Annotated in this window: 192 protein-coding genes, 1 tRNA gene, 1 other RNA gene, 6 pseudogenes, 3 CRISPR repeat arrays, 2 riboswitches and 1 other annotated feature (2 of these 206 only partly in view); of the genes and pseudogenes, 157 read left to right on the top strand and 43 right to left on the bottom strand. The window is 27.7% G+C overall.

Going from position 1 to position 230686, the window contains the following annotated elements; genetic code table 11:
- The 13 genes in view from CP523_RS02555 to CP523_RS02495 are tightly spaced (at most 14 nt apart) and all read left to right on the top strand, a layout consistent with a single transcriptional unit that may run on beyond the window.
- A protein-coding gene (locus tag CP523_RS02555) for a flagellar biosynthetic protein FliO (RefSeq protein ID WP_066673930.1) crosses the window boundary here: on the top strand, positions 1-189 show its 3' portion. It extends 183 nt beyond the left edge of the window; only the last 189 of its 372 coding nucleotides appear in the window; the start codon falls outside the window, past its left edge; the stop codon is at positions 187-189.
- A gap of 12 nt (positions 190-201) precedes the next feature.
- On the top strand, positions 202-978 hold the full coding sequence (fliP, locus tag CP523_RS02550) for a flagellar type III secretion system pore protein FliP (protein ID WP_066673932.1): 777 nt from the start codon (positions 202-204) through the stop codon (positions 976-978).
- Positions 979-987: 9 nt separating this feature from the next.
- Complete coding sequence (gene fliQ / locus CP523_RS02545) at positions 988-1257, top strand: flagellar biosynthesis protein FliQ (protein WP_066673934.1); 270 nt, start codon at positions 988-990, stop codon at positions 1255-1257.
- Between the two features lie 11 nt (positions 1258-1268).
- Positions 1269-3119: a fused FliR family export protein/FlhB family type III secretion system protein gene (locus tag CP523_RS02540; protein WP_066673935.1), complete on the top strand. Its 1851-nt coding sequence runs from the start codon at positions 1269-1271 to the stop codon at positions 3117-3119.
- A gap of 14 nt (positions 3120-3133) precedes the next feature.
- Positions 3134-5200 carry a flagellar biosynthesis protein FlhA gene (flhA, locus tag CP523_RS02535; RefSeq protein WP_066673937.1) on the top strand — a complete coding sequence of 689 codons (2067 nt, stop codon included), beginning with the start codon at positions 3134-3136 and terminating at the stop codon, positions 5198-5200.
- The gene (gene flhF, locus CP523_RS02530; RefSeq protein ID WP_066673939.1) at positions 5197-6360 is read left to right on the top strand and encodes a flagellar biosynthesis GTPase FlhF; all 1164 of its coding nucleotides are present in this window, start codon (positions 5197-5199) and stop codon (positions 6358-6360) included. Before flhA ends, flhF begins: the two co-directional genes overlap by 4 nt.
- Positions 6354-7214, top strand: coding sequence for a MinD/ParA family protein (locus tag CP523_RS02525; RefSeq protein ID WP_066673941.1), 861 nt, complete (start codon positions 6354-6356; stop codon positions 7212-7214). Before flhF ends, CP523_RS02525 begins: the two co-directional genes overlap by 7 nt.
- A gap of 10 nt (positions 7215-7224) precedes the next feature.
- Positions 7225-7863: a flagellar brake protein gene (locus CP523_RS02520; RefSeq protein WP_066673944.1), complete on the top strand. Its 639-nt coding sequence runs from the start codon at positions 7225-7227 to the stop codon at positions 7861-7863.
- Positions 7864-7876: 13 nt separating this feature from the next.
- Positions 7877-8602 (top strand): FliA/WhiG family RNA polymerase sigma factor, encoded by a 726-nt coding sequence (locus CP523_RS02515; RefSeq protein WP_066673946.1) that lies wholly within the window; start codon positions 7877-7879, stop codon positions 8600-8602.
- A gap of 12 nt (positions 8603-8614) precedes the next feature.
- Positions 8615-9055: a hypothetical protein gene (locus tag CP523_RS02510; protein ID WP_066673947.1), complete on the top strand. Its 441-nt coding sequence runs from the start codon at positions 8615-8617 to the stop codon at positions 9053-9055.
- Between the two features lie 2 nt (positions 9056-9057).
- Complete coding sequence (locus tag CP523_RS02505; RefSeq protein WP_066673948.1) at positions 9058-9261, top strand: hypothetical protein; 204 nt, start codon at positions 9058-9060, stop codon at positions 9259-9261.
- A complete protein-coding gene (locus CP523_RS02500; protein WP_066673949.1) occupies positions 9258-10028 on the top strand; it encodes a flagellar hook-basal body complex protein in 771 nt (256 codons plus the stop codon). The genes CP523_RS02505 and CP523_RS02500 overlap by 4 nt, the downstream gene beginning before the upstream one ends.
- Positions 10029-10042: 14 nt before the next feature.
- The gene (locus CP523_RS02495; protein ID WP_066673950.1) at positions 10043-10816 is read left to right on the top strand and encodes a flagellar hook-basal body complex protein; all 774 of its coding nucleotides are present in this window, start codon (positions 10043-10045) and stop codon (positions 10814-10816) included.
- Between the two features lie 36 nt (positions 10817-10852).
- Here CP523_RS02495 and CP523_RS02490 read toward each other — a convergent pair whose 3' ends face one another.
- Positions 10853-12493 carry a putative manganese-dependent inorganic diphosphatase gene (locus CP523_RS02490; RefSeq protein ID WP_066673951.1) on the bottom strand — a complete coding sequence of 547 codons (1641 nt, stop codon included), beginning with the start codon at positions 12491-12493 and terminating at the stop codon, positions 10853-10855.
- Between the two features lie 253 nt (positions 12494-12746).
- The gene (locus CP523_RS02485) at positions 12747-13061 is read right to left on the bottom strand and encodes a YbjQ family protein (RefSeq protein ID WP_120140465.1); all 315 of its coding nucleotides are present in this window, start codon (positions 13059-13061) and stop codon (positions 12747-12749) included.
- A gap of 140 nt (positions 13062-13201) precedes the next feature.
- Between CP523_RS02485 and CP523_RS02480 the strand changes: the two genes are divergently transcribed.
- On the top strand, positions 13202-15751 hold the full coding sequence (locus CP523_RS02480) for a calcium-translocating P-type ATPase, SERCA-type (RefSeq protein ID WP_120140464.1): 2550 nt from the start codon (positions 13202-13204) through the stop codon (positions 15749-15751).
- Positions 15752-16151: 400 nt separating this feature from the next.
- Positions 16152-16589, top strand: a complete 438-nt coding sequence (locus CP523_RS02475) for an ACT domain-containing protein (RefSeq protein ID WP_066673954.1) — start codon at positions 16152-16154, stop codon at positions 16587-16589.
- Between the two features lie 195 nt (positions 16590-16784).
- Here the strand turns inward: CP523_RS02475 and CP523_RS02470 are convergent, their stop codons facing one another.
- A complete protein-coding gene (locus CP523_RS02470) occupies positions 16785-17177 on the bottom strand; it encodes a hypothetical protein (protein WP_066673956.1) in 393 nt (130 codons plus the stop codon).
- 236 nt (positions 17178-17413) lie between these two features.
- Between CP523_RS02470 and CP523_RS02465 the strand changes: the two genes are divergently transcribed.
- Both CP523_RS02465 and thiI read left to right on the top strand, forming a co-directional pair.
- Entirely contained in the window at positions 17414-18559 is a 1146-nt protein-coding gene (locus tag CP523_RS02465) for a cysteine desulfurase family protein (protein ID WP_120140463.1), read from the top strand.
- Positions 18556-19710, top strand: a complete 1155-nt coding sequence (thiI, locus tag CP523_RS02460) for a tRNA uracil 4-sulfurtransferase ThiI (protein ID WP_066673958.1) — start codon at positions 18556-18558, stop codon at positions 19708-19710. Before CP523_RS02465 ends, thiI begins: the two co-directional genes overlap by 4 nt.
- Positions 19711-19753: 43 nt before the next feature.
- Here the strand turns inward: thiI and CP523_RS02455 are convergent, their stop codons facing one another.
- Positions 19754-20170, bottom strand: a complete 417-nt coding sequence (locus CP523_RS02455; RefSeq protein ID WP_066673959.1) for a hypothetical protein — start codon at positions 20168-20170, stop codon at positions 19754-19756.
- A 214-nt stretch (positions 20171-20384) separates the two neighbouring features.
- Here CP523_RS02455 and CP523_RS02450 point away from each other — a divergent pair, with 214 nt between their 5' ends.
- On the top strand, positions 20385-20951 hold the full coding sequence (locus CP523_RS02450; RefSeq protein WP_120140462.1) for an SAM-dependent methyltransferase: 567 nt from the start codon (positions 20385-20387) through the stop codon (positions 20949-20951).
- A 57-nt stretch (positions 20952-21008) separates the two neighbouring features.
- Here the strand turns inward: CP523_RS02450 and CP523_RS02445 are convergent, their stop codons facing one another.
- Positions 21009-21542 (bottom strand): ferritin-like domain-containing protein, encoded by a 534-nt coding sequence (locus CP523_RS02445; RefSeq protein ID WP_066673961.1) that lies wholly within the window; start codon positions 21540-21542, stop codon positions 21009-21011.
- Between the two features lie 165 nt (positions 21543-21707).
- Here CP523_RS02445 and CP523_RS02440 point away from each other — a divergent pair, with 165 nt between their 5' ends.
- The 3 genes from CP523_RS02440 (at position 21708) to eam (ending at position 24382) form a co-directional block, all read left to right on the top strand.
- The gene (locus tag CP523_RS02440) at positions 21708-21983 is read left to right on the top strand and encodes an iron-sulfur cluster assembly accessory protein (protein WP_120140461.1); all 276 of its coding nucleotides are present in this window, start codon (positions 21708-21710) and stop codon (positions 21981-21983) included.
- 619 nt (positions 21984-22602) lie between these two features.
- The gene (locus CP523_RS02435) at positions 22603-22944 is read left to right on the top strand and encodes a YmaF family protein (RefSeq protein ID WP_066673967.1); all 342 of its coding nucleotides are present in this window, start codon (positions 22603-22605) and stop codon (positions 22942-22944) included.
- Between the two features lie 175 nt (positions 22945-23119).
- The gene (gene eam, locus CP523_RS02430) at positions 23120-24382 is read left to right on the top strand and encodes a glutamate 2,3-aminomutase (protein ID WP_341402332.1); all 1263 of its coding nucleotides are present in this window, start codon (positions 23120-23122) and stop codon (positions 24380-24382) included.
- A 48-nt stretch (positions 24383-24430) separates the two neighbouring features.
- On the opposite strand, the gene CP523_RS02425 is transcribed toward eam, so the two are convergent.
- Positions 24431-25105: a hypothetical protein gene (locus CP523_RS02425; protein WP_066673969.1), complete on the bottom strand. Its 675-nt coding sequence runs from the start codon at positions 25103-25105 to the stop codon at positions 24431-24433.
- A gap of 190 nt (positions 25106-25295) precedes the next feature.
- Between CP523_RS02425 and CP523_RS16275 the strand changes: the two genes are divergently transcribed.
- The 3 genes from CP523_RS16275 (at position 25296) to CP523_RS02410 (ending at position 27605) form a co-directional block, all read left to right on the top strand.
- Complete coding sequence (locus tag CP523_RS16275) at positions 25296-25958, top strand: hypothetical protein (protein WP_227909586.1); 663 nt, start codon at positions 25296-25298, stop codon at positions 25956-25958.
- A 477-nt stretch (positions 25959-26435) separates the two neighbouring features.
- Positions 26436-27026 carry a rubrerythrin gene (rbr, locus tag CP523_RS02415; protein ID WP_066673970.1) on the top strand — a complete coding sequence of 197 codons (591 nt, stop codon included), beginning with the start codon at positions 26436-26438 and terminating at the stop codon, positions 27024-27026.
- 165 nt (positions 27027-27191) lie between these two features.
- On the top strand, positions 27192-27605 hold the full coding sequence (locus tag CP523_RS02410) for a hypothetical protein (protein ID WP_066673972.1): 414 nt from the start codon (positions 27192-27194) through the stop codon (positions 27603-27605).
- 40 nt (positions 27606-27645) lie between these two features.
- Here CP523_RS02410 and nadC read toward each other — a convergent pair.
- From nadC to nadA, 3 genes and pseudogenes are all read right to left on the bottom strand, one after another.
- A pseudogene (gene nadC, locus CP523_RS02405) lies at positions 27646-28482 on the bottom strand (carboxylating nicotinate-nucleotide diphosphorylase).
- Positions 28463-29753 (bottom strand): annotated as a pseudogene (locus tag CP523_RS02400) (L-aspartate oxidase). The pseudogenes nadC and CP523_RS02400 overlap by 20 nt, the downstream one beginning before the upstream one ends.
- 2 nt (positions 29754-29755) lie before the next feature.
- Entirely contained in the window at positions 29756-30664 is a 909-nt protein-coding gene (gene nadA, locus CP523_RS02395) for a quinolinate synthase NadA (RefSeq protein WP_066673973.1), read from the bottom strand.
- A gap of 217 nt (positions 30665-30881) precedes the next feature.
- Here nadA and CP523_RS02390 point away from each other — a divergent pair, with 217 nt between their 5' ends.
- From CP523_RS02390 to holA, 13 genes are all read left to right on the top strand, one after another.
- A complete protein-coding gene (locus CP523_RS02390; protein WP_066673975.1) occupies positions 30882-31832 on the top strand; it encodes a DUF4003 family protein in 951 nt (316 codons plus the stop codon).
- 13 nt (positions 31833-31845) lie between these two features.
- The gene (locus tag CP523_RS02385; RefSeq protein ID WP_066673980.1) at positions 31846-32895 is read left to right on the top strand and encodes a DNA polymerase IV; all 1050 of its coding nucleotides are present in this window, start codon (positions 31846-31848) and stop codon (positions 32893-32895) included.
- A gap of 132 nt (positions 32896-33027) precedes the next feature.
- A complete protein-coding gene (deoC, locus tag CP523_RS02380; RefSeq protein ID WP_066673982.1) occupies positions 33028-33702 on the top strand; it encodes a deoxyribose-phosphate aldolase in 675 nt (224 codons plus the stop codon).
- A 170-nt stretch (positions 33703-33872) separates the two neighbouring features.
- Positions 33873-36170 carry an AAA family ATPase gene (locus tag CP523_RS02375; protein WP_066673984.1) on the top strand — a complete coding sequence of 766 codons (2298 nt, stop codon included), beginning with the start codon at positions 33873-33875 and terminating at the stop codon, positions 36168-36170.
- 167 nt (positions 36171-36337) lie between these two features.
- Positions 36338-36673, top strand: a complete 336-nt coding sequence (spoIIAA, locus tag CP523_RS02370; RefSeq protein WP_066674084.1) for an anti-sigma F factor antagonist — start codon at positions 36338-36340, stop codon at positions 36671-36673.
- Between the two features lie 15 nt (positions 36674-36688).
- Complete coding sequence (gene spoIIAB, locus CP523_RS02365; RefSeq protein ID WP_120140460.1) at positions 36689-37126, top strand: anti-sigma F factor; 438 nt, start codon at positions 36689-36691, stop codon at positions 37124-37126.
- A 9-nt stretch (positions 37127-37135) separates the two neighbouring features.
- A complete protein-coding gene (gene sigF / locus CP523_RS02360; protein ID WP_066673988.1) occupies positions 37136-37891 on the top strand; it encodes an RNA polymerase sporulation sigma factor SigF in 756 nt (251 codons plus the stop codon).
- Between the two features lie 189 nt (positions 37892-38080).
- A complete protein-coding gene (spoVAC, locus tag CP523_RS02355) occupies positions 38081-38551 on the top strand; it encodes a stage V sporulation protein AC (protein WP_066673989.1) in 471 nt (156 codons plus the stop codon).
- A gap of 38 nt (positions 38552-38589) precedes the next feature.
- The gene (gene spoVAD / locus CP523_RS02350; RefSeq protein WP_066673990.1) at positions 38590-39618 is read left to right on the top strand and encodes a stage V sporulation protein AD; all 1029 of its coding nucleotides are present in this window, start codon (positions 38590-38592) and stop codon (positions 39616-39618) included.
- A 20-nt stretch (positions 39619-39638) separates the two neighbouring features.
- Positions 39639-39995 (top strand): stage V sporulation protein AE, encoded by a 357-nt coding sequence (gene spoVAE / locus CP523_RS02345; RefSeq protein ID WP_066673991.1) that lies wholly within the window; start codon positions 39639-39641, stop codon positions 39993-39995.
- A 148-nt stretch (positions 39996-40143) separates the two neighbouring features.
- The gene (locus tag CP523_RS02340; RefSeq protein ID WP_066673993.1) at positions 40144-42648 is read left to right on the top strand and encodes a P-type ATPase actuator domain-containing protein; all 2505 of its coding nucleotides are present in this window, start codon (positions 40144-40146) and stop codon (positions 42646-42648) included.
- Positions 42649-42929: 281 nt separating this feature from the next.
- Positions 42930-44360, top strand: coding sequence for a ComEC/Rec2 family competence protein (locus tag CP523_RS02335; RefSeq protein WP_227909587.1), 1431 nt, complete (start codon positions 42930-42932; stop codon positions 44358-44360).
- Positions 44361-44375: 15 nt separating this feature from the next.
- Positions 44376-45407, top strand: a complete 1032-nt coding sequence (gene holA / locus CP523_RS02330; RefSeq protein ID WP_066673995.1) for a DNA polymerase III subunit delta — start codon at positions 44376-44378, stop codon at positions 45405-45407.
- A 46-nt stretch (positions 45408-45453) separates the two neighbouring features.
- Here the strand turns inward: holA and rpsT are convergent, their stop codons facing one another.
- The gene (gene rpsT, locus CP523_RS02325) at positions 45454-45717 is read right to left on the bottom strand and encodes a 30S ribosomal protein S20 (protein ID WP_066673998.1); all 264 of its coding nucleotides are present in this window, start codon (positions 45715-45717) and stop codon (positions 45454-45456) included.
- A gap of 175 nt (positions 45718-45892) precedes the next feature.
- On the opposite strand from rpsT, the gene gpr reads away from it, so the two are divergent.
- The 4 genes from gpr to lepA all read left to right on the top strand — a co-directional run bounded on the left by gpr (position 45893) and on the right by lepA (position 50674).
- On the top strand, positions 45893-46867 hold the full coding sequence (gene gpr / locus CP523_RS02320; RefSeq protein ID WP_066674002.1) for a GPR endopeptidase: 975 nt from the start codon (positions 45893-45895) through the stop codon (positions 46865-46867).
- Positions 46868-47068: 201 nt separating this feature from the next.
- Positions 47069-48127, top strand: coding sequence for a stage II sporulation protein P (locus CP523_RS02315; protein ID WP_120141036.1), 1059 nt, complete (start codon positions 47069-47071; stop codon positions 48125-48127).
- 63 nt (positions 48128-48190) lie between these two features.
- Positions 48191-48754: a hypothetical protein gene (locus CP523_RS02310; protein WP_066674004.1), complete on the top strand. Its 564-nt coding sequence runs from the start codon at positions 48191-48193 to the stop codon at positions 48752-48754.
- A gap of 114 nt (positions 48755-48868) precedes the next feature.
- Positions 48869-50674, top strand: coding sequence for a translation elongation factor 4 (gene lepA, locus CP523_RS02305; RefSeq protein ID WP_066674005.1), 1806 nt, complete (start codon positions 48869-48871; stop codon positions 50672-50674).
- 64 nt (positions 50675-50738) lie between these two features.
- On the opposite strand, the gene CP523_RS02300 is transcribed toward lepA, so the two are convergent.
- On the bottom strand, positions 50739-51647 hold the full coding sequence (locus CP523_RS02300) for a patatin-like phospholipase family protein (protein WP_066674008.1): 909 nt from the start codon (positions 51645-51647) through the stop codon (positions 50739-50741).
- A 165-nt stretch (positions 51648-51812) separates the two neighbouring features.
- On the opposite strand from CP523_RS02300, the gene CP523_RS02295 reads away from it, so the two are divergent.
- The 26 genes from CP523_RS02295 to ppdK all read left to right on the top strand — a co-directional run bounded on the left by CP523_RS02295 (position 51813) and on the right by ppdK (position 76703).
- Positions 51813-52082: a hypothetical protein gene (locus CP523_RS02295; protein WP_066674010.1), complete on the top strand. Its 270-nt coding sequence runs from the start codon at positions 51813-51815 to the stop codon at positions 52080-52082.
- Between the two features lie 128 nt (positions 52083-52210).
- Positions 52211-53344, top strand: a complete 1134-nt coding sequence (gene hemW / locus CP523_RS02290) for a radical SAM family heme chaperone HemW (protein WP_066674012.1) — start codon at positions 52211-52213, stop codon at positions 53342-53344.
- A 168-nt stretch (positions 53345-53512) separates the two neighbouring features.
- Positions 53513-54544, top strand: a complete 1032-nt coding sequence (gene hrcA, locus CP523_RS02285) for a heat-inducible transcriptional repressor HrcA (protein ID WP_066674013.1) — start codon at positions 53513-53515, stop codon at positions 54542-54544.
- Positions 54545-54564: 20 nt separating this feature from the next.
- Complete coding sequence (gene grpE, locus CP523_RS02280; RefSeq protein WP_066674014.1) at positions 54565-55179, top strand: nucleotide exchange factor GrpE; 615 nt, start codon at positions 54565-54567, stop codon at positions 55177-55179.
- Between the two features lie 47 nt (positions 55180-55226).
- The gene (gene dnaK, locus CP523_RS02275; protein WP_066674015.1) at positions 55227-57080 is read left to right on the top strand and encodes a molecular chaperone DnaK; all 1854 of its coding nucleotides are present in this window, start codon (positions 55227-55229) and stop codon (positions 57078-57080) included.
- Positions 57081-57172: 92 nt separating this feature from the next.
- Positions 57173-58303: a molecular chaperone DnaJ gene (dnaJ, locus tag CP523_RS02270; protein WP_066674017.1), complete on the top strand. Its 1131-nt coding sequence runs from the start codon at positions 57173-57175 to the stop codon at positions 58301-58303.
- Between the two features lie 151 nt (positions 58304-58454).
- Entirely contained in the window at positions 58455-60008 is a 1554-nt protein-coding gene (locus tag CP523_RS02265) for a nitrite/sulfite reductase (RefSeq protein WP_066674018.1), read from the top strand.
- A gap of 258 nt (positions 60009-60266) precedes the next feature.
- Positions 60267-60419, top strand: coding sequence for a hypothetical protein (locus CP523_RS15880; RefSeq protein WP_162925930.1), 153 nt, complete (start codon positions 60267-60269; stop codon positions 60417-60419).
- A gap of 149 nt (positions 60420-60568) precedes the next feature.
- The gene (tpx, locus tag CP523_RS02260) at positions 60569-61066 is read left to right on the top strand and encodes a thiol peroxidase (RefSeq protein WP_066674019.1); all 498 of its coding nucleotides are present in this window, start codon (positions 60569-60571) and stop codon (positions 61064-61066) included.
- Positions 61067-61218: 152 nt separating this feature from the next.
- The gene (gene prmA, locus CP523_RS02255; protein ID WP_066674021.1) at positions 61219-62160 is read left to right on the top strand and encodes a 50S ribosomal protein L11 methyltransferase; all 942 of its coding nucleotides are present in this window, start codon (positions 61219-61221) and stop codon (positions 62158-62160) included.
- 23 nt (positions 62161-62183) lie between these two features.
- Positions 62184-62948, top strand: coding sequence for an RsmE family RNA methyltransferase (locus CP523_RS02250; protein WP_066674024.1), 765 nt, complete (start codon positions 62184-62186; stop codon positions 62946-62948).
- Positions 62948-64252 carry a tRNA (N(6)-L-threonylcarbamoyladenosine(37)-C(2))-methylthiotransferase MtaB gene (mtaB, locus tag CP523_RS02245; RefSeq protein ID WP_066674026.1) on the top strand — a complete coding sequence of 435 codons (1305 nt, stop codon included), beginning with the start codon at positions 62948-62950 and terminating at the stop codon, positions 64250-64252. The genes CP523_RS02250 and mtaB overlap by 1 nt, the downstream gene beginning before the upstream one ends.
- Before the next feature lie 87 nt (positions 64253-64339).
- Entirely contained in the window at positions 64340-64681 is a 342-nt protein-coding gene (locus CP523_RS02240) for a histidine triad nucleotide-binding protein (RefSeq protein WP_066674028.1), read from the top strand.
- A 120-nt stretch (positions 64682-64801) separates the two neighbouring features.
- Positions 64802-64978, top strand: a complete 177-nt coding sequence (gene rpsU / locus CP523_RS02235; RefSeq protein ID WP_003441547.1) for a 30S ribosomal protein S21 — start codon at positions 64802-64804, stop codon at positions 64976-64978.
- Between the two features lie 32 nt (positions 64979-65010).
- Positions 65011-65460 (top strand): GatB/YqeY domain-containing protein, encoded by a 450-nt coding sequence (locus CP523_RS02230; RefSeq protein WP_066674030.1) that lies wholly within the window; start codon positions 65011-65013, stop codon positions 65458-65460.
- Between the two features lie 108 nt (positions 65461-65568).
- The gene (yqfC, locus tag CP523_RS02225) at positions 65569-65847 is read left to right on the top strand and encodes a sporulation protein YqfC (RefSeq protein ID WP_066674033.1); all 279 of its coding nucleotides are present in this window, start codon (positions 65569-65571) and stop codon (positions 65845-65847) included.
- A gap of 5 nt (positions 65848-65852) precedes the next feature.
- Positions 65853-66989: a sporulation protein YqfD gene (gene yqfD, locus CP523_RS02220; RefSeq protein WP_066674035.1), complete on the top strand. Its 1137-nt coding sequence runs from the start codon at positions 65853-65855 to the stop codon at positions 66987-66989.
- 31 nt (positions 66990-67020) lie between these two features.
- Positions 67021-69069, top strand: coding sequence for an HD family phosphohydrolase (locus CP523_RS02215; protein ID WP_066674037.1), 2049 nt, complete (start codon positions 67021-67023; stop codon positions 69067-69069).
- 63 nt (positions 69070-69132) lie between these two features.
- Positions 69133-69636, top strand: coding sequence for an rRNA maturation RNase YbeY (gene ybeY / locus CP523_RS02210; protein ID WP_066674038.1), 504 nt, complete (start codon positions 69133-69135; stop codon positions 69634-69636).
- A 20-nt stretch (positions 69637-69656) separates the two neighbouring features.
- Positions 69657-70358, top strand: a complete 702-nt coding sequence (locus tag CP523_RS02205) for a diacylglycerol kinase (RefSeq protein WP_066674040.1) — start codon at positions 69657-69659, stop codon at positions 70356-70358.
- A 115-nt stretch (positions 70359-70473) separates the two neighbouring features.
- A complete protein-coding gene (locus tag CP523_RS02200) occupies positions 70474-70875 on the top strand; it encodes a cytidine deaminase (RefSeq protein WP_066674042.1) in 402 nt (133 codons plus the stop codon).
- Positions 70876-70883: 8 nt separating this feature from the next.
- A complete protein-coding gene (era, locus tag CP523_RS02195; protein WP_066674044.1) occupies positions 70884-71774 on the top strand; it encodes a GTPase Era in 891 nt (296 codons plus the stop codon).
- Between the two features lie 8 nt (positions 71775-71782).
- The gene (gene recO, locus CP523_RS02190) at positions 71783-72532 is read left to right on the top strand and encodes a DNA repair protein RecO (RefSeq protein ID WP_066674047.1); all 750 of its coding nucleotides are present in this window, start codon (positions 71783-71785) and stop codon (positions 72530-72532) included.
- 7 nt (positions 72533-72539) lie between these two features.
- Positions 72540-73154 (top strand): DUF4342 domain-containing protein, encoded by a 615-nt coding sequence (locus CP523_RS02185; protein ID WP_066674049.1) that lies wholly within the window; start codon positions 72540-72542, stop codon positions 73152-73154.
- A 194-nt stretch (positions 73155-73348) separates the two neighbouring features.
- Positions 73349-73987, top strand: a complete 639-nt coding sequence (gene ccpN / locus CP523_RS02180) for a transcriptional regulator CcpN (protein WP_066674052.1) — start codon at positions 73349-73351, stop codon at positions 73985-73987.
- A gap of 85 nt (positions 73988-74072) precedes the next feature.
- Positions 74073-76703, top strand: a complete 2631-nt coding sequence (ppdK, locus tag CP523_RS02175) for a pyruvate, phosphate dikinase (protein WP_066674053.1) — start codon at positions 74073-74075, stop codon at positions 76701-76703.
- 39 nt (positions 76704-76742) lie between these two features.
- Here the strand turns inward: ppdK and CP523_RS02170 are convergent, their stop codons facing one another.
- The gene (locus tag CP523_RS02170) at positions 76743-77810 is read right to left on the bottom strand and encodes a CotS family spore coat protein (protein ID WP_066674055.1); all 1068 of its coding nucleotides are present in this window, start codon (positions 77808-77810) and stop codon (positions 76743-76745) included.
- A 151-nt stretch (positions 77811-77961) separates the two neighbouring features.
- Between CP523_RS02170 and CP523_RS02165 the strand changes: the two genes are divergently transcribed.
- The 15 genes from CP523_RS02165 (at position 77962) to CP523_RS02095 (ending at position 95210) form a co-directional block, all read left to right on the top strand.
- Entirely contained in the window at positions 77962-78990 is a 1029-nt protein-coding gene (locus CP523_RS02165; protein WP_066674057.1) for a deoxyguanosinetriphosphate triphosphohydrolase, read from the top strand.
- Between the two features lie 198 nt (positions 78991-79188).
- Complete coding sequence (gene dnaG / locus CP523_RS02160) at positions 79189-80970, top strand: DNA primase (RefSeq protein WP_066674059.1); 1782 nt, start codon at positions 79189-79191, stop codon at positions 80968-80970.
- Positions 80971-80997: 27 nt separating this feature from the next.
- Complete coding sequence (gene rpoD / locus CP523_RS02155; RefSeq protein ID WP_066674060.1) at positions 80998-82107, top strand: RNA polymerase sigma factor RpoD; 1110 nt, start codon at positions 80998-81000, stop codon at positions 82105-82107.
- A gap of 44 nt (positions 82108-82151) precedes the next feature.
- Positions 82152-82844 carry a tRNA (adenine(22)-N(1))-methyltransferase gene (locus CP523_RS02150; RefSeq protein ID WP_066674063.1) on the top strand — a complete coding sequence of 231 codons (693 nt, stop codon included), beginning with the start codon at positions 82152-82154 and terminating at the stop codon, positions 82842-82844.
- Between the two features lie 12 nt (positions 82845-82856).
- Positions 82857-83642, top strand: coding sequence for a Nif3-like dinuclear metal center hexameric protein (locus tag CP523_RS02145; protein WP_066674065.1), 786 nt, complete (start codon positions 82857-82859; stop codon positions 83640-83642).
- Between the two features lie 82 nt (positions 83643-83724).
- A complete protein-coding gene (locus CP523_RS02140) occupies positions 83725-83973 on the top strand; it encodes a hypothetical protein (protein WP_066674067.1) in 249 nt (82 codons plus the stop codon).
- Between the two features lie 50 nt (positions 83974-84023).
- An RNA gene (rnpB, locus tag CP523_RS02135) (RNase P RNA component class A) lies at positions 84024-84369 on the top strand.
- Between the two features lie 153 nt (positions 84370-84522).
- Positions 84523-85518, top strand: a complete 996-nt coding sequence (locus CP523_RS02130) for a LacI family DNA-binding transcriptional regulator (protein ID WP_066674069.1) — start codon at positions 84523-84525, stop codon at positions 85516-85518.
- Between the two features lie 213 nt (positions 85519-85731).
- On the top strand, positions 85732-86895 hold the full coding sequence (locus CP523_RS02125) for a galactokinase (RefSeq protein WP_066674073.1): 1164 nt from the start codon (positions 85732-85734) through the stop codon (positions 86893-86895).
- 22 nt (positions 86896-86917) lie between these two features.
- On the top strand, positions 86918-88432 hold the full coding sequence (galT, locus tag CP523_RS02120) for a UDP-glucose--hexose-1-phosphate uridylyltransferase (protein WP_066674076.1): 1515 nt from the start codon (positions 86918-86920) through the stop codon (positions 88430-88432).
- Between the two features lie 8 nt (positions 88433-88440).
- Positions 88441-89490, top strand: coding sequence for an aldose epimerase family protein (locus CP523_RS02115; protein WP_066674078.1), 1050 nt, complete (start codon positions 88441-88443; stop codon positions 89488-89490).
- A gap of 198 nt (positions 89491-89688) precedes the next feature.
- On the top strand, positions 89689-90453 hold the full coding sequence (locus CP523_RS02110; protein WP_083089387.1) for a potassium channel family protein: 765 nt from the start codon (positions 89689-89691) through the stop codon (positions 90451-90453).
- A 93-nt stretch (positions 90454-90546) separates the two neighbouring features.
- On the top strand, positions 90547-91668 hold the full coding sequence (locus CP523_RS02105) for a glycosyl hydrolase family 8 (RefSeq protein ID WP_120140458.1): 1122 nt from the start codon (positions 90547-90549) through the stop codon (positions 91666-91668).
- 265 nt (positions 91669-91933) lie between these two features.
- Positions 91934-94087: a YhgE/Pip domain-containing protein gene (locus tag CP523_RS02100; protein ID WP_066674080.1), complete on the top strand. Its 2154-nt coding sequence runs from the start codon at positions 91934-91936 to the stop codon at positions 94085-94087.
- 163 nt (positions 94088-94250) lie between these two features.
- Positions 94251-95210 (top strand): D-2-hydroxyacid dehydrogenase, encoded by a 960-nt coding sequence (locus CP523_RS02095; RefSeq protein WP_066674081.1) that lies wholly within the window; start codon positions 94251-94253, stop codon positions 95208-95210.
- 16 nt (positions 95211-95226) lie between these two features.
- Here CP523_RS02095 and CP523_RS02090 read toward each other — a convergent pair whose 3' ends face one another.
- Both CP523_RS02090 and CP523_RS02085 read right to left on the bottom strand, forming a co-directional pair.
- Positions 95227-96027, bottom strand: a complete 801-nt coding sequence (locus tag CP523_RS02090) for a Cof-type HAD-IIB family hydrolase (protein WP_120140457.1) — start codon at positions 96025-96027, stop codon at positions 95227-95229.
- A gap of 156 nt (positions 96028-96183) precedes the next feature.
- Positions 96184-96396: a hypothetical protein gene (locus tag CP523_RS02085; RefSeq protein ID WP_120140456.1), complete on the bottom strand. Its 213-nt coding sequence runs from the start codon at positions 96394-96396 to the stop codon at positions 96184-96186.
- 156 nt (positions 96397-96552) lie between these two features.
- Positions 96553-96629: riboswitch (glycine riboswitch) on the top strand.
- Between the two features lie 2 nt (positions 96630-96631).
- A riboswitch (glycine riboswitch) is annotated at positions 96632-96713 on the top strand.
- An 83-nt stretch (positions 96714-96796) separates the two neighbouring features.
- On the opposite strand from CP523_RS02085, the gene CP523_RS02080 reads away from it, so the two are divergent.
- Entirely contained in the window at positions 96797-98170 is a 1374-nt protein-coding gene (locus tag CP523_RS02080) for an alanine/glycine:cation symporter family protein (RefSeq protein WP_120140455.1), read from the top strand.
- Between the two features lie 57 nt (positions 98171-98227).
- Here the strand turns inward: CP523_RS02080 and CP523_RS02075 are convergent, their stop codons facing one another.
- A complete protein-coding gene (locus tag CP523_RS02075) occupies positions 98228-98497 on the bottom strand; it encodes an acylphosphatase (protein ID WP_120140454.1) in 270 nt (89 codons plus the stop codon).
- A gap of 132 nt (positions 98498-98629) precedes the next feature.
- On the opposite strand from CP523_RS02075, the gene ndk reads away from it, so the two are divergent.
- Positions 98630-99040 (top strand): nucleoside-diphosphate kinase, encoded by a 411-nt coding sequence (ndk, locus tag CP523_RS02070; RefSeq protein WP_066678867.1) that lies wholly within the window; start codon positions 98630-98632, stop codon positions 99038-99040.
- Positions 99041-99088: 48 nt separating this feature from the next.
- Here the strand turns inward: ndk and CP523_RS02065 are convergent, their stop codons facing one another.
- Genes CP523_RS02065 through CP523_RS02045 form a run of 5 tightly spaced genes read right to left on the bottom strand, consistent with a single transcriptional unit; the run spans position 99089 to position 103407 of the window.
- Positions 99089-100159, bottom strand: coding sequence for an ABC transporter substrate-binding protein (locus CP523_RS02065; RefSeq protein WP_066678869.1), 1071 nt, complete (start codon positions 100157-100159; stop codon positions 99089-99091).
- Positions 100146-100958, bottom strand: coding sequence for an ABC transporter permease (locus CP523_RS02060; protein ID WP_066678871.1), 813 nt, complete (start codon positions 100956-100958; stop codon positions 100146-100148). The genes CP523_RS02065 and CP523_RS02060 overlap by 14 nt, the downstream gene beginning before the upstream one ends.
- Positions 100952-101803 (bottom strand): ABC transporter permease, encoded by an 852-nt coding sequence (locus CP523_RS02055; RefSeq protein WP_066678898.1) that lies wholly within the window; start codon positions 101801-101803, stop codon positions 100952-100954. Before CP523_RS02055 ends, CP523_RS02060 begins: the two co-directional genes overlap by 7 nt.
- On the bottom strand, positions 101796-102845 hold the full coding sequence (gene potA / locus CP523_RS02050) for a spermidine/putrescine ABC transporter ATP-binding protein (protein ID WP_066678872.1): 1050 nt from the start codon (positions 102843-102845) through the stop codon (positions 101796-101798). The genes CP523_RS02055 and potA overlap by 8 nt, the downstream gene beginning before the upstream one ends.
- Before the next feature lie 22 nt (positions 102846-102867).
- Entirely contained in the window at positions 102868-103407 is a 540-nt protein-coding gene (locus tag CP523_RS02045) for a helix-turn-helix domain-containing protein (RefSeq protein ID WP_066678874.1), read from the bottom strand.
- A 456-nt stretch (positions 103408-103863) separates the two neighbouring features.
- Between CP523_RS02045 and CP523_RS02040 the strand changes: the two genes are divergently transcribed.
- The 3 genes from CP523_RS02040 (at position 103864) to pflA (ending at position 108205) form a co-directional block, all read left to right on the top strand.
- Positions 103864-104961, top strand: a complete 1098-nt coding sequence (locus CP523_RS02040; protein ID WP_066678879.1) for a GNAT family N-acetyltransferase — start codon at positions 103864-103866, stop codon at positions 104959-104961.
- A gap of 169 nt (positions 104962-105130) precedes the next feature.
- The gene (gene pflB, locus CP523_RS02035) at positions 105131-107359 is read left to right on the top strand and encodes a formate C-acetyltransferase (protein WP_066678881.1); all 2229 of its coding nucleotides are present in this window, start codon (positions 105131-105133) and stop codon (positions 107357-107359) included.
- A gap of 141 nt (positions 107360-107500) precedes the next feature.
- The gene (gene pflA, locus CP523_RS02030; RefSeq protein WP_066678883.1) at positions 107501-108205 is read left to right on the top strand and encodes a pyruvate formate-lyase-activating protein; all 705 of its coding nucleotides are present in this window, start codon (positions 107501-107503) and stop codon (positions 108203-108205) included.
- A gap of 62 nt (positions 108206-108267) precedes the next feature.
- Here pflA and CP523_RS02025 read toward each other — a convergent pair whose 3' ends face one another.
- The 3 genes from CP523_RS02025 to CP523_RS02015 form a co-directional block, all read right to left on the bottom strand.
- Positions 108268-108897 carry a 3'-5' exonuclease gene (locus CP523_RS02025; RefSeq protein WP_066678885.1) on the bottom strand — a complete coding sequence of 210 codons (630 nt, stop codon included), beginning with the start codon at positions 108895-108897 and terminating at the stop codon, positions 108268-108270.
- A gap of 72 nt (positions 108898-108969) precedes the next feature.
- A complete protein-coding gene (gene rocF, locus CP523_RS02020; protein WP_066678890.1) occupies positions 108970-109875 on the bottom strand; it encodes an arginase in 906 nt (301 codons plus the stop codon).
- A gap of 250 nt (positions 109876-110125) precedes the next feature.
- Positions 110126-111106 (bottom strand): biotin--[acetyl-CoA-carboxylase] ligase, encoded by a 981-nt coding sequence (locus tag CP523_RS02015; protein WP_066678892.1) that lies wholly within the window; start codon positions 111104-111106, stop codon positions 110126-110128.
- A 250-nt stretch (positions 111107-111356) separates the two neighbouring features.
- Here CP523_RS02015 and CP523_RS02010 point away from each other — a divergent pair, with 250 nt between their 5' ends.
- The gene (locus tag CP523_RS02010) at positions 111357-112793 is read left to right on the top strand and encodes an LCP family protein (RefSeq protein WP_066678894.1); all 1437 of its coding nucleotides are present in this window, start codon (positions 111357-111359) and stop codon (positions 112791-112793) included.
- 121 nt (positions 112794-112914) lie between these two features.
- Complete coding sequence (locus CP523_RS02005) at positions 112915-113556, top strand: site-2 protease family protein (RefSeq protein ID WP_066678896.1); 642 nt, start codon at positions 112915-112917, stop codon at positions 113554-113556.
- A 206-nt stretch (positions 113557-113762) separates the two neighbouring features.
- Here CP523_RS02005 and CP523_RS02000 read toward each other — a convergent pair whose 3' ends face one another.
- On the bottom strand, positions 113763-115271 hold the full coding sequence (locus CP523_RS02000) for a Ppx/GppA phosphatase family protein (RefSeq protein ID WP_066678252.1): 1509 nt from the start codon (positions 115269-115271) through the stop codon (positions 113763-113765).
- Between the two features lie 191 nt (positions 115272-115462).
- Positions 115463-115669 (top strand) — a binding site (T-box leader).
- A gap of 54 nt (positions 115670-115723) precedes the next feature.
- On the opposite strand from CP523_RS02000, the gene argS reads away from it, so the two are divergent.
- Both argS and CP523_RS01990 read left to right on the top strand, forming a co-directional pair.
- On the top strand, positions 115724-117415 hold the full coding sequence (argS, locus tag CP523_RS01995) for an arginine--tRNA ligase (protein WP_066678254.1): 1692 nt from the start codon (positions 115724-115726) through the stop codon (positions 117413-117415).
- A 114-nt stretch (positions 117416-117529) separates the two neighbouring features.
- The gene (locus CP523_RS01990; RefSeq protein WP_227909588.1) at positions 117530-118645 is read left to right on the top strand and encodes an AI-2E family transporter; all 1116 of its coding nucleotides are present in this window, start codon (positions 117530-117532) and stop codon (positions 118643-118645) included.
- 19 nt (positions 118646-118664) lie between these two features.
- On the opposite strand, the gene CP523_RS01985 is transcribed toward CP523_RS01990, so the two are convergent.
- Genes CP523_RS01985 through CP523_RS01975 form a run of 3 tightly spaced genes read right to left on the bottom strand, consistent with a single transcriptional unit; the run spans position 118665 to position 120858 of the window.
- Positions 118665-118814, bottom strand: a complete 150-nt coding sequence (locus CP523_RS01985) for a FeoB-associated Cys-rich membrane protein (protein WP_083089606.1) — start codon at positions 118812-118814, stop codon at positions 118665-118667.
- A 46-nt stretch (positions 118815-118860) separates the two neighbouring features.
- Complete coding sequence (gene feoB / locus CP523_RS01980) at positions 118861-120621, bottom strand: ferrous iron transport protein B (protein ID WP_066678256.1); 1761 nt, start codon at positions 120619-120621, stop codon at positions 118861-118863.
- Between the two features lie 15 nt (positions 120622-120636).
- On the bottom strand, positions 120637-120858 hold the full coding sequence (locus CP523_RS01975) for a FeoA family protein (protein ID WP_066678258.1): 222 nt from the start codon (positions 120856-120858) through the stop codon (positions 120637-120639).
- 292 nt (positions 120859-121150) lie between these two features.
- Here CP523_RS01975 and CP523_RS01970 point away from each other — a divergent pair, with 292 nt between their 5' ends.
- Positions 121151-121999, top strand: a complete 849-nt coding sequence (locus CP523_RS01970; RefSeq protein WP_066678260.1) for a ribonuclease H-like domain-containing protein — start codon at positions 121151-121153, stop codon at positions 121997-121999.
- 91 nt (positions 122000-122090) lie between these two features.
- Here CP523_RS01970 and CP523_RS01965 read toward each other — a convergent pair whose 3' ends face one another.
- Positions 122091-122963 carry a ComEC/Rec2 family competence protein gene (locus CP523_RS01965; RefSeq protein WP_066678261.1) on the bottom strand — a complete coding sequence of 291 codons (873 nt, stop codon included), beginning with the start codon at positions 122961-122963 and terminating at the stop codon, positions 122091-122093.
- Positions 122964-123098: 135 nt separating this feature from the next.
- On the opposite strand from CP523_RS01965, the gene CP523_RS01960 reads away from it, so the two are divergent.
- On the top strand, positions 123099-123809 hold the full coding sequence (locus CP523_RS01960; RefSeq protein WP_227909589.1) for a lysophospholipid acyltransferase family protein: 711 nt from the start codon (positions 123099-123101) through the stop codon (positions 123807-123809).
- Between the two features lie 363 nt (positions 123810-124172).
- Entirely contained in the window at positions 124173-125918 is a 1746-nt protein-coding gene (locus CP523_RS01955; protein WP_066678265.1) for a phosphoenolpyruvate carboxykinase, read from the top strand.
- A 55-nt stretch (positions 125919-125973) separates the two neighbouring features.
- Here the strand turns inward: CP523_RS01955 and CP523_RS01950 are convergent, their stop codons facing one another.
- Both CP523_RS01950 and CP523_RS01945 read right to left on the bottom strand, forming a co-directional pair.
- Positions 125974-126180 carry a DUF378 domain-containing protein gene (locus CP523_RS01950; protein WP_066678270.1) on the bottom strand — a complete coding sequence of 69 codons (207 nt, stop codon included), beginning with the start codon at positions 126178-126180 and terminating at the stop codon, positions 125974-125976.
- Positions 126181-126251: 71 nt separating this feature from the next.
- On the bottom strand, positions 126252-126719 hold the full coding sequence (locus CP523_RS01945) for an Lrp/AsnC ligand binding domain-containing protein (RefSeq protein ID WP_066678272.1): 468 nt from the start codon (positions 126717-126719) through the stop codon (positions 126252-126254).
- A gap of 273 nt (positions 126720-126992) precedes the next feature.
- On the opposite strand from CP523_RS01945, the gene CP523_RS01940 reads away from it, so the two are divergent.
- Complete coding sequence (locus CP523_RS01940; protein ID WP_227909590.1) at positions 126993-127331, top strand: hypothetical protein; 339 nt, start codon at positions 126993-126995, stop codon at positions 127329-127331.
- Between the two features lie 58 nt (positions 127332-127389).
- On the opposite strand, the gene CP523_RS01935 is transcribed toward CP523_RS01940, so the two are convergent.
- The gene (locus CP523_RS01935) at positions 127390-128424 is read right to left on the bottom strand and encodes a CehA/McbA family metallohydrolase (protein WP_120140453.1); all 1035 of its coding nucleotides are present in this window, start codon (positions 128422-128424) and stop codon (positions 127390-127392) included.
- Between the two features lie 116 nt (positions 128425-128540).
- On the opposite strand from CP523_RS01935, the gene CP523_RS01930 reads away from it, so the two are divergent.
- The 5 genes from CP523_RS01930 (at position 128541) to CP523_RS01910 (ending at position 132209) form a co-directional block, all read left to right on the top strand.
- Positions 128541-129041 (top strand): gamma carbonic anhydrase family protein, encoded by a 501-nt coding sequence (locus CP523_RS01930; protein ID WP_066678279.1) that lies wholly within the window; start codon positions 128541-128543, stop codon positions 129039-129041.
- Between the two features lie 12 nt (positions 129042-129053).
- Positions 129054-129896, top strand: a complete 843-nt coding sequence (locus CP523_RS01925) for a CvfB family protein (protein WP_066678281.1) — start codon at positions 129054-129056, stop codon at positions 129894-129896.
- Positions 129897-130027: 131 nt separating this feature from the next.
- Positions 130028-130837, top strand: a complete 810-nt coding sequence (locus CP523_RS01920; RefSeq protein ID WP_120140452.1) for an amino acid ABC transporter substrate-binding protein — start codon at positions 130028-130030, stop codon at positions 130835-130837.
- A gap of 29 nt (positions 130838-130866) precedes the next feature.
- Positions 130867-131508 (top strand): amino acid ABC transporter permease, encoded by a 642-nt coding sequence (locus CP523_RS01915; protein ID WP_066678304.1) that lies wholly within the window; start codon positions 130867-130869, stop codon positions 131506-131508.
- Between the two features lie 11 nt (positions 131509-131519).
- On the top strand, positions 131520-132209 hold the full coding sequence (locus tag CP523_RS01910; RefSeq protein WP_120140451.1) for an amino acid ABC transporter ATP-binding protein: 690 nt from the start codon (positions 131520-131522) through the stop codon (positions 132207-132209).
- 42 nt (positions 132210-132251) lie between these two features.
- Here the strand turns inward: CP523_RS01910 and CP523_RS01905 are convergent, their stop codons facing one another.
- The gene (locus CP523_RS01905; protein WP_120140450.1) at positions 132252-134879 is read right to left on the bottom strand and encodes a calcium-translocating P-type ATPase, PMCA-type; all 2628 of its coding nucleotides are present in this window, start codon (positions 134877-134879) and stop codon (positions 132252-132254) included.
- A gap of 174 nt (positions 134880-135053) precedes the next feature.
- On the opposite strand from CP523_RS01905, the gene CP523_RS01900 reads away from it, so the two are divergent.
- The 13 genes and pseudogenes from CP523_RS01900 to CP523_RS01840 all read left to right on the top strand — a co-directional run bounded on the left by CP523_RS01900 (position 135054) and on the right by CP523_RS01840 (position 153082).
- Positions 135054-135476 carry a YaaR family protein gene (locus tag CP523_RS01900; protein WP_066678284.1) on the top strand — a complete coding sequence of 141 codons (423 nt, stop codon included), beginning with the start codon at positions 135054-135056 and terminating at the stop codon, positions 135474-135476.
- A gap of 29 nt (positions 135477-135505) precedes the next feature.
- Positions 135506-137227, top strand: a complete 1722-nt coding sequence (locus CP523_RS01895) for an ABC transporter ATP-binding protein (protein ID WP_066678293.1) — start codon at positions 135506-135508, stop codon at positions 137225-137227.
- Between the two features lie 177 nt (positions 137228-137404).
- Positions 137405-137719 (top strand): thioredoxin, encoded by a 315-nt coding sequence (gene trxA, locus CP523_RS01890; protein ID WP_066678295.1) that lies wholly within the window; start codon positions 137405-137407, stop codon positions 137717-137719.
- A gap of 16 nt (positions 137720-137735) precedes the next feature.
- Positions 137736-138596 (top strand): NAD(P)/FAD-dependent oxidoreductase, encoded by an 861-nt coding sequence (locus tag CP523_RS01885; RefSeq protein WP_066678297.1) that lies wholly within the window; start codon positions 137736-137738, stop codon positions 138594-138596.
- 126 nt (positions 138597-138722) lie between these two features.
- Positions 138723-140184: pseudogene (locus tag CP523_RS01880) on the top strand (IS1182 family transposase).
- Positions 140185-140318: 134 nt separating this feature from the next.
- Entirely contained in the window at positions 140319-141548 is a 1230-nt protein-coding gene (locus CP523_RS01875; protein WP_120140379.1) for an IS91 family transposase, read from the top strand.
- Positions 141549-141562: 14 nt separating this feature from the next.
- On the top strand, positions 141563-141754 hold the full coding sequence (locus CP523_RS01870) for a hypothetical protein (protein ID WP_066677279.1): 192 nt from the start codon (positions 141563-141565) through the stop codon (positions 141752-141754).
- A 388-nt stretch (positions 141755-142142) separates the two neighbouring features.
- Positions 142143-147269 (top strand): endo-alpha-N-acetylgalactosaminidase family protein, encoded by a 5127-nt coding sequence (locus CP523_RS01865; protein WP_066677281.1) that lies wholly within the window; start codon positions 142143-142145, stop codon positions 147267-147269.
- A 305-nt stretch (positions 147270-147574) separates the two neighbouring features.
- On the top strand, positions 147575-148510 hold the full coding sequence (locus CP523_RS01860; protein WP_066677282.1) for an alpha/beta hydrolase: 936 nt from the start codon (positions 147575-147577) through the stop codon (positions 148508-148510).
- 118 nt (positions 148511-148628) lie between these two features.
- Positions 148629-150560, top strand: a complete 1932-nt coding sequence (locus CP523_RS01855; protein WP_066677284.1) for an HIRAN domain-containing protein — start codon at positions 148629-148631, stop codon at positions 150558-150560.
- 109 nt (positions 150561-150669) lie between these two features.
- Complete coding sequence (locus tag CP523_RS01850; RefSeq protein WP_066677286.1) at positions 150670-151650, top strand: diaminopimelate dehydrogenase; 981 nt, start codon at positions 150670-150672, stop codon at positions 151648-151650.
- Positions 151651-151727: 77 nt separating this feature from the next.
- Positions 151728-152222 (top strand): deoxycytidylate deaminase, encoded by a 495-nt coding sequence (locus tag CP523_RS01845; RefSeq protein WP_066677288.1) that lies wholly within the window; start codon positions 151728-151730, stop codon positions 152220-152222.
- A 206-nt stretch (positions 152223-152428) separates the two neighbouring features.
- Positions 152429-153082: a deoxynucleoside kinase gene (locus CP523_RS01840; RefSeq protein WP_120140448.1), complete on the top strand. Its 654-nt coding sequence runs from the start codon at positions 152429-152431 to the stop codon at positions 153080-153082.
- 48 nt (positions 153083-153130) lie between these two features.
- Here the strand turns inward: CP523_RS01840 and CP523_RS01835 are convergent, their stop codons facing one another.
- Positions 153131-155035, bottom strand: a complete 1905-nt coding sequence (locus CP523_RS01835) for an NAD(+) synthase (RefSeq protein WP_066677292.1) — start codon at positions 155033-155035, stop codon at positions 153131-153133.
- 326 nt (positions 155036-155361) lie between these two features.
- On the opposite strand from CP523_RS01835, the gene CP523_RS01830 reads away from it, so the two are divergent.
- The 20 genes and pseudogenes from CP523_RS01830 (at position 155362) to CP523_RS01745 (ending at position 185454) form a co-directional block, all read left to right on the top strand.
- Positions 155362-155793, top strand: coding sequence for an NfeD family protein (locus CP523_RS01830; RefSeq protein ID WP_120140447.1), 432 nt, complete (start codon positions 155362-155364; stop codon positions 155791-155793).
- A gap of 1 nt (position 155794) precedes the next feature.
- Positions 155795-156733: an SPFH domain-containing protein gene (locus CP523_RS01825; protein WP_120140446.1), complete on the top strand. Its 939-nt coding sequence runs from the start codon at positions 155795-155797 to the stop codon at positions 156731-156733.
- A 57-nt stretch (positions 156734-156790) separates the two neighbouring features.
- The gene (locus tag CP523_RS01820; protein ID WP_066677299.1) at positions 156791-157195 is read left to right on the top strand and encodes a hypothetical protein; all 405 of its coding nucleotides are present in this window, start codon (positions 156791-156793) and stop codon (positions 157193-157195) included.
- 299 nt (positions 157196-157494) lie between these two features.
- Entirely contained in the window at positions 157495-157650 is a 156-nt protein-coding gene (locus CP523_RS01815; RefSeq protein ID WP_066677301.1) for a zinc-ribbon domain-containing protein, read from the top strand.
- 288 nt (positions 157651-157938) lie between these two features.
- Positions 157939-158094: a zinc-ribbon domain-containing protein gene (locus tag CP523_RS01810; protein ID WP_066677305.1), complete on the top strand. Its 156-nt coding sequence runs from the start codon at positions 157939-157941 to the stop codon at positions 158092-158094.
- Between the two features lie 256 nt (positions 158095-158350).
- The gene (locus tag CP523_RS01805) at positions 158351-158860 is read left to right on the top strand and encodes a DedA family protein (RefSeq protein WP_120140445.1); all 510 of its coding nucleotides are present in this window, start codon (positions 158351-158353) and stop codon (positions 158858-158860) included.
- Positions 158861-159356: 496 nt separating this feature from the next.
- Entirely contained in the window at positions 159357-163103 is a 3747-nt protein-coding gene (locus CP523_RS01800) for a phosphoribosylformylglycinamidine synthase (protein ID WP_120140444.1), read from the top strand.
- Positions 163104-163115: 12 nt separating this feature from the next.
- Complete coding sequence (gene purE, locus CP523_RS01795; protein ID WP_120140443.1) at positions 163116-163595, top strand: 5-(carboxyamino)imidazole ribonucleotide mutase; 480 nt, start codon at positions 163116-163118, stop codon at positions 163593-163595.
- Complete coding sequence (purC, locus tag CP523_RS01790) at positions 163595-164299, top strand: phosphoribosylaminoimidazolesuccinocarboxamide synthase (protein ID WP_066677313.1); 705 nt, start codon at positions 163595-163597, stop codon at positions 164297-164299. The genes purE and purC overlap by 1 nt, the downstream gene beginning before the upstream one ends.
- 51 nt (positions 164300-164350) lie before the next feature.
- On the top strand, positions 164351-165778 hold the full coding sequence (gene purF / locus CP523_RS01785; protein ID WP_066677315.1) for an amidophosphoribosyltransferase: 1428 nt from the start codon (positions 164351-164353) through the stop codon (positions 165776-165778).
- A gap of 9 nt (positions 165779-165787) precedes the next feature.
- Complete coding sequence (gene purM / locus CP523_RS01780) at positions 165788-166789, top strand: phosphoribosylformylglycinamidine cyclo-ligase (protein WP_066677319.1); 1002 nt, start codon at positions 165788-165790, stop codon at positions 166787-166789.
- Positions 166777-167388: a phosphoribosylglycinamide formyltransferase gene (gene purN, locus CP523_RS01775; protein WP_066677323.1), complete on the top strand. Its 612-nt coding sequence runs from the start codon at positions 166777-166779 to the stop codon at positions 167386-167388. The genes purM and purN overlap by 13 nt, the downstream gene beginning before the upstream one ends.
- A gap of 17 nt (positions 167389-167405) precedes the next feature.
- The gene (gene purH / locus CP523_RS01770) at positions 167406-168908 is read left to right on the top strand and encodes a bifunctional phosphoribosylaminoimidazolecarboxamide formyltransferase/IMP cyclohydrolase (protein ID WP_066677325.1); all 1503 of its coding nucleotides are present in this window, start codon (positions 167406-167408) and stop codon (positions 168906-168908) included.
- A 36-nt stretch (positions 168909-168944) separates the two neighbouring features.
- Complete coding sequence (gene purD / locus CP523_RS01765) at positions 168945-170192, top strand: phosphoribosylamine--glycine ligase (protein WP_066677330.1); 1248 nt, start codon at positions 168945-168947, stop codon at positions 170190-170192.
- 382 nt (positions 170193-170574) lie between these two features.
- On the top strand, positions 170575-177219 hold the full coding sequence (locus tag CP523_RS01760; protein WP_120140442.1) for an alpha-N-acetylglucosaminidase TIM-barrel domain-containing protein: 6645 nt from the start codon (positions 170575-170577) through the stop codon (positions 177217-177219).
- A 426-nt stretch (positions 177220-177645) separates the two neighbouring features.
- A pseudogene (locus tag CP523_RS16610) lies at positions 177646-178737 on the top strand (sialidase domain-containing protein); the annotation flags it as partial.
- Positions 178738-178803: 66 nt separating this feature from the next.
- Positions 178804-179904 (top strand): annotated as a pseudogene (locus CP523_RS16605) (sialidase family protein); the annotation flags it as partial.
- A gap of 147 nt (positions 179905-180051) precedes the next feature.
- Positions 180052-181536, top strand: a complete 1485-nt coding sequence (locus CP523_RS16600; RefSeq protein WP_423243254.1) for an LPXTG cell wall anchor domain-containing protein — start codon at positions 180052-180054, stop codon at positions 181534-181536.
- Positions 181537-181841: 305 nt separating this feature from the next.
- The gene (locus CP523_RS01750; protein WP_162925929.1) at positions 181842-184745 is read left to right on the top strand and encodes a collagenase; all 2904 of its coding nucleotides are present in this window, start codon (positions 181842-181844) and stop codon (positions 184743-184745) included.
- 298 nt (positions 184746-185043) lie between these two features.
- Positions 185044-185454: a GNAT family N-acetyltransferase gene (locus tag CP523_RS01745; RefSeq protein ID WP_066677339.1), complete on the top strand. Its 411-nt coding sequence runs from the start codon at positions 185044-185046 to the stop codon at positions 185452-185454.
- 11 nt (positions 185455-185465) lie between these two features.
- Here CP523_RS01745 and CP523_RS01740 read toward each other — a convergent pair whose 3' ends face one another.
- Positions 185466-186008: a collagen-like protein gene (locus tag CP523_RS01740; protein ID WP_066677341.1), complete on the bottom strand. Its 543-nt coding sequence runs from the start codon at positions 186006-186008 to the stop codon at positions 185466-185468.
- A 231-nt stretch (positions 186009-186239) separates the two neighbouring features.
- On the opposite strand from CP523_RS01740, the gene CP523_RS01735 reads away from it, so the two are divergent.
- The 3 genes from CP523_RS01735 to CP523_RS01725 all read left to right on the top strand — a co-directional run bounded on the left by CP523_RS01735 (position 186240) and on the right by CP523_RS01725 (position 188922).
- Entirely contained in the window at positions 186240-186875 is a 636-nt protein-coding gene (locus tag CP523_RS01735; protein WP_066677343.1) for an SGNH/GDSL hydrolase family protein, read from the top strand.
- A gap of 84 nt (positions 186876-186959) precedes the next feature.
- On the top strand, positions 186960-187358 hold the full coding sequence (locus tag CP523_RS16270) for a radical SAM protein (protein ID WP_227909591.1): 399 nt from the start codon (positions 186960-186962) through the stop codon (positions 187356-187358).
- A 322-nt stretch (positions 187359-187680) separates the two neighbouring features.
- Positions 187681-188922 carry a radical SAM protein gene (locus CP523_RS01725; RefSeq protein WP_120140441.1) on the top strand — a complete coding sequence of 414 codons (1242 nt, stop codon included), beginning with the start codon at positions 187681-187683 and terminating at the stop codon, positions 188920-188922.
- 242 nt (positions 188923-189164) lie between these two features.
- Here the strand turns inward: CP523_RS01725 and CP523_RS01720 are convergent, their stop codons facing one another.
- From CP523_RS01720 to CP523_RS01705, 4 genes are all read right to left on the bottom strand, one after another.
- A complete protein-coding gene (locus tag CP523_RS01720; RefSeq protein ID WP_066677347.1) occupies positions 189165-189767 on the bottom strand; it encodes a hypothetical protein in 603 nt (200 codons plus the stop codon).
- Entirely contained in the window at positions 189764-191179 is a 1416-nt protein-coding gene (locus CP523_RS01715) for a sensor histidine kinase (RefSeq protein ID WP_066677348.1), read from the bottom strand. Before CP523_RS01715 ends, CP523_RS01720 begins: the two co-directional genes overlap by 4 nt.
- A 4-nt stretch (positions 191180-191183) precedes the next feature.
- Positions 191184-191849: a response regulator transcription factor gene (locus CP523_RS01710; protein WP_066677349.1), complete on the bottom strand. Its 666-nt coding sequence runs from the start codon at positions 191847-191849 to the stop codon at positions 191184-191186.
- A gap of 312 nt (positions 191850-192161) precedes the next feature.
- Positions 192162-193184, bottom strand: a complete 1023-nt coding sequence (locus CP523_RS01705; RefSeq protein WP_120140380.1) for an IS6 family transposase — start codon at positions 193182-193184, stop codon at positions 192162-192164.
- Between the two features lie 123 nt (positions 193185-193307).
- Here CP523_RS01705 and CP523_RS01700 point away from each other — a divergent pair, with 123 nt between their 5' ends.
- From CP523_RS01700 to CP523_RS01635, 15 genes are all read left to right on the top strand, one after another.
- Entirely contained in the window at positions 193308-194372 is a 1065-nt protein-coding gene (locus tag CP523_RS01700) for a polysaccharide deacetylase family protein (RefSeq protein WP_120140440.1), read from the top strand.
- 94 nt (positions 194373-194466) lie between these two features.
- Positions 194467-195687: a peptidase T gene (gene pepT / locus CP523_RS01695; protein ID WP_120140439.1), complete on the top strand. Its 1221-nt coding sequence runs from the start codon at positions 194467-194469 to the stop codon at positions 195685-195687.
- Between the two features lie 361 nt (positions 195688-196048).
- Entirely contained in the window at positions 196049-198634 is a 2586-nt protein-coding gene (locus tag CP523_RS01690; RefSeq protein WP_120140438.1) for a glycoside hydrolase domain-containing protein, read from the top strand.
- 411 nt (positions 198635-199045) lie between these two features.
- Positions 199046-199984 (top strand): helix-turn-helix transcriptional regulator, encoded by a 939-nt coding sequence (locus CP523_RS01685; RefSeq protein WP_066675702.1) that lies wholly within the window; start codon positions 199046-199048, stop codon positions 199982-199984.
- 124 nt (positions 199985-200108) lie between these two features.
- Positions 200109-200843: a CRISPR-associated endoribonuclease Cas6 gene (gene cas6, locus CP523_RS01680; RefSeq protein WP_066675700.1), complete on the top strand. Its 735-nt coding sequence runs from the start codon at positions 200109-200111 to the stop codon at positions 200841-200843.
- An 11-nt stretch (positions 200844-200854) separates the two neighbouring features.
- Complete coding sequence (cas8a1, locus tag CP523_RS01675; protein ID WP_120140437.1) at positions 200855-202546, top strand: type I-B CRISPR-associated protein Cas8b1/Cst1; 1692 nt, start codon at positions 200855-200857, stop codon at positions 202544-202546.
- Entirely contained in the window at positions 202546-203421 is an 876-nt protein-coding gene (cas7i, locus tag CP523_RS01670) for a type I-B CRISPR-associated protein Cas7/Cst2/DevR (RefSeq protein WP_066675698.1), read from the top strand. Before cas8a1 ends, cas7i begins: the two co-directional genes overlap by 1 nt.
- Before the next feature lie 9 nt (positions 203422-203430).
- Complete coding sequence (gene cas5b, locus CP523_RS01665) at positions 203431-204165, top strand: type I-B CRISPR-associated protein Cas5b (RefSeq protein ID WP_066675696.1); 735 nt, start codon at positions 203431-203433, stop codon at positions 204163-204165.
- A 38-nt stretch (positions 204166-204203) separates the two neighbouring features.
- Positions 204204-206468: a CRISPR-associated helicase Cas3' gene (gene cas3 / locus CP523_RS01660; protein ID WP_205687125.1), complete on the top strand. Its 2265-nt coding sequence runs from the start codon at positions 204204-204206 to the stop codon at positions 206466-206468.
- 9 nt (positions 206469-206477) lie between these two features.
- Positions 206478-206993: a CRISPR-associated protein Cas4 gene (gene cas4, locus CP523_RS16170; RefSeq protein ID WP_066675693.1), complete on the top strand. Its 516-nt coding sequence runs from the start codon at positions 206478-206480 to the stop codon at positions 206991-206993.
- Positions 206994-206995: 2 nt separating this feature from the next.
- Positions 206996-207979 (top strand): type I-B CRISPR-associated endonuclease Cas1b, encoded by a 984-nt coding sequence (gene cas1b, locus CP523_RS01655; protein ID WP_120140436.1) that lies wholly within the window; start codon positions 206996-206998, stop codon positions 207977-207979.
- A 1-nt stretch (position 207980) separates the two neighbouring features.
- Positions 207981-208244: a CRISPR-associated endonuclease Cas2 gene (cas2, locus tag CP523_RS01650; protein WP_066675688.1), complete on the top strand. Its 264-nt coding sequence runs from the start codon at positions 207981-207983 to the stop codon at positions 208242-208244.
- Between the two features lie 181 nt (positions 208245-208425).
- Positions 208426-209946: a CRISPR direct-repeat array (repeat unit 28 nt; unit sequence GTTTTATCTTAACTAGTGGAATGTAAAT).
- A 91-nt stretch (positions 209947-210037) separates the two neighbouring features.
- The gene (locus tag CP523_RS01645) at positions 210038-211258 is read left to right on the top strand and encodes an IS256 family transposase (RefSeq protein WP_120140435.1); all 1221 of its coding nucleotides are present in this window, start codon (positions 210038-210040) and stop codon (positions 211256-211258) included.
- Between the two features lie 179 nt (positions 211259-211437).
- A CRISPR array of direct repeats spans positions 211438-216854; the repeat unit is 28 nt; unit sequence GTTTTATCTTAACTAGTGGAATGTAAAT.
- A gap of 131 nt (positions 216855-216985) precedes the next feature.
- Entirely contained in the window at positions 216986-218206 is a 1221-nt protein-coding gene (locus tag CP523_RS01640; protein ID WP_120140434.1) for an IS256 family transposase, read from the top strand.
- A 204-nt stretch (positions 218207-218410) separates the two neighbouring features.
- Positions 218411-220186: direct repeats of the CRISPR family, unit length 28 nt; unit sequence GTTTTATCTTAACTAGTGGAATGTAAAT.
- A gap of 281 nt (positions 220187-220467) precedes the next feature.
- Positions 220468-220752, top strand: coding sequence for a hypothetical protein (locus CP523_RS01635; protein ID WP_066675687.1), 285 nt, complete (start codon positions 220468-220470; stop codon positions 220750-220752).
- Between the two features lie 153 nt (positions 220753-220905).
- Here CP523_RS01635 and CP523_RS15875 read toward each other — a convergent pair.
- Positions 220906-221719, bottom strand: a pseudogene (locus tag CP523_RS15875) (integrase core domain-containing protein).
- 160 nt (positions 221720-221879) lie between these two features.
- On the opposite strand from CP523_RS15875, the gene CP523_RS16165 reads away from it, so the two are divergent.
- Positions 221880-222062 (top strand): hypothetical protein, encoded by a 183-nt coding sequence (locus tag CP523_RS16165; protein WP_207666554.1) that lies wholly within the window; start codon positions 221880-221882, stop codon positions 222060-222062.
- A gap of 115 nt (positions 222063-222177) precedes the next feature.
- Here CP523_RS16165 and CP523_RS01620 read toward each other — a convergent pair whose 3' ends face one another.
- Positions 222178-223308: a DUF4139 domain-containing protein gene (locus tag CP523_RS01620; protein WP_066675685.1), complete on the bottom strand. Its 1131-nt coding sequence runs from the start codon at positions 223306-223308 to the stop codon at positions 222178-222180.
- A gap of 314 nt (positions 223309-223622) precedes the next feature.
- Here CP523_RS01620 and CP523_RS01615 point away from each other — a divergent pair, with 314 nt between their 5' ends.
- Positions 223623-224033 (top strand): UDP-N-acetylglucosamine pyrophosphorylase, encoded by a 411-nt coding sequence (locus CP523_RS01615; RefSeq protein ID WP_066675684.1) that lies wholly within the window; start codon positions 223623-223625, stop codon positions 224031-224033.
- Between the two features lie 69 nt (positions 224034-224102).
- Here the strand turns inward: CP523_RS01615 and CP523_RS01610 are convergent.
- Positions 224103-224177, bottom strand: a tRNA-Glu gene (locus tag CP523_RS01610).
- A gap of 295 nt (positions 224178-224472) precedes the next feature.
- Between CP523_RS01610 and CP523_RS01605 the strand changes: the two genes are divergently transcribed.
- From CP523_RS01605 to lplA, 4 genes are all read left to right on the top strand, one after another.
- Positions 224473-224916 (top strand): MarR family winged helix-turn-helix transcriptional regulator, encoded by a 444-nt coding sequence (locus tag CP523_RS01605; RefSeq protein WP_066675682.1) that lies wholly within the window; start codon positions 224473-224475, stop codon positions 224914-224916.
- 71 nt (positions 224917-224987) lie between these two features.
- Positions 224988-225341 (top strand): carboxymuconolactone decarboxylase family protein, encoded by a 354-nt coding sequence (locus CP523_RS01600; RefSeq protein WP_066675680.1) that lies wholly within the window; start codon positions 224988-224990, stop codon positions 225339-225341.
- 82 nt (positions 225342-225423) lie between these two features.
- Complete coding sequence (gene lpdA, locus CP523_RS01595) at positions 225424-227115, top strand: dihydrolipoyl dehydrogenase (RefSeq protein WP_066675679.1); 1692 nt, start codon at positions 225424-225426, stop codon at positions 227113-227115.
- Positions 227109-228044: a lipoate--protein ligase gene (gene lplA / locus CP523_RS01590; protein WP_083089433.1), complete on the top strand. Its 936-nt coding sequence runs from the start codon at positions 227109-227111 to the stop codon at positions 228042-228044. Before lpdA ends, lplA begins: the two co-directional genes overlap by 7 nt.
- A gap of 44 nt (positions 228045-228088) precedes the next feature.
- Here lplA and CP523_RS01585 read toward each other — a convergent pair whose 3' ends face one another.
- Together CP523_RS01585 and aspD are read right to left on the bottom strand one after the other, a co-directional pair.
- Entirely contained in the window at positions 228089-229765 is a 1677-nt protein-coding gene (locus CP523_RS01585; RefSeq protein ID WP_120140432.1) for a DUF2207 domain-containing protein, read from the bottom strand.
- A gap of 123 nt (positions 229766-229888) precedes the next feature.
- A protein-coding gene (aspD, locus tag CP523_RS01580) for an aspartate 4-decarboxylase (protein WP_120140431.1) crosses the window boundary here: on the bottom strand, positions 229889-230686 show its end. 831 nt of this gene lie beyond the right edge of the window; only the last 798 of its 1629 coding nucleotides appear in the window; its start codon lies beyond the right edge, outside the window — the gene reads right to left on this strand; the stop codon is at positions 229889-229891.

Here is a 230686-nt window from a genome sequence, read left to right as displayed (position 1 = left end):
TCTAAGGGATATGTTATGTCCTCTTCTAATGGAAAAATGGAGAAATTACAAGATTTATCAGAAGAAGAAATTTTATCTATAGAAAATAAAAAGCTTGAAGAACAAAATCAATTAAATGAAGGATATGAAAATATAATTAATAAATTTAAACTGATTTTTAATAAGTACAATAAAAAAAATATACGTTAAAGGAAGAGGACAATGAAAAATAGGAAAAAATATTTTTTTATAATATTTTTAGCCATTGGCTTTATGCTTCTCCATACAAGAAGTGTAAGTGCAGAGCCTAATCCAATACAGGTACCAAATGTAAATATTTCTGTTGGAGGAGAAAATGGAACACCACAAGATTATGTGGATAATATAAAGTTATTAATAACTTTAACTATATTAACATTATTACCATCTATAATAATAATGATGACTAGTTTCACAAGAATTATTGTGGTTTTTTCATTTTTAAAAAGTGCTCTTGGAGCACAACAATCAATTCCAAATCAAGTATTAGTTGGATTAGCATTATTTTTAACTATATTTATAATGAGTCCTGTTTATGGAGAAATAAATGATAAGGCATTAAAACCATATATGGCTAATGAAATAACTCAAGAAAAAGCGATTGAAATTGGAACAAAACCATTAAGAGAGTTTATGTATAAACAAACAAGACAAAAAGATTTAGAATTATTTATTGAAACAGCAAAAATAAATAAGGATGAAGTAACAAAAGACAATGTACCAATACAAGTTATTATACCAGCTTTTGCAATAAGTGAATTAAAAACTGCTTTTCAAATAGGATTTTTATTATTTATGCCATTTTTAATAATAGATATGGTAGTAGCAAGTGTTCTTATGTCTATGGGAATGTTTATGCTTCCACCAGTAATGGTATCATTGCCATTTAAATTATTATTATTTGTGATGGTAGATGGATGGTATCTACTAGTAAAATCTTTAGTATTAAGTTTTGGGTAGGTGAGGAAAATGAGCGAAAATTTAGTAATTGGGGTTGTAAAGGATGCTTTATACACCTCATTAAAAGTTGCAGGACCAATATTGATAGTAGCAATTTTAATTGGTTTAATAATAAGTATTTTTCAAGCTACAACTCAAATTCAGGAACAAACTTTAACATTTGTTCCTAAATTAATAGGCATTGCAGCAGTTGGACTTATTCTTGGTAGTTGGATGCTTCATACTGTAGTATCATTTACTGAAAGAATTTTTGAATTAATTATTAGAATTTCAACTTAGGAGGTAGCTTAGTGATTGATGCAACCTACTTTTTAGCTCTATTATTCGTATTTGTAAGATTAACAAGCTTTTTTGCAATAACAAAGGTGTTTTTTCCAAATGGAACTCCTAAAACTTTAAAGATGTTTTTTTCACTTATATTTTCATTTGCAATATTAGGTGGAGTAGATAATTCGAATATAGAATTAATAAACAATAATTTAATGTTAATTATGTATATATTATCAGAAGCTTCTACTGGAATAATTTTAGGAATTATAACTAATTTAGCTTTTGAAGTAGTATTAATGGCTGGTAGTTTAATGGATGTACATATTGGATTGAGTATGGTTAGTGTATTAGATCCAAATACTAAAACAAACACAACTGTGTTTGGAAATTTATTGCATTATGTGTCAATGATAATCTTCTTTTTAATAGATGGACATCATATGATTATAAAGTCTTTAATAGAAAGTTTTATATTAGTTCCATTAGGTAAGAACATTTTATATAAAGAAACAATGATGGCTATTATAGATATTATAGCTAAGTATTTTGCTATAGGATTAAAAATTGCAATACCAATAGTATTGATAATTATAATAACAGATATATCTATGGGACTTATATCTAGAGCAGTACCACAGATAAACGTTATGATTTTAGGAATGCCAGTAAAAATATTAGTAGGCCTAATTGCAGTATCAATATCACTTCCAATAGTAATTAAAGTTTTTATTAGCAGTATAAGTTATATACCGGAGATATTCAGAAAGATTATGACTGTAGCTCCTTTATTATTTATAATATCGGCAGATGAAAAAACCGAGGAAGCTACTCCAAAGAAAAAAAGCGATGCTAGAAAAAAAGGGCAAATAGCAAGAAGTAAAGATGTTGGATTAGCTTTAACAATGTTAACAGTAACATTAGTTATAATGGGACTTAGTACATTTTTAGTAAATACTTTAAAGGGAAATATAATATATTTCTTAAATGATGCAGGTGTAATGAAGTTAACGGAAGATAGTATTAAAGGAATAAACTTATTAGTAACAAGTAAGATGGCAGTTGCTATTATACCAATAGTAGTTCCTATTATGTTGGCAGGTGTAGTAGCAAGTTTAATGCAAACAGGATTTTTAGTAACAAAGGATGCTATAAAACCTTCTTTTGGTAAGTTAAATCCTATAAATGGATTTAAAAATATGTTTTCTAAAAAAGCTATGATAGATTTAATAAAAAATATTATTATGGTTTCTATAGTAGCTTTTATAGGATATTCATATGTTAAAGATAACTTTAGCAGTATAATTCAAATAGGTAATTTATATTTACCTACTCTAGGAGTAGAAGTTAAAAATTTAGTCTTAGGCATATTTACTAAAATAACAATACTTTTAATAGCATTAGCTGCAATAGATTATTTTGTTCAATTTAGATTATATAATAAAGACCTTAGAATGACTAAGCAGGAAGTTAAAGAGGAATATAAACAAATGGAAGGTGATCCTCAATTAAAATCTAAGATAAAACAAAAACAAAGAGAAATGTCTCAAAGAAGAATGATGCAGTCAGTTGGAGATGCAACAGTTGTTATAACTAACCCAACACATTTAGCAGTAGCGATTAAATATGAAGATGGTGAAAATGAGGCACCAAGAGTTATAGCAAAGGGAGCAGATAATATAGCAATGAAAATAAAAGAGCTAGCAAAAGAAAGTGAAGTTCCTATTATAGAAAATAAACCATTAGCTAGACTTATTTATAATCAAGTTGAAATTGATGAAGAAATTCCACAGGATATGTATCAGGCTGTGGCTGAAATTCTAGCTATGGTATATAAACTAAATCAAAAGAAGAGAAAAGTAACTAGAAAATAAAGGATGGGATAAGGGTGCTCGGAGAAAAGAAGTTTGATGTTAAGAACAATTTAGACGTGTTAGTAGCCTTTGGTGTTATTGGTATAGTATTAATGATAATTATACCATTACCACCATTTATATTAGATATATTATTAGCATTTAATATAACTTTATCAGCGGTAATCATAATGATTACAATGTTTACTACTAACGTATTGCAACTATCAGTGTTTCCCACGTTATTATTGGTAACAACTTTATTTAGATTAGGTCTTAACATTTCATCTACAAGACTTATTTTAAGTGAAGGTGGAGCAGGAAAAATAATAGAAGCCTTTGGTGAATTTGTTATAGGTGGAAATTATGTAGTTGGAATTATAATCTTTTTAATTATTGTTATTATACAATTTGTAGTTATAACTAATGGTGCAGGAAGAGTATCAGAAGTATCAGCAAGATTTACTTTAGATGCTATGCCAGGTAAACAAATGAGTATTGATGCAGACCTTAATGCAGGTCTTATAGATGAGCAAATGGCAAAAGAAAGAAGACAAGATCTTCAATCAGAAGCAGACTTTTATGGGGCTATGGATGGGGCATCAAAATTCGTTAAAGGTGATGCTATAGCAGGTATTATAATTACTCTTATAAATATAATTGCAGGTATAGTAATTGGTGTAATGCAAAAAAATATGGATTTTGGACAAGCAGCAGAACTCTATACAAGACTTACAGTTGGTGATGGCTTAGTTGGTCAGATACCAGCGTTATTAATATCTACTGCATCAGGTATATTAGTTACAAGATCAGGAGCAAAAGATAACTTTGGTAAAACTTTCACTAAGCAACTTACAGCCTTTCCAATAGCAACAGGAATTGTTTCAGCTATTATGTTATTTTTAGCATTAGTTCCAGGTATGCCTAAGATACCATTTTTACTAGCGTCTATTGCTATGGGAATTCTATCTTACATGCTATATAAAGAAGAATTAAATAGAGAAGAAGCTGAAATTGCAAAAGTTGAAGAAGAGTACACTGAAATGGAAAGAAAAGAACCTGAAAATGTTATGAATTTAATTTCTGTAGAACCTATGGAGGTAGAAATTGGATATGGTTTAATCCCTTTAGCTGATGAATCTACAGGTGGAGATTTACTTCAAAGAATAGCATCAGTTAGAAGACAGTGTGCAATTGAAATGGGGATAGTAGTGCAGCCTATTAGAATAAGGGATAATCTACAAATAAAAACTAATGAGTATTTAATTAAAATTAGAGGAACTGTAATATCATCTTCAGAACTTATGCCTAATATGCTATTATGTATGGATCCAACAGGGGATAATTCTCAAATAGCAGGTATAAGAACAGTGGAACCTACATTCAAATTGCCAGCGGTTTGGATTAATAAGGATCAAAGGGAAGAAGCTGAAATAAAAGGACTTACAGTTGTAGATCCAACTACAGTTATGGTAACTCATTTAACAGAAACTATTAAGGCAAATTCTTATGAATTATTAGGAAGACAAGAAGTTCAATTAATAGTAGAAAACACAAAAGAAAAATATAGTGCTGTTGTTGAAGAACTTATACCGGATTTAATGACTATAGGTGAATTACAAAAAGTATTACAAAACTTACTAAGAGAAAAAGTTCCAATAAAAGATATGGTTACAATAATGGAAGCTTTAGCAGATAATGCAAGGGTTACTAATGATATAGAACTTTTAACAGAGTATGTTAGATTTGCACTTGCAAGAACAATTTGTAATCAAATAATAGATGAAAATAGATGTGTTACAGTTGTAACATTATCACCACAAATAGAAGAAATTATAGGAGCTAATATTCAAAAATCAATGCAAGGATCTTTCCCAGCAGTAGATCCAGATACTACAAGTAGAATATTAGAATCTTTAAGAGATGTAGTTGAGGGAGTATATTTCTTTAATAACCAACCAGTTATTTTAGTTTCACCAAATATACGTTCAGTATTTAGAAAACTTATAGAAATGGTATATCCTCATATAATGGTAATTTCATTAAATGAAATACCAAATGATGTTGAAATTAAAACAGAAGGAGTTGTATCTTTACAATGATAATAAAAAAATATTTAGCTAAAAATATGAATGAAGCTTTAATTAAAATAAGAAGTGAGCTTGGTAAAGATGCAATAATAATCAGTCAAAGAAAAGTGCGAGCAGCAGGGGTTAAGGGATATTTTTCACCTAAAATAATAGAAATAACTGCAGCTATAGAAAATAGTAAAACACCTGCTAAAAGTGAAGGAAGAAAATATACAAAATCTTCTAATGATTTTAATGAATCATTAGAAGATTTTAAAAAACTTATACAGAAGGGTCAAGATGGACTTAAAGCAAAAAATATAGAACAACAAGTCCATAAACCAGAAAATAAACAAGAAAATAAACTGGAAAAAAGTGAACTTGATTCTGAAGTTAAAGAGATTAAAAATTTATTAAGTAAAGTTATAAAAAATACTGAGAAAGAAGAAGATTTAATTTTAAAGAAATTAAAAGATATAGATATAGACGAAGTATTTTTTGAAGAAATAAGAGAACAGTGTTCTGATGATGTAAAGAATTTTGAAGAAGATTTTAATAAAGTATTATCAAAAGATATACATATATGGGATGGAGATTTAAATGGGAAAGTAGTTCTTGTAGGACCAACAGGCGTAGGAAAGACTACAACAATAGCAAAACTTGCAGGAAGACTTTCATTAATAGATAAGAAAAAGGTTGGTCTAATAACAATAGATACATATAGAATAGGAGCTGTTGAGCAGTTAAAAACTTATGCTGAAATAATGGGAATTCCATTTAGAGTAGTTATTACTTTAAAAGAGATGGAACAAGCAATAAAAGATCTAGAAGATTGTGATGTAGTTCTTATAGATACAACAGGAAGAAGTAGTAAAAATTATATGCAAATATCAGAATTAAGAGCTTATGTTAATAAAGTAAATGCAGATCATACAGCATTAGTTGTTAGTAGTACAACTAAAAATAGAGATTTAGATGTAATTATAAAAGGTTATAGTGAAATAGGATATGACAAAATAATAATTACAAAATTAGATGAAACAAGGGCTTATGGCTCTATATATAATATATGTAAAAAGTCAAATTCTAAAATTGCTTATATAACTACTGGACAAAATGTACCTGATGATATAAAAAGACCTAAAATAGAAGAATTGAAAAAAATTGTTTTAGGGGAGGAAAATTTATGTTAGATCAGGCTGAAAGCTTAAGAAAATTAGTAAATGGTGAAAAAAGCTCTGTAGATAAGAAAGCTAGAATAATAACTATTACCTCAGGAAAAGGTGGAGTTGGGAAAAGTAATTTTGTTGTTAATTTAGCTATAACCCTTCAAAAGCAAGGAAAGAGAGTATTGATTTTTGATGCAGACATAGGGATGGGAAATGATGATGTGTTAATGGGATTATTTCCTAAATATAATGTTTTAGATTTAATTAATGGAGAAAAATCAATAGAAGAAGTTATAGTAGATGGACCAGCGGGAGTTAAACTTCTTCCAGGGGGAAGTGGATTAAATAATATAGAAGATCTTCAAGAGCATGAAAGAGAAATATTCTTAAAGAAAATAGAAATGTTAGAAGGATTTGATTTTATTTTTATAGATACTGGAGCAGGAATAAGTAGAAGTGTTTTAGCTTTTATAGCTTGTGCAGAAGAATTTATATTAGTAACTACTCCTGAACCAACTTCCTTAACAGATGGATATAGTTTAGTTAAATCTGTTGATAGATTTAAAATAAAAACAAAGGCTAATATTGTTGTTAATAAGGTTTTTGATTTAAAAGAGGGAGAAAAAACATTCTATAAATTTAAACTTGCAGTAGAAAGATTTTTAAATATGAAAGTTAATTATTTAGGATGTGTTTATGAAGATAGAAATTTATTAATGGCAGTTAGAGAACAAGTTCCATTTGTAGTATCTTATCCAAATTGTGATGCAGCTAGATGTATTAGAAAAATAAGTAATTTAATTACACATACAAATAGTAAAGTTAATGGAATTGGAGCAAAAGGGTTATTTAAAAGGTTATTTGATATTTTTTCTTAGAGGTGAGGGTATGGCTAAATTAGAATTGAAGGTAAATAATAGATTAGATGTTATTAAAGGAAAGTGGAGATATAAGAGTATAGTGCAAGATATTAAAGATAACTGTTTACAAATAAGTGTTCCAGTTATTAAAGGAAGATATCTTACATTACAAAATAAAGAAGATATTAAAATAATATATTATGATAATAACTCTAATCTATTCAATTTTAATTGTAAGGTAATTGAGAGAGGTAAAGATGGAAATATAATTTATTATAAATTAAGTCTTCCTTATGATATAAAGAAAATACAAAGAAGAGATTTTGTAAGAGTTAAAATTTTTGAGTTTATAGAGTATAAAAAAGTAGGGGAAATATTAGAAGATAAAGAATATGAAAATACATCATATAGAGCTATATTATTAGATTTAAGTGGCGGGGGAATGAAAATAAAATCCAAAGAAAATCTAAATATAGGGGAGCTTTTATTGATAGACATTAATTATGATGATACAGCTGTTAAGGTAAAAGGTAATGTAGTAAGGGGTAAAAAGAAAGAAGATAGTTATTTTTATGGAATCAGTTTTCTAAACATAGATAGTAAAACAAGAGAGAAAATAATAAAAGTTGTATTTAGTATTATGAGAAAACAAAGAGAGTTAATTTAGAGGAGAAATATTTATGGAAAATCAAAGTGCTTTAGGAGATAAGGGAAAAATTATAGAAAATTATATACCTTTAGTAAAACATCTAGCATCTAGAGTAATGCTTGGTAAAACTAAATATATAGAATATGAAGATCTGGTAAGTTATGGTATAGTAGGACTTATGGATGCCATAAATAAATATGACGCTACAAAGGGTATGAAATTTTCTTCTTATGCAACAATTAGGATAAGAGGGGCTATGATTGATGAAATAAGAAAAAATAGACCTATATCTAAAGGTGCTATGGATAAGTTAGCTAAGTACAATGAGAGTGTAGAAAGATTACAAAATAAATTTATGAGAGAGCCTACCTTAGAAGAAATTGCAATAGATTTAAATGTAACTAAAGAAGATATTTCAGAAATAGAAAATTACATAAATTATATGTCAGTTGTATCCTTAGAAAACATAATTTATTCAGATGATGATGAAGTTACTATAATGGGGATAATAGAAGATAAAAATAGTCCATCTCCAGAGGAAACATTAGAAGATAAAGAAAAAGTTGAAATATTAGCTGAATGTATAAATAAATTGAAAGAAAAAGACAAAATTGTTTTGACATTATATTATTATGAAGGACTTACTTTAAAGGAAATAGGTTCAGTTTTACAAGTTTCAGAATCAAGAGTTTGTCAATTACATAGTAGAGCCATTAGAAATCTTAGAGCATTGATGAAAAAAATAGATTACATATAGAGAGGATATATAATGATTCCAGTTTTGATATTAATAATAGGGATATTACTTATTGGATTAAACTTAAAAGTAATAAAAAAAGAGGATAATTCATTTAATGATATTTTGAAAAGAGAAGAAAATAACAATAATAGAGATTATGATTTAGAGATTATTTCTATAAGAAAAGATATGGCTGAAAGTATCTTAGATATTCAAAAAGAAATGGAAAGTATGAAAATTTCTATTGAAAATATTAAGAAAACTAAAGAAAAAGACGATAATAACAGTGAAAATGTAAAATTATATGAAAATGGTGTTATATCTAACATTAAATTTCCGAATAACTTAAGTAAAAAAGATAAAACAGAGCAAGTTAAGGCTTTATTAAAGCAAGGATTAAGTGATGAAGAAGTATGTGAAAAATTATCTATAGGTAGAGGTGAAGTTTTATTAATAAAAGGATTATTGTAAAAATGAAAGAAACAGTGAATTTTTTTACTGATAGAAAAGTGCTTTTAGGAATAGGAATAGGAATGGTTTTAAGTACTATTTTAATGTTTGGATATAAACATAACGGAACCCTATCAAATGATAAAGTCGAAGAAAAAGCAAGAGCTTTAGGAATGCATTATGATGATGAATGCAAAGTAATATTTAAAGGGGATGAAAAAAAGTGATTAGAAGTTTATATACATCTGTATCAGGTTTAATTTCATTAGAAAATAGACAATCTAATATAAATAATAATATGGCAAATGCTAATACAACAGGATTTAAAGGCGATAATTTAGCTATTAAGAGTTTTGATGAAGTTATGCTTCAAAATAGGGATAAAGTATCTGGAAATAAAAATGTGACTCAAAAGTTAGGTACCCTAAGTTTAGGAGCTAAAATAGATAGTGTAGATACAATGTTTACACAAGGTATGTTAAAATCCACAAATAAGCCTTCTGATTTTGCAATAGATGGAAGAGGCTTTTTTGCAGTTAAAAGAGGAAATGAGACTTTATTTACTAGGGACGGAAATTTTAAAGTAGATAATGATGGATATTTAGTTAATTTAAGTAGAGATAAAGTTCTTGGAGTAAATAAAACTACAGGAGCAATGGAGCCGATTTTTGTAGGTAATAATAAATTTGATTTAGACAAATATAATAATCTTAATATAGGTGGAAAAATTACTCATACTTTATCTACAGCTGATTTTGAAGATTATAGCAAACTTAAAAAAATAGGTGACAATTATTATAGAGGAGATAATCCTGTATATAATGCTAGAGTAACAGTTAAACAAGGATATTTAGAAGCTTCAAATATAAATATAGCAAATGAAATGGTAGAAATGATGACAACAATGAGAAACTTTGAAACCAATCAAAAAATGATACAAACTATTGATGAAACTTTAGGAAAAGCTGCTAACGAAGTAGGATCAGTAAGATAGAGAGGAATTAGATTATGTTAAGAACTTTATGGACAGGAAAAAGTGGAATGATATCTAATCAAGAAAGATTAGATGTTATATCAAATAATTTAGCTAACTCAACAACAGTAGGATATAAAAAGGTAGAAATCGGATTCAGGGATTTGTTGATGGAATCATTAGATAGAAAAGGGGTACCTTTAAATAATAAAGAATCTGAAATAGGAACTGGTGTAAGAACATCAGATTGGTTTAGAAATGATTCACAAGGTAATTTATTAGCAACTACAAAACCTACTGATGTAGCTATTGATGGAAATGGTTATTTTAAAATTATTGCACCAGATGGTGAAATTGCTTATACAAGAGATGGAGCATTATCAATTGATGGATATAATAGATTAGTAGATAATAGAGGAAATAAACTTGAGATAAATTTTTTACCCGGATTTTCAGAAGATAATGTTAAATTTACAAAAGATAATTTTGTGATAGATAAAAGTGGTCAACTTTTTATAAATGAACAAGGAACACTTAAACAAGTTGGAGAGATCCCTTTATATACGGCAGTTGGAGATAAGGCATTTATGTCTATTGGAGATAATTTATTTAAACCAATGCCAGGATCAGAAGTAATCAGAGCTAGTGATTTTAATTTATACCAAGGTAAATTAGAAGCATCTAACGTAGATATAGCAACTGAGTTTGCAGATATGATAATAACCCAAAGAGCATTTGAGTTAAACTCTAGAGGAGTAAAAACTGCAGATGAAATGTGGGGAATGGTAAATAATTTACGTTCTAAATAATAAAAAAGCATCATCTTTTAGATGATGCTTTTTTCATTATGAAGATGTTATTGAAGATGTTATTGGAGGAACAACTTGTTTCTTTCTTGATAAAACACCATCAAGGAAAGTCGTATTGTCCTTTAGGGTTACTTTAAATGCTTTCTCTACTATTTCAGGTCTTTCACCGGCAACTAGTATTTGAGAGCCTTCATTTAATATATCAGTAAGTAATAACATAACCATATCTAAATTAGCTTCTTTAGCCTTAGTTTCCATGTAAGCTAACATTTCTTCCTTAAGAGGCATAAAGCCTTCGATATCCATTGTATTTACTTGAGCAATACCAACCTTAGTATCTTCTATTGTAAAAGGCTTAAAATCTTGGTTGAATATTTGTTCAACTGTTTTACCCTTTAAAGAAGTACCAGCTTTAAACATTGCTTTAGCAAATTCATCTATATTAATATCCGCTATTTCAGCAAGCTTTTTACAAATATGTTTATCTTGGTTTGTACAAGTTGGACTTCTAAATAATAATGTATCTGAAATTATAGCTCCACATAAAAGACCAGCTGCTTGTTTAGAAGGTCTTATGCCATTTTCAAAGAAGCTTTTAGCAACAATTGTTGAAGTACTTCCAACAGGCTCATTTCTGAAGAATATAGGGTTATTAGTTTGTATATCAGCAACTCTGTGATGATCTATAATTTCTAATACTTCTGCATCTTCAAGTCCATCTACAGATTGACCCCTTTCATTATGGTCTACTTGAATTATTTTCTTTTTAAAGTTTGAAATTAAATGATATCTTGAAACCGTACCTAAAACTCTACCGTTTATATCAGTAACAGGATAGCTTCTAAATCTTGTTTCAATCATTATTCCTTTAATATCATCTACTAAATCATCAGTTGAGAATGAAATTAAGTTATCCTTAACCATAACATATCCAACTGGGATACTTTGTATTATAAGTCTTGATGCAGTAAATGAATCATAAGGAGTAACTATAATAGTTATATTTTTTTCCTTAGCTTTATTAATTATAGCATCAGTAGGAATATGAGAGCCTGTTATTATCATTAATGAGATATTTAAATCTAATAATGCATCTTGAGCTTCTTCTCTATCTCCAACTATTGCAATATCTCCTTCTTCTATGTGATCTTTCATACTTCCAGGTTGCATAGCAGTAACTGTTATTTTTCCAGGGAAAGATTTTCTTGATTCATCAACGTTTATTTCTTTTGCAGATAAAGTATCTACTATGTTATCAAGGGATGTATTACTTTTAGCTAGTATTCTATTATCCCATATATCCATATAACATGAAGTTAGGTTTGATATAGCTAAAACCCCTAGTAAATGATCATTTCCATCAGCAACTGGTAATGTTTTTATATTCTTTTCTTTCATAATGTGCCATGCTGTTTTTAATGAAATGTCAGGTGAAACTGGTGCTATATTATCAAATTGTAAATCTTCTACTTTAAGCTTAACAGTTTTTAAAAATCTTGGAGCTTCTACTCCAAAGTAATCAAGAATAAATTGAGTTTCTTGATTTACATTTCCTAATCTTACAGGAATAGCTGGTAGATCTCCTGTTTTATTCTTAAACTCTGCGTATGCATATGCTGCACAAATTGAGTCAGAATCTGGATTCTTATGTCCAGTAACATAAATTAAATCTTTCAAATTTATTGCCTCCTTAGTTAAATATTCATACATAATATTCTATAGATATGTTGAGTATTTGTAAAGCATCAATATAAAGTATATGTAGAATTTTGGCTAAATAATCAGAATTATAAAAGGAGAGTATTAAAAAATAAAAATTATTTAAAAAGATGGTTCTATTTTATGGATTTTTGATAATTAATTATTCAGTATAGTAAAAACTCCAAAGAACTTTTTATAGAACTTTGGAGTTTGTCTATTTATGAATAAATTATTCTACAATAACGGCAGTTCCATAAGCAACCATTTCAGAAGCACCAGCAGCTACGGTAGATGACATTAATTTAAAACCTAGTATAGCATTAGCTCCTAGTAATTTTCCCTCTTCCACCATTCTTTCTATAGCAATTTTTCTTGAATCATCTAGCATATCTTTGTAGGCTTTCATTTCTCCACCAACAAGGTTTCTAAAGCCAGCACCAATATCTCTACCAAGATGTTTGCATTGGACAGTGCTGCCTTGAACTATACCTTTTACTTCTTTAATATTTTTACCGGGAAAATCATTTGTAGTTAAGATTATCATAAAATACCTCCTATATTTGTAAAATGTATTATAAAGTATATTTTAAGTTTTAAAGTAATATTTGTAAAGTATTTAAAAAAATTCATATCTTAAAATTAAAAAAATATAATATATAGAAATCATATTAAGGAGGACAACTTGTGCTACAAGAAAGAGAAATAAGCAGAGGATTAACCACAAAAGAAGCGGAAAATAGGCAAAAAACATATGGATTAAATGAATTATCTCACAAAAAGAAAACATCACCAGTAATTATCTTTTTATCTCAATTTAATGACTTTATTACTTGGGTGCTTATTGCAGCTACTATAATATCAGGAATAATGGGAGACAAAGCAGATGCCATAACTATTCTTATTATAGTTGTTGTAAATGCTATTTTAGGCTTTGTTCAAGAGTATAGGACAGAAAAATCATTAGAAGCCTTAAAAGACTTAGCGGCTCCAACTTGCAAGGTTTTAAGAGATGGTGCTTTAAAAGTTATAAATTCAATAGAAGTAACTATTGGAGATCTTATAATTTTAGAGGCTGGAGATAGAGTTCCAGCAGATGGTACTTTTATTGAAGCTTCTTCAATAATGGTGGATGAATCACTTTTAACAGGAGAATCAGTTGGAGTATCAAAAGATACTAAAAAAGATAAAAATCAAGGGTATATGGGAACTACAATTTTAAAAGGTAGAGGGATTTTACTTGTTGATGGTATAGGAATGAAAACAGAAATGGGTAAAATAGCAGATCTTTTAGATAATATTGAAGAAGAAAAATCACCACTTAGAGAAAGATTAGATTCTTTAGGTAAGGTATTAGTTGCTTTATGTTTAGTTATTTGTGCAGTTGTTACTGTTTTAGGTATTTTACGTGGGAATGCAATTGGGGAAATGTTTATGCTTGGAGTTTCTTTAGCAGTTGCAGCCATACCAGAAGGACTTGCAGCAATAGTAACAGTAGCACTAGCACTTGGTGTATCAAGAATGCTTAAGAAGAATGCTTTAGTAAGGAAGTTACCGGCAGTAGAAACTTTAGGGTGTACATCAGTTATATGCTCAGATAAAACAGGTACTTTAACTCAAAATAAAATGACTGTAAAAGAAATATATATGAATGGAAGAATTTACGAAATTGAAAAAGAAAAGCTTACAAATCATACTATGATGATGAAAGCTTTAATTTATTGTAACGATTGTAATTACGATTTTAATGTTAAAAACATAGATAAGGCTCTTCATGGAGATCCGACAGAAACAGCTTTAATAAAAGCATTCTTTAAAGATGTACCATTGCTAGAAGCTTTTATATCAAATTCAAATAGAATTTATGATATTCCATTTGATTCAACAAGGAAAATGATGAGTGTTATTGTTAGAGAAGGAACTAAGGAAACTTGTTATATGAAAGGAGCACCAGAAAGAGTAATAGATAGATGTAGCTATATACTAGAAAATGGTGTAGTAAAACCTCTTACATCCCAAAAGAAAAAACAAGTAGCTGCATTTATTGAAGCTATGTCTAATAGAGCCCTAAGATGTATTGCAGCTGCGTATAAAGAAGAGGGGTTAGTAAAAAATGAAAACCTTGAAAAGGGGCTTATTTTCTTAGGGGTGGCAGGAAGTATAGATCCACCAAGATTAGAAGTTAGAGATGCTGTACTTAAATGTAAATTAGCGGGAATTCAACCTGTAATGATAACAGGAGATCATAAAAATACGGCATTAGCAATTGCAAAGTCTATAAATATTTGCAATACTGAGGATCAAGCAATAACAGGAGAAGAAATAGAAAAGCTAACTGATGAGGAATTAATGAAAAAGGTTAACAAAGTTAGAGTATTTGCAAGGGTATCTCCAAACCATAAGCTTAGAATAGTAAAAGCCTTTAAAAAACAAAATAAAATAGTTGCTATGACAGGGGATGGAGTAAATGATGCCCCAGCAATTAAAGAAGCTGATATAGGAGTAGCAATGGGAATTTCAGGAACAGATGTAACTAAAGAAGCTGCTGCAATGGTATTAATGGATGATAATTTTGCAACAATTGTATCTGCTGTAGAAGAAGGTAGAGTCATATATGATAATATAAGAAAGTTTATAAGATATTTATTATCATGTAATTTAGGTGAAGTTTTAACAATGTTTTTAGCATCACTTTTTTATATGCCAAATCCTCTTACTCCAATACAAATATTATTTGTAAATTTAGCCACTGATGGACTTCCAGCAATTGCATTAGGTGTAGATCCAGCAGATAAGGATATAATGAGACAACAGCCAAGAGAAAAGGGTGAAAGTATTTTTGCAAGGGGACTGTGGTCTAAAATTTTAGTTAGAGGATGTTTAATAGGTATATGTACATTATTAGCATTTATGACAGGTAGATATTATGAAATGGATTTAGTTACATGTAGAACTTTAGCTTTAACCACTTTAGTAATGTCTCAACTTTTACATGTATTCGAATGTAGATCTGAAAGACATTCTATATTCGAAATAAAGTTATTTACTAATCCATATTTAGTTGGAGCTTGCACTATATCAACATTAATGGTTTGTAGTATACTTTATATACCATTTTTATCAAGTATATTTAATACTGTTCCACTAATGTTTAATCATTGGACAATTGTATTGTTTTATTCAGGTGTAATTTTCTTGATAAATAGTGTTTATTTATTAGTAAAATCAAAGAAATAAAAAAAATCTGTATACACATAAAAAACAGTTGTATCCATACTAGATACATGATAGTATAATGGTATAGAATGGAAATTTGGGGCGATTAAATGAATTTTATAAGTACCAGGAGAAAATAGAAGAATTTTAAATCATCTACAGCAATAATAAATGGAATTTCTGTAGATGGGTGACTTTATGTTATAGAAAAGTTTCCTAATATTTTTAAAGATCTTAAAGAGAATATTAATTATAATTTTGATGATGCACAGACATGGTTAAAAGAAATATTTTTAGATTTATCTTTAAGAGAAAAAATAAATAATAATGGAAAAATATCTTTATGAAATTAAGGTGTATTGGGATGTAAAATATTTTAAATTTGATAATGATGGAGCAACGATATTAGAAGGAGACATAAATGAAGGGAAATTATTTAGTAATTGATAAAAGAGTATTGCCAGAGGTTTTTGAAAAGGTAGTAAAAGCAAAAAGATTAATAGAAGAAAGAAAAGTTAAAGATGTTACAGAAGCAACTAAAACTGTAGAAATTAGTAGAAGTGTTTATTATAAATACAAGGATTTTGTATTTGAGTTTTCACAAACTGATATTGGAAAGAAGGTAACCTTAAACCTTATAATAGAAGATAGAAAAGGAGCATTATCATGCATATTAAATTATATTTCTAATGAGGGTGGAAGTATAATTACGATTAATCAAGGAGTACCAATGAATAAAATGGCTAATTTAAGTATAACAGTTGATATATCAAATTTAAGGTGTGATTTGAAAAATTGGTTAAATGAAATAGAAAAGTTAGAATATGTTGGTAAAGTTGAATTTATAGCAATGGAGTAATGAATTTTATAATATATTAAATGCATAAATTATAATTCACCATATAAATAATTAAAAGATACTTAATAGCTTAGTAAAAGTAAGTTGTACTATTATAAATATTGTATTTATAATTTGCATTGATGATAAAAGTAAAAAAATTAATAAATTTTAAAGGCTTTATAATAATTCTTAATATTATAAGGCCTTTATTATTTAGATAATAATAGCATTATCTAATGTAACTATATTAGGAGATGAGTTAATTCCTTTTTTTATTGCACGTATTTTTATTTTGTCACCTGATTTTATTTTAGATAAATCTTCATCAGATTGAAATTGTATAGTAACCTCTTCAGTAGGACCTTCAGAAGTTATAATTAAGTTTTCAGTATCAATATCTTTAACTAATATGTCAACTTCTATGACATCTCTTTTATTTTTTGTAGTTAATTTAGATAAGCTTTCAAAAGTAACCTTATGAATTTTATTTTTTGAAATAGTTCTAACTATATTAGTTTTAGTATCAATTAATTTAAAAAAGTTAAAATGAAAACAAACTAAAATAAGTATTGTTAATAAAGATAAAAATAATAAACTTTTTTTCATAGAAAGCCTCCTTATAGATAAGATATTTCAAATTAATATAATTATACAGTATTCATAATTATATTTTAATAATTTAACCATAAATTTATATAAAATTATGCATATAGGTATTGAAAAAATATATTAATATGATATATTAAAACATAGTAAACATATCGGAGAACTGATAAATATACTTTGAATTATTAAATTAATTCTAGAGAATAATATTTATTAGATAGGAGGTAAATATTTTTATGGGAATTTATTTTGATAATAGTTCAACAACAAAGCCATATGAAGAAGTTATTAATGAAGTAGTAAGGGGGATGAGAGAGGTTTATGGAAATCCTTCTTCACTTCATGGCCTTGGAATAAAGGCAGAGAAAAAGCTTAATGAAGTTAGAGAGTATTTATCATCTACAATTAACTCAAGCAAAGATGAAATTTATTTTACCTCTGGAGGAAGTGAATCAAATAATTTAATTATAAATGGATTAGTAAAATCAGGACATCATTTAATAACTACAGTATTTGAACATCATTCAGTATTAAAGGTGTGTGAAAGATTAGAAAAAGAAGGAGTAAAGGTTACATATCTAGATGTTGATGAATATGGAAGAATCTCATTAGAAGATTTAAAAGAATCAATAACTAAGAATACTGTTCTTGTTTCTATAATGCATGTAAATAATGAAATGGGAACTATACAAGATATAGAATCAATAGGTAAGATTATTAAAGAAAATTCATCGAGAGCAAAATTTCATGTTGATGCAGTTCAATCATATGGAAAGTTACCAATTGATGTAAAGAAAATGAATATAGATATGTTATCAGTAGCAGGTCATAAATTTCATGGACCTAAAGGAAGCGGATTTACATTTATAAAAAAGGGAATAGTCTTAAATCCTCTTATAAGTGGTGGAAGTCAAGAATCTGGAGTAAGAGCCGGAACTCAAAATTTACCAGCTATTATGGGTCTTAAAAAAGCAGCAGAAATGGTTATAGAAAATATTGATTATAATTATAAAAAAGTATTAGATATAAAAAGTTATATGATAAGTAGATTAGAAAATATTAAAGATATAAGGATTAATAGCCCATTAGATAAAAATTTTACACCATATATATTAAATGTGTCTTTTAGAGGGATAAAAGCAGAAGTTTTACTACATTTATTAGAAGAGCAAGATATATATGTTTCCACAGGATCAGCATGTACATCAAAAAGTAGTATTTCAAAGGGAAGTTATGTTATGAAATCATTAAAGATTTCAAAGGCAGACATAGAAAGTGCTATTAGATTTTCTTTCAGTGAAGAAAACTCAAAGGAAGAAGTTAATAAGGTGATAGAGGTATTAGAAAATTCATTAAAGTTTTTAAGGAGAGTAAAGAGATGAATAGATTAATCTTAGTTAAATATGCATCAGAAATATTTTTAAAAGGATTAAATAGAAATAAATTTGAGAAGAAACTTAGAGATAATATTAAGAAAAAGCTTAAAGGTTTAGAATATGAAATAATAATAGATCAAGGTAGATATTTTATAAAATCAGACAATATAGAAGAAGCAGTAGAAAGAGTTAGAAAAGTATTTGGAATATCAGAAGTATGTATAGTTACAGAAACAAAAAGAGATATGCAAGCTATAAAAGAAGAAGCTTTAAAGAAAGTTAGAGAAGCAAATCCAAAGACATTTAAAATAGAAACTAATAGAGCAAATAAAGTTTTTCCTAAAACTTCTTTAGAAACTTCAAAAGAAGTAGGTGGATATGTTGTTCATCATATAGATGGAATTGAAGTTAATGTTAAAAAGCCAGAGTGTTTAGTAAATATTGAAATAAGAGAAAAAGCATACATATATACAACTAATGATAAGGTTAAAGGTGTTGGTGGACTCCCTTATGGAATTAATGGAAGTACAATGCTTATGTTATCAGGAGGAATAGATTCACCAGTTGCGGGGTATTTAATGGCAAGAAGAGGTGTTGAATTAAATTGTGTATATTATCACAGTCATCCATATACATCAGAAAGAGCAAAAGATAAAGTAAAGAATCTTGCTAAAATATTAACTACATATACAGAAAAAGTGAATCTTTATATAGTTCCATTTACAGAAATCCAAATGTCTATAATAAATGGGTGTAAAGAAGATGAATTAACTATAATTATGAGAAGGTTTATGATGAGAGTTGCATGTACAATTGCTGAAGAAAAGGGGATACAATCAGTTTCCTCAGGGGAAAGTATAGGGCAAGTTGCAAGTCAAACTATGGAAGGATTGATGGTAAGCAATGATTGTGCGGATAGACCAGTATTTAGACCTTTAATAGCAATGGATAAAACAGATATAATGGATATAGCAAGAGAAATAGGAACGTATGAAACATCAATTTTACCATATGAAGATTGTTGTACTATATTTGTTCCTAAACATCCAAAAACTAAACCTAGGGTTGATTTAATAAGAAAGTCAGAAGAATCTTTAGATATAGACAGATTAGTAAAAGAAGCAATAGAAAATACTGAATTAGTAATATTTAATTAATTAATAGAAAAAAGCTTAAAATTAAATTTTAAGCTTTTTTTATTTATCTTGCTCTCATTTTTGTTGCTTGTTGTCTAGCCTTTTTTAATTGACTATGGTCAAATGGGAATAAGTCCTTTTTAGTAGAAAGATTGGCTACATTTGATGCTATTATAACGTCAGAGTTTTCTTTACCTTTTTCACCAGAGATACCCATAATTATAACTTTATGACCTTGCTTTATATCAATAAATTCAGGTTTTTTAAACCATCTATTTTTCTTATATAATGCTTTAACTACACCTTTTCCAATATCTGATTTAACTATTAAGTTAACTTTTAATATTCTAAAAATACCTAATATATTTTTTTCTTCTAATTTAACTGATAAAACGGTACCAGAAGCACTAGTCATTCTATCTCCATATTTTTCTAGATATGCATCTGAAAAGTATTTAGTCATTTTATCTTTGAAACCCATAATAAAAACTCCTTTATATATACAAATATTAAAAACAAAATTATATATTATATCAGAATGATTATAACATACTTTATATTTTTATTAAATAGGAAATTATTATAACCATTACATTATGAAATTAATGTAAATATAAATAATTAAATTATATATAGTATAAATTAGACAAAATTTTAATATATATAATTAATTAAGTATTTAAGAGGAGAGAAGTATGAATTTAGATGTTAAGTTTAGCAATAGAAATGAAAAAAAGATAAATTATTTTTTAGATAAAATACACTTAAGTTATGGAGAGGAAATATTAGATGTAGGAACAGGTGATGGAATTCTAATACCATTTATAATGGAAAAGTGTGGTGATTGTAAAATTGATGCTGTAGATATTTCAGATGTGATGCTAGAATTTGCTAAAAGTAAATATGGAAATTTGCCTCAAGTGGTTTTTAAAAAGATTAATGTAGAAAATAATAAAATTACAAAAAAGTATAATAAAATAATTTTATATTCAGTATTTCAATATATACAAAGGAAAGTAGAAACTATATATAATCTTGTAAATGAAAATCTAAAGATAGATGGGAAATTAATAATAGCTTATCCAAATAGCAGAAAATACTTGAATAATTTACATAATTCAAAGAGAAAGTATTTAAATGAAGATAGACTAATAGATGTAAATCTTCAAAAAAATCTATTTAAGCTTGCAGGTCTTGATGTGGTAGAGGCTTTTGAAAATGATGATATGTATTATTTAATAATAAAAAGGGTTCAAAGCTAAGTATATAATAAATAAAGAGTATATTTATAAAAACAATATACTCTTTATTTATTATAATTATTTTGAGGTAATGTATTTTTCATATAATCCATTTAATAACTTTAAATGATGTTCTTCATCTAAAATTATTCTATTTATTATTGCAATTATGTTTTCATCCTGTATTTGATTAGCTGTTTTTCGATATTGAGCAATAGCAGCTTTTTCAGATTCAATATCATAAGTTAACATTTCTTTTAAAGTAGTTCCATATTGAACAAAATTAGGAGACCAATTTAATTTTTTATTTTTTTTATTAATCCAATATCCAGGATCACCACCTAAGACAACTATTAGTTCTCCAAGAATTTGCATATGATGCATTTCTACTTCTGCGATACCCATAAGTGTCGGAGTTACATCAGCATAATCTTCAAATAATTTAATCTCATGATAGGTATATTGAGTTATAGCTGAGAATTCAGATACCATTCCGGCATAGTTTATTTGGATTAAGTTAGCATATTGTAAGTTCTCAGTGTCAACCTCTATTTTAGGATAAGGTAAATCAGCATTAAACTGTACGGGAACCTCTTTTAAATCACTTCTCATTATATACTCCTTAAATTAATTATTAATAATTACAGTATATGCACGGATATATATAATGTAACTATAAATTATGGTATAAAATATTTATAAATAGGATTTAAATTGGAGAAAACATATAGTAATATACTATTAAGAATATTGTTAAAAAGGAGAATAAAGGTACATATGAATATTTTATTTGATGAAAAGGCAAAAGAGGGATTATTAGAATTAGTAAATAACGGAAGTAATGATTATGTTAGGGTAAAGGTGGCAGCTGTTGGATGTGGAAAACCTGCTTATGATATTTATTGCGATTATAAATCACAAAATGATATAGAAGTAGAAATTAATAGTATAAAATTTGTAATAGATAAAAAAGATGAAAGATTATGTGATAATATAGAAATTAAATATGATAAAGATATTTATAATAATGGATTTTATATAAGAAGCTTATAAAGTACTATAAAGCTTTTAAATAGCAGAATCAAAAGCAAATTGTCAAAAAAACTTCAAAAATTATTACTTTATAATAAGCAGAAGATTAAAAATAAATAATAATCTTCTGCTTAAATTATATTCTTATTAGTTAATTTTTTGTTTTAAATATATAGTAAGTAACATGTAGGTATAGTTGAAATATTAATGGTATATTTAAGAACAATTATGTAATGTTATGAATATATTATAGTACACAAAAGAAGAAGGTGATTATATGTGTTTTGGTGTTGGATTTAATAACAGATGTTGTTGTTGCTGTTGTTGTTGCAGAAGACGTAGAGGACGTAGAAGGCGTAGAAGAAGTTTTTAATATAATAATTAATTTCTTATAATTAATAAATTGAAATACCGTATTATTCGAAATGAGTATGCGGTATTTTTTTATTTACTCAAAAAGAAAATTGGTAAATAAATAATTACTTGCAAAATATGCTTACACAAAGACGTGTTTTATAACTCTCATTTAAAAGTTGAATCAATAATAAAAATCTATAATGATTCATAAGAAATATATAGTAACCAAATTGACATATTATTAATATTATATAGTATTAGAAAAATAGGAGGTATTTAAATTATGTTATGTTCTGAATCAACACAAACTCATGTTCATGAATTTGTTGGAAGTGTAAAATTAGCCGAATTTGGTGAAGATGTTCATAATCATCGTTTTGCAGGAGTTTCTGGAGAAGTTATTCCCGCAAAATGTGGTCATAGACATCGTATATGCACAAAAACAGATTTTTTTAATAATCACTTTCATAAGATTAATATAATTACAGGTCCACCAATACCAGTAGGTAATGGTAGACATGTACACTTTGTTTATGCATGCACAGAGATGAGTGATGGTCATAAACATCAATTTATAGTTGCAACTTTGATAGAAAATCCTATAGGAAATAGTGTAAGATGTTAAGATAAAAAATAAAATATATAGGTAGTCATAATTTCTATAAGGATAAAAGTAATATTATGGCTACCTTATTTTTATTTACTTAATTTAAAAAATAAATCAATCCATATATTAATTTGGAAATTTATAAAATATATAGTAAAATATAATAAAGAGAGGATAAAAAGGGGGCTATATTGTGGAAAATTATCAAAGAAAAATATCTTTAGAAAGAGCAGAAAAATTAAGAAATAATATTCAAGATTATTTAGATGTAAAAGACTTAATTAGATGTGGATTAAGGGAAAATGAAATTTTAAAAATAAAAGAAAGAAAAAATAAAATATTAAATTATTTTGGTGCCAGTGAAAAGGAATGGAATGATTGGAAGTGGCAGCTGAAAAATAGGATAGATAATGTAGACGTTGTCAAGGGGATTATAGAATTAGAAGATAGTGAATTTGAGGCTATAAAAAATGTAGGTAAAAAATATAGATGGGCAATTACCCCATATTATCTTTCATTAATTGATGAAGATAAGTTTAATCCAATAAGGTTACAAGCATTACCACTTGGTATTGAGCTTGAAACAGATGGAGAATTAGATCCTATGAAAGAGGAGTTTACTAATCCAGCAGGTTGTATTACAAGAAGATATCCAGATAGGCTTATTATAAATGTTACTAACGAATGTGCTATGTATTGTAGACATTGCCAAAGAAGAAGGAATATAGGAGCTGTAGATAAGCATAAATCAACAAATAAGCTTCAAGAGTCAATTGATTATATAAGAGAAAATCCAGAAATAAGAGATGTATTAATAACAGGAGGAGATTCATTAACATTATCTGATGAAATGTTAGACTGGTTATTAGGTGAACTAAGAAAAATAGATCATGTAGAAATAATAAGACTTGGAACAAGAACTTTAGTAACAATGCCTCAAAGAGTAACAGATAATTTAGTAAAAATAATAAGTAAATATCATCCAATATATATAAATACTCATTTTAATCACCCATTAGAAATAACATCTGAAACTAAAAATGCTTGCGAAAAGCTTGCAAATGCAGGTGTTCCTTTAGGAAATCAAGCAGTATTATTAAATGAGATAAATAATGATAAATATGTAATGCGTCTATTAAATCAAGAACTATTAAAAATAAGGGTTAGACCATATTATATATTTCATGGAAAACACGTAAAGGGGACAACTCATTTTAACACTTCCATTGATGATGGAATAGAAATAATGGAATATTTAAGAGGATATACATCAGGACTTGCAATTCCAACATTTATAGTAAATGCACCAGGAGGAAAAGGTAAAACACCTATACTTCCACAGTACTTAATTTCAAGGGGAAAGGGGTATGTAACTATAAGAACTTGGGAAGGTGAAGTAATAGAGTATTCTGACCATGAAACTAAAGATTTTAAAAGTTTATTAATAAATAGATAATAGATAGTAGTATAAAAGGTGAAGTTTTCCAGCTTCACCTTTTACAAATTAAAGTTTAATAATATATTTCTTTGGATCTATTTTATATTCAGTTAGCATTTCTATTAAAGTGTCTCTAAAATCATTTTCAATAGATTTTTTACCTTCAGTTTTTATCTCAGAAATAATTGTATTAAGATCTTTATTATGTTTATAGTTTTTTATAAGTATATCAGCAGTATTCATTATTAAATCTTCCCAACCTTCTACTAATATATTGAATTTATCTAATTCAAAAGATTTAGGGTGTTTACCAGTAAAATCATCATGTATATATAATTTATCTTCATTATTAGAGATATTATTTAGTGAATCTTTAAAGTTAGAGTTTTCATCTTTAATAATATTACTATCTTTAATTTCTTCTTTTGCCCATTTAATATATTTATCTATACTCATACTAATTTCATGAAGTCTAATAGCAGAAGATCTATATTTACCACTTAAAGAAAAATTTCTATCAGATTTTATTATTTCATTAGATTTATCTTCAATTGAGTCTATTGATGATTCTAGAGTTTTTTGTATATTCATTAAAGAGTCTATTATATTTTCAGTGAGATGTGGAAATTCTTTAGATAAAAATTCTATTACAGTAGGATCTATTATTGGATAGTCTCCTTTTTTCTCAGCTTCAATATTTTCATTAGAATATTTTAAAAAAGAAAATTTTTTATTGGACATTTAATTACTCCTTTCATTACGGAATTTCTTAATTAAGAAAAATTACCATACTAATTATTAATATAAATATTAATTTTAAAATATAACATTAAATAGTAGAAAAATAAAAATATAAAGAGCTAATAACAAAAGAAGATATTTTTCATAGTATGTAATATAACTAACTTTAAGATAAATGGAGGCTATACCAATGAAAGTATGTTTAGAATTAGTATCTCCTCAAGGATGCACACCAGCTGAATATAATATAATTGTCAAACCAGATTGCAAGTGTAGTGGAGAAAAAATAAGAGAGAATCTACCCAAAGCACTATATGGCAACGATATTAAGATTAACTTTATAGTAAAGTGCTGTGACGAAGTATTAGAAGCACCGAGTGTACCTTGTGATAACTTATTTGCATTATCACAACCTATTTTAGTAAAGGATAGCAATCCTTGTAATTGTCCACAAAATGACGATGATTGCTGTTATTGTGATTTTGATAATTGCAATTATGATTGTAACTATGGATTAAATGAAGATTTTACATCAATGTGTTGTTGCTCTTGTTCTAAAGAAAAACATTATGCAATAATAATAAGATCCTTTAGTCCGATAATTTCACAAATATTATATAACTATCCACAAATGTATATAACAGATTGTAGCAAAACCGTTAAGTTAACATTTATTTTTGATAAAAATGGAAGTGTAAGTCCATGTTTACCATGTTGTAATGATTGTGGTTGTGGCTGCGGTGGCTGTGGTGGTTGCGGCGGTTGTGGCGGTTGTGGCGGAGGATTTGGAAACGGATTCGGAGGCTGTGGTGGTTGGTTTTGGATAATATTATTACTATGTTTTTGTTGGTAATTAAATAAGTATAAAACAAGGAAATGATTGTTTTAAAAGAAAACTTCTAGAGAATTTTCTCTAGAAGTTTTTATTATTAAGCAAGTATATTTAAGAAAATATTTTTAATTTTAATAATGGTAAGTTCTATTCATATAATTTCTAAAGGAAGTAATGAATTTTGAGAATAATATTTTTAATTCTTTCATATTTATCCCTCCAATATATTTTATAATATTAGTATATTAAATATAAAATAATAAATGAAGAGTTAAGGGAAATATGAAATTTTTAATTTGTTAAATTTTTTATCACTAAACAGAATAATTAATAAAATATTTGTTTTTATTACAAATAATATTAGTAATTTGTTATTTAAATATAAAAAGTGTTAAATTTCATTTTGAAATTATAATAGCATAAAATAATAATAATATAAATTTGAAAGTCAGGGCAAAATAAATAGGAACTTTATTAAATTATTAGGAGTGATATAAAATGGAATTAAAAGATAGTAAAACTAAAGAGAATTTAATGAGAGCATTTGCAGGTGAAAGTCAAGCAAGAAATAGATATAATATAGCCGCTGGAATAGCTAAAAAAGAAGGTTTAAATATTATAGAGAAGGCTTTTAATTATACTGCAGATCAAGAAAGAGCTCATGCAAAAGTATATTATGAGGCTTTAAATGAATTTTCAGGACAAAATATAGGTGTAGGGCCTGCTGAATATCCAGTTGATGTTTATAATAATACTTTACAAGCATTAAAGGCAGCACAACATAATGAATATGAAGAATGGGATAAAGTATATAAAGAATTTGGAGAAATAGCAAAAGAAGAAGGTTTTACATTAATAGCATCACATTTTAATAAAATTGCTACAATAGAAAAAATTCATGGAGATAGATTTGGAAGATTTGCTATAGAATTGGAAAATGGAAGTTTATTTAAAAAAGAGGAAGAAGTACAATGGATGTGTACTAATTGCGGATTTATATATGAAGGAAAAGAAGCACCTAAGGTATGTCCAGTTTGTAGCCATCCTCAAGGCTATTTTTTAATATTTGCAACTTCATTATTTGAATAATAAGAAAGTTTAATATCTTTATTAAAAGAGACTTTATATAGATAGACACATATAAAAAATGTCTACTTGTATAGAGTCTTTTTTATTTAATTAAGAAAATAATATTTATTAATATTAAACTTATGATGTATAATACTAGTAAAATAATTAGTAGGAGATGAATACATGTACATAGCATTTGGTAGAAGAGTAGTAGATAGTGAGGAAGTAAGAAACACTATAGTAGATAATTCAGAATTTAGGATAGTAAAAGATATGAGTAAAGGCTCCAAAAGAGAAGACATAGTTGCTTTTAATTTAAGTATAGATATTGGAATATTAAGAGAGGTATTGGAAGATGATTATGATTTAAATCAATTAAGTGAAGATGAATTATTTGAAGAGTATTTGTCTTTAGCAGAGGAGTTAGCTACTGATATAGAAGAGTTTTGTCCAGATGAATCATTAATAGATATTAAAGCTTATAAGCTTGACGAATCAGATAATGATATTAAACTAGTTATGGTAATAGCTCATGAAGAACTAGGAGAACCTAAACTTAGAGACGTTATGAAAAGACTTTTAACTCAAGTAGAATAAATATATAAGCTAGAAGATTTAATCTCCTAGCTTAATTGTTTTAGATAGGTTTAAAATCTTTTAAAGAAATATCTAGCACATTAAATGAATGAGTTAAAGAGCCAACAGATATATAATCTACTCCAGTTTCTGCATAGTGCCTGATGGTATTTAGGTTCATATTTCTAGAGCATTCAGTTAAAGCTTTGTTATTAATTAGTTTAATCATATCTCTAACCATTTCAACAGGCATATTATCTAAAATAATTATATCAGCACCAGATTTTAAAGCTTCTAGAACATCTTCTTTAGTTTCAGTTTCTACTTCTATTTTTCTAACAAAAGAAGATGTAGATTTTGCAAGTTCAATAGCTTTAGTTATACTACCTGCATATCCTATATTATTATCTTTAATTAATATACTATCAGATAATGAGTATCTATGATTTTAACCACCACCTATTTTAACAGCATATTTTTCAAATATTCTTAAGTTAGGAGTTGTTTTTCTATTATCTAATATTTTAGTATTTAAGTCTTCAATTTTAGTGATAAAGGCTTTAGTAATAGTAGCAATTCCACTCATTCTTTGAAGAAGGTTTAGAGCTACTCTTTCACCTAAAAGTATATTTTGGGCATTACCCTTTAAAATCCCAATTCTTTTGCCTTTTTTTAAATAATCTCCCTCATTAACAAATAGAAAAAACTCTACATTACCAAGTATCTCAAAGACTCTATTAAAAATAGGTAATCCACATATAACACCATTTTCCTTTAGAATTAATGAGGCAGTTGCTAAGCTATCATCTTTCACAATTGAATTAGTAGTTATATCACCAAAAGGAATATCTTCGTTTAGAGCATCTTTTATTATTTTATCAATTAATAAATAATTCATTATATCTATTATCAGCCTTTCCTTTTAAAAAATTTATAAAGTTATCATGTGTAATATCTTTATGTTCTATATTAAATGAAAAGTTAGATATTAAAGGAGTAATCTTGTTAATCAGGCTATTAATATTTAATGAACATCTCCTTGAAAATACAAGAGCCTCTAATAAAGATTTACTAGCAAGTCTGTTAGAACCATGTACACCAGTACAGCTAACTTCTCCTACAGCATAAAGACCTAATAGTGAAGTAGCTGAATCTTTATTGACTTTAATACCTCCCATACAGTAATGGTGAGCAGGAGAAATAGGAATAAGCTGTTTATCCAGAGAATATCCTTTTTCTAAGCACTTATTATATATATAAGGAAATCTAAAATTTAGGAAATCTTTTCCTAAATGGCGCATATCTAAATATACATAGGGTTTAGAATTAGATTTTTCTATTTCTTTTAATATTGCTTTAGAAACAGTATCTCTTGGTAGAAGGGGGGTTATAAAAGCTTCTTTTTTTAGATTAAGTATTTTACCACCTTCACCTCTAAGAGATTCCGATAAAAGTAGCTTATTTCCATTCTTATCTTTTTCGTATAAAACAGTTGGATGTAATTGAAGATACTCCATATCTTTTAGTTCTATATCATGATTAAATGCAATAGCTAGTCCATCACCAGTTGAAGATTCTACATTAGTAGATGAATTAAATAATCCACCAATGCCACCAGTAGCTAAAATAGTGAATTTTGAATAAATATTAAAATAAATATTATTAGATAAGAATAACCCTCCAATACAACGGGATTTTTTTATTATATCTATTAGTTTAGTATTTTCTAGAATAGTTATGTTTTTTCTAGATAAAACCTTTTTTAGTAGTATCTCCATTACAGCTTTACCAGTTTGATCTTTAACATGTACAATTTTATTAGTTTTATGTCCACCCTCTTTAGTATAGTGAAGATTATTTTCATAAGTATCAAATTTAACACCTAAATTTATAAGATTTTTAATGTTATAAAGAGATTCTTTTGTTAATATTTTAACAGCACTAGGATCATTTTTAAAATTACCAGCTAAAATAGTATCTTCTTGAAATGATTTAATATCATTTGAATTTAAAGCTGTAGATATTCCCCCCTTGAGCTAAATAGCTATTGCAATTTAGTAAAGTATCTTTGGTAACTAATATTATTTTTAAATTAGAGTTTAAGTTTAGAGCAGAATAAAGTCCTGAAATACCTGTCCCAATGATTAAAACGTCACAGTCTTTAATCATTTTTATTTATTTGAAAGAATATGCATATTTTTAAGAGATTTTAAAGCTTTTAATCTAGTATATTCATTTAAATTAATTTCAAACTCTTCTTTTAATATGCAGTTATAAAGATCTTGTAAGGTTATCATTTTCATATTAGGACAAATTATCTTATTTTCAGGTGATATAAATATTTTATTAGGACTATTAAGTTTCATTTGATATAAAACTCCTTCTTCTGTAAGAACTATAAAGCCATCTGAATTAGAAGTTACACTATAATTTATAATTTCAGAGGTACTTCCAATAAAATAAGATTGAGCCCTTACTTTTTTTCTACATTCAGGATGAGAAAGAACTTCAAATTTAGGATATTTTGATTTTAATTCAAGAACCTCATCAACATCTATTCTTTCATGAGTAGGACAGAAGCCTTGGTATAAAATAAAATTTTTATTAGGGCACTTTTCCTGAAGGTATGACCCAAGATTTCTATCAGGAATAAAGATAGTATCTTTTTCAGAAATATTATCTAGAATGTCTTTTGCTGATGAGGATGTTACACATACATCGGAATTTGCTTTTATATCTATATTAGAATTTATATAAGTAACTACTTTTGCATTAGGATTTTTTAGTTTTAGTTCATTAAGTTTATTTAAAAGGCCTATATCAGCCATAGGGCAAGTTGCATCATTATTAGGAATAAGAATTTTTTTATTTGGAGAAAGTATCTTAGAACTTTCAGCCATAAATTTTACACCACAAAAAACTATCAAATCAGCATTGGATTCTAAGGCCTTTTTACTTAAGAAATAAGAATCACCAACTATATCTGCTATTTCCTGTATTTCATCAGATTGATAAAAGTGGGCTAAAATAAGAGCATTTTTTTCTTTTTTTAGCTTTAGAATTTCTTTTTTTAGGTCCATTAAACTTTATACGTCCTTCCTTAAAATTTTACAAGTGTATATACGTAAGTTTAATATTTGATATTTTACATATCAACCCATTAATAGAAAAAAATATTTTTTTTAGGAAAACTGTAAGAAAGAAGTAAATATTTTGTTATGAAATTGACACAATTTTTATAGTATAATATAGGAGAATAATTAAATATTCTAAGAATAAAGGAGAGGAAAAAGTTTTATGGAAAAAATTCTCCAAGACAGAATACAGTTGACAATTAAAAATTATAGAGAAGCAAAGGATAGTTTAAGAAATGATGGTGACTTATTAAATCATTTTGCGTCATTAGTTTATGCACATTATGAAAAAGAAATACCTGTTGAGAGAGTAAAAGAAATACGAAAATATATAAAAGCTACATCTTCAAGAGTATCACCTTTTAGAGGAGATATATTATATATGTTGTCATTGCTTATAGCATTAGAAGAGGGAAAAGAAAAAGAATTAGTTAATAATATTTACGATATAATGAATTTGCTTATAGAAGAAGGATTTAAAGAGTGTGATCATTTAGTATTGGCATCATTTGTTGTTGCAAAGTATGGAAGAAATAAAGACAAATATGAAATTATTAGAAAAATTAAAGATGTTTATATTATATTAAAAGAGAAATACTATAATATAACTCAAGAAGATGATTATTTAGTTTGTGCTTTATGGGCATTAAATGATATTGATGTACAAACTATAGATGAATTTATTGAAGTTGTTTATGATCAAATGTCATCTTTACAAATTAAATCTAAAAATGGAATACAAGGTTTAGGCAATGCTATTATACTAAATGGATCATCTGGTGATATGTATAGAACTATTGAGTTTATACTTCAATTAGAAAAAAGGGATTTAAAAATTGCACAGCAATTTTTACCCGTTTTAGGAGTAGTATCTAATTTAACTCCAAGAAAAAATGTAGAAATAGTAGAAGGTGTTATAGATTCACTTTGTGAAGAAGAAGCAGAATATGAATATTATATGGATAAAGGCTTTAGAACTATAATTGCAATTTCAATAGTTGCTTTTTGTATGGTTTCTGAGAAAAGAAGATATATGGATGAGTTATTAGCTCATGGTGTATATTGCTTTATACAGTCAAAGAATAAGGGAATATTTGCCGAAGTATTAGCTTAGTGAGGTAATATGAATGAACAAAATAATTTTACATGTTGACATGGATGCTTTTTTTGCAGCAGTGGAGCAAATGGACAATCCTAATTTAAAGGGTATGCCTGTTATAGTAGGTGGAATTAGTGAACGTGGTGTTGTATCAACATGTTCTTATGAAGCAAGAAAGTATGGAGTTCATTCAGGTATGCCTATATTTATAGCACAAAAACTATGCCCTCATGGGATTTATTTAAAATCCAGATACTATAGATATAAGGAAATTTCTAATAAAATATTTGAAATTTTTAGAGAAGTAACTGAGTTAGTTGAGCCATTATCTATTGATGAGGCTTACTTAGATGTTACTAATAGTTATTTTAAAAATGGTTTAGAAGCTGCAAAGTATATTAAAAAAAGAGTTTATAGAGAATTAAGCTTAACTTTATCTATAGGAATATCATATAATAAATTTTTAGCAAAATTAGCATCAGATTGGAATAAACCAAGTGGAGTAAAAATAATAACTAAAGAAATGATTCCTAAAATTTTATTTCCATTGTCTATATCTAAAATTTATGGGCTAGGATCAAAATCTGTTAAAAAATTAAATGATATGGGATTTTTTACTATAGGTGAGTTATATGAAATGCCTATTAATTTTTATGTAGAGTATTTAGGTAAAAATGGGTTAGATATATATTATAGAATAAGAGGTATAGACAATAGAGAAATTAGTGTTTGTAGAGATAGAAAGTCTTATGGTAAGGAAAGAACCTTAAAAACAGATACTAATGACAAAGAAGAATTATTGTTATATCTTAAAGAATTTTCTTTATTTATTAGTAAAGAGTTAAAAAGTAAAAATATCAAAGGTAAAACTATTACAATTAAATATAAAACAAGGAATTTTGAAAGTCATACTAGAAGTAGAACATTAAATTATTATACTAATGATTATGATGATTTTTTTAAAATAAGTAGTGAAATAATAGAATTAGAAACTTTTAAGGACAGAATAAGGCTAATTGGAATGACTATCTCATCATTTATGGAAAGTTCGGAGGAACAATTAAGTATATTTAAATAAATATACGAAAAATTCGAAAAAAATAAAAAAAAACTCGATAAATTCCATAAAAATACTGTTAATTAATTGAGTTTTATTTTATAATTATAAATACTAAAGTAAATCTTTAGTTTTTTAGGGAGGTATCAGAATATGAATAAACAAGATTTAGCAAGAATGATTGATCACACATTATTAAAGGCAGAAGCAACAGAAGCTCAAGTAGAAGAGTTATGTAAGGAAGCATTAGAATATAAATTTGCTTCAGTATGTATTAATCCAGGAATGGTTAAAAAAGCAGCAGAAATGTTAGCTGGAAGTGAAGTAAAGGTTTGTACAGTTATAGGATTTCCTTTAGGAGCAACAACTACAGCTGTTAAAGCTTTTGAAACTGAAGATGCAATAAAAAATGGAGCAACTGAAGTTGATATGGTTATTAACATAGGAAAGCTTAAGGAAAGAGATTTAGAATATGTTAAAAATGATATAAAGGCAGTTGTTGATGCAGCTAAAGGAAAAGCTTTAAGTAAAGTTATAATAGAAACTTGTCTATTAACTGATGAAGAAAAAGTTATAGCTTGCAAATTATCAAAAGAAGTAGGAGCCGATTTTGTTAAGACTTCAACTGGATTCTCAACAGGTGGAGCTACTGCAGCTGATATTAAATTAATGAGAGAAACTGTAGGACCAGAAATGGGAGTTAAAGCATCAGGAGCGGTTAGAAGCCAAGAAGATGCGATGACTATGATAGAAAATGGAGCAACTAGAATAGGAGCATCAGCTTCAATTGCTATTTGTGAAGGAAAAGTTTCAAATTCAAATTACTAAGAAATAAAATAAAGTACGCAATTGCGTACTTTTTTTTATTTTAAAATTAAAATAAAAAAACGTTCCCTAAAATGAGTTATTAAGAATATTAATATAGTAATCAACTAATAAAGGGGGGGAACTGCTTCTATAAAACTATGGATTATACTATAGTTTTCTAGTGGGAAAAAATGAAGAAAGAATTAACTTTTAAAGAAGTAAAATTTGATATTAAGTTTAAAGAAAGTTTACAAGAGGAAGAGGAAATCCCAGAAATAAAAGATGCTTATAGAAAAATTAGAAGGTCATTAAATATAAATAAAGAAGGATATAATTTATATTTAATAGAAAACTTTTCAAAGTATAAGCTAAAAGAACTTATAAAGTATATAAAGGAGCAGTATAAGGGATTAAAACCTCCAAAAGATATTTGCTATATTACATTAGAAGATGATAAAAGACCAGAGGCACTTTTGGTTGGTAATGGTAATGGAAAGAAATTGAAAAAATCAGTTGAAGAAATAAAAAATTCATACATTGATGTAGTAGAGGGATTTTATACTAGTTCAAATGATGATGAAAAAGATACTTTAATAGATGAAATTCAAAGTAAAAGGAATGACTATATTGAAGATCTTATGGATATGGCAAAGGCTGAAGGGTTTGAGGTAAAAGTTACAACGAAGGGATTTGCATTTATACCATTAAGTTCTGGAAAGATAATGACTGAAAAAGAGTATGATGATTTAGAGAAAGTAAAAAAAGAAGAAATAGTGACAAAAGCTTCATTATTAAAAAGGAAAGCAGAGGGAATATTAGAAAAGCTAAAAGATATAGAAGTAACATCAATTAAAAAATTAAAAAGTATGTTTTATGATTTTCTACAAAATGAAATGGAAGATATAAAGGATGAAATATTACTTGAATTTATAGAGGATGATAATATATATGAATATTTAGAAAGAATGTTTGTAGAAATAGAAAATGATATAGTAGGATGTTATACCATGAGTATAGAAGATGATGAGGAAGAACTATATAGAGCAATAAACAAATATGAAGTTAGAGTTTTAGTAGATAATAGCTTGAATACTAGTCCAGTTGTTATTTATGAGGATGATCCAAGTATAAATAACCTTATGGGGAATATAGAATATGAGAATAAAAACGGAATTTATACTACGGATATATCATTAATTAATCCAGGATCTATAATAAAAGCAAACGAAGGTTGTTTAATTATAAGAGTAAGTTCATTAGCAACTAATCCTTATAGTTATTATTATTTGAAGAAGTTTTTAATGACAGGTAAATTAAATTATGAATTTTCAAAAGGATATCCAGAAATAATGCCTATAAATGGTTTAAAACCTAGTCCTATAGAGTTGAATGTTAAAGTGATTTTAATTGGAGATTACGAAACTTATGATACTTTATATAATGCAGATGAAGATTTTAGAAAACTATTTTCTTTAAGAGCTGAATTTGATAATATAATTAATATTACAGAAAACACCAATTTATATATAAAAAATTATATTAAAGAGAAAATTAAAGAAAATGATCTTATGAATGTAGAGGATGAAGGAATACGAGAAGTATTAAAATATTTATCAAGAAAAGCTAGCAATAGAAATAAAATAAATGTAGATGATTATGATATAGAAAAATTAATGATTTTATCAAATGACTTAGCAAAAGAAAAAAATTCTAATATAATAACTAAACAGGATATAATTGAAATAGCATATGAAGAAGAGAGGATGGAAAAAGAATTTTCTAAAATGTATAAAGAAAACAAAATTTTAATCTCTATAACAGGAAAAAAAATTGGAGCTATAAATGCACTAGCTGTTTTAGATACGGGCTATAACTCTTTTGGAAAACCAATGAGAATAACCTGTGTAGCCTATAAAGGATCTGGAAAGATAGTAGACATTCATAAAGAAAGTAATTTAAGTGGTAAAATTCATGGAAAATCAATAAATATTCTAACTGGATTATTAAACAATATATTAGATCCATATAAAACATTGCCAGTTGATTTTCATTTAAGCTTTGAGCAAATTTATGGATTAATAGAAGGGGATAGTGCATCAGTAGCAGAGGCTGTATGTATTTTATCAGCAATAAGCAAACGATCTATAAGACAAAATATAGCAATAACGGGATCTTTAAATCAATTTGGTGAAGTTCAGGCTATAGGTGGAGTAAATGAAAAGATAGAAGGGTTTTATAAAATATGTAGATTGTTGAATGATGAAAATGGTAAAGGGGTTATTATTCCCAATAGTAACAAAGATGAATTAATATTAATACCAGAAGTTGAAGATGCCATAGAAAATGGAAAATTCCATATATATACTATGGAAAATTTAGATGATGCAATAGAAACAATGATACTTGACGATGGAGAAACAATAGATGAATTTTTTGAAAGTATAAAAGAAGAAATTAAAAAATATGAAAATATAGATTCAAATGAGTAATAAATTAAGGTAGTTTAATTAAAATAATTAAACTACCTTTTTGTATATTATTTAAAATAGTAATTTTTATATTTGACTATGAATAAACTAATATGTTAAAATTATGGAAAAAGAAGGAAAAGGGAGGTGTATTACTCTAAAGTTATTTGTTCTTTAGAGTGGCTTATATGTATTTAAAATTTGATAAAAATATGGACAAACTAATAATAAGCTTAATGGGAGAATTAGATCATCATAGTGCAGAAGAAGTTAGAGTTAAGATAGATGATAGAATAGATAGGGATAACATAAAAAAAGTTATATTAAATTTTAATGGTGTTACATTTATGGATAGTTCAGGAATTGGGGTGGTAATTGGGAGACTGAAGAAAATGCAAAATAGAGAAGGAAAACTTTGTGTTGCAGATGTTAATAGAACTGTAAATAGAGTATTTGAAATTTCAGGTATGTATAAGATTATAGATTCTTATTGTAGTGTAGATGAAGCAATGGAATGCATTTAAATGGAGGGTTTAAAAATGATAGATGTAGATAACAAAATAAGTATAGAATTAATGAGTAAATCTGAAAATGAAGGATTTGCAAGGGTTGCAGTAGCTGCGTTTGTATCACAATTAGACCCGACAGTTGAAGAAATAACGGATGTTAAGACGGCAGTTTCAGAAGCGGTAACAAATTCCATAATTCATGGTTACGAAAATAGAAAAGAGGGCATAATAAAAATAGAAGCATATATAGTAGGGGCAGAAGTAGTCATTACAATTGAGGATTCAGGAAGGGGGATAAGTAACGTAGAACAAGCAATGGAACCTCTTTATACATCAAGGCCTGAATTAGAAAGATCAGGTATGGGATTTACAGTTATGGAGTCATTTATGGACAGTTTAGAGGTTGAAAGTAAAGAAGGAGTTGGAACTAAAGTTGTAATGAAGAAAAAATTTAATACGGTAAGTTAGGTGGAGTTTATGGAGAATGGAATTTTAAGAAGAGAGGAATATAATTATGACGATAACTCACAATTAATACCTCTAGCTAAAGCTGGCGATAAAGAAGCTATGGATAGAGTTATAGAAATGAATTTACCATTAGTATCTTCAATTAGTAAAAAATTTTTAAATAGAGGATATGACTATGAGGATATATTTCAAATAGGCTCTATTGGATTAGTTAAAGCAATCAAAAATTTTGATTCTAAATTTAACGTTAAATTTTCGACTTATGCAGTACCAATGATTATAGGAGAAATAAAAAGGTTCATAAGAGATGATGGAATGATAAAGGTTAGTAGGAATGTAAAAAGCTTAGCTAGAAAATTACATTTCGATAAAGAAGAGTTAACAAAAAAGTTGGATCGGGATCCAACTATTGAAGAGTTGTCAGAGTTTTCTGGTGTAGATAAAGAAGAAATATTATTTGCAATAGAATCTTCAAATAGTTTACAATACCTTTATGATACGATTCACCAAGATGATGGTGCTCCAGTTTTATTAATCGATAAACTAAGTGAAAAATGTGAAGAAGATACAGACATGATTGATAAAATAGCATTAAAGGAAGCTTTAAGAAGTTTAGATAATAAGGCGAGACAAATAATAATGCTTAGATATTTTAAAGATAAGACTCAAGTTCAAGTAGCAAAACTTTTAGGGATAAGTCAAGTTCAAGTATCTAGAATAGAAAAGAAGGTTTTAGTACAAATGAGAAATAGATTACAAGATTGAAGTTGATTTAAGAGGTAAATAAAATGAAATATAAATTAAACTACTTAGAAAGAATTACTAAAATAGTGCTGTAAAGTTGATTTTACAGCACTATTTTTATTTTTAAAATAATACTTATTTAAAATTAGTTTATTATTAAATTTTTTTGGAATAATAAACTTTATAGGTAGAGAAAGGAGAGATAGTGTTATGGCAAAAAAACACTCAGCTAAAGAGCAACAAATAGTTAATAGATTTAAAACTATTACAAAAGAAGCAGAGCCTAAACCTAAAATAGTAAAGAATTGTGCAAGAGCATTTTTAGTTGGAGGAGCTATTTGTACTATTGGGCAGATTTTTCAATTTCTTTTACTTAAATATGGTTTTCCAGAAGAAGAAGTAAAAACATTATTACCAATAATTTTAGTGTTTTTAGGAGCTTTATTAACTGGGGTTGGTATTTATGATAAAATAGCAAATTTTGGTGGTGCGGGTACGGTAGTTCCTATTACGGGATTTGCTAATGCTATAGTAGCTCCAGCAATTGAGTTTAAAAAGGAAGGATTTGTGTTTGGAGTTGCAGCAAAGATGTTTACAATTGCAGGACCAGTCTTAGTATATGGAATTGGTAGTTCAGTAATTATAGGAATAATATATTATTTTATAAAAGTATTTATGTAAAACTTTTATATAAATATGTCATAATGGAGGAATTTAATATGAACAACCAAAATACAAAAAAAGTAGGTAAACATACCGTAAAATTAAGTAATCCACCCAAAATAATAGCTACATATTCAATAGTGGGTCCTAAAGAAGGTGAAGGACCGTTAAAAGATTATTTTGATGAAATTTTAAATGATGATACTTGTGGTAAAGATAGTTACGAAAAAGCAGAAAGTGATATGATGCATACTGCAATAAGAGGCGTTCTTGGCAGAACAAATTTAAAAGAAGAAGATATAGATTATTTATTTGCAGGAGATTTATTAAATCAAATTACTTCATCTTCTTTTGCAGCTAGACAGCTTAATATACCCTTTTTTGGACTTTACGGAGCATGTTCAACAATGGCTGAATCTTTAAGTGTTGCAGCTATGATGATGGATGGAGGCTTTGCAAATCATGTAATTGCATCAACTTCATCGCATTTTAGTGCAGCTGAAAGACAGTTTAGATTTCCATTAGAATATGGTTGCCAAAGATGTGCAACTTGTCAATGGACAGTTACTGGTTCAGGAGCAATGTTGCTTGCTAAAGATGGAAATTTTCCAGAAATAACTTATGTAACAACAGGTGTTGTGAAAGATTATGGAATAAAGGATGCAAATAATATGGGAGCAGCTATGGCACCAGCGGCAGTAGATACATTAGTTAGACATTTTAAAGATACAGGAAGACAACCTGGATTTTATGATGTAATAGCTACAGGAGATTTAGGAAAAGTAGGTAAGGAAATAACTAATAAGTTAATGATGGAATACGGTTATGATATAAGAGAAAATTATGTAGATTGTGGAGACATGATATTTGATGATGTAGTACAAAATACAGATGCTGGAGGTAGTGGATGTGGATGTTCAGCAGTTGTGGCATCTGGATGTTTTTATAAAAAGTTAATGAGAAAAGAGATTAAAAGTGTACTATTGGTATCAACAGGAGCATTAATGAGTACAACTTCATCTCTTCAAGGAGAAACTATTCCAGGAATAGCACATGCTGTAGCAATTGAATATAAAGGAAAATAAGAAAAAAGGAAGGGATATTAATGCAATTTGTAAATGCATTCATTATAGGTGGACTTATTTGTGTAGTTGGGCAAATATTAATGGACACAACAAAATTAACACCTGCAAGGATATTAGTTATATTTGTTACTCTAGGAGCGATACTAGGAGCTTTTGGTTTATATGATAAACTTATAGATATTGGAGGAGCAGGTGCCTCTGTTCCTTTACCTGGATTCGGAAATTCCTTGGCTAAAGGAGCAATAAAAGCAGTTAATGAAAAAGGATTAATAGGAGCATTTACAGGTGGTATATCAGGAACAGCTGCTGGTATAACAGCTGCTATATTTTTTGGTTATATAATGGCTTGTATTTTTAATCCTAAAACTAAATCTTAAAATAATTAAATAGAATAATTTGATATTTGTTACCTGACAATTTATACTATAAAGTGTCAGGTAATTTTTAATGTCTTTTTTAATATAATTCATAAATTTATTAAATGATAAAAATATCTATGTAGGAAGGCGAGGGATAAGAATAAATATGAAATCATATTATGGTGCTAGCTCTACAAAATTAGTAGAGTCCTTAGAAAGTGATATAAATAAGGGGTTATCAGCAGATGAGTGTCTTTTAAGAAGAGATAAGTATGGGGATAATAAAATAGATACTCCAGGTAGTATTAGAAGGATAGGTATATTAAAAAGTTTTTTAAAAGAAAAATATGTATATTTTTATTTTATAATTATTGGAATATTTATATTAAATAAATTTAATATAATGGCAATTATAACATCATTACTATTTATTTATAATCTAATATTTAAAATATATTATGAATTTACCAAGGCTAAAGAAATTGAAATATTACAAAGTTTAAATACCTCACAGGTATCTGTATTACGAGACGGTATAGAAAGAATTATAGAAGCAGAAGAGCTAGTAAAAGGTGATATAGTAAGATTCAGAAAAAACTCATTTATATCAGCAGATATAAGAATAATCGAAAGTGAAGGATTAAAAGTAGATGAAAGAAATGTAACTGGAGAAAGTTTATTAAAGGATAAGTATGAGACTAAGCTAGATGGTAGTGTAGCTTCTCTAGGAGAAATACATAATATGCTATTTAGGGGATCGGTTATAAAGGAAGGTAATGGAATAGGAATAGTTGTTGAAACAGGAAGAAATACTAGACTAGGAAAAATGTTAACAGTTATAAACAATTCCAAACTAAACAAAAGATCGCTATTTTTTAAAGTGGAAAATATAATATATAAGATATGTATATGTTTAATTTTAGTACAAGTTATTTTTACTTTAGTATTGCCAGGTAGTTTTAAGGGGAAAAGTGAATTATTTTTTGTAGGTATATTTTGCATAATAACAATAGCACTTCCAAATTTAATTAGTAAATATACAAAAGAAACAAAAAGAAGATTATTACTAGATGGTTATGATTTAATTAATTTTTCAGCGTTAGATTCAGTAAAAGATATAAAAGTTATTTTTTTAGAGAAGACAGGAACAATAACAAAAAGGGAATTATATTTGGAAAAAATATATACAAATGAGGAAATTATAGAAAAGGGAAAAATAGATATAAAAGATATAAATAATAAAAGATTATTAGATATATCAATGCTATGTAACAATGCAAAATACAATGGGGATACTGAATGGTCAAAAGGAAATATGCTGGAAGTAGCATATATAAAATTTGCTAGAGAAAGGCGTTTGGATAAGTTAGATTTAGAGAGAAAAAATAGAAGAAAATTTGAAGTTGCAAGAGATTCTAGCAAAAAAATATATACCACAATAAACAAGGGTGATAAAGGATATAGGGCAAATACTAGAGGAACATTAGAAAGTGTATTAGAAGTATGTACACATATATTAGTTAATGGAATTGAGAGAGAACTTACATCAGAAGATATAAATAAAATTAAAATGATAGATATGATTTTTAAGAGAGAAGGCTTAGTAACAGATGCTTTTGCATATAGAAGTTTTAATTATGAGCCATCAAGATCTGAAAATATAGAAAGTAATTTAGTATTTGTAGGCTTAGCAGCATTAAGTAATCCTTTAGTAGATGGAATTACAGTAGAAATAGAAGAAATAAAGGAAAAGGGTGTATTACCAATAATATTTACAGATGAAAATAAAATTTCAGGAGAAATATTAGGAAGAGAAGTAGGGCTTATAAAATCATCTAAAGAAGTAATTTCAGGTATAGAATTACAATCTTTAGGAAAAGATGAATTTTATAAAGTTATTTCAAGAACAAAGGTTTTTTGTAGGTTGACACCAGCATTAAAGGCCAGTATAGTAAATGTTTTTAGAGAGGATGGCTTTAAAATAGCTTGTGAAGGTGAAACTTTAGGAGAATTGCCTATTGTAAATTTAGCTGATTTTAGCGTAGCTAAGGGGGAGGCAACAGGCTTTTTTAAGAAGAGTTGTGATGTTTATAGTGACAAAGGAATTATTAGTGCGTTTAATAAATTAACTGAAGAAGGAAAGACTTTATTTAATGGCATAAATAATGCAGTAAGTATATATGTTTTAGGAATTATAGCTGAACTTTTTGCTTTAAACTTTAATTACTTATTATCAGATAAAATTATTTTTAAACAATATAATGTATTATTAATGAATTTCTTATTACTTACACCGATAATATTGTTAAATATGGAGTATAGAAAAGTAGATATAAAGAAACATAAAGTGCTCTTAGAGCTTGGATTAATCAGTGTATTAGTTTCAGGAGCTATATTTATTTTACCAGAAGAAAATGAATTTGCATTATTTATGATAATAGGTGGAATCTTAATATTTAATACATTACTAAATTCAAAAATTAGCTTTAGAAATATAAATAGAGGAAATAAACTACTATTATTAATTATTTTAATATATGCATTAATAGGTGGTTTTATATATTTTTTAAATGGAGCTATATATAGTACAAGTATGATTGCTATAATAATTGCAACTATATTTACTTTTATTGTAGGAGATATAATTATAAAAAGATGGCAAAACTTATAATAAGAGGTGATGCCATGTATCTTAAGGAATTACAAGATAAAAAGGATTATTTAATATATATTTTTTGTATATTCATATTATCTTCCATAACATATGAAATATATTCTAAATATAAATGGCTAGCTATATTAATAGCTAGCTGTTTCTTTATATTAATTTATTTTTATAAAAATTTAAGTTTTTTTCTAATTATAATTATATTTTATATAATATCATTATTCAATAATATCTTTTATTATGGATATACGCCCAAAAATATAGAGATTGTAAGGGTTAATTCTTTGAATTATTATGGAGGGATAGGAGAAGTAAAGGGTAGAGAGTTATATTTAGAGGGAAATCTTAAGGAAGTAAAGATAGGTGAAAGGATATTTGCACAAGGTAAGTTTTTAAAAGATAAAAGAGCTTCTAAGGGGAATTTAGGAACCTATGAAATAAAAAAATATGAAAAGATAAATGATGATTTTAAAACTAAAATATATAGATTAAGAGAATATATATTTAATAAGATAAAAAAGAAATTAGGTGAAAGAAGAGCTGCTTTAATTACATCTATTTCTTTTGGATATAGAGAGTTTTTAGATAATGAAGATAAAAGTGATATGAAAGCTTTAGGAGTTATGCATGTTATTGCAGTTTCTGGGCTCCATATGGCCATTGTCTATGGTGTTCTTATAAAACTTTTTAGTAAATCAGTAGCTCCAGTTATAGCCTTTATATATGTTATATTCACAGGATCATCTTTATCTACAATAAGAGCCTATATAATGTTATTATGTATGAGTTTAGCTATTCCATTAAGAAGAAATTATAATCCACTAACAGCCTTATCTTTAGCTGGAAGTATTTTGCTTATTTATAATCCAAGTAGTGTTTTTGAAGTAGGATTTCAGTTATCTTTTTTTGCTACATTAGGGATAATACTATTTAATAAAAAAATAAATAAAATTTTATATAAATTCCCTAAATATATTAGAGAAGGAATATCTATATGCATTTCAGCTCAAATTTTTACATTTCCTGTTCTTCTAATTTATTTTCAAGAGTTTTCCTTAGGTTTTATAATTGGAAATCTATTAATTTCACCACTAATAAGTATTGTAGTTATTCTTGGTAATTTATTATCTATTACTTTATTTTTACCAAATATATTTAATTATATATGTTTTATAACATATTATGTAACCTTATGGTTAGATAATATAACTGATATGTTAATAGACATATTTCCTTCAGTTACTTATTTAAATGAAAATATAGCTTTATTTTATATATTTTTTATAATAACTATTTATTTTTATAAGAAAGGATTTAAAAGTTTTATATATTTACCTGTATTAGCTTTAATATATATTTCAATAATAATATATAGTCCTATTCCTAAAATTAAATATTATAAAGATGGAGCTATTTTATTATCATATAAAGGTGATCGTATATTGCATACTTTGAAAAAAGATGTAGATTTAAATAAAATTAAAAAAATTTCTTTAGCTAAAAGAATATATAAAAATAATGAAAAATTAATGATTGGAAATAATCTTTCTTTAAATAAAGAGGGAGGTAATTTTTTATTAAATAATAACGGGAAAAAATATTTGTTATTGTTAACTAAAAAGAATTTTAAATCAGATTATGATATAATAAATTTTAGAAATGGAGATTTTGATGAAGTTTTAATTTTTCCAAGTAGAGTTTTAATTTTAGATTAAGAAAGGTGGATTATCTTGATAAATTTAGATGGATTAGAAAATGAAGTTAAAAAGGGGCAAGTAGATAATTCATATATATTTTGTGGTTTAGATGAGGAATTAATTAAAGAAGGAATTGAAAAAATAGTAAATAAAGTTTTAGATAAAAATTTTTTAGATTTAAATTATATAAGGCTAGATGGAATGATAACTACCATAGATGAGATAATAAATGCATGTGAAACTATGCCGTTTTTAGGAGAGAAAAAGGTTGTTGTTATTTATAGAGCTAATTTTTTAAAAGAAAAAAGTGATAGTTCTAATTCTAAGACTTACAAAGAAGTATCAGCTTACTTAAAAGATCTACCTTCTCATACTATACTTATAATGTATTATTTATTTAGCGATAAAAGAGATACTCCTAAAAAGAATAAAAAACTATCAACACTAGAAAAAGTATCAAAGATTGTATATTGTGATAAGTTAAAAAAGGACAGATATTATAGAAAAATAGAAGAAGTTTTTAAAAAAAGTGGTGGGGAAATAGGGAAAATTGAATTAAGATATTTTGCTGAAAAAGTACAAAATAATTTTGACATTATAAAGAGAGAAGTAGATAAATTAGTACTTTATACAAATGGAAGAGCAATTACTAAAAGAGACATAGATAAATTAATTCAAAATAAAAGTGAAGATGATATTTTTGATTTAGTAGATTTAATTTCTCAAAGAAAAGCTGAAAAAGCTATAGATTTAATGGATGAACTTTTATTTAAAGCAGATCAGCATATGTTAATAATAACTAATATAGAAAATAACTTTAAAAGGTTATATGAAATGAAAATTTTAATTAGCAAAGGGAAAAGAGTAGATGAACTTGCAAGTAAATTTAGATTGCCAACATTTATAGTAGAAAAACTTATGGGACAATGTAGTAAATTTACTGTTAAGCAATTACAAGAACTAATGAAGCTTTGCTTAGAAACAGAAAAAAGAATAAAATCTTCAAATGTAGATAAACAAACAGAAATGGAGATTATGCTGTTTAAATCATTTATGATTAAGTAAAATTATGCAAAATAATAGCCGGTCCAATGGACCGGCTTTTATTTTATTACGCCATAGCGTTTAACTTTGCAGCTAATCTTGACTTCTTTCTAGCTACCATGTTCTTATGACATACTCCTTTTTGAGCAGCCATATCTAAAGCTTTAACAGCCTTAGGGAAAAGAACGTTAGCTTCGTCTGCATTGTTTGCAGAAACAGCAGCTTCAAACTTCTTTATAGCAGTTTTTAAAGCTGATTTTATCATTCTGTTTTGAGCAGTTTTAGCTTCTGTAACTTTAATTCTCTTTTTTGCTGATTTAATGTTTGCCATCTCTATTTCACCCCCTTAAGATTTTATAGGGTCTCTTTGCAGCTTTGGGGAAATCTGCGTTCGAGTTTGTTTTTTAACATAGTAGATTATATCATTGAAAGTTTGTAAGTTCAAGTATTAAATTAAAACATTAAGGAAAAATAAGAAGGATGGAAGAAAAATTGGAGGTTTTTTTATGATAAATGTAAGAACTGATTTAGCAATAGAAGCAAGGGATATGTATACTGAAGAAAATAAAAAGGAACTGGATGGTGTTATTGTTGAAGAAGAAAAGGAAGATGATATAAAAATTACAACAGTAACAATAGAAACTGACGAGGCTGGAGAAAAACTTGGAAAGCCAGCAGGAAATTATATTACTATAGATTTTCCAGAGTTTACTCATTATGATGGAGAGTCTATGGATAAAGTTTCTAAAGTAGTTGCAAATGTATTAAGAAGATTAGTTGATATTTCAGAAGAGAAAACAGCTTTGGTAGTAGGCCTTGGAAATTGGAAGGTAACACCAGATGCTTTAGGGCCAAAGGTAACAGAAAAAATAATGGTAACAAGACATTTAAAACAAGTTATGCCAGATGCAATAGATGATTCTGTAAGACCAGTATGTTGTATTGCTCCAGGAGTTCTTGGAGTTACGGGAATAGAGACTGGGGAAGTTGTAAAATCATTAGTAGATAAAATTAAACCAGATTTAGTTATTTGTATAGATGCTCTTGGATCAAGAAAACTAGAAAGAGTAAACAGAACAATACAAATAGGAGATACAGGGATATCACCAGGAGCAGGAGTTGGAAACCATAGAATGAAAATAAACAAAGATAGTTTAGGTGTAAAAGTCATTGCTATAGGAGTTCCAACGGTTGTTGATGCAGCTACAATAGCTAATGATACTATGGATCTTTTGTTAGATGAACTTATAGGTAAAGCTGAAACTGGTAAAGAATTTTATAATATGTTGAAGTCAGTAGATAAGATTGAGAAAAGTGCTTTAATAAAAGAAATATTAAATCCATTTGTAGGAGATTTAATGGTAACACCAAAAGAAGTTGATACTGTTATAGACTCTTTGTCTAAAATAATATCAAATGGAATAAATATGGCTATTCAACCTAATTTAGATATGGAAGATATAAATAAATTTATGAATTAAATACTATATTACTAATTATAATACTTCTTATATATACATATTGTATAGTAAGAAGTATTTTTAATTTAAGTTTTGTAAAAAATTAATATCTACAAAAATATTAATAAAAAATATTAATAATTAAGTAACCCAATAAATATATATATTATGTGAGGGGGAGTTACTGTGTATGAATTAAGAGGACGAAGAGCTGTTAACGTAATGGGAAGAAGAAAATCAAAATCTAAAGAAGGTAGTAAGTTTAATATAGGATACATACTAATGATTATAGCAATTTTAGTATTTTTTATAAGGGCTTTAGGTGTTGTCGATAAATATTATGAAAGAGGCGGGTACGCATATGTACAACTTTTAAATTTTTCTATGCCGATAGTAGAAACTCAGGTGTATAATAAAGAAGATTTTGCTGAAAATAAGTTATCAATAGAAAAAATAATAATACAAGCATTAGGATTAGGAAATATAAATGCGCAGTCTATAGTAGGAAAAGAATTAACTCTTTTTAAAGAAGTAGCAGGAGACTGTGTACAAAATAAATCTATCGTTGGTTTAACACCATTTAGTTTAAAGGATAATAGTATAGCAAAACTTACACCAGAGGAAATAGCAGAACTTAATAAAGTAAGTGATGCATACGATCCAAGTTTGAAAAAAACATTAGATAATTCTAAACCGGAAGTGCTTATATATCATACTCATACAACTGAAAATTATGCTGAGGCAGGAAAAGATACAACAGATAGTAATTTTAATGTAGTAGGTGTTGGTGATATTTTAGCTAAAGAATTAGAAGAAGGATATGGTATATCAGTAGTTCATGATAAGACAAATCATAGTATTGAATATAATGATAGCTATAATAGATCTAATGAAACAGTGCAAAAGTATTTAAATAAGTATGGAGATTTTAAATTAGTAATTGATTTGCATAGGGATTCTCTTGATCCTGGAAAAAAAGTAACAGGTAGCATAAATGGACAAGAGTTAGCAAAGTTTATGTTTGTTAGGGCAGAGAATAGTACACGATATGAGGCTAACAAAGCACTTTCAGATAAGCTATACGGAATAGCTACATCATTATACCCTGAAATAACTAGAAATATTTGGACATATGAAATAGGTAAAAATGCATTTAATCAAGGATTAAGTGATAACTCTGTATTAATAGAGGTTGGTTTTAATACAAATACTGCACAAGAAGCAAAATTAACAGCAAAATATATAGCAAGAGTATTAGCAGAACATTTAAATAGACAATAATTGAATAAAACATTAAAGATATGAGCATCCTTATAAATATAAAATTTTAGGGGGTGCTTATTTTTGTCTTTAAAGAAATTTATTTTAGGAGCGATAATATTTACAATAATAATTGTATTAGGATTTACAAGTGTAAATATAGAAACAACTAAAGCATTATCTCCAACTGGTGATGGAGCAGACAATTATGCTATGGTTAGTAAAGAGTTTGGAAAAGATTTTGAAGAATTTATAAGAGATAATGCAATGGTAAAAATATATGTACCAAAAGATGATGATGATAATACTACTATAAAAGTTTATAATAATGAATTTAGAGTAAAAAAAGAAAATCCATTTGTAAAAGGATTTTATGAAGTTGTTTATAAATTTTCCAATAGTTTTAATAGTATAAAGAATAAAATTGATGGAAAACTAAAGAAGAATAATGAAAATACTAATAATCAGTTAGATAATATTGTAGATGACTTTATAAAAGAAAGAGAAGAAGAAAAGTCACAGAATAAGAATATTAAGAAAGAAGAGAAAAATATAAACAAAGAAGAGAATGAAGGCAGTAATATTAATATAGATGAAAAAAAGAATACAGAAGGTGAAAATATAAATAAGAAAAGCTCAGTAGAATAGCTTTAAATACTTTTACTTGACATAGAATGTAGACTTTGTGATATAATTTAGCTGATTTTAATTATAATGGGGGTGAAATAACTATTAATAGATTTTTATTAATAGTTTAGATATATGAATAGTAATAGACAAGAGCGTATTAGGAATTTTTCAATTGTTGCACATATAGACCATGGTAAGTCAACCCTAGCAGATAGATTATTAGAAGCTACAGGAACCCTTACTCAAAGAGAAATGGAAGAGCAAATTTTAGATAATATGGAGTTAGAAAGAGAAAGAGGAATTACAATTAAGTCTCAAGCAGCAAGACTTATATATAAAAGAGAAGATGGAGAAGAGTATATATTAAATCTTATAGATACTCCAGGTCATGTGGATTTTACATATGAAGTTTCAAGAAGTCTAGCAGCTTGTGAAGGAGCTGTACTTGTTGTAGATGCAACTCAAGGAGTTCAAGCTCAAACTTTAGCAAATTGTTATTTAGCTTTAAATAATGATTTAGAAATAGCTCCAGTTATAAATAAAGTTGATTTACCATCAGCAAGACCGGAAGAGATAATGCAAGAAATAGAAGATGTTATAGGAATTGAAGCTCATGATGCGCCTTTAATATCAGCAAAGACTGGATTAAATATAGGAGACGTACTAGAAAGTATAGTTGAAAAGGTTCCAGCTCCAACAGGAGATGAGGAAGCTCCACTTAAGGCTTTAATATTTGACTCTTATTATGATAGCTATAAGGGTGTTGTTTCATATGTAAGAATTAAAGATGGCATAGTAAAACCAGGAACTAAAATAAAACTAATGGCTACTAATAAAGTTTATGAAGTAACAGAAGTTGGGGTGTTTACACCTAAATTACTTCCAATTTCAGAATTAAGAGCTGGAGATGTTGGATATATAGCAGCTTCAATAAAAAATGTAAGAGATGCAAGAGTTGGTGATACTATAACAGAAGCAGATAGACCAACTGATGCAGCATTAGAAGGATATAAGCCAGCTATACCTATGGTTTATTCAGGTATTTATCCAGTGGATGGAGCTAAATATCAAGAACTTAAAGATGCATTAGAAAAATTACAAATAAATGATGCAGCTTTAAATTTTGAACCAGAGACCTCAATAGCTTTAGGTTTTGGATTTAGATGTGGATTCTTAGGTTTATTACATATGGAAATAATACAAGAGAGAATAGAAAGAGAATTTAATTTAGATATTATTACCACAGCGCCATCAGTTATTTATAAGGTTATAAAAACTAATGGTGAAGTAATAGAACTTACAAATCCAACAAATCTTCCACCAGCTACAGAAATAGATTATATGGAAGAACCAGTAGTTAGAGGAAGTATAATTTCTCCATCAGATTATGTTGGGGCAGTAATGGAATTGTGTCAAGAAAGAAGAGGAACTTTTATTGATATGCAATATTTAGAAGAAACAAGAGTGTCTATAAATTATGAAATTCCATTAAATGAAATAGTATATGACTTCTTTGATACATTAAAATCAAGAACTAGAGGATATGCATCATTAGATTATGAATTCAAAGGATATACAAGAACAGAGCTTGTAAAACTTGATATAATGTTAAATGGAGATGTAGTAGATGCTTTATCTATGATAGTTCCTAAAGAAAGGGCTTATGATAAAGGAAGAGGAATAGCAGAAAAGCTAAAGGAAATAATTCCAAGACAAATGTTTGAAGTTCCAATTCAAGCAGCGGTAGGATCAAAGATTATAGCAAGAGAAACAGTTAAAGCAATGAGAAAAGACGTACTTGCTAAATGCTACGGTGGAGATATTTCAAGAAAGAAGAAACTTCTTGAAAAGCAAAAAGAAGGAAAGAAGAGAATGAGACAAGTGGGATCTGTAGAAGTTCCACAAGAAGCATTTATGGCAGTACTTAAAGTAGATTAATAAAGTTAACTTTAAAAAAGATATTAAGTTTGTAATTTACAAACTTAATATCTTTTTTATTTTACTAAAAAAATTTAGATTCAATAAATTCAAACAAGTCAGATAAATCTATATTATCAGCTAAAAATTTTAGATAAGGGACAAAATTATAATCATCCATTTCTATAAGTTTAGATACTTTAGGGTTAATTCTAAAATAATTATTTTTTAACAAGATATTACAATACATATCATCTAAATCGCACATACCATCCATAACTAATGAAACAATAGGTGAGTGCATTTTCGCAAATGGATGGAATGACCACTTATATATTCCCCAGTTACTAGTAGATTGTTTAATTTTATAAGGACTATCACCTGTACCTATAGATAGTAATTTTATATCATTTTTAAAATCTATGTTAGGAAAAGCATTCATACAATGAAAAATAGATATAGTTGTAGGAGAATTAGCAACTACACCACCATCAATAAAATTTTTATGGGATGGGAAAAATGTAGGTGCAGCAGAACTAGCAAGAGCAACATCTATTATGTTGTAATTTATAGTTTTATTATCAGTTAAATTATTAAAAAATACAGGTTCCCATTGGTTTTTAGTAAACCCATTAACATTAAATGAAGGAATACAAACATATTTAGGTAAATTTTTTAATGTCAAATTATTAGGAAAGTAGTTTAATAAAATAGATTTTAAATTTTTATTACTAAATTTAGGTTTGAATAAATTAAAACTAGGATTAGAAAAGATTTTGCTAGTTATTTCGTAACTATATAAATTATCAACTTCATTTACAGAAAGACCGCTAGCTAAAGATAATGCAATTAGAGAGCCTGTTGATGTACCAGCAAATAAATCTATATTATCTAATAATGTTGGATATTGATAACATAGTCTTTTGAATATACGAATAGATAATGCACCTTTAATTCCACCACCATCAAAGGAAACTATTTTTAATGGATTCAATTTATATGCTCCTTTATATGACTATATAATTAAATTATTCAAATACATAAAGAGTGTTATTAGGATTTTTAAAAATATTAATTAATAGTAACAAGTGTAATTATTTACTAATTAAATAAATATATTTTATTATGATTAAATAATTATTTAAAGGTGGGAGATATTATGATAAAAGCAGATTTCAGAGATGTTAAAATTAAAGGAAAAGTTATGAGAAATAAAGGCTACTCTACAGGAACATTAAAAAGAAAAAATGGAGATATAATTCCAATTTCAATGGTAGGTCATAAATTAGATACTTATATAGCAAGACATGGATTAAATTCTAAAATTACAATAGAACTAGATGGATTAAAGATAAATTCTAAAATTGATAGAGTACAGAGAGATTTAATTTTTCATAACGCAATTAATATAGATTTAATAGAAATTTAAATTGTTAATCTTATATTAAATTAAATGGAAAGAATTCTTAATAATAAGGATTCTTTTCATTAGATAAATGATTATAATTAGTATATTATAATAATAAAATAAGCTTAAATGAAAGAGAGAATAGAGAAATGAAAGAAATAGCATTATACATACATATACCTTTTTGTAAGCAAAAGTGTTTATATTGCGATTTTCCATCTTATGCATCATTAGAAAATCTTATGGATGACTATGTAGATGCTTTATGTATGGAGATTCAGGAAAAAGCTAAAGAATATTTAATAAGCAGTATATTTATAGGTGGTGGAACACCATCTTATTTGAATAAAAATCAAATAGAAAAGCTTCTTAATTCAATTAATAAACTTAACAAAACTAAAAATATGGAATTTTCAATGGAATGTAATCCAGGATCATTAGATGAGGAAAAGCTAAAAACTATGTTTTTAGGTGGAGTTAATAGAATAAGTATAGGACTTCAAGCTGTTCAAGATTCTTTACTAAAATCAATTGGAAGAATTCATACTTATAGAGAGTTTGTAGAAAACTTTAATTTAGCGAGAAAAATAGGATTTAAGAATATAAATGTTGATTTAATGTTTGGATTGCCAAATCAAAAAATTAGTCATTGGAAAGAGTCATTAGAAACTATAGCTAACATTAAACCAGAACATATTTCTTCATACAGCTTAATTATAGAAGAGGGAACTTGTTTTTATAATATGTGGAATAAAGATAAATTAAATTTACCCTCAGAAGAAGATGAAAGAGAAATGTACTCTATGACTAAGGAAATATTAAAATCACATGGATATAAACAATACGAAATATCAAATTATTCAAAGGAAGGATACGAATGTTTACATAATAAAGTTTATTGGCAATGTAAGCCTTATTTAGGAGTTGGAACATCGGCAAGTTCATTTTTAGATGAGTATAGATTTAAAAATATAGATAAAGTTAAAGAGTATATCAAAAGAATTAATAACAACGAAAGTGTAGTTGAAGAAAAATTAAAAAATTCCATAGAAGATGATATAGAGGAATTTATGTTTATGGGTCTTAGATTAATAGAAGGTGTATGTAAAAGAGAATTTGAATTAAGATTTGGAAGAAATATTAGAAGTATATATAACGAAATAATAGATAAAAATATATCTATGGGATTATTAGAAGAAGATAATAATATATTAAGATTAACTTCTAAAGGAGTTGAATTATCTAATGTTGTAATGAGTGATTTTATAATTGATAGAAAGTAAAAGAAATAGTGAGAATTTAAAAGAAAGAAAAATATAAGTTATAATATTGGCACTAGATCATTTAATTTTAAAAATTATCAAATTGACAAAAAAAACTATAAGGAATATATTGATATTGTAGTCATTAGCACTCGACATTAATGAGTGCTAACAGATAGAGGTGATGTCATGGCTATTGATGAAAGAAAAATAAAAATACTTCAGGCTATCATTAATGATTATATAATGACAGGAGAACCTGTTGGTTCAAGAACAATAGCAAAAAGATATAACCTTGGAGTTGGTTCTGCAACCATAAGAAATGAAATGGCCGATTTAGAAGAGATGGGTTATCTAGAACAACCTCATACATCATCAGGTAGAATACCTTCAAATAAAGGGTATAGATTATATGTAGATAAATTAATGAATGCAGAAGCTTTAAGTAGAGAAGAAGAACTTAAAATCAAGGAATATATAATTAATTCTGCAATGTATGAAGTTGATAAAATAGTAAAGCAAGCATGTTCATTACTTTCAGAGCTTACAAATCTAACTTGTATTGTTGAGACTCCTTCAGTTAAAAGAAGTTATATAAAATCTATTCAACTACTTGTAATAGATAGTTATAATTTAGTTTCAGTAATAGTGGCTGATAGTGGAGTTATTAAAAATCATAGAATAAGAGTTAGTGAAATGCCAGAAATAGAAACTCTTCAAAGAATAAACGAAATTTTAAATCTAAGATTGAAAAATTTGACTATAGAAGAGATTAACTTAGAAGTAATAAACAATTTAAAAAATGAGTTAGAGGGGTATGATGAATTATTTAATGCAATTTTACCAGCATTATATGAAACTCTTAAAGAAGTTAATCATTCAGATATATTGGTAGAAGGAGCAACAAATATTTTCAATTATCCAGAATATAACGATATAGAGAAGGCTAAAGAAATCCTATCTTTAATAAATGACAAGGATTGTGTAATAGAACTTTTAGAATCTCCAGAAGGTATATCTATAAAAATTGGAGAAGAAAACTATTTTCCTGAAGCAAAAGAATGTTCTGTAATTTCAGCGGAATATTCTTTAGATGGAAGACCAATAGGAACTATAGGATTAATAGGCCCAAGAAGAATAAATTATTCAAAGGTAATTGCAATAATGGGTCAGGTTATGAAAGAGTTAAATAGAAGCCTTAGAAATCAAATTATCGAATAAAATAGAGATGAGGTGTTGTTGTGGAAGATAACAAAGAGTTTAAAGAGGAAGTCAAAGATGAGAATATAGAAGTAGAAGAAAATGATATAGAAGTAGAAGAGTGTGATTCTTGTCAAGATGAATCTTCAGAAGAAAATATTCCAGAAGAAAAAGAAAGCAAAGATGGATGGAATCCATTAAAAACAATGAAAAAATTAAAAGAAGATAATAAAAAGTTAAGTAATGAAGTTGAAGCTTTAAAAGATAGATTATTAAGAATATCAGCAGAATACGAAAATTACAGAAAAAGAACAATTAAGGAAAAAGAAGGAATATACACAGATGCTTGTACAGATGTATTAAAAGAAATGTTACCTGTTTTAGATAATCTTGAAAGAGCACTTCTTGCTGATGGAAGTATTGAAGATGTTAAAAAGGGGATTGAAATGACTATAAAAGGAGTTTCAGGATCTTTTGAAAAGCTAGGTGTAGAAGAAATAGATGCAACAGGAGAATTTGATCCTAATTTACATCAAGCTGTAATGCATGTTCAAGATGAAAATCTTGAAGCTAATATGGTAGCAGAAGTATTCCAAAAGGGATATAAAAGAGGCGATAAAGTTATTAGATATACAATGGTTAAAGTAGCCAACTAATAAATTAAAAGAAGAATTAATTCATAAAAGTTTAGGAGGAATAAATTATGGGAAAAATTATAGGAATTGATTTAGGAACAACTAATTCATGTGTAGCAGTTATGGAAGGTGGAGAACCAGTAGTAATAAGTAACTCAGAAGGAGCAAGAACTACTCCATCAGTAGTTTCATTCCAAGCAAATGGAGAAAGATTAGTAGGGCAAGTAGCTAAAAGACAAGCGATTACAAACCCAGATAAAACAATAATATCAATTAAGAGACATATGGGAACTAATTATAAAGTTAGTATAGATGGAAAAGATTACTCACCACAAGAAATATCAGCAATGGTACTTCAAAAAATTAAGGCTGATGCAGAAAGTTACTTAGGAGAACCTGTAACACAAGCAGTAATAACTGTTCCAGCATATTTTAATGACTCAGAAAGACAAGCGACTAAGGATGCTGGTAGAATAGCTGGCTTAGAAGTTTTAAGAATAATAAATGAACCAACAGCTGCATCTTTAGCTTATGGTTTAGATAAAATGGATACAAACCAAAAAATATTTGTTTATGACCTAGGTGGTGGTACTTTCGACGTATCAATTCTTGAACTTGGAGATGGTGTATTTGAAGTATTATCAACAAATGGAGATACTAAGCTAGGTGGAGATGACTTTGATGAAAAGATCATGAACTACATTGCTGATACATTTAAAGCAGAAAATGGAATTGATTTAAGAAATGATAAAATGTCACTTCAAAGACTAAAAGAAGCTTCTGAAAAAGCTAAAATTGAATTATCATCATCAATGCAAACTAATATAAACTTACCTTTCATCACTGCAGATGCAACTGGTCCAAAGCATATTGATATGAATCTAACTAGAGCTAAATTTAATGAAATAACTCATGATTTAGTTCAAAGATCAATAGAACCAATGAAGAAAGCTTTAGCAGATGCAAATCTTTCATTAAGTGATATAGATAAAGTAATATTAGTTGGTGGATCAACAAGAATTCCAGCAGTTCAAGAAGCAGTTAAAAACTTTACTGGAAAAGAACCTTCAAAGGGTGTTAACCCAGATGAATGTGTTGCAGTAGGAGCAGCTATTCAAGCAGGTGTACTAACTGGAGAAGTTAAAGATGTATTATTACTAGATGTTACACCATTAACACTTGGAATTGAAACATTAGGTGGAGTTGCAACTGCACTTATAGAAAGAAATACTACAATTCCAGCTAAGAAGAGTCAAACATTCTCAACAGCAGCAGATGGTCAAACATCAGTTGAAATACATGTAGTTCAAGGTGAAAGACAAATGGCAGCTGACAATAAGACTCTAGGTAGATTTACTTTATCAGGAATTGCACCAGCTCCAAGAGGAATTCCTCAAATAGAAGTTACTTTTGATATAGATGCTAATGGATTAGTTAAAGTATCAGCTGTTGATAAGGCTACTAATAAAGAAGCTAACATCACAATTACAGCATCAACTAATTTAAGTGAAAGTGAAGTAGAATCAGCTGTAAAAGAAGCAGAAAAATTTGCAGAAGAAGATAAGAAGAGAAAAGAAAAAATCGAAGTTAAAAATAATGCAGATCAAGTAGCTTATCAAACTCAAAAGACTTTAGAAGAGTTAGGAGATAAAGTATCACCAGAAGATAAGGCTAAAGTAGAAGCTAAGCTTGAAGAATTAAACAAGATTAAAGATGGTGATGATACAGAAGCTATTAAGAAGACTATGGAGGAATTAACTCAAGAATTCTATGCAATATCATCAAAAGTTTATGCTGATGCAAATGCTAATGGTGGAGCTAATGCAGGATTTGATCCAAATAATATGGGTGGAGCTAATCAAGGAGCAGCTCATGATGACAATGTAGTAGATGCAGATTTTGAAGTAAAAGAAGATAAATAGTTGTAACAAGAAACTAGACTGGTTATAATAGATGAGGGAAGACAAACCGTCTTCCCTTTTATAAAGTAAAAAAATGGTGGTGAAAGAAATAGATGGCAAATAAAGACTATTACGCCTCCCTTGGATTAGAAAAGGGAGCTTCAGACGAAGAAATAAAAAGAGCCTTTAGAAAGCTAGCTATAAAATATCATCCTGATAAAAATCAAGGAAATAAAGAGGCAGAAGATAAGTTTAAGGAAATAAATGAAGCTTATCAAGTGCTTTCAGATCCAGAAAAGAAAGCTAGATATGATCAATTTGGTACGGCTGACTTTGATGGAAGTGGATTTGGCTCAGGTGGATTTGGTGGCTTTGACTTCTCAGATATGGGAGGTTTTGGAGATATATTTGATAGTTTCTTTGGAGGCAGCGGCGGTCGAAGAAGAAACGGACCTCAAAGAGGAGATGATCTTGAGTATACTTTAAATTTAACTTTTGAAGAGGCTGTATTTGGAGTAGAAAAAGAAATATCTATTAATAGAAGTGAAAACTGTGATTCATGTAGGGGAACAGGAGCTAAGGCAGGAACTACACCTAAAACATGTCCTACTTGTAATGGATCAGGTCAAGTTAGAGTTCAAAGACAAACTCCATTAGGTAGTTTTGTAAGTACTTCAACTTGTGATAGATGTGGTGGTAAAGGTAAAATTGTTGAAGAACCATGCCAAAAATGTAGTGGAAAAGGTAAAGTTAGAAAGAATAGAAAAATTAAAATTAATATTCCAGCAGGTGTAGACACAGGAAATGTTATGCCTTTAAGGGGACAAGGAGAACATGGAACTAATGATGGTCCACCAGGAGACTTATATATTAGAATTAATGTAGCTCCATCAAAGAAGTTTGTAAGAAAAGGTAATGACATATATGTAGATGCTCATATTTCAATGGCAAAGGCCGCTTTAGGAACAGAAATAACAGTTGCTACAGTTGATGGTGATGTTAAATATACAATACCACAAGGAACTCAATCAGGAACTTTATTTAGATTAAAAGGAAAAGGTGTTCCAAGAGTTAATTCCTCAGGTAGAGGAGATCAATACGTTAAGGTAATAGTAGATATACCTAAGTCATTAAATGAAAAACAAAAAGAAGCTTTAAAGATGTTTATGGAAGCATCAGGAGAGAGTGTAGATGAAGTAGTAACTCATAAAAAGGGCTTTAAAGATCTGTTTGGGAAGAAATAGTAAAAAGAGATTCTAACATAAATGGTTAGAATCTCTTTTTTATTATATAGGTTTTTACTAATGACTATTATAAAAATATTCAATAAATGTGAATTATTTTTGATGATATAATATACACTATGAGGGGATAAATAAATTTTGAGGTGATAACATGACTAAATTAAAAAAAATACTATACGATGAGATTGAAGATTTTAGAGAAAAAGGACATAAATTTTTAAATGGTGAATTAAATGTAATGCAATTTAAACATGCTTCAGGAGGATTTGGTGTTTATGCGCATCGTGGAGGAAAAGAGTTTATGATTAGACTTAGAATCCCTTCAGGAATTACTAATTTAGAAGAAATGAAAATTATATATGAATTTGCTAAAAAATATGGAATGGAAAGAATACATTTTACCACTCGTCAAGCAATTCAATTCCATGGATTATCTATAGATGAAGTTTGTGATTTAATGAAGGAGGCTTTAGATAATGACATATATACTAGGGGATCAGGTGGTAATTTCCCAAGAAATGTAGCTATATCACCTTTATCAGGAGTTAATACTGATGAAGCTTTTGATGTTACACCATATGCAATGGCTGTTGGAAACTATTTTCTAGAAAGAATTTATACATATAAATTACCTAGAAAGTTAAAAGTTTCATTTTCAAGTAGTAATGCGGATGGAGCGCACTGTACAGTTCAAGATTTAGGTTTTTTAGCTGTTAATAAAGATGGTAATGAATATTTTCAAGTTTATTTAGGAGGAGGCTTAGGACAGAATCCTAAAATAGCAGTAAAATATAAAGAACTTATAGACCCAAAAGAGGTTTTATATTATGTAGAGGGTATGGTTAACTTATTTATTGCAGAAGGAAACTATGAAAATAGGAATAAAGCTCGTGTAAGATATATTTTAGATAGAATGGGAGAAGAGGAATTTATAGCATGTTTTAAAAATCATGTTGATGAAGTTAAAGCTAAAGGAGATTTAGATTTATTAAATATAAAAACTAAAGAATATAATAAACCGGGAATAGAGACAAAGATTAAATCAACAAGATTATTCAAACAAAAACAAAAAGGATTATATAGTGTATATTTACATCCAGTAGGAGGACAGCTTGAAGTAAAAGATTTAAAAGCTATCTTAGATTTAGTAGATAAAATGAGTGATGTAGAATTTAGACTAGCGATGACTGAAGGTATTTATTTTAGAAATTTAAATGGAAAAGAAGCAGAAGAACTATTAAAATTAACAGAAGATATGGGAGGTAAAACCGTATTTGAGCAAAGTGTTTCATGTATAGGAGTCCCAACATGTCAAGTAGGTTTATGTAATAGTCAAGGAACTTTAAAAGCTATTTTAGATTATTTTAAAGAAAAGAATTTTACAAAAGATGTATTACCTAGAATATATATATCTGGATGTGGAAATTCTTGTGGAGTACATCAAGTAGGTCCTATAGGTTTTACTGGTAAAAAGAAGAGAGTTAACGATGAAGTTTGTGAATGTTTCTCCCTTTATGTTGATGGTTCATTTGCAGTTAATAAAACTAAACTTGGTGATTGTTATGGTGATATATTAGCTAGTAAAATACCAGAATTTTTATATGAACTGGCTGTAAATATAGATAAAGCAGAATTAAGATATGATGAGTATATAAAAAGTAATAATGAGAATTTTAAAAATTTAGTAAATAAGTACTTAGTATAGTACTCTTTAATAACCTATATCTAATAAATATAGGTTATTTTTATATAGATAAAATATCACCTGCACTAATAAAATACATTCTTTTATAGTAGCATTTGTACTAGGAAAGGTTATGATTATTATATGAATATATTGAATAAAATAATTAAAAGATATTATTTCTTTATTATTTCATCAATATTTCTTATAGTATTATTTTATTTTAATAAAGAAATAGGAGTCAAAAGTTTAGAAAGTGCAAAGAATAGTTTTTATTAGATGATTGGTGTGTTGCCACCAATAATGATGTTATTAGGACTTATGGATGTTTGGATTCCAAGGGAATTATTAATGAAATATATGGGAGAAAATTTAGGGGCTTTAGGAGTTATTTTATCTATTTTAATGGGTATTTGGTTAGTTATTTCATAAATAGTAATGACTTGAAAAATATTTATAAAATAAAAAAAGAATAATATATATTTGAAAATAATAATTACTTTCTATATTATAAGTATAATAATAAATAAGTTTAGGAAGTATAGTAATGATATACTAAACTTGAGAGGAGACTATATATTATGAAAAAAGTAACATTTCAAGGAGATCCATTAACATTACAAGGAAGCACAGTTAAAGTTGGAGAAAAACTTAGAGATTTTGTAGTAGTAGGAAATGATTTAAATCCTGTTACTTTAAAAGATACAAGGGGAGTTAGAGTATTTTTAAGTGTTCCATCTATTGATACTGGAGTTTGTGATATGGAAGTAAGAAAATTTAATGAAGAAGTAGCAAAACTTCAAGGAGTAACTTGCTATACGGTTTCTATGGACTTACCATTTGCACAAGTAAGATGGTGTGGCGCAGCTGGAGTAGAGGTAGTTAAAACTGTATCTGATTATAAAGATAGGAGCTTTGGAGAAGCAACAGGAACATATATAAAAGAGCTAGGACTATTAACAAGAGCATCATTTGTTGTTGATTCACAAGATAATGTAACATTTGTTGAATATTTAGAAGAAATAACAAATGAACCTAGTTATAATAAAGTATTAGAGGCTGTAAAGTTAGCTAGATAATATTGATTTAATAAACAGATTCTCTTGATTTTAGAGTGTCTGTTTATTTTTTTAGATTTAAGAAAAGAAACTTTAACTTAAAACTAGACAGATACTCAACATAAGTGTAAAATAATAAATTAGTCAAAGTATGTTTGAAAGGACTGGTTTTAATGGAAGGAACATGGATAGAGGTAAGAGTAATAACTAAAAGTGAGGCTCTTGAACCTATTTCAGGAATATTTTATGGATTAGATTGCAAGGGGATTGCTATAGAAGACCCAAATGATATATTAGGAAGAGAACAAGGACCATTAACTTGGGATTTTGCAGATATTAATGTATTAGAGCATAAAGGTACTGTTGCAGTAGTAAAAGCTTATTTTGCAGAAGAAGATAATATAGAAGAAATTTTAGTTTATATAAATGAAAAGATAAATGAACTTAGAGAAATTGGTATCGATGTAGGTGAAGGAAAAGTTGAAAATGAAAAAATGTTTGAAGAAGACTGGGCAAACAATTGGAAAAAATACTATAAGCCTACTAAAGTTGGAGATAAAATAGTTGTTAAGCCAATTTGGGAAGAATATGAAATTAAAGATAATGAATTATTAGTGGAACTTGATCCTGGAATGGCTTTTGGAACAGGTACTCATGAAACTACTAGAATGTGTATACAAGCTTTAGAAAGATACGTTAAAGAAGATAGTACTGTATTTGATGTTGGATGTGGATCAGGAATATTAGCTATATCAGCAGCAAAATTAGGAGCTAAACTAGCTGTTGGAGTAGATTTAGATCCAGTGGCTGTAGAATCAGCTAAAGAAAATGTTGGATTTAATAACTTAGATAATATAGAAATTCTATATGGAAACCTAGTTGAAGTTATTGATGGAAAAGCAGATATAGTTGTAGCTAATATAATAGCTGAAATTATATGTATATTAACAGAGGACGTGAAAAGAGTAATAAATGATGGTGGATATTTTATAACATCAGGTATTATTCATGATAGAGTTGAAATGGTAACTAATAAGTTAGAGGAAACAGGGTTTGAAGTTCTTGAAATAAATAAGGATGGAGAATGGAACTGTATAGTTGCTAAATTAAAGTAATTTTATTTTAAGGAGAGAATGTAATGCATAAATTTTTTACTCCAAGAGAGAATTTTTCAGAAAATGAATGTACAATTTTAGGTGATGATGTAAAACATATATACAAGGTTTTAAGACTTGCCGAAGGAGAAAAAGTTATTTTAAATAACTGTAATGGAGAAGAGTTTCTTGGAGCAATAAAATCTGTAGGGAAGCAAGAAGTCGTAGTATCAATATTAGAAAAGCTAGATATAGATAATGAAAGCGAAGTTAAGATATATTTATTTCAGGGATTACCAAAGTCTCAAAAGATGGATTTAATAGTTCAAAAAGGAACTGAACTTGGAATATGTGAATTTATACCTACTTTAACATCAAGAGTTGATATAAAACTTAAAGGAGACTTTAAAAAGCTTGATAGATTAAATAGAATTGCATTAGAGGCAGCTAAGCAAAGTAAGAGAAGTATCGTACCTAGAGTTACTGAACCTGTTTCCTTTGAGAGTGCTATAAGTGAAATAAAGCTTATGGATTTAATGATTGTTCCATATGAAAATGCTGAAAATTTTGGTGTTAAGACTCTTATGGAAGAATTAAAAAATAAAGATTATGATTTAAGAAAAATTAAAAAAATTGGGATTTTAGTAGGTCCTGAAGGTGGCTTTGAAGAAGACGAGATAGCTATACTTAAGGAAAATGGAGCGTATATTATTACATTAGGAAGTAGAATACTAAGAACAGAAACAGCTGGATTTGTAGCTACTTCATTAATTCAATATGAATTAGGTGATTTAGGAGGAAAAATTTAATGAAAGTTGCATTTGCTACATTAGGGTGTAGAGTTAACGTATATGAATCAGAAGCTATGGCAGAAAAGTTTATAAGAGAAGGTTATGAGGTTGTAGACTTTAGTGAAGTTGCTGACGTTTATGTTATAAATACATGTACAGTTACAAATATGGGTGATAAAAAATCTAGACAAATTATAGGAAGAGCAAGAAGATTAAATGAAAATGCTATTATAGCTGTTGTTGGTTGTTATTCACAAATGGCACCAAAGGAAGTTTCTGAAATACCAGGTGTAGATGTAGTTCTTGGAACTAGAAATAAAGGTGATGTTGTTTACTATGTGAATAAGGCTAAAGATGAAGGGAAAAACCAAGTTCATGTTGAAGGTGTTCTTAAGAATAAAAAGTTTGAAGACTTAAATATAGAAGATTATCAAGATAAAACTAGAGCTTTTCTTAAAATACAAGATGGTTGTAATAGATTTTGTACATATTGTTTAATACCTTATGCAAGGGGATCAGTTTGTTCAAAGGATCCTAAAAAGGTTATAAGTGAAGTTAAAAAACTGGCAGAGCATGGTTTTAAAGAAATAATATTATCAGGAATACATACAGCATCATATGGACTAGATTTAGAAGGAAATGTAACTCTTATAAATATAATAGAAGAAATTGAAAAGGTAGAAGGAATTGAGAGAATAAGAATAGGATCAATAGAACCAGCTTTCTTTACTCCAGAAGTTATTGAAAAGATAAAGAAATTTAAAAAGTTATGTCCTCATTTTCATTTGTCATTACAAAGTGGATGTGACGCTACATTAAAAAGAATGAATAGAAGATATACGTCTAAAGAATATGAAGATACAGTAAAATTACTTAGAGAAACTTTAAAAGGTGTTTCAATAACAACTGATGTTATAGTTGGATTTCCAGGAGAAACAGAAGAAGAATTTAATGAAACTTTAGAGTTTTTAAAGAGAATAAAATTAACTAAGACTCATGTATTTAAATATAGTCCAAGAAAAGGCACAAAAGCTGCTGATATGGAAAATCAAATAGATGGAAATATTAAGGAAAAAAGAAGCAAAATATTAATAGATTTAAGTAATAAAAATGAAGAAGAATTTAATAAAAAATTTATAAATTCTAAAATGGATGTTCTTATTGAAAAAGAAGTAAAAGAAAAAGAGGGTATATTTGAAGGATATACAAGGAATTATATAAAGATAGAAGTGCCTTGCACATGTTCAGATATTACTGGTAAAATTGTAGATATAAAAATAATAGAAGCTAATGGAGAATTGGCAAAGGCTGAACTGCTTTAAAAGTTAAATATAATCTATAATGAAAAAAATTTTATTATAAGTTATTATTTATAAATAAGTTATATAAGGATTAAGGGGGGTGAATTTATGAATTGTATTTTTTGTAAAATAATAAATGGTGAAATACCAACTGAAAAGATTTATGAGGATGAAAAAGTTGTGGCTTTTAATGATATAAATAAAGAAGCACCAATACACTTTTTAGTTATACCTAAGGTTCATATACAAAGTGTAAATGAAATAAATAAAGATAATTCAGATATTATTTCACATATATTTATGGTTATTAATAAAATAGTAAAAGAACTAGGTATAGACAAATCTGGATATAGAATTGTTAATAATTGTGGAAATGATGGTGGCCAAACTGTAAATCATATTCATTTTCATGTTTTAGGACAAAGAGAATTAAAGTGGCCACCAGGTTAATAGTTTTTTTATCTAGAGGTTGACATTTTAACTCTAGCTATTGTATAATATAGCGTGTGTTATTAAGCCCGTAGCTGAGTTAAATTAATTAATTTGAGCTAGCGGAGGGAGGGATAATAGATGTCAGAAATAAAAGTTGGAGAAAACGAAACACTTGAAAGTGCGTTAAGAAGATTTAAAAGAAAATGCGCTAGAGCTGGAGTTCTTTCAGAAGTAAGGAAGAGAGAACATTATGAAAAGCCAAGCGTGAAGAGAAAGAAGAAATCAGAAGCTGCTAGAAAGAGAAAGTTCAAGTAAGAATTTAATTTCTTTTGAAAGAAGGTATGAAAATGCCAATTAAAGATAGACTTCAAGAAGATTGGAAAACTGCATTAAAATCTAAAGATAAATTTAGAGCAAATGTCATAAGTACCGCTAAGTCTGCAATACTTTTGGTTGAAAAGACTGATGGTGTTAAGCTTGAGGACGATAAGGTTATTGAAATTTTAGCTAAAGAAGTCAAGCAAAGAAGAGAAGCTATGCTTGAATTTGAAAAGGGAAATAGACAGGATTTAGTAGATCAGAATAAAGCTGAAATAGAGATCTTGTTAAACTACCTTCCTCAGCAGTTAAATGAACAAGAAATTTTAGAAATTATTAAAGTTTCAGCTACAGAAGTAGGCGCTAATAACATTAAAGACATGGGAAAAGTTATGGCAGTGGTTAGACCTAAAGTAATGGGTAGAGCCGATGGTAAGCTTGTAAGTCAAATTGTAAAAGATTATTTAACTAATAAATAGCAAAAGAACTCATTTTTATGAGTTCTTTTTGTTTTGCATAAAAATGTAATTTTCTTTTAGATTTTATCATAAAGTACAATGAAGGATTATTTATAAGGAGAGGCGAATATGCAAGACAAATTGAATAAAAGTAGAAATATTATAGTTGAAAAGCTTGATTTACCTAAAGATATAATTTTAGATATTCCTAGAATTACGGTTTTAGGAGATGGTGAAATAACTATAGAAAATCATAAAGGCATTGTTGTATTTGAAAGAAATATAATTAAAGTAAATACAAATGTTAGCCCCATTACTATAAATGGAGAAAATTTTGAGATTTTATATATAGGAAGTTCTACTATAACAATAAGTGGAAAATTTCAATCAATAATTTATGAGGGGTAAGAAAAATGGGATTTGACTTTTTAAAAATAAGTAAGATTACTGTAGAAGTCAGTATTCTTAACCCAGAAAGACTTTTAAACATATTATGGACTAAAAGAGTGAATATCTTAAATGTAAAAAGGGTGGACATAGCTACAGTATTGATTCAAATAGAATATGAAGATTATGATATTTTAAAGGATGCAGTTAAAAAGCTCGGGGGTAAAATGAAAATAGTAGGAAGTGGAGGGTTTTTATTTTTTTTAGGGAAATTAAAAAGAAAATCTTCTCTTGTAATTGGTGGAATACTCTTTGTTATGATTATATTTTATTTATCTACATTTGTGTGGAGAGTTGAAATAAATACTAAGAAAAATGTTTCTCCATATGAATTAAGACAACAATTATATGCTATAGGAATAAAACCGGGAATAAAGAAAAGTAATATTAATGCAAAAGAAATAGAAAAAAAGATAGAAGATGTAAATTCGGATGTGTTATGGCTTAGAGCTAGAGTTGAAGGATCTACACTTAAAGTTTATATAGAGGAAAAAGTTAACCCACCAAAGCAACAAGAAAAGAAAATGGGAAATCTTGTGGCGAAGATGGATGGGCAGATTAAAAGAATATATGCTTTTTCAGGGAGAGCAGCAGTACCTATAGGAACAATGATAAGAGCTGGAGAAGTAGTTATAGAAGGTATCAATGGTAAAGAGGAAGAACCTTATGAAGTGCCACCAGAAGGCGTTGTAATGGCTAATACATTTTATGAGAAAGATATGAAAGTTCAAATAGATGGAAGTAAGTTAGAAAGAAATGGAAAAAGGGATAATGATATATACTTAAATATCTTTGGAAAGAAAATTTACTTGAAAAAAGCTATAAAAGACTTTAAACATTATGATAAAATAGAAGAGAGTGGAAAAGTTTTTAATAAAGTAATATATTTTGAAAGAGAAGAAACTCCTGTAAAACTTAGTAAAGAAGAAGCAGTTGAAAATTCTATAAGGGAACTTGGAGAATCTCTTTTAAATGAATTAACTAGAGAAGCTGTTATTGTAGATAAAATAGTAAATACAGAAGAAGATGGTCAAGGAAATTTAATGGTTAAAGTGATATTTGTTGTTGAACAAAATATAGTGGATAATACTCCTATTAACTAGCGATAACTTTAAAGATTAGAAGGTGATAGACATGTTTTTAAACAAGAATAAAGATAAATCAAAAAGAATTACCCTTGGAATAATAGTGTTCATTCTTACTTATGGTTTATTAATAACATCAATAGCTCCTAAAAAATATAGTTTAGAGGAAGGAGATATTGCAAATGTAGACATAAAAGCTCCAAGAGATACAGTAGATGAAATAGCAACTAAAGAAAGAGAAAAAGAAATACTAGATAAAATAGGTAAGCAGTACACTTTAAATGGGGAAATAAAAATAAAAGCTGAAGAAAATATAACTAAGCTTTTTGATAAAGTAAGTAATGTTAATAGTACTGAGTCTGAGGAAAAAGAAAAAATATCTTCAATTAAGAAAGTTGAAGGATTTAATTTAAGTGATAATGAGTGTAAAACTTTATTAGGACTTACAAAAGAACAACTTTCATCAATTCACTGGTTTATAGTAGATACATTAAATTTAGCTTATACAGAGCCTGTAGAGGAAAATAATTTAGAACATATACAAAGAGCTAAAAATGTAGTAGATAATGAGCTTAACAAACAAACTTTTGATAGAAATTTAGAAGATGTAATTAAGGATATAATTTACTCTCAAATAAAGCCGAATTTTTTCTTTGATAAAGAAAAGACTGATGAAAAAATAAGAGAAGCACAAAAGAATGTACCAAAAGAAATAATAAAGAAAAATCAAACTATAGTCAAAGAGGGGGAACCTATAACAGCAAGGCAAATTGAACTTTTAAAAGAATTAGGATTATTAGACAAAGGTGGAGGAAAGAACTATTTATATACTTATTTAGTTTTGGCTATATTTGTTATAATTGTTTTAACTCTTCAATATGCTTATATAGCAAAGGAAAGAAAAGATTTATTTGAAGATACAAGAATGATTGTAATGATTTCTATAATAAATTTAGTTGTAATAGTTTTATCAAGAGGATTAACTATTATTTCACCTTTTCTAATTCCTTTAGCTTGTGGACCTATACTAATAACGGTTCTTTTAGATTATAAAATATCTTTAGTAACAAATTTTTTGAATTTAATATTAGTTTCTGTAGTTGTTGGATTTAAACCAGGAGTTATTATTCTAGGAATAATAAATATAATTATAGGTTCTACTGGACTTAAAAAAATTCAACAAAGAAATGATGTTTTATATTCAACAATATATATTGGAGTAGTTTCCGCTATAATAACTTTAGCAGCAGGTATGTTAATTTCAAATGATATATCTGGAATTGCTAAAGATACTGGATTTTCAGTTTTAGCAGCATTATTATCAGGTATATTGGCATTAGGTCTTTTACCATTTTTTGAATCAAGCTTTGATGTTGTTACAAATATAAAGTTATTAGAACTATCTAATCCAAATCAACCACTTATGAAAAAGTTGCTTATGGAGGCCCCTGGAACTTACCATCATAGCATGATGGTTGCAAACTTAGCTGAAGTTGCAGCGGAAGAAGTAGGAGGAAATCCTGTAGTAGCTAGAATAGGTGCATATTATCATGATATTGGGAAGACTAAAAGACCATATTTCTTTGGAGAAAATCAAATGGGCAGGGAAAATCCACATAATAAAATAAGTCCAAATTTAAGTACACTAATTATAATATCACACACAAAAGATGGTGTTGAACTTGCTAAAGAGAATAATATTCCAAAAGTTATTCGTGATATTATAGAACAACATCATGGAACGACTTTAGTTAAGTATTTTTATTATACAATGAAAAATTCTACGGATAATCCTGATGAAGTAAAAGAAGAGGACTTTAGATATCCAGGTCCTATACCTTCAAGTAAGGAGGCGGCTATAGTAATGTTAGCTGATGGAGTTGAAGCTGCAGTAAGATCTATTAATGAGCCTACTAAAGGGAAAATAGAAGAGATGGTAAATAATATAATAAAGGATAAATTATATTCAGACCAACTATCAAATTGTGATTTAACATTAAAGGATATAGAAACTATAAGAAAATGTTTTTTAAAAGTTCTTAATGGTATTTATCATAGAAGAATAGAATATCCTACAGAGAAAAAAGTGAAGAAATAAAATTATAAAGGGCAAATAAGCCCTTTATAATTTTAAAGTATAATTTTATAAGGAGGAAAAGGAATGTTATATACAGATAATAGACAAAATAAGTTAGAGGTAAATGAAGAATTTATAAATAGAATTTCAAAAGTATGTGATTTTGCATTAAATGAAGAAGGTGTAGATTTTGAATATCAAATTTCACTTTTATTTGTAGATAATGAAGAAATTAAAGAAATAAATAATGAAACAAGAAATATAGATAAAACTACAGATGTTTTATCATTTCCTATGTTAGATTATGAAAAAGGAAAAGTTTTTAAAGATATGTATATAGGATATGATTTTGATGAAACATATATGGATGGAGAAGAGTTAGTTTTAGGGGATATAGTTTTGTCATTAGAAAGAGCATTAGAGCAAAGTAAAGAATTTAATCATTCATATGAAAGAGAGGTTTGTTATCTAGTTATTCATTCAATTCTTCATTTGTTAGGTTATGATCATATGGAAGATGAAGAAAAAATTGTAATGAGAAAAAGAGAAGAAGAGATATTAAATAAACTGAATATAACAAGAGAATAATAAAGATAGAGGGTGATTACATGAAACTTAAAAAAGTAGTAGAGAGTTTTAACTATGCAATAAATGGTATTATAGATACAGTAAGAACCCAAAGAAATATGAAAATTCATTTAGTAGCAGCTTTATGCGTTTTATTAGCTTGTTTCTTTTTTGATATTTCAAAAATAGAGTTTTTATTATTAGCAATAACTATAACATTAGTTATTGCAGCAGAACTTATTAATACAGCTATAGAAGCAGCTATAGATATGTCTACTAACTATTATCATCCTTTGGCTAAGATTTCTAAAAACGCTGCTGCAGGTGGGGTTTTGGTAACTGCTATTAATGCTATGATAGTTGGATATATAGTTTTTGGAGATAAAATATCAGATTTTTCTTATACAGTAGTACATAAGGTTAAAAATTCAGAACCATATACTATTTTCATAGTATTAGTATTTGTTACTATAGCAACTGTAATTGTAAAAGCTATTTTTGGTGAAGGAACTCCTTTAAAAGGAGGAATGCCTAGTGGACACAGTGCATTAGCATTTTCTATAGCAACTGCTATATCATTAATAACAGAAGAACCAATATGTATACTTTTAAGTTATTTAATGGCTTTTATAACTGCACAAAGTAGAGTAGATTCTGAAGTTCATTCAATATTAGAAGTAATAGTTGGAGGGATTTTTGGAACATTACTTACATTATTAATATTTACTATATTTAGATTATAATGAAATTAAAAAAATTATGAAAAGATACGTAGAACTTCTAATTGATATTTGTAAATTAATGATTGGTAAGTTATAATAAAATATGCTAACTAATTATTAGGATGGAGGATTAAATATGAATTATAACGAACTTATACAAAAAGCTATAGAGGCACGTGAATTAGCATATTGTCCATATTCAAATTTTAAAGTAGGTGCAGCAGCATTATTTGAAAATGGAGAAATATATACTGGATGTAATATAGAAAATGCATCCTTTGGTGGAACAAATTGTGCTGAAAGAACAGCAATATTTAAAGGTGTATCAGAAGGAAATAAAAAATTAAAAGCATTAGCTTTAATAGGTGATATAAAGTCTTTTACTTATCCATGTGGAATTTGTAGACAGGTAATATCAGAATTTGTTGAAAGTGAAGATACACCAATAATAATTATAAAAAATAAAGAAGAATACATTGTTAAAACCTTCAAAGAAATAATGCCAGGTGCATTTACTCAGAAGGATTTAGAAAACTAGGAGGATTAATGTTTAAATCAGGATTTGTCACAATTGTTGGGAGACCCAATGTAGGAAAATCAACTCTTTTAAATCAAATAATGGGGGAGAAACTTTCTATAGTATCTAACAAACCACAAACTACAAGAAATAATATACAAACAATACTTACAGGGGATGACTACCAAATGGTGTTTGTTGATACACCAGGAATACATAAGCCTAAGCATAAATTAGGTGAGTATATGGTAAGCTCTGCAAAAGATTCAATAAAAGAAGTAGATTTAGTTTTATTTTTAATAAATCCAGAAGAGGAAATTGGAAGAGGAGATAAATTCATAATAGAAACATTAAAGAATCAAAAGGCACCAGTTTTTTTAGTTCTTAATAAGATAGATGAATTTACTCAAGATAGAGTTGCAAAAACTTTAGAGATGTATTCTAAAGAGTTTGACTTTAAAGAAATAATTCCTATTTCAGCTATTAAAGGGAAAAATGTAGATAAATTAGTGGAATTAATGATAGAAAAGATGCCAGAAGGACCTAAATATTACCCAGATGATATGATTACAGATGTTCAAGAAAGATTCGTTGTTGCGGAAATTGTTAGAGAAAAGGCTTTAAGATGCTTAAGGGATGAAATTCCCCATGGCATAGCTGTGGATATAATACAAATGAAGCAAAGTGAAAATGGAACATATCATATAGAGGTAGATATGATATGTGAAAAGGATTCTCATAAAGGTATCATTATAGGTAAAAATGGTCAATCACTTAAGAGAATAGGTGAAACAGCAAGGTATGAAATAGAAAGGTTCCTACATTCTAAAGTTAACCTTAAAATTTGGGTTAAAGTTAGAAAAGAGTGGAGAGATAACCAAAACCTATTAAAGGAACTTGGTTATAAGAAAATGAAATAGCCAAGGGGATGGTTTTTCTGTCACTATATAAGACAAATGCAGTAATTATTAAAACTACAGAATTTAAAGAAAACGATAAACTAGTATGGTTATATACTGAAAAATTTGGAAAGATAACAACTATAGCAAAAGGATCAAGAAAAAGTAAGAGTAAGTTTTTATCTCTTACTCTTCCTTTATGCTATGGAGAATATGTTGTTTTTAAAGGCAAGAGTCTTTATAACATGCAAGAAGGAAAAATAATAAACTCTTTCCAAGGATTATTAAATAATCTAGATAAATTAACATACTCATCTTATTTATGTGAGCTTATAGATATTTGTCTTCAAGAAGGAGATAATGATAATAGTTTATTTAGGGATTTCTTAACTTGCCTATATCTGTTAGATACAGATGCATTAGATTACGAATTATTAATAAGATCATTTGAATTAAAGCTTTTAAAGGCCACAGGATACGGCTTAGATTTAGATAAATGCTCAATTTGCAGAAAGAAAATAGGTATATCAAATTATATATCTCTTTTCCATTATGGGGGAGTTTGTGAAACTTGTAATAGGGAACATGGTCTTTATATATCAAGACCAGCATATAATGCTTTGAGATTTCTAAGTAATACTCCTATGGATAAGATATATAGGCTTAATGTTAATTCAGAAATAAAAAAGGATATAGGTAAAGTTACAACCTTTATTATTTCATCTAACTATTCTAAGAAACCTAAAAGTTTAGAAATGTTAAATTATATAAAGGAGTGATAGTGTGATGGGAATTACATTAGAAAAAGTAGATAAGGTGAAAGAAAGAACAGGAGCTACTTATGCAGAAGCTAAGTATGCTTTAGAAGTAAATAATGGAGATATTTTAGATGCTATAATATATTTAGAAGAAATAAAAGGAAATAATTCAGAAGTGTTAAAGACTTTACCTAATATTGAAAACAGTGAAAAAAGTTCTGAGACAGTAGATGAATTAAAGGTTTGGTTAAAAGATTTAATAAATAAAGGAAATATAACTCGTATAAGGATATATAAAGAGGAAAAAGAAATTATAGATGTTCCTGTAAATGCTGGCATAGCAGCTGGAGTTATAGCAGTAATAGTACCTCAAATTTTAGCATTTGGTTTAATAGCAGCTGTAGCTACGCAAATAAGAATTGAATTAACAATGTCTGATGGTACAGTTGAGGTTGTTAATAAATATGTTTCTAAAGCTGTAGATGATATTAAGGATGTGGCTACAGAAATGGCAAGTAAGGTGAAAAATAAAGTAAGTGGAGTAAAACATGATACTTTAAGGCAAAATAGAGAAAAAAATAAATTATATGATTCAGATGAAAAAGTATATAGTTATACTGTTAATTTTGATGATGAAGAGTAATTAAACGATAATCTAAGAAAACAGGCAATATAAAGCAATAAATTTAATAAATAAAGGATATTTAGGTAATTTGATTAATTTTTCAGAAAATTAAGTATAGTCAAAAAGTTATAAAATGTTATAATTAAATTGTAAATATCAAACTAATCTTAATTATCTGAATATTCCTTTACTAATTGAAAAGAGGGATAAAGGTGAAATTATCACAAAGACAAGAAGAAATAATTAAAATTGTAAAAGAAGGACAGCCTGTTACAAGTGAATCCCTAGCAGAAAAATTAGGAGTTACAAGGGCAGCTCTTAGGGCAGATTTAGCTATACTTACAATGATAGGGGTTTTAGATGCGAGACCTAAGGTAGGTTATGTTTATCAAGGTGAACCACATAATACTAGCATATTGGAGAATATTTCTAAAGTTGTAGCTGGTGAAATAATGTCAAAACCTGTAACAGTAAATGAAGAAACTACAGTATATGATGCAATCGTATTCTTGTTTTTGAATGATGTAGGAACATTATTTGTAGAAAATAATGGTATGTTATTAGGAGCTGTTTCGAGAAAAGATTTCTTGAAAATAGCTATAGGAGGAACTGATATTTATAAAGTTCCTATTGGTGTAATAATGACAAGAATGCCTAATATAGTTTGTGGTTATTCAGAAGATAGTGCATATAGTCTTGCTAAAAAGATTATAGAACATGAAATAGATAGTATTCCGATAGTAGAAAAGGTTGAAAGTCTTGACGGTGGAAAAAATCAGTTAAGGATAATAGGAAAAATATCTAAAACTAACATAACAAAACTTTTTGTAAAGTTAGGTGAAGGAAATTAAGAGTAGGATATTTTATGGGTAGCTACGAGGCAATAGCTTTGTTAGTATATATATTTCAATTTGATTAAAACGGAGGAGTATTGAGATGGAGAAAAAGAAGTACGTTTACCTTTTTAGTGAAGGAAATGGTTCAATGAGGAACCTTCTAGGAGGTAAAGGAGCAAATTTATCAGAAATGATTTTACTAGGGATTCCAGTACCACAAGGATTTACAGTTACAACAGAAGCGTGTAATAAGTACTACGAAGATGGAAAAATAATATCTGATGGTATTATTTCAGAAATTCATGAGAAAATTGGACAGTTAGAAGAAATCACAGGGAAAAAATTTGGTAGTTTAACAAATCCGTTATTAGTATCAGTAAGATCAGGGGCTAGAGTATCAATGCCTGGTATGATGGATACTGTATTGAATCTTGGGTTAAATGATGAGTCAGTTGAAGCTATGGCTAAACTTACTAACAATCCAAGGTTTGCCTATGATTCATATAGAAGATTCATTCAAATGTTTTCAGATGTTGTTATGGGTATAGAAAAGAGATTATTTGAAAATTTAATAGATGAATTAAAAGAAGAAAAAAGAGTAGAATTTGATACTGACTTAACAGCTGAAGACTTAAAAGTTTTAATTACGAAGTATAAAGAACTATATAAGAAAGAGCAAGGAGAAGATTTTCCACAAGATCCTAAACATCAATTAATAGAAGCTATTACAGCTGTATTTAGATCATGGGACAACCCAAGAGCTATAGTTTATAGAAGATTAAATGATATTCCAGGAGAATGGGGTACAGCGGTAAACGTACAAGAAATGGTATTTGGTAATAAGGGTGAAACTTCAGGAACAGGTGTTGTATTCTCAAGAGATCCAGCAAATGGTGATAATAGAATATATGGAGAATATCTAATGAATGCTCAAGGTGAAGATGTTGTTGCAGGAATTAGAACACCACTTCCTATTGCGAAATTAGAGGAGCAAAATCCAGAAATATATAAGCAGTTTGTAGATATAGTTAATACATTAGAACATCATTATAAAGATATGCAAGATATGGAAATAACTATTGAAGAAGGAAAGTTATACTTCTTACAAACTAGAAATGGTAAGAGAACAGCTCAAGCTGCATTAAAGATTGCAGTTGATTTAGTTGAAGATGGAATGTTGACTAAAGAAGAGGCGATACTAAAAGTTGAACCAAATCAATTAGACACATTACTTCATCCAGCATTCCACACAGACGAATTAAAGAAAGCATCTCCAATAGCAACTGGACTTCCAGCATCTCCAGGAGCTGCATGTGGTAAAATTGCATTTACAGCTGAGGAAGCTAAGGAAAGAAAAGAAAAGGGTGAAAAGATTGTTTTAGTAAGACTTGAAACTTCACCAGAAGATATAGAAGGTATGATTGCTGCAGAAGGTATTTTAACAGTAAGAGGAGGAATGACTTCTCACGCAGCAGTTGTTGCTAGAGGAATGGGAACTTGTTGTGTTGCAGGTTGTGGTGCTCTTAAAATAAATGAAGATGAAAAGACTTTAGAAGTTAATGGAAAGATTTATGGAGCTAATGATTTCATATCAATAGATGGAACAACTGGTAATATTTATGGAGAAGCTGTTAAAACAGTTACACCAGAAATTTCAGGGAACTTTGCTAAATTCATGGGATGGGCTGATGAAATTAGAAAACTGAAAGTTAGAACTAATGCCGATACTCCAAGAGATACAAAGCAAGCTGTTGAATTTGGAGCAGAAGGTATAGGTTTATGTAGAACTGAGCATATGTTCTTTGCAGAAGATAGAATAATGGCAGTTAGAGAAATGATTGTTGCTAAAAATGAAGAGCAAAGAAGAAAAGCTTTAGAAAAGTTACTTCCAATGCAAAGAGAAGATTTTATAGGTATATATGAAGCATTACAAGGAATGCCAGCTACTATAAGATTTTTAGATCCTCCACTACATGAATTCTTACCTCATAGTGAAGAGGATATAGCATCATTAGCAAAGGAAATGGGATTAACATTTGAAGAACTTAAAGCTACTGTAGAAAGCTTACATGAATTCAATCCAATGATGGGACATAGAGGATGCAGATTAGCAGTATCTTATCCTGAAATAGCTGAAATGCAAACTAGAGCTGTAATTGAAGCAGCTATAGAGGTAAAAGAAAAGAATGGATATGATGTTGTACCAGAAATTATGATTCCATTAGTTGGAGAAATAAAAGAATTAAAATATGTTAAAGATATAGTTGTTAGAACAGCAGATGCTGTAATGAAGGAACATGAAGTTAAATTAGATTATAAAGTTGGTACAATGATAGAAATTCCAAGAGCTGCTTTAACAGCAGATGCAATTGCAAAGGAAGCAGAATTCTTCTCATTTGGTACAAATGATTTAACTCAAATGACATTCGGTTTCTCAAGAGATGATGCAGCTAAATTCTTAGCTGATTATTATGAAAAGAAAATCTATGAACAAGATCCATTTGCTAAGTTAGACCAAACAGGAGTTGGTCAATTGGTTAAAATAGCAGTAGAAAAAGGTAAATCAGTAAGACCAGATATTAAACTTGGAATTTGTGGAGAACATGGAGGAGATCCATCATCAGTTGAGTTCTGTCATAATATAGGATTAGATTATGTTTCATGCTCACCATTTAGAGTGCCACTTGCAAGACTTGCAGCAGCACAAGCGCAAGTTAAAAATAATAGATAAATATAAGGAGACCTGATAAGGTCTCCTTTTTGTTTGTAATTAAAAATCAATATTATATTTATCTTGAAAAATTTTTATCATTTCATAAACAAATTCTAACTGATAGCTTGTTCTTAGTACTCCCTTCTCTAATAAACGAACAAAAGATGCTTTATTGCATTTTTTTATATTTTTATAATAGTCTCTAGATAATTTCCAATATTTTTGAGGAAAAGTAATATAAGCTAAAATATATTTCAAATCAGATTTTGTTAGGTTGTTAGAAAGCATATAATTATTTATTACCATAATAGCTAATTCTGCATTCCAATTTGTATTTTCTCTTTTTAATAAACGTCTTAAAAAATAAGCTAAATCATGAGCACAGTAATCTAATTTACATTTATCAAAATCTATTATAGAAACATTATCATTATTAATTATAATATTTTTATTTACATAATCTCCATGACAAAGAGAGATTGAAAGATCCTGTAAATCTATAGAAGAGGAAATTTCAACAGAAAGTTTAGCTAATCTAAGATTTTCATCTAAATTATCAAGAAATATATTAGAAAATTTATCTTTATGTTTATGTGCGTTATTTACTGCATTTAATAGTTGATTAAAGTGTTTATAAGTAGAAAGATGATAATTCTCTAAACCTTTTCTTAAACAACTCCCTTCTATTGGAGTAAAGTTTATAGAAACTTTATGTAATGCACCTAATGTTTTAGCTGAAATATTTAAGTGATCTATATTATCAAAATTGCATTTTTCACCTTCTAACCAAGGGGTCAGAATAAAAAGCATATCAGAGTACAAAACATATCTATGATTAGTTATTGTAGGTAGTAGCTTTGGTACAGATATAGAATTTCTATAAAGCCATTCCATTGCAGAGTAAACATATAAGAGATTATTTTCATCGTAATAGACTTTTTTTAAACAATAAGTTTTTGTTTTATAATCTACTTTATAAACTGCTCTTTGTTTTTCTGTATCTTTAAACTTAACCATTGTAACATCGGCTTGTTCAAGTTCATAGTTTGATAAGATAAATGACTTTATTTTATCGAGAGATAGTAATTCTTCTCTGGAATTCTTATTATATTTAATATTTTCCATTTTAATCTCCTTATAAAATTATTCATTATTATGATATTAGTAAAATAAAGTAAATATACTAGAATATTATTAATAATATAATTTATAATGAAATATTAAAATAAAGGGATTTTAAGAAAAAAATAGAATATCTTATAAAGAGGTGAGGTATATGAACATAAGGGAAAAAATAGAGAAGTTTGAGAGATTGACATTAATAAAAGAAGCTATGTTAAGTGGACAAAGTTTAGGTAGGGAAAAAATAGAAGAGAGAGATCCAATAAGAACTTGCTTTATGGTTGATAGAGATAGAATAATTCATAGTAAATCTTTTAGAAGATTAAAACATAAAACCCAAGTTTATATAAAAACCTTTGGAGATCATTACAGGAATAGATTAACTCATACACTAGAAGTCTCACAGATAGCTAGGACAATAGGTGTTGGAATAGGGCTTAATGAAAATTTAATAGAGGCAATAGCCCTTGGCCATGATTTAGGACATGTGGCTTTTGCACATAATGGAGAAGAAGTGTTAAATGAATTTCTTAAAGAAGGATTTAGACACAATGAGCAAAGTGTAAGAGTAGTAAAGAAATTAGAAAGGGATGGAAGAGGATTAAACTTAACTGAAGAAGTTTTAGATGGAATTTTAAATCATAGTGGATTAGGAATAGTTAAAAATAAGGCGAAAACTTTAGAAGGAAGAGTAGTAAAGATAAGTGATAAAATTGCCTATTTGAATCATGACATAGATGATTCTATAAGAGCGGGATTATTAGAAGATAAAGATATACCTAAAAATATAAGAAGTATTTTAGGAACAACACATTCTGAGAGAATTGATACATTAGTTTTAGACATGATAAAAAATACAAATAAGAATCTAAATGAAGGAATTGTTGATGTAGCTTTAAGTAAAGAGGTATGGGAAGCTATGAATGAGCTTAGAAGATATATGTTTAAGAATATATATTTAGGAGATATATTAAAGCAAGAGAGAGAGAAAGCTAAGTTTATATTAAGTCAATTAATAGAACATTATTGCAAATATCCTGAGAAGCTACCAGATACGTATAAGAAAATTTTAGTAGAAGATGGATTAGATAGAGCTGTAGCGGATTATATTGCTGGAATGAGTGATGATTATTGTCTAATATGTTTCAATTCTATTTTTGTACCTAAATTTGTTATTTATTAGTAATTTGAAGAATAATAAAAGTTTTTTTGGGAAAAATATTTTCATGACGAAAAAAAGGAATTTTGGAATTGAAAAAGAATATAAATAAATGTGCACTCTTAAAATATTATGTTAAATTATATTTTAAGAAGGAAATATATAAAAAATGTCGAATAATTAAAAGGTTGATGAAAAAAATTAGTAAGGAGGTGGATCTCCTTGCAGATTTCTGAAGAAATTTTGGAAAAGATAAAAGAGCAAAATGATATAGTAGATGTTATATCAGAGTCTGTAAGACTTAAACGGTCAGGTAGAAATTTTTCTGGTTTATGTCCATTTCATAATGAAAAAACACCTTCTTTCTCAGTATCTCAAGATAAGCAAATATATAAATGTTTTGGATGCGGAGAGGTTGGTAATGTTATTACTTTTGTCATGAAAACCAAAAATCTACCATTTGTAGATGCCGTAAAATATTTAGGTGAAAGAGTCAATATAACAATAGAGGATGAAAAAAAAGGAAAAAGTCCTATAACTAAGAAAAAAGAATTGCTTTATAATCTTAATGTAGAAGCTGCAAGATTCTTTTTTAGAAATTTAGTTAATGATAATGAGGCTAAAGAGTATTTTCTAAATCGTGGAATTAAAGAAGAGACCATAAAAAGGTTTGGACTTGGGTTTGCTAAAGATAGCTGGAATAGTTTGCTTTTGTACTTAAAAAAAAGAGGATTTAAAGAAGAACTATTATTAGAAGCAGGTTTAGTATCTATATCTCAAAAAAGTGGAAATAAGTATGATAGATTTAGAAATAGAGTTATTTTTCCTGTATTTGATTATAGGGGGAAGGTAATAGGATTTGGCGGAAGGGTTTTAGATGATTCTAAGCCTAAATATTTGAATTCACCAGAAACTTTAGTTTTCCAAAAGGGAACAAATTTATATGGTTTAAATTTTGCTATTAAAAATAACTTGAGAGAACGATATTTTATAATAGTAGAAGGCTATATGGATTTGATAACGCTGCATCAATATGGAATTACAAATGTTGTAGCTTCTCTTGGTACTGCTTTAACTGTAAATCAAGCCCGACTTCTAAAAAGATATGCAGATAAAGTTATAATTTCTTATGATGCCGATGTAGCAGGGCAAACAGCTACAGTAAGAGGATTAGAAATATTAAGGGATGCAGGATTCGAAGTTAGGGTTTTAAATATTCCACAAGGAAAAGATCCAGATGAATTTGTAAGAAGTAACGGAAAAGAGGCATTTAAAAATTTAATAAACAATGCACAACCTTTAATTGATTATAGATTAAAGAGAGCAGAAGAAGGAATTAATTTTAAAGAAAGTGATTCTCTTGCTAAGTATGGAAAAAGAGTTACTGATATTTTAGCTAAATTAAATCCTGTAGAAAAAGATGTGTATGTAAAGAGAATTTCAGAGAATACTGGTATAAGAGAACAGGCTTTATACGATTTATTGTCAAGTGAAATGATAAAAAACATAAATGATGAAAAATTTATGAATAATAAGGAATATAATGGAACAAAATTATATGTAGAGCCTGGATTTTTAAAGGCAGAAAGATCTTTAATGAAATTAATGCTTGAGGATGATTATTTTGAATACATTATTAATATTTTAAAGGAAGAGGATTTAATATTAAATGAACATAAAGAAATATTCTCCATAATTAAAGAAGGTAAAGTGGGAAGAATAAATAATATAAATAGTTTTCTAGAATCAAAATGTAATAATATTAAAACTTTGGAGGAATTAGTTAAAATAAAAGAGCATAATGTTTTCAAGGTGAATGATACCCAAAAATTAATTAAGGATTTTGTAAGGCAAGTAGAGAATTATAAATTGAACCTAAGATTAGAAGAGTTAAAGAAACAACAAAAATTATTGGAATCAGAAGGTAAGATTGAAGAATCTATTCATATCGCTATTGAGTTAACTAAAATAGCAGAATTGTTGAAAAGAGGTGTGAGAGAATAGGTGGTCATAGCGAAAGGAGGTAATTTAATGGTAGATCAAAAAACTAAAGCTAAACAAGGTAAAAAGAATAATGAGGATAAGAATAGCAAAATGGCAGTAGTTAAAAACCTACTGGATAAGGGTAAAAAAACTGGTACATTAACATATAAACAAATAATGGATGAAATTGAACATATAGAATTAGGACCAGAGCAAATAGAAAAAATATATGAAGTTCTAGAGTCAATGGGAATAGAAGTATTAGGTGAAATAAATTCTGTGGAAGAGGTAGAGGAAGAGGAAATAGATCTTTCTGTTCCAGAAGGAATAGCCATAGATGATCCTGTTAGAATGTACTTAAAAGAAATAGGAAAGGTTCCACTTCTTTCATCAGAAGATGAAATTGAGTTAGCATTAAGAATAGAAGAAGGAGATCAATATGCTAAGAAGAAATTAGCTGAAGCTAATTTAAGATTAGTTGTTAGTATAGCTAAAAGATATGTTGGTAGAGGTATGCTCTTTCTTGATTTAATACAAGAAGGAAATCTTGGGCTTATAAAAGCAGTAGAAAAGTTTGATTACAGAAAAGGATTTAAATTTTCAACATACGCAACATGGTGGATTAGGCAAGCAATTACTAGAGCTATAGCAGATCAGGCTAGAACTATAAGAATACCAGTTCATATGGTTGAAACTATAAATAAACTTATAAGAGTACAAAGACAATTACTTCAAGAATTAGGAAGAGATCCATTCCCAGAGGAAATATCAAAGGTTATGGACTTACCTGTAGATAAGGTTAGAGAAATTCAAAAAATTGCTCAAGAACCAGTATCATTAGAGACTCCAATAGGTGAAGAAGAAGATTCACACTTAGGTGATTTTATACCAGATGATGATGCACCAGCTCCAGCAGAAGCAGCAGCATTTACAATGTTAAAGGAACAATTAATAAATGTTTTAGATACATTAACTCCTAGAGAAGAAAAAGTTTTAAGATTAAGATTTGGATTAGATGATGGAAGAGCTAGAACTCTAGAAGAGGTAGGTAAAGAATTTAATGTAACTAGAGAAAGAATTAGACAAATAGAGGCGAAGGCTCTTAGAAAGCTAAGACATCCATCAAGAAGTAAAAAATTAAAGGATTATTTAGATTAGCACCTAGTGGTGCTAATTTTACTTTAAGTAAGGAGTAGAATTATATGGAATTAAGCAAAAGATTAAATTTTATTGTAGAAAAAGTAGAGAAAGTTATAGCGTTAGCAGATGTGGGAACAGATCATGGATATATACCTTTGTATGCATTAAAAAATAATATTTGTAGTGAAGCTATAGCATCAGATATAAATAAGGAACCTTTAGATAAAGCTCGACTTAATGCTATCTTAGAAGGGGTAGGAGATGAATTAGAGTTTAGATTAGGAAATGGCTTAAGTGTTTTGAAAGAAAATGAAGTTCAAGCTGTAATTATAGCAGGTATGGGGGGGAATTTAATAAGAGATATATTAGAAGCAGACACTAATATTGTAAATGAATTAGAATATTTAATATTACAGCCAGCTCAAAATCCAGAAGTTTTAAGAGAGTATTTATATACTAATGATTATGAAATTATAGATGAAGATTTATGTTTAGATGATGGAAAATACTATGAATTATTTAAAGTAAGAAGAAAAATAGGTGAAAATACTGTATTAGATAGTATATATTATGAAATAAGTCCAAAGCTATTAATGGAAAAACATCCTTTGATGAAGGAATACATAAATTCAAAATTAGATAAGTATAATAAAATATTGAGCCTTATAACAGATGAAACAGAGTCAGCTACCTTAAGAAAAGAAGAGTTATTGGAGAAAATTTCAATATTATCAAATATAGTTAATTTTTTATAAAGGTGATGTAAAATGAAAAAAGTCAAAGACATTATGGATGAAATGGAAAAGTTAGCACCTACATATTTAAAAGAGGATTTTGACAATGTAGGATTAATGGTTGGAGATAAGAATCAAAAAGTAGAAAAAGTATTAATAGCATTAGATTGTACTTTAGATGTTATAGAAGAAGCTAAGGGTTTAAATGTTGATATGATACTTACTCATCATCCACTTATCTTTAAAAAGCCTAATAGTATCACTACAGAAACATTATTAGGAAAGAAAATAATAGAACTTATAAAAAATAATATAAGCTTATACTCTAGTCATACTAATTTAGATTCTGCTAAGGAAGGTTTAAATAAAACAATTGTTGAAATGTTAGGATTTTCTTCAGAAGAATTAATAGAAGTAAATAAGAAAGATTCTAGTGCTGGACTTGGAAGAATGGTAAGATTAGATAAAGAAATAGAATTAGAGACCTTGGTAGAAATAATAAAAAGAAAATTAAATATAAAGAACTTAAGAGTTTCTATGGGAAAAGAAATGTTTAAGAATATAGCCATAATTAATGGAAGTGGTCAAGACTTTATAGGAAAAGCTGTAGCAAGAGGTGCCCATTGTATTATTACAGGGGATACAACATATCATTATGCTTCTGATTATAAAGAAATGGGAATATCTATTTTAGATATTGGTCATTTTTCATCAGAATGGCTAGTTTTCTTAAAAGCTATAGAAAAAGTTTTAGTTAAGTTCCCAGAAGTTGAATTTATAAAATCAGCTTTAGTAAAAGATCCTTATACTTTTGTATAAGGATTTATTTATATATTAAATTAGTATCAAATTTGAATATATAACATATGTATAAATAATAGTAATTATGGGAGTTTGCTGTATGGGGAATAATAAATATTATCATAAAAAGAAAGGTAATGATTGGGGGAAGTTTTTTCAAAAAACAATTAGGGATTTTAGTGATAATGTTTCTAAAAATATAGGTAATGCCTTTAATTGTAGAAATTGTTGTATTCAGGCAAGACTTTGTATATTTGGCCTTATTATTTTGACACTTTTATTTTCAGGAATTGGATTTTATTCATGGCTAATACTTGCTATGTTACTTATAATTTTACAGTTTGTTTAAAAATAAAAAAAACTTGTGTTAATTTAAATTATGTGATATCATAAATAATGCGAGTAAGACATGCAATCGCTGCTAGACTTAGATCTAGGAGAGGAAAGTCGGAGCTCCACAGGGCAGGGTGCTGGATAACGTCCAGTCAAGGCGACTTGAAGGAAAGTGCAACAGAGATATACCGCCTAAGTTTTTACTTAGGTAAGGGTGGAAAGGTGAGGTAAGAGCTCACCAGCATGATGGTGACATCATGGCTATGTAAACCCCACTTGGAGCAAGACCGAGAGTGAGGCTTATGGGGCTGCCCGTCCCGCCTCCGGGTGTGTCGCTTGAGCTTGCTGGCAACAGTAAGCCTAGATAGATGATTGCTTAATACAGAACTCCGCTTAAGGCTTATCTCGCATAGAAAGCATATGACACTACACTTTTGTGTGGTGTTTTTTATTTTTAAATAAAATATTTTAGTAAATATTTACTAAAATATTGACGGGATGTTTTTTAGGTTGTATTATATAATAACAAGGATAAAGCATACATTTTTTACAGGGAGGGATAATATTGGCTACTATAAAAGATATTGCCAATTTAGTGGGAGTTTCGTCCTCGACTGTATCTAGAGTTCTTAATTTTGATGAAACACTGAATGTAACGGATGAAACGAAAATGAAAATATTCCAAGTTGCAGATGAATTAGAGTATGTATCTGTTAGAAATAGAAAAAAAAATAAAACCCAAATTATAGGAATATTACATTGGTACACAGCAGAGCAGGAACTTGGAGATCCTTATTATTTATCAATAAGACTTGCAGTTGAAAAGAAATGCCAAGAACAAAAAATTAATACAATAACAGTTCATAGTGAAAGTTGCATAGATCAACTTAAAAATGTAGATGGAATAATAGCTATAGGAAAGTTTAGTTTTGAAGAAATAGAGTTTATAAAAAAAATTACTAACAATATAGTTTTTGTTGATTCTTCACCAAATGGAAGTTTATATGACTCAGTTGTTATAGATTTTAGAGAGGCTGTAAAAGTAGCTTTAGATTATTTAGTAGATCTTGGTCACACTAAGATTGCTTATTTAGGTGGCAAGGAAACTTATAGAGATGGAATAGAGTATATTACTGATGAGAGAGAAATGACCTTTATTGAATATACTAAAAGTAAAGGGATTTTTAATGAAGATTTAATAGGTATTGGGGATTTTACTCATAAAGATGGGTATAAATTAATGAAAAAGTTATTAGAAGGAAACGATATCCCGTCAGCATGTTTTATAGCTAGCGATACTATGGCTGTTGGAGCTTATAAGGCAGTTGCAGAGAAAGACTTAAAAATACCAGAAGATATAAGTATACTATCTTTTAATGATATACCTACAGCTAAGTATATGATTCCGTCTTTAACAACTATTAGAGTTTATACAGAATTTATGGGAATGTCGGCGGTGGATTTAATGCTTGAAAATATAATATCCAATAGATGTTATAGGAAAAAAGTTGTTATAAATGCTGAATTGAAAATAAGAGAAAGTTGTATAAAGGTAAAATAATATTTAAAAACTCATAATCGTTTGATTATGAGTTTTTATTTATATAATAAATTAATAAGTAAAATAAACAAGTTAGAATAGTAAAAAATTTAGTAAATTTATTGACTTTGCGCAAAATGTTTACTAGAATAAGAATATAAAGAATTGTTATAAGATTAAAGATAAAATATATTTTTGCGAAAGCGTTTAAATTGTTTTATGGAGGTTATTTAAATGGTAAAAGAATTAGTTGATAAATTTATTAAAGTATTTGGAGAGAAACCACAAGGTAATTATTTTGCACCAGGTAGAGTAAATTTAATTGGAGAACATACTGATTATAATGGAGGTAATGTTTTTCCTTGTGCTTTAACAATTGGAACATATATGATTGCTAGAAAAAGAGAAGATAAGCTTGTTAGATTACATTCGAAAAATTTTGAAAATTCAGGAATTATAGAATTTAATATAGATGATTTAAAAAATGAAAAAGTACATGATTGGGCAAATTATTCAAAAGGGGTTATCTGGGCTTTAAAAGAGAATGGATACACAATTAATAATGGGTTTGAAGGATACGTGTATGGAAATATACCAAATGGAGCAGGATTATCATCTTCAGCCTCTTTAGAATTAGTTACTGGAGTTACTTTAAAAGATTTATTTAATTTAGATGTAGATATGATTGATTTAGTTAAATTTTCACAATTAGCTGAAAATAAATTTATAGGTGTAAATTGTGGAATAATGGATCAATTTGCAATAGGAATGGGAAAAGAAAATTGTGCAACACTATTAGATACAAACACTTTAAAGTATTCTTATGCACCAATTAGCTTAGTTGATACTTCTATAGTAATTTCAAATACAAATAAAAGAAGAGGTTTAGCAGATTCAAAATACAATGAAAGAAGAGGACAATGTGAAGAGGCTTTAAAAGAATTACAAAAAGAACTTAAGATAAAAGCTTTAGGAGAGTTAAGTGAAGAAGAATTCGAAAAGTACAAACATATAATAACAGATGATATAAATAGAAAACGTGCAAAACATGCTGTTTATGAAAATGTAAGAACTTTAAAAGCTGCAGAAGCATTAAAAAATAACGAAATAGAATTATTTGGGGAATTAATGAATGAATCTCACATATCATTAAGAGATGATTATGAAGTTACAGGTATAGAATTAGATACTTTAGTAGAACTTGCATGGAAACAAGAAGGTGTAATAGGATCAAGAATGACAGGAGCAGGTTTTGGAGGATGTACAGTTAGTTTAGTAAAAAATGATGATATAGATAATTTTATTAAAAATGTAGGAGCTGCATATAAAGAGAAGATAGGATATGAAGCAGATTTTTATGTAGTTAATATTGGTGATGGAGCAAGGAAACTTAACTAACAGAAATAAGAAGGTGAAGATAATGAATATTAATATTTCATATGAAATAGAAAGATTACTTGTGTATGGAATTAAAAAAGGATTAATTGAAGTAGAAGATAAAGTATATGTAAGAAATAGAATAATGCAAATATTAAATTTAAATGATATAGAAGAAGTAGAAGAGATTAATGAAAATCTTGAAACTCCAACTTCTTGTTTAGAAAATATATTAGATTATGCATTTAATGAGAGATTGTTAGAAAGTAATAGTGTTGAATCAAGAGATCTTTTAGATACAAAGATTATGGGGTGTTTAGTAAAAATGCCTTCTATAATAATAAAAGAGTTTAATAAATTATATAATGAAAGTGAAAAGAAAGCTACAGAATACTATTATAACCTTAGTAGAGCAACTAATTATATAAGAGTAGACAGAGTTAAAAAGGATATGAAGTGGAAAACAGCTACAGAATATGGAGATTTAGATATTACTATAAATCTATCTAAGCCAGAAAAGGATCCTAGAGATATTGCAGCAAAGAAAAATACAGTTTCAACTAACTATCCTAAATGCTTATTATGTGTAGAAAATGAAGGTCATGAGGGTAGAATAGGTTATCCTGCTAGAGAAAATCATAGAATTATTCCGTTAGATTTAAATAATGAAAGATGGTTTTTACAATACTCACCGTATGTTTACTATAATGAACATTGCATAGTCTTAAAGGGAAGTCATGATCCTATGAAAATAACTAAAGATACTTTTAAGAGGCTTTTAGGATTTATAGAACAATTTCCGCATTATTTTGTAGGAACAAATGCAGATTTACCTATAGTTGGAGGTTCGATTCTTGCACATGATCATTTTCAAGGTGGAAATTATGAGTTTTCAATGGCTAAGGCAGAAGTAGAAAAAGAATTTAAAATTGCAAACTTAAATAAAGTTAAAATTGGAAAAGTTAAATGGCCTATGTCTGTAATAAGAATTGAGGGAAAAGATAAAGAAGAGGTTCTTAATGCAGTAATATATATTTATGAAAAATGGAAGAATTATTCAGATGAATCAGTAGATATTCTTGCGTTTACAGTAGATATTCCACATAATACAGTAACTCCAATAGCACGAAAAAAAGGTGGGAATTATCAATTTGATTTAGTATTAAGAAATAATAGAACAACAGAAGAATTCCCGTATGGAATATTCCATCCTCATGAGGAACTACATCACATTAAAAAAGAAAATATAGGTCTTATTGAAGCTATGGGACTTGCAATTTTACCATCAAGGTTAAAGAAGGAACTTAAGGAAATTCAAGATTTCCTTTTAAATAAAAATAAAATAGAAGAACTAAATGGTAAGGAAGAATTATTAAAACATAAAGATTGGATACTAACCATAATAAAAAAATATAAGGATATAAATTCTGAGAATGTAGAAGATATACTACAAGAAGAAGTTGGACTTAAATTCCTAGCAGTATTAAAAGATGCAGGAGTTTATAAGAGGGATGAAAAAGGTCAACAAGCCTTTGATAAATTTATTTTTGGATTGTAGGTGATTAAATGAAAATAACAAGTAATATTGTAGGTAAATTTTCATCAGAAGAAGTCATAAGCTACGAAATTAGAAATTCAAAGGGGTTTGGGATTAATGTGTTAAACTACGGCGGAATAATAACTGACGTAATAGCACCTGATAAAAATGGAAATCTAGAAAATGTAGTCATGAAGTATAAAGACATGAATATATATGAAGAAAATCCATCTTATTATGGAGCTTTAATTGGAAGAACAGCAGGAAGAATTTTTGCAGGAGAAGTTAAGCTAAATAATAAAATTCTAAAGTTAAATAAAAATTATGGATTTAATCAAGGCCATGGTGGAAACATAGGATTTGATAAAAAATTAATGAAAGCTAAGGTGAAGATATTAGAAGATAAAGCTTTTGTAGAGTTAAAATATTTTAGTCCTAATAATGAAGAAGGATATCCAGGAAATTTAAATATAGCTGTTAGATATACTGTTACAGAAGACAATACATTCAAAATAAGCTATAAGGGAGTAAGTGATGAAGACACTTTATTAAATCTTACAAATCATAGTTATTTTAATTTAAGCGGGAATAAAAATGAAACAATTTTAGATCATCATTTATATATAGATAGTGATTTTTTAGTAGAGTTAGATGAAACACAGGCCCCAACAGGAAACATTATAAATATAAATGGAAGTGCATTTGATTTTACAATACCAAAGCTTATAGGAAGAGATATAGAAGAGGACGATTTACAACTTAGGATAGGACAGGGTTATGATCATCCTTGGATACTTAACGGAGGAAAACAAGTAAAGCTTAGACTTTATCATAAACCTTCGGGAAGAGTGATGGATGTTTACACAAACCATAAATCAGTTGTACTTTATTCTTTGAATTTTCCAGATGATAAAATTGTAGAAGGAGGATATCTCCCAAAAAGAAGAGGTGCAATAGCTATAGAAACACAAAGCCCTCCAATTGGAAAAAATAGTTGTTTTGCAAATCATTCTATATTAAAAAAAGATGAGGAATATAGTAAAGAAACAATATATAAATTTGATATTATGGAAAAATAAATTTAAAAAGGTAATTAGAAGTACTTCTAATTACCTTTTTAAATTTATAAACCATATTTTTTGCAAGTAAATAACTTAAATTAGAGAGGAAATAAAGAGTTTTTAAAGTATGCTTCTAATAAAAATTTTATATAAAATCATTTTTATTAAATTAAAACTATAAAATATAAGGAGAGTATTAATTGTGAGGGGAATTTATTGACTAAGAAAGAAATTTACAATGATTTTATTGGATTAATATCTTTAATGGCATCTATAATGCTTATGTTTCAAATAACTATAGATTTACCTTATGAGGTATTAATATCGTTTTATTATATAGATTCTATAGTATGGATTATCTTTATATTAGACTATGTTTTAGGGTTAATATTAGCTAAAAGAAAAATTAATTATATAAAAACCCATATAATAGATATTATGGTTATAATAACAGTAAAAACATATTTAAGATTTTTTAAAGCTTTAAACATAACACTTATTTTGAATAATGCAATTATTATAAAATTTGCTGAATTTATACGACTTGTAATTTTAATTTTAAAATTTAAAAAGAGTATAAAGAAAAGTAAAAAGCTAAATAGATTTAATTATATGCTCATATTAACGACTATAGTAATAGTCTTAGGAGCCGTAATAATATCTTTGTTAGAAGGAATGAGTTTTGAAGATGCATTATGGTGGAGCTTTGTTACATTTACTACAGTGGGGTATGGAGATGTTTTACTTACAACATCAATGGGAAGAGTTGTGGCGGTTCTTTTAATGATATTTGGAATAGGTTTTATAGGCATAACAACTAGTACTATAGCAGCATATATAATAAATGGAGGTAGAAAGAAAAGAAATATGGATTTTAAGCAACAAACTATTGAAAATATTAAATATAAGCTGGACAACCTAGACAAACTTTCAGATAGTGAATTAGAGGATATCTATAAAACCTTAAAGTCCCTTAAATAGATATAATAACAATTTATGTGATATATAGATACTTTTTAAAATAAAATAAATCAATTATAATAAATATAATTAAATAAAAAATAGGAGTTAAATATGAAAAAAAGAAAGATATTAATAGTTTTAGCATTAATTATTTTTATTATATTAGGTGTGGGTATAAATTTTTCAATGGAATACTTAAAACCAATAAAAGTGGAGCCTGTTTTATCTAAAGAAGTATATACAAATGAAGAAGAAATACTTTTAAAGTTTTTACAAAATAATTTAATGGATAGTGAGGGAGGAGTTTATACAAATTTAAAAGATAAGGAAAATGAAGGGGATATAACAAAAGGGCACAGTATTTTATCAGAATCTCAAGGAATATTACTTATGTATTATCTATATAGTGGTGATGAAGAGAATTTTGAAAGAATATTTAACTACATAAAGAATAAAATGATTTTAGATAATAACTTAATAAGTTGGAGAATAGAAAATGGAGAACCATCAAAAGTTTCAGCAACAATTGATGATTTAAGAATAGCAAAAGCTTTAATCTTAGCATCTAAAGAATTTAATAATTTTAAATACAGATATTATGGAGTAAATATTTCCCAGGGAATATATGAAAACTTAGTTCATAATGAAAACTTAATAGATTTTAAAGATGAATTTGGTAAGAGCAAAGAAAGTACTTTATGTTATTTAGATTTACCTGCTATTAAGCTATTATCCCAAATAGATAATAAATGGAGGAAAATTTATGATAATTCTTTAAAAATAATAAATGGTGGATTAATATCAGAGGATCTTCCTTTATATAGAAAAAAATATAATACAAATGATAAATTATATGATAATGAAGAAGTAGATTCATTACTTTCTATGTTAGTAATATTAAATAAGAGTGAAGCAGGAGAGGATGTATCCAAAAGTATAGAATGGATTAAAAATCAACTTAAAGAAAAAGGATATATATCTTCGTTATATAATATAGAAACAGGAGAAGAAAGTAAGATTGAGTCAACATCTATATATTCTAATATAGTTGAAATTGCAAAAGTTATAGGTGATAGAGAACTCTATGAATTAGCATTTAATAAAATGAAAATATTTCAAGTAAATAACAAAGATAGTAAGATATATGGAGCATTTGGAGATGAGAAAAGTGAAATGGTATATTCTTATGATAATTTAAATTCTTTGCTATCTTTTAGAAGGAACTGGAAATAGGTTATTTGAAAATTGATTCATTATAGCTGTATAAATTGATAAAAATAAGAATGACATCGTTATCATATGTTTTAGTTATAAAAAAATAGTAAAGCTATTGAAAAATGTAGAGTATGAGAATAAAATATAACAATATTTAATATAAAATTAAAAGTAGATGTAATTTTAACCTCTACTTTAGTTTTGCTGTTATGTGCTAAATATTATTTTAAATCTAGGGACAATATAATAATGTGGTTTATTGAAAGAAATGGAGGCGCAATTTATGAAGAATATATTTAAGATATTCAAGAGGGATTTAAAAAGTATAGCTACAAATTGGGTTGCCTTAATAATAATAGCAGGACTTATGATATTACCAGCATTGTATGCTTGGTTTAATATTAAGGCTGGATGGGATCCTTATGGTAATACGAAAGGTATAAAAGTTGGTATAGTAAATCAAGACTTAGGGGATAGTTTTGGTGAAAAGACCATAAATGTTGGAGAAGAGTTAGTACATAAATTAAAAGATAATGACAACCTAGGATGGCAGTTTGTAAATGAAGAGGAAGGAATTGATTCTGTAAGAAAAGGTAAATACTATGCTACAATAATAATTCCAGAAGATTTTACAAAGAAAACTCTTTCAATAGTATCTAAAAATATTGAAAGACCTGAGCTTATTTATAAAGTTAATCAAAAGAGTAATGCTATAGCACCTAAAATTACAGATAAGGGTGTAAACACTATAAAAACTCAAGTAGATAGCACTATAGTGGAAACTGTAAATGGAATTATATTTAAGGTTTTAAATGAGACTGGAATAGAAATAGAAGAGATAAAACCTAAAATTATAAAATTTACAGATAGTATTATTGAGTTAAATAAGCAGATGCCACAAATAGAGAATATAATTAATCAGGCTTATGATGGTACTATAACAGCAGAAGAACTTGTAAAAAAAATAAAGAATAATTTACCTATGATGGAAGATACTTTAGATACCAGTACAAATCTTTTAGAAAATGGTATAAATGCTTTACAAAAAACAAGAGATGGTATAAATGAAATAGCTCCTATCTTAAAGCAAGATTTACAGGTAGCTAATAATACATTAACTTCATTAGAAGGTCTTGTTGATAGTATTTTAAATGTAAATGTAGATAAAGATAGCATAATTAAGGTTTTAGATAACATTACAGTTAAAGTATCTGAAATTAAAGTAAGGACTAATGAAATGATTAAAAAACTAGAGCCCTTAGGTAAATTTAATCCTCAAGTTAAGGGATTAGTTGAAGAGTTAAAGAGTGTAAGCTCTAAATTAGATGACTTAATAGGTGCGATAAATTCAGTTAAGGAATCAGTTTCTAATTCAGACTCAATTGACAAGACTAAACTTCAAGATTTAAAGGATCTTATATCTGATAATAAATCTATAATTAGTAATATTATAGATAAATATGATTCAGAATACCTTCCACAATTAAATAAAGCTATAGATCAAATGAATTCAATAGTAGATAATACTTTAGTATTAGTAGGTGAAGCTAAAGAATCAATGCCTCAATTTAAAGATTTATTAAATAAGTTAGATTCAGGTGTAGATCTTGGAAAAAATGAACTTGAAAAGTTAAAAAATGATATGCCTAACATAAAGTCAAAAATAGCTAGTATAGCAGATAGACTATCAGGATTAAATGATGATGAGAAGGTAGTGGAACTATTAGATATGCTTAAAAATGATTGGAAATCAACTAGTAGTTTCTTAGCTAGTCCAGTAAAAATAGACGAGAATATATTATTCCCTATACCTAATTATGGATCAGCAATGTCACCATTTTATTCAACACTTTCTTTATGGGTAGGTGCTTTAATATTAGTATCATTATTAACAACAGATGCTCATGATTTTGAAGAAGGAGTTCATTTAAAGCCACATGAGAAATATTTTGGAAAATATTTAACCTTTGCATTTATAGGAATATGCCAATCTTTAATTGTAAGTATTGGAGATATGTTCTTGCTTAAGTGTTATGTATCAGAACCGTTACTTTTTGTAGGAATTAGTGTATTTATTAGTGTTGTATTTATAATGATTGTATATACTTTAGTTTCTATATTCGGAAATGTAGGTAAAGCTATATCAGTAATATTACTAGTAATACAAGTTGCAGGATCAGGAGGAACCTTCCCAATAGAAGTAACAACACCATTTTTCCAAAAGGTTTATCCATTATTACCATTTACTTATGCTATATCAGGAATGAGAGAAGCGGTAGGTGGAGTTGTACCTGAGATATTAATTAAAGATATGTCTATTTTATTATTCTATTTTGTTTTAGCAATAATTGTAGGATTATTTTTAAAGGGACCTATAAATAAGATAAGCAAAAATTTTGTTGAAAAATTAAAAGAAAGTGGACTTATTGGTCACTAAAATATAGATAATAATTAGAAAGCCTATTTAATTTAAATAGGCTTTTTTAATTTTTTATAGATTATAAGTATGGTAAATATTATAATGAAAATAGTAAGTTAAATTTAATATTAATTAGTTATAGATTAAATTAAAAATAAAGCTATCTATATAGGAGGGTACAATGAAAAAAATAGTTGTTTTAGATGGAAAAACTTTGGGAAACGTTGATTACGAAAAGCTTAAGGAATTTGGAGAAGTTAAGTATTTTGATACTACAAATAAAGATGAAGTAATAGAAAGAATTAAAGATGCTAATATTATTCTTACGAATAAAGTTGTATTAAATGAAAGTAATTTAAAATATGCTAAGAATTTAGAGTTAATTTGTGAAACCGCAACAGGGTTTAATAATATAGATGTGGTTTATGCAAAAGAAAACAAAATAGCTGTTACAAATGTAGCAGGATATTCAACTAATACAGTTGCTCAGCACACTTTTGCAACAGTCCTTTCTTTATATGATAAAATTTCATATTATGATGGGTTTGTTAAATCAGGTAATTATTCAAAATCAGGTCTATTTACAGATTTAACGAAGCCTTTTTATGAACTAGAAGGAAAGACCTGGGGAATAATAGGACTAGGCTCCATAGGAAAAAGAGTTGCTAAAATAGCAGAGGCTTTTGGAGTAAAGGTAATATATTACTCAACTTCAGGAAAAAACTATAATTCAGAGTATAAAAGGGTAAGCTTTGAAGAACTTTTAAAAGAATCAGATATAATATCAATTCATGCACCTTTAAATAAAAGTACTAATAGACTTATGAATTATAATTCCATTAAGCAAATGAAAAAGAGTGCATTATTAATTAATATGGGAAGAGGTCCTATAGTTGTTGAAGAGGATTTAGCGAAAGCTATAGATGAAAAGATAATAGCAGGAGCGGCTTTAGATGTTTTTGAAATAGAGCCTATTAAAGAAGATAATCCTTTAGTAAATGTTAAAAATAAGGAAAATCTAATATTAACTCCACATATTGCGTGGGCAAGTGTTGAAGCAAGGGAAAGATTATTTAAAGAAATAATAGAAAATATTAGGGCTTTTTATAATGGAGAAATAAGAGGAAGAGTAGAATTATAGAAAAATAAAAGGGCAATTAAGCCCCTTTATTTTTTAAATACTTATCTTTAAGTACTTTAATTACTCCATAGTCAGAGTTACTTTCTATAGTATATTTTGCCTTTAATTTAACTTCTTCTGGAGAATTATCCATGGCATAAGTAAAGAATGCTTTTTCAAACATAGGAATATCATTATAATAATCGCCAAATACCATAGTTTCACCAGAAGTAATTGCATATTTATCTTGAATTTTTTTTAGGCCAACACCTTTATTTGTTTTATTATCCATTATATCAAGCCATATTTTACCTGAAACAACTACTTGAAGTTTATTTTCTAATTCTTTAGCAAAATACTTTTCAGATAATTTTTCTACATCGTTAAAATCACAAAAAGTTATTTTAACTATATCATCATCTACATTTTCTATATTATCAACTATTTCTTTTTTATAATAGAAGTTATCCACTTCCTCTACAAATCTAGGGTCTGTATCTTCTATATAAGCACATTCCTTTCCACAAAGAACTATATGTGCATTTTTTAGTTTTTTATATATATTAATAACTTCTTTAACAAGAGTTTTCTCAATTATATTACAGTGAATCATTTCATCATTTTCAACTATCATAGCTCCATTATCTGATACAAAGGTTACGTGGTTTGCTAATTTACCAAAATCCTCTTTAAGTGTATAGTAAGGTCTGCCAGAAGCTGCTACGAATTTAATATTTCTATCTGTAATTTCTTTTAAAACATCACTAAATTCATGTGGAACATTGCTATTTTCATCTAGTAATGTTCCATCTAAATCTGTTGCAATAAGTTTTATCATTTAATCACCTTTTCTTTGTTAATATAATAATAGAATTTACCAAAAAGGATAAATTTATGTGTAAAAGATAAAATAAATAATTTACTAATAAATTTTGATGTAATAGTAGGAAATAATATAGTTTAAACTGCCGAAGTTAAAGTTTTATATTACAAATTAATTTTTATTTAATAGGTATTTATTTAGGGAAAATATATCGTTTATTTCATTATTATTTTCATCATAGTACTTTACATCAGTTCCTAATATATATCCATCAGTATTTCTATTCATTAAATTACCTTGAATACTTAAAAGTCTATTTTCATCTATAGGTATATTTATAAACTCTTCTTTATTTGTTAAATTGCAAATCATTTTTATTTTCATAAAATACTCCTTAATAATTACTAAATGTAAATGATTTAATATATTTAGTTTATATGTTTTTTATAAAATAATACTTATATTCAAAAAAATATGTAAAAATAGTTGCATTAAAAAAAAATAGTGTATATAATAACTTTATAATTTAATAATGTTCGGATGAAGGTAGCGGGAGAGTGATTTTTAAAATCCACCGAAGAAGCAAATCTTTCAGGTATTAGGACCGTTACTGGACGAGCCTCTGGAGAGACTCCAAAAGAGCACCGAAGGAGCAAGGTAAATTTAAAATTTACTGAAACTCTCAGGTAAAAGGACAGGGGATATGATTAACTATAAGTATTTATTATAATATTTTATGTTATTCTATTCTCCTCCGTAAATTTAATTTAAGGGGGATTTTTTTATGAATCAAATTCAATCATTTTTACAATCAATTGACAATATAGTGTGGGGACCACCGCTATTAATACTTTTAGTTGGTACAGGTATATATTTAACGTATAAGTTAAAGTTACTTCAAATACTAAAATTACCATTAGCATTAAAGTATGTATTTTCTAAAGATGAGGAAGTGAATGATGAAAATGCAAAAGGAGATGTTTCAAGTTTTGGAGCACTTTGCACAGCATTATCAGCAACAATTGGTACAGGTAACATAGTAGGAGTGGCAACAGCAATAAAGGCTGGGGGACCAGGTGCACTATTTTGGATGTGGATAGCAGCATTCTTTGGTATGGCAACAAAATATGCAGAAGGAGTTCTTGCTATAAAATATAGAGAAGTAGATGAAAATGGAGAAATGGCCGGAGGACCTATGTATTATATAAAAAATGGATTAGGTTTAAATTGGCTAGCTAAAATGTTTGCAGTATTTGGAGTTGGAGTTGCTTTACTTGGTATAGGAACATTTGGACAAGTAAAATCAATTGCAGATGCAGCACAAATAACATTTAAAGTACCATTAGTTGTTACGGCAATAGTAGTTACAATATTAGTTTCTTTAGTAACATTAGGTGGAATAAAGAGAATATCAAAGGTGTCTGAAAAAGTAGTTCCTATTATGGCAGGTTTATATATAGTTAGTGTATTATTAGTTTTAATATTTAATTTTACTCAAATACCAGAAGCTATTAGCATTATAATTAAAAGCGCATTTAATCCTCAAGCAGCATTAGGTGGGGCTGTTGGTATTACAATTTCAATTGCAATGCAAAGAGGAATTGGTAGAGGAGTATTTTCAAATGAAGCAGGTCTTGGTAGTGCTCCAATTGCAGCAGCAGCAGCAAAAACAAAATCACCAGTTAGACAAGGACTTATTTCAATGACAGGAACATTTATAGATACAATAATAATTTGCACAATGACAGGACTTGTAATTGTAATAACAGGAGCTTTTAACGGTCCTTTAGAAGGGGCAGCTTTAACAACATCAGCTTTTGAGTTAGGATTACCAATAGCATTTGTGGGTAAATATATAGTTAATATAGGTCTTATTTTCTTTGCGTTTACTACAATACTTGGTTGGAATTATTATGGAGAAAGATGTATTGAGTATTTAATGGGAGTAAAAGCTATATTACCATATAAAATTGTTTTTATAGGATTTGTAGCAGTTGGATCATTTTTACCAGTAGAATTAATATTTATAATTGCAGACATAGTAAATGGTTTAATGGCGTTACCTAATTTAATTGGGCTTATAGGTCTTAGAAATGTTGTAATAGAAGAAACAGAAGAGTTCTTTGAAGAAATGAAAGCTGAAAGTTTAATAGCATAAATAATTAAATATAAAAAGTTAAAGTTTTCATATATAGATAACAAGATAAGAAAGGATTTAAATAATTTTAAATCCTTTTTCTTTTTCTATAAGTGGGATTTTTTTTGTATACATATCTTTTACTTTAATAAAAAAATTCCCCTTTTTTACTATGGATATAAATTCATCTATAACTTCTTTACTACCTTGAATTTGAAGTTCTACCATACCATTATTCATATTATGTACAAATCCTGTTAAATTCATAAGGTTAGCATGACTTTGACAAAAGAATCTAAAACCAACTCCTTGAACTCTACCTTCTACGGTTATATAATATCGTATCATAAAAAACCTCCACACAATTAATTTATAAAAATTATAACATAAAAATTTTAAATAAATAATAATGAATTAAAATATTCAGAAAATTATGATACAATTAAAAAGACATATTGTTATAAAAGGAGAAGTAAAGTTATGGAGAGGAGTTTAGTATTAATAAAGCCTGACGCAGTAGAAAGAAATTTAATTGGGAAAATAATAAGTTTTTATGAAAATGACGGACTGAAAATAACTGCTTTGAAAATGGAAAGTATATCAAAAGATTTAGCTAGTAAACATTATTATGAACATAAAGAAAAAGATTTTTATGAAGGATTAATAGACTATATAACAAGAAGTCCTTTATGTGCATTGGTTATAGAAGGTGAAGATGCTATATCAAGAATCAGAAAGATAAATGGATCTACTAATCCAGAAAAAGCTGGAGATGGAACTATAAGAAAGCTTTTCGGAATTAATGGAAGAGAAAATTGTGTTCATGCATCTGATTCAATAGAAAGTGCTAAAAGGGAAATAAACCTTTGGTTTCCTAAATTTAAAAATTAAAAAAGGATAATAGGTGCTTTATGTACCTATTATCCTTTTGTATATAATTTAATTTATTTTTACTTTAAGCCACGCATCATCATAAAGTTTAAGTTTATCACCTAAATCTTTAAATATCTCACATTTATTTAATACTTCTTTTTTAGGATATACAGTTTCATCTTTTTGAGTTTCTTCATCTAATAAAGCATAAGCAGCTAAATTAGGAGTAGCATAACCTATATACTCTACATTTTCTTTTGCATTTTCTGCATCTAATAAGAAGTTAATAAATTCTTCAGCACCAGTTTTATTTGGAGCATTTTTAGGAATAACCATAGTATCGAACCATTTATTAGAGCCTTCTTTAGGAACTACATATTTAAGATTTAAATCAGGAGCTTCTTCTTGAATATAAACTGCATCTCCAGACCAAACTGTTGCAATAGCTGCTTCAGCATTTATCATTTTATCTTTAACTTCATCTACAACATAAGATTGAACTAAAGGTTTTTGTTTAATTAATTCTTCGCTAGCCTCATCTATTTCTTTAGGATTAACAGAGTTTTGAGAATATCCTAATTTTAATAAGGCTATTGCTAAAGTATCTCTTATAGAATCAAACATAAAGATTTCATTTTTATAAGCTGGATTCCATAAATCATTCCAACTATCTATTGGATTTTTAATTTTATCAGCATTATATATAATTCCTATAGTTCCCCACATATAAGGGATAGAGTATTCATTATTTGGATCATAAGAAAGATTTTTATAATCATCACCAATATTATTATAATTTGGAATATTGTTAAAATCTATTCTTTCTGCCATGTTTTCTTTAATCATTTTTTCAACCATATAATCTGATGGGAAAACAAGATCATAAGTTCCAGGACTAGTCTTAACTTTTTGATACATTATTTCATTAGTATCATAAGTATTATATATAACTTTAATACCAGTCTCAGATTCAAATTTTCCTATTAAATCTGGATTTATATAATCACCAGCATTAAAAACATTTATAACTTTACTATCTTTTGAACTACTTTTAAAATCTTTATTACAACTAACAAATAAAGTAGAAGAAAATACAGTAGCAATAATTAAAGAAATTAATTTCTTATGTTTTTTCAACTTTATCACCTCTTGATGTGAAATCTTTTCTATTAGCAATTAGCAATAGAATTAAAACTGTTATAAACATTAAAGTAGAAAGGGCATTAATTTCAGGTTTAATACCTCTTCTAGCCATAGAGAAAATTTCTATTGAAAGATTTGTAACTCCAGGACCTGTTGTGAAGAAGCTTATTACAAAATCATCAATTGACATAGTAAAAGCCATTAACATACCAGCAAAAATTCCAGGCTTAATTTGAGGTAATATTACTTTTCTTAAAGCATAAGATGGGGTTGCACCTAAATCTAACGCTGCATCTGTAACATTTGCAGGTAATTGCTTTAGTTTTGGAAGTACAGCAAGTACTACATATGGAATATTAAATGTAATATGAGCTAGTAACATAGTTGTAAATCCAAAATCTAACTTAGTAAGAGGTCTTATAAAAATAAATAAACTCATTAAAGCTATACCAGTAACTATATCGGGATTTAAAATTGGTAGATAATTTATATTTAATAAAAACTTCTTTTTAGGACCTGATAATTTATTTATTCCAATTGCAGCTAAAGTTCCTATTATAGTAGCTACTATAGAGGAAATTATTGCAATAATAATAGTATAAAAAAGTGCCTCTAATATTCTTTCATTCTTAAAAAGTTCTTGATACCACTTTAAGGTAAATCCTGACCATTTTCCCATAGACTTAGAGTCATTAAAAGAGAAGATAATTAAAGTAAATATTGGAGCATATAAAAATAAGAAAATTATAAATAAATAAAACTTTTTAATAAAATTTTCTAATCTTTTTACCATAATTGACCTCCCTCTTCTTTATTACTAGAATCAAATTTATTCATTATAGCCATAGAAATTAATATTATAATCATCATAAAAATTGATATTGAAGAACCAAAGTTCCAATCACCCATAGTAGTAAATTGTTGTTCAATTAAATTACCTATAAGCATATATTGGCCTCCACCTAATAATCTAGAAATAACAAAAGTTGAAACAGCAGGCATAAATACCATAGTAATACCAGATATAACACCAGGCATACTTAGTGGAAGAACTATTTTTCTGAAAATTTGCTTTTTATTAGCACCTAAATCAGATGCTGCATTTATTAGATTTTGATCCATCTTTGTAAGTACTGTATAAATTGGTAGAACCATAAATGGTAGAAAATTATAAATCATACCCAATATAACAGCTCCATCATTATATAGGAACGTAAAAGGTCCTATTCCAAAATGAGATAATATATTATTTATAAAACCATTCTTACCTAAAATAGGTAACCAGGCGTAAGTTCTAAGTAAAAAATTCATCCACATAGGAACAATAAATAACATAATTAATATGTTTCTTTTACTAGGTGTCATTTTAGAAATAATATAAGCTACAGGATATCCTAAAACTAAACAACCTATAGTAGCAGAAAGGGCAAGTGATAAACTCCTAGTAAAGACTTTTATATATTGAGGTTGAAGGAGTCTGGTAAAATTTTCTATAGAAAAGGTATATCCATCCTCAGGGGTTTTTATTGTAAATCCAAAAAATAGTACAATAAATAAAGGGATTACTATGAAAAGAGCACTCCAAATAGCAAATGGAGAGGCCTCTAAACCATTATTTTGATTTTTTATCTTATTCATCATTTCTTACCTTTCTCATAATGTGAATATCTTCAGGATATATATCTAATCCAATTGTAGAATTTACTTCTGCATGTTTAGTATTATGTATTATCCATAAATTATCCCCTTCTAGAACCTCTATTTCATAATGAACGCCCTTAAATATTACAGATTTAACTATTCCTGTTAACATCCCTTTATCAGAATTTACTATTTTTATATCTTCAGGTCTTATTACAACATCTATGTATTCATTTTGCTTAAATCCATTATCAACACATTCAAAGATTTTATTAGAAAATTTAACTTTAAAGTCTTCTAACATAACTCCATCAAATATATTACTTTCTCCTATAAAGTCAGCAACGAATGAGTTAGAAGGTTCATTATAAATGTCTTCAGGACTTCCCATTTGTTGAATCTTACCTTTATTCATAACTATTATAGTGTCAGACATTGTTAATGCTTCTTCTTGATCGTGAGTTACAAAGATAAAAGTAATTCCAAGTCGTTGTTGAATTCTTTTAAGTTCTATTTGCATTTCTTTTCTAAGTTTTAAATCTAATGCTCCTAAAGGCTCGTCTAATAGCAGAACTTCAGGTTCATTAACTAGAGCTCTAGCTATTGCAACTCTTTGCTGTTGTCCACCACTTAATGAATCTATATTTCTTTTCTCAAACCCTTCAAGAGAAACAAGTTTAAGCATTTCTTTTACTTTCGTATCAATTATATTTTTTTCAACTTTTTTTATTGTTAAACCAAAGGCTATATTCTCATAAACATTCATATGAGGAAATAAAGCATATTTTTGGAATACGGTGTTTACTTGCCTTTTGTATGGAGGTAAGGTAGATATATCCTCTCCATTAAATAAGACTTTTCCAGAATCAGCTTGTTCAAATCCAGCAATAATTTTTAGTGTAGTAGTTTTTCCACATCCACTTGGACCAAGTAAAGTTAAAAATTCATTTTTTTTGATATTTAATGAAAGATTATCTAATACTGTGTTATCACCGTATTTCTTAGATATACATTCAAGTTCAATAATATTTTGTTCCAAAATAAACACCTCTTTCTAAAAATTAAAATGACGGTGGAGTACTAATCCAAATTACTTTAGCAGGAGTTTTATGAGGATTAGAAATATAATGATTTACTTTAGGCTTATAGTAAAAACTTTCTCCTTTTTTTACTTTGAATTTTTTTTCGCCTAAATGTAATACTATAGTTCCAGATAATACGTAACCAAACTCTTCTCCTTCATGAGGTTCTTCTTCTATATATTGCCCCTTAGGTTCTAAAGTTATCATGATTGGTTCCATTTCATTTTTTTGAGCGTTAGGGACAAGCCACATTAGCTTATATTTTAAATCCTCGTTATCTGTTTCAAACATATCTTCATATGTATAAGTAACTCTTTCCTCGCTATCTTCACTGAAAAATTCTGTTAGGTTAGTTCCTAATATCTCTAGAATATCCACTAAAGTTGCAATAGAAGGAGAGGTTAAATCATTTTCTACTTGAGAAATAAAACCTTTAGATAATTCGCATCTATTTGCAAGTTCTTCTTGAGTTAACTGTTTTTCGATTCTTAATCTACGAATCTTTTCACCTATTTGCACAATTACACCTTCCACCTTTAAAAACTTTGATTATACTAAACCTTATGTTTAAAATTACTAAACAAACAAAGATATTATATAAATTTATAAATGAAAAATCAAGATTTTTTTTGTTTATAATTAAAAAAATTTCAAGGCTATAACCATTGATAGTATTAACGTTATAATGAATTTTATGTATTTAAAGTTTAATAAAACAACACTTAAAGTTTATAAATACTAAGAAAAAGTATTAGAGGTCTAAAATATTCTAAAAATATTAAAGTATAGCAAAATCAAGGATTGTAGCTAATAAGTAAAATAGATTTAAATTAGTATTAATAATAAATTTCTTAAAAAAATATTAAATCATTAAAGAAGTTATGTATATTCCTTGATAAAAGTATGATAATATGAGATATTTTATAGGTATGTTTAAATTATGTATAATTAAAAATAAAAGTAAATGGTGATTACATGAATGATAAGGTTAACTTATACAGAAGAAATGGTAAGAGTGTTTATATAAAGCAGCCATCTTTTAAAGAACTAGCTTTTGTTGAATATTTATGGGGACATAAAGAAACAATGGCTGATATTGGAGGAGTTTATTCCTTCAAAAAAGATAAATGGGATATGTTTTATAAAAAAATGGTGTATCCTACAGATGGAAAAAATTTTTACTGTCTAATATATACCATAGATAATGTAGCTATAGGTGAAGTTAGTTTTCATGGTTATGATTCTGCAACTAAAGTAGCTAGAATAAACATTAAAATACACATAGATTATAGAGGCAATGGATATGGAGAGGAAGCACTAAGGCTATTACTTGAATATTATTTTTTAGAATTTTGCGGAGAGTCGTTAATAGATACAATAACAACTAAAGCTGCTAAAAAGACTTTTAAAAAAGTTGGATTTGAAAAGTTTGGTAGATTTAGAGAACAAACCACATATAAAGTAACTAAAGAAATGTTTTTAAATTCTAGGATTAAAAAAAGAAGAAAAGTTAAAGTTTTAGCTTATGATAATATGGATATAATTGAGTATATGATACCTTTTAAAATTTTTAATAAAGCTAATGAAATATTAAAAGAAGAGTTATTTGAAGTAACTGGAGTATCATATACAGGAAAGAGTAATTTACAATATAACATTAGTATATTATCAAAAGTTTTCAATGAGGATAACGAAGAAAAAGATATACTAATAATTCCGGGTGGAGCAACTAAAGAGGTATGTATATCTAATAAAATTATGATGGATTATATATTTTTAAATTATAATAATTGTGATTATTTATTAAGTTTCTCAACAGGTATTTATTTTTTATTAGAAAATCACATTATAGATGGATTATCAATTCCAGAAATAAAAGAGGTTAAAAATGAATTACTAGAAAATTTTGGGAAAGATAAAATAATTAAGTCAAATTTTGTAGATAATGGTAAAGTAGTAATATCATCTAACATTATTGGAAGCATAGAGTCTTGTTTGAATATTATTAATAAAGTATGTGGAGAAGAAGTTTACATTACTTTAAATAAAATATTTGGAATAATAAGTAAATAATTTATTTTTAAGTTTAATTAAAGTAAAATTGTTCAAATGTATATATAGGGGTATTAAAATTTAATATATTTACAAGAAAAACCTTATATATTAAAAAATGCTATTAACAAAAATATAATTAGCGTGTATAATAAAATTGTTAAAAAAATGACATAGGGGAGGAATTAAAATGTTTCCACAATGGGAAGGATTTAAAGGCGAAAGCTGGAAAGAAAAAATTGACGTTAGAAACTTTATACAAAAAAACTACAAGCTATATGAAGGTGATTCAAGCTTCTTAGCTCCTATTTCAGATAAAACATCTAGAGTTTGGGGAAAGTCTAGAGATTTAATTATCGAGGAAATAAAAAAAGGAATTATAGATATAGCTACTGATAGAGTATCAGGAATTGACAACTTTGAAGCAGGTTATATTGACAAAGATAATGAAGTAATTGTTGGTTTACAAACAGATGCTCCATTAAAGAGAATAGTTAATCCATTTGGCGGAATGAGAATGGTTAAAACTTCATGCGAAGCTTATGGATATGAATTAGATAAAGATATAGAAAATCATTTTTCAGCATATAGAAAAACTCATAATCAAGGAGTTTTCGATGCTTATACTAAGGAAACAAGAGCAGCAAGAAGTGCAGGTTTATTAACAGGTCTTCCAGATGCTTATGGTAGAGGAAGAATAATAGGTGACTATAGAAGAGTTGCTTTATATGGTATAGATTTCTTAGTAGAAGAAAAACAAAAGGATCTAGATAATCTTCAAGGAGATATGTTAGATGAATTAGTAAGAAAAAGAGAAGAAGTTAGCATGCAAATCAGAGCTTTAGGTGAAATTAAAGCTATGGCAAATAAATATGGTTGTGATATATCAAAGCCAGCTGCAAATGCTAGAGAAGCTGTACAAGCACTTTACTTTGGATATTTAGCAGCTGTTAAAGAAAATAATGGTGCTGCAATGTCAATAGGAAGAACTGCAAACTTCTTAGATATATATATAGAAAGAGATTTAGCAGCTGGAGTTATAACTGAAGTTGAAGCTCAAGAATTAATAGATCAACTAATTATAAAATTAAGATTAGTTAGACACTTAAGAACACCAGAATACAATGATTTATTTGCAGGAGATCCAACTTGGGTTACAGAATCAATTGGAGGTATGGGCATAAATGGAAAAGCCCTTGTAACTAAGAACTCTTTTAGATATTTACATACTTTAACTAATTTAGGAGCAGCTCCAGAACCAAATATGACAGTTTTATGGTCACCAAACTTACCAGAAAACTTCAAAAAGTATTGTGCTGAAATGTCAATAAAGACAGATGCAATCCAATACGAAAATGATGAAGTTATGAGACCAATATATGGTGATGATTATGCTATTGCTTGTTGTGTATCAGCTATGCAAGTTGGTAAGCAAATGCAATTCTTCGGAGCTAGAGCAAACTTAGCCAAAGCTTTACTATATGCTATAAATGGTGGAGTTGATGAAAAGTCAGGAAAAACTGTAATTAAAGGATTAAAACCAATAACTGATGAAGTTTTAGACTTTAATAAGGTTAAAGATGCTTATAATGGTGTTTTAGAGTATGTTGCAAAATTATACGTAGATACAATGAATGTTATTCACTTCATGCATGATAAATATGCTTATGAAGCAGGACAAATGGCTTTACATGATACTGAAGTAGGTAGATTAATGGCATTTGGTATAGCTGGACTTTCAGTTGCAGCAGATTCATTATCAGCTATTAAGTACGCAAAGGTTAAGCCAATAAGAAATGAAGCTGGAATAGCAGTTGATTTTGAAATTGAAGGAGATTTCCCTAAATACGGAAATGATAATGATAATGTTGATGATTTAGCGGTAGAATTAGTAACTAAGTTCTCTGATGAATTAAAGAAGCATCCATTATACAGAAATGCAGAGCATACTTTATCAATTTTAACTATAACTTCAAATGTAGTTTATGGTAAGAAAACAGGATCAACTCCAGACGGAAGAAAATTAGGAGAGCCACTTGCTCCAGGAGCTAACCCAATGCATGGAAGAGATGAAAATGGTGCATTAGCTTCATTAAATTCAGTTGCTAAGATTCCTTATAACTCAGTTTGTCAAGATGGTGTTTCTAATACATTCTCAATAGTGCCTGATGCTTTAGGAAAAGATGAAGAACAAAGAGTAAACAGCTTAGTTGGAATTCTTGATGGATACTTCACTCAAGGAGCTCATCACTTAAATGTTAATGTATTTAATAGAGAAACATTATTAGATGCAATGGAAAACCCAGATAAATATCCAACATTAACTATAAGAGTTTCAGGATATGCAGTTAACTTTACAAGATTAACTAGAGAACAACAAATGGAAGTTATAAGTAGAACATTCCATCAAAGTATATAATAGATCTTAAGTGTTCCCCTACCTATTTAATTAGGTAGGGGAATGTTAATAATAAATTGAAGATTAATGATAAGTACTTATTTTATATAAATAATTAGTTGTGATTAATCATAAAATTTCATTTGTAGGAGGATGCAATATATGCTTAAGGGAAGAATACATTCAATAGAAAGTATGGGATTGGTAGATGGACCAGGTATAAGAGTTGTGGTGTTTATGCAAGGATGTGCGTTAAGATGTCTTTATTGCCATAATCCAGATACATGGAAAGAAGAGGGAGGGGAAGAATATACTCCACAAGAATTAGTAAATAAAATTGAAAGATTTAAAAATTACTTTAAATCATCTGGAGGTGGAGTTACATTTTCAGGTGGAGATCCTTTAAGACAACCAGAATTTTTATTAGAGGCATTAAAACTATGTAAGGAAACAGGAATACATACCTGCTTAGATACATCAGGTGTGGGATATGGTAATTATGATGAGATACTAAAATATACTGATTTAGTATTATATGATGTTAAGCATTTAACTGAAGAAGGTTATAAGGATATGACTGGTATAAACATGGCTGAGACTAAAAAATTCTTAGATGCATGTCAAAGATTAGGTACAAAGATTTGGATAAGGCAGGTAGTTGTACCAGGCAAAACGGACTCTTTAGAGTATATGTTAAAGCTTAAGGATTTTGTAAATACATTGAGAAATGTAGAAAAAGTAGAATTATTACCATATCATTTATTAGGAGTTAATAAATATGAAAATCTAGGATTAAAATATAGACTAGAGGGTGTTCCCGCAATGGATAAGGATAAATGCAAGGAATTTAAGGAACTATTTATTTAATAAGAAAAACAAAAAAAACAGGTAGATATAAAAATCTATCTGTTTTATTTTATATAATAAGTTTATTTTTTTAATAAATTTGAGAAATATCCTGATGGTATAAGTCTTTTTTTCATACCTTGAATTACAGTTAAATAAGTAGCAGCAGTATCAAATCTAGCATCATGATAATTTCCACTACCTTCAAATAATTCATCTGCTTTAGAAGCTATTTGAGCTTCTGTAATACCTAAATAATCTATTACCTCAGAAAGTTTTGGATTTTTAATATTTCCATTTGGATTTAATATATTACATATATTTTTATAGTAAGCCATAGTACAGAATGTATTTTTAGGTTCCCAAGTAGTATCTATTACTCCAGCTTCCCAAAGTTGTTGCAATTCATGCTTTAAAAATTTTATATCAAATTGGACATTATGACCTATTATAAAATCTGCATTAAAGAAATCAGGCATAAATTCAGTAACAAAATCTAAAAATTCTTGGCCATTTGAAAGCTCATAAAGTTTTTCTAAACTGAATCCATGAATAGCTTCTGCACCTTCGTCCATTTCATCTACTGTAAAGAAAAAATTCTTACCAGTAGTAGTTTGAGGTTTAGTAGAAGCATCTATTAATATATAGCTTAATTGACATATATGTCCTGGTTTAACACTAGTAGTTTCAGTATCAAAAATTAGTAATTTCATTTCATCCTCCTAAAGTTTCAAAAATATAACCTTATTATATAATAACATATAAAAATAACTAATAGAAAACTATTAGTTATTTTTTAATGAATTAGAAATTATTTTTAAAAGCTCTAAGCAAGTTTCTAATGTTTTATTATTTTTATCTAAAGCAGGATTAAATTCCACAAAATCTATAGAAGCTACAAGGTTTGTACCAAGTATAATTTCTATTAATTTTTTACCGTCAATAAAAGTTAATCCATCTTCAACAGGAGTTCCAGTACCAGGAACATAACATGGATCTAGACAATCTATGTCAAAACTAAAATGAATGTTTTTAATTTTTTTATCCTTAATAATTTGTAAAAGCTCATTTAAAACAAAATCTAGTCCTTTTTCTTTTATGCATTTAATATCCCACACATTAAGTTTATGTTCTTTTATAAGTTCAAGTTCACCTTTGTCTAAATCTCTTGCACCTAAAATAAAAACATTTTCGGGTTTAACTTTTTTACCTTTAGTATATAAATTTATTAGGGATTCATCACCTAATCCCATTGATCCAGATAACGGCATTCCGTGAATGTTACCAGAAGGTGTTGTCTCAGAGGTATTGATATCACCATGTGCATCTACCCAAACTACTGCTAAATCTTCACCATAGTATTTACTACTGCCAGCTACACTACCAAGTGCTAGAGAGTGATCTCCACCAATTACAATAGGTAATGAGTTGTTTTTTAATGATTCATAAACTTTATTTGCTAATTCAACATTTGATCTCACAACTTCATCTAAATACTTCATTTTGTCATTTGCTGTGTATTTACAACTAGGATCAATGTGCTTAATGCTTACTTCACCCATATCACAGACAGTGTGGCTTTTTTTAAAAATATCTAGAAGGTTGTTCTCTCTTAAAATTTTAGGGCCATTTTCTACTCCAGGATTATCACATCCATAAAATAATGGCATTTCAATAATACTAATATTCATAAAACAAACCTCCAAACGGGTATTATATTTCGACAACATATATATATTAATAGCTTATCTAAAATAAGTAAATATAAATTTTTAAAAAATTTTTAATTTATATTTGTAGTATTTACAAAGGATAAAAATATAGTATTGAACAAGATGTATTTTAAGTAGCAATTTATAAGTATGGAAGTATAATATTAAAAATATAAAAAGCTATAAATTATTATAGCTTTTTATATTAAATGTCTATTTTGGTATTTTTTTAAGTATTAGCGTAATTTTCAAAAAGAGATATTTCTCCAGAAAAAACCTTTTTTATTTTTCCAGAAGAGTTTTGAACTAAAAGAGAACCATCTTTAGTTAAATCAATGCATTTAACTTTTTCATTTAAATTTAATGAAGAAATTATAATATCTTTTCCTATAAGAATAGAATTTTCTTTGCAAATAGATATTGAAGTATCTGCATGATTTTCATTTAATAATTCATGGTAAAGTTTTTCAAATTCTTTTAAGAACTTACAAAGTAAATCAATTCTACTAAAAGTTTTTCCAGTAGAAAGTAGAAGAGAGGTAGCTTTGTTTCTAAGATCTTTAGGTATAGTATCTTCTTTTAAGTTAACATTTATTCCAAATCCTAAAATAATATAGTTTATTCTATCCATATCACAATTCATTTCAGTTAAAATTCCACTAATTTTTTTGTTTTTTAAGAGTATATCGTTAGGCCATTTAACCTTTACATCTAAATTATATTTTTTAAAAGTAAGTATTAATGCAGCAGCTGCAATTAATGTTATTTTAGGGGCTTGAATAGGCTCTAAATTAGGCTTTAAAATTAATGATGCCCAAATTCCGCCTTTAGGAGAAATCCATTGTCTATTAAGACGGCCTCTACCAAAAGATTGAACTTCGCTAATTATTAAAGTACCATCTATAGCATCGTTATTAGCTAATTTTTTTGCCATAATGTTTGTTGAATCTATAGTTTCAAAATATTTAATATCTTTTCCTATATATTTTGTTTGAAGTTTTTCTTTTATTTCTAAAGGATTTAAAATATCGTAAGAGGATATAAGTCTATATCCTTTATTTGAAATACCTTCTATAATATAACCTTCTTTTTTTAACACATTTATATGTTTCCATACAGAAGCTCTAGTTATACCAAGTTTATTACTTATTTTTTCACCAGAGAGAAAATCAGAGCTGTTTTTTAAAAGCATCAAAACTTTTTCTTTCAATTTAGTCCACCTCATAAATTTTATTATGATAGATTATATCACAGTAAAAGAAAGTTATATATAATGAATAAGATAAATTAGTAGAATAGTAAAATATAAAAGTACTAATACTAATATAAAATCCATAAATAAATAAAAATTTATTTATTTGTAATAATTTTGACAAAATAAAATGTTAAAATTAAGACGATGTTGTTGTAAAAGGAAGTGAATAGGATATATAATATAATGGGGATAAGGAGGCATTAATATGAGTGAAAATAATACAAGCAGTGAAATGAAAAATACTAATAAGAAAAAGACGAGTAAGAAAAAAAAATCATTAATTATATTATTAAGCATAATTGCAGTAATAGCCATACTTTCAGCTACTGTAGTTGGATATTATTATAAACTTAGAAATCAAGTTTATACAAAATATACTCCAGAGCCAACAGCGGGAACTGATTATAAAGAAGTCGATGGGGTAACAAATGTATTATTAATTGGAACAGATGGAAGAACATTAGATGAGGCAGCTAGATCAGATACCATTATGATTGCCACTTTAGATAATAATAATAAAGTTATAAAATTAACATCTATAATGAGAGATACTTTAGTTAATATACCGGGATATGGTGAAGGGAAAATAAATGCAGCATTTGCTGTAGGAGCTGTAGAAGGTGGAGCTCAAGGTGGAGCTAAGCTTTTAATAGAAACTATAAGAGAAACTTTTAAAATAGATCTTAAAAAATATATAATTGTTAACTTCTGGGGATTCGAATCTATAATAGATGAAATAGGTGGAATAGAAGCAGATATAAAAGATTATGAAATAGAAGAATTAAACAACTATATAGGAGAGACTACAGAAACAGAGTCTGCATTAATAGAAAAAACAGGTGTTCAAAAATTAAATGGAGCACAAGCCCTTTCATATTCTAGAATTAGAAAAGTAGGAAATGGTAGTTATGAAAGAACAGAAAGACAAAGAAAAGTTTTAACACAAATTGCAACAAAATTAAAAGATGTTAGTCCTTTAAGATATGTTAGTATAGCAAATAGTATAGCAAAACATGTAAATACTAATATAGATATACCTGAAGCTTTAGACTTAGCATACACTATTTATAAATTACCAGATCTTAAGATAGAACAACTTCAAATGCCTCAAACAGAACTTATAGTTAGAGATGGAGAATTTAAAAATTTAGGTTGGGTATTACTTATTGATAAAGAACAAAACTCAAAAGTTTTACATGATTTTATATTTGAAAATAAGCTTCCTGATTCAAAAGAATATGATTATTATGCAATAGAAAGCTTAAAATCAACTTATGATGCAGAACATGAAAGGTACACGTCATTATATGGAACTGTATCTGAAGAAAATAATGATAAAAATTTAGATGATGATTTACCTTTAATTAGAGAACCAAAACCAGAAACAAATACAAATACAAATACTGATTCAGGAAATAACACTGATAAAAATCCACCAGTAACAGAACAAGAAAAACCATCAGAAAAACCACCAACAACAGAAGGTAATAAACCACAAATAACTCCACCAACAACAGAGGGTAATAAACCACAAATAACTCCACCAACAACAGAAGAAAATCCATCAGTATCAGAAAATGAAAAACCATCATCAAGTGGAGTAGAAAATAGTAGAAATGCTGTAACAAAAGTAAATAGATAAAAATGAATTTTTATAACTCCTCATATGAGGGGTTTTTTCTTTAAAATACTGTAAACATATAACATTTAATTATACATATATGTTATAATCTTTAATAAACATAATCATTAGGAGTGATGAAATGAGAAATTATTTATTAAATATTATTTTAACTGTTCCAGCTATATTAGTAGCTTTTACAGTTCAAGGGTATTCTAGAGCTTTAGTAGCTGATAAGCTTGGAGATAAAACACCAAGATTTCAAGGAAGATTAACTTTAAATCCGGCAGCACATATAGATCCAATAGGATTTATTATGATTTTATTAGTTCATTTTGGATGGACTAAACCTGTTGATACAAATCCTAATGCATATAAAAGAGGATATAAGGATGCTATAAAGGTAAGTATAGCAGCACCACTTGGAAATTTAATTATAGGTTTAATTTTTACATTTATATATGCTTTTTGGGCAGCGTTAGCTAAGTCATTGCCGACCAATTTTTACCTAACTGGTTTATCAATGTTACTTTACATAGCTGTAATAAATGTGAATCTATTTGTTTTTAATTTAATACCTCTTCCAGGACTTGCAGGATTTGACATATTAAGAGATTTATGGCCTAAAACATTTTATAAAGTTGCAGATACAATTTATCAGTATCAAATTCTTATATTAATGGGTGTTTTATTAATTGGTAGTAAATTAATATCAATTCCTTCAAGTCTAATATTTAATTTATTTACAAAAATAGCATTTAGTGTTGTAGGAATATTTTTATAGAATTTATAATTGAACATAAAAAAGGAGCTGTATCAAAATTATAATTTGCTAATTATTTTTGATATTTTCCAAACCAAAAAGCACATAGTAAGATTAAACGTTCTTACCATGTGCTTTTGTTATATCTACTTATATAATTTATTTTTCTTAAAGTACAAGCTATATTTTCTAGGAATAGTTATTTTAAGATAGCCCATTTTTGTTTATTAACCTTTTATTATAATAAGATCTCTATTATATACTTCTTTAAATCTGCTAGATGCCCTTAGAGCTTGACGTATTTCAAGTTCAACATCTATGTCAGACCATACAGTTAATTTAACTTCATTAGAGTCAAATTCAACATTTATATCTTTAATAGCACCAACCAAGCTTCTATCAAGGCCTTCAGAAATTTTTAGAAGTACTCCTATTTGAGCTATACATTTTAAATCAAGTTGATTTATAATAGTTGCAAAAGGTGGTAATGGAAGTTTATAGCTATTAAATCTATGAGATGCAGCAATTGCAGCACTCATTAAAAGCTCTTTATGGCTTAAGCCATTTATATAAGAGTGTAATATTACATAAAAAGAATGTTTATGGTGATCATAGTAATTTATACTAATACCACAATCATGTAGCATAGAAGCAGTTTTTACTATGTGGTAATATTTTTCTCCTAAATTATGAAGTGGTCTTAGTGAATCAAAAAGTTTTGATGTAATATCAAAAACATGTTTAGCATGACATTTATTAATGTTTAATGTATCTAATATACCATTAATACTATAATCTAAAATATCGTTATCTAGATTATAAGTTTTTTCTAAATAATCATACATTATACCTTCTCTTAAGCCACGTCCTGAAATTATTACATTACTTGCATTGGCAATTTTTACTATAGAACAAAATATAGCTGTACCACCAACAATAATGTCAGCTAATTCAAAATCAAGACCTTCAATTTTTTGTCTTTGTTTAAAATCTTTTGATTTTACTATATTAAAGATTTCTTGCACATCTATATCTGTTAATTCATAGTTGTGAGGGATATCAAAAGGGTAGCGTTTTCTTACCCTATCAATTTTACCTAAATTTCTAACTATTTCAGCAACGCCTATTACAGAATCAAATTTAGCTTCTTTAAACCATTCAATTGCATTTAAACTAGATTTTATAATATTAAGTGCATTATCTATACTATTTGGTAAAACTCTGTCATTTAAGTTGTGTTTAAATGTTAAGTTTACACTACCAAAAGGTAAAGTGGAACTTCTTATTATTTTATGATCTTTTATCCAGGCTATATGGGTTGCTGTGCCTGCAACTTCTACCATTAAAGAATTTTCAACATAGATACTTTTAGTTACCCCAAGATAATTTAGATATATCTCATCTTTGCAACTAAGAACATTAACCTCAATATCTAATTCTTTTTTTATAAGAGATATTAGTAAATCCTTGTTGTCTGCAGTTCTAAAGGATTCAGTAGCAACAGCAAAAATTTTAGTAACTCCAGATATAGTACATAATGATTTATAAGAGCGAAGAGTAGAAATGATTGAATTAATTTTATCCTTACATATTGAACAATCATTAACTAAATCATCGCATAATCTTATAGAGGTTTTAAGTTCATCTATAATTTTAAAATATCCGCCTTCTTCAACTTCTGTTAACATTAACCTTACAGAACTTGGACCAATATCAATAACACCAACTCTATTCATAAGAACTCCTTATTATAAATAATATTACTTTGGGAAAGACCCATAATTAAATATTATATCATTTTTTTTTTTATTCAAGAGATAAATGAAAAATATATATTAAATTTATAATTATAGTAATTATATGTATCTTTATTGGTTGACAATAAAAGTTATAATTATGTATAATAAGCTTATTAAGTTAAATTAAAAAATAGTCGAAGAAGAGAAGAGTATTATAATTGATGCTTTAAGCGAGTAGGGGATGGTGTAAGCTCTATAAGATAAATTATAAGAAGAGAGCCTTGGAGACATTTACTGAAATTAAGTAGGATAAATCGTAGTAGCTGCGTTAAAGCGTTAAGTGGCATTTTTTAATGCAATTAGAGTGGTACCGCGGATGTAGATCCGTCTCTTATATATATAAGAGACGGATTTTTTTATTAAAAGTATAGATACTGGGAGGAATAAAAATGGATTATAAAAAGAAAGTTGCAGAAGTGATAAAGCAACATGTTGATATGGATATTGAAACAATAGAAAAACTTTTAGAAATACCACCAAAACCTGAAATGGGAGATTATGCATTCCCATGTTTTCAATTGGCAAAGGCTTTTAGAAAAGCTCCTAATATGATAGCTGAAGAGCTAAGTTCTAAATTAGATAAAGAAGGGTTTGAAAATATAACAAATTTAGGACCATACATAAACTTTTTTGCAGATAAAAGTATATTTACAAAAAATACAATAGAAAAAGTATTAGAAGAAGGAGATGACTACGGTTCATCAAATATTGGAGAAGGAAAAACTGTTTGTGTTGAATATTCATCACCTAACATAGCAAAGCCTTTCCATGTAGGTCATCTATTTACTACAGCTATAGGTAATTCTTTATATAAACTATTTAAAAAAGAAGGATATACTGTAGAAGGTATTAATCATTTAGGAGACTGGGGCACACAATTTGGTAAGCTTATATCTGCTTATAAAAGATGGGGAAATGAAGAAGCGTTAGAAGAAAATGCAATAAACGAATTACTTAGAATATACGTTAAATTCCATGATGAAGCAGAAAAGAACCCAGAGTTAGAGGATGAAGGAAGAGCTTATTTTAAGGCTTTAGAAGATGGAGATAAAGAAGCAGAAGCTTTATGGAAGAGATTTAGAGATTTAAGCTTAAAAGAATTTGCTAGAGTTTACGATATATTTAATGTTAAATTTGATTCATATGCTGGAGAAGCATTCTATAATGATAAAATGGATGTTGTAGTTAATGAATTAAGAGAAAAGAGACTATTAGTTGAAAGTAACGGAGCTCAAGTTGTAATGCTTGATGAGTATAATATGCCTCCATGTATAGTTTTAAAAGCTGATGGTGCTTCAATATATGCAACTAGAGATTTAGCAGCAGCTATGTATAGGAAGAAAACATATGATTTTGATAAGTGTGTATATGTAGTTGGAACACCACAAGCGTTACATTTTAAGCAAGTATTTAAGGTTTTAGAGCTTGCAGGACATGAGTGGGCAAAGGATTGCGTTCATGTAGGATTTGGATTAGTTAAATTTGCAGATAGAAAACTTTCAACTAGAAAAGGTGAAATAGTTTTATTAGATGATTTAATAAGAGAGTCAGTAGATAAGACATTAGAAGTAATAAATGAAAAAAATCCTAATCTTGAAAATAAAGAAGAAGTAGCTAAGAAAATAGGTGTTGGAGCTTTAGTGTTTACTTATTTAAAAAATTCAAGAGAAAAGGATATAGTTTTTGACTGGAAAGAAATGCTTTCATTTGAAGGGGAAACAGGACCATATGTTCAATATTCATATGCAAGAGCTAACAGCATATTACAAAGAGCTGGAGAGCTTAAAGGGGTAGCAGATTATTCTAAGCTTATTTCAAAGGAAGAGTTTGAATTAGTTAAGACTTTAGAAAACTTCAATAAACAAATTCATTTATCAGTAGAAAAGTTAGAACCTTCAGTTGTTACTAGATATGTTATAGATGTTGCAAAGGCATTTAATAAATTCTATAATGCACATTCTGTATTAAATTTAGAAGATGAAACATTAAAAGAAGCTAGATTGAAGTTAGTAGAAGCTAGTTGTCAAGTAATAAAAAATGCATTAGCTCTATTAGGAATAGAAGTAGTGGAAAAGATGTAACAAAAAGGGGTGTATAACATCCCTTTTATAGTATAAAAATTTAATAATAACAAGACTAAAACATTAGTTTATGATATAATCAAATATAAAATAATATAGAAAGGTGGACAGTTTGTGTTTAAAAATATAAAACATAAAGATTTAGTAATAGCAATTGTTATGGCCATTATAATAGGGATTGTTGGGTATAAAATTATAGATAATTATAGATACTTTTTTAATATATTAGGTAGATTATTATCATTATGTGTACCATTTATTTATGGGCTTGTCATAGCATATATACTAAACCCTTTAGTAAAGTTGTTAGAAAGAAGGTTTAAACTTAAAAAGGGTATTGCTATATTGTCAACTTATGCATTGATAATAAGTATTTTTACATTAATAGCCTTTTATTGGATACCTAGTGTTGTAGAAAGTGCTATAGATCTTACGAAAGATATTCCAAGTTATATTTTATCAATGCAAAATTGGATAAATGATGTATTAAGTAATCAGAACATAAAAGATATTATAGTTTCTACAGGTACTATGGATACTGTTAATGGAATAATTTCACAAGTTGGAGCTTTTACAGTAAGTTTATTGGAAGGATCATTTTCATATGTATTTTCAATATCAAGTAACTTACTTAAATTTGTACTTGGAATAATGATATCAGTATATGTGTTAGTAGATAAAGAGAGATTACTAAAAGGTACTAAGAGAATCTTGTTTATAATATTAAAGGAGGAAAAATCTAAAAAATTTATAGAGTTTATAAGAATTTATCATCATATGATAGGAACTTATATAGGGATAAAAGCTATAGATTCCTCTATTATAGGCTTTATGGCCTTTATATTACTAAATTTAGTTAAGTCAGAATATGCATTGCTTCTAGCTTTTATAGTTGGATTAACTAATATGATTCCTTATTTTGGGCCTTTTATTGGAGAGGCAGTAGGATTCTTATTTAATATATTTGTATCTCCAACAAAAGCATTTACTGTATTTTTAGTACTTTTATCACTTCAATTATTTGATGGTTGGTACCTTGATCCTAAACTAATAGGTGGTAAAGTAGGAGTTAGACCAGTTTTTATAATACTAGGAGTTGTGGTTGGTGGAGGTTTCTTCGGACCTATAGGAATGCTTTTAGCTTCTCCTACAGTTGCTACAGTGAAATTTTACATAAATAGATTAATGGATAGAAATAAAGAATTAGTAGATATAGCAGATAAAGCATAAAAATAAAGGTAGGAAGTAATTACTTTCTACCTTTATTTTTGTCGTTGTACATAGGACAATGTGATGAACAATTGCCACAATTACAACCACCTTTAGAGGATTTTCTTACATTTTTATAAATTATGTATGCTGAAAATCCTATAATAGCAACTGTTATAACAATTTCCATAAAATCTCCTTTAATTAAAGAGCTAACATTAAAAGTTAGCTCTTACTTATATAAATATTTTTCCGATATTAAATACTATAAATGAAACTACCCAGGCAAGAATTAATTGATATCCTATAGAAAATAAAGTAAATTTAGTTCCATATTCTTTTTTCATTGCACCAAGTACTGAAATACAAGGAGTATATAATAAAACAAATACTAAGAAGGAAAGCGCTGATATTGCATTAAAATGTAATGGTAACATAGCAGCTAAATCCCCAGCAAAAATTACTTCCATTGAAGCTACAACAGTTTCTTTAGCAAGTAATCCTGTTAAAAGTGAAACAGAACTTTGCCAATTTCCAAAACCTAGTGGCTTAAATATAGGAGAAAGAACTCCACCGATAGATGCTAGGATACTATCATTAACATCTACCATACCACTTAAGTTAAAGTTTGATAATACCCAGATAACAACACTCATAGCAAAAATAATAGTTCCTGCTTTAATTAAGAAACTTTTTGCTTTTTCATAAACTTGTTTTAATATGTTTTTAAGAGAAGGCATTTTATATTCAGGTAATTCGATTATAAATGGCTCTTCATCTTTTTTAAATATAGTATTCTTAAATAGTATACCCAATATAAATGCTAATATTACACCTAATAAATAAAGTCCAGCAACTACTAATCCAACATAATTAGGAAAGAAAACCGATGCAAATATAGCATAAACAGGTAATCTTGCATTACAACTCATTAAAGGAACTAATAATGCTGTTAATTTTCTATCTTTTTCGCTTTCTAATGTTCTAGCAGACATTATAGCAGGAACAGTACAACCAAATCCTACTATCATAGGAATAAAGGCTTTACCTGAAAGCCCCATTTTTCTCATTAATTTGTCCATTATAAAAGCAACTCTAGCCATATATCCACTATCTTCTAATATTGATATACAAGCAAACAAGGCAAGTATAATTGGTAAAAGTACTAGGATTCCTCCAACCCCTGCAATAATACCATCAACAATTAATGATTGGAACCAATGACTTGTACCAGATAATAAATCAGATACAAATGGTAAAAAAGATTCGTTTAGCATTTCATCTAACATATCAGATAATGGTTGTCCAACCCAAGCAAATGTAATTTGAAACATTGCAGCCATTATCGATATAAATATTGGGTATGCAAGCCAAGGATTTAATAAAATATTATCTAATTTATCTTTCAGTGCATAATCAACTTTACCACTAGTATGACTACATTTTTTTAATAAATCCTCTATAAAAGCATAAGCCTCTTTTTCACTATTGAACTGATAATCATTATCGCTATTATCTCTTAAAAAATTATCAGATTTTAATGCATTCTTTATGTCATCCAATCCTTCTTCTTTAAAGGCTATAATTGGTATAACAGTTACATTTAAAAGTTCTGATAGTTTATTATAATCAATATCTATACCTTTCTTTTTAGCTACATCAATCATATTAACAGCTAAAATTATAGGTTTATTAAATTGTTTTAATTGAGTAGTTAAATATAAATTTCTATCAATATTTGAGGCATCAATTATATTTAATATTAAATCAACTTCATCTGTTTCTAAAAAACTCTTAGAAACTTTCTCCTCATTTGAATAGGTATCCATTGCATAAATACCTGGAAGGTCAACTATTTTAATATCATTAAAATAACCTTCTTTTTTATCTACGGTAACACCAGCCCAATTTCCAACTCTTTGAGTAGATCCTGTTAAGCTATTAAACAATGTAGTTTTTCCTACATTTGGATTACCAAGTAATGCTACAGTTTTCATGTCTTATCCCCCTAATTAAAGTGTTAAAAATATATTTTTGGCATCCTTTTTTCTTATAGCTAAGTCAAATCCTCTTAAATTAACAATTATAGGATCTCCAAGAGGAGCTATTCTTTTTAATTCTATTTCAGTGCCTTCAATACAACCTAAAGCAAATAATCTTTTTGCAAGTCTATCATCACCTTTAATAGATTCTATTTTACCTTTTTCACCTAATTTTAAATCACATATACACATTTCTACACCTCATATTGAAAATCATTATCATATATACATATTATATAATATCAAAATCATAAAAAATAGTCAACAGTTTTGACAAAAAGTGATAATAATTTTTGACGATTAAGGATAAAATAATAAGTTATAATTTTATTAACATCTGGATTTAAAAGTTAATATTATAGTATTAAGGTAATTAAACATAAAAATTTTAACATTAGAATAAAAGATGCTATAATTAAATAGTATTATAAAGAAACAATTAATCATTAAAAGGTGATAATAAAGAGGAAGAAAGAGTGGTATTGTGATAATTCGTGAAAATATAGTAGAGGTTAGTGATATATCTGAGGAATTTATTCTTAAAACTGATAAGATAAATCGAAGGCAAGATGAGCTTATATTCTTTGATTTAGAACATTATGTTTATAAAAAACCTAAATGTATAGGAGTTTTTGGCGCTTGTATATTTAATAATGATGATAAAAAACTTCATGTAACTCAATATATGATAGAAAATAAAAGTGAAGTAGTAGATATACTTATTTTAGCTAGAAGATATTTTATAGACATGAAAAAACATGGTAAAAACTCTATAGTTACTTTTTCGGGAAATAATGATTTTACTGTAATAAATTATTTGTTCAAAAAGTATAATATACAATATGATTTTTCTAAGGAGTTTCAAGATATTGATATTCAAAGAGAGTATGAACGGGTTTATGGACATTCAATAGGGCTTAAAAATCTTGAGAAAGTTTTTGAAATATTTAGGGAGGGAGAACTTATAAGCGGTTCTAACTTAGCTAAAACATTTCACAAGGTTTTAAAAGATAGAGAATATATTTTGAGAATGCCTAAGAAAAAGGTTGAGAATATACTTCTTTATAATGAACAGGATGTTACAAATCTTTATAATATTTTTACTCTATGGAATAAGTTTATAATAGAAACTACAGAGATTAAGGATGATGAAGAAGAAACTAAAATAGATAAAGAAAATGATAATGATAAATTAGTTGATAATGTAAATGAAAAATATGACACAAAAGAAGAAAAAATAGTGGATGATATTTACATTAAAAATAAAGAAGTTAGTGGATTAGAAGAAAAAGATAATATCCAATTGAAAGAGTTAGTTAACGAAGGCATATAGATAAAGAAAAATAAAAGTTTAAAAATTAATTGTTTTAAGAAGAAGTTCTTAAATGATAGATGCTCCCTAAAATTTAGGGAGCATCTATCATTTATTTATTAATTTTTGAAATCTTATTTCCATCAGATGAAAGAACTATATTTCCATCAGTATCAGTTCTATATACTGTAGTTTTCTTTTCTTTTAAAAGATTGATAGTCTCTTTATGTGGATGACCATATTTATTGTCACTAGCAAGAGTAATTACAGCAATTGATGGATTAACAGCATTAAAAAATTCTTTAGATGTTGAAGTAGAAGAACCATGATGGCCAAGTTTTAAAACATCAGCTTCAATGTTATAATTTTTAGATAAAACTTCTTTTTCAGATTTCTTTTCAGCATCTCCTGTAAATAAGAAAGAGTTTTTACCATACTCTACTTTAATAATTGGAGAGTAGTCATTTAAGTCATCATAAGTAGCGCTATTAGGGGCTACTACTGAAACTTTTGTATTTTCTCCAAGATCTATAGATTTTGTACCGGCTTTTATAGTAGTTATTTTAAGATTTTTACTAGCTAAAGCCTCTATCATTTTTTCAAACGTTTTAGTAGTATGTTCAACTTTTGGAGCATAAAATTTATCTACGTCATATTTTTTTATGACATCAGCCATATTTCCTATATGATCTTCATGTGGATGTGTAGCAACTACATAATCAAGTTTAGTAATTTTTTGAGATTCTAAATATGAGAATAATTTATCCTTTCCATCTCTAGGACCACAGTCAATTAACATATTTTTATTATTAACTTGTATTAATATTGAATCACCTTGCCCAACATCTATATAATGCACTTTCATATCTTTGGTATTATCTGTATTAGATGGTGAATTTATGTTACATCCTACAAAAACAAAACAAAATACTAACAGAAAAAGTGATAAGATTGATAATTTCTTTTTCAAATAAAATACCTCCATTTACTAATTATAAGACTTAAATAAGTTTAACATTATATGCATATAATGAAAAGAGAAACTTACAATTGAAGAATATTTTTCTTATTAGTATAATAGCATTAGATAAATATAATAAGAGTTATGGAGGAAAAGATTGTGAGATTTTATAAAGGAATACATTATATATTATATATGATAGTATTGAGATTAAAGGCAATTAAGCTTTGGTTTATAAGAAAAACCAAGGGAGTTGATGCTGGATATGAATATAGTGCAAAAGTAGGAAGAGATTGGGCAAATTATACTATAAATAAAGCTATAGAAATGAATGTAACAATAAAGGGAAAGGAAAATATACCAGAGAGAGCTTGTTGTTTTATAGGAAATCATACTAGTATTTTGGATATACCTTTATTAATGGATTCAGCAGGAAGAGCTATGGGATTTATAGCAAAAAAAGAAATGTTAAAAACACCAGTTATAGGTTATTGGATGCAACAATATCATTGTGTGCCGTTGGATAGAGAAAATGCAAGGTCGGCTATAAAAGTAATACAACAAGGAGCAGAAAATATTAAAAATGGATATAGTATGTGTATATTTCCAGAGGGTACAAGAAGTAAAGATGGTAAACTTCAAGAATTTAAGAAGGGAAGCTTAAAACTTGCAACTAAAGCTAAAGCGCCTATAGTACCAGTAGCTATAGATAGAGCTTATAGAGCTTTTGAAATAGATAGGAAATTTAAGTCAATAGACATAACAATAACATTTTGTGAGCCAATATATACAGAAAATTTAACAAGAGATGAAGAAAAAGAGCTTGCGATGAGAGTTAGAAATATAATAGAAAAAGCATTAAAACAATAATAGTATTACATAATAAACCTATAAGATTAAGTTCTTATAGGTTTATTTATTATAAAAAATGAATATTGAATTAATTATAAAATATAGTATTGAAAATAAAAATGTTCGAGCAGATAAGAAATAAAAATAAAAAAATGATAAAATATTTCGATAAAATTAATAAATAAATAATTACCTACAGAATAAATTTGCAGTGTATATGTTTTCATAAGGAAAATACATAGAATTTAATAATAATTTGTGAAAAATGCAAAATCATCCTTTAAAAAATTGCATAAAATATGTTATAATGCAATTGTTAAGGTCAAAAATAATAAAAAATGAAATATTTGATTAACATAAAATTCATAAAGGGGGCAAATTATGCGTAAAGAGTTTTCCATGAGTAATGATAAAATATTAATAAACTTTACAGCTAAATATTGTAATAATTTTGAAACGTTATTAGAAAGTGAAGGATTTAGAAGGGTTTTAGAAAGTTATTTAAGAATTTCTAAAGATAGATTGTCTTTAAGCTGGAAATATTTAAGAAAGGGTTTAGAGACAGAGGACGTTTGTGAAATTAGAAAAAATATAGCTAGAATATGTAAGTATTGTACGGTTATGAGTGTTGAAGAAATAGTAGAAGCTAATCCGAATTATAAAAATCTTTTTGAAGATAAAGATAGATTTATATCATTTATAGAAGATTTTTATCTGTTTTGGAGAAGATTAGAAAGATATACTATAATTAATAGTGATAAAGTTCAACAAGGTTTAGCAGCTGTAAGTTTTACAGAAGCTAACTCAGGATTTTCTAATTTAGTATTAAAGCTATATAGAAAAATAGAGAAAAATGTATTAGGATATAAACCAAAAGTATTTAGACAAATTCCTGCTGGAGGAAATTCTTCAATAATGATTAATAAAGTCTTATGGCCAATGCCAAAGGGATATGAGGCATTAGAAGATATTCACTTTATTGACAGTATATTATTAGAAACTCCTTTTATAACTTATCCTAAAAAGAATACGAGAAGTGGAATGTTTTCAGAAGTAACAGAAAATCCTCTAAGATATGCTACCTTAAATAAGGATCATTGGTTTTGTTATCCTGCAAAGGTAGGTGAATTGCTTGCATTTATTTATTTCCATAGAGATTTTATGGAGCATGGAATTACTTTATGTAATCTCTTTGAAATGGCAAGAAGCGATGAATATAGAGGTAGAAAACCAGATTTAGTTTATGTATTTGGTGCTAAGGATGATGATGGAGAGCTTAAAACTGTATTCTATAATGATGAAAAAAATGATATTATGCTTGGGTATGTTAATCATTCAGAAGAGATAGATTACTTTGGATATATGAAGAAAATGACATTAACTCTTCATAATCTAGTTATGATAAAAAGAGGATACCTTCCAATTCATGGAGCTATGGTTAATATAGAATTAAAAGATGGAAAGCAAGCTAATGTTGTAATTATGGGAGATAGCGGAGCAGGTAAATCAGAGAGTTTAGAAGCCTTTAGAACATTAAGTGAAGACTATATAAGTGATATGACTATTATATTTGATGATATGGGAACATTTAAAAATTTAAATGGAGAAGTATATGGATATGGTACAGAAATTGGAGCTTTTGTAAGGTTAGACGATTTAGATCAAGGATATGCATTTAAAGAAATGGATAGAAGTATATTTATGAATCCAGATAAAATTAATGCAAGATTAGTTATGCCAGTAGCTCCATATAAGGAAATAATTAAAGGATATAAAGTAGATTTATTCTTGTATGCTAATAACTATACTAAAGTTGAAGAAGGAGAAACTTCAATAGAATATTTTAAGACTCCTGAAGATGCCATAAAAGTATTTAAATCTGGTGCTAGAATGGCAAAAGGAACTACTTCAGAAACAGGATTAGTTGAAAGTTACTTTGCAAATCCATTTGGACCAGCTCAAAAGCAAAAAGAAACAGACAAATTAATAGAAAAATATTTTAATGTTATGTTTAAAGAAAAAGTAAAGGTTGGTCAAATAAAAACTTGTTTAGCAGTTAAAGGACAAGAAAAGACTGGACCAAGAGCAGCAGCTTTAGAGTTATTTGAAATAATAAAAAATCTTTAGTTTATTAATAAAAGACTATCATATAAATGATAGTCTTTTTTGTGTGACTCATATTTTAGTTTGAATTTACTGAACTATCTTTTGCAAAAAATGATAGTGAGTAAAGTCCAGCTAGCCCAACAAGAGCATACACAACTCTGCTGAACATAGTCATTGTTCCAAATAGAGCAGCCACAAGATCAAATTGGAAAAAACCTATAAGTCCCCAATTTACGGCTCCTACTATAACTAAAATAAGTGCTATAATGTCTAAAAATTTCATAAAAAACACTCCTTTTATAATAGGTTTCAATAAATAGATTAACCTAAAGGAGTGTTTTTTATGCAAAAATATTAAATTGATATATTTCTATCAATAGGTTGTTCAAGAGAGATAAAAGTATCTGTTCTTTGAATACCACTTATAGAATTAATTTTATTTAATAATATATCTTGAAGGTCTGATATATTTTTACAGATAACTTTAGCAAATATTGAATAGTTTCCAGTAGTTAAGTGCAATTCGACAACTTCTTTTATTTGAGATAGCTCTCCAAAAACTGAAGAGAAAGATTCTGTTTTATCAACATATATTCCAACAAAGCAACATACATCATATCCAAGCTTTGGAAGATTTAGCAGAATTCTCGTACCTTTTATTATTCCAAGTTCCTCCATTTTTTTCATTCTTACGTGAATAGTACCACCACTAACATGACAAATTCTAGCTATCTCTAAATAAGGAGTTCTACAGTCCTTTATTAATAAATCTAATATTTGAAGATCTAGTTCGTCTAATTGATAGGTTTGATTTAAACCCATATAATCACCCCTCGTAATGATTTTATAATTACTTTTTTATTTTATCAAAAAAATAAGCAAAATAGAAGAAAAAAAAGTAAAAGAAATGAAAATAAATTTGATATTTTGATAAAAAAGTTAATAAAATCAAAAAAATGTAAATTAAAACCGTTTTTTTATAAATGAATTTATATTTATGACAGTTGTTACAAATATTTAAAATATATATTACTTGAAAGTAAATGAGATTTCTTTTAATATATAATTATAGGTGAATAGAGGAGGATAAGAGATATGATGAATATATTAGTTATGATAGTATATTTTGCAATTATGTTAGCAGCAATTATGTTAATGTTCACATTAGGAAGAAAATATGTTTTTTCAAAATTTAGAGTTAATAAATGGGTATTACTAGGTATATCAGTTGTATTATTTGCCGTTCAATTTTTCTTGAAATTAACAAATCCATGGCTTAGTATACTTTTTACTTTAGTTATAGTATGGTTCTTTGTATGGTTCTTAGATATTCAAGCTACAGGTGGACCTAAGAAGCAAGAAAAGAAGATACAAATTAGACCTAAAGCTAAACCAAATAGAGTAAAACATATGCAAGATCAAAAAGATAAATAGTATTAACATATAATAAAAAGAGTTGTATAATTTACAACTCTTTTTTCATTTATGTTATTTAAGTGTTACCTAGTATATCTTCATTTGAAGTAACAAAAATTGGAGAGCTAATGGCAATACGATTATTTTCTTCAATAACTTTTATAACGTACCAACTTTCGCTCTCTTCACGTTTATGTTCATATATATATTTTATATGATTTAAATTAATTTCATCTATACTTTTAACTAAAGTATTTTTATTAGTTATTATACAAATTTCTTTTATTCTATATCTAATATCTTCAGCAAAAATCATAAATTTTAATTTGTTATCAGAAACAACAATAGTTTCACCCATAAAATTATCATTTATAGTAAAATAAAATTTCAAAAATCTAGATTCAGTTGAATAAGTACGCATAGACCTAAAGGAATCTACTAAAGCTTCCTTAGAAAGTTCATTTCCGATATAAACAGTTAGGTTTTCAGAATCTCCAAAGTTCATTTTATGATTATCTTGTCCATTTATAGCTCCAAGTTTCCAGCCTACATCAAGTAATCCAAAATAATATCTATCATGTCTAGTATATTTAGCAGCTGGATTACCATTACCTACTTCTATTGAGGTAATTAATTTATTTAAAATTGGGTTATATGTTAAATTTCGAATATTCTTATGAGGATGATTTATTGATATAAAAGCATCAGGATTGTTTAACATCCATAATAAAATTATTTTAATGTCCTTTACTATTCCAGTAAAAAATGTTGATGAATTTATTATATTTAAATCACCATAATAGCTAGTTTTACATTCGAATCCAACAAGAGGTAAGAATTCCTCATATTTCTTTTTTAATTTTGATGCATAATAATGGGTACCTTGCCAACGGGTATATATTTCATCTTTGATAGATACTTTATTAGAAAGAAAAGAGTTATGATCTGTTATAAACATAAAATTAAGACCAGATTTTCTTCCATACTCGTAGGCTTCTAAAGGGTTACCTTTACCAGTAGAAAAATTAGTATGGCAATGAGGAATACCATAATAAAACTTTAAATCATTTTGATTAAATACTTTAATTTCTTTACGTTTCTTTTTTCCCAAAATAAGCCCCTCTTAAATTATTATTCATTATATATATAGTATTAAATCACTAGAAATAATGACAATAATATTATTGAATGTTAAAATAAGTTTAAGTTTATAAGGAGTTGATATGGATGATTAAAAATTTTCAAGGTAAAGAACCTAAAATACATAAAACTTGCTATATATCAGAAAGTGTTGATATAATAGGGGAAGTTGTTATTGGAGAAAATTCTAATATTTGGTTTGGAACAAGAGCTAGAGGAGATATGAATAAAATTTCTATAGGGGAAAATACTAATATTCAAGAAAACTCAGTTGTTCATGTAGATACAGATTTTCCAACAATTATTGGAGATAATGTAACAGTAGGGCATGGTGCTATAATTCACGGATGTGAAATTTCAGATAATGTTTTAATAGGAATGGGAAGTATAATATTAAATGGAGCTAAAATATCTAAAAATACTATTGTTGCAGCAGGTTCTTTAGTATCACAGGGAAAGACTTTTAAAGAAGGTGTACTTTTAATGGGAAGTCCAGCAAAAGTTGTTAGAGATCTTACAAAAGAAGAAATAAATAGTATTCAAACTTCAGCAAATAATTATGTAGCTTTAAGTAAGAAGTATTTATAAGGAGGAGGAAAAATGATAAATATAGGTGATTATAATATTTTAAAAGTAAAAAGAGAAAAAGATTTTGGATTTTATCTTGGAAATGAAGGTAGGGAAGAAGTATTACTACCTAAAGCAGTATTAGAAGATAAAAGCATAAAAGAAGGAGATGAGATTGAGGTCTTTGTATATAGGGATTCAAAAGATAGGCCTGTAGCTACTTTTAAAAAACCTTTAGCAAAGATTGGAGATGTTGCTTACCTAAAGGTTGTTGGGCAAACAAAATTTGGTGCTTTTGTAGATTTTGGATTAGATAGAGATATATTTGTACCTATTAAAGAACAAAGGTTTAAACTTAAAGTAGGAAATAAATATTTATTTTATTTATATTTAGATAAGACAGGAAGACTTGCAGCAACAACAGAAGTAGAAAATTATTTAGAAAATGCAAAAGAAGAGGAAATGGAATTTAAAGTTGGAGATGAAGTTATAGCTCAAGTATATTCAAGAACACCTTCTGGAACTTTAAATGTTGCAATAGATTCAAAATATAAGGGGTTAGTATTACCTAATGAATATTATGATGAAGTATTTCCAGGTGAAGAACTATATCTTAGAATTAAGAGATTATATGAAGATGGAGTAGTAGGATTAACACCTAGAAAAACTAGACTTAGTGAAAGAGAAAAATTACAAGAGGATATAATAAAATATATGGAGAAAAACGGTGGATTTATGGAGTTTAATGATAAATCTAAACCTGAAGATATAAAGGCTACTTTTAAAACTAGTAAGAATTATTTTAAAATGGCTCTTGGTGGCTTAATGAAAAATGGAAAAATTGTTCAAGAAGAAGAAGGAACAAGATTAAAATAGGAGCAAAAAGATGAAACTTTCATATAATATATGAGAGTTTTATTTTTTATGAAAAAGTTTGACTTTAATACTTTATCGTGGTAAAGTATTAATATAATAAAGTGAAAGATCTTAAGGGGGAGTTTAATATTATGATTAGAAAATTTATAAAAAGAATTTTTGTGAGCTCGTTAATATGTGTAATGGCTGTTTCAGCAGTAGCTTGTAGTAAAGTTAATGGAAATAGCAATTCTATGGATAAAGAAGAATTAATTGTAGGATTAGATGATACTTTCGTACCAATGGGATTCAAGGATGAAAGTGGAGAAATAGTAGGATTTGATGTTGAGTTAGCGAAAGCAGTTGGAGAAAAACTAGATAAGAAAATTATATTTCAGACTATAGATTGGAGCATGAAAGAAACGGAACTTGATAATGGGAATATAGATTTAATTTGGAACGGATATTCTATGACTAATGAGAGGAAAGAGAAAGTTGATTTTTCAAAAGCTTATTTAAACAATAGACAAGTTATTATAACTTTAGCTGATTCAAAAATTAAGGATAAATTAGATTTAATTGGAGCTGTTGTTGGAGCTCAAAATCAATCTAGTGCCGTAGATGCTATAGAAGCAGATGGAGATATAGTATCTAAATTTAAGGATAAAAAAGTAGTAACTTTCGAAACAAATAATGAAGCTTTAATGGATTTAGAGGCAGGCAGATTAGATGCAGTAGTTGCTGATGAAATACTTGCTAAATATTATATAAATCAAAGAGGAGCTGAAAAATATAAAATTTTAAATGAAGACTTTGGAAAAGAAACTTATGGTGTTGGAATTAGAAAAGGTGATAGTGAATTAGTAGAGGCTATAAATAATGCTTTTGATGAGATAATAAAAGATGGTACAGCACAAAAAATATCAAAAAAATGGTTTGGTGAAGATATAATAGTTAAGTAATTTTAAAAGGAGGAGTAACTGTGACTTTAATAAATGATATAATTAGCCTTATGCCACAAATATTTGAAGGCTTTAAAATGACACTTGGAGTATTTGCTTTAACATTAGTATTATCAATTCCTTTAGGGATAATAATAGCTCTTGGAAGGATATCAAAAATAAGATTTTTAAAATCAATTACAGGAGCATATGTATTGATTTTAAGAGGTACTCCTCTATTATTACAAATTCTATTTGTATTCTTTGGGTTACCCTTAATAGGAGTTAAGGTACCAAGGTTTACAGCTGCAATTTTAGCAATGGTATTAAATTATGGAGCTTATTTTGCTGAAATATTTAGAGCAGGAATACTTTCAATAGATAAAGGGCAATTTGAGGCAGCAGAAGTTTTAGGATTAACACCTAAAGATACATTTTTTAGAATAATACTTCCACAAGCTTTAAAGAAGATATTTCCGCCAGTAGCTAATGAAGTTGTTACTTTAGTAAAAGATACAGCATTAGTTTATGTAGTTGGATTAGATGAACTTTTAAAGGTTGCTAAAATAGCATCAAACAGATTATCTTCTATAATGCCATTTGTAGTTGTAGCAGTAGTTTATTTAGTTTTTAATGGAATATTAACTAAAGTGTTAGAGAAAATAGAAAAAAGGTATAATTATTATCAATAGGAGGAAATAATATGTTAAAAATAACTGGTCTAAAAAAAAGCTTTAGTAGCATAGAAGTTTTAAAAGGTATAGATTTAGAAATAAAGCCAGGAGAAATATTTGTAATAGTTGGTCCTTCTGGCGGTGGTAAAAGTACTTTGTTAAGATGTGTAAATGGACTTGAAACTTGTGATAGAGGAACTATTGAAATAGCTGGAAAAAAGTTATGTGAAAATGGAAAATATGTAGATAAGAATACATTTAATGAAATAAGAAGAAATATAGGCTTAGTATTTCAAAATTTTAATCTTTTTCCACATATGACTGTTTTAGAAAATCTTATAGAAGCCATGCAAAGAGTATTAGGGGAAAATAATATTGATTCTATAAAGAAAGCAGAAGAAATATTAGGATTTTTAGGACTTAAAGATAAGGTTAATAATTATCCTTGTGAATTATCAGGAGGACAGAAGCAGAGAGTTGCAATAGGAAGGGCATTAGCATTAAATCCAAAACTGATGTGCTTTGATGAACCAACTTCAGCTTTAGATCCAGGTTTAACAGGAGAAGTTACAAATCTTATAAAATCTTTAGGGAAAGATGGTATGAGTATGCTTATTATAACTCATGACATGGAATTTGCTAAGAATGTAGCGGATAGAATATATTCAATGGATAAAGGAATTTTAAGTGAAGGATTAATATTTGATAATATAAAATAATATTAAAAGGGATATATCAACTTTATTGATATATCCCTTTTTTTAAGCTTTATTTTTATCATTAGATCTAAAGAAAATCTTTATTATTTCATTAATAACAAAAGGTATTAATGATATTCCAATTACCATTATCCAGTCTTTTAAAGTTAATGAATAAACTTTAAATATTGAAGCTACAAAAGGTATTGAAATAACTAAGAATTGAAGAACGATTCCCAATATTAATGAGCCTATTAGCCATTTATTTTTAAATATCCCAACTTGAAATAAGGATTTAGTTTCATTTCTCATAGCAAAGGAAAAGAATAATTGAGAAACACTTAAAACTACAAACGCCATAGTTTGCGCATGTCTTAAGGAATCAGGATATAAATTTTCTCCTAATTTAAAGGCAAATAAAGTAGTTACACCTATTAGAACACCATTTATTACTAGCAGTTTACCCATTCTTCCAGAAAATAAACTTTCCTTAGGGTTTCTAGGATTTTTATCCATAACACTTTCATCACCTGGATCTACACCTAAAGAAAGAGCAGGAAAACTATCTGTAATTAAGTTTACCCATAAAATATGAATTGGAAGTAAAGGAGTAGCCCAGTTAAATAAAATTGCAAAGAATAAAGTAACTACTTCACCTAAATTACAGCTTAGTAAGAAAAGTATAGATTTCTTTATATTGTTAAATATATTTCTACCTTCTTCAACGGCTTTAACTATAGTTGTAAAGTTATCGTCAGTTAGAACCATATCAGCAGCTCCCTTAGCAACATCGGTACCTGTAATGCCCATTGCAACTCCAATATCAGCAGCTTTTAAAGAAGGTGCATCATTAACACCGTCACCTGTCATAGAAACAATATTACCATGAGATTTAAATGCTTTGACTATCTTAACCTTATGCTCTGGTGAAACACGAGCAAAAACTCTAAAGTTATTAACTATTTTGGCGAATTCTTCATCTGTATAATTATCTATTTCACTACCAGACATTGCCTGGGAAATATTTTCAGCAATACCAAGTTCTTTGGCTATTGCTACAGCAGTATTTTTATGATCACCAGTAATCATTATAGTTCTTATACCTGCATTTTTACTTTTAACTATAGAATCTTTTACTTCAACTCTAGGTGGATCAATCATACCCATTAAACCAACAAAAATTAAATCCTTTTCCAAAGAATCAATTTCTATATGCTCATTTTCAATTATTTTATAACCTAAGGCAAGAACTCTAAGAGCTTCATCAGACATTTCATTAGAAGCATTTAAAATATTTGCTTTTAGCTCATCTGAAAAATCTTGAATACTACCATTTATTAAGATTTTAGATGAGATTTTCAATATACTATCTATAGCACCTTTAGTAAAAACAAAATCTTTATTATCATATTTATTTACTGTAGTCATTAATTTTCTATCTGAATCAAAAGGAATTTCATTAACTCTTTTATGAATAGAATTTAGATTTTCTTTAAAGATATTAAATTTATTACCAACATCTAGTAATGCTATTTCAGTTGGATCTCCAGTTTGTGATCCATCTTTAGAAGTAGCATCATTACATAAAATCATTCCTTCTACAAGTAGCTTAGATGTACTTTCTTTAATATCTACTTCATCTAAATTTTTAAGCTTTTCATTAGCAAAATATTTTTTTACAGTCATTTTATTAATAGTTAATGTGCCAGTTTTATCTGAGCAAATTATATTAACGGACCCTAAAGTTTCAACAGCTGGAAGCTTTCTTATAATAGCATTTTCCTTTATCATTCTTTGAACCCCTAAAGCAAGAACAATAGCTACAATAGCAGGAAGACCTTCAGGAATAGCAGCAACAGCAAGACTTATAGAAGTCATGAACATTTCCATGAAATCTCTACCTTGTAACATTGAAACTATAAACATAACTAAGGAAATACCAACAGCAGCAAAGCCTAATACTTTTCCAAGTTCAGCAAGTTTCTTCTGAAGAGGGGTTGTATCATCTTCTTCAGCATCTAGCATTTTAGCTATTTTACCTATTTGAGTATCCATTCCTGTAGCTACAACAATACCAGTACCTCTTCCATAAGTAGCTAAAGTAGACATAAATGCCATATTGTTTTGATCTCCAATAGGAACATCACCTTCACTATTTAAAGTAGTAGCTATTTTTTCAGCAGGAAGGGATTCACCAGTAAAAGCAGATTCCTCTATTTTCAAATTAGCAGACTCAATAAGTCTTAAATCAGCAGGAATATATCTACCGGCATCTATAATAACAATATCGCCTAAAACCACTTCTTCTGATGGAATTTCAATTATTTCACCATCTCTTTTTACTAATGCTTTAGGTGTTGACATGTTTTTAAGTGCTTCTAACGCTTTTTCTGCTTTTGATTCTTGAACAACTCCAATAATTGCATTAACAAGTATTACAATTAAAATAATGATAGCATCACTAATTTCACCCATAAAAGCAGAGATAATAGCAGCAATTATCAAGATGTAAATCATAACATCATTTATTTGAGAAAAAAATAGTTGAATGATGGATTTTTTCTTTTTACCAGCAAGTTTGTTAGGTCCATTTTTTTCAAGTCTAGATTTTGCATCAGAGGATGATAGACCATTTATTATATTAGAATTAAGGTTTTTTACAGTATCCTCTACGTCTTTATTAAACCACATTAAATAACCTCCTATCTTGTAAATAATGTAAATAAAAAATCTATTATAAGTATAGCATAGTTAGTTTAATAAATATTCATACATGGAAAAAAATTCAATGAATTTGTATTTTTATAATTGTGTGGTTGAAAAGTGAATGCTTTGGTATAATAATCCTATAGAGAGGTGGATTACATGGAAATAGGAAGAGTAAATAGAAAAAGTTTAATTAAGCAAGATAGAAAGATAACTTCAGAGAAAAAGGACTTTTCACAAAGTTTTAATCAAGCAAGAGAAAGAAAATCAGAAGAGCAACTTAAAAAAATGATTGAGGATATAAAGAAAAGAGGTAATAAACTAGTAATAACTAAAACTTATGGTGATGTTGTTGTTTATAAAAAAATGATAAAGGAATATCTAGAGTCTATATTAAAATTTATGTATGATACTCAAAAGGATATTAGTTTTTGGCAAACACAATATTTTATAACTGTAGATACTATAGATTTAAAATTAGAAGAACTTACGCAATCTTTATTAAGTGATGAAAAAGAAAATTTAAATATAGCAGCATCAATAGATGAAATACAAGGATTAATTGTTGATATATACAGATAATTAAAATTAAAGAAGTTTGGGGAAAAATTATGGTTAAAAATTTTATTAATTATTATAAACCATATAAAAAAATATTTTTTTTAGATATGGTTGTAGCATTTGTAGCGGCTATATGCGATCTTGTTTATCCAATGATGACAAGAACTTTAGTAAATGATAGTATTCCAAATAAAAATATAAAGATGTTAATAGTATTTGCTATATCTTTAGTTACTATTTATGTTATAAAGGCAGCCTGCGGTTATTTTATGCAATATTATGGACATGTTATGGGAGTTAGAATGCAAGGCGATATGAGAAAAGACATGTTTTTGCATCTTCAAAAGCTACCAAATAGCTATTTTGATAATAATAAAACTGGGGATTTGATGAGTAGAATGATAAATGATTTAATGGAAGTTTCAGAACTTGCTCATCATGGACCAGAGGATTTATTTATATCAATTGTTATGTTAATAGGATCATTTATAATTCTTTGTACTATAAATATTCCATTAACTTTAATTATTTTTGCATTTGTACCAATAATAGTTTTATATACTTGGAAAAAGAAAAATAAAATGTTAAAGGCATTTATGGAAACTAGAGTAGAAACATCATCTGTAAATTCAAATTTAGAAAATTCTATTTCAGGTATAAGAATAACGAAGGCTTTTGTTTCTCATAAAGGAGAAATACAAAAATTTGAGAAAGGAAATAATAAATTTAAATTAGCAAGAGAAAAAGCTTATAAAGTTATGGCAGAATATTTTGCTTTTGTTAATTTAGGTATTGATTTTTTAGATTACATAGTTTTAATAGCTGGTGGATTATTTACTTTTAATGGATTTATAGATATAGGAGATTTTTTAGCATATCTTTTATATATTAAGTTGTTTACCCAACCTATTAAAAAGTTAGTATCATTTATGGAACAATATCAAAATGGTATGACTGGTTTTAAAAGATTCTTAGCAATAGTTAATGAGGAAATAGAAAAAGAAAATATAAATGCAGAAGAATTAAAAAATGTAAAGGGAGAAATAGAATTTAAAAATGTAAATTTTAGTTATGAAGATAAAAATATTTTAGACGGAATATCTTTAAAAATAGAAAAGGGAAAAATGCTTGCTTTAGTTGGGCCATCAGGAGGAGGAAAAACTACATTTTGTAATTTAATACCTAGATTTTATGATGTTACAAATGGTGATATCACAATAGATGGTAAAAGCATATACTGTAGTACATTAGAATCATTAAGAAGTAATATAGGTATAGTACAGCAGGATGTGTTTCTATTTACAGGTACTATAAAAGAAAATATTATGTATGGTAAGAAAGATGCAACTTTTGAAGATGTAGTGAATGCTGCAAAAAAGGCAAATATTCATGAGTTTATATTAAAGTTAAAAGATGGATATGACACCTATATAGGAGAAAGAGGAGTTAAGCTATCAGGTGGTCAAAAACAAAGAATATCAATAGCTAGAGTGTTTTTAAAAAATCCACCTATATTGATATTGGATGAAGCAACATCAGCTTTAGACAATACAACAGAATATATAATACAAAAGTCATTAGAGGAACTATGTAAAGGAAGAACCACAATTGTAGTAGCCCATAGGCTATCCACAATTAAAAATGCAGATGAAATAATAGTATTAACAGATGAAGGAATAAAAGAAAAAGGTATCCATAGTGAACTTTTAACTAAAGATGGTATTTATAAGGAACTATACCATGCACAATTTTCAAAGTTAATTACAGAGTAAAGTTAGAACTTAAGATAAGATATTTAAGTATTAAAAATTTTGTTTAAATAAATTTTTAATACTTAGACATAATAAAAAAGGAATAGTTTTAATTCTTACCTATTGACTAAGAATAAAAAAATGTGTAAAATAAATATAAGATCGATACCCCTAAGGGGTATATTAGGAGGAAGAAGTATGGTTCAACATTTATCAGAAATGAATTTTAATCAGGAAGTATTACAAAATAAAGGCGTAGTTTTAGTAGATTTTTGGGCAACTTGGTGTGGTCCATGTAAGATGATAGCTCCAATAGTTGAGGATTTAGCAAAAGAAGTTGCAAATGCAAAGTTTACAAAAGTAGATGTAGATGCAAATCCAACACTGGCAAATAGATATCAAATCTCAAGTATTCCAACATTAATGATCTTTAAAAATGGAGCACCAGTAGAAACTTTAGTAGGATTTATGCCGAAGGAATCATTAAAAGTAGCTGTAACTAGACACCTATAAGAGGAAGGTGGAAATTTTGGATGAAAGATATGATATTGCAATAGTAGGAAGTGGGCCTGCAGGGCTTTCAGCAGCTTTAAATGCTAAAATAAGAAATAAAAAATTTATTGTTTTTGGAAATAAAAATTTAACTAACAAATTAATTAAGGCTCCAAAAGTTAATAATTATTTAGGTTTTTTTGGAATGACTGGAGAAGACATAAAAAAGCAGTTTGAAGCTCATTTAGATGCAATGGAAATAGAAATTACAGAAGAAAGAATAAATAGTATTTATGCTATGGGAGATTACTTTGCTTTAATGGCAAATGATAAGAATTATGAAGCAAAGACAGTAATTTTAGCAACAGGAATGGAATATACAAGACCTATAAAAGGAGAAGAAAAGTATCTTGGAAAAGGTGTTGGATATTGTGCAACTTGTGATGCCCCATTATATAGAGGAAAAACTGTTACTATAATTGGACATAATCAAGAAGCAGAGGAAGAAGCTAATTTCGTAAGTGAACTTGCTGGACTTGTATATTATATACCTATGTATAGGGGTTCTTATAAATTAAGAACTAATATAGAGGTAGTCGAAGATAAACCAGAAGAAATAACAGGAGATATGAAAGTAAATAAACTAGTATTAAAAAATTCTGAATTAAAGACTGACGGAGTGTTTGTTTTAAAGGATTCAATTTCACCAGGACAGTTGGTTCCTGGATTAAAAATAGAAGAAAATCATATTTCTGTAGATAGGCTTATGAGAACTAATATACCAGGTTGTTTTGCAGCAGGAGATTGTGTAGGTAAGCCATATCAATATATTAAGTCAGCAGGAGAGGGAAATATAGCTGCTCTTAGTGCAAGTCAATATTTAGATCAAAAAAAGTAGAATTTAGGGTGAATCATCATTAGATGATTCACTCAGACTGCTGACAAAGTGTCAGCAGTCTTTAATTTTATACAAATATGTAATATAATTTAAAATATATTAATTTATTACATAGAGGTTTTGGTGATGATAAACGAAAGAAGACAAGCGCAAAATGAAATGGAAGTGGTTATGCTAGAACAATTAGTTCCGAAAGACCATTTATTAAGAAAAATTGATAAATACATAGATTTTTCATTTATTAGAGAGTTAACTAATGATTTGTATTGCCATACAAATGGTCGACCAGCTGTTGATCCAGTAGTACTATTTAAAATGTTATTTATAGGATATCTTTATGGCATCCGCTCCGAAAGGCAACTAGTTAAAGACATAGAAGTAAACTTAGCATATAGATGGTTTTTAGGTTATTCAATTACTGAAAAAATTCCAGATTCATCTACAATAAGTCAAAATAGAATTAGAAGATTTAAAGGTACTGATATTCCACAAAAAATATTTGATAATATAGTTCTTCAAGCTATGGAAAAAGGATTAGTTGGTGGTAAGATTCTTTACTCTGATTCAACACATATAAAAGCTAATGCTAATAAGCGTAAGTTTGAAAAAATTGAAGTACAAGTAACACCTAAAGAGTATATAGAACAACTAGATATTGATGTGAATTTAGATAGAGAAAATCATAATAAAAAACCTTTAAAACCAAGAAAAGAAAAAGAAGAAACAAAGCAAATTAAGAAAAGTACTACAGATCCTGATAGTGGATATATGATGAGAGATAATAAACCAGAAGGATTCTTTTATTTAGATCATAGAACTGTAGATAGTAAAAATAATATTATTATGGATGTACATGTTACCCCTGGTAATGTCAGCGATAGCGAGCCAATACTAAATAGAATAGATAGAATTAAAGAAGTATTTAGTATAAAGCCAAAATATCTTGGTTTAGATGCAGGATATTCAAGTAATCCTATTTTCAAGGGGATTGTAGATAGAGATATAACACCAGTAGTTGCATATAGACGTTCTCCTCATAAAAAAGGAATGTATACTAAGAATAAATATATTTATGACTATGATAAAGATATCTATATTTGCCCCAATAATGTTGCGTTAATATATAAAACTACGACTCGAGAAGGCTATAGAGAATATAGATGTTTTGAAGAAATTTGTATGTATTGCCCTCATAAAGATAAGTGTCTTGGAGAAAAAGCTAAATATAAAACAATTAGACGACATGTTTGGGAAAATCATAAAGATGATAATAAGAACTTTCTTAAAACTGAAAAAGGAAAGGGAATTTACAATAGAAGAAAAGAAACAGTTGAGCGAAGCTTCGCAGATTCAAAAAATTTGCATGGGCTTCGCTATGCTCGCTTCCGCGGACGCGAAAAAGTATCCGAGCAATGCCTACTAACTGCAGCAGTGCAGAATATGAAAAAGATAGCAACAAGACTATCTTTGCTACTTTTAGATTTTATTCGTATTATTTTGGATGATATTTTAAATATAAGTTTTATTCATAATTAATAATAGAAAAACCCTCTGTTTTTTAACAGAGGTTTTTCAACAAACTGGGTGAATCATCATTAGATGATTCACTTTTTTTAATGTACAGGAAAGTATAAAAATTTTGCAGGCTGAAAGTTAGATATTATCTAGCTTTTAGCCTTCAAATATGTTAAATTAATTAATTATAAATTAGAGGTTTAACAGATGAAAAAAGGTAAAATAAAAAGAATATTAGAAGACCATTGGAAAGAGTTTGAAAAGTTATATAAAAATAAGATTAGACCTAATGTTAAAAAGGAAGTAGAAAAAGTTTTAAAGTGTAAAGATACAAAGTATGGATTTATTGAATTGAAGTGTAATAATTGTAATACTACAAAGAGAATCGGATTTACATGTAAAAGTAGATTTTGTACTTCATGTGGAAAGATTTATACGGATAATTGGATTGATAATATGTTGGGAAATTTAATAAATGTTAGGCATAGACATATAGTTTTTACTATACCAAAAGAATTAAGAGAATTTTTTGGACTGGATAGACAAAGACTTAAGATATTGCCGAAGTGCGCAGCGAGAGCTGTTACGAGTTGGATGCATAGTTTAAATAGAAAGGAGGAATTCACACCAGGTATAGTAACTGTAATACATACATTTGGAAGAGATTTAAAGTGGAATCCTCATGTACATATGATGGTTACAGAAGGAGGGAGAGGAAATATAACAGAATGGAGGCATATAAGGCACATATCTTATGAATCATTAAGAAAAAGATGGCAAAAGGTTTTGTTAGATGAAATAACTTATATAAATGGAAATACAAAAGAAATTAAATTACTAAAAAATAAACTATATAAAGAGAAAGATAAAGGTTTTTATGTTCATGCTAAAACTGAGATAAAATCAGCGAAGACAGCAGCAAAATATGTAGGGAGATATGTGGGACGTCCTGCGATAGCGGAATCAAGGATTCTTAAATATGATGGTGAAAATGTGACTTATAAATATACTAGACATGAAGATAATAAGGTCATAGTTGAAACTGTACATGTATATGAGTTCATAAAAAGAATAATAAGACATATTCCAGAGAAAAATTTTAAAATGATAAGATACTTTGGAATTTATTCTAGAAGAAGCAAAGGAAAATTTAATTTTATAAAAATGATAGATGAAAAGATATTAAGTATAAGAAGATCTATAGCAACTTGGGAGAATAGAATACTGGCAATAAGTGGTGTAAATCCGTGTAAATGTCCTAACTGTGGTAATAAAATGAGATTTCATGATATTGTATATCCTAAATATGGGTCCATGAGGGAACGGCTGAGAATTAAGATTATAGAAGAGAATGAAGAAAAATTAGAAAAGGCTATAGAAAATTATGCTATTACTAAACGTATATTAAGTGGTAAAATAATTCCGAAAACAACTTAGTTGGAGGAAGTAAAATGAAAACAGAGGAAATATTATATATTTGTACTATTTGCGGAGCTAAAGAAAATATTCCTAAAGAAGTAGTTGAATATTTTGATGAAATGGATCAAAGCAATGTTGATGAACCACCATGCTTTTCATGTGAAAAGTGCGGAGGAGTAATGAGGCCTAAAGAGTATACTGGAGTATATGGAATAAAGTATTAATTAATAGGAAAAATATAGCATAGAACAGATATCGGTTCTATGCTTTTTAAGGTACTTAAAATTAAATTCCCGAAGGGAGCGTGGCGAAAGCCACTTTTTTATTATTTTGGAAAGTATCTCAATATCTAAATTGTGAATAACTTAATTATTATTTTAAAACTAAATATGTTCCCTAATAAATAAAAGTTTTGAGTATTTAAATTAAAAGCTATAGAGAGAATTTACAAAGTGTAAATGCAATTAGTTTCTTTATTCTTATGTAAACAATAAAGCTAAAGAAGATAGCAAGAATTTTATTGAGTAAATGTTTACAGAAATATACAATTAATTATAGTATAAATGATTAATTTAACAATAAAGTTAAAAATTTCAAGGGGGATAATTGAGAATGAGAAAAGATAAAAGAATAGCAGGAGGAAGAAGAACATTAAGTAAGAGGTTAGCTGTTTTAGTGGCTAGTGCTATAGTTGTAACCCAAATAGCATCCATAACGACTCCAGTATTTGCAAATGATAATATAATTATACAAGAATTTGAAAATAATGATACTAATTCTATTAGTAATGAGGTATATACTGTTTTATTTGACGGATCAGAAATATGTGATTGGAAAACTCTTGTAGGAAATGGAAGTCATGAAGTTGAAAATGGATATTTAAAAGTAACAAGAAATACACAAGTAAATAATGAGTTTACTTTTTTTGATCAAAATGCACCTCAATTAAAAGATGGAGAAGCAGAAATGGTATTCAAGTTAGATGGTGATGCTTCAAGAGGGGTAGGTAGATTTGGGTTTGTTTTAAGACCACAAACTGATGGTGCATACTTATTTGCAGGATATGATTTAAATGGTAGTTGGAGAATAGCAACTGCAAATGGAAGCAGCAAGGATTTCTCAGCACCAGAATTAGTTCCAGGTGAAGAGTACAAATTAAAGGTAAGATTTGAAGGCCAAAAAATAACTATGTGGCTAAATGATGAGCAAATATTTAGTGAGGAGTTAAACTTACAAGGAATGCCTGTAAATTCAAGCTATGGAGTTGGATTTAAAACATGGTATGGACTTAATGATGCATATGTAGATTATTTTAGAGCAGGTGCTGTTGGATCTTTGGATGAAAAAATGCCATTAAAGCCAATTAAATCAATTGAATCTATAAAGTCAGAAACTTTTGTTAGAATAAGACCTGAATTGCCTAAGAAAGTTAACGTAACATATGAGGATGGAACAACAGGTTCTGAATATGTAAATTGGGATTATATAAATAAAGATTTATATGCAACGGAAGGAACTTTTGAAACGCAAGGAACTTTGGTGGACAGAGAAGATAAAGTAACAGCAACAGTTACAGTTAAAGCAGATCCACAAGATGGAACTATAATACCACCAGAAGTAGTTGTTGAAGAAAAATTTATAGAGTCAGGGGATATGAAGGTTGTATTAGATAATAACTTTCCAAGAGTAATAAGATATGAAGTTGCAGGTGAAGTATTAGAAGGTGAAGATGAACAATTATTCATGGTTGAATTAAATGAGGATAATTACGTTCCAGAAGTAACCTTTAATACTTTAGATGAAAAAACTGCTGAATATACTATGACTTTTGAAGAATTAGATTTAGTAATGAAAGTTCAAATGTCATTAGTTAAAGATAATACTTTAAGAATGGAAGTAAAAGAAATTATAGAAAGTGGAGACTTTAAATTAAGAACAATAAACTTTCCAGGTCATAGTTTAGCTTCAGTAAAAAGTATTGATAACGGAAAAATTTCAGGAGTTTTAACTACAGGTGATTGGAATAATATCCAAGAAAAATTTGAAGATGTAGTAGATACTAAAATAGGAGATTATAATAAAACTTATGGAATAATAAATAATGACAACTTTGCTATTGCAGTAGATAATAACGTAATTGAAGGTGGAAATAGAGTTGTCATAAATGTTTCAGACAGAGATGGGTATAGAAAAGCAGGTATATCTAACGGCACATGGACTTATAGGGAGGCAATAAAATCTGCATCAGCACCAGCCTTTATTGGAAATATAGGTGGTGTAGAAATAAAAGGAAATACAAACCAACCTATATTCTCTAGTAAAGATAAAATAAAAAAATATATGGGTAAAGAATATGAAGCCGTATATTGTGGATTAGGTGGAGCAGAAGATTTTCAAGGTAAAGACCTTACAGGAAAAGTAGCTATTGTTGATAGAGGAACTCATACTTTTGAAGATAAAGCTAAAAATGCAGAAGCAGCAGGCGCAGTTTATGTAATTTGTATTAACAATGCTAGTGGAGGTGTTCCAGAACAAGGAACAAAAGATACTATAAATATGATTGGGCTAAGTAATGAGTATGGAGATAAAATAAAATCTACTTTAGATGAAAATGGAAGGACAAAGGTTAAGTTAAGCTTGGAAGATTCAGGAGCAGTACCAGGAGATCCAGAAGAATTACCATGGTCTCAAATTATGATAGCAAAGGATACAAATAAAAATGGAAAAGTAAATTGGCAAGATGGTGCTATTCTTTATAGAGATAATATGGATGAAGTTAAAGGAGCAGATTATATAAGAAATAGTTTCTCATATATACCTTTTAATATAGGTTCCTTAGCTCAATCACCATTTTTAAGAACGGGAGATATGGTTAAAAAGCTATCTAATTATACAGATGGATTTGGTCAATTAGTATTAGAAAAAGGATATCAAGGAGAAGGTCATGATGACGTTATAGCTGATATTGGAGGTCATACTGGTATAAGACAAGGTGGTAAAGAAGATTTAAATAAATTAATAGAAATAGGTAAAGATTATAATGCAAAAGTAGGAGTTCATGTTAATGCAACAGAATATCATTTAGATGCATTTGAATTAGATGTAAATAACTTAAGGCCGGGATTCCAAGCCGGTTGGGGATGGAAGGATAACTCATATTATGTAGATCAAAAGAAGGATTTATTAACAGGAGAATTGGAAAGAAGATTTTCTATGTTAAAAGAAGATCACCCTGATTTATCTTGGATATATGTTGACGTATATACAGGAAATGGTTGGAATGCAAATGAGTTAGCAGAAATAATAAAACAAAATGATTGGATGCTTGCAACAGAATTCAATGGACCATTAGAACAACAAACTGCTTGGACTCATTGGGGTGGAGATCCTGCATACCCTAATAGAGGAAATGAAAGCAAAATGATTAGATTTATAAGAAATCAAGAGCAAGATGTATTTATGTCAGATGATCTTTTAAAAGGAGCTAAACATTCATTATCTGGTGGTTGGGGAACAAGACATGATGTAGAAGGTTTCTATGCTATAGAAACATTCTATAATCAAACATTGCCATCAAAATATATGCAACACTTTGAAATTATGGAGTGGGAAGATGATGGAACTAATGGCTTTGTTAAGTTTAATAATGGATTAGAAGTTAAAAGAGAAAATGGAAATATTAATATGTATCAAGATGGAAATTTAATAGCTACAACTCCAAAAAATACTATTAATGATAGAGGTATAGGAAAGACTACATTATTTATGCCTTGGACTTGGGAACAACTTAATGATGAAGCAGAAAACAAAGTATATCACTGGAATCCAAATGGTGGAGAAACTACGTGGGATATTCCTAAAAAATGGTCAGGAACAAAAACTGTTAAAATATATGAGTTATCAGATTTAGGTAGAACTTTTGTTAATGAATTACAAGTTGTAAATGGAAAGGTAACTATTGATGCAAAAGCAAATACTCCTTATATAGTATTCCAAGAAAAGGTGGATGAAAGTAGAATAGATAATTGGGGAGAAGGAACTTTAATAAGTGATCCAGGATTTGATTCACAAACATTTGATTCTTGGAAAGTTGAATCTTCTTTAGAAAATATAAATCATGTATCTATAATAAATGAAAAAGTTGAAAGAAGATTAGGTAATGATGCTGTTGTAGTTCAAGGTAATAATGGAGCAGATGCCAGTTTATCTCAAAAAATAATAGGATTAGAGCCAGGAAAAACTTATACAGCTTCAGTATGGGTTAAAACAGATGGAGATAGAGAAGTAACTTTAGGCTTTAAAGCTGGTTGCAATGTAGAAGAAAGTAAAATAAAAAGAGAAACTACAAGAATGAATGTTGGTGAAGGCTTAAAATGGCATGGAGAAAGAGCAACAAGAATGAGAGTTGAATTTACAGTTCCTGAAGGTGTAACTGAGGGTACTTTATATTTAGATGTTGCAAAAGATAGTGAAGACAACAGAGTTCTTATTGATGATTTTAGAATTTGGACAAATCCTCTTGAATTAGACAAAACTAATAGAGATGGTTATGTAATATATGAAGATTTTGAAAACGTGGATGAAGGTCATGGACCTTTATATATGGGACAAAATTTAGGAACAGATAATAGAACTCACTATGCTGAAAAAGATCCAGAAGGTAAACAATATATGAATTGGGTAATTGATGGTAGATTTTCATTAAAATCAAATCAACAATCAGGAACTACAGGAGAAATTTTATTAACAGATGAGTCTACATTAAAGTTAAAACCTAATACAACTTATGAGTTAGGATTTAAATATACAAATAAAATAGATAACCTATATTCAGTATCTATAAAATCAGCAACAGAAGGTGTATTATTTAATGAAAATTTAACACCAGGAACTGTTATAGGAAGACCAGAAGATGGATCAGAATATAATAGGGAAGTTAAAGAGTTTAAGATGAAATTTACAACAGGTGATGCCATAGATTACTATTTAGCACTTAATAAGAATAATGGATATGATGAATTAGTTTTAGATAATTTATATATTAAAGATTTAACTCCAGAAGATAAGTTAACTTTAGAATCAGTAAGTCTATGTATGAATAATACTACTATGATAGAGGGAAGTGAATCAAAAGTATTATTAGAAGCAATACTGTCTAATGGAAATAAGGCAGATTTAAGCAAAGCTGATGTTAAGTATACAGTATCAAATCCAGATGTTTTAGAAGTAGAGGATGGAGTTATAAAAGCTAAAAAAGAAGGAACTTCAAAGGTATATGCTGAAGTAACTATAAATGGAAGTACGTTATCTTCAAATGAAATAGAGGTAACAGTAAAGAAAAAAGCATCAATTATTAATAAGGTACCAGTAATAAATGCTAATGATTTAACTATAGAATTAAATTCTAAATTTGATCCTTTGAAAGAAGTAACAGCAGAGGATGCTGAAGATGGAAATCTTACAGATAAGATTAAAGTTATAGAAAACACAGTTGATACTACTAAAGAAGGTAAATATAAAGTAATATATGAAGTAGTAGATAGCCAAGGAGCAAAGGTTACTAAGAAAATTAAAGTAACAGTAAAAGCAAAAGGGGATGTCTCTAAACCGAATAATCCGGGAAATTCAGGGAATACAAGTAACTTACCTCAAACAGGGGGAACTAATAGCTTATTAGTATTACTTTCAGGAATAGCTGCAGTTGGAGCAGGAACTTTCCTTAAGAGAAGAAAAAAATAAATTATATAATACAATAAAAGGGTGAACTCTATTTAGGGTTCATTCTTTTTATTTTAATGATATTTCACCTATGTATATAATTAAGAATGTAATATACTAATAATATTTATAGCTGATATAAAGGATATTATAGCGGCATATGAAATGACTAAAAAATACATAATTCTAGAAATAATATGAAAGATAAGCTATTATTAATAGTAGATGGAATTAATATAAGAGCTTATTGTAAAGATAATAAGTAATACTTGAAAAAAGTAATATATAATTTTATAAAAAGTTAATTATTTTAAGGGGGGATAGTGGTGATTATATTAATATTAATTGCTATAGTAGTAGTTTTCATAAGTATAGTTTTATATTTTATAAATAAAAAGGCCTTTTATAAGGTTATTATGGATAAGAGAAAAACTAAAGATGAAATGATAGAAGCTATGAAAGAAAGATTTTTAAGTGATTATAATGATTATGAAAATTTAGAATATGATGAATTAACAATAAAGAGCTATGATGGATATAATTTAAAGGGATATTATTATGCCCCAAATAAGGATTCTAAAAAAATAGCTATAATACATCATGGATATACAGCAAATCACTATGTTTGTTTCCAATTTGCAGATATATTTTTTGAAGAAGGTTTTAATGTATTACTTATAGATATGAGAAGCCATGGTGAAAGTGAAGGAAAGCATATTACTTATGGATATAAGGAATCTAGAGACTTAGATAAATGGGTAGATTTGATGAGAGAAAAAGTTGGAGAAGATGGTATTATAGGTCTACATGGACAATCTATGGGTGGAGCTACTGTTTTAATGTATGGAGGAAGATATAGCAGTAAAATAGATTTTATAATAGCAGACTGTGCTTATTCTAATGGAGTAGCTATGATGAAATCCCAATTTAAAGAAGCTAAAGTTCCATTTTTTCCAGTATACTATATTTTAAATAGAAAACTTAAAAAAATATGTGGATTTGACATGAACAAAATATCCCCTATAGACGATATTAAAAATAGTGATGTTCCAGTTATGTTTGTTCATGGAACAGCAGATGAATTAGTACCTCACTCTATGAGTGAAGAAATGTATAATGTTAAAAAGGGAGATAAAAATAAGCTAGTATTAATTGAGGGGGCAAAGCATGTAGGTGCTTATTCAAAAAGTAAGAAACTATATAAAGAAGCAGTAAAATCATTTATTGATAATGCTATAGAAGTAAAAAAATATGATAATTGATATGCATTACATTAAATGGTAATATATTATTAGGCACTCCTTGCAAATGAAGGCAGGGAGTTTTTTATTATAAGGAAGCATTATAAAGTATATGAAGAAGCTTTTAAGGAGGAGAGATATGGACGGGAATACTATCGTATTCTTATATGATACTTTAAAAGACTATATAGATAGATATGGTTATAAATCGTATAATAAACAAAATATAAATATATCTGGAGAATACGAAGCTAAGAAAATTTATTTAAATAAAGAGTATGAGAAAAAAGATAGAGTGATGCTTTCTAACACAGCAATAGAACTTGTATATAAATATTTTTTAAGATTAGATAATGATAGTAAAGAGAGTTTGGAACTATTTATTAATAATTATAATATAGTAGATTATTATTATGAGTTTATAGAGAAACTAAAATCTTTAATTAGTGAAGGAATTGTTTCAGAAGATATTTTATATGAGTATGGTAAGAATCTTGCTAAAGAAAGCAATAATCCAAATGAAATAAAGCTTGGGTTAACTTTATTAAGATTTTCTAATAAAGAAGATGTAATTGATATATATAGGATATTTTCTATACACAATAATTATATGTTTTTTTCATTAGAGGGAATGAAAGAGTATCCTATGAGTAATAGTTTTACTTTTAAAGTGTGCAAAATATCTAGAGGATATGGTAAGCTTATAGCCATTTCAAAACTTGAAATGTTGTCAGATGAAATAAGGTTTTGGTTAGTGGAAAATGGTAGTGAAAACAACATAATTGAAGAAGAACTTGCAAATATGATTTTTGAAAATCTAGATATTTATTGGTATTTATATAATGGAAAAATAAACTTAAAAAAATTTAATGTATTATCTAATGTTATAGGAAGACTTTATAGTGGAAATATTTATTTTAAAGAAAATTATAATTATGATTTAGCATATGATTATGTAAATATGTTTAAGAAATATGGTAAAAAATTTAGACACCTTTATGCACTAGTAGGTATTTTAGTTTCTATAGGAGAACACAATAAAAATTCATTGTTAAAAGGAAGAAATTCTTATAAAGAAGCTATAAAAGAAACTAAAAATATTTTAAAAGATATTGAAATTATATTTTCAGATCCTAATTGGATTAATATTATAAAAAATGAACTTTTAAAAGGTGGAAAAGATATAGATAAGATTATAGAAGTTGCATTTTTATTGAAAGAAAAACTTACTTTTAATGATTTATATGAGATTTTGAAAAGAGATAAGTTTAATACTATAATTTATAGATATATTTTAGCCAATAGTAATAAAAGTAGTAAAAGACAACTTGTGAGTTTTACAGAAGATAATTTAAAAAATGAAAGCTTTAAATTTTATGAAAAAGAGAGTAATAAAAGTAAAGTAGAGCAGTGTGTATATATATTACTTAAGGAAATGAAAAATTTAACAAAAGAGTTTTTAAGTTTTAATATAGAAGCTTTGCTTATAAAAAATGAGAATATAAAAAGAGAAGCTCTTAAAAATTTAAAGGAAAATGTACAAAGCTTAAAAAATGAGAATTTACAAAGAATAAGATGTATAGCAAATGAGGAAGTAGATATTGAGTTTGCAAGAAAATTAACCAGATTTACTGAAAATAATATAAATAAAATAGATTCTAAAAAAATCGATATTAGTGATATAAGGGTTCAAGAACATGCTAAAGATATTTATTTAATAACTTTAAAAGTAGTTGGAACTAATTATTTAGATATTAGTAGGGCAAAAAGATCTATGCTTTTAGGCGATTTTGTGTTTTTAAAAGAAGAAGAAAAAAATCCTTTTGATAATAATGCTATTATGGTGATAAGTAGTAATGGATACCAAATAGGTTATGTACCAAAAAAAGATAATTTAATTTTAAAGAACCTTTTATCATCAGGTAAAAGACTTTATGGGATATTAGAAGAAATTGATGAATATTATGAGAATATAATTATGTCAGTATATATTAGTTATAGAGATATAGAAGAAGAGATAAATAATATCTTAAAAATGGTATTGAGTAAAAGTACAGATGTTATTAATTAAAGATTCTAATAATATTAAATATTCACAAAATTTAGCGTTTATGCTAATATAGATATAATAAAAAACCAAGTAATGTTAGAAAGAAATTATGGTTTAGGAGGAGAAGACAATGAGCAATAAAATAAGAATTGGTGTAGTTGGCTATGGCAATCTTGGAAAAGGGGTAGAAATGGCAGTAGCTCAAAATGATGATTTTGAGCTAGTGAAGATATTTACAAGAAGAGATGTTCAAAAGGTTAAGACATTTGGAGCAGAAGTTGATAGTATAAACAATATACAGGAATATAAAGGACTTATAGATGTAATGATATTATGTGGTGGATCAGCAACAGATTTAAGAATTCAAGGACCTATGGTTGCAGAAATGTTTAATACTGTAGATAGTTTTGATAATCATCCTAAAATTCCAGAACACTTTGAAAAGATGGATGAGGTTGCTAAAGCAGCAAAAAATTTAAGTGTAATATCAGTAGGTTGGGATCCAGGTTTATTTTCACTTAATAGGTTAATAGGACAAGTTGCATTGCCAGAAGGTACAGACTACACTTTTTGGGGGACTGGTGTAAGTCAAGGACATTCAGATGCAATAAGAAGAATAGAAGGAGTAAAAAATGGAATTCAATACACTATTCCTGTAGAAAGTGCTTTAGAGAAAGTAAGGTTAGGGCAACATCCTGAATTAACAGCAAGAGAAAAACATACTCGAGTATGTTATGTTGTAGCAGAAGAGGGGGCCGATTTGGATAAGATAGAAAATGAAATTAAAAATATGCCTAGTTATTTTGCTGATTATGATACTACTGTAAACTTTATATCAGAAGATGAGTTGGAAAAAAATCATAAGGGAATGCCACATGGGGGCTTTGTAATACGTACTGGCACAACAGGAGATGGAACAAAACAAAGAGTAGAGTTTTCTTTAGATTTAGGAAGTAATCCAGAGTTTACATCAAGTATATTAATAGCATATGCAAGGGCTGCTTATAGGTTATCAAAAGAAGGGAAAACAGGAGCATTAACTGTATTAGATATACCATTTGGATATCTTTCAGCAAAAAATAGAGAAGAATTAAGAAAAGATTTATTATAAATTAAATATAAGCTTTATTAAATAAAAATTTTTATATATAATTTTATTAAAGTTTTATTTAAAAGAGGTAGCTTATGATGAAAAGAAAGGATTACATATCATGGGATGAATATTTTATGGGAGTTGCTGTACTTGCAGGAAAACGTAGCAAAGATCCAGCCACACAAGTTGGAGCTTGTATAGTTGATTGTGAAAATAAAATATTAAGTCAAGGATATAACGGATTACCAGTTGGATGTTCTGATGATGAATTTCCGTGGGATAGAGAAGGTGAACTTTTAGAAACCAAATATCCTTATGTGGTTCATGCAGAATTAAATGCTATATTAAATGCAAGAGGAAGTAATTTGTATGGTGCTAAAATATATGTTGCATTATTTCCATGTAATGAATGTGCTAAGGCAATAATTCAATCAGGAATTAAAGAAGTTATTTATTTATCAGATAAATATTCAGACACAGATATAGTTAAGGCTTCAAAAAAATTATTAAACTCAGCTGGAATTAAATTAACTAAGCTAGAAGCAAAGAATAAAAATATAAATATATCTTTAGATTTAAATGATATTTAATAAAGTTAAAAAACGAAATGAAAAGCTAATTCCTAATTAGGTTATTATTAAGGATTAGCTTTTTATATTTGCAAATTTATAATAAATTGTATGTGAACAAAATGTTAACCACTATATATTGTGTATTTTTAAAAAAAGTCAAGACTTGAAACTAAATTTTAATTTTTGTAATATAAAGAAAGACAAAAACAAAGGATAGGTGACGCATGTTGATAGTTGTTGGTGGGATGATTGGGCTTGGAAAAAGTTCAGTAGCTAGTATTTTAGGAGAACATTTTAATACAGATGTGTTTTATGAAAGTGTAGATGATAATCCTATATTACCTTTATTTTATAGTGAGACGGAAGAGGAAATACAGAAAAAAAGATATCCATTTTTATTACAACTTTATTTTTTAAATACAAGATTTAAAAGCATAAAAGATGCTTTAGTACATAACAATAATGTTCTTGATAGGTCAATTTATGAAGATTGGTATTTTGCTAAAAAGAATATGGAACTTGGAAGAATAAATGATTTAGAAATGAAGATATACGAAGATCTTTTAAACAATATGCTTGAAGAAATTGAAGAGCTTCCTAAAAAGGCACCAGATTTAATGGTTTACTTAAAAGGTTCTTTTGAAACTGTTTTAAAGAGAATAGCGTTAAGAGGAAGAGATTTTGAAATAGATGACAGTTTAAGAGAATATTATGAATTCTTATGGAAGGATTATGATGCATGGGTAAATAATCATTATAAAGCTTCACAAGTTTTAATAATAGATATGGATATTATGGATGTTGTAAATAATGAAGATGATAAAGTAAAATTAATAAACATGGTAGAAGAAAAGCTTAAAGAAGTTAGAACTTTATAGAGATTTTTAATTAAAAAGCCATTTGCGTTTTTGCAAATGGCTTCTTTCTTATTTAAAAGAATTAAAGGATGCATCTGATGGCATTCTAAAATCTCCTCTAGGGCTTAGAGAAATGCTACCAACCTTTGGTCCATCAGGAAGAGCGCTTCGTTTAAATTGTTGAGTAAAGAATCTATATATAAATTTATCTAACCATTTCGTAATCTCTTCTTTACTATAATCATCTTTAAATGCACTTTCAGCTAAAAATCTAATTCTTTCTTTAGATGAACCATTTTTTATAAAATGATATAAGAAGAAATCGTGAAGTTCATAAGGTCCTACTATATCTTCAGTTTTTTGAACTATTTCACCATTATCACTTTTTGGAAGTAATTCAGGACTTACAGGTGTATCTAAAATATCCAATAGAGTTTCAGAAACATTTTTAAAGGATTCTCTTTCTGCAACATATTTTACTAAATATCTTACTAAAGTTTTTGGAATAGATGGATTTACTGAATACATACTCATATGATCTCCATTATAAGTACACCATCCTAAAGCTAATTCAGAAAGGTCACCAGTACCTATTAATAATCCACCTTCTTTATTAGCTATATCCATAAGAATTTGAGTTCTTTCTCTTGCTTGAACATTTTCATAAGTAACATCATGTATATCTTTATTATGTCCTATGTCTTCAAAATGTTGAAGAGAAGCTTTTACAATATTTATTTCTCTTAAATCACATCCAAGTTCTTTACATAAAGTTAAGGCATTATTATATGTTCTATCAGTTGTTCCGAATCCAGGCATTGTAATTGTAATTATATTTTTATTATCTATACCTAATATTTTAAATGTTTTAACAACAACTAAAAGTGCTAAAGTGGAGTCTAATCCTCCAGAAATACCTATAACAGCTTTTTTTAGGTTAGTATGTTCCATTCTTTTTGCAAGAGCAGAAGCTTGTATGTTAAATATTTCTTTACACCTTTCTTCACGAGATTTTGAATCAGAAGGTACAAAAGGATGTTTATCTACAAATCTATTAAAATCTTTAATTTCATTATTAGAGAAATTAAACTCTATATAATTAGCAGGGAAAGGTATTAGTTTTTGAGCATCTCTAAAACTAATATTCTTAAGTCTTTCACTTTTTAATTTAAATATATCTATATAAGAGAATACAACATCATTGTCTCTTTGGAATCTTTCATTTTCTTTAAGGATAGTTCCATTTTCAGATATTAATAAATGACCACTAAAAAGTAGATCTGTAGTAGATTCATGAACTCCCGCAGAGGCATAAATATAAGAAGACATACATCTAGCACTTTGATTTGACACTAAATTCTTTCTATAATCCATTTTACTAACTAATTCATTAGAAGCTGAAAGATTACCTATTATATTTGCACCCATTAGTGAAAGGTAAGAACTTGGTGGAATAGTAACCCAAAGATCCTCGCATATTTCAAAAGCAAATTTAAAATCATTAGAGCTAAAAATTAAATTAGTTCCAAAAGGAATATCTTTTTGAAATTTAAGATTTACTTTTTTATCTATAATTCCAATACCTTCACTAAACCAACGTTTTTCGTAGAATTCACTATAATTTGGAATATATGACTTTGGAATAATCCCTAAAATTTTCCCTTTAAATATAACATAAGCACAGTTATATAAAACATTATTAAAGGAAAGTGGTGCTCCAACTGTAATTAAAATATCAAGGTGTTCACTTTTACAAACGAGTTTTTCAATTGCCTCCATTGATTTTTCAAGAAGGGAAGATTGTAAAAATAAATCCCCACAGGTGTATGAAGTTATACATAATTCAGGAAAAATAATAGATTTTGCAGAGTTTTCAACAGCAGTATCTATACATATATTAATATTTTCTAAATTATAATCAACATCAGCTACACGTGTAATAGGACATGCAGCCGCAACTTTAATAAAATCCATAATATCTACTCCTATCTTTTGTAGTTTAAAAATAAATGGTTAAGCTTTTTTATATATTAAGTAACAAACTTAATATATTTAGTATTTATTATTAATATAAATAAAATACGTATAAATCAATAATAAAAGGAAAACCTTAGAAAATCAATCATAAGAATAGAAAATGAAAACAAGAAAAAAATAAAAAGGTAATAAAAACTATATAAAAAGATAAAAAAAACGTTGCAATGATGTAAAGAATAATGTATAATTTATTTATAAGGTAAAGCAATTAATACTTTTTACTAACAAAATATGTTATAATTATTAAAAGGGGGGAGGTAAAGATGCTTTCAATAATTTTTTGGATTGTAGTTGCTGTTATAGTTACAGTTTTAGACATCTTAACAAGTAGTTTTCTATTTGTATGGTTTGCAGTAGGGGGATTTGCAGCAATGGTTGCTTCAATGTTAGGGGCTACATGGTGGCTTCAAGTTATGGTATTCTTAATAGTAAGTATTATTACTATATCAATAGGATATCCTTGGGCCAAAAAGAAATTTAAAGCTTCAATAAAGCATACGCCGCTAATGGAGGAAACTTATATTGGTAGAGTTATGAAAGCTGAAAGTGATATTTTACAGAAGGCTCGAGTAAAGGTTAACGGAATATATTGGACTGTACAAAATCAAGGGGACATTATAAAAAAAGACTCTAATTTTAGAATAGTTGGTATAGAAGGTAATAAATTAATCGTAAATAAAGAGGAGGAAAAATAATATGGGATTAATTATTGGAGTAGTAATGTTAGTATTTCTATTATTACTAATATTATCATCAATTAAAATTGTAAATACAGGATATTTGTATGTGGTTGAAAGATTTGGGCAATATCATAGGATTTTAGAACCAGGTTGGCACTTCTTAATTCCTTTTGTAGATTTTGTAAGAAAAAAGGTTTCAACAAAACAACAAATATTAGATGTACCACCACAATCAGTTATAACTAAAGATAATGTTAAAATTTCAGTAGATAATGTAATATTTTATAAATTATTAAACGCAAGAGACGCAGTTTATAATATTGAAGATTTTAAATCAGGTATTGTTTATTCAGCAACAACTAATATGAGAAATATTATAGGTAATATGAGCTTAGACGAAGTTTTATCAGGTAGAGATAAGATAAACCAAGATCTTCTAAGTATAATTGATGAAGTAACAGATGCTTATGGTATTAAGATTCTTTCAGTTGAAATCAAAAACATAATTCCACCAGCTGAAATTCAAGAAGCTATGGAAAAGCAAATGAAAGCTGAAAGAGATAAGAGAGCAATGATTTTACAAGCAGAAGGTCAAAGACAATCTCAAATTGAAAAGGCTGAAGGGGAAAAGCAATCTCAAATATTAAGAGCAGAAGCTGAAAAACAAGCTAATATTAGAAGAGCAGAAGGTTTAAAGGAATCTCAATTACTAGAAGCTGAAGGTAAGGCTAAAGCTATTGCTAAAATTGCAGAAGCAGATGCAGAAGCTATAAGAAAAGTAAATGAAGCTATAATTCAATCAGGTACAAATGAAACGGTTATAGCATTAAAGCAAGTTGAAGCACTTAAAGAAATGGCTAATAATCCAGCTAATAAACTTATACTTCCAAATGAAACATTATCTTCTTTAGGTAGTATAGCAGCAATAGGTGAAATGTTAAAAGGTGAGAAATAAAAAATAATAAGGCTAGCCTTTAATAAAGGCTAGCCTTATTAACAAGGGGGCAATCAAATGGGAATCATGGAAATTTTATCTTATATCTTTTTAGGTTTATCGGTTTTAACATATATATTTATATCAATAGCTATGTATAATGTGGCTAAAAAGAAAGGATATAATAAAGAATGGTTGGCGTGGATACCTATAGTACAGGACTATGTTGTAATTAAATATGCAAAGGGAATTCCTTGGGTATTACTTTTATATATTCCTTATTTCTTTACAACAGGGTTATTAGCAAGCATTATTTCATTTATAATAGGACTTTATCTAGTTATTATGGCAGTTAGAATATGTAAAGAGTTTAATGTTGATTACACATGGTTAATTGTTGGATTATTTATACCAGGGGTAGCGGCTATAAGTTATTATAAGCTATATAAAAGCACTATAAAATCAGAAGTTGAAGTTATATAAAAATATATTAGTTTAAGTGAATAAAAATAGATTATTGTGTATAAAATAATAATAACCCCAAAAGGGTTACGTAGGTTTCTTAGAAAGAGGTTATATTATAATGGAAATAATATAACCTCTCTAGTATAGATAAAAGATAAAAATTATTTGCTAAAAAAACTTGTTTTATCTATGCAATTATGATATTATATAAGTAACCGGAAGGTAAAAATATTGTTTAAAGATTTAATAGATAGTCACGATTCTCCGTTATAGAGATTGGTTGGTAAATATTAATCTTTAGAGATGGAGGATTTAAAATGGAAGATAAGAAGATTATATGTAAAGATTGCGGTAAGGAATTCGTATTCACAGTAGGAGAACAAGAATTCTATAAAGAAAAAGGATTCGATAACGAACCAGTAAGATGCATGGATTGTAGAAGAGCAAGAAAAGCACAAAACAACAGAAGATAGTTTTGTTAGTTAGACCATAAGAGTTTTTTCTTATGGTTTTTTTATTTTTATATAATTATTTGAGGATAATTGTTTAATTTATATATTAAAAACTAGATTAATATAAGTAATATTAAATTTATAAAAATAATTTTTAAAAAAGAGTAGTATTATAATTGTTTTTATGGTATTATTAATAAGTAGTCGAGAGACACAAAAAATATTGTTTAAAGATTTAATAAGATAATAACATTCTCCGTTAAAGAGATTGGTTTGTGAATATTAGTCTTTAGAGATGGAGGATTTAAAATGGAAGATAAGAAGATTATATGTAAAGATTGTGGTAACGAATTCGTATTTACAGTAGGAGAACAAGAATTCTACAAAGAAAAAGGATTCGATAACGAACCAGTAAGATGCGTTGATTGCAGAAGAGCAAGAAAAGCACAAAATAACAGAAGATAGTTTTTGTTAGATAAGCCATAAGAGTTTTCTCTTATGGCTTTTTTTATTCTTTAGAAACTATATGATAATTAAATTATGGATAACTTAATTATTATTTTAAAAATAAGTATGTTTAAAGTAGGGTAATTTTACCCTACTTTTTTGTGTTAAAAATACCTTAAGAAAATATTTAGAATATGTTAAGGATAATAATAATTTTATTTTAAGAATTTAAGCTTATTATTTAAGTATATAAAGGTACGAAAGGGGTTTGAAGATGGAAATTAATCAATTAATTAATTATTTTTCAAGTTATGGAATGATATTTGTATTTATTATAGTATTTTTAGAATATTTAAATTTACCGGGGTTACCGGCAGGAATAATATTACCACTTATTGGAGTTTTATCTTCAAAAGGTGAAGGAAATTTAGCTTTAGTTTTAATTATATCAGTAATTGCAGGAGCAATAGGGAGTTGGGGGTTATATTGTGTTGGATGGTTTGGTGGTGATTTTATATTAAATAAATATACCAATAAATTTCCAAAACATAAAACTTATATAGATAAAAGTATTAATGTATTAAAAGAAAAAGGAAATATAGGGGTTTTCATTAGTATGTTAATACCTATGTTAAGAACTATGATATCAGTACCAGCTGGAGTATTAAAATTAAATTTTATACAATATAGTATTTATTCAACACTTGGAATTATTCTGTGGAATAGTTCATTAATATTATCGGGATATTTTTTTGGAGATGCAGTTTTTAAAATTTTAGCATAGTAAGTTGAAGTATTTAATGAATTGAAAAAAATATGATTATTATAAAACGGAATAGAGGAATTATTTAGATGAAATAGAATGTCTCTAAATAGATAGCTTATGAAAATTTTATATTATATGAATAGACAAACAAACAACTAATAAGATCAAAATTTTTATTAGTTGTTTGTTTATTTTTATAATTTCAAAAATAATTAATAGATTATATTTCAGTTTTTTTATTAATAAAAAAGCAAAGAAATATTAATAGTATTTTTAAAAGGAAAATTCATACACAGTACGAATAAACATACAATAATGTTTTTAAAAAGCAGTAATATTCGTTATAATACGAAAATTAAATTTTAATAAGCTCTAAAAGTTGACATTTTTTTGATGAAATGATAAGCTAAGAGTGAAAAACACGAAAAAAGATATTGATAATAATTTAAATATTCGTATGTATAAAATTTCCTAGTATAAGGGATAACCTAAAATTGAATTTTGGAGGGAAAACATGTTAGGAACAAGATGTATATTCGTAGAAAAGAAGAATGGCTTTGATGTTGAAGCTAAAAGCTTACTTCAAGACTTTAAAAGCAATTTAGGAATTAAGGAATTAGAAAGTGTTAGACTTATCAATAAATACACTTTAGGAGAAATAAATGAAGAGTTTTATAAAAAATCACTTTATACTATTTTTTCAGAAAAAACAGTAGATAATGTATATGAAAATAATATAGAGCTTAAGGATGGAGATATTGCTTTCGCAGTGGAATATTTACCAGGACAATATGATCAAAGAGCAGATTCAGCATCAGAATGTTATCAATTATTAACAGCTGAAAATAAGATAGAAGTTAAATCAGCAAAAGTAGTTATTTTAAATGGTACTTTAACTGATGAAGAAATAGAGAAAATAAAAGCGTATTATATTAATCCAGTAGATTCAAGAGAAGTAAGCCTAGATTCTATGGAATTAACATCTTTTTTTACAGAGCCTAAGGATGTTGAAATTTTAAATGGTTTTATAGATAAAGATAATAAAGAGCTTGAAGCTTTTCATAAAGAATTAGGATTAGCAATGAGCTTAGAAGATATAAAGATGATACGAGATTTCTTTAAGAAGGAAAAAAGAAATCCAAGTATTACAGAAATAAAAGTAATAGATACGTATTGGTCAGATCACTGTAGACATACTACTTTTTCTACAGCAATAGAAGAAGTTAATATTGAAGAAGGAATTTATTCAAAGCCGATTTCTAAGGCATATGAAGCTTATATAAAATCAAGAGAGTATGTTTATGGAGAAACAAATAGAGATGAAACTTTAATGGACATAGCAGTAATTACTATGAAGGAAATGAGAAAAAAAGGAATGTTAGAAGATCTTGATGTTTCAGAAGAAATAAATGCATGTTCAATTAAAGTTAATATAGAAACAAATAGTGGTATAGAAGAATATTTAGTAATGTTTAAAAATGAAACTCACAACCATCCAACCGAAATAGAGCCCTTTGGTGGGGCAGCCACATGTCTTGGGGGGGCTATTAGAGACCCATTATCAGGTAGAACTTATGTATATCAGGCAATGAGGGTAACAGGTTCAGCAGATCCAACAACTCCAGTAGAAGAAACAATTAAAGGTAAATTACCCCAAAGAACTATAACATTAGGAGCAGCTCATGGATATAGCTCTTATGGAAATCAAATAGGTTTAGCGACAGGACAAGTTTCAGAAGTGTATCATCCAAACTATGTAGCAAAAAGAATGGAAGTTGGGGCAGTTATAGCAGCAGCACCTAAAGAAAATGTAGTACGAGAAGAACCTAAAGTTGGAGATGTAGTTATATTACTAGGTGGAAGAACTGGAAGAGATGGTTTAGGTGGAGCAACAGGTTCTTCTAAAGAACATACAGAATATTCAATAAATCAATGTGGAGCAGAAGTTCAAAAGGGAAATGCACCAACAGAAAGAAAGATTCAAAGATTATTTAGAAATAAAGAAGTTTCTCAGATGATTAAAAGATGTAATGATTTTGGCGCTGGTGGAGTTTCAGTAGCAATTGGAGAATTAACAAGAGGTTTAGATATAGATTTAGATAAAGTTCCAAAGAAGTATGAGGGTTTAGATGGAACAGAGCTTGCAATTTCAGAATCACAAGAGAGAATGGCAGTAGTAGTTGATAAAGAAAATGCAGAAAGGTTTATAGCTTTATCAAAGGAAGAAAACTTAGAAGCTGTAGTTGTTGCAGAAGTTACAGATAAAGAAAGACTTAGAATGTTCTTTAAGAATAAAAAGATAGTAGATTTAAAAAGAAAATTTTTAGATACAAATGGAGCAAGACAAACTATAGAAGTAGAGGTTAAAGCACCAACAAAGTATCCATTTGACATTAAAGATTTAGATGTAAAGGAAGAATGGATAAAAACATTAAAGAATTTAAATGTATCATCACAAAAAGGATTAGTTGAAAGATTTGATTCAACTATAGGAACAGGAACAGTACTTATGCCTTTTGGAGGTAAATATCAAAGTACAGAAGCAGAAGGAATGGCAGCTAAAATTCCAGTATTAAATGGTGAAAGTAAAGATGCAACTTTAATGACTTATGGATTTAATCCAGATATTGGTATGTGGAGTCCATATCATATGGCGTATTATTCAGTAATTGAAGCAGTTACAAAACTTGCAGCTATGGGTGGAAATTATAAGAAAGCTAGACTTACTCTTCAAGAGTATTTTGAAAAGCTTGGAAGCAATAAAGAAAAATGGGGAAAACCTTTTGCAGCTTTACTTGGAGCATATACAGCTCAAATGGAACTTGGAATTCCAGCTATAGGTGGTAAGGATTCAATGTCAGGAAGTTTTGGAAATATAGATGTACCACCATCATTAGTAGCTTTTGCAGTTGGAGTTGAAAAAGCAGCTAACGTAATTTCACCAGAATTTAAAAAAGTGGGTTCAGAAGTTATCTTCTTAATGGGGCAAAAAAAAGAAGATATGACGTTAGATATAGAAAGATATAAAAGGAATTTAGAAACTTTATACAAGCTTATTTTAGAAGGTAAAGTTATATCAGCATTAACGGTTAAGTTTGGTGGAGTAAGTGAAGTTTTAACTAAAATGGCACTTGGAAATAGAATTGGGATAGAATTTAAAAATTTAACTAAAGAAGAATTATTTGGATTAAATTATGGAAGTTTAGTTTTAGAAGTTAAGGCAGGGGTAAATATTGAAGAAGAGTTTAAAGGATGCGCTTATAAAACAATAGGTAGTACCATAAATAGTGAGGCAATAATATCAACGGAATATGATATTAATTTTGAAATAGAAAAACTTTCAGATGTATTAGAAGAAAAGTTATCTAAAGTATTTAAGATAAAAACAGAGGATAAAAATGAAAAAATAAAAACGGTTTTATATAAAGAAGGAGTTGTAAAATCACCAGCAATTAAAATAGCAAAACCTAGAGTATTCATACCAGTATTCCCAGGTACTAATTGTGAATATGATTGTGCTAGAGCATTTAGAAATGAAGGGGCAGAAGTTTCTGAATTAGTTCTAAATAATCTTAATAAGGAATCTCTTAAAGAATCTATTTTAAGGATGGAAAAAACAATAAAGGAAAGTCAAATAATAATGTTACCAGGTGGATTCTCAGCAGGAGATGAACCAGATGGATCAGGCAAGTTTATAGCAACAGTATTTAGAAATGAAAGAATAAAGAGTGCTGTAATGGATCTTCTTAAAAATAGAGATGGATTAATGTTAGGAATATGTAATGGCTTCCAAGCTTTAATTAAATTAGGCCTTGTACCATATGGAGAAATAGTTGATATAGAAGAAGATATGGCAACACTTACTTACAATGAGATAAATAGACATATGAGTTCAATGGTAAGAACTAAAGTAGTTTCAAATAAATCACCATGGTTTAGTGAAGTAAAACCAGGAGATATTCATACAATAGCTATTTCACATGGAGAAGGAAGATTTGTAGCTTCAGAAAAACTTATAAATGAACTGATGGAAAATGGACAAATAGCAACACAATATGTTGATTTAAATGGAGAAGTATCAATGAACATGCCATATAATCCAAATGGTTCAGTTCTTGGAATAGAAGGTATAACAAGCAAAGATGGAAGAATCCTTGGTAAGATGGGACACTCAGAGAGAATTGGAGAAAATTTATATAAGAATATACCAGGAGATTTTGATCAAAAGATATTTAAATCAGGAGTTAATTACTATAAATAGGGGGGATTTTCAATGAAGGTAGCAATATTTTTGGGAAGTAAATCAGATACAGAAGTAATGAGAGGTGCAGCAAACTGCCTAAGAGAGTTTGGAGTTTCATATGAAGCTTATATATTGTCAGCTCATAGAGTTCCAGAAAAATTAACTGAAACATTAAAAAAGGCTGAGAAATCAGGTTGTGAAGTTGTAATTGCAGGAGCTGGACTTGCAGCTCATTTACCAGGAGTTATAGCCTCTCAAACAACTATGCCAGTTATAGGTGTCCCAATAAAGGGAGCAGTTGAAGGGTTAGATGCATTATTTTCAATAGTGCAAATGCCAAAGTCAATTCCAGTAGCAACAGTTGGTATAAATAATAGTTACAATGCAGGTATGTTAGCAGTACAAATTCTTGCAGTAAAAGATAAAGCAATAAGAGAAAAATTAAATAAATTTAGGGAAAATATGAAAGAAAAATTTATTGAGGAAAATGCAGAGGGAGTGGATTTATAATGGAAAGATTAGAAATGATGTATGAAGGTAAAGCAAAAAAAATATATGCTACAGAAAATAAGGATGAAGTAATAGTTTATTATAAAGATGATGCAACAGCTTTTAACGGAGAGAAAAAGGGTTCTATAGAGGATAAGGGTGTTTTAAATAATGCTATTACCTCAATGTTATTTGAAATGTTAAATGAAAATGGTATAAAGACTCATTTTTTAAAAAAATTAAGCGACAGAGAACAACTTTGCAAAAAGGTTGAAATAGTGCCATTAGAAGTAATAGTAAGAAATGTAGCAGCAGGTTCAATGGCTAAGAGATTGGGATTAGAAGAAGGCTTTGAACTTAAGACAACAGTATTTGAATTATCATATAAGGATGATTCACTTGGAGATCCACTAATAAATGATTATCATGCAGTAGGTATTGGAGCAACAACTTTTGAAGAGTTAGAAAAAATATATGATATGACTGCTAAAATCAATGAATTATTAAAGAAATTCTTTATGGAACAAAACATAAGACTTATAGATTTTAAATTAGAGTTTGGTAAATATAATGGAGAAATAGTATTAGCAGATGAAATTTCACCAGATACATGTAGATTTTGGGATGCTAAAACAGGAGAAAAGCTAGATAAAGATAGATTTAGAAGAGATCTTGGAAATGTTAAAGATGCATATGTTGAGATTTTAAATAGAATTACAAATTAATAGTAAGTATAGCTCAATTTTAATTAATAAAATGAGGGGTGTTTTAGAAAGATGAATTCAAGCTTAGAGCTAATTTTAGATCCAAGTAATGATAAATTTAAAGATGAATGTGGTGTTTTTGGGGTATATGCAAATAGAGAAATGGATGTAGCTTCAATGACTTATTATGGTTTATATGCACTTCAACATAGAGGACAAGAAAGTGCAGGTATTGCAGTAGCAAATGGAGATGTAGTAAATATTCATAAGGGTATGGGGCTTATAACAGAAGCATTTTCTCAAAGTGATTTAAATAAGTTACAAGGTAATGCTGCAATAGGACATGTAAGATATTCAACTTCAGGAGATACAAGAATAGAAAATGCACAACCATTACTTAGTAAAACTAAGTTAGGTTCTATAGCTATGGCTCATAATGGAACATTGGTAAATGCAGAAGTTATAAGAGAGTTACTTGAAGATGGAGGTCATGTATTCCATACATCAATAGATTCAGAAGTTATAGCAAACTTAATTGCAAGGGGAGCTAAAAAAGGAATTGAAAGAGCAGTTTTAGATGCTATACAAGCAGTAAGAGGATCTTTTGCAATGGTTATTCTTACAGAAAATAAGTTAATTGGAGTTAGAGATCCACATGGTATTAGACCTTTATGTCTTGGAAAGTTTGAAGATGGATATGTACTTTCTTCAGAAAGTTGTGCTTTAGATGCTATAGGTGCAGAGTTAGTCCGTGATATAGATCCAGGGGAAATAGTAGTTATAGATGAATGTGGAATAAACTCTTATAGATATTCAGAAAATACACAATGTCAAACTTGTGCCTTTGAATATATATATTTTGCAAGGCCAGATTCAACTATTGATGGATTAGATGTACATGAATCAAGAGTTAAAGCAGGGCAAGAATTATTTAAACAATATCCAATAGAGGCAGATATAGTAGTTGCAGTACCAGATTCAGGAATACCAGCAGCAATTGGATATGCAAAGGCCTCTGGAATACCATATGATACTGGATTTGTAAAAAATAGATATGTAGGAAGAACTTTTATTACACCTTCTCAAGAAATAAGAGAAAGAGCTGTAGCAGTTAAATTAAACCCATTAAAGGTTAATATAAAAGATAAGAAGGTTGTATTAATAGATGATTCTATAGTAAGAGGAACAACTTCAAAGCATTTAGTTGATTCATTAAAAAGAGCAGGAGCTAAGGAAGTACACTTTTTAGTAGCTTCACCAATAGTTAAATTTCCTTGCTATTTTGGAATAGATACACCATATAGAAGTGAGCTTATTGGTACAAAGGGAAGCGTAGATGAAATAAGAGAAATGATAGGTTGCGATACCTTAGGATATTTAGATATAGAAAATATGTATAAATGTTTCAAAGAAAATAGTGGATATTGTGTAGGATGCTTTAATGGAGTTTATCCAGTAGCGACACCAATTGAAACAGCAAAAGATCATATTGAAAGGTAGTGTTTGATAATGATAACTTACAAAGAAGCTGGGGTTAATATAGAAGAAGGTTATAGATCAGTAAAACTTATAAAAGAATATGCAAGTAGAACCATGAGTGAGTATGTTTTAAATGGGCTTGGAAGTTTTGCTGGAATGGTAGAACTTCCAGAAGGATACAAAAAGCCGGTTTTAGTTTCAGGTACAGATGGTGTGGGAACTAAGCTTGATATAGCTTTTAAAACTAAAAAATATGATACTGTTGGAATTGATTGTGTTGCAATGTGCGTAAATGATATTTTATGCCATGGGGCAAAACCACTATTCTTCTTAGATTATATTGCTTGTGGAAAGTTAGAAGCTGAAGTAGCAGCGGATTTAGTTAAAGGTGTTTCAGAAGGCTGTATTCAAGGGGATTGTGCTTTAATTGGTGGAGAAACAGCAGAGATGCCTGGATTCTATAGAGATGGAGAATATGATATGGCTGGCTTTGCAGTAGGTATTGTTGATAAAGATAAAATAATAAATGGTAAAAATATTAAAGAAGGAGATAAGCTAATTGGCATTACATCTTCGGGAATACATTCAAATGGCTATTCCTTAGTTAGAAAAATATTTACTGACTTAAATGAGGATCTAAACGGACAAGAGATTTGGAAGACTTTAATAACACCAACTAAAATATATGTTAAGCCAGTTTTAGAACTTTTAAAAAGCTTTGAAATAAAAGGAATGTCACATATTACAGGTGGAGGATTTATAGAAAATGTTCCAAGGATGTTTAATGGTAATAACTTAACAGCAGTAATTAAAAAGAATAGTTATCCATTATCAGCTATTTTTGAAAGAATAATGGAAAAGGGTGTTGATGAAAATCATATGTACAATACCTTTAATATGGGAATAGGTTTTATACTTTGTGTTAAAGAATCAGATGTAGAAGGTATTATAAAGAAATTAATTGAAATGGGAGAAAAAGCTTATGAAATAGGCTATATAACATCTGGAGGTGAAGGCTGTTGTTTAAAATAGCAGTGCTAGCATCAGGTTCTGGTTCAAATCTTCAGTCTATTATAGATGCCATAGAAAATAAAAGATTAAACTGCAAAATAGAAATGGTTATTGGAAGTAAAGAGGAGATATTTGCTTTAGATAGAGCTAGGGCAAATGCTATTGAAACACATGTAGTTTCCAAAAAAGAATATGGAGATAAGACATCAGATAAAATATTAGAACTAACTAAGGGTAAGGTTGATTTAATAGTTTTAGCTGGATATCTGTCAATATTACAAGGGGATATTTTAAAAGAGTTTAAGGGTAGAATTATAAATATTCATCCATCTCTTATACCATCATTTTGTGGACCTAGTATGTACGGAATAAAGGTTCATGAAGCTGTTTTAAAGTCTGGAGTTAAGGTTACAGGATGTACAGTACATTTTGTAAATGAAGAGATAGATGGGGGCGAAATAATACTACAAGAAGCTGTAAAGGTTGATTTTGAAGATACAAAAGAAGATATTCAAAAAAAAGTTTTAGCTTTTGAACACAAGTTATTACCAAGAGCTATAGATTTAATTAGCAAAGGTAATATAGAAATAATTAATGGTAGAGTTAAGATAGTAGAATAAATGGAGGGTTTTAAAGAATGATTAAAAGAGCTTTAATAAGTGTATTTGATAAAGAAGGAATACTAGATTTTTCAAATTTCCTATCAGCAAAGGGAGTAGAAATAATCTCAACTGGAGGTACTTTTAAACATCTAAAGGAAAATGGAGTTAATGTTACAGAAGTAAATGAAGTAACAAATTTTCCAGAAATGTTAGATGGAAGAGTTAAGACCCTACATCCAATATTACATGCTGGAATACTAGCAATTAGAGATAATGAAGAACATATGAATACAATTAAAGAAAGAAATATAGAACCTATAGATATGGTTATAGTTAATCTTTATCCATTTTTTAAAAAGGTTAGAGAAGATTTATCCTTTGATGAAAAGATTGAGTTTATAGATATTGGTGGGCCTACAATGCTTAGAGCAGCTGCTAAGAATTTTAAAGATGTAGCAGTTATATCAGATAAAGAAGATTATAAGGTAGTAAGGGAAGAAATTGAAGCTTTAGGAGAAGTAAGTTTTAAATTAAGAAAGAAATTAGCTGGTAAGGTATTTAATTTAATGAGTGCTTATGATGCTGCAATTTCAAACTTTTTATTAGAAGATGAAGAATATCCAGAATATCTTTCAATTTCATATAAGAAGTTGCAAAGCTTAAGATATGGAGAAAATCCACATCAAAGTGCTGCATATTATGGAAGAACAGAAATTGATGGAGCTATGAATAGCTTTGAAGTTTTAAATGGCAAGGAGCTTTCTTATAACAATATAAAGGACTTAGATATAGCTTGGAAGGTAGTTTGTGAATTTGAAGAAATAGCTTGTTGTGGACTTAAACATAATACACCTTGTGGAGTAGCTATAGGTGAGACTCCATTTGAAGTTTACACTAAAGCTTACAATGCAGATCCTACATCAATATTTGGTGGAATAGTTGCTATAAATAGAAAGATAGATAAGGCTACAGCAGAAGAAATGGTGAAAATATTTTTAGAAGTAGTTGCCGCTCCAGATTTTGATGAAGATGCTTTAGAAGTGTTAAAGACTAAAAAGAATTTAAGAGTAATTAAATGTAATAATACTCCTCAGGATAAAAAGTTTATGGTAACAGTAGATGGTGGAATGTTAGTTCAAGAAGAGGATAAGAAATTAGTTGAAGAAATAAAAGTAGTAACAGAAAAAGTTCCAACGGAAGAAGAGATGAGAGATTTAGTCTTTGGTATGAAGGTAGTAAAATACGTAAAGTCTAATGCAATAGTTACAATAAAAGATGGAGTGGCAGTTGGAATAGGGGGAGGACAAGTTAATAGAATTTGGCCTACAGAAGATGCACTAAGAAGAGGAAAAGGAGCTACAGTTTTAGCTTCAGATGCATTCTTCCCATTTAGAGACGTAGTTGATACTTGTGCCAAACATGGAATAAAAGCAATAATTCAACCAGGTGGTTCAATGAGAGATGAAGAATCAATAGAGGCTTGTAATGAACATGGTATTGCAATGGTGTTTACAGGAATAAGACATTTTAAACACTAATTATGGCTAGAAAGTATTAAACTTTGGAGGTTTGTTATGAAATTATTATTAATAGGTTCTGGAGGAAGAGAACATGCTATTGCTTGGAAATTAGCTAAAAATGAAAAGGTTAGTAAAATATTTGTTTCTCCTGGTAATGGTGGAACTGCAATTTTAGATAAGTGTGAAAATATAGATATAACAGATATAGATGAATTGGTAGTTTTTGCCAAAGGAAATAATATAGATTTAACAGTTGTTGGCCCAGAGGAACCATTAACTAAAGGAATAGTTGACTTATTTAAAGAAGAAGGACTTAAGATTTTTGGCCCAGATAAAAGGGGAGCAGAGCTTGAAGGTAGTAAAAGTTATTCAAAGGATTTTATGAAGAAATATGGAGTCAAAACTGCTGAATATGAAGTTTTTTATAATTCAGATAAAGCTTTAAGTTACCTTGAAAATTGTGAATATCCAATAGTTATTAAAGCTGATGGATTAGCAGCTGGTAAGGGAGTTTCTATTTGTGAAACAAGAGAAGAGGCAAAAAGTACTATAAAATCATTTATGATAGATGATATATTTTCGGGAGCTGGTAATAAGGTTGTAATAGAGGAATTTCTTGAAGGGGTTGAGGCTTCAATATTATCAATAACAGATGGGAAAACAATAATACCATTTTTATCAGCAAAGGATCATAAGCAAATTTTCAATGAGGGAAAAGGGCCAAATACAGGTGGAATGGGAGTTTTAGCACCAAACCCATATGTTACAGATAAGGTTCAAAAGGATTTTGAAGAAAATATAATGAATAAAACCTTAGAAGGAATAAAAAAAGAAGGGTTCGATTTTAAAGGAATAATATTTTTTGGACTTATGATAACTAAAAAAGGAACCTATCTTTTAGAATACAACGTAAGAATGGGAGATCCAGAAACACAGTCTGTACTATATTTAATGGAAAGTGATTTGTTAGAATTAATAGAAGCGGCATTAGATGAAAAATTAGAAAATAAAGAAGTACTGTGGAATAATGGAACATGTATTAATGTAGTATTAGCATCAAAAGGATATCCAGGAGCTTTTAAAAAGGGATACGAAATAAATATAAAAGAAGAGATAAAAGATAAGGTTTTTCTTGCTGGGGCAAAGCTAGAAAATGGAGTACTTAAAACAAATGGAGGAAGAGTTCTTTCGGTAATTGGCACTGGAGAAACAATAGAAGAAGCAAGAAAAGAGGCATATAAAAACATAGAAAGTGTTAACTTTACTGACAAGTATTACAGAGATGATATTGGGATAATTTAATAAAATTTATTTGGATAGAAACTAGAGTATTAGTATTTAAGCTCTAGTTTTTATTAATATAAAGTTTAATATAGTAATAAATACAAGATGAGTTTAATAAAGAAAAATATTATATAATTTAAAAATCGGCATTATAAGGTATATAGAGCTTTAAATATAAATAAATTATTGACCAAATATAAAGAATGTGAAAAAAATGTAAATACCACAAAATTTTGTTGAAAAAGATTACATCATATGCTATATTGTTCCTATAATCATATAGAATTAATTTAGGCGTGTAATCAAGAAATTGAGCATAAGCTAAAGGGATAAATGTATATCCTTTTAGCTTTTTTTTATACCTAATTATTTCTATATTAAACAAGGAGGAAGAGAATTAATGTTAAAAAGAACTAAGCATCATATTGCAAGATTAGTAGCATTAACTGTTATAACAGGGCTAACTAGCTCTATACCTTTTGAGGTTAAAGCTATGGATAACCAAGGGAATTTAATAAACTCTAATGATATCACTATTACTGCAAAAAGTGAAAAGGGAAGCAATACAGTAGACAAGGCTATGGATGGAGATAAGGAAACCTACTGGGAATCTTCAAATCATTATAGATGGGTAGAAATAGATTTAGGTGGAACTTATACTTTATCTCAAATTAAATTATTTAATAAAGTAAATGGATACTATAATTATAATATTTATGCATCATCAGATGGGGAAAACTTTATAAAAGTAGCAGATAAAAGCGATAAGAATCTAGCTACATCAGATGGTGATATTCATAATTTAGATAACATAACAGCGTCGAAATTGAGAATTGATGTTACTTTTAGTTCGGAACAAAATGATTCCAATATTGCAGAAATAGAGCTTTATGGAGAAAAGATATCTAACGAAAAGCCAGTAGAAAAACCAATAGAAGTTAAAAATTTTAACGATACAAAGTGGTCTACAGAATATAGTAAATTTGAATCAGATAAAAATTATGCAAATGAAAAAACAATCGCAGAAATGATTAATATGGTCGGTAGAGTAATTGGAGAAGAATATAAAGATAAGTTTGAGTTTGAACTTAGAAAGTCAACTTTATCAGGACATGATGTGTTTGAAATTCAAGATGGAAAAGATGGAAAAATATTAATAAAAGGAAATGATGGTGTATCCTTAGCATCGGGATTTAATTATTATTTAAAGAATTATGCTAAGATTATGTATAATCCTATTATGGGATCAAATCTAAACATGCCAGAAACTTTACCTAAAGTAGGAAATAAAGTAGTTATAGATACTCCATATGAATATAGATATGAATTAAATTTCTGTACATATTCGTATACTATGTCATTTTGGGATTGGGATGAATATGAAGCATTTATAGATTGGTCAGCTATGAATGGTTTTAATGTAGTTTTAGATATAGTTGGGCAAGAGGAAGTTTTAAGAAGAACTTTAAATGAATTTGGTTATACTGATGAAGAGGTGAAGGAATTTATTTCCGGTCCTGCCTACTTTGCATGGTTTTATATGCAAAACATGACAAGCTTCGGTGGACCATTACCAAATAATTGGTTTGAAGAAAGAGCAGAGCTTGGAAGACAAATGCATGATAGAATGCAAACTTTAGGAATTAAACCTGTATTACAAGGATATTCTGGAATGGTGCCATTAGACTTTAAAAGCAAAAATCCAGATGCTGAAATTATTCCACAGGGAGATTGGTGTGGTTTTGATAGACCTAACATGCTTAAAACATATGTAAATGAAGGAGAGAGAGATTATTTCCAAGAAGTTGCAGATGTTTTCTATGAAAAGCAAAAAGAGGTATTTGGAGATGTTACTGATTTCTATGGTGTTGATCCATTCCATGAAGGTGGAAACACAGGAGGTCTTAATGATGGAAGAATATATGGAACTATCCAAGAAAAGATGTTAGAACATGATAAAGATGCTATTTGGGTAATTCAACATTGGCAAGGAAACCCATCAAATTCTAAGTTAAATGGATTAGTAAATAAAGAACAAGCTCTTATATTAGATTTAAATTCAGATCTTAGAGATAATGATTATAAGAGATTTGAAGGTGTAAATGTACCTTGGGTATGGAATATGCTTCATAATTTTGGAGGAAGAATGGGGCTAGATGGACAACCTGAGAGATTAGCAAATAATATTCCAGCAGCTTATGCAGATTCAAATTATATGAAGGGAATAGGTATTGCACCGGAAGCTATTAATAATAGTCCTATAGTTTATGAATTGTTAGGTGATATGATTTGGACTAGAGATAAGATAGATTTTAGACAATGGACTTATGATTACATTGAAAGAAGATATGGAAAAGTTAATGAAGACATTAAAGAAGCTTGGGATATATTATTAGAAACAGCTTATAAGAAGAGGGATGATTATTACCAAGGAGCTGCAGAGTCAGTTATTAACTCAAGACCTGGAATGAATATAAATAGTGCATCAACTTGGGGAAATAATAAGATTCCATATGATAAAAAAGAATTAGAAAAATCAGTAGAATTATTTATAAAATCTTATGAGGACCTAAAAGATAGCGATGCATTTATATATGATTTCTTAGATGTAACAAAACAATTACTAGCAAATTCATCTCAAGAATATCATAAAGAATTAGTAAACGCTTATAATTTAAGAGATTTAGAAAAGTTTAATAAGATATCAAATCATTTCTTAGATTTAATTAAATTACAAGAAAGAGTTTTAGCAACTAGTCCAGAGTTTTTAGTAGGAACTTGGATAGACCAATCAAGAACTATGCTTAAAGGAGCAGATGATTGGACTAAGGATTTATTCGAATTTAATGCAAGAGCTCTTATAACTACATGGGGAGATTACAAAAATGAAAGCTTAAAAGACTATTCTAATAGACAATGGGCTGGATTAACTGGAGATTTATATCTAAAGAGATGGGAAATGTGGATTGATGGACTTAGAAAGCAATTAGAAGGTGGTACAGCTCCAAATATAAATTGGCATAAAGTAGAATATGAATGGGCAGTACAAAAAACAACAGCAGAAAATGCTTATCCAACTAAAGGCTCTGAAGAAAATCTAAGTGAATTAGCTACTATAGCTATGGAAAAATTCTCAGTTACAAATATGAATAAGTTTTTAGATGGCTCATCAGGAGTAGTTGAAAAGGAAAATATATCTTTAGGAAAACCGGTAGAAAGTAGTGTAGAAACTAATCCAGAATATCCAACTAGTAATTTAACAGATGGTACTACAGGAACAGAGTGGAAAGCAAATGGAGTTACATGGCCAGTAGATTTAACATTAGATTTACAAGGAAATTATGATATTGAAAGAATTACATTCTCACCAAATCAAGCAGCAGGCGGATTTGCTATAAATTATATAGTTGAAGTTTTAAGTGATGGAAAATGGGTTGAAGTTGGAAGACAAGATGAAGGAACTATAACAGGAACAATTGAAATAGATTATAAAGGAAAAGCTGAAAAAGTAAGATTGAAATTAAGTAGTACTAATGATGAATTAGTGCCAGAAATGACTGAAATTGCAGTTTATGGAGAAGAAGCAAAGGAAGAAATGGTTAATGTAGCATTAAATAAACCAGTTACAGGACCAGATGCACAAAGTGGAAATCCACTGTCTAATATAACTGATGGAAATGAGGATTCATTATGGATAGCTAATAGTGGAAACTTACCAGCTGAAATAAATGTAGATTTAACTAAATCAGAATATATTGAAAAGCTAGAAATATTATTTGAAAAAGCAGGGTTACCATTTAAATTTAAAGTTTCAACAATAGACGAAAATGGAAATGTAGAAACTGTATTAGATAAAAGCAAAAATGAATCAGAATTAGATAAAAAATATTCAATATCAGTTGGTAAAGATATTAAGGGTATAAAGTTCGAGTTTACAGGAAAAGCAAATGTAGGTCAATGGCCAGGGGCATGGGCTGCATTAGCAGAAATAAAGGCTTTAACACCGGCAGATAAAGAAACTAAGTTTGTAAATGTTGCATCAAATAAACCAGTTATAGGTTCAGCATCAGAAAATGGAAAGCCACTTTCTAATATAACGGATGGAGATTTAAATTCATTATGGGTAAGTAACAATGGAGTTATTCCTGCTAATGCTACAATAGATTTAGAAAAAGAAGTAAATGTAGATCACATAAATTTACATTTAGAAAAAGCAGGCTTTAGATTTCAATTTAAGGTTGAAACAGAAAGTATAGATGGAGAAAGAACAGTTGTATTAGATAAAACATCAAATACTGAAGATAATGAAAAAACTTATAAAATACCTGTAAGAAAAAATATAAGCAAAATTCATGTAACAATAACAGGAAAAGCGGAAGGGGGACAATTCCCAGGGGCATGGGCTGCATTAGCAGAGGTAGAAGCTATGAGTAAGGAAAGACCAATGCAAGAAGTAGCATCTGTTGCAATACCTCAAAGCAAAATGTCAGCAACAGCAACATCGGAGCATCCTAATGTTGGGACAGAAGGATTAGCTAGTTTTGCTATTGATGGAAATGAAAATACTATTTGGCATACAAATTATGAAACTTCTAATCCATTACCACAAAGTATAACTTTAAATTTAGGTGGAGAGTATGAAGTGAATAAATTCACTTACTTACCAAGAAGGGGAAATAGTACAAATGGTAATATAACTAAATATAGATTAGAAGTAAGTACAGATGGTGAAAGTTTTGATAGTGTTGCAGAAGGAAATCTTGATAATAATTCAGATTTAAAAACAATTACATTTGATAAAAGAAATGCTACACATGTAAGACTTACTGCTTTAGAAGGCGTTGGAGGCTTTGCAACTGCATCAGAATTAAATGTTTTTGCAGTTCCAGAAAATTTTGCTACTTCAGAAAATGTAACAGTAACAGCTACATCAAATAATGAAACTATAGGAAACATTAAAGATGGAAACATGGAAACTTCATGGAAGCCAGCTGTTAATGAAGAAAAAGTAGTAACATTTGATTTAGGATCTAATAAGGATGTTAATGGTACAGAAATATTAAGCAAAGATAATGAGGCCCTTAAATATAGAATAGAATATTCAATAGATAATGATATTTGGAATACATTAGTAGATAATACTTCAAATAAAGAATCATATGGAAATTATGTAGATATAGCAGAATCACCAGTATTAGCAAGGTATATAAAGGTAACCTTTGAAAACGAAAATGTAGATATTAGCGAATTAAAAATTTATAAAGGTGATGTAAGTTATAAACTTACTAGTCATATAAATAAGGCAGAATCTATTTATAATAATGCTGTAACTGGGGAGTATGCAGGTGATTATACTGAAGAAGCTAAAGCTAAATTAGGAGAATCTATAGAAGCTGCAAAACTAGCTGTAAAAAATGGACTAAACTCACAAGAATTAGATGCTGAAATAAGCAAGTTAAAAGATGCTGTAAAAGAGTTTTATAAAGGTATTGTAACTATAGATAGAACTAAATTAGCATCAGTTCTAAGTGATGTTGAAGCAATTCTTAATTCAATAGATTCAGAAGTTATTAATACTTTAAATGCAGAAGAAAGAGCAGTACTTGAAACAGCATTAAATGCTTTAAAAGCTCAACATCAAAGTGCATCAGCAGTTTATGAAACTAAAAGAGTAACTCAAAGAGAATTAGATGAAGCTGAAATGGCATTAAAGGCTAAGTTAGATGAGTATATATCATCATTAAATAGTGAAACAGCGTATAAAACTGTACTAGCTTTAGCTAAGTCAAAGATAGAAAGTGCAGTAGTTGGTGAAGGAAATGGTCAATATTCTCAAGAAAGTGTAGATAAATTAAATGCAGTTATAACAAAAGCAGAAGGAGACTTTACAGAAGCTACAGAAATAGCAGTAATTGATGGAATAACTGAAAGTTTAAAGTTAGCAATTTCAGAATTTGAAAAATCAATAATTGTTGTAAATACAGAAGAATTACAAGGTCTTATAAACTCAGCAAAAGAATTAAATAAAGAAGATTATACAGAAACTTCTTGGAAGGTTCTTGAAAATGCACTTAAATCAGCAGAAGCTATTTTATTAAAAGAAGGAGTAACTCAAAACGAAGTAGATTCTTCAAAGGTAGCTTTAGATGAAGCTATAAACTCTTTACAAGATAAAGAAGAAAATAATATATTTAAAAGACATTTAGAAATTGCAGTAGAAGAAGCAGATAAGGTAACTGAAGATGAGCTGTCAAAAGTTGTTCCAGCAGTAGTTAATGAATTTAGATCAGCTTTATCTGAGGCAAAAGAACTTTTAGAAAATCCTAGCGCAACACAAAATCAAATAGATTCTTCATTTGATAGATTAAGTAAAGCTATGCATATGCTATCTTTTAATAAAGGTGATAAGACACATTTAGTAGCTTTAGTAACAAAAATTAGCGCATTAGATTCTAATGAGTATATTAAGGAAACTTGGGATAAGTTAATAGTTATTTTAGAAAAAGCTAATAAAGTTATAGCAGATGAAAATGCTTTAGAAGCAGAAGTTTCAACAACTTATGATGAATTATTAAAAGGATTTTTAGATTTAAGGTTAAAGCCAAGCAAAGAAAAGCTAGAATCTTTAATAAATAAAGTTGAAAAACTTGATTCAAGTAAATATACAAAAGAATCTTGGGCAGTATTACAAGAAACATTAAATAAAGCTAAAATTGTAATGGAAAATGAAGAGGCTAATAAAGAGGAAATAGAAAAAGCAACAAAAGAATTAACAGTTGCATTTAATTCATTAGTTAAGGCTGAAGTGCCTCCAACAAATGGTGAAAATAATAACGGAAATGATGGAAGTAGCGGAAATAGCGGAAACTCAGAAAACACTAATGGAAACAATGAAAACTCTTCTGGGAATGGAAGTAATACTTCAAATAGTAATGGTAAATTACCTACTACAGGAGGAGCATCTCCAGTATTATCACTTGTACTTGGAGCATCAATTGCAGCTGCAGGTGGATTAACTCTTAAAAAGAAGTGTAAAAAGAAATAATATTTAAATTTAATTACTGTATTGAAGCATATAGAGTTCAATATAATTATTTAAAAAAGTTATATGATGAATCTAAGGATAATAAATATAAGGATATGTTAGAAGAATTGAAAGAAGATTATGAGAAGAATTTGCAAATAGTAAATTCTAAAGCTAAATATATGAAAAATCAGTTAAAAGAAAATATAGATATTTTGTGAATTTAAATTTATTTTTTAGATTATAGTTAATATTGTTAGTCGTGTTAAATAGGTATATAACTTATTTAATACGACTATATTTTTCAAAGAAATATTAAAATTTGGTGGTATAAATTGTAAACAAGCAATTTATTTATATAAAAAAAGCAATTTACTTGTTATTGATAAAATTCTTATATGTTAAAATTAACATGCATTTACAATAAAGTAAAGAGGTGGTAATTATATGAATAAGAAAAAGATTATGTCAATATTAGTATCTGCTTTTTTAATAACTAACTTATCAAGTAATATAATTTTTGCTGACATTAAAGAGAATGTTTATATTAATCAATATTCAGAGGGGAATAGGTCACAACCAATTGCAGAAAAATTAGTTCCTAGATCAGAAATTCAAGCAAGTGCAACATCAGCTCAATCAGGAGAAGGACCTGAAAAAGCTATAGATGGTAATACGTCCACACTTTGGCATACTCCATGGGCTGGCGTAGATATTCAAAGTAATCCTCAAAGCTTAACATTAAAATTGGGGAAAACTAGAAATATTTCATCTATTTGCGTAACTCCAAGACAAGAGGGAACTAATGGAATGATAACGGATTATAAAATTTACTCAGGAGATGATGTAATTGCAGAAGGAAAATGGAAATCAGATTCATCAGATAAATATGTAGTTTTTGATAATCCTATATCAACAGACAATATAAGAATTGAGGCTATATCAACTGTTGGGGATGAGAATAATAAGCATGCTAGTATAGCAGAAGTGGAAGTTTATGAAGTTGCTGATACTCCGGTTAAATTAGCAGAAAGTAATAACAAAGTTATCAATAATGGAAATGGTGGAAATTATGAAGGTGATATATCAGAAATTTCATTATTAGAAGAGGGAACTGCAATAATTAGATTTACTAATAATGGTTCAGGAATACAAAGCTTATTTAGTATTAGTAATAATGAAAGAACAAATGAACATTTTCATGTATATATAAATGGAGGAGCTATTGGATATGAATTAAGAAAACAAAGTGGAAATTTAGCAACAGGTAGTGTAAATAAGGCATTAAATGCAGGAATAAATACAATTGCCTTTAAAGCAGAGAAAGGGAAAGGATATTCTATTTACTTAAATGGAGAAAAGATATTAACTAGTAGTAGTATAACGGCTAATTTTTTATCAACATTAGAAGGTTTAAATACTTTAAGTTTAGGAAAAACTGATAGACCGTCTGGATCTAATGAATATAATTTTACAGGAGAAATAGATTTTTTTGAGTTATATTCAAAACCATTAGCAGATAGGTATTTAAAAGAGAGAACTGGAGAAACTACATCAAAGGATTTACCATTTCCAGAAGGTGCAGTAAAAACAGAACCTGTTGATATATTTACTCCAGGAGAATTAGGAAGCAATAATTTTAGAATACCTGCTTTATATACAACTAAAGATGGTACAGTTTTAGCATCTATAGATGTTAGAAAAGGTGGAGGACATGATGCCCCTAATAATATTGATACAGGAATAAAAAGGAGTACAGATGGAGGTGTAACTTGGGATGAAGGAAAAATAATATTAGATTATCCTGGTGCATCTTCAGCTATAGATACATCATTACTCCAAGATGATGAAACAGGAAGAATATTTTTAATAGTAACTCATTTTGCAGAAGGATATGGATTTGGAAATTCTAAAACAGGAAGTGGATATGTAGAAATAGAAGGTAAACGTTATCTTAAATTATTAGGAGCTAATGATACTATTTATACAGTAAGAGAAGAAGGTGTTGTGTACGATAGTAATGGAGAGGCTACAAATTATACAGTAGATAACAACAATGAGCTTTATGAAAATGGTAATCGTATAGGTAATGTTTTATTAAGTAATTCACCGTTAAAAGTAATGGGAACATCATTTTTATCATTAATTTATAGTGATGATGATGGACAAACTTGGAGTGATCCAATAGATTTAAATAAAGAAGTAAAGACAGACTGGATGAGATTTCTAGGAACAGGTCCAGGAAAAGGACATCAAATAAAAACTGGTAGATACGCAGGAAGATTATTATTCCCTGTATATTTAACAAATGCATCTGGTTTCCAATCAAGTGCTGTTATATATAGTGATGATAATGGTGCAACTTGGAATATAGGAGAAACAGCTACTGATGGTAGATTAATGGATAATGGAGATAGAGCTAGTGCAGAAACAATAACAACAAATACAAGTGGTGGAGTAGGACAATTAACAGAATGTCAAGTTGTTGAAATGCCAAATGGACAGTTAAAAATGTTTATGAGAAATACTGGAGGAAATAGTGGACGTGTAAGAATAGCAACAAGCTTTGATGGAGGAGCAACTTGGGAAGATGATGTAGTAAGGGATGAAAATATAAAAGAACCTTATTGTCAACTAAGTGTTATTAATTACAGTCAAAAGATAGATGGTAAAGATGCTATAATTTTTGCAAATCCAGATGCTAATTATCCAAATAGAGTAAATGGAACTGTTAGAGTAGGTTTAATAACTGAAAATGGATCTTATGAAAATGGTGAACCACGTTATGATATTGAGTGGAGATATAATAAAGTAGTGGCACCGGGAACTTATGGATATTCCTGTTTATCAGAAATGCCAAATGGTGAAATTGGATTATTCTATGAAGGTACAGGAAGCAGACAAATGTCCTTTACTAGAATGAATATAGATTATTTAAAAGCAGATTTATTACAAGATGTACCAGCTGCCAATATAAAATCATATACAACGAATAGTGAAAATAATATTTATGATCCGGGAGATAAAATATCTTTAAATGTAACTTTTGATCAAACAGTATCACTTATAGGTGATAGAACTATAACAGCTGATATTGGAGGAAAAGAAGTTTTATTAACTTTAGCTAATAGTAAAGGTGGATCCGAATATACATTTGAAGGAACAGTACCAGCTGATATATCAAATGGTAATTATACTATAACTATAAAAGGAAAATCAGGTTTAAAGATAGTTAATGTAGTTAATAAGGTAACAGATATAACTGAAGATAGAAACACAGGCTTAAATGTACAAGTTGGAGAAGAAGTTCAATCAGTAGATAAAAGTTTATTGCAAGATTTGGTAGATAGTACATCTAATCTAATAAAGGAAGATTATACAGAAGAAAGCTGGATTTTATATGAAAAAGCTTTGGAAGTAGCAAATAAAGTTTTAGTAAATGAAAGTGCAGTGCAAGAAGAGGTTGATGCTGCAAAAGCTACATTAGAAAATGCTATAAATAATTTAACTAAAAAAGAAACAGATGAAGTTTTTAAAAGGCATTTAGAAATAGCAGTAGAAGAAGCAGAAAAAATAACTGATAAAGAATTAGAAAATGTTGTTCCTATAGTTGTAAAGGAGTTCAAAAATGCTATTAAAGAAGCAAAATATATATTATCAAATAAGGAGGCTACTAGAGAGGAAGTAGATAAATCTTTTGATAGATTAAGTTCAGTAATGCAAAAATTATCTTTTTATAAAGGAGATAAAACTGAACTAACAAAATTAGTTGAAAAAATTAATAATTTAGATGAAAGTGAATATATTAAATCTACTTGGGAGAATTTACAATCTGTTTTAGGAGAAGTAAATGTAGTTATTAATGATGTAAATGCTATGGAAAAAGAAGTATTGGAATCATATGATAAGTTAATGAAAGCATTTTTAGATTTAAGATTAAAGCCTAACAAGGATCAATTAGAAGAATTAATAAATAAAGCAGAAACAATTGATTCAAAGAAATATACTAAGGAAAGTATAAAAAATTTAAATAATGCTTTAGAGTTAGCTAAATCAATAATTAATAATGAAGATGCAACAGAAAAAGAAGTACGTAGTGCAGAAAATTCATTAGAAGATGCATTGAAAAATCTTGTAGCAGTTAATGATGGAAATTCAAATAATAATGGTAATAGTAATAATGGAAGCAACAATAATAGTGGAACTAATTCTAATAATAAACCAGGTAAAGGAAATAATAAGTTACCACAAACAGGAGGAGTACCTGCTACTGCAGTAGGATTATTAGGATCAATATTTGCTACAGCAGGGATTGTAATATTTAAAAAGAGAAAATAATTATAAGGAGATATTAAAGCATCTTACAATATTAATTTGTAAGATGCTTATTTTTTTATGATGTTTTATTAAAATTTATTTATTAAATCTTAATTTATATTATAAGAGTTAAATTAAAAGGTGCCGTTTTTTGAAATTATATAAAAATTTTAAATATATACAATAAAAAACAGGAATAATATCCAAAAATGTGTTATAATGAATCTTGTTTACAAAAAAAGATAAAAATATTTAATTATTTATTATATATTTAAATATTTTATTAAAATCAACATGATTGATTTAAAATTATTAGGGGGATGCATATGGATGCAAAATTACAAAGGATGAAAAAAGAAAAAATACTTAGAAAAGGAGGTGCAACATTAGCTTTAATGGCTTTTTTATCAGCTAATAGTTCTATTCCAGTATTGGCAGTTAGCAATGTTCCAAATGGAGCTTTAAGTCAACAGGATATACAAAATTATGAAATTAGTTATTTAAACACTCTTAGTTATGATAAGTTAGTTTCAGTAATTGAAAATTCAAATTTAGGAGACATAAGAGGACTATTTGACTTTAATAAAGATACTTATAAATTCTATAATGATAGAAATCGTATTGAAGCATTGATAAATGCGTTAGAGAAAAGTGGAAATGAGTTTACAAAAGAAGATGAAAAAGGTATAGCAGAGTTAAGTGAAGTTTTAAGAGCAGGTTTTTATTTAGGATTTTATAATAAAGAGCTATCTTATTTAAACGATTTAGATTATAAAAATAAATGTTTACCAGCATTAAAAGCTATAGAAAATAACGAGAATTTTGGAGTAGGAACAGTAGAACAAAATAAAGTAGTTAGAGCTTTAGGAACATTTATAGGAAATGCTTCAGCAGATAATGAAGTAATTAATAATACAGCTAAAGTATTAAGAGATGTTAGAGAAAATTTTGATACATATAAAGATGACTATTATAAATTAGCTTCAGCATATGAATTAGTTAAGGGAATAGAATATCATACAAGTACTATATTAGCAGCTACAGAAGGTAAAAAGGCAGAAAATACACAGTTTTATGGTAATATAGATTCCTTTATAGAAGAAGTAGAAAATTTATGTTTACTAGGCAATAATGTAGAGGAAAAAAATGAGTATATAATTAATAATGCTATATTTTTCACAGGAAAGCTTAGCAAATTTAGAGAAGATAAGAGATGTTCACAAAAAGCATTAACAGATGCAATGAAGTTATATCCATACTTCTCATATCAATATGTAGAAGCAGCAATAGCTTTAATTAATAATTTTAATGGTGAAGATTTTGATGGTAACATTTTAAAAATGGCTGATATAAAGGAAGAAGGAAAAAATAAGTATTTACCAAAGACTTATACTTTTGATGATGGTAAATTTATAGTTAAAGCAGGAGATAAGGTTTCAGAAGAAAAAATTCAAAGACTTTATTGGGCAGCTAAAGAAGTACAAGCTCAATATATGAGAATGGTTCAAAACGATAAGCCTTTAGACGAAGGACATCCAGATGATATTTTAAATGTTGTTATATACAATTCTCCAAAAGAATATAAACTAAATGAAAAATTTTATGGACTTAGTGTAGATAATGGCGGAATATATATGGAAGGTATGGGTACATTCTTTACTTATGAAAGAACAGAAGAGGAAAGCATATACACATTAGAGGAATTATTCCGTCATGAATTTACTCATTACTTACAAGGAAGATATGTAGTTCCTGGTGTATGGGGAAGAGGAGATTTCTATAAAGATAATTCATTAACTTGGTACGAAGAAGGAACAGCAGAATTCTTTGCAGGTTCAACTAGAACTGAAGGAATAAAGCCAAGAAAGTCTATTGTAAAAAATATAGCTTATGACGAAAATAATAGAATGGATTTAAATTCATTACTTCATGTAGGCTATGGAGATTGGAGCTTCTATTATTATGGATTTGCTTTTTCAAACTACATGTATAATCATAATATAGATATGTTTAAAAATATTACTAATAATATAAAAGCAAATAATGTACAAGGATATAAAGATTATATAGAATCACTTAGTAGTAATGCTGATTTAAATAGAGGTTATCAAAATAATATGAATAATCTATTAAATGATCTTGATAAACTTAATGTACCATTAGTATCAGATGATTATATAAAAGAACATTCTTATAAAGATTCAAAAGAAGTTTATGATGAAATAGAAAAAACTGCTAATTTAAAAGATATAAAAGTAAATGAAACATCATCACAATTCTTTAAAACATTCGATTTAAGAGGAAACTTTACTGGAAACAGAAGTAATGGAGAATCAAGTGATTGGAATGAAATGAATGAAAAGTTAAATGAAGTTTTAAAAGAACTTTCTAATAAAGAATGGGATGGATATAAGACATTTACAGCATATTTCACTAATTATAGAGTAAATGATGATGGAAATTATGAATATGATGTTGTAATACATGGTGTTTTAACTGATGAAATTAAAAACCATAATAATGAAGACAATGCTAATGATAGTGAAGATAAAGTAGTACAAGGGGATAAAAATATTAATGTAGATGAACCTATAACTACTAATGTATCTGGTAAAAATCATAGAGAAACTTTTAATTTCGATGTAAATAAAACTGGAGATGTTAATATAAGATTAGATAATCCAAATAAACTGGGATTAACTTGGATTTTATGTAAAGAAGGAACTCTAGATGCTATTGCTTATCCTAAGATAGATGAAACTACTTTAGAAGGTAAAGCACATTTAGAGCCAGGAAAATATTCTATAACAGTATATAAATATAATGGAGAAGATGAAAAAGGCGATTATACACTAACACTTACTGGAGATATAAATGATACCATAGTAAAAGAAACTGGAAATAATCATACTTATGAAACAGCAATGAATATGGATAATATAAATAAGGTAGTAGGATCATTTGACAAAGATAATAATACTAATATATATGAAATAAACTTAGATAAAGAAACAGAGTTAAATATAGTATTAGAAAACAACGAGAACCTAGAAATTAACTGGCTTCTTTATTCAGCTGACAATTTAGAAAGTTATATAGATTATGCAAAAAGAGAAAATGGAAATTTACAAAGTAATTATGTAGCAAAACCAGGAAAATATTATATATCTGTATATAATTATAATAATAATTCAAATGGAAGTTACAAGTTGAATATAAATAAGAATTAGTTTTTAAACCGTAAATAGGAGGATTTAAAAAGCCTATTTACGGTTTTTTACTTTTAAATAGGTATAATTATTTGAAAATTAATAGTATAAATCTAAATATATATAAATAAATTTAAGAAGAGCATTAATATAATATGGATTTATCGAAGGTTCTAATGATTGTAGTAGTTATTTTAAAAAATCTATTTGTGAAGTAAAGGATATGTTTAATAATAAGGTTAATTTAGGTGAAAGAAACGAAGAAATAATGAAAATGTTGGAAAATATAGGATTTAAAAAGGAATATTAAGCTTTAAATATGTTTTTAAAAGATAGGAATATAAAAGAAGAAATTTTAGATTTAGTTAAATTAACTAAAGAAAATAAAGAGAAGTATTTGAAGGTTTTTAATGATTCATTTAGTGATATGCCTCATGGAAGATTCTGTGATTTAAGTGATATAGAAGGATATATAAATAAATCAAATGATAAAAAATATTTTTTTATGGTTGCAGAATATACTGATATTATAGGATTTATGAATTGTGAAATAAAAAAAGAAAGAGGCATATTTGATATTGGATTATGCAAAAAGTATAGAGGAAAAGGTTATGGTAAAAAATTACTAGAAACTGCAATAGAATTTTTAAATAAATTAGTAACCTCTATATTCTTTATTTATAAAGGATATAGAGGCATTTATTATAAATTATTTAGAGTTTACATATAATCATAAAAATTCTAAGCTAGTTGTAAGAAAATAAGATGAGAAGGCTCATCCTTAACATTTAAGTTAGAATTATTATTATTTATAACTGATAAGGTATAATTAGTTGCAGTAGTTTCTATAATAGAAAATCCAATTGTATCAGTATTACCTGTATCAGTAACAACTGAAGAAGGAATTAAGGTGCCATTTAAAGCTAAACCTATACTAGTATTACCATTTGCACTTATTTGAAATAGAACTAAATATTTAGCGTTTTTTTGTAGGGTAAATATAGTATAAGCAGCATTTGGTACAATAGGTTTTCCTCCAGAAATACCTTTATTAGCAAAGGCAATAGGCTTATTATGATCTAGTTTTTGTTCAGTTGTATTATAGAAATCTGCAAAGCCTAATAGACCACCAGGAATTCCAGGGATTCCTGGATCACCTTTATCTCCTTTAGGACCTTTAGGTCCCATAGGACCTGATTGTCTAGGAATTTGTATTTTAGGTGGAATAAAACATTTATTTGGTTTATGATCATGGTGGTGATGACAATAATTATCAAAACTCATAAAAATAACCTCCTTAGGTTTATCATTAGATTATATTCTTACATAGCAATTAATATTTTAGCTATACAATATAATATGCTATGTAAAATGAAATGTTCTTAATAAATAATTTTTTAGTTGATTTCTAATGAGAATATTCTGTAAATAGTATATAAGAGTTAATTTTTATGTGCTAAGATAAGTATATAAAATTAATTTGAAATAATTTACACATGGAGGAGGAGAGATTTTATGAAGAAAATACTTTGTTATGGTGATTCTAATACTTATGGTTATATTCCTGGAACTGGAGAAAGATATACAAGCAAGGAACGATGGACAGGAATATTACAGGATTTATTAGGAGACGGATTTTGTGTTATAGAAGAAGGATTAAATGGTAGGACAACTGTATTAGATGATCCAGAGGACCCCTTTAGAAATGGAGCAAAATATTTTGAAGAATGCATTAAGCTACATTATCCAATAGATTTGATTATTATAATGCTTGGAACTAATGATTTAAAATTAAGATTTAATGCAACATCTAGCGAAATTGCTAATGGAGCTGGAACTTTAGTAAAGATTGCTTTAAGCACTACAGAAAAAGAAAGTGAAACTAATGATTCAGCAGAAATATTACTAGTGTCTCCAATACATGTTGCTGAAACCATGAATGAAGAAGAATTTGGATATATAAGAAGTCATAAAATATCAAAAGAGTTAGCACCTAAGTATGAAAAAATCTCTAAAAGCTTAGGGGTTGAATTTATGAACGCAGCGTTAATTACTGAAGCTTCTAAAATTGATTCACTTCATCTTTCAAAGAAAGGGCATAAAGATTTAGCAAAAGCATTCGAAAAAATATGTAGGGAAATATTAACTTAATTCGAAGTATAAACCAATAATTTTTAATAAATTTAAATAATATTTATTTAGTAGATGGTGGATAAATGAAAAGAAATGCAAGCTATGTACAATGAAGATATTAGAATTTTATTCTTTTGTGGAGGCGAAACTTTCTTATGGGAGGATTCAGGTAAAAATATAAGAGATTTAGTTAAGGAAGCTAAGGAAATAGTTTTTTTAATTGTAAATATAGTTACTAATGGAACTATAGAATTAGATTTACCAGATGTGGATATTATATTTTTAAGCTTAGATGGATTAGAGAATAATCATAATTTTATTAGAGGAAATACATTTGATACAATATTAAAAAATGTGGAGAAAGAAAATAATTCTAATATTTGCGTATATATGGCTGTAAATAATAAAAATCTTTCAGATATAGAAGGTGTATGTAGACTTGTTAAGGAAAATAAAAATCTAAAATCTATTTCTTTTAATTTACATACTCCATATGAGTGAACAAATGATTTAGTATTAAGTAAAGAGGAAAAGAGTTTAGCTATAGAAGAAATTAAAAGAATGATAAAAGAAAAATATCTGTTTTTAATTTAACTACAGCTTTAGACTATTATAAAGAAGAAAATTGGAAAAGACCATGTTATCAATGTATTATTTCAGAAGAAAAGAAAAGGTACACTTGTGGAAGATGTATTGAAATAGAAGGGCTTTGTGAAGAATGTGGATACCTTTTTGCAAATGAATTTACTTTATTATGCCAAGGTAAGCCAGTAGTTATATTAGATATGATAAGAACTTATTTAAAGTATGTTTAGGGGGAATTATGGTAACAAACATTTTTAGAATTATAGCAACAAGATCTTTTAAAGCTATAAGTTTTACTAACAAAATAGAAGAAATGGATTCTAATATGAAAGAATTAGGACTTTATGTTCATATACCTTTTTGTGAAAAATTATGTCCTTTTTGTCCCTATAACAAAGTTGAATTTGATAAAAACTTAGCTAATGAGTATAAAGATGCATTAATAAAAGAAATTGAAAATATGGGTGTTTTTTATGGTGAAAAAAATATAACTAGTGTCTATTTTGGAGGTGGGACACCAGCTTTAATGATAGATAGCTTAGGGGAAATAATTAAAGCTTTAAAATATAATTTTAATATAAAAGCTAATATAGGAATAGAACTTCATCCAAGAGATATTAATGAAATAATGTTAAGAAGCTTAATAGATATAGGATTTGATATGGTTAGTATAGGTATTCAATCCTTTAATAAAGATAACTTAAAAACTTTAGGCAGAGAGTATATAAATGGAGCTGAGAAAATAAATTTAGTAAAAAATGCTGGATTTAAGGTTATAGATGTGGATTTAATATTTGGAATTAAAGGACAAACTAAGGAAAATTTAATAGAAGATTTTGAAATTGCAATTAAAAATGGTGCAACTCAAGTATCAACATATCCTTTTATAGATTTTTCTTATGCGAAGAATAAAAGTAAGCCTATGGGAAAATATGAAAAGAAAGAGCTATTACAATCTTTAGAAAGTATAAGTGAAAATTTAGGTTTAAAAAGAACGTCTGTATGGACATTTGGAAAAGAAGGTATTTCTAAATATTCATCAATAACTAGAGATTCTTATATAGGATTTGGACCAAGTGCAGCTACATTAACAAATAACTATTTTAAAATTAATACATTTTCAGTACCTGAATATATAAAGGTTATGGACACTAAGTTAACTGCTACATCATTAACTATGGATTTTACAAAAAGAGTTAGAGCTTTGTATTGGGGATTTTGGAATGCTTATACATTAGAATTTAATAGTAAATCATTTAAAGATTTATTTAATGAGGACTTAGATAAGTTCTTTAAAATAGAGTTATTTCTAGCAAGAGTTTTAGGGATGATAGAAAAAATAGATAGTGGTTATAAATTAACTAAAAGAGGGACGTATATATACCATTTATTAGAACAGCATTATACACATCAGTATATAGATAAAACTTGGAGAATATGTAGTAATGAGCCTTGGCCTAAGGAAATAAAATTATATTAGAAATAAATAATTTAGTTATGGGATATACATAAATATATACTCTATAAAAATATAGATTGTAGTATATGACAAAAAATAAGGTAGTTTTTGACAAAACTATATCTTTAGAAAAATAAATTTAAATAATAGTTTATAAATAAACCAGCAAATTATTTTATTGCTGGTTTATTTTAGTTTCCTTAAAAAATTAAATTACAAGTAATTATAGAATTTTATAAGGTATATGTTTAAGTATTTAAGTTTTAATTTAAATAATATGAAATAAGTTTACCAGTAAATTTATTTAATGTAATTGAAATTACAGTTTCTGATGAATAGTCTTTAAAATAAGCAGTATAAGTATCGTTAATATAGAAATGAGAAAATTTTACAGAATCCTTATTATTTATAGGTATTTTAGAAAAATAATCTAAGGCAGAAGATTTTAACTCATCAGAAGATAAGATTTGAGTATCTTCATAATCTATATCCTTAAAATTATAGTAGTCAATATGATAAGGATAAGATGTCTGTATGTTAAAAGATACCATATAGTTTAATGATGGATTCTCTTTTTCTCTAAAAGATATATCGGCTATATTATTATTTGATATTTTATAAAAGCTAACTTCAGGTACATAATCTGAAATTTTAAATTCATTACTAAAAAGTGTAGTTAATAGTTCTTCAGATTTATCTATAAGCTTTAATTTGCTTATTTCTGTTAATTTAGCATTTGAAGTATAGTTATGTGGGGTAATTTCTTTTGTATAAATAATGTCAGTTTTTATAGGAGAATAGTTATAAAAAAATAATAATATTAAGGAAATAAAAAATGGAAAAATAAAATACTTTAAAACTTTCATATAAAATCTCCTTTAAAAATTAATTTTATAGTAGTACCTTTATTAGGTATGCTAGAAATATAAAATTTAATATTTAATATTTCAATAATCTTTGAACAAATTGCAAGGCCTAAACCAAATCCTCCAATAGAGTGTACTCTAGATTTATTTATCATATAGAAAGGTTCAAATATTTTGTCTAAGTCTTCTTTTGGAATACCTATACCAGAATCTTTTATTACTAAAGAATTTTTATTAAGAACTATAATAATCTTTTTTTCTAAGGTATTATGGTTAGATATTGCTTTAATTGAGTTATCTATAAAATTAGATAGTAATGTAGTTAATAAATATTTATCAGTTTTTATTATAAAATCAAATCCATGTATAGAAAAATCTATATTATGTTCTATAAGTTTAATTTTAATAGTATTTTCAATATCTTCTAATACAGAGAGAACATGTACATCTTCTATATCAAGATTTGATTTATCAAGAGTTATAAGCTTTATTAAGTTTGTTGTTAATGATTCTATTCTTTTTCCATCATTATAAATTGTTTCAAAGGATTTATGAATTAAATCAATATCTTTAATTTTTTTATTAATTATGAGACTAGAGTATCCTATGATAGATGTTAATGGAGTCTTTATTTCATGGGTAAGATTATTAATAAAACGTTGTTTTGATAAATTTTCTTTACTTAATAATGCTATTTTATTCTTAATTTCTTCGCTCATTAAATTAAAATTAGTAGAAATAGTGTTAAGTTCTTTAATATCACTAGAATATGAAAGTTTTTTGTTGAAGTTCCCCTTTATTATTTCGTCTATATTATTACTAAGAATAGATAAGGGTTTAGTTATATCAGAGGAAATTAAATATATTATAAGTAAAAATATTAAAATAAAAAGAAAATTTAATTCAAATAAAATAATAATATTATTATTTTGAGTATTATATAAAGAATCAATATTATTTATGTATGTAAAACTAAAATTTTGATTATTAAATGAAATTGGTTTGCTTATAATTAAATTGTTAGTTTTATTAAAATTTAGTATAATATAATTGGCCTTATCATTATCGAAAGAAAATAATTTATTTGGTAAATTAAAGTTATTAGAATTAGAAGAATAGATTATCTTATTATTTTTAGTTCTAAATTCTAAATTAATAGAAGGGTTTTGTATAATACTTAAATAATTATCACTTTTAATTGATATAATTTCTTCAGTAGTTAAAAATAAATTATTTAAATTTTCACCACTTTTGATATTTGAATATATTACAGCATATTCTCTAAAACTTTCATCAATAGCTTTTTGTATAGAAGTATTAAATGTTGATTTAATTAAAAAACAACCTGAGATATTTAAAGTTATAAAAAAAAGAATACCGAAATTTATAAATAATTTGTTTTTTAATTTCATAAAATTACTCCCTTAGTTTATAACCTACTTTATAAACAGTTACAAGATAGTTTTTTAAGTTAAGTTTTTCACGCAACTGTTTTACATGCATATCTACAGTTCTGGTTTCTCCATAAAAATCATATCCCCATACAGTATTTAATAAACATTCTCGGCTAAGAACAACATTTATATTTTTAATAAATTCAACAAGTAGATTATATTCTTTAACAGTTAAAGAAATTTCATTATTATTATTTTTAACAATTCGTTCATTAGTTAAAATAGTTATATGCTGAAACCTTAATATATTAGTATCATCAGAATAATAATTAGTTTTTCGTCTTAAAATAACTTCTATTCTTGCTAAAAGTTCCAGAGGTTCAAAGGGTTTTGTTATATAATCTTCAGCTCCTAATTTAAGTCCTAAAATTTTATCCTGTAAGCTACATTTAGCTGTTAAAAATATTACAGGAATTTTTTTATGTTTTATTTCTTGAAATAATTTAAGACCATTCATTTTAGGAAGCATTATATCTAAAAGAATTAAGTCAAAATTAAATTCATTAATTAAATTAAGAGCAATTTCTCCATTTGAAGCCTCCATAGTTGAGTAGTTTTCAAGTTTTAGTGTAAGTACAATTAAATCACGTATTGATTTTTCATCATCTACAATTAATATATTTGCCATAAGTCACCTTCCATATAGAAATTTCACTATAAATTATAATAATTTAAAAATATTTAATTAACAATAGAAATAAAAAATTTACAACTTTATTACAACTTTATATTATCTTTAATATAAATAAACTTTAAAATTACTTAAAGATAATTTTTATCAAACATATGAATCTGTTAAGTTGATATGAAAAAATAGCTTGATTTTTCATAGAATTACTTGCTCTTTGAAAATTATATAAGTTTGAATGTTTTATTGTATGGCAAATAAGCCTACAATAGCATTGATTTTTTGCAGGTTAATCAAAGGTATTAAATTTAATTAAGATGCTGAAAACCAAGAGTTTTTAGAAAAGCTATCGCTGGCGAAGCCGGCAACTTCTGCTGGAGTACAGTTATTTAATGATCCATGTGGTCTAATAAAGTTATAGTGAAAGATAAATAAATATATAAGGTTATTAGCTTTTTGAAAAGAGTTGAATCCTTTCTTGGTTTTATACCAGGCTTTAAATGTTTTATTAAATGATTCAATTAAATTATTATTTGTATCACTAGACATTGGAGCTACAGGAATATGAGTTGTATTGGGCAATAGCGTAGCCACGGCTTCATTATATGAAGGTAATCTATCAGTTATAAAATTAGCTGGTTCACCAAATTTTTTAGCTTCATTTACCAATGCGTATGCTGAATCAGAACTTCTAGATTTAGTTAAATGAAATGCTAAAATAAATCTAGTTTCTGAATCAATAGCTAACCAAAGGTAGTATCTTTCACCATTAATAAATACTACTGTTTCATCAGCGTGCCAATCGTCAGATTGTAAGTTTAAACTAGCTTTAAATTTATCAGCCTTTTGTTTAAAGAAAGGTGCAAATTTATTAGTCCAACTGGCTATCGTGACATGAGATACTTTAATTCCAGAGTTAATCATCAAGAATTGAGAAATGGCTCTTGTTGATGAATTATTTAAAAAATATAGTGTTAATGCAGTTAGTATTACATGTAGCGGAAAACGCATTCCTTTCATTGAAAGGGAACCACTAACTAATTCACTAGAAGCTGTATCAATATTGGTGGTGTGATGTTTTACTATTATGTGATTACACTTCTTGTTATTGCACTTATAGCGATTGTAATGTTTATATGCATGATGTAAGTAAGTTCCCTTACCGCATCTAGGACATTTAGGATTATTTAGTTTAGGACGTCCGTCACCGTCGCCTAGGACGAATTGGCGCTTACACTGCTTACATTGATACTTTTGTTTAGCCTGCTTATTCATACCAAACTTATATAGTTTATCAGAATTACAGCGTGGGCATTTTATATTAGTTTTGCTCATTGTTCTTCTCTCCTTTTCGAAGGGGGTATTATTTAGTCTTGCAAACCTATTGTATTTCCTTGGGTTGAGAAGAGCAATGTTCATATAACTTAACAGATCGAAACATATGAGGAGGGGGAAATAATGAATAATGTAGAGAGAAAAGCTTATAATGGAAGATATAAAAATCAAAGAAAGAAATGTAAAGTTAAAAACTCTAATATAAATAAATTAAAGAAAAAAAGGTATAGAAGAAGAGTAAGAAATAAAATTATATTTAAATTTATAATGATTAGCTTATTTGTTACTATATTAATAGTAATAAAAAATAATATAAGTAATTATAAAGCTGAGAAAAGTAAAGAAAATGCAAAAAATGAGATAGTAACAACAATTGTAGATGATAAATCTAATGATAATAAAGATACGGAACCTAAGAAACAAGAAAGATATGAAAAACAAGAAGAGATAAAGAAATCAGATCCTCACGAAATAATGCCCAATAGTAATGTTACATATGAGGGGGTAACATATGCAATGGATGCTAGTGATGTAAAAGCTATGCTTTATGGTACATATGCAGGATCAAAAAAATATGTTTTTTTAACTTTTGATGATGGTCCAAGCCCTAATACAGAAAAGGTATTAGATATTTTAAAAGAAAATAATGTTAAAGGAACATTTTTTGTGCTTGGAAGTATGATAGAGGCATCAACAGAAGCACAGAAAACTTTAAAAAGAATTATAAAAGAAGGTAATGCACTAGCAAATCATACATATACACATAATCTTTCAACTTTATATCCAAGAAATACTATTGACATAAATTATTTTATGGAAGAAGTTAATAATACAAATAAGTTAATGAAAAAAATACTTGGAGAAAACTTTAACACAAAGGTTTTAAGAATGCCAGGTGGTTATATGAGTAGAAAATACTATAATGATCCTTCATTACCAGCATTTGATGATAAACTAAATTCAGAAGGAATTGTTAGCATAGATTGGAATACATTAAATGGAGATGCTGAGGGAGTAGAATATACAGTTGAAGAGATGGTTAATAAGGTTAAAGAAGGTGCTAAAGAAGTCAATCAATCAATAGTTTTAATGCATGATACATATGGTAAAGAGAAAACAGTAGAGGCATTACCAGAAATAATTAATTATTTTAAATCTCAAGGATACGAATTTAGAACTATAAAATAAATATATTTTGCTAAATTCTTTATATATAGTATAGAAAAATATTTTAAGGTATAATAATATTAATGAAATACATATAAGGAATGGAGTGTAAAATATGAAAAAAGTAGAAGAAAGATTTTTAGAATATATTAAAATAGATACTAAGTCAGATGAAACTACAGGATTAACTCCAAGTACAAAAGGACAATTAAAATTAGCAGAAATTCTTGCAGAAGAACTTAAAAAAATAGGTGTAAACAAAGTTGAAATAAGTGAAAATGGGTATGTTTATGCAGTATTAGAAAAAAACTGTGATAAAAATATACCTACAATAGGGTTTATAGCCCATATGGATACGGCACCAGATTACTGTGGACTTAATGTTAATCCACAAATAGTTCAAAACTATGATGGAGGAGATATAAAGTTAAATGATGAGGTAATTTTATCACCTAAATTTTCTCCAGAGCTTAGAGATTATATAGGAAAGACTCTTATAACTACGGATGGAACAACACTTTTAGGGGCAGATGATAAGGCTGGAATAGCGGAAATAATGACAGCTATTGAATATTTAGTTAACCATCCAGAAATAAAACATGGTGATATTAAAATAGGTTTTACACCAGATGAGGAAATAGGAGAAGGAGCAGATCACTTTAATGTTGAAATGTTTAAAGCTGATTTTGCTTATACAATAGATGGTGGAGCAATAGGAGAGTTAGAGTTTGAAAACTTTAATGCAGCTGGAGTAAAGGTTGAAATTAAAGGCGTTAATGTTCATCCAGGATATGCAAAAAATAAAATGATTAACTCAATTATGGTAGCCCATGAATTTATAAATAAATTACCATTAAATGAAGTACCAGAAAAAACAGAAAAATATGAAGGCTTTTCACATCTTACAGATATAAAAGGAAGCATAGAAAAAACAACATTAGATTTTATAATAAGAGATTTCTTTGCAGATACTTTTGAAGAGAGAAAAGAAAAATTTAAAGAAATAGAAAAAGAATTAAATGAAGTTTATGGTGAAGGTGTAGTAACAGTAAAGGTAAAAGAACAATATAGAAATATGAAGGAAAAAATAGAGCCAATAATGCACATAGTTGAAACAGCTAAAAAAGCAATGGAAGATGCAAATGTAACTCCAAAGGTAAAACCAATTAGAGGTGGTACAGATGGGGCAAGACTTTCATATATGGGATTACCAACACCAAATTTATTTGCTGGTGGAGAAAACTTTCATGGTAAATATGAATATATTCCAATAGAATCAATGGAGAAAGCTGTAGAAGTAATACTTAATATAGTTAGAATTTATTCAGAGAAATAAAAATTTAAAATTAAAACTCTAAAATAAAACTATTTATTTAGTTTTATTTTAGAGTTTTTTTATTTTAAGAAAGTATATCAATATCTAGATTGTAGATAACATAATTAAAATTTTAAAATTAGGTATATTAACTTAAAAATAAAGTAGGTGGTTTATAGTTTCTACCACAAGTTTTAGAAAATAAATATGTAAAAAATAAGATATTAAATAGTTTACAATAATATTTTTATGGTATATATTGTAAATAAAGAGTGGGATATATATTTGGAATTGGAATTCAGAAAGTTTTAAATAATAAGGAGGTGGAGATATATAGTGAAGTAGTTTAAAGGATAGGATTTATATAAAAGGGGGATATAAGATGAGAGTAGAAGAAAGTAAAAACTTAAATATTAAATTAAGTGTCTTAATAACTTTGTTTATGATTTTTTCTTTATTTTCAAATTTAAGTACACCTATACAAGCAGAAACTACTAGAAAAGAATATGTTACTACTGTAAATGATCATACAATAGGAGATGAATTATTTCAGTTTAAATTTTCCTCAGGATGGATAGAAAGTACTGGAGTTAATTCTTTTTATAATGGAGATGAATATTGGACAAATGCAACTAAAAGTTTTCAGCCAAGTTATAGATTAAAATTTTATGGAAATAAGGTTGAGCTTTATGGAGTAAAAGAACAAACATCCGCAATATGCGAAGTTTCTATTGATGGAGGTGATATCGAAGAAGTAGATCCATATAATCCAACTAGGGTAACTGGACAAAAAATATATGAAAAGTCTGGACTTACTGATGATGAGCATATTTTAGAATTAAAGATTACTTATAGAAAAAATCAAGCTTCAAAAAATTATAATGGAGAAATTGATTTTGCAAAGGTATATCATAAAGAAATTCCAGCAACAGGAGTAGAGATGAATAAAGAAAGTATTCAAATAGAAGTAGGAATGACAGATTCAATAAAAGCAAAGGTTTTACCAAGTTATTCAACTGAAAAAAATATTGTTTATTTAGTTGAAGACGAAAGTATTGCAACAATTACAGAAGATGGAGAAATAACAGGAATAAAAGAAGGTAAAACCAATATAATAGCAACTATTGAAGGAACTGAAATAGTTGGAAAAACACATTTAACAATAATTAAAGCAGGATTACCTTTAGGAGCTTCAATTGGTTCTACAGATTTTCATTATCTTCAAAAAAATTACGATGATATAAAATCATTAAATAAAACAACTTGGAATGATATAGCATGGATTGGAGATGAATTAAATTCTAAAATTGTAACTTGGACTAAAGACTCTAATGTTAATAATGTAATTATAAGTTCAAGTAATTTTGCTAATGAAAATGGGGATGTTATAGGGTCAATTAATGTAGAAATTTCCTGGCTTAAAGAAACATTAGCAAATATAGGACGTGGAAATCCTTCAGCTCCTGTAGAATTATTTCCAGATATAATTCATAATAAAGGAGATTTAGATATTGAAGCAAACAAAGTAGCTTCTGCATGGGTTAATATTACTATTCCAAGAGATGCAAAACCTGGTATATATAATGGAACAATTACAGTAAGTGCAGAGGGGTTAGATACACCATACGTATTTAATTATTCATTTGAAGTAGTAAACCTTGTACAACCACTTCCAAAAGAAACTAAAACACAAATGGAAATATGGCAACATCCATATGCCGTTGCAAGATATTATGGAGTACAAAAGGAAGAGTTATTTACAGAAAATCATTTTAAGTATTTAAGGCCAAGTTTAGAGGAATATCGTGATATGGGAGGAAGAGGAGTTATTGCGCATATAGTTGAAGAAGCTTGGAATCACCAATCATATGACAGTGACCCTTCAATGGTAAAATGGACTAAGAGTTTAGATGGAACATTTAAATTTGATTACATAGACTTTGACAGATGGATTCAATTTAATATTGACTTAGGTATAATAAATCCAAAAGATGGATTTGGACAAATAAAGTGTTATAGTATAGTTCCTTGGAATAATAGAATTGAATATTACAATGAATTAACAGGAGAAAAAGAATCTATAAATCCAACGCCAGGAACAGCAGAATGGAGAGTTCCATGGACTGAATTTTTAAGTAACTTTATGAATCATCTTGAAGAAAAGGGCTGGTTTAATATAACATACATTTCTATGGATGAAAGAAGTATGAAGGATTTAATAGCAAGTGTTGATTTAATAGAAAATATAAGAAATAGTAATGGAGAATCATTTAAAATATCTTCTGCTATGAATTATCAAAGTGGAAATGATTATTCATTTTTAGATAAGATTGATGATATATCCATTGGATTATCTCATATAAATCATAATTCTGAAGATATGAAAAATATGGCTAAACATAGACAAGAAGCAGGATTATTAACTACTATTTATACTTGTACAGGAGATTATCCAAATAGTTTTACAATTAGTGATTCATCAGAAAGTGCTTGGACAATGTGGTATTCTCTTTCACAAAATACTGATGGATTTATGCGTTGGTCTTGGGACGGATGGGTTGAGGATCCATTAGAAAATGTATCATATAAATATTGGGAGCCAGGAGATCCATGGCTTATATATCCAGCTGAAAAAAATAGTGAAACTAAAACATTCTATTCTACCCCAAGATATGAAAGATTAAAAGAAGGTATTAGAGATATAAATAAGGCTAAATATCTTATGGAAAACTCAAAAGAATTAAAAGGAGAAATTGAAGCTTTAGTTAAATCTTTAAAGAGGGCTAATAAGGGGAATAATGGATATGGATCAGCAGTAGCAGCAACAGAAAAGGATCGTGAATTAACAAATAATGAGGTTAAGAGAATGCGTAACGGTATAAATGATTTTGCAAAACAATATATAGAATCAAAGGGAGTTTCAGTAGAAAGTGTAGCTTCAAAACATATGGGAAACATGTTATACTGAAAAGGCCAAACACTCAGATGGTAATGAACAAAATCTAGTAAATAAACTTAGAAATTCAGAAAGTTATATTCCAGAGTTTGAATTAGTAGCCACTATAAATGAAGTTATAATAGGGCATATTATGTTTACAAAAATATTTATAGTGGATGAAGATAAAAAATATAAATCTTTGGCATTAGCACCTTTACCAGTATTGCCATAATACCAAAATAATGAGATTGGAAATAAGCTAGTTAATATAATTTTAAATGAAATATAAAAATAAATGGAAAATAATAGGTTTGTAAGATATAATTAAATTGTATCTTAATTAGTAGAATGTAAATGTATATTATTATGATAGTAATAAAGTTTTATCTTAACTAGTGGAAAAGTCGCTTAGGCGACTTATTTTATTTTAAGGAGGATTTTATGAGTTCTTTAGGAAATTTATTGAAAATGTTATACATATTAAAAAGAGGACAAAAAGTAAAGGTAAAAGATCTAGCAGAAGAGCTTGAAGTAGATCATAGACAGATTAGAAGGTATAAAGAAGAACTTTCTGAGTATTTCGATATACAATCTATAACAGGTCCAAATGGTGGGTACATATTATGTGATGAATATTTTCCTTTTAAAGATATATTAACGGAAAAGGAAATTAACAATTTAAAAAGAGCAATAGATACTGTAAGTTATTCAGAAGAATATGAATTAGGAAAAGCAATAGATAAGATAAACTTTACTATACTAAATTCCCAAAGTGAATCTTTAATTAGTGAGCAAATAATACCATATTCAAGGCCTAAGATGGAAATTGAAAAAATTAATAAAATGTATAATGAAATTAATTTATCAATTTTAAGTTGTAAGGAAATTATTATAGTTTATGTTGATAACAAGGGAAGTTTAACACGAAGAGCAATACAACCACATAAATTTTTAAGATTCAAAGGAGAATATTATATTATTGCTACTTGTAAATTAAGAAATGAAATTAGATATTTTAAGTTAGTAAGAATTAAAGAGTATATTTTAACAGAGAAAAGATTTGAAAAAATGAAAAATATAGATGAGTTAATAAATGAATATAAGGAAAATAGCATAGGAATATTTGGTGGAAATGAAATAGAGGTAGAATTAGAAATAAATCCCCCAATGGCAAACACTATAAAGGAAAGAATTTGGGTTGATAATCAAGAAGTTATAGAGCTAGAAGATGGAAAAATACTATTTAAAGCTATTATGAAATTAGGACCAGAGCTTATATCTTGGGTTTTAAGTATGGGAGATTCAGTAAAAATAAATTCTTCCGAAGAGTTAAAAAGACAAGTAAGAATAAAAGTGGAAAATATTTTTAAAAATTTATAATTATAGCCATTATATGTCCTTAATATATAGTAATATTTAATTAAAGATTTTTTATTAAGAATATTTACAAAAAATAAATAATATTATATCATAATACTATACTGGTAAATAAAGGAGGAATTGTATGAGAATATTAGTGGAGATTATAACTGAAAAAATACCATTAAATAACAATAGATATTTAACACTAAGTCTTATAAAAAACGTATTAGAAAAACAAAGCCCAGAATTGTTTAAAGCTATGTATGAAGATGATGAAAATTATAATTATAGAACAAAACCATTTACATACTCATTAAAGCTAAATGATTTTAAAATTGTGGGGGATGAATTTGAACTAAAGGGAAACTCAACTATAAGTATATCAACTCCAGATCCTGTATTAGGAAGCATATTGTATAATGGTTTTTTATTAACTAAAGAATATGAATATAATAAAAAATATAAGCTTAGCATAGGTAGAGTAACTTTACTTAAGGAGAAAAAAGTAATTTCAAATGAAGTTCTATTTAAAACACTTTCTCCATTAGTTATTAAAAATCGAAGAGGTGAATTTTTAAAGATTGATAATGAAAATTATGAAAAAGAGCTTAATTATATTGCAAATAAAGTTTTAGAATCATATAGAGGCTTTGGGTTAAAGGAGAGCTTAATATTTCAACCTATTTTAATGAAGAAAAGAGTAGCTAAAGAAAAAATTGAAAAATTCACTAAAGAAACTAATAAAGATATATTTTATATAACAGGATATGAAGGTGTTTTTAAATTAACTGGTAATAAAGAAGATTTAAACTTAATATACAATTTAGGTTTAGGAGTGAGAAGAAGTTCAGGCTTTGGAATGTTACAAATAGTATAGGAGGGGAGTAAGTGGCTAAAGTTAGAATAGAGTTATCTGATTGGATGAAAAATGCCGGTATAGTTGGATTTGTAAAAATTATTAATCATAGATTAAATGGTTCTAGTCAAATAGATTTAAAATCAAATTATATTGAATTTGATACAGAGATTTTAGAAAATTTTGAAGAAGTATATTTTGAATATTTAATATACAAATATAAAGAGTTTATTTCAATAGAAAAAATAGTTTCTAAATACGATTATATTAACCTACTACTTTCAAAGGAAGTGGATGAAAAAGATCTGGCAATATTAAACTCTCATATTAAATATACAAAAGAAAGACTTAAATCAGCAAGCTATAAAAGTGCATATGAAATAATAAATGATTCTAGCTATAATCTTCTAGAAAAGGAAAAACAGTTAAAAGAAATTAAGATTAAGAAAAAGCAAAGTATATCAGATGTATCTGAGGATATTAAACTTCAATGTAATTTATTAAAGGAAATAATAGAATATTTAAATGAAGAAAATGTAAGAAAAATAATAGCAGCTAAAAATGTTATTTATGATGTTATACAAGGATTTTGGTCAGATGTAAGTTTTTTAAATAAAAATAATAATAAGAAAAATATGTATGAATGTTATATAAATGACTTTATAAATCCTGTAATAAATTATGAATCAAGTAATTTAGAAAAAGCTAAATATACTTGTTTTACATGTGATAATAAAATACAAAAATTATCAAAACCTTTTGCATATGATATTACTTGGATTACAAAGATGGGGGTAGATGGTAGCAGAAAATCATCTCATTATTGGAACTTCCAAAGTGATTCTAATATTTGTCCTATTTGCAATTTAATATATTCATGTATACCAGCAGGGTTTTCAGTATTAAATGGAAAAGGTCTTTTTATTAATAATAATAAATCCATTAGCAAGATTATAAGTGCGAATAATTTAATTTTATATAGTGGTAAAAAAATAGATGAGTTAGAGCAAGAATCATATTTTAACATAATAGATTCTATGGAAGACAAAAGTGTAAATGAAGTTAATAGTGAAATAGAAAATATTCAGATAGTAAAATTTGATAAATCAAATAATTCTAGGCCATACACTTTTAATGTATTATCTAAAAATAAACTTGAGATAATAAGTAAAAATAAGAAACAATTAAGTGCATTAATAGGGAAAAGTGTAAAGATTGCAAAGGATTATTATATAAATATATATTCAGAGGTAATATTAAGAATTTATAATGGTAAAAATTTATTTGATTTAATAGCATTATTAACAAGATTAAGAATATCAGGTGAATATAAAAATTCAAAAATAATTTATATATTAATAAGTTTAAATAATAATTTAATGGAGGGAAAATATAAGGTGTGGTATAAGGATATTGATAAATTTAGAGACTATGGTATTAAACTAAGACAGATATATGGTAGAAATGATGAAAATAAAATTCCAGGAATAGCATATAGACTTCAAAATGCGTTAAAGGTTAAAAATGAATCAAGATTTATGGATACATTATTAAATGCATATACATCAAGGAAACAACCAATACCAATTGATTTTATAGAGGCTTTAAAGGATGTTAATAAATTTCAAACTATAGGATATGCATTTTTAATAGGGCTTCAAGGTGGTTTAGAAAATAGAAATCAAGAAAATAATGGGAATAATATAGAGGAGGATAATAAGTAATGGAAAAGAAGGGACTAACAGCATCATTTATATTTGAAGCAGAAAGTGCAAACTATGGAGAAGGGGTAGGAAATGTAACAGCACTTAAGAAAATATCAAGAGGAGATGGAGAAGCATATTCTTATATATCAAGACAAGCTATTAGATATAATATAATAAATCAAATGGGAGAAGATAACACACCATTAGGGTTAGATGGAGAAGTATTACAATTTCATACAGATGCAACTATAAAAGATTATCCCGAAATAGATTTTTTTGGATATATGAAAACAATAAAGCCAATTAGAACAAGAAGTGCAGTGGTAAGATTATCTAATGCAGTAGCTCTAGAAAGTTTTAATGCAGATACAGAGTTTTTAACTAATAAGGGATTATTAGATAGATATAATAAAGATTTAAAAGATAAAAAAAATGGGGGAAATATAGCTCAAAGCGAAATTCATAAATCTTACTATTCATATACTATAACTATTGATTTAGATAAAGTTGGAATAGATGAAAATGATAATATTGAAATTTCAAATGAAGAGAAGGCAAAAAGAGTAAATAAACTATTAGATACAATATTATTTTTATATAGAGATATTAGAGGTAGGAGAGAAAATTTATCACCAATATTTGCAATAGGTGGAGTATATTCAATTAAAAATCCATTCTTTGAAAATAGATTAAAGATTAAGAATAACTCATTAAGAATAGAAACAATTAATTCAATTTTAGATTTAAATGAAGATATAAATAATAATACAAATATAGGATTATTAAAAGGAATTTTTAATAATGATGAATCTATTGAAAATGCTTTAAAACCAATAGAAATTGGTGAGTTTTTTAAGGAGTTAAAAAGTAAAGTAACAGAATACTATAAGTAGGTGAAATATATGAAAAGAGCAGTTAGATTAGAAATATATCAAAACTTAGTTAATTATAAAAAGCCTACTAGTTTTCAACTAAAAGAAACATATCCACTTCCACCGCCTTCTACAGTTATAGGAATGGTTCATTTTGCTTGTGATTATAAATCATATATACCTATGAATATAGGAATTCAAGGAGAATATAATTCTAAAATAAATGATTTATATACAAGATATGAATTTGCTGGAGCTTCTTATGAAGCAGATAGACATAATGTGAAGATAGACAGTAAAGAGCAAGGTAAATCATATGGTATGATGAGAGGAATTTCAACAGCTGAGTTGTTAGTAGATTGTAATTTAGTACTATATATTCAGCCTGAAGATGATAGTAAAGTAGAAGAAATATTTGAAGCATTTAAAAATCCTAGAGAATATATATCATTAGGGAGAAGAGAAGATCTTGTTCAGATAAATAAGGTGGAAATAGTAGAACTTAAAGAAGTAGAACTTGAAGAAAATATGCCTCTAGAAATGGATAGTTATATACCTGTAAGTTTAAAGAATGATATAAAGAGTAATGCAACTTTATATACCTTAAACAAAGATTATACTTTAAGAACTATAAAAAAGGGTGTAGAAACCAGAAGTTGGAATAAGATAAAAGTAATTCATGCAGTTAAAGGTAGTACCGTTATAGATGAATATACAAGCTTAAACAAAGACTTAGTAAATAATTCAGTAGTATTTTTATTGTAGGGTATGATTATTCATACCCTTTTTAAAAGGGAGGATTTATGGAAAATAGAGCTTTAGCAAAAACTAAAGATGAAGAAACAATAATTAGTCATACAGAAAATTTAATTAATAACTATAAATTACTTAAAGAAATATACCCCGAAATAGAAAATATAGATTGGAATATATTAGATTTGGCCTGTAGATATCATGATATAGGTAAACTTAATACTAAATTTCAAAATAAGTTATTAGAGAAACTTGGATATGAAAAATTAGAAGATGAACTAATAGAGATAGAAGAGGTTCCACATGGATATTTAAGTCCTGCATTTTTAAATGCTAAAGAAATAGAAGAAAATTATGGAGAAGATAATCTTAAAATATTATGTCAGGCTATATTTTATCATCATAATAGAGAAAAACCAAAGGATTTTACAGATATAAAAACTGTTATAAATGAAGATCTTACTAAATATTTTAAAGAGTTTAGTTACAGTAGAATAGAGAAAATAGAAAAACTAAATGATAGATATTGGAAAAAAATTAGAGATAGACTACCAAATTATGATGAGGAAGATGATTATGTAAATAAGAGTTTTATAATGATAAAGGGGTTATTAAATAAAATTGATTATGCAGCTTCTAGTGGTGTTTTAGTAGAGTATAAAAATGACCAGTTAGAAGAGGATACTTATAGATTCTTTAATACTCTTAAGTCTAAGCCTAATAAATTACAAAGGTTTATGGAAGAAAATAGAGGAGAAAATATTATAGCTATTGCATCTACTGGAATAGGAAAAACTGAAGGCGCTTTATTATGGATAGGTAATAATAAAGGTTTTTTTACATTACCTCTAAGAGTATCTCTAAATTCTATTTATGATAGAATCAGAGAGAAAATAGGATTTAATGAAGAAAAGTTAGGGCTTTTACATTCAGAATCAGCAAAAGAATATATGAAAAGAAATGATGGATATATAGATAAAGAGCATTTAGATGAGACTAAGCAATTATCTAAGGCATTAACTGTTTGTACACTAGATCAAATTTTAGATTTTGTTTTTAAATGTGAGGGATTTGAATTAAAACTTGCCACATTGTCTTATTCAAAATTAGTAATAGATGAAATACAAATGTATAGTCCAGAAATGTTAGGATATTTATTATGGGCATTAAAAGAATTAACAGATATGGGAGGAAAATTTGCAATAGTAACTGCTACATTTCCACCAATATTACGAGATTTGATGAGATTTCAAAATATAGTTTTTAAAGAAAACCCAACTCCATTTTTAAAGGAAGATAAATATGGAAATGTTTTTGAAAGACATAGAATGAAGGTTGTAGAAGAAAAGATAAATATAAATTATATTAAAGAAAATTATAAAGGTAAAAGAAGTTTAATTATTTTAAATACAGTTAGAGAAGCACAACGAATTTATAATGAATTGTTAGAATACGGAGTTAAAAATATAAATATATTTCACAGTAAATTTACTAAAAATGATAGAAGTATTATAGAAAAGAAAATATTAGATGCAGGTAGTGTTAATGAAGGTGTACCAAATAATCCAGAAGAGACAATTTGGATTACTACACAAGTGGTAGAAGCAAGTCTTGATATTGATTTTGATGTGTTATATACAGAATTATCTGATTTATCTGGGTTATTTCAGCGTATGGGAAGAGTGTATAGAAACAGGCAATTAGATGAAAGTACTAATGTATATGTTTATATTGGTACTAATGATGAATTACCATCAGGAATAAATAAAAAAAGTAAATCTATTATAGATTATGATATTTTTAATATTTCTAGATTAGCAATTAAAGAATTTGGAAGTAGAGAAATAAGAGAAATTGATAAAATGAATATGATAAATAATTATTTTACTTTAGATAAATTAGGAAAATGTGAATATTATCATAAAGTCAATGATACAATTAATTTTTGTAAATATTTAGAGCCATATTCATTAAATAAAAGTGATGTAAAATTAAGAGAAATAAATACTATAACAGTTATTCCTAAAATAGTTTATGAAGAAAATATAGATATTATTGAAGAAAATATTAGATTATATAATTTGGATAATAGCACTAAAGAGGTTAAAGTAAAAAGTAGAGATAAAATAGAAGGATTCACTATTTCTATACAAGATTTAGAATATAGAATGGCAAAAGAAAAATCTTTAATAGAGGGAAATTTAAAGCTAGGTAAATATGAAGAAATTGCAATTATAAATTTCCCATATAATGAAATAGGATTACAAAGACCAACTAAAGAGGAGTTTAATAATGTAGAAAATCAATTTATTTAGGAGGAGTTTATGTCTTTTGATTTTGAATTATATAAAACTCTAGGAGTTAAAATTAATTATTATTATATTTGTAAAAGAAAATTATGGCTTTTTTCAAAAGGTATATCATTTGAAAACTATAATGAAAGAGTTTTGCAAGGAAAAATAGTACATGAAAATAGTTATAAAAGAGAAAAAAATAAGGAAATAGAGATAGATGGAAATATAAAATTAGATATAATAGATAAAAATTTTGTTAGAGAAGTTAAGATAAGCTCTAAAATGGAAAAAAGTGATAGAATGCAACTTCTATATTATCTATATTATTTAAAAAGTATTGGTATAAATAGAAAGGGAAAAATAAATTACGTTAAAGAAAAAAGAGTAGATGAAATAGAGCTGACAGATAATGATTCTAAAGAGATAGAAAAAGCACTAATTGAAATAAAAGAAATAGAATCATTAAAAAAGGCACCATTAAAAATAGATAAAGCATTTTGTAGAAAATGTTCATACTATGAATTTTGTTATATAGTGGAGGAGTAGCAGTGGGTAAGGATTATTATGTTTTCTCGCCAGGTAGGATAAAAAGAAAGGATAATACAATTTATTTCATAAACACAGATGAGGAAAAGAGAGGTATACCAATTGAAAGTATAGAGAGAATACATTTTTTTAGTGAAGTAGATTTAAATAGTAAATTCATTAATTATATCTCTCAATACAAAATAATATTAAACTTTTATAATTATTATGGATTCTATTCTGGAAGTTATTATCCAAGAAAGAAAAATGTTTCAGGATTTTTATTAGTAGAACAAGCAGTAGCATATAAAGATTTAGAAAGTAGGCTCTTTTTAGCAAAAGCATTTATTGATAGTGCAATTCATCATATTTTAAGGAATATGAGAAGATATGATAAAGTTCCTAATGAATATTTTGAGAAAATAGCTGAAGAAAAAGAACGAATGTTAAAAGCCAATAGTATTCCAGAAATTATGGGTGCTGAAGGTAGAATAAGAAAGATTTATTATGAGAGCTATCAATATATATTAAAGAATGATTTTGGTTTTACAAATAGAAATAGAAGACCACCAAAGGACCCATTGAATGCATTAATTTCATTTGGTAATAGTGTTATGTATACTGCTATTTTAGGAGAAGTATATCAAACTCAATTAGATCCAACTATAAGTTATTTGCACGAACCATCTACTAAAAGATTTTCACTTATTTTAGATATTTCTGAAATATTTAAGCCATTGATTATAGATACAATAATATTTTCTTTAATTAATAATAGAAGATTAAACAATAAGGACTTTACTAATGAAGAAGGTGTTTGTTTTTTAAATGATGAAGGTAAAAAGAAATTTTTAACAGAATTTGAAAAGAAAATGGCAACGTCTATAAAACATAGAAAGCTAAAAAGAAGTGTATCATATAGACAATTAATAAAGTTAGAAGGATATAAAATAATTAAACATTTAATAAATGATGAAAAATATAAACCTTTAAAGGCATGGTGGTAAAATGTTTGTTATAATAACTTATGATGTTAACGAAAAAAGAGTAAATAGAGTGAGAAAAATATTAAAAAAATATGTAACATGGACGCAAAATTCAGTTTTTGAAGGAGAAATAACAGAAGGAAAATTAACTAAATGCTTAGCAGAGGTTAAGAAAAATTTAGTTTCTGCAGAAGATTCATTATATATTTATAGAGTTTCATATAGCAAAAATATTACTAAAGATGTAGTTGGAGTAGAAAAAAATTTAGATGAGTTATTTATATAGTTGCAGTAAGCGAATTTTTAACTTTAACCCGTGGAATACTTGAAAATAGAGAGATACACAGGTATTTATATTAAACAATAAATACCTTACTGATGGTTTACTGCAAAAGTATATGTTATAATAAAATAAAATATACTTGAAACATAGTAAAATCAATATGTTTTATATCATATTTTTTGGGGTTTTATCTTAACTAGTGGAATGTAAATATCAAATCTTTTATTTTCTTTACAATGTTCACACATAGTTTTATCTTAACTAGTGGAATGTAAATAAAGTAAATATTCTTAAATCTATCCTTGTTCATACTAGTTTTATCTTAACTAGTGGAATGTAAATTGATTTAATAATACCACTTTTAATTAATATCGTCAACGTTTTATCTTAACTAGTGGAATGTAAATACCATAGAATAAACAACTAATTTACTGCCTTCTATTCGTTTTATCTTAACTAGTGGAATGTAAATCCTTATATGCTAAATAACCATTGTTTAGCTTTTTTCCGTTTTATCTTAACTAGTGGAATGTAAATTATCAAACTCCTATACTATATTATAACATATTATTGAGTTTTATCTTAACTAGTGGAATGTAAATTTACAGCCTTAAATATAGCCCCCGAAAGTCTAACTAGCGTTTTATCTTAACTAGTGGAATGTAAATCCCTCTTTCTCTTGATTTAGATTTGCTTCTAGTTGCTCGTTTTATCTTAACTAGTGGAATGTAAATCCTTTCCATATCGTTCCCTTTTTTAAATTGCTCCATAGTTTTATCTTAACTAGTGGAATGTAAATTTTGCTCTCTCCCGTCGATTATTATAGTTAGGTTTTTGTTTTATCTTAACTAGTGGAATGTAAATTGTAGCTTAATATATTGCCCTTCAAAGTAAGGTGCTGTTTTATCTTAACTAGTGGAATGTAAATGTGCTATACCATCTGTTACTGACTGATAAATACCTCCGTTTTATCTTAACTAGTGGAATGTAAATTTATCTAAAGAGAATGGAGAGATAGGGATACAAACAATGTTTTATCTTAACTAGTGGAATGTAAATTACAGAGCTTAAAGACTGATAAGAAGTCGAAAGCTGGTTTTATCTTAACTAGTGGAATGTAAATTCATCATGTAGAAGTTCAATAAGTGGATCTAGTATAAGTTTTATCTTAACTAGTGGAATGTAAATACAAATTAAAAAGAGTAGATTAATTTAAAACCTACTCGTTTTATCTTAACTAGTGGAATGTAAATTTATCTAATCCTAAAAGTTTCATAAAAAATTCTCCTTGTTTTATCTTAACTAGTGGAATGTAAATAAGGTAGCAATTTGATAGCCAAAGGTAGTAATAAAAAGTTTTATCTTAACTAGTGGAATGTAAATATAGGAATGATTACTATAGGCTTTAGAACAACGGAAGTTTTATCTTAACTAGTGGAATGTAAATCTTAGTTCAACATTTTTGTTTAAGTTGGTGTTTATAGTTTTATCTTAACTAGTGGAATGTAAATATTCATAGCACTCATCTGATCATCAAAAGTAACAGGGTTTTATCTTAACTAGTGGAATGTAAATGCAAACAAAGAATGCAAACAGAGTATGGGCTGGAACTGTTTTATCTTAACTAGTGGAATGTAAATCGAGATAGCTAAAACTTTTACTATAGACAAAGAACTAGTTTTATCTTAACTAGTGGAATGTAAATTTTCGCATCTATCGAAAGAGAGTGTAAAATAGTCTGTGTAAACTTCAGAAAATGATATAATAAATTATCAATTATGGAGGGAACACAGACTATGTCATTTTCAAAGAAAGAATTAATAAAAATATTAGCAAAGGATCCAAATATTAAAACAGCTGAAGATATTCAAAATGTTTTAAAAGACTTATTTGGAGGAATGCTTCAGCAAATGCTGGAAGCCGAATTAGATAATCATCTTGGATATGAGAAACATGATTACCAAAATAAAAACACAACTAATAGCCGTAATGGCAAGAGCCGAAAAACTATGAAATCCAATCTTGGCTACTTCGACTTAGATGTTCCAAGAGATAGAGAAGGTTCTTTTGAGCCTGAAATAGTAAAAAAACATCAAACTGATGTTTCACATTTAGAAAGCTCAATAATTGGGATGTATGCTAAGGGAATGACTACAAGAGATATAGCATCACAAGTAAATGAAATATACGGAATGGACATATCACCAACATTAGTTTCTAATATAACAGATAAAGTAATTCCAATGATTAGAGAATGGCAAAGCCGTCCGTTGGAAACAGTATATCCTATAGTATTTATGGATGCTATTCACTTTAAAGTGAGAAAAGATAACACCGTTGTTTCGAAAGCAGCCTACGCTGCGATTGGAGTAAATATTGAAGGAAAAAAAGATGTTCTTGGTATATGGATAGGAGCATCAGAGTCATCAAAATATTGGTTGCTTGTTCTGAATGAGTTAAAAAATAGAGGCGTAAAAGATATACTAATTGCTTCAGTTGATGGGTTAGTAGGGTTTAACGAAGCCATTAGAGCTGTTTATCCGAACACTGAAATTCAAAGATGTATTATTCATCAAATAAGAAATTCAAGTAAATACTTATCTTATAAGGATTTAAAAGCTTTCAATGCAGATTTAAAACTAGTTTACACCGCTTCTACTGAGGAGGTCGCATTAGCGGAATTAGATAGATTAGAAGAAAAATGGGGAGAAAAATACTTAATAGCAGTAAGGTCTTGGAGAAATAACTGGAATGAGTTATCAACATTCTTTAAATATCCACCAGAGATTAGAAAAATAATATATACAACTAATGCAATGGAAAGTTATAATCGTCAACTGAGAAAAGTTACTAAAACTAAATCTATATTTCCGAATGATGAATCATTAATGAAGATTTTATACCTTGCTACCGTTGATATAACAAAGAAATGGACCCAATCAATACGAGGATGGGCTCAAATTTTAGCTCAACTATCAATCTTCTTCGAAGGTCGTTTAGACGACCAGTTGTTCTAAAAAATATTTAGTCTAACTCTTATTAAAGTGCAGATTATTATGTAAAATTTATCAATTAAAGAAAAATAAAGGTTGGATGTTGTATTAACCTTTCCAACCTTTAAAATAAAACTAAATTTTCTAAAGTTTACACAAAAATATTGACAGACTCTATCGAAATATTCATTTGCTAATTCTTGGTTTTATCTTAACTAGTGGAATGTAAATTTCTCTTTAGATAGTGGCATTTGCATAATGCTCAATCCGTTTTATCTTAACTAGTGGAATGTAAATTATTTTCCACAACTTGCAAGTTGTTGGCAGGGTCAGCGTTTTATCTTAACTAGTGGAATGTAAATATTTTTAGGTGAAAACAGTTATTTTGTTACTTTTGTTAGTTTTATCTTAACTAGTGGAATGTAAATGGTGAAATGATATTTGATTCTACATCAAACTCACCAAGTTTTATCTTAACTAGTGGAATGTAAATACCGCATATATTATAGCGTTCCATAATTGTAGCCTCCGTTTTATCTTAACTAGTGGAATGTAAATATTATGTAGACGGGAGCTGGGATAGAGTTTTTAGCTCGTTTTATCTTAACTAGTGGAATGTAAATGCATCTAGATTTAACCCTTCTTGGATTAGCATAGTTCTGTTTTATCTTAACTAGTGGAATGTAAATGTTATTTTTATTTTCGTGTAATCATTGAAAAATGTTAAGTTTTATCTTAACTAGTGGAATGTAAATATGTCCGCATTTGTCAACAAGTTTTTCGTTTAAAACTGTTTTATCTTAACTAGTGGAATGTAAATTCTATTATTATAGTTAGGTTTTTTAATATTTTTTTAAGTTTTATCTTAACTAGTGGAATGTAAATAAGTAGGGATTATACGTTCCGTAACCGTTCAATTTCATGTTTTATCTTAACTAGTGGAATGTAAATAACAAAATGAAATGGATAATGATTACAGCAATTGCGTTTTATCTTAACTAGTGGAATGTAAATCTGTTGTAGGATATAAAGACATTAAACCTCTAAGCGAGGTTTTATCTTAACTAGTGGAATGTAAATCTTTGCTTCTTAATAATGATGGCTTCAAGAAAGCACCGTTTTATCTTAACTAGTGGAATGTAAATTGACACGCCCGGGTATATATAGTTATATATTATTTTCTTGTTTTATCTTAACTAGTGGAATGTAAATTCTTGATACAAAGCTTTGTAAGTGTATATTTCATTATGTTTTATCTTAACTAGTGGAATGTAAATAAATTGTGTCGAGGGGGGTAGAGGGGGTTTCGCTCGTTTTATCTTAACTAGTGGAATGTAAATGTCTATATGACTATCTCACCATAAGAGATACACAAGGGTTTTATCTTAACTAGTGGAATGTAAATACTTGAACTCTATAATGAGTTTGACTTTTTTCAGGTTCGTTTTATCTTAACTAGTGGAATGTAAATTGCTTACCTCCATGTATATAAGAAAAGCCGAGGTTAAACGTTTTATCTTAACTAGTGGAATGTAAATTACATGGCAAAATAATCTCCTAGTCTAATTTTAAATTGTTTTATCTTAACTAGTGGAATGTAAATTTGAGCAATAACCACCCTCATGTATGTGGGCAAAATGTTTTATCTTAACTAGTGGAATGTAAATCTAGTTACTTTGATTGAGGTGATATTTTATGAACGTAAGTTTTATCTTAACTAGTGGAATGTAAATATTGACTTATCTGTTAACTGACCGTTTATTAGTGATTGGTTTTATCTTAACTAGTGGAATGTAAATTTTGCCAGCACACTTTCTTTATGTGTATTTGTATTCGTTTTATCTTAACTAGTGGAATGTAAATCTAACAACAAATTACAATATGGTTTTGACTGAACCTGAGTTTTATCTTAACTAGTGGAATGTAAATAACGCATTGTCTATTTGAAATACCAATCCAACTAAAGGTTTTATCTTAACTAGTGGAATGTAAATGCGATATCTATTCATAGTTAAATTAGAATAATATCTAGTTTTATCTTAACTAGTGGAATGTAAATTTCAGTATTGTTCAAATTACGCCATTTAGGTGCGTTTGTTTTATCTTAACTAGTGGAATGTAAATATTTTAGAGTCAGTTGTATTTATAGACTTAATAAACTTGTTTTATCTTAACTAGTGGAATGTAAATGTGCCTAAAATAGTTATAGGTCTCTTTTCATAGTATGCGTTTTATCTTAACTAGTGGAATGTAAATATTTGGAAGTGGTCGATGATTTAATTAAGAATGCAGGTTTTATCTTAACTAGTGGAATGTAAATTCTCTTATCCCTCTTGTAGTAGGGTTAACAAACACAGTTTTATCTTAACTAGTGGAATGTAAATTACAAAATTGGGTATGCACTAAGTTATGCACTTGCCTGTTTTATCTTAACTAGTGGAATGTAAATATCAATGTGTTATCTATTAACACGAAAAAATAGCCTTGTTTTATCTTAACTAGTGGAATGTAAATTTCCATAATCCTTCTACAATCCACCTTCCTATCTCAGTTTTATCTTAACTAGTGGAATGTAAATTCAAAAATGAGATGCACAATAGAAAAGGTGCATTCTGTTTTATCTTAACTAGTGGAATGTAAATGGTGTAGAGTAAGGCGAACAAGTGATGTAAGCTGGAGGTTTTATCTTAACTAGTGGAATGTAAATAAGTATAATCCTACAACGGAGCTAGATAAGGCTATAAGTTTTATCTTAACTAGTGGAATGTAAATGTGCTAGAAGAATATAGCGACTGTTTATTCCATTTCGTGTTTTATCTTAACTAGTGGAATGTAAATTACAAAAAATTATGTTTACATTTAGTAATCTTGTTACGTTTTATCTTAACTAGTGGAATGTAAATTCAAGGTTCGGTATAGTAAGTACTAAATGGTAAAGAGTTTTATCTTAACTAGTGGAATGTAAATTTTTACAAACCATAATAATCCTCCTAACCTATATAGTTTTATCTTAACTAGTGGAATGTAAATTTGAAACCTTTACAACATTTAGCTGAAGGTATTCTTGGTTTTATCTTAACTAGTGGAATGTAAATAATCCTCGAATAATTATGCTCAAATTGAGTAATACGGTTTTATCTTAACTAGTGGAATGTAAATTATAGAAAATTATGTTTACATTTAGTAATCTTGTTAGTTTTATCTTAACTAGTGGAATGTAAATTCGCCAAAACAATCAAAGCACTAGCAGACACGCCCATGTTTTATCTTAACTAGTGGAATGTAAATCTTGGCTACCTAATAAGGTTTCCCATGCAACACCCGGTTTTATCTTAACTAGTGGAATGTAAATCTCGATAGATTATTATTAATTATATCTATTTGATTTTGCGTTTTATCTTAACTAGTGGAATGTAAATTTTTGTTGATGTTTAAATGATAGCACTTGCACTAAGGTTTTATCTTAACTAGTGGAATGTAAATATTGCTATAGCAGTTAAAACTGGCTGTAAAACTTCATGTTTTATCTTAACTAGTGGAATGTAAATCTATCTGCTATATTCTGTTTCGCAATATCTTCTCTCGTTTTATCTTAACTAGTGGAATGTAAATACAAGGTCGAATTCAGCATAACCAGGACAATGAGTAGTTTTATCTTAACTAGTGGAATGTAAATCCAAATTTTGAAATGTATTGCTTAATTCTTCAGGTTCAGTTTTATCTTAACTAGTGGAATGTAAATCTATTTCTGTTATTCTTTCTTGTATTTCTATTCCCCAGTTTTATCTTAACTAGTGGAATGTAAATTGCATAAATCTCTTCATTCTCTTGTTTAAAAGTTAAAGTTTTATCTTAACTAGTGGAATGTAAATGCATCTAATTTTGCTGTATCTGATATATCAAGCTTACGTTTTATCTTAACTAGTGGAATGTAAATTCTGAAACGCTTTTTTTATCCATTTTTACAAGAGGCTCGTTTTATCTTAACTAGTGGAATGTAAATTAGTGTTTGACGTTGATATCAGTCCCTGGAACTCTGCACGTTTTATCTTAACTAGTGGAATGTAAATACTGTAGCATCAAAAGTATATTTTATATCTTGTATAATGTTTTATCTTAACTAGTGGAATGTAAATTAGCAACCGCCGAGTCCGGTAAGTGATTAAAAATCAGTTTTATCTTAACTAGTGGAATGTAAATTCAAGTTAGATGTATACTCGTCATATAATGGGATAAACGTTTTATCTTAACTAGTGGAATGTAAATCTTTTTTTCTCTAGTATTCTTATTAGTATTCTGAAGGGTTTTATCTTAACTAGTGGAATGTAAATCTGATAAATCATACATCTTTGTTCTAAATCTAACTGGTTTTATCTTAACTAGTGGAATGTAAATTAAAAAAGAAATATCCAGGATAGTGAAGTCTGGAGGGTTTTATCTTAACTAGTGGAATGTAAATGTCTAAACCTCGATTTTTGAGGTTTTTTGTAATTTGTTTTATCTTAACTAGTGGAATGTAAATTCTTCTATGAAACTTCTTTCTTTTAAAAAAGAAGTTGTTTTATCTTAACTAGTGGAATGTAAATTGGTTCTAAATCTTTAAAAATAAAATCTATTGCAGTCAGTTTTATCTTAACTAGTGGAATGTAAATTAATCTTGATTATAGTTATTAAATCCACTTCCAAGCGGTTTTATCTTAACTAGTGGAATGTAAATAGCAAAGAAGCATCAGATGCAGCAGAAACATTAGGGTTTTATCTTAACTAGTGGAATGTAAATCGATAGGACTTCATACATCTCAAATAAATAGTATTACGTTTTATCTTAACTAGTGGAATGTAAATCACAAAATTTATCATAATCAACACCAATATCGGATATGTTTTATCTTAACTAGTGGAATGTAAATTTAACATTGTCAAGTTTTTCCGTTTTGTCAACAGGCGTTTTATCTTAACTAGTGGAATGTAAATTTTTAAAAATAATTTAAAATAATTCAAAATAATTAAAGTTTTATCTTAACTAGTGGAATGTAAATATCATACAAAAATATTCCCTCTTATCTCTTTTAAGGTTTTATCTTAACTAGTGGAATGTAAATGTTGCATTAACTGAATATATAATATAATATAAAATAAGTTTTATCTTAACTAGTGGAATGTAAATTCTATAGCGTAGCGTTGCCCAAAAAAAGTGATAAATGAGTTTTATCTTAACTAGTGGAATGTAAATAGCACAGAGATGTTCTTATAGTATTATTAAAACTTGTTTTATCTTAACTAGTGGAATGTAAATGTGAATTCGTGATAGTAAGAACAAGTTAAAGTTGACTGTTTTATCTTAACTAGTGGAATGTAAATTTTAAGTAGATAAAATCAAGTTAAGTACGCTGCTCGCGTTTTATCTTAACTAGTGGAATGTAAATTAGCCTTGAATCTGTTTAACATTATGCAGAGAATATAGTTTTATCTTAACTAGTGGAATGTAAATTATTATATTAAGGGGTGCAAATTTTATTTTTAGTGCGTGTTTTATCTTAACTAGTGGAATGTAAATGGCAACATTATCATATCTAAAACATAAAGACCAGGGTTTTATCTTAACTAGTGGAATGTAAATCCCTTCTAAAATTGTAGACCCCACAAGGGGGCACACGTTTTATCTTAACTAGTGGAAGAGAGTGTAAAATAGTCTGTGTAAACTTCAGAAAATGATATAATAAATTATCAATTATGGAGGGAACACAGACTATGTCATTTTCAAAGGAAGAATTAATAAAAATATTAGCAAAGGATCCAAATATTAAAACAGCTGAAGATATTCAAAATGTTTTAAAAGACTTATTTGGAGGAATGCTTCAGCAAATGCTAGAAGCCGAATTAGATAATCATCTTGGATATGAGAAACATGATTACCAAAATAAAAACACAACTAATAGCCGTAATGGCAAGAGCCGAAAAACTATGAAATCCAATCTTGGCTACTTCGACTTAGATGTTCCAAGAGATAGAGAAGGTTCTTTTGAGCCTGAAATAGTAAAAAAACATCAAACTGATGTTTCACATTTAGAAAGCTCAATAATTGGGATGTATGCTAAGGGAATGACTACAAGAGATATAGCATCACAAGTAAATGAAATATACGGAATGGACATATCACCAACATTAGTTTCTAATATAACAGATAAAGTAATTCCAATGATTAGAGAATGGCAAAGCCGTCCGTTGGAAACAGTATATCCTATAGTATTTATGGATGCTATTCACTTTAAAGTGAGAAAAGATAACACCGTTGTTTCGAAAGCAGCCTACGCTGCGATTGGAGTAAATATTGAAGGAAAAAAAGATGTTCTTGGTATATGGATAGGAGCATCAGAGTCATCAAAATATTGGTTGCTTGTTCTGAATGAGTTAAAAAATAGAGGCGTAAAAGATATACTAATTGCTTCAGTTGATGGGTTAGTAGGGTTTAACGAAGCCATTAGAGCTGTTTATCCGAACACTGAAATTCAAAGATGTATTATTCATCAAATAAGAAATTCAAGTAAATACTTATCTTATAAGGATTTAAAAGCTTTCAATGCAGATTTAAAACTAGTTTACACCGCTTCTACTGAGGAGGTCGCATTAGCGGAATTAGATAGATTAGAAGAAAAATGGGGAGAAAAATACTTAATAGCAGTAAGGTCTTGGAGAAATAACTGGAATGAGTTATCAACATTCTTTAAATATCCACCAGAGATTAGAAAAATAATATATACAACTAATGCAATGGAAAGTTATAATCGTCAACTGAGAAAAGTTACTAAAACTAAATCTATATTTCCGAATGATGAATCATTAATGAAGATTTTATACCTTGCTACCGTTGATATAACAAAGAAATGGACCCAATCAATACGAGGATGGGCTCAAATTTTAGCTCAACTATCAATCTTCTTCGAAGGTCGTTTAGACGACCAGTTGTTCTAAAAAATATTTAGTCTAACTCTTATTAAAGTGCAGATTATTATGTAAAATTTATCAATTAAAGAAAAATAAAGGTTGGATGTTGTATTAACCTTTCCAACCTTTAAAATAAAACTAAATTTTCTAAAGTTTACACAAAAATATTGACAGACTCTAGTGGAATGTAAATTTTGTAAAAATTAATAGATAAAATATTGATTTTATATCGTTTTATCTTAACTAGTGGAATGTAAATAAAGATATATTTATTTAGCTACGCTTCGCTATAGAGTTTTATCTTAACTAGTGGAATGTAAATTTGTAGGATTATACTTGCCTTGCTTTGCTATAAAGAGTTTTATCTTAACTAGTGGAATGTAAATAACAATTTATGTTCTAAAGTAGTGTCAAAATCTATATGTTTTATCTTAACTAGTGGAATGTAAATGTAAGGGTTTTTAGTAGATGGAATATCTTATCTATAGCGTTTTATCTTAACTAGTGGAATGTAAATAAAGTGCATATATACTAGATGTATTATATTTAGTATGTTTTATCTTAACTAGTGGAATGTAAATCAAAAAAAAGAATTTATTAAGGCTATGTTAGAACTTGGTTTTATCTTAACTAGTGGAATGTAAATTTGGCAACATTATCTGCTAAAGTATTTAAATTGTAAAGTTTTATCTTAACTAGTGGAATGTAAATTCGCTTGTCTTTGTAAAATTATACCCATTATCTAATCGTTTTATCTTAACTAGTGGAATGTAAATTCAACTTCTTTAAAAAGACCAGTTATACTATTAGTTAGTTTTATCTTAACTAGTGGAATGTAAATTTGCATGAACACTAAATGCAAGGAATGTGAGTTTTGGTTTTATCTTAACTAGTGGAATGTAAATTTCTCTCACCCAATCATGCTTAGTTCTAGAATATCTAGTTTTATCTTAACTAGTGGAATGTAAATGTAGGTATTTGTGTTCATAATACAGCTAATGATGCACCGTTTTATCTTAACTAGTGGAATGTAAATCGTCACGGCAAATCATTTACAGCTACCAATTTTGTCGAGTTTTATCTTAACTAGTGGAATGTAAATTCAATTCCACCACGCAAACTAGAAGAACCTGTCTTATGTTTTATCTTAACTAGTGGAATGTAAATTGAGCAAGATAATTAATAGAATCATAAGTAATTTTTTGCGTTTTATCTTAACTAGTGGAATGTAAATATATCAAAATTATCAAATGTAACGTTTGCATAACATTGTTTTATCTTAACTAGTGGAATGTAAATGTGAAAGCTTCAATCACAACAATCACCTCCAGAATTGTTTTATCTTAACTAGTGGAATGTAAATGTAGGAAGCGTTCATCTTCTACAAAAGTGTTTTCGGGGTTTTATCTTAACTAGTGGAATGTAAATTCACGAATACCTTTTACAATCGCATCGAATGGACTTGTTTTATCTTAACTAGTGGAATGTAAATGGGTAATTTTTTAATATAGCGTATATATCGTTGTTGTGTTTTATCTTAACTAGTGGAATGTAAATAATAGCAAGTACAAGAAAGCTGATGGCTGTTTACGGGTTTTATCTTAACTAGTGGAATGTAAATTTTGGTGGCTCATTCAAGATTGATAGAGTTATTCAAGGTTTTATCTTAACTAGTGGAATGTAAATAAGTTTGATACTCTACAAATTTTGTTAACTTGGTCTGTTTTATCTTAACTAGTGGAATGTAAATTCTTTTTACGCGTCTTATAATCCTGAATTGTATACAGGTTTTATCTTAACTAGTGGAATGTAAATTTTATTTATTTAAAAAGGAGCGTTTTATGGATTCTTGTTTTATCTTAACTAGTGGAATGTAAATTACAGTTTAGAGGAAATAAACAGAATATTTGAGTATTGTTTTATCTTAACTAGTGGAATGTAAATTTAGTTCAAAAACGATGGGAAAATATGGAGGAAGTGTTTTATTTTAACTAGTGGAATGTAAATACAACTTTAATTGGGGTTAATCCGATTTTATTACATTCTTATCTTAGCACTTATATGTAAAGTTAATTATACCACATATATATGGTATAATTAATGTAGCTATAAACTATAGGTATACTTTATAGGGGTAGTTCAAATCTATACTATTGTATTATCCCAAAAGTGAGAGGTTATACTAATAAGTTTGAGTGATATAAAAATTATGGTTTTTTAAAGCCTTAATATATAAGGATTAAAATCTCATTAACCTTATAAAGCAATAAAAAAAGAAGGAGGATTTTATGTATAGTTTTATTTTGGAAGTTTTATTTATAATGGTACCGTTGGCAATAAGTCTGATTATTTATATGAAAATTGATAAAAAATATGCTATAACAAATATAATAAGTCTAAAACTAGGTATAAAAAGAGAATGGATGGCGTTTTTTTGTTTTTGTTTTACAATTTTAATTATGCTAACAATAAATATGATCAATGAGTATGTAATTAATATTCTGCCCATAGTGTATTTTATATTAGGTGGTATATTTACTGGAATGGTAGTTGGAGTTAAATACAGTAAATAAAGTATTAAAAGTAAAAGTAAAAAATTTAGTGGAAGATCTATAGTAATGTGCATTTTTCACTTTTTCTCGTATATTTAATACCACAGTTTGGTCTTATGTCAATATCTTGGACACAAAAAGTCAAACTTTTTATGATACACTTCTAGCTAATAATTAACATTGATGAGAAGTCATATAATTAATGGAAGAGTGTATCCTTTTTCTGTTGTACCAGCCTTCAATATATTTAAATATAGCTATATTAGCTTCTTAGAAGGTATAATATGTATTTCTGTATATCTCTTCCTTCTTTATAGATGAATGAAAAGACTCTATGCAAGCATTGTCATATGGACAATCTTTCTTACTAAATGATTGTGTAATATTAAACTCTTTACATAGTTCTTTTAAATAATTACTAGTGTATTGGGAGCCTAAGCCGGTATGGAGTATTAGCCTTTTGACTCTTTTTAATGATAATTCCAATCCCTCTGTACCAAGGATATGATGAATCATAGGAGCACCATATATACCTTTATTATCTTCATATATCCTTATAATAGCTGCTTTTAATTCCTCATTATTTTCTATTTCTCTTACAGATTTGATTTTATCAAAAGACTTATAATATGTGCTTCTAGCTACGCCGAGAACGGTACACATAGTCTTGATATCATGCTTTTTCTTATTGCTATCTATAAATTTTATTATTTCATCTAATTTTTTGTTGCAAATATGGCCATAGCTTTTTTAATATTTCATTTTCCTCTTTAATCCTTGCTATTTCTTTTTTTAGTTCTTTAACTTCTTTTAGTGTCATAACTTCATTTTCATCTACTTTAATTTCTTTTACATATTTAATCTAGCCATTGATTGTTGATTTTGCAATGCCATATTCGTTACTTAACTCTGCTAAGCTCATTCATGACTTAAATAAATCTACTATCATATCTTTATATTCTTGAGTGTACCTTCTGCCCTTTCCCATAATGGACACATACTTTCTTAACTAAGTATAATTTTATTTAGTTCCACTTGCTGTGTCCACTATTTTATACTAACACCAAGTATTCAATAAAGAATGTTTCAAGATATTAGATTAAAAAAATATTATTTGCATATATAAATAATTAGACATAACTTTATTAATGTTCCTAAAAACTGAAATAGAAATATCTTTAATTTTAGCTATGAAAGATATAATTATTACTTTAAAAAGATTATTTATTAGATATCTTTTACTGACATCAAATCCTAATAATAGGATAAAGAGCAATCCCAATAATGAAACTAGAAATAATAGGTTTAGTTCTAAAGATAGGCCTTATTAGTGTTCTAAGAATAGAGCTCTAAAAATACAAAATAAAAAAATATATATAAATGCAATAGTAAATGTAAATTTTATTTTATAAAAAAACGGGTTATTATAAAACCCATTTTTTATATTTAAGATATTTTTGTTTTATAAGTAAAGAGGATTCTTTTTTTAGAATTTGCACTTACCTTAACTTTAAAGCAAGGATTTCCGTTACTATCTTTTTCATAGTTATCTGTAGTTGATGTTATTTCCCAAGGCGCAAAAATAGGGTAGCAAATTTTTATAGGAACATCTTCATCTTTACTATTATTTATTATAAGCTCAATTTCTTTAAATTCGTAATTATCGTATTTTTGGTAATTTATTATTTTTCTTTCACAAGTAATGTCAAAGGCTTTTCCTATATTCAAATTTAGTTCCTGATTAATAGGTGTATTTTTTATGCTATCACTTCCTAAGAATTGAAGGGAATCATTTAAAGAAGCATAAATATTTACAGTTCCAGATGGCATAGGAATACCTAAATTATTATCCTCTGTATTGTTTAATTTAATTAATATATCAGCATTAGTATTATAGTATCCAAAGTCGTATAATTTAGTATATTCTATATTTTCAGCTGAGAAATTTTTAATTCTTTTAGTAGAATTATTTTCAAGAATATATTTTCCAGATAAATTATAAATATAGTAATCATCTAAGGGTTGTAGTTTAGGATTTTCTACGGCTTCAGAGTTTGCATAAGAAGTTTTGGAGTATGGTATAGGGGAAAGAGAGTCAAAATTAACCTCTCCAGATATACATTTTAAATTTGCATGATTATAAGATATCCCGGATTTATTAGAGATATTAATCCATGATTGCATACTTAATTTATTTTCATTTAATATGAGAGTATAGCTACTATCCCATTTAACTCCAGCTGTTAAATAATAAACTCTAATATTTTTAGAGTTTATGGAATCAACTTCAATATCAATGGAATTTACAAAAGAAGATAGGCAATCATTACAGGATGAATTTTCACTTTTATTTTTATCATTATTACAGCATTTATAATTAAAGTTAAGTTGGGAAACTTCAACATTTTCAATTATTACTGAGTTTTCATATATAAATTTACTTATATCACAGTATTCAATAGTGTTAATTACTTTTCCTTTAAATAAATCTCTAAGTTCATTTACTAAAGCTACATTGTTATTATAAATACTTAAGGTAAGTTCTTTGTTTTGATTGTTACAAGATTTTATAAACATAAATCTCCTAATTTTTAAATTGCTATAATATAGTATATATTTACAAATGATATATAGTGAAAAGTAAATTTTAAAATTTAATATTATATGTATAATTTTTCAAAGAGTTTAAGAATATATAATCTTTAATATATAATTTAAATAATAAAGTAATTAGGATTAGATGAGGATAGATTATGAAAAAATAATTTAAGATATATTGTAATAGTTTTTGTAGTTATATTTAAAGAAGTAATAAAGGTAGAAGTAAGACTAATAGATATATTATAATAAGCTTAAAAGAAAAATATTTATAAAAAAGGTAGGATGGCAAAATGAAATACGAATTAACAATATATGAATTAGGTAAGCTATTAAAAAATATAGATAGTAAATACAATATAAGTTTATTATCAAAAATAAAGCTAAGTGGTGGATGGATGACTATGACGGGAGAGATTTCTGTTATAGATGTTCCAACAGAAGCCATTTTATTAAAAGGGAATAATATTATAACTTTAAAGTTAAAAAATAATAACGAAAATGGATCAGAAATAAAAATTACAGGATTAAAAGATTCAAAGTTTGTAATTGATATATCAGCAACAAAATATAAGGAAATAAAGCCTGGAATGTTAAATCTTGATGTTATCAAAGTAAATAATAATCAGTGTAAATTAAGAATAGATGAAGATATGATTTTTACTATAGATACAAGTGTTGATAAAGTTATTAAATGTTTATAATATAAGAATTTAATGTAATAAAAAACATCTCTATTTTAAAATAGAGATGTTTTTTATAACTAGTTATTTTGGTAACCTGTAGGGGAATCGAACCCCTGATTTCACCGTGAGAGGGTGACGTCTTAACCTCTTGACCAACAAGTCATAAAGCAAATATATAATTGAATTCTGCATTTTTATAATAACATATTATATAGATTGTTTCAAGAGTATATTAAAATTATATTTAAATTTACAAAAACAAATATGGATATAAAATTAATTGAAGTAAAATATAGGCATTTGTATTAAATTAGAAAACAATGGGGAATAAAAATATAAGATTATTAATATTCCTATATAGTTTTTTACTTGTTTGAGTAAAAAACTTAGAGTATCATTATAAGTATGTAATATTTTTTGAAAAAATACTAATAGAAAGTTTAGGAAGGACAGGATTATGTTTAGGTTAGAAGAATGTGTTGGCTTTATTACAAGTACTGCATCAAAAGAATTATCAGACGAATTTAATAGAAGACTACTTCTTAAGGGAAGCACTAGAGTTCAATGGATAGCATTATATTATATAGGCAATGAGAAAGGGATTTCTCAAAAAGTATTGGCAGATAAGATAAATGTAAAAGAATCAACTATAGTTAGACTTATAGATAGAATGGAGAAAGAGGGAATAGTTAAAAGAGAAAAAGAGGAAACAGATAGAAGAGTAACAAATATTTTTCTTACAGAAAAAGGTGAAAATCTAAAGGAAGAGTTGTTGCCATTAGGAGAAAAGTTTTCCGATGATATTACTAAAGGTATAAAGCAAGAGCATATAGATATCTTTAATAGCGTATTAAGAAAAATGGTTTTAAATATTAATATGAATGTTGACAATATCACTTAAAAGTGGTATTTTTTTATTATAAAATACTTGCTATGCTAATTATTGCATATGCAATTAAAGGGGAGATAGAAATGAAAAAAGATCCAAGACAAATGTTAAATGATTTTATGCAAGGTTTAAATTCTGTAGGTGAAACTAATGGTGAAAATGTTCAAGCATTTATGAATTTATTAGGTGCTACTTATTCAGAAGGAAAATTAACTACAAAAACAAAAGAATTAATAAGCGTTGCAATTGCTGCTTATAATCGTTGTGAATACTGTATAGTATTTCATGTTTATAAAGCATTAGAAGCAGGTGCAAATAGAGAAGAAATAATGGAAGCTGCTATGGTTGCAGTTGCATTTGGTGGTGGTCCAAGTATGGCTTATAGTACAACATTATTAAAAGATTCTATAGATGAATTTGAAAAAGATTTTAAATAAATAGCAATTTAGATAAATAAAACTCTGCATTATAAAATTGCGGGGTTTTATTTATAAAAAGTAATATTAGGGGTGACATTTTATGGATATAAAATTAGAGTCTTTAACAGGCCATGATAAAAGTGCAAAGGTAGGTAAAATAAATGTTAGTATAGGGGATATGGTAGAGATAAATACTGTACTTTTACAAGTGGAAACTGGAAAAGGTAACTCTCCAATTAAGGCAAAAGGAAGTTACAAAATTAAAGAAATAAAAGTAAATGAAGGTGAAGAAGTAAAGATTGGAGATACTCTTATTAAAGTAGAAGTTTTAGAGGAAAATAACTCTAATAAAAATAATTTTAATTATTTTGGAAATATGATAAAGGGAAAAGATGAAAAGATAGAGACAGATTTAATTGTTATAGGAGCTGGACCAGGAGGATATGTATCAGCTATATATGCTGCTAAAAGGGGACTTAAGGTAGTTAGTATAGAAAAAGAAAATTTAGGAGGAACTTGCTTAAATGTAGGGTGTATTCCAACTAAAGCCTTAGTAAAGTCTTCAGAGGTTTATTATAATTTAGTTAATTGTAATGAATTTGGTTTAGAATGTGAAAATCCTAAAGTAAATATGGGAAAAATAATAGATAGAAAAGATAAAATTAAAAATACATTGGTTTCAGGTATAGATTATTTATTAAATAAAAATGAAGTAAAACAAATAAAAGGAGAGGCTTCATTTAAAGATAAAAGAACCATAGAAGTTAAAAGTGGAAGAGACAAATATTCTATAACAGGAAAAAATATAATTATAGCCACAGGATCAAAAATATCAAAAATAAATATAAAAGGAATAGAAGAACCTTTTGTATTAAATAGTACAACAGCTTTAAGTTCTAAGGAAAAGCCAAAATCAATAACTATAATTGGTGGTGGAGTTATTGGGATGGAATTTGCTTTTATGTATTCAAATTTAGGTGTAAAGGTAAATGTAGTTGAATTTGCAGATAGATTACTTACTATGGTTGATTCTGAAATATCAGAAGAAATTAAAAATATAGCAGAGAAAAAGGGTATAACTATATTTAATAGTTCCAAAGTAAGTAGAATTGAAAAAACAGAAAATGGTGAAGCTTTAGTTATATTTAATAAAGGTGAAGAGGAAAAATATATAGTTTCAGAAAAAGTCTTAGTTGCTATAGGAAGAGAGCCTAATATAGAAGGTTTAGAAATTGAAAATGCTAATATTAAGTTAAATGAAAATTTAAGAGGAATTGAGGTTTCTGAAACTTTAGAAACTAATATAGATGGAATATATGCAATTGGTGATGTTAATAATATAATGCAGCTTGCTCATATAGCATCTCATCAAGGAATAGTAGCTGTTGATAATATATTAGGTGAAAACAAAACTGTAGACTATAGTGCAGTTCCAAATGTTATATTTACATATCCAGAAATAGCATCAGTAGGTTTAACGGAAGATCAAGCTAAAAATAATGATATAAAATATAAAACAAGCAAGTTTTATTTCCAAGGAAATGGAAAAGCGTTAACTATGGGAGAAAATGAAGGATTTATAAAATTAGTTAAAGATATTGAGAAAGATAAAATAATAGGAGCATCTATTATAGGGCCTGATGCTTCATCTTTAGTTAGTACATTAACTTTAATAATTAAAAATAATATTAAAGAAGATGGTATAATAGAAACTATTTTTGCTCATCCAACAACAGGAGAAGTTATACATGAAGCTGCTTTAGAATTAGGAATAGGGGGATTACATTGTTAAAAAATATAATAGTTATTTCCAAGAGTACAGATCCTTATTGTAATTTAGCAATGGAGGAATATATTTTTAATAATATTAAGAAAAACGAAGTAATATTTTACTTATGGCAAAATCATAAAACTGTAGTAATTGGAAGAAATCAAAATCCCTATATAGAATGTGATGTTGATTATATTGAAGGAAATGGAGCTAAAATAGCAAGAAGAATGTCTGGCGGAGGAACTGTATATCATGATTTAGGAAATTTGAATTTTACATTTGTAACATCTAAAGAAAATCATAATATAGAAAAGCAAATACTAGTTATAAGAAAAGCTATAGAAAAGTTTGGATTATCTGTAGATAAAAGTGGAAGAAATGATTTAACAATAAATAATAAAAAGTTTTCTGGACATGCTTTTTATGAAGATGATAATAAAATGTTTCACCATGGAACTATTATGATAGATGTAGATAAATTAGAGTTAAATAATATATTAAAACCCTCTAAAATAAAACTTAAATCTAAAGGAATAGATTCAGTAAAAAGTAGAGTTATAAACTTAAAAGAATGTAATAATGATATAACTTTAAATGATGTATTTAAAAACTTAATTGAAAGTTTTAAAGAAGTTTATGGAGAGGTATATTCTATTAGAGAAACTATAGGAAAAGAAGTTAAAGGAAATCTTTTAGAAAAATATAAAAATCATAAATGGGTTTATGGAGAAAGTCCAGAATTTAATGTTAATTTAGAAACTCCAACAGATATAGGGAATATTCAAATACTTATGGATATTAAAGATAATGTAGTTAAAAAAGTAAGGGTATATTCTGATAGTTTAAATCAAATTTCTTTTAGTGATTTAGAGCAATTAATTGTAAAACAAGAGTTTAATAGGGAAAATATTTTAAAGACAGTTTATTACTTTTTAGAGAGTTTTAAATAAAAATAATCTGTACTAATTAATTTAGTACAGATTATTTTTATAATTTAGAAGGCTCCAGAACCGCCTCCACCACCACCTGTAAATCCAGAACCACTAGAGAAGCCTCCAAAGGAAGAACTAGTAGAATTAGGTGAATTATCTATGTTTATATGTGCATCTCCGTTAATATCGTTAACTAATAAACTATAAAATAAGTAATTGTTACAATATAAGTAAGAGAATTCAGGAATTTCACTAGAGTTTCTTTTAATATCCTTAGATAATGAATTTAAAATAACTTTTATATCATCATAGTCAATATCTAAAGCAGTGGCATAAATTAAAGGATCATCTATATTAGTTAAATTCTTATGTTCTAAGTTTTCTTTAGAATTAATTAAATAATTTTTATAAGAAAGCCATTTTAACTTTTCATTATAATATTTATTTCTAAGTATTCTTTTATTACCTATAGTTTTGAAGAATGTATAGGAATCTGCATCTTCAAAAACTTCAGCAATCCATTCATTAAGTTTATTTATAAATTTTTGAGCTTCACTTTGAGATTGAATTCTCTTTTTAATTTTTTGTAATGAAAAGCTACCATTAACTTCATACATTGAAAACCAATCAATAAGAAATACTAAATGATTTTCCTTTGGTAATCCTTTAGAATGAACTCTTGTAAATATTAAGTCTTCTTTTAAATTATTAGATTTATTTTTTCCTGAATAGTATGTAGATTCTGAAATAGTATAATAACCTTTTTTTACTAAATAAAAAAGAGTTGGAGTAAGAATCTCCTTAGAAACAACTTTTTCATTCATTAATAAATCAATAAGAGCTGGGGAAGTACTACTAGGAGGCTCTACATATATTTCATTAGGAATGAAAGTAAATTTACTCCTATATTTCTCTAATTCTTTTTTAAACTTTAGCTTATTAATGAAAAATCCAAAGCCAATTCCACCAAGTCCTAAAGAAATGAAAAGAGCTATAAATGCAATACACTTTCCATTTAAGTCAGTGGATGATTGATATTGACTTTCTACTTCAGTAGGTGCAGTACTATTTATTTCTGGAATATCATTAAGAAATTCTTTTTGAAAGTTTAATTTAATTCCAAGTAATGAAGTTAGGTTTTTAAAGTTTACTGAAACAGATTTATCATTATAAGTAGTCTCGAAATCACCATCTCCAAAAACATCATAATGAAATACTGAAGAATCAAAATTACTATTATTTAATGACAAGTTAAGAGAACCTTCTTTTATAGAAGAAACGTTTTCTACAGTGTAAAAATTCCAGTATAATTGAGATAAATCTGAGTATTTTTTTGCAGCTTTTTCTATTGTGTAATTAAAGAAAAAACTCTTTTTTTCATTTGAGCTAGGGCAGAAAACTTTTATTTGAATAGAATCCCCGTTGTCTATTAGTTTATAAGTATAATCTGCTTCATTATCAGCTTCTGATATAAGTTGTTTGTGTCCGTTTTCATCAATAGAATAAACTTCAGAAATTTTATACCCTAAGGTATTATTTAATTTTAAATTACGAAAAATTCCATTAAAATCTCCGTTGAAGTCATATCCTAGATTCTCGGTAACATTTACATCTCCATTTTGTAAAATCTCAGCTTGAATATTAACATTATCAATATAATATTCTTTTGTTGTAGCTGAAACTACGTTAGGAAATGCAAATATGAAAATAATAGTTAGTATTGAGAATAGTTTTTTCATATTATTTGACCTCCTAAAATTTTGTAGGACAAAACAATTATACCACTATAGAAATTAATTTTACAGTAAGTTTAAGGAAACTATGGCTTTGTTTTATTATAATATAAATAAATACTAAAATGATTACAAAGAATTTTTCCAATCTATAACAAATCCTTCTAATATTTTATGAAGTACTTTACCTATAGTAGAATAAGCTTCATCATTAAGATTAGCAAGAGATATTCTAATTGACCATTCAGGTCCTTGAAATCCGCTACCACTTAGAAGGACTATTGAGGATTCTTCGGCTAATTTATATAAAACATCAACTAGCTTAAAGTTATTTTCTAAATACCTAGAAAAATTATCTCCATAATAATTTGTTGCCCATTCTAATAAATCAAACTCTGTATAGTATGCAGCATCATAAGGATCTTCTGTTAAATCTAACCCTAAACCTTCAAATAATAATTTTTTACGTCTATGACATATATCTATAGTTAAATTTTTATATATGTTTTCTTTGTCTAGTAAAGAGAATGCACAGAAAAAGGCCATTTGTACCTGTTGAGGTGTAGAAAGTCCAGCAGTATGATTTAAAGCCACTTGTCTGCTATCTGCAACTATTCTATCTATAAAAGGTATGGATTCAGGATTTAAATTCATATCACCATATCTTTTATTTAATATAGCTTTTTCTTCATTAGATAAATTTTTTAATAATTTATCAAATACATTATTTTCATGTAATGCAAGTGTACCTAAACGCCAGCCAGTAACTCCAAAATATTTTGAAAGGGAGTAGACTCCAATTGTATTGTATGGTAAGTCAGCCATAAGAGATCTAAAATCATTAACAAAGGTACCATAAACATCATCAGATATAATCATTAAATCTTTATTATAATTCTTAACTATATGAACTAATAGTTCTCTCCC

Source organism: Clostridium septicum, assembly GCF_003606265.1.
In the GTDB taxonomy this organism is placed as follows: domain Bacteria; phylum Bacillota; class Clostridia; order Clostridiales; family Clostridiaceae; genus Clostridium; species Clostridium septicum.
The sequence above is the reverse complement of the archived record's forward strand: the minus strand, read 5'-3'. Positions and strand labels throughout refer to the sequence as shown.

Coding starts and splice junctions, on each gene's coding strand:
- fliP (WP_066673932.1), top strand. CDS start 202: ATGAAAAATAGGAAAAAATATTTTTTTATAATATTTTTAGCCATTGGC.
- fliQ (WP_066673934.1), top strand. CDS start 988: ATGAGCGAAAATTTAGTAATTGGGGTTGTAAAGGATGCTTTATACACC.
- flhF (WP_066673939.1), top strand. CDS start 5,197: ATGATAATAAAAAAATATTTAGCTAAAAATATGAATGAAGCTTTAATT.
- CP523_RS02525 (WP_066673941.1), top strand. CDS start 6,354: ATGTTAGATCAGGCTGAAAGCTTAAGAAAATTAGTAAATGGTGAAAAA.
- CP523_RS02520 (WP_066673944.1), top strand. CDS start 7,225: ATGGCTAAATTAGAATTGAAGGTAAATAATAGATTAGATGTTATTAAA.
- CP523_RS02515 (WP_066673946.1), top strand. CDS start 7,877: ATGGAAAATCAAAGTGCTTTAGGAGATAAGGGAAAAATTATAGAAAAT.
- CP523_RS02510 (WP_066673947.1), top strand. CDS start 8,615: ATGATTCCAGTTTTGATATTAATAATAGGGATATTACTTATTGGATTA.
- CP523_RS02505 (WP_066673948.1), top strand. CDS start 9,058: ATGAAAGAAACAGTGAATTTTTTTACTGATAGAAAAGTGCTTTTAGGA.
- CP523_RS02495 (WP_066673950.1), top strand. CDS start 10,043: ATGTTAAGAACTTTATGGACAGGAAAAAGTGGAATGATATCTAATCAA.
- CP523_RS02485 (WP_120140465.1), bottom strand. CDS start 13,061: ATGATAATCTTAACTACAAATGATTTTCCCGGTAAAAATATTAAAGAA.
- CP523_RS02475 (WP_066673954.1), top strand. CDS start 16,152: ATGAAGGGAAATTATTTAGTAATTGATAAAAGAGTATTGCCAGAGGTT.
- CP523_RS02470 (WP_066673956.1), bottom strand. CDS start 17,177: ATGAAAAAAAGTTTATTATTTTTATCTTTATTAACAATACTTATTTTA.
- CP523_RS02465 (WP_120140463.1), top strand. CDS start 17,414: ATGGGAATTTATTTTGATAATAGTTCAACAACAAAGCCATATGAAGAA.
- thiI (WP_066673958.1), top strand. CDS start 18,556: ATGAATAGATTAATCTTAGTTAAATATGCATCAGAAATATTTTTAAAA.
- CP523_RS02455 (WP_066673959.1), bottom strand. CDS start 20,170: ATGGGTTTCAAAGATAAAATGACTAAATACTTTTCAGATGCATATCTA.
- CP523_RS02450 (WP_120140462.1), top strand. CDS start 20,385: ATGAATTTAGATGTTAAGTTTAGCAATAGAAATGAAAAAAAGATAAAT.
- CP523_RS02445 (WP_066673961.1), bottom strand. CDS start 21,542: ATGAGAAGTGATTTAAAAGAGGTTCCCGTACAGTTTAATGCTGATTTA.
- CP523_RS02440 (WP_120140461.1), top strand. CDS start 21,708: ATGAATATTTTATTTGATGAAAAGGCAAAAGAGGGATTATTAGAATTA.
- CP523_RS02435 (WP_066673967.1), top strand. CDS start 22,603: ATGTTATGTTCTGAATCAACACAAACTCATGTTCATGAATTTGTTGGA.
- CP523_RS02425 (WP_066673969.1), bottom strand. CDS start 25,105: ATGTCCAATAAAAAATTTTCTTTTTTAAAATATTCTAATGAAAATATT.
- CP523_RS16275 (WP_227909586.1), top strand. CDS start 25,296: ATGAAAGTATGTTTAGAATTAGTATCTCCTCAAGGATGCACACCAGCT.
- rbr (WP_066673970.1), top strand. CDS start 26,436: ATGGAATTAAAAGATAGTAAAACTAAAGAGAATTTAATGAGAGCATTT.
- CP523_RS02410 (WP_066673972.1), top strand. CDS start 27,192: ATGTACATAGCATTTGGTAGAAGAGTAGTAGATAGTGAGGAAGTAAGA.
- nadA (WP_066673973.1), bottom strand. CDS start 30,664: ATGGACCTAAAAAAAGAAATTCTAAAGCTAAAAAAAGAAAAAAATGCT.
- CP523_RS02390 (WP_066673975.1), top strand. CDS start 30,882: ATGGAAAAAATTCTCCAAGACAGAATACAGTTGACAATTAAAAATTAT.
- CP523_RS02385 (WP_066673980.1), top strand. CDS start 31,846: ATGAACAAAATAATTTTACATGTTGACATGGATGCTTTTTTTGCAGCA.
- deoC (WP_066673982.1), top strand. CDS start 33,028: ATGAATAAACAAGATTTAGCAAGAATGATTGATCACACATTATTAAAG.
- CP523_RS02375 (WP_066673984.1), top strand. CDS start 33,873: ATGAAGAAAGAATTAACTTTTAAAGAAGTAAAATTTGATATTAAGTTT.
- spoIIAA (WP_066674084.1), top strand. CDS start 36,338: ATGTATTTAAAATTTGATAAAAATATGGACAAACTAATAATAAGCTTA.
- spoIIAB (WP_120140460.1), top strand. CDS start 36,689: ATGATAGATGTAGATAACAAAATAAGTATAGAATTAATGAGTAAATCT.
- sigF (WP_066673988.1), top strand. CDS start 37,136: ATGGAGAATGGAATTTTAAGAAGAGAGGAATATAATTATGACGATAAC.
- spoVAC (WP_066673989.1), top strand. CDS start 38,081: ATGGCAAAAAAACACTCAGCTAAAGAGCAACAAATAGTTAATAGATTT.
- spoVAD (WP_066673990.1), top strand. CDS start 38,590: ATGAACAACCAAAATACAAAAAAAGTAGGTAAACATACCGTAAAATTA.
- spoVAE (WP_066673991.1), top strand. CDS start 39,639: ATGCAATTTGTAAATGCATTCATTATAGGTGGACTTATTTGTGTAGTT.
- CP523_RS02340 (WP_066673993.1), top strand. CDS start 40,144: ATGAAATCATATTATGGTGCTAGCTCTACAAAATTAGTAGAGTCCTTA.
- rpsT (WP_066673998.1), bottom strand. CDS start 45,717: ATGGCAAACATTAAATCAGCAAAAAAGAGAATTAAAGTTACAGAAGCT.
- gpr (WP_066674002.1), top strand. CDS start 45,893: ATGATAAATGTAAGAACTGATTTAGCAATAGAAGCAAGGGATATGTAT.
- CP523_RS02315 (WP_120141036.1), top strand. CDS start 47,069: ATGGGAAGAAGAAAATCAAAATCTAAAGAAGGTAGTAAGTTTAATATA.
- lepA (WP_066674005.1), top strand. CDS start 48,869: ATGAATAGTAATAGACAAGAGCGTATTAGGAATTTTTCAATTGTTGCA.
- CP523_RS02295 (WP_066674010.1), top strand. CDS start 51,813: ATGATAAAAGCAGATTTCAGAGATGTTAAAATTAAAGGAAAAGTTATG.
- hemW (WP_066674012.1), top strand. CDS start 52,211: ATGAAAGAAATAGCATTATACATACATATACCTTTTTGTAAGCAAAAG.
- hrcA (WP_066674013.1), top strand. CDS start 53,513: ATGGCTATTGATGAAAGAAAAATAAAAATACTTCAGGCTATCATTAAT.
- dnaK (WP_066674015.1), top strand. CDS start 55,227: ATGGGAAAAATTATAGGAATTGATTTAGGAACAACTAATTCATGTGTA.
- dnaJ (WP_066674017.1), top strand. CDS start 57,173: ATGGCAAATAAAGACTATTACGCCTCCCTTGGATTAGAAAAGGGAGCT.
- CP523_RS02265 (WP_066674018.1), top strand. CDS start 58,455: ATGACTAAATTAAAAAAAATACTATACGATGAGATTGAAGATTTTAGA.
- CP523_RS15880 (WP_162925930.1), top strand. CDS start 60,267: ATGATTGGTGTGTTGCCACCAATAATGATGTTATTAGGACTTATGGAT.
- tpx (WP_066674019.1), top strand. CDS start 60,569: ATGAAAAAAGTAACATTTCAAGGAGATCCATTAACATTACAAGGAAGC.
- prmA (WP_066674021.1), top strand. CDS start 61,219: ATGGAAGGAACATGGATAGAGGTAAGAGTAATAACTAAAAGTGAGGCT.
- CP523_RS02250 (WP_066674024.1), top strand. CDS start 62,184: ATGCATAAATTTTTTACTCCAAGAGAGAATTTTTCAGAAAATGAATGT.
- mtaB (WP_066674026.1), top strand. CDS start 62,948: ATGAAAGTTGCATTTGCTACATTAGGGTGTAGAGTTAACGTATATGAA.
- CP523_RS02240 (WP_066674028.1), top strand. CDS start 64,340: ATGAATTGTATTTTTTGTAAAATAATAAATGGTGAAATACCAACTGAA.
- rpsU (WP_003441547.1), top strand. CDS start 64,802: ATGTCAGAAATAAAAGTTGGAGAAAACGAAACACTTGAAAGTGCGTTA.
- CP523_RS02230 (WP_066674030.1), top strand. CDS start 65,011: ATGCCAATTAAAGATAGACTTCAAGAAGATTGGAAAACTGCATTAAAA.
- yqfC (WP_066674033.1), top strand. CDS start 65,569: ATGCAAGACAAATTGAATAAAAGTAGAAATATTATAGTTGAAAAGCTT.
- yqfD (WP_066674035.1), top strand. CDS start 65,853: ATGGGATTTGACTTTTTAAAAATAAGTAAGATTACTGTAGAAGTCAGT.
- CP523_RS02215 (WP_066674037.1), top strand. CDS start 67,021: ATGTTTTTAAACAAGAATAAAGATAAATCAAAAAGAATTACCCTTGGA.
- ybeY (WP_066674038.1), top strand. CDS start 69,133: ATGTTATATACAGATAATAGACAAAATAAGTTAGAGGTAAATGAAGAA.
- CP523_RS02205 (WP_066674040.1), top strand. CDS start 69,657: ATGAAACTTAAAAAAGTAGTAGAGAGTTTTAACTATGCAATAAATGGT.
- CP523_RS02200 (WP_066674042.1), top strand. CDS start 70,474: ATGAATTATAACGAACTTATACAAAAAGCTATAGAGGCACGTGAATTA.
- era (WP_066674044.1), top strand. CDS start 70,884: ATGTTTAAATCAGGATTTGTCACAATTGTTGGGAGACCCAATGTAGGA.
- recO (WP_066674047.1), top strand. CDS start 71,783: ATGGTTTTTCTGTCACTATATAAGACAAATGCAGTAATTATTAAAACT.
- CP523_RS02185 (WP_066674049.1), top strand. CDS start 72,540: ATGGGAATTACATTAGAAAAAGTAGATAAGGTGAAAGAAAGAACAGGA.
- ppdK (WP_066674053.1), top strand. CDS start 74,073: ATGGAGAAAAAGAAGTACGTTTACCTTTTTAGTGAAGGAAATGGTTCA.
- CP523_RS02170 (WP_066674055.1), bottom strand. CDS start 77,810: ATGGAAAATATTAAATATAATAAGAATTCCAGAGAAGAATTACTATCT.
- CP523_RS02165 (WP_066674057.1), top strand. CDS start 77,962: ATGAACATAAGGGAAAAAATAGAGAAGTTTGAGAGATTGACATTAATA.
- rpoD (WP_066674060.1), top strand. CDS start 80,998: ATGGTAGATCAAAAAACTAAAGCTAAACAAGGTAAAAAGAATAATGAG.
- CP523_RS02150 (WP_066674063.1), top strand. CDS start 82,152: ATGGAATTAAGCAAAAGATTAAATTTTATTGTAGAAAAAGTAGAGAAA.
- CP523_RS02145 (WP_066674065.1), top strand. CDS start 82,857: ATGAAAAAAGTCAAAGACATTATGGATGAAATGGAAAAGTTAGCACCT.
- CP523_RS02140 (WP_066674067.1), top strand. CDS start 83,725: ATGGGGAATAATAAATATTATCATAAAAAGAAAGGTAATGATTGGGGG.
- CP523_RS02125 (WP_066674073.1), top strand. CDS start 85,732: ATGGTAAAAGAATTAGTTGATAAATTTATTAAAGTATTTGGAGAGAAA.
- galT (WP_066674076.1), top strand. CDS start 86,918: ATGAATATTAATATTTCATATGAAATAGAAAGATTACTTGTGTATGGA.
- CP523_RS02115 (WP_066674078.1), top strand. CDS start 88,441: ATGAAAATAACAAGTAATATTGTAGGTAAATTTTCATCAGAAGAAGTC.
- CP523_RS02105 (WP_120140458.1), top strand. CDS start 90,547: ATGAAAAAAAGAAAGATATTAATAGTTTTAGCATTAATTATTTTTATT.
- CP523_RS02100 (WP_066674080.1), top strand. CDS start 91,934: ATGAAGAATATATTTAAGATATTCAAGAGGGATTTAAAAAGTATAGCT.
- CP523_RS02095 (WP_066674081.1), top strand. CDS start 94,251: ATGAAAAAAATAGTTGTTTTAGATGGAAAAACTTTGGGAAACGTTGAT.
- CP523_RS02090 (WP_120140457.1), bottom strand. CDS start 96,027: ATGATAAAACTTATTGCAACAGATTTAGATGGAACATTACTAGATGAA.
- CP523_RS02085 (WP_120140456.1), bottom strand. CDS start 96,396: ATGAAAATAAAAATGATTTGCAATTTAACAAATAAAGAAGAGTTTATA.
- CP523_RS02080 (WP_120140455.1), top strand. CDS start 96,797: ATGAATCAAATTCAATCATTTTTACAATCAATTGACAATATAGTGTGG.
- CP523_RS02075 (WP_120140454.1), bottom strand. CDS start 98,497: ATGATACGATATTATATAACCGTAGAAGGTAGAGTTCAAGGAGTTGGT.
- ndk (WP_066678867.1), top strand. CDS start 98,630: ATGGAGAGGAGTTTAGTATTAATAAAGCCTGACGCAGTAGAAAGAAAT.
- CP523_RS02060 (WP_066678871.1), bottom strand. CDS start 100,958: ATGGTAAAAAGATTAGAAAATTTTATTAAAAAGTTTTATTTATTTATA.
- CP523_RS02055 (WP_066678898.1), bottom strand. CDS start 101,803: ATGAATAAGATAAAAAATCAAAATAATGGTTTAGAGGCCTCTCCATTT.
- CP523_RS02040 (WP_066678879.1), top strand. CDS start 103,864: ATGAATGATAAGGTTAACTTATACAGAAGAAATGGTAAGAGTGTTTAT.
- pflB (WP_066678881.1), top strand. CDS start 105,131: ATGTTTCCACAATGGGAAGGATTTAAAGGCGAAAGCTGGAAAGAAAAA.
- pflA (WP_066678883.1), top strand. CDS start 107,501: ATGCTTAAGGGAAGAATACATTCAATAGAAAGTATGGGATTGGTAGAT.
- CP523_RS02025 (WP_066678885.1), bottom strand. CDS start 108,897: ATGAAATTACTAATTTTTGATACTGAAACTACTAGTGTTAAACCAGGA.
- rocF (WP_066678890.1), bottom strand. CDS start 109,875: ATGAATATTAGTATTATTGAAATGCCATTATTTTATGGATGTGATAAT.
- CP523_RS02010 (WP_066678894.1), top strand. CDS start 111,357: ATGAGTGAAAATAATACAAGCAGTGAAATGAAAAATACTAATAAGAAA.
- CP523_RS02005 (WP_066678896.1), top strand. CDS start 112,915: ATGAGAAATTATTTATTAAATATTATTTTAACTGTTCCAGCTATATTA.
- CP523_RS02000 (WP_066678252.1), bottom strand. CDS start 115,271: ATGAATAGAGTTGGTGTTATTGATATTGGTCCAAGTTCTGTAAGGTTA.
- argS (WP_066678254.1), top strand. CDS start 115,724: ATGGATTATAAAAAGAAAGTTGCAGAAGTGATAAAGCAACATGTTGAT.
- CP523_RS01985 (WP_083089606.1), bottom strand. CDS start 118,814: ATGGAAATTGTTATAACAGTTGCTATTATAGGATTTTCAGCATACATA.
- feoB (WP_066678256.1), bottom strand. CDS start 120,621: ATGAAAACTGTAGCATTACTTGGTAATCCAAATGTAGGAAAAACTACA.
- CP523_RS01975 (WP_066678258.1), bottom strand. CDS start 120,858: ATGTGTATATGTGATTTAAAATTAGGTGAAAAAGGTAAAATAGAATCT.
- CP523_RS01965 (WP_066678261.1), bottom strand. CDS start 122,963: ATGGAGGTATTTTATTTGAAAAAGAAATTATCAATCTTATCACTTTTT.
- CP523_RS01955 (WP_066678265.1), top strand. CDS start 124,173: ATGCGTAAAGAGTTTTCCATGAGTAATGATAAAATATTAATAAACTTT.
- CP523_RS01950 (WP_066678270.1), bottom strand. CDS start 126,180: ATGAAATTTTTAGACATTATAGCACTTATTTTAGTTATAGTAGGAGCC.
- CP523_RS01945 (WP_066678272.1), bottom strand. CDS start 126,719: ATGGGTTTAAATCAAACCTATCAATTAGACGAACTAGATCTTCAAATA.
- CP523_RS01940 (WP_227909590.1), top strand. CDS start 126,993: ATGATGAATATATTAGTTATGATAGTATATTTTGCAATTATGTTAGCA.
- CP523_RS01930 (WP_066678279.1), top strand. CDS start 128,541: ATGATTAAAAATTTTCAAGGTAAAGAACCTAAAATACATAAAACTTGC.
- CP523_RS01925 (WP_066678281.1), top strand. CDS start 129,054: ATGATAAATATAGGTGATTATAATATTTTAAAAGTAAAAAGAGAAAAA.
- CP523_RS01920 (WP_120140452.1), top strand. CDS start 130,028: ATGATTAGAAAATTTATAAAAAGAATTTTTGTGAGCTCGTTAATATGT.
- CP523_RS01910 (WP_120140451.1), top strand. CDS start 131,520: ATGTTAAAAATAACTGGTCTAAAAAAAAGCTTTAGTAGCATAGAAGTT.
- CP523_RS01905 (WP_120140450.1), bottom strand. CDS start 134,879: ATGTGGTTTAATAAAGACGTAGAGGATACTGTAAAAAACCTTAATTCT.
- CP523_RS01900 (WP_066678284.1), top strand. CDS start 135,054: ATGGAAATAGGAAGAGTAAATAGAAAAAGTTTAATTAAGCAAGATAGA.
- CP523_RS01895 (WP_066678293.1), top strand. CDS start 135,506: ATGGTTAAAAATTTTATTAATTATTATAAACCATATAAAAAAATATTT.
- trxA (WP_066678295.1), top strand. CDS start 137,405: ATGGTTCAACATTTATCAGAAATGAATTTTAATCAGGAAGTATTACAA.
- CP523_RS01875 (WP_120140379.1), top strand. CDS start 140,319: ATGAAAAAAGGTAAAATAAAAAGAATATTAGAAGACCATTGGAAAGAG.
- CP523_RS01870 (WP_066677279.1), top strand. CDS start 141,563: ATGAAAACAGAGGAAATATTATATATTTGTACTATTTGCGGAGCTAAA.
- CP523_RS01865 (WP_066677281.1), top strand. CDS start 142,143: ATGAGAAAAGATAAAAGAATAGCAGGAGGAAGAAGAACATTAAGTAAG.
- CP523_RS01855 (WP_066677284.1), top strand. CDS start 148,629: ATGGACGGGAATACTATCGTATTCTTATATGATACTTTAAAAGACTAT.
- CP523_RS01850 (WP_066677286.1), top strand. CDS start 150,670: ATGAGCAATAAAATAAGAATTGGTGTAGTTGGCTATGGCAATCTTGGA.
- CP523_RS01845 (WP_066677288.1), top strand. CDS start 151,728: ATGAAAAGAAAGGATTACATATCATGGGATGAATATTTTATGGGAGTT.
- CP523_RS01840 (WP_120140448.1), top strand. CDS start 152,429: ATGTTGATAGTTGTTGGTGGGATGATTGGGCTTGGAAAAAGTTCAGTA.
- CP523_RS01835 (WP_066677292.1), bottom strand. CDS start 155,035: ATGGATTTTATTAAAGTTGCGGCTGCATGTCCTATTACACGTGTAGCT.
- CP523_RS01830 (WP_120140447.1), top strand. CDS start 155,362: ATGCTTTCAATAATTTTTTGGATTGTAGTTGCTGTTATAGTTACAGTT.
- CP523_RS01825 (WP_120140446.1), top strand. CDS start 155,795: ATGGGATTAATTATTGGAGTAGTAATGTTAGTATTTCTATTATTACTA.
- CP523_RS01820 (WP_066677299.1), top strand. CDS start 156,791: ATGGGAATCATGGAAATTTTATCTTATATCTTTTTAGGTTTATCGGTT.
- CP523_RS01815 (WP_066677301.1), top strand. CDS start 157,495: ATGGAAGATAAGAAGATTATATGTAAAGATTGCGGTAAGGAATTCGTA.
- CP523_RS01810 (WP_066677305.1), top strand. CDS start 157,939: ATGGAAGATAAGAAGATTATATGTAAAGATTGTGGTAACGAATTCGTA.
- CP523_RS01805 (WP_120140445.1), top strand. CDS start 158,351: ATGGAAATTAATCAATTAATTAATTATTTTTCAAGTTATGGAATGATA.
- CP523_RS01800 (WP_120140444.1), top strand. CDS start 159,357: ATGTTAGGAACAAGATGTATATTCGTAGAAAAGAAGAATGGCTTTGAT.
- purE (WP_120140443.1), top strand. CDS start 163,116: ATGAAGGTAGCAATATTTTTGGGAAGTAAATCAGATACAGAAGTAATG.
- purC (WP_066677313.1), top strand. CDS start 163,595: ATGGAAAGATTAGAAATGATGTATGAAGGTAAAGCAAAAAAAATATAT.
- purF (WP_066677315.1), top strand. CDS start 164,351: ATGAATTCAAGCTTAGAGCTAATTTTAGATCCAAGTAATGATAAATTT.
- purM (WP_066677319.1), top strand. CDS start 165,788: ATGATAACTTACAAAGAAGCTGGGGTTAATATAGAAGAAGGTTATAGA.
- purH (WP_066677325.1), top strand. CDS start 167,406: ATGATTAAAAGAGCTTTAATAAGTGTATTTGATAAAGAAGGAATACTA.
- purD (WP_066677330.1), top strand. CDS start 168,945: ATGAAATTATTATTAATAGGTTCTGGAGGAAGAGAACATGCTATTGCT.
- CP523_RS01760 (WP_120140442.1), top strand. CDS start 170,575: ATGTTAAAAAGAACTAAGCATCATATTGCAAGATTAGTAGCATTAACT.
- CP523_RS16600 (WP_423243254.1), top strand. CDS start 180,052: ATGCCAAATGGTGAAATTGGATTATTCTATGAAGGTACAGGAAGCAGA.
- CP523_RS01750 (WP_162925929.1), top strand. CDS start 181,842: ATGGATGCAAAATTACAAAGGATGAAAAAAGAAAAAATACTTAGAAAA.
- CP523_RS01745 (WP_066677339.1), top strand. CDS start 185,044: ATGTTTTTAAAAGATAGGAATATAAAAGAAGAAATTTTAGATTTAGTT.
- CP523_RS01740 (WP_066677341.1), bottom strand. CDS start 186,008: ATGAGTTTTGATAATTATTGTCATCACCACCATGATCATAAACCAAAT.
- CP523_RS01735 (WP_066677343.1), top strand. CDS start 186,240: ATGAAGAAAATACTTTGTTATGGTGATTCTAATACTTATGGTTATATT.
- CP523_RS16270 (WP_227909591.1), top strand. CDS start 186,960: ATGTACAATGAAGATATTAGAATTTTATTCTTTTGTGGAGGCGAAACT.
- CP523_RS01725 (WP_120140441.1), top strand. CDS start 187,681: ATGGTAACAAACATTTTTAGAATTATAGCAACAAGATCTTTTAAAGCT.
- CP523_RS01720 (WP_066677347.1), bottom strand. CDS start 189,767: ATGAAAGTTTTAAAGTATTTTATTTTTCCATTTTTTATTTCCTTAATA.
- CP523_RS01715 (WP_066677348.1), bottom strand. CDS start 191,179: ATGAAATTAAAAAACAAATTATTTATAAATTTCGGTATTCTTTTTTTT.
- CP523_RS01710 (WP_066677349.1), bottom strand. CDS start 191,849: ATGGCAAATATATTAATTGTAGATGATGAAAAATCAATACGTGATTTA.
- CP523_RS01705 (WP_120140380.1), bottom strand. CDS start 193,184: ATGAGCAAAACTAATATAAAATGCCCACGCTGTAATTCTGATAAACTA.
- CP523_RS01700 (WP_120140440.1), top strand. CDS start 193,308: ATGAATAATGTAGAGAGAAAAGCTTATAATGGAAGATATAAAAATCAA.
- pepT (WP_120140439.1), top strand. CDS start 194,467: ATGAAAAAAGTAGAAGAAAGATTTTTAGAATATATTAAAATAGATACT.
- CP523_RS01690 (WP_120140438.1), top strand. CDS start 196,049: ATGAGAGTAGAAGAAAGTAAAAACTTAAATATTAAATTAAGTGTCTTA.
- CP523_RS01685 (WP_066675702.1), top strand. CDS start 199,046: ATGAGTTCTTTAGGAAATTTATTGAAAATGTTATACATATTAAAAAGA.
- cas6 (WP_066675700.1), top strand. CDS start 200,109: ATGAGAATATTAGTGGAGATTATAACTGAAAAAATACCATTAAATAAC.
- cas7i (WP_066675698.1), top strand. CDS start 202,546: ATGGAAAAGAAGGGACTAACAGCATCATTTATATTTGAAGCAGAAAGT.
- cas5b (WP_066675696.1), top strand. CDS start 203,431: ATGAAAAGAGCAGTTAGATTAGAAATATATCAAAACTTAGTTAATTAT.
- cas3 (WP_205687125.1), top strand. CDS start 204,204: ATGGAAAATAGAGCTTTAGCAAAAACTAAAGATGAAGAAACAATAATT.
- cas4 (WP_066675693.1), top strand. CDS start 206,478: ATGTCTTTTGATTTTGAATTATATAAAACTCTAGGAGTTAAAATTAAT.
- cas2 (WP_066675688.1), top strand. CDS start 207,981: ATGTTTGTTATAATAACTTATGATGTTAACGAAAAAAGAGTAAATAGA.
- CP523_RS01645 (WP_120140435.1), top strand. CDS start 210,038: ATGTCATTTTCAAAGAAAGAATTAATAAAAATATTAGCAAAGGATCCA.
- CP523_RS01640 (WP_120140434.1), top strand. CDS start 216,986: ATGTCATTTTCAAAGGAAGAATTAATAAAAATATTAGCAAAGGATCCA.
- CP523_RS01635 (WP_066675687.1), top strand. CDS start 220,468: ATGTATAGTTTTATTTTGGAAGTTTTATTTATAATGGTACCGTTGGCA.
- CP523_RS16165 (WP_207666554.1), top strand. CDS start 221,880: ATGTTCCTAAAAACTGAAATAGAAATATCTTTAATTTTAGCTATGAAA.
- CP523_RS01620 (WP_066675685.1), bottom strand. CDS start 223,308: ATGTTTATAAAATCTTGTAACAATCAAAACAAAGAACTTACCTTAAGT.
- CP523_RS01615 (WP_066675684.1), top strand. CDS start 223,623: ATGAAATACGAATTAACAATATATGAATTAGGTAAGCTATTAAAAAAT.
- CP523_RS01605 (WP_066675682.1), top strand. CDS start 224,473: ATGTTTAGGTTAGAAGAATGTGTTGGCTTTATTACAAGTACTGCATCA.
- CP523_RS01600 (WP_066675680.1), top strand. CDS start 224,988: ATGAAAAAAGATCCAAGACAAATGTTAAATGATTTTATGCAAGGTTTA.
- lpdA (WP_066675679.1), top strand. CDS start 225,424: ATGGATATAAAATTAGAGTCTTTAACAGGCCATGATAAAAGTGCAAAG.
- CP523_RS01585 (WP_120140432.1), bottom strand. CDS start 229,765: ATGAAAAAACTATTCTCAATACTAACTATTATTTTCATATTTGCATTT.